The 230,686-nt window shown below is 39.7% G+C and carries 219 protein-coding genes, 5 tRNA genes and 2 pseudogenes (2 of these 226 cut by a window edge); 143 read left to right on the forward strand and 83 right to left on the reverse strand.

Features of this window, described 5'->3' with window-relative positions:
- The 8 genes from R3D71_02640 to R3D71_02675 all read right to left on the reverse strand — a co-directional run.
- A protein-coding gene (locus R3D71_02640) for a hypothetical protein (GenBank protein MEZ5690546.1) crosses the window boundary here: on the reverse strand, positions 1–630 show its 5' portion. The gene continues 261 nt to the left of window position 1, outside the view; the window shows 630 of its 891 coding nt (coding positions 1–630); the start codon lies at positions 628–630; the stop codon falls past the left edge of the window.
- 140 nt (positions 631–770) lie between these two features.
- On the reverse strand, positions 771–1,283 hold the full coding sequence (gene rimM / locus R3D71_02645; protein ID MEZ5690547.1) for a ribosome maturation factor RimM: 513 nt from the start codon (positions 1,281–1,283) through the stop codon (positions 771–773).
- Between the two features lie 11 nt (positions 1,284–1,294).
- Entirely contained in the window at positions 1,295–1,618 is a 324-nt protein-coding gene (gene rpsP / locus R3D71_02650; protein ID MEZ5690548.1) for a 30S ribosomal protein S16, read from the reverse strand.
- Between the two features lie 122 nt (positions 1,619–1,740).
- Positions 1,741–4,011: a phosphoenolpyruvate--protein phosphotransferase gene (gene ptsP / locus R3D71_02655; protein MEZ5690549.1), complete on the reverse strand. Its 2,271-nt coding sequence runs from the start codon at positions 4,009–4,011 to the stop codon at positions 1,741–1,743.
- A gap of 117 nt (positions 4,012–4,128) precedes the next feature.
- Positions 4,129–5,175, reverse strand: coding sequence for a nitronate monooxygenase (locus R3D71_02660; GenBank protein ID MEZ5690550.1), 1,047 nt, complete (start codon positions 5,173–5,175; stop codon positions 4,129–4,131).
- Between the two features lie 26 nt (positions 5,176–5,201).
- A complete protein-coding gene (locus R3D71_02665) occupies positions 5,202–6,431 on the reverse strand; it encodes an aspartate kinase (GenBank protein MEZ5690551.1) in 1,230 nt (409 codons plus the stop codon).
- 45 nt (positions 6,432–6,476) lie between these two features.
- Complete coding sequence (locus R3D71_02670; GenBank protein MEZ5690552.1) at positions 6,477–6,965, reverse strand: GNAT family N-acetyltransferase; 489 nt, start codon at positions 6,963–6,965, stop codon at positions 6,477–6,479.
- Complete coding sequence (locus R3D71_02675) at positions 6,966–7,406, reverse strand: hypothetical protein (protein ID MEZ5690553.1); 441 nt, start codon at positions 7,404–7,406, stop codon at positions 6,966–6,968.
- Positions 7,407–7,487: 81 nt separating this feature from the next.
- Between R3D71_02675 and ubiG the strand changes: the two genes are divergently transcribed.
- The 13 genes from ubiG (at position 7,488) to clpB (ending at position 20,868) form a co-directional block, all read left to right on the forward strand.
- Positions 7,488–8,276 carry a bifunctional 2-polyprenyl-6-hydroxyphenol methylase/3-demethylubiquinol 3-O-methyltransferase UbiG gene (gene ubiG / locus R3D71_02680; GenBank protein MEZ5690554.1) on the forward strand — a complete coding sequence of 263 codons (789 nt, stop codon included), beginning with the start codon at positions 7,488–7,490 and terminating at the stop codon, positions 8,274–8,276.
- A 177-nt stretch (positions 8,277–8,453) separates the two neighbouring features.
- The gene (locus R3D71_02685) at positions 8,454–9,050 is read left to right on the forward strand and encodes a helix-turn-helix domain-containing protein (GenBank protein ID MEZ5690555.1); all 597 of its coding nucleotides are present in this window, start codon (positions 8,454–8,456) and stop codon (positions 9,048–9,050) included.
- Positions 9,051–9,065: 15 nt separating this feature from the next.
- On the forward strand, positions 9,066–10,283 hold the full coding sequence (gene ispG, locus R3D71_02690) for a flavodoxin-dependent (E)-4-hydroxy-3-methylbut-2-enyl-diphosphate synthase (GenBank protein MEZ5690556.1): 1,218 nt from the start codon (positions 9,066–9,068) through the stop codon (positions 10,281–10,283).
- Between the two features lie 92 nt (positions 10,284–10,375).
- Positions 10,376–10,903, forward strand: coding sequence for a hypothetical protein (locus R3D71_02695; GenBank protein ID MEZ5690557.1), 528 nt, complete (start codon positions 10,376–10,378; stop codon positions 10,901–10,903).
- A 59-nt stretch (positions 10,904–10,962) separates the two neighbouring features.
- Positions 10,963–11,550, forward strand: a complete 588-nt coding sequence (locus R3D71_02700) for a hypothetical protein (protein MEZ5690558.1) — start codon at positions 10,963–10,965, stop codon at positions 11,548–11,550.
- 164 nt (positions 11,551–11,714) lie between these two features.
- The gene (locus R3D71_02705) at positions 11,715–11,987 is read left to right on the forward strand and encodes a type II toxin-antitoxin system prevent-host-death family antitoxin (protein ID MEZ5690559.1); all 273 of its coding nucleotides are present in this window, start codon (positions 11,715–11,717) and stop codon (positions 11,985–11,987) included.
- Positions 11,988–11,999: 12 nt separating this feature from the next.
- A complete protein-coding gene (locus tag R3D71_02710) occupies positions 12,000–12,386 on the forward strand; it encodes a type II toxin-antitoxin system VapC family toxin (GenBank protein MEZ5690560.1) in 387 nt (128 codons plus the stop codon).
- Positions 12,387–12,449: 63 nt separating this feature from the next.
- Positions 12,450–14,087, forward strand: coding sequence for a hypothetical protein (locus R3D71_02715; protein ID MEZ5690561.1), 1,638 nt, complete (start codon positions 12,450–12,452; stop codon positions 14,085–14,087).
- Positions 14,088–14,112: 25 nt separating this feature from the next.
- Positions 14,113–15,405 (forward strand): histidine--tRNA ligase, encoded by a 1,293-nt coding sequence (hisS, locus tag R3D71_02720; GenBank protein ID MEZ5690562.1) that lies wholly within the window; start codon positions 14,113–14,115, stop codon positions 15,403–15,405.
- Positions 15,402–16,472: a peptide chain release factor 1 gene (prfA, locus tag R3D71_02725; GenBank protein MEZ5690563.1), complete on the forward strand. Its 1,071-nt coding sequence runs from the start codon at positions 15,402–15,404 to the stop codon at positions 16,470–16,472. Before hisS ends, prfA begins: the two co-directional genes overlap by 4 nt.
- Positions 16,473–16,565: 93 nt before the next feature.
- Positions 16,566–17,444, forward strand: a complete 879-nt coding sequence (gene prmC, locus R3D71_02730) for a peptide chain release factor N(5)-glutamine methyltransferase (protein ID MEZ5690564.1) — start codon at positions 16,566–16,568, stop codon at positions 17,442–17,444.
- Between the two features lie 207 nt (positions 17,445–17,651).
- Complete coding sequence (locus R3D71_02735) at positions 17,652–18,116, forward strand: DUF4167 domain-containing protein (protein MEZ5690565.1); 465 nt, start codon at positions 17,652–17,654, stop codon at positions 18,114–18,116.
- Between the two features lie 184 nt (positions 18,117–18,300).
- Positions 18,301–20,868, forward strand: a complete 2,568-nt coding sequence (gene clpB, locus R3D71_02740) for an ATP-dependent chaperone ClpB (GenBank protein MEZ5690566.1) — start codon at positions 18,301–18,303, stop codon at positions 20,866–20,868.
- Positions 20,869–21,099: 231 nt separating this feature from the next.
- Here the strand turns inward: clpB and R3D71_02745 are convergent, their stop codons facing one another.
- On the reverse strand, positions 21,100–22,107 hold the full coding sequence (locus R3D71_02745; protein ID MEZ5690567.1) for a prepilin-type N-terminal cleavage/methylation domain-containing protein: 1,008 nt from the start codon (positions 22,105–22,107) through the stop codon (positions 21,100–21,102).
- Between the two features lie 112 nt (positions 22,108–22,219).
- Positions 22,220–23,866, reverse strand: a complete 1,647-nt coding sequence (locus R3D71_02750) for a peptidoglycan DD-metalloendopeptidase family protein (protein ID MEZ5690568.1) — start codon at positions 23,864–23,866, stop codon at positions 22,220–22,222.
- Between the two features lie 377 nt (positions 23,867–24,243).
- Between R3D71_02750 and rpsL the strand changes: the two genes are divergently transcribed.
- The 41 genes from rpsL (at position 24,244) to R3D71_02955 (ending at position 51,562) form a co-directional block, all read left to right on the forward strand.
- Complete coding sequence (gene rpsL / locus R3D71_02755; GenBank protein ID MEZ5690569.1) at positions 24,244–24,615, forward strand: 30S ribosomal protein S12; 372 nt, start codon at positions 24,244–24,246, stop codon at positions 24,613–24,615.
- Positions 24,616–24,649: 34 nt separating this feature from the next.
- Positions 24,650–25,120 carry a 30S ribosomal protein S7 gene (rpsG, locus tag R3D71_02760; GenBank protein ID MEZ5690570.1) on the forward strand — a complete coding sequence of 157 codons (471 nt, stop codon included), beginning with the start codon at positions 24,650–24,652 and terminating at the stop codon, positions 25,118–25,120.
- 15 nt (positions 25,121–25,135) lie between these two features.
- Positions 25,136–27,211, forward strand: a complete 2,076-nt coding sequence (gene fusA / locus R3D71_02765) for an elongation factor G (protein MEZ5690571.1) — start codon at positions 25,136–25,138, stop codon at positions 27,209–27,211.
- Between the two features lie 33 nt (positions 27,212–27,244).
- On the forward strand, positions 27,245–28,435 hold the full coding sequence (gene tuf / locus R3D71_02770) for an elongation factor Tu (GenBank protein MEZ5690572.1): 1,191 nt from the start codon (positions 27,245–27,247) through the stop codon (positions 28,433–28,435).
- Between the two features lie 5 nt (positions 28,436–28,440).
- Entirely contained in the window at positions 28,441–28,758 is a 318-nt protein-coding gene (gene rpsJ, locus R3D71_02775) for a 30S ribosomal protein S10 (protein MEZ5690573.1), read from the forward strand.
- 1 nt (position 28,759) lies between these two features.
- Positions 28,760–29,509 (forward strand): 50S ribosomal protein L3, encoded by a 750-nt coding sequence (gene rplC / locus R3D71_02780; protein MEZ5690574.1) that lies wholly within the window; start codon positions 28,760–28,762, stop codon positions 29,507–29,509.
- 24 nt (positions 29,510–29,533) lie between these two features.
- Positions 29,534–30,154, forward strand: coding sequence for a 50S ribosomal protein L4 (gene rplD / locus R3D71_02785; protein MEZ5690575.1), 621 nt, complete (start codon positions 29,534–29,536; stop codon positions 30,152–30,154).
- Positions 30,151–30,480, forward strand: a complete 330-nt coding sequence (locus R3D71_02790) for a 50S ribosomal protein L23 (GenBank protein MEZ5690576.1) — start codon at positions 30,151–30,153, stop codon at positions 30,478–30,480. The genes rplD and R3D71_02790 overlap by 4 nt, the downstream gene beginning before the upstream one ends.
- A 1-nt stretch (position 30,481) precedes the next feature.
- Positions 30,482–31,312 carry a 50S ribosomal protein L2 gene (gene rplB, locus R3D71_02795; protein MEZ5690577.1) on the forward strand — a complete coding sequence of 277 codons (831 nt, stop codon included), beginning with the start codon at positions 30,482–30,484 and terminating at the stop codon, positions 31,310–31,312.
- A gap of 29 nt (positions 31,313–31,341) precedes the next feature.
- Positions 31,342–31,617: a 30S ribosomal protein S19 gene (gene rpsS / locus R3D71_02800; GenBank protein ID MEZ5690578.1), complete on the forward strand. Its 276-nt coding sequence runs from the start codon at positions 31,342–31,344 to the stop codon at positions 31,615–31,617.
- Positions 31,618–31,636: 19 nt separating this feature from the next.
- Positions 31,637–32,017, forward strand: coding sequence for a 50S ribosomal protein L22 (gene rplV / locus R3D71_02805; protein MEZ5690579.1), 381 nt, complete (start codon positions 31,637–31,639; stop codon positions 32,015–32,017).
- 1 nt (position 32,018) lies between these two features.
- A complete protein-coding gene (rpsC, locus tag R3D71_02810) occupies positions 32,019–32,714 on the forward strand; it encodes a 30S ribosomal protein S3 (protein ID MEZ5690580.1) in 696 nt (231 codons plus the stop codon).
- A 17-nt stretch (positions 32,715–32,731) separates the two neighbouring features.
- Positions 32,732–33,151 carry a 50S ribosomal protein L16 gene (rplP, locus tag R3D71_02815; GenBank protein ID MEZ5690581.1) on the forward strand — a complete coding sequence of 140 codons (420 nt, stop codon included), beginning with the start codon at positions 32,732–32,734 and terminating at the stop codon, positions 33,149–33,151.
- A gap of 1 nt (position 33,152) precedes the next feature.
- Entirely contained in the window at positions 33,153–33,395 is a 243-nt protein-coding gene (rpmC, locus tag R3D71_02820) for a 50S ribosomal protein L29 (GenBank protein MEZ5690582.1), read from the forward strand.
- Between the two features lie 3 nt (positions 33,396–33,398).
- Positions 33,399–33,629, forward strand: a complete 231-nt coding sequence (gene rpsQ / locus R3D71_02825; protein MEZ5690583.1) for a 30S ribosomal protein S17 — start codon at positions 33,399–33,401, stop codon at positions 33,627–33,629.
- A gap of 45 nt (positions 33,630–33,674) precedes the next feature.
- A complete protein-coding gene (gene rplN / locus R3D71_02830) occupies positions 33,675–34,043 on the forward strand; it encodes a 50S ribosomal protein L14 (protein ID MEZ5690584.1) in 369 nt (122 codons plus the stop codon).
- Positions 34,044–34,061: 18 nt separating this feature from the next.
- Positions 34,062–34,376, forward strand: a complete 315-nt coding sequence (rplX, locus tag R3D71_02835) for a 50S ribosomal protein L24 (GenBank protein MEZ5690585.1) — start codon at positions 34,062–34,064, stop codon at positions 34,374–34,376.
- Positions 34,376–34,954: a 50S ribosomal protein L5 gene (gene rplE / locus R3D71_02840; GenBank protein ID MEZ5690586.1), complete on the forward strand. Its 579-nt coding sequence runs from the start codon at positions 34,376–34,378 to the stop codon at positions 34,952–34,954. Before rplX ends, rplE begins: the two co-directional genes overlap by 1 nt.
- Before the next feature lie 45 nt (positions 34,955–34,999).
- Positions 35,000–35,305: a 30S ribosomal protein S14 gene (rpsN, locus tag R3D71_02845; protein MEZ5690587.1), complete on the forward strand. Its 306-nt coding sequence runs from the start codon at positions 35,000–35,002 to the stop codon at positions 35,303–35,305.
- Between the two features lie 9 nt (positions 35,306–35,314).
- Positions 35,315–35,710, forward strand: coding sequence for a 30S ribosomal protein S8 (rpsH, locus tag R3D71_02850; GenBank protein MEZ5690588.1), 396 nt, complete (start codon positions 35,315–35,317; stop codon positions 35,708–35,710).
- Positions 35,711–35,761: 51 nt separating this feature from the next.
- The gene (gene rplF, locus R3D71_02855; GenBank protein ID MEZ5690589.1) at positions 35,762–36,298 is read left to right on the forward strand and encodes a 50S ribosomal protein L6; all 537 of its coding nucleotides are present in this window, start codon (positions 35,762–35,764) and stop codon (positions 36,296–36,298) included.
- Positions 36,298–36,669 (forward strand): 50S ribosomal protein L18, encoded by a 372-nt coding sequence (gene rplR, locus R3D71_02860; GenBank protein ID MEZ5690590.1) that lies wholly within the window; start codon positions 36,298–36,300, stop codon positions 36,667–36,669. Before rplF ends, rplR begins: the two co-directional genes overlap by 1 nt.
- 43 nt (positions 36,670–36,712) lie before the next feature.
- A complete protein-coding gene (gene rpsE / locus R3D71_02865; GenBank protein MEZ5690591.1) occupies positions 36,713–37,309 on the forward strand; it encodes a 30S ribosomal protein S5 in 597 nt (198 codons plus the stop codon).
- A 235-nt stretch (positions 37,310–37,544) separates the two neighbouring features.
- The gene (rpmD, locus tag R3D71_02870; protein MEZ5690592.1) at positions 37,545–37,718 is read left to right on the forward strand and encodes a 50S ribosomal protein L30; all 174 of its coding nucleotides are present in this window, start codon (positions 37,545–37,547) and stop codon (positions 37,716–37,718) included.
- Positions 37,719–37,758: 40 nt separating this feature from the next.
- Complete coding sequence (gene rplO, locus R3D71_02875; GenBank protein MEZ5690593.1) at positions 37,759–38,214, forward strand: 50S ribosomal protein L15; 456 nt, start codon at positions 37,759–37,761, stop codon at positions 38,212–38,214.
- Positions 38,215–38,382: 168 nt separating this feature from the next.
- Positions 38,383–39,678 carry a preprotein translocase subunit SecY gene (secY, locus tag R3D71_02880; protein MEZ5690594.1) on the forward strand — a complete coding sequence of 432 codons (1,296 nt, stop codon included), beginning with the start codon at positions 38,383–38,385 and terminating at the stop codon, positions 39,676–39,678.
- Positions 39,675–40,337: an adenylate kinase gene (locus R3D71_02885; protein ID MEZ5690595.1), complete on the forward strand. Its 663-nt coding sequence runs from the start codon at positions 39,675–39,677 to the stop codon at positions 40,335–40,337. The genes secY and R3D71_02885 overlap by 4 nt, the downstream gene beginning before the upstream one ends.
- A 101-nt stretch (positions 40,338–40,438) precedes the next feature.
- Complete coding sequence (gene rpsM, locus R3D71_02890; GenBank protein MEZ5690596.1) at positions 40,439–40,816, forward strand: 30S ribosomal protein S13; 378 nt, start codon at positions 40,439–40,441, stop codon at positions 40,814–40,816.
- A gap of 27 nt (positions 40,817–40,843) precedes the next feature.
- Positions 40,844–41,242: a 30S ribosomal protein S11 gene (gene rpsK, locus R3D71_02895; GenBank protein ID MEZ5690597.1), complete on the forward strand. Its 399-nt coding sequence runs from the start codon at positions 40,844–40,846 to the stop codon at positions 41,240–41,242.
- Positions 41,243–41,306: 64 nt separating this feature from the next.
- Positions 41,307–42,320 carry a DNA-directed RNA polymerase subunit alpha gene (locus R3D71_02900; GenBank protein MEZ5690598.1) on the forward strand — a complete coding sequence of 338 codons (1,014 nt, stop codon included), beginning with the start codon at positions 41,307–41,309 and terminating at the stop codon, positions 42,318–42,320.
- Positions 42,321–42,360: 40 nt separating this feature from the next.
- Positions 42,361–42,780 (forward strand): 50S ribosomal protein L17, encoded by a 420-nt coding sequence (gene rplQ, locus R3D71_02905; GenBank protein ID MEZ5690599.1) that lies wholly within the window; start codon positions 42,361–42,363, stop codon positions 42,778–42,780.
- A 171-nt stretch (positions 42,781–42,951) separates the two neighbouring features.
- Positions 42,952–43,329: a fluoride efflux transporter CrcB gene (crcB, locus tag R3D71_02910; protein MEZ5690600.1), complete on the forward strand. Its 378-nt coding sequence runs from the start codon at positions 42,952–42,954 to the stop codon at positions 43,327–43,329.
- Positions 43,329–44,273, forward strand: coding sequence for an RluA family pseudouridine synthase (locus R3D71_02915; GenBank protein ID MEZ5690601.1), 945 nt, complete (start codon positions 43,329–43,331; stop codon positions 44,271–44,273). Before crcB ends, R3D71_02915 begins: the two co-directional genes overlap by 1 nt.
- Positions 44,274–44,332: 59 nt before the next feature.
- Positions 44,333–45,436, forward strand: a complete 1,104-nt coding sequence (locus R3D71_02920) for a hypothetical protein (GenBank protein MEZ5690602.1) — start codon at positions 44,333–44,335, stop codon at positions 45,434–45,436.
- Positions 45,433–45,747, forward strand: coding sequence for a hypothetical protein (locus R3D71_02925; GenBank protein ID MEZ5690603.1), 315 nt, complete (start codon positions 45,433–45,435; stop codon positions 45,745–45,747). The genes R3D71_02920 and R3D71_02925 overlap by 4 nt, the downstream gene beginning before the upstream one ends.
- Positions 45,748–45,763: 16 nt before the next feature.
- Positions 45,764–46,132 carry a hypothetical protein gene (locus R3D71_02930; protein ID MEZ5690604.1) on the forward strand — a complete coding sequence of 123 codons (369 nt, stop codon included), beginning with the start codon at positions 45,764–45,766 and terminating at the stop codon, positions 46,130–46,132.
- Complete coding sequence (locus tag R3D71_02935; protein MEZ5690605.1) at positions 46,129–46,806, forward strand: ATP12 family protein; 678 nt, start codon at positions 46,129–46,131, stop codon at positions 46,804–46,806. The genes R3D71_02930 and R3D71_02935 overlap by 4 nt, the downstream gene beginning before the upstream one ends.
- 108 nt (positions 46,807–46,914) lie before the next feature.
- Positions 46,915–48,471 carry an acyl-CoA carboxylase subunit beta gene (locus R3D71_02940; protein MEZ5690606.1) on the forward strand — a complete coding sequence of 519 codons (1,557 nt, stop codon included), beginning with the start codon at positions 46,915–46,917 and terminating at the stop codon, positions 48,469–48,471.
- A gap of 16 nt (positions 48,472–48,487) precedes the next feature.
- Positions 48,488–48,844 carry a DUF3592 domain-containing protein gene (locus tag R3D71_02945; GenBank protein ID MEZ5690607.1) on the forward strand — a complete coding sequence of 119 codons (357 nt, stop codon included), beginning with the start codon at positions 48,488–48,490 and terminating at the stop codon, positions 48,842–48,844.
- Between the two features lie 133 nt (positions 48,845–48,977).
- The gene (locus R3D71_02950; GenBank protein MEZ5690608.1) at positions 48,978–49,373 is read left to right on the forward strand and encodes a flagellar basal body rod C-terminal domain-containing protein; all 396 of its coding nucleotides are present in this window, start codon (positions 48,978–48,980) and stop codon (positions 49,371–49,373) included.
- A gap of 197 nt (positions 49,374–49,570) precedes the next feature.
- A complete protein-coding gene (locus R3D71_02955) occupies positions 49,571–51,562 on the forward strand; it encodes an acetyl/propionyl/methylcrotonyl-CoA carboxylase subunit alpha (protein ID MEZ5690609.1) in 1,992 nt (663 codons plus the stop codon).
- Positions 51,563–51,659: 97 nt separating this feature from the next.
- Here R3D71_02955 and R3D71_02960 read toward each other — a convergent pair whose 3' ends face one another.
- The 7 genes from R3D71_02960 to R3D71_02990 all read right to left on the reverse strand — a co-directional run bounded on the left by R3D71_02960 (position 51,660) and on the right by R3D71_02990 (position 58,380).
- Entirely contained in the window at positions 51,660–52,550 is an 891-nt protein-coding gene (locus tag R3D71_02960; GenBank protein MEZ5690610.1) for a hypothetical protein, read from the reverse strand.
- A 227-nt stretch (positions 52,551–52,777) separates the two neighbouring features.
- Positions 52,778–53,983 carry a pyridoxal phosphate-dependent aminotransferase gene (locus tag R3D71_02965; protein ID MEZ5690611.1) on the reverse strand — a complete coding sequence of 402 codons (1,206 nt, stop codon included), beginning with the start codon at positions 53,981–53,983 and terminating at the stop codon, positions 52,778–52,780.
- A 48-nt stretch (positions 53,984–54,031) separates the two neighbouring features.
- Positions 54,032–54,991, reverse strand: a complete 960-nt coding sequence (locus tag R3D71_02970; GenBank protein ID MEZ5690612.1) for an FKBP-type peptidyl-prolyl cis-trans isomerase — start codon at positions 54,989–54,991, stop codon at positions 54,032–54,034.
- A 53-nt stretch (positions 54,992–55,044) separates the two neighbouring features.
- Complete coding sequence (ychF, locus tag R3D71_02975) at positions 55,045–56,145, reverse strand: redox-regulated ATPase YchF (GenBank protein ID MEZ5690613.1); 1,101 nt, start codon at positions 56,143–56,145, stop codon at positions 55,045–55,047.
- Between the two features lie 12 nt (positions 56,146–56,157).
- Positions 56,158–56,733: an aminoacyl-tRNA hydrolase gene (pth, locus tag R3D71_02980; GenBank protein MEZ5690614.1), complete on the reverse strand. Its 576-nt coding sequence runs from the start codon at positions 56,731–56,733 to the stop codon at positions 56,158–56,160.
- Between the two features lie 9 nt (positions 56,734–56,742).
- Entirely contained in the window at positions 56,743–57,405 is a 663-nt protein-coding gene (locus R3D71_02985) for a 50S ribosomal protein L25/general stress protein Ctc (GenBank protein MEZ5690615.1), read from the reverse strand.
- 39 nt (positions 57,406–57,444) lie between these two features.
- The gene (locus R3D71_02990) at positions 57,445–58,380 is read right to left on the reverse strand and encodes a ribose-phosphate pyrophosphokinase (protein ID MEZ5690616.1); all 936 of its coding nucleotides are present in this window, start codon (positions 58,378–58,380) and stop codon (positions 57,445–57,447) included.
- A gap of 358 nt (positions 58,381–58,738) precedes the next feature.
- Here R3D71_02990 and R3D71_02995 point away from each other — a divergent pair, with 358 nt between their 5' ends.
- Positions 58,739–59,689 (forward strand): hypothetical protein, encoded by a 951-nt coding sequence (locus tag R3D71_02995; protein ID MEZ5690617.1) that lies wholly within the window; start codon positions 58,739–58,741, stop codon positions 59,687–59,689.
- Here the strand turns inward: R3D71_02995 and R3D71_03000 are convergent.
- On the reverse strand, positions 59,686–61,383 hold the full coding sequence (locus R3D71_03000) for a monovalent cation:proton antiporter-2 (CPA2) family protein (protein MEZ5690618.1): 1,698 nt from the start codon (positions 61,381–61,383) through the stop codon (positions 59,686–59,688). The genes R3D71_02995 and R3D71_03000 overlap by 4 nt on opposite strands.
- 313 nt (positions 61,384–61,696) lie before the next feature.
- On the opposite strand from R3D71_03000, the gene R3D71_03005 reads away from it, so the two are divergent.
- Positions 61,697–63,277 (forward strand): lysine--tRNA ligase, encoded by a 1,581-nt coding sequence (locus R3D71_03005; protein ID MEZ5690619.1) that lies wholly within the window; start codon positions 61,697–61,699, stop codon positions 63,275–63,277.
- A gap of 284 nt (positions 63,278–63,561) precedes the next feature.
- Positions 63,562–64,641: a tRNA preQ1(34) S-adenosylmethionine ribosyltransferase-isomerase QueA gene (gene queA, locus R3D71_03010; GenBank protein ID MEZ5690620.1), complete on the forward strand. Its 1,080-nt coding sequence runs from the start codon at positions 63,562–63,564 to the stop codon at positions 64,639–64,641.
- 8 nt (positions 64,642–64,649) lie between these two features.
- Here the strand turns inward: queA and R3D71_03015 are convergent, their stop codons facing one another.
- On the reverse strand, positions 64,650–65,081 hold the full coding sequence (locus R3D71_03015; GenBank protein MEZ5690621.1) for a hypothetical protein: 432 nt from the start codon (positions 65,079–65,081) through the stop codon (positions 64,650–64,652).
- Between the two features lie 84 nt (positions 65,082–65,165).
- On the opposite strand from R3D71_03015, the gene tgt reads away from it, so the two are divergent.
- The 3 genes from tgt (at position 65,166) to R3D71_03030 (ending at position 67,309) form a co-directional block, all read left to right on the forward strand.
- Positions 65,166–66,275 (forward strand): tRNA guanosine(34) transglycosylase Tgt, encoded by a 1,110-nt coding sequence (tgt, locus tag R3D71_03020; protein MEZ5690622.1) that lies wholly within the window; start codon positions 65,166–65,168, stop codon positions 66,273–66,275.
- An 11-nt stretch (positions 66,276–66,286) separates the two neighbouring features.
- On the forward strand, positions 66,287–67,138 hold the full coding sequence (locus tag R3D71_03025) for a hypothetical protein (protein MEZ5690623.1): 852 nt from the start codon (positions 66,287–66,289) through the stop codon (positions 67,136–67,138).
- 95 nt (positions 67,139–67,233) lie between these two features.
- Positions 67,234–67,309, forward strand: a tRNA-Lys gene (locus tag R3D71_03030).
- Positions 67,310–67,314: 5 nt separating this feature from the next.
- Here R3D71_03030 and R3D71_03035 read toward each other — a convergent pair.
- Both R3D71_03035 and R3D71_03040 read right to left on the reverse strand, forming a co-directional pair.
- A complete protein-coding gene (locus R3D71_03035; protein ID MEZ5690624.1) occupies positions 67,315–67,605 on the reverse strand; it encodes a hypothetical protein in 291 nt (96 codons plus the stop codon).
- 8 nt (positions 67,606–67,613) lie between these two features.
- Entirely contained in the window at positions 67,614–67,877 is a 264-nt protein-coding gene (locus R3D71_03040; GenBank protein ID MEZ5690625.1) for a hypothetical protein, read from the reverse strand.
- A gap of 428 nt (positions 67,878–68,305) precedes the next feature.
- Here R3D71_03040 and R3D71_03045 point away from each other — a divergent pair, with 428 nt between their 5' ends.
- The 3 genes from R3D71_03045 to R3D71_03055 are packed head-to-tail and all read left to right on the forward strand — an operon-like array spanning position 68,306 to position 71,325.
- A complete protein-coding gene (locus R3D71_03045; protein MEZ5690626.1) occupies positions 68,306–69,706 on the forward strand; it encodes an FAD-binding oxidoreductase in 1,401 nt (466 codons plus the stop codon).
- Positions 69,699–70,418 carry an SDR family NAD(P)-dependent oxidoreductase gene (locus R3D71_03050; protein MEZ5690627.1) on the forward strand — a complete coding sequence of 240 codons (720 nt, stop codon included), beginning with the start codon at positions 69,699–69,701 and terminating at the stop codon, positions 70,416–70,418. Before R3D71_03045 ends, R3D71_03050 begins: the two co-directional genes overlap by 8 nt.
- Positions 70,419–70,449: 31 nt before the next feature.
- Entirely contained in the window at positions 70,450–71,325 is an 876-nt protein-coding gene (locus R3D71_03055; protein ID MEZ5690628.1) for a UbiA prenyltransferase family protein, read from the forward strand.
- 25 nt (positions 71,326–71,350) lie between these two features.
- Here the strand turns inward: R3D71_03055 and R3D71_03060 are convergent, their stop codons facing one another.
- The gene (locus R3D71_03060) at positions 71,351–73,027 is read right to left on the reverse strand and encodes a hypothetical protein (GenBank protein MEZ5690629.1); all 1,677 of its coding nucleotides are present in this window, start codon (positions 73,025–73,027) and stop codon (positions 71,351–71,353) included.
- A gap of 180 nt (positions 73,028–73,207) precedes the next feature.
- Between R3D71_03060 and R3D71_03065 the strand changes: the two genes are divergently transcribed.
- The 4 genes from R3D71_03065 (at position 73,208) to R3D71_03080 (ending at position 79,871) form a co-directional block, all read left to right on the forward strand.
- Positions 73,208–74,041, forward strand: a complete 834-nt coding sequence (locus tag R3D71_03065; protein MEZ5690630.1) for a class I SAM-dependent methyltransferase — start codon at positions 73,208–73,210, stop codon at positions 74,039–74,041.
- Between the two features lie 26 nt (positions 74,042–74,067).
- A complete protein-coding gene (locus tag R3D71_03070) occupies positions 74,068–76,548 on the forward strand; it encodes a glycosyltransferase family 39 protein (protein MEZ5690631.1) in 2,481 nt (826 codons plus the stop codon).
- A 198-nt stretch (positions 76,549–76,746) separates the two neighbouring features.
- Entirely contained in the window at positions 76,747–78,132 is a 1,386-nt protein-coding gene (locus R3D71_03075) for a hypothetical protein (GenBank protein MEZ5690632.1), read from the forward strand.
- Positions 78,133–78,152: 20 nt separating this feature from the next.
- Entirely contained in the window at positions 78,153–79,871 is a 1,719-nt protein-coding gene (locus R3D71_03080; GenBank protein MEZ5690633.1) for a hypothetical protein, read from the forward strand.
- A gap of 103 nt (positions 79,872–79,974) precedes the next feature.
- Here R3D71_03080 and R3D71_03085 read toward each other — a convergent pair whose 3' ends face one another.
- The 8 genes from R3D71_03085 to R3D71_03120 form a co-directional block, all read right to left on the reverse strand.
- Positions 79,975–82,425, reverse strand: a complete 2,451-nt coding sequence (locus R3D71_03085) for a hypothetical protein (protein MEZ5690634.1) — start codon at positions 82,423–82,425, stop codon at positions 79,975–79,977.
- A gap of 21 nt (positions 82,426–82,446) precedes the next feature.
- Complete coding sequence (locus R3D71_03090; protein ID MEZ5690635.1) at positions 82,447–84,474, reverse strand: hypothetical protein; 2,028 nt, start codon at positions 84,472–84,474, stop codon at positions 82,447–82,449.
- Positions 84,475–85,827, reverse strand: a complete 1,353-nt coding sequence (locus R3D71_03095; protein ID MEZ5690636.1) for an oligosaccharide flippase family protein — start codon at positions 85,825–85,827, stop codon at positions 84,475–84,477. It abuts the gene before it with no gap.
- Positions 85,828–86,835 (reverse strand): glycosyltransferase family 2 protein, encoded by a 1,008-nt coding sequence (locus R3D71_03100; protein ID MEZ5690637.1) that lies wholly within the window; start codon positions 86,833–86,835, stop codon positions 85,828–85,830. It lies immediately after the preceding gene.
- A 79-nt stretch (positions 86,836–86,914) separates the two neighbouring features.
- On the reverse strand, positions 86,915–87,664 hold the full coding sequence (locus tag R3D71_03105) for a sugar transferase (GenBank protein ID MEZ5690638.1): 750 nt from the start codon (positions 87,662–87,664) through the stop codon (positions 86,915–86,917).
- Positions 87,661–88,632, reverse strand: a complete 972-nt coding sequence (locus R3D71_03110) for an aldo/keto reductase (protein MEZ5690639.1) — start codon at positions 88,630–88,632, stop codon at positions 87,661–87,663. The genes R3D71_03105 and R3D71_03110 overlap by 4 nt, the downstream gene beginning before the upstream one ends.
- A gap of 5 nt (positions 88,633–88,637) precedes the next feature.
- Positions 88,638–89,657 (reverse strand): transketolase C-terminal domain-containing protein, encoded by a 1,020-nt coding sequence (locus R3D71_03115; protein MEZ5690640.1) that lies wholly within the window; start codon positions 89,655–89,657, stop codon positions 88,638–88,640.
- Positions 89,647–90,702, reverse strand: a complete 1,056-nt coding sequence (locus tag R3D71_03120; GenBank protein ID MEZ5690641.1) for a thiamine pyrophosphate-dependent dehydrogenase E1 component subunit alpha — start codon at positions 90,700–90,702, stop codon at positions 89,647–89,649. The genes R3D71_03115 and R3D71_03120 overlap by 11 nt, the downstream gene beginning before the upstream one ends.
- 242 nt (positions 90,703–90,944) lie before the next feature.
- Here R3D71_03120 and R3D71_03125 point away from each other — a divergent pair, with 242 nt between their 5' ends.
- From R3D71_03125 to R3D71_03140, 4 genes are all read left to right on the forward strand, one after another.
- A complete protein-coding gene (locus R3D71_03125) occupies positions 90,945–92,543 on the forward strand; it encodes a Gfo/Idh/MocA family oxidoreductase (GenBank protein MEZ5690642.1) in 1,599 nt (532 codons plus the stop codon).
- Positions 92,521–93,882: a nucleotide sugar dehydrogenase gene (locus R3D71_03130; protein ID MEZ5690643.1), complete on the forward strand. Its 1,362-nt coding sequence runs from the start codon at positions 92,521–92,523 to the stop codon at positions 93,880–93,882. The genes R3D71_03125 and R3D71_03130 overlap by 23 nt, the downstream gene beginning before the upstream one ends.
- 80 nt (positions 93,883–93,962) lie before the next feature.
- Positions 93,963–95,105, forward strand: a complete 1,143-nt coding sequence (locus R3D71_03135; protein MEZ5690644.1) for a DegT/DnrJ/EryC1/StrS family aminotransferase — start codon at positions 93,963–93,965, stop codon at positions 95,103–95,105.
- Positions 95,106–95,110: 5 nt separating this feature from the next.
- A complete protein-coding gene (locus R3D71_03140) occupies positions 95,111–95,833 on the forward strand; it encodes a sugar phosphate nucleotidyltransferase (protein ID MEZ5690645.1) in 723 nt (240 codons plus the stop codon).
- On the opposite strand, the gene R3D71_03145 is transcribed toward R3D71_03140, so the two are convergent.
- The 3 genes from R3D71_03145 to R3D71_03155 all read right to left on the reverse strand — a co-directional run bounded on the left by R3D71_03145 (position 95,825) and on the right by R3D71_03155 (position 97,744).
- Entirely contained in the window at positions 95,825–96,580 is a 756-nt protein-coding gene (locus R3D71_03145; GenBank protein MEZ5690646.1) for a DNA-binding domain-containing protein, read from the reverse strand. The genes R3D71_03140 and R3D71_03145 overlap by 9 nt on opposite strands.
- Complete coding sequence (locus tag R3D71_03150) at positions 96,577–97,398, reverse strand: DUF692 domain-containing protein (GenBank protein ID MEZ5690647.1); 822 nt, start codon at positions 97,396–97,398, stop codon at positions 96,577–96,579. Before R3D71_03150 ends, R3D71_03145 begins: the two co-directional genes overlap by 4 nt.
- 82 nt (positions 97,399–97,480) lie before the next feature.
- The gene (locus tag R3D71_03155; GenBank protein ID MEZ5690648.1) at positions 97,481–97,744 is read right to left on the reverse strand and encodes a DUF2282 domain-containing protein; all 264 of its coding nucleotides are present in this window, start codon (positions 97,742–97,744) and stop codon (positions 97,481–97,483) included.
- A gap of 456 nt (positions 97,745–98,200) precedes the next feature.
- Between R3D71_03155 and msrB the strand changes: the two genes are divergently transcribed.
- From msrB to R3D71_03180, 5 genes are all read left to right on the forward strand, one after another.
- The gene (msrB, locus tag R3D71_03160; GenBank protein ID MEZ5690649.1) at positions 98,201–98,578 is read left to right on the forward strand and encodes a peptide-methionine (R)-S-oxide reductase MsrB; all 378 of its coding nucleotides are present in this window, start codon (positions 98,201–98,203) and stop codon (positions 98,576–98,578) included.
- 84 nt (positions 98,579–98,662) lie between these two features.
- Positions 98,663–99,199, forward strand: coding sequence for a peptide-methionine (S)-S-oxide reductase MsrA (gene msrA, locus R3D71_03165; GenBank protein ID MEZ5690650.1), 537 nt, complete (start codon positions 98,663–98,665; stop codon positions 99,197–99,199).
- 107 nt (positions 99,200–99,306) lie between these two features.
- Positions 99,307–100,050 (forward strand): carbonic anhydrase family protein, encoded by a 744-nt coding sequence (locus R3D71_03170; protein MEZ5690651.1) that lies wholly within the window; start codon positions 99,307–99,309, stop codon positions 100,048–100,050.
- Between the two features lie 414 nt (positions 100,051–100,464).
- The gene (gene radC / locus R3D71_03175; GenBank protein ID MEZ5690652.1) at positions 100,465–101,193 is read left to right on the forward strand and encodes a DNA repair protein RadC; all 729 of its coding nucleotides are present in this window, start codon (positions 100,465–100,467) and stop codon (positions 101,191–101,193) included.
- Positions 101,190–102,125, forward strand: coding sequence for a mitochondrial fission ELM1 family protein (locus R3D71_03180; protein ID MEZ5690653.1), 936 nt, complete (start codon positions 101,190–101,192; stop codon positions 102,123–102,125). Before radC ends, R3D71_03180 begins: the two co-directional genes overlap by 4 nt.
- 76 nt (positions 102,126–102,201) lie before the next feature.
- Here R3D71_03180 and panC read toward each other — a convergent pair whose 3' ends face one another.
- A complete protein-coding gene (gene panC / locus R3D71_03185; GenBank protein ID MEZ5690654.1) occupies positions 102,202–103,038 on the reverse strand; it encodes a pantoate--beta-alanine ligase in 837 nt (278 codons plus the stop codon).
- A 225-nt stretch (positions 103,039–103,263) separates the two neighbouring features.
- On the opposite strand from panC, the gene R3D71_03190 reads away from it, so the two are divergent.
- Together R3D71_03190 and R3D71_03195 are read left to right on the forward strand one after the other, a co-directional pair.
- Positions 103,264–103,842, forward strand: a complete 579-nt coding sequence (locus R3D71_03190; protein MEZ5690655.1) for a YfiR family protein — start codon at positions 103,264–103,266, stop codon at positions 103,840–103,842.
- A 9-nt stretch (positions 103,843–103,851) separates the two neighbouring features.
- A complete protein-coding gene (locus tag R3D71_03195; protein ID MEZ5690656.1) occupies positions 103,852–105,390 on the forward strand; it encodes an ATP-binding protein in 1,539 nt (512 codons plus the stop codon).
- 2 nt (positions 105,391–105,392) lie between these two features.
- On the opposite strand, the gene R3D71_03200 is transcribed toward R3D71_03195, so the two are convergent.
- Entirely contained in the window at positions 105,393–106,634 is a 1,242-nt protein-coding gene (locus tag R3D71_03200) for an adenosylmethionine--8-amino-7-oxononanoate transaminase (protein ID MEZ5690657.1), read from the reverse strand.
- A gap of 125 nt (positions 106,635–106,759) precedes the next feature.
- Here R3D71_03200 and R3D71_03205 point away from each other — a divergent pair, with 125 nt between their 5' ends.
- The 4 genes from R3D71_03205 to R3D71_03220 all read left to right on the forward strand — a co-directional run bounded on the left by R3D71_03205 (position 106,760) and on the right by R3D71_03220 (position 109,149).
- Positions 106,760–107,596, forward strand: coding sequence for a hypothetical protein (locus tag R3D71_03205; protein MEZ5690658.1), 837 nt, complete (start codon positions 106,760–106,762; stop codon positions 107,594–107,596).
- A 5-nt stretch (positions 107,597–107,601) separates the two neighbouring features.
- A complete protein-coding gene (locus R3D71_03210; GenBank protein MEZ5690659.1) occupies positions 107,602–108,351 on the forward strand; it encodes a hypothetical protein in 750 nt (249 codons plus the stop codon).
- 181 nt (positions 108,352–108,532) lie between these two features.
- Positions 108,533–108,796 (forward strand): type II toxin-antitoxin system RelE/ParE family toxin, encoded by a 264-nt coding sequence (locus R3D71_03215; GenBank protein MEZ5690660.1) that lies wholly within the window; start codon positions 108,533–108,535, stop codon positions 108,794–108,796.
- 14 nt (positions 108,797–108,810) lie between these two features.
- Positions 108,811–109,149: a HigA family addiction module antitoxin gene (locus R3D71_03220; GenBank protein ID MEZ5690661.1), complete on the forward strand. Its 339-nt coding sequence runs from the start codon at positions 108,811–108,813 to the stop codon at positions 109,147–109,149.
- 154 nt (positions 109,150–109,303) lie between these two features.
- Here R3D71_03220 and R3D71_03225 read toward each other — a convergent pair whose 3' ends face one another.
- The 6 genes from R3D71_03225 to R3D71_03250 are packed head-to-tail and all read right to left on the reverse strand — an operon-like array spanning position 109,304 to position 115,861.
- Positions 109,304–109,879 (reverse strand): hypothetical protein, encoded by a 576-nt coding sequence (locus tag R3D71_03225; GenBank protein ID MEZ5690662.1) that lies wholly within the window; start codon positions 109,877–109,879, stop codon positions 109,304–109,306.
- 27 nt (positions 109,880–109,906) lie between these two features.
- On the reverse strand, positions 109,907–110,884 hold the full coding sequence (gene bioB, locus R3D71_03230; GenBank protein MEZ5690663.1) for a biotin synthase BioB: 978 nt from the start codon (positions 110,882–110,884) through the stop codon (positions 109,907–109,909).
- 39 nt (positions 110,885–110,923) lie between these two features.
- Entirely contained in the window at positions 110,924–113,056 is a 2,133-nt protein-coding gene (locus R3D71_03235) for an AMP-binding protein (GenBank protein ID MEZ5690664.1), read from the reverse strand.
- On the reverse strand, positions 113,034–114,326 hold the full coding sequence (locus R3D71_03240; GenBank protein MEZ5690665.1) for an MFS transporter: 1,293 nt from the start codon (positions 114,324–114,326) through the stop codon (positions 113,034–113,036). The genes R3D71_03235 and R3D71_03240 overlap by 23 nt, the downstream gene beginning before the upstream one ends.
- Positions 114,327–114,328: 2 nt before the next feature.
- The gene (locus R3D71_03245; protein MEZ5690666.1) at positions 114,329–114,706 is read right to left on the reverse strand and encodes a diacylglycerol kinase; all 378 of its coding nucleotides are present in this window, start codon (positions 114,704–114,706) and stop codon (positions 114,329–114,331) included.
- 12 nt (positions 114,707–114,718) lie between these two features.
- Positions 114,719–115,861 (reverse strand): hypothetical protein, encoded by a 1,143-nt coding sequence (locus R3D71_03250; protein ID MEZ5690667.1) that lies wholly within the window; start codon positions 115,859–115,861, stop codon positions 114,719–114,721.
- A 157-nt stretch (positions 115,862–116,018) separates the two neighbouring features.
- Between R3D71_03250 and folE the strand changes: the two genes are divergently transcribed.
- The 11 genes from folE (at position 116,019) to R3D71_03305 (ending at position 131,791) form a co-directional block, all read left to right on the forward strand.
- Positions 116,019–116,615, forward strand: coding sequence for a GTP cyclohydrolase I FolE (folE, locus tag R3D71_03255; protein MEZ5690668.1), 597 nt, complete (start codon positions 116,019–116,021; stop codon positions 116,613–116,615).
- Positions 116,616–116,644: 29 nt separating this feature from the next.
- Entirely contained in the window at positions 116,645–117,037 is a 393-nt protein-coding gene (apaG, locus tag R3D71_03260; GenBank protein ID MEZ5690669.1) for a Co2+/Mg2+ efflux protein ApaG, read from the forward strand.
- A 42-nt stretch (positions 117,038–117,079) separates the two neighbouring features.
- Positions 117,080–118,270, forward strand: coding sequence for a flagellin lysine-N-methylase (fliB, locus tag R3D71_03265; GenBank protein ID MEZ5690670.1), 1,191 nt, complete (start codon positions 117,080–117,082; stop codon positions 118,268–118,270).
- 221 nt (positions 118,271–118,491) lie between these two features.
- Complete coding sequence (locus R3D71_03270; protein MEZ5690671.1) at positions 118,492–122,013, forward strand: flagellin; 3,522 nt, start codon at positions 118,492–118,494, stop codon at positions 122,011–122,013.
- Positions 122,014–122,077: 64 nt separating this feature from the next.
- Positions 122,078–122,434 carry a hypothetical protein gene (locus R3D71_03275; protein ID MEZ5690672.1) on the forward strand — a complete coding sequence of 119 codons (357 nt, stop codon included), beginning with the start codon at positions 122,078–122,080 and terminating at the stop codon, positions 122,432–122,434.
- A 265-nt stretch (positions 122,435–122,699) separates the two neighbouring features.
- Complete coding sequence (fliD, locus tag R3D71_03280) at positions 122,700–124,508, forward strand: flagellar filament capping protein FliD (protein MEZ5690673.1); 1,809 nt, start codon at positions 122,700–122,702, stop codon at positions 124,506–124,508.
- 96 nt (positions 124,509–124,604) lie between these two features.
- On the forward strand, positions 124,605–125,096 hold the full coding sequence (locus R3D71_03285) for a flagellar protein FliS (GenBank protein MEZ5690674.1): 492 nt from the start codon (positions 124,605–124,607) through the stop codon (positions 125,094–125,096).
- Positions 125,097–125,274: 178 nt separating this feature from the next.
- Complete coding sequence (locus R3D71_03290) at positions 125,275–127,206, forward strand: flagellar hook-length control protein FliK (GenBank protein MEZ5690675.1); 1,932 nt, start codon at positions 125,275–125,277, stop codon at positions 127,204–127,206.
- A 9-nt stretch (positions 127,207–127,215) separates the two neighbouring features.
- Positions 127,216–127,902: a flagellar hook assembly protein FlgD gene (locus R3D71_03295; GenBank protein ID MEZ5690676.1), complete on the forward strand. Its 687-nt coding sequence runs from the start codon at positions 127,216–127,218 to the stop codon at positions 127,900–127,902.
- Between the two features lie 64 nt (positions 127,903–127,966).
- Positions 127,967–131,017 carry a flagellar hook-basal body complex protein gene (locus tag R3D71_03300; protein ID MEZ5690677.1) on the forward strand — a complete coding sequence of 1,017 codons (3,051 nt, stop codon included), beginning with the start codon at positions 127,967–127,969 and terminating at the stop codon, positions 131,015–131,017.
- A 375-nt stretch (positions 131,018–131,392) separates the two neighbouring features.
- Complete coding sequence (locus R3D71_03305) at positions 131,393–131,791, forward strand: DUF2671 domain-containing protein (protein ID MEZ5690678.1); 399 nt, start codon at positions 131,393–131,395, stop codon at positions 131,789–131,791.
- A 272-nt stretch (positions 131,792–132,063) separates the two neighbouring features.
- Here R3D71_03305 and pheT read toward each other — a convergent pair whose 3' ends face one another.
- The 4 genes from pheT to rpmI form a co-directional block, all read right to left on the reverse strand.
- On the reverse strand, positions 132,064–134,469 hold the full coding sequence (gene pheT, locus R3D71_03310) for a phenylalanine--tRNA ligase subunit beta (protein ID MEZ5690679.1): 2,406 nt from the start codon (positions 134,467–134,469) through the stop codon (positions 132,064–132,066).
- Between the two features lie 2 nt (positions 134,470–134,471).
- A complete protein-coding gene (gene pheS / locus R3D71_03315) occupies positions 134,472–135,533 on the reverse strand; it encodes a phenylalanine--tRNA ligase subunit alpha (GenBank protein ID MEZ5690680.1) in 1,062 nt (353 codons plus the stop codon).
- A gap of 99 nt (positions 135,534–135,632) precedes the next feature.
- Positions 135,633–135,995 carry a 50S ribosomal protein L20 gene (gene rplT, locus R3D71_03320; GenBank protein ID MEZ5690681.1) on the reverse strand — a complete coding sequence of 121 codons (363 nt, stop codon included), beginning with the start codon at positions 135,993–135,995 and terminating at the stop codon, positions 135,633–135,635.
- Between the two features lie 30 nt (positions 135,996–136,025).
- Entirely contained in the window at positions 136,026–136,229 is a 204-nt protein-coding gene (gene rpmI, locus R3D71_03325) for a 50S ribosomal protein L35 (GenBank protein ID MEZ5690682.1), read from the reverse strand.
- Between the two features lie 247 nt (positions 136,230–136,476).
- On the opposite strand from rpmI, the gene R3D71_03330 reads away from it, so the two are divergent.
- Both R3D71_03330 and R3D71_03335 read left to right on the forward strand, forming a co-directional pair.
- Positions 136,477–137,238 carry a Bax inhibitor-1/YccA family protein gene (locus R3D71_03330; protein MEZ5690683.1) on the forward strand — a complete coding sequence of 254 codons (762 nt, stop codon included), beginning with the start codon at positions 136,477–136,479 and terminating at the stop codon, positions 137,236–137,238.
- Between the two features lie 190 nt (positions 137,239–137,428).
- A complete protein-coding gene (locus tag R3D71_03335; GenBank protein MEZ5690684.1) occupies positions 137,429–138,199 on the forward strand; it encodes an ABC transporter permease in 771 nt (256 codons plus the stop codon).
- Here the strand turns inward: R3D71_03335 and R3D71_03340 are convergent.
- A complete protein-coding gene (locus R3D71_03340) occupies positions 138,196–139,248 on the reverse strand; it encodes a hypothetical protein (protein MEZ5690685.1) in 1,053 nt (350 codons plus the stop codon). The genes R3D71_03335 and R3D71_03340 overlap by 4 nt on opposite strands.
- Before the next feature lie 235 nt (positions 139,249–139,483).
- Here R3D71_03340 and R3D71_03345 point away from each other — a divergent pair, with 235 nt between their 5' ends.
- The 16 genes from R3D71_03345 (at position 139,484) to nagZ (ending at position 156,865) form a co-directional block, all read left to right on the forward strand.
- Positions 139,484–140,656: an aspartate aminotransferase family protein gene (locus R3D71_03345; GenBank protein MEZ5690686.1), complete on the forward strand. Its 1,173-nt coding sequence runs from the start codon at positions 139,484–139,486 to the stop codon at positions 140,654–140,656.
- Positions 140,649–141,560: an ornithine carbamoyltransferase gene (gene argF / locus R3D71_03350; protein MEZ5690687.1), complete on the forward strand. Its 912-nt coding sequence runs from the start codon at positions 140,649–140,651 to the stop codon at positions 141,558–141,560. The genes R3D71_03345 and argF overlap by 8 nt, the downstream gene beginning before the upstream one ends.
- Before the next feature lie 432 nt (positions 141,561–141,992).
- The gene (locus R3D71_03355; GenBank protein MEZ5690688.1) at positions 141,993–142,712 is read left to right on the forward strand and encodes a hypothetical protein; all 720 of its coding nucleotides are present in this window, start codon (positions 141,993–141,995) and stop codon (positions 142,710–142,712) included.
- A 143-nt stretch (positions 142,713–142,855) separates the two neighbouring features.
- Positions 142,856–144,775: a 1-deoxy-D-xylulose-5-phosphate synthase gene (dxs, locus tag R3D71_03360; protein MEZ5690689.1), complete on the forward strand. Its 1,920-nt coding sequence runs from the start codon at positions 142,856–142,858 to the stop codon at positions 144,773–144,775.
- Positions 144,776–145,059: 284 nt separating this feature from the next.
- Complete coding sequence (locus tag R3D71_03365) at positions 145,060–145,293, forward strand: helix-turn-helix transcriptional regulator (protein MEZ5690690.1); 234 nt, start codon at positions 145,060–145,062, stop codon at positions 145,291–145,293.
- A gap of 19 nt (positions 145,294–145,312) precedes the next feature.
- A complete protein-coding gene (locus R3D71_03370) occupies positions 145,313–145,816 on the forward strand; it encodes a L,D-transpeptidase family protein (GenBank protein MEZ5690691.1) in 504 nt (167 codons plus the stop codon).
- An 86-nt stretch (positions 145,817–145,902) separates the two neighbouring features.
- Complete coding sequence (gene ahcY, locus R3D71_03375) at positions 145,903–147,222, forward strand: adenosylhomocysteinase (GenBank protein ID MEZ5690692.1); 1,320 nt, start codon at positions 145,903–145,905, stop codon at positions 147,220–147,222.
- A gap of 325 nt (positions 147,223–147,547) precedes the next feature.
- The gene (locus R3D71_03380) at positions 147,548–149,575 is read left to right on the forward strand and encodes an ATP-binding protein (protein ID MEZ5690693.1); all 2,028 of its coding nucleotides are present in this window, start codon (positions 147,548–147,550) and stop codon (positions 149,573–149,575) included.
- Between the two features lie 69 nt (positions 149,576–149,644).
- Positions 149,645–150,253 (forward strand): hypothetical protein, encoded by a 609-nt coding sequence (locus R3D71_03385; protein ID MEZ5690694.1) that lies wholly within the window; start codon positions 149,645–149,647, stop codon positions 150,251–150,253.
- A 19-nt stretch (positions 150,254–150,272) separates the two neighbouring features.
- On the forward strand, positions 150,273–150,857 hold the full coding sequence (locus R3D71_03390; protein MEZ5690695.1) for a hypothetical protein: 585 nt from the start codon (positions 150,273–150,275) through the stop codon (positions 150,855–150,857).
- Positions 150,858–150,880: 23 nt separating this feature from the next.
- Entirely contained in the window at positions 150,881–151,741 is an 861-nt protein-coding gene (gene purU, locus R3D71_03395) for a formyltetrahydrofolate deformylase (GenBank protein MEZ5690696.1), read from the forward strand.
- A 6-nt stretch (positions 151,742–151,747) separates the two neighbouring features.
- Positions 151,748–152,647, forward strand: coding sequence for a carboxylating nicotinate-nucleotide diphosphorylase (gene nadC / locus R3D71_03400; GenBank protein MEZ5690697.1), 900 nt, complete (start codon positions 151,748–151,750; stop codon positions 152,645–152,647).
- Positions 152,648–152,790: 143 nt separating this feature from the next.
- Positions 152,791–153,291, forward strand: coding sequence for a hypothetical protein (locus tag R3D71_03405; GenBank protein MEZ5690698.1), 501 nt, complete (start codon positions 152,791–152,793; stop codon positions 153,289–153,291).
- Positions 153,292–153,382: 91 nt separating this feature from the next.
- Positions 153,383–155,137 carry an arginine--tRNA ligase gene (argS, locus tag R3D71_03410; GenBank protein MEZ5690699.1) on the forward strand — a complete coding sequence of 585 codons (1,755 nt, stop codon included), beginning with the start codon at positions 153,383–153,385 and terminating at the stop codon, positions 155,135–155,137.
- Positions 155,137–155,883, forward strand: coding sequence for an SPOR domain-containing protein (locus R3D71_03415; GenBank protein MEZ5690700.1), 747 nt, complete (start codon positions 155,137–155,139; stop codon positions 155,881–155,883). The genes argS and R3D71_03415 overlap by 1 nt, the downstream gene beginning before the upstream one ends.
- 19 nt (positions 155,884–155,902) lie before the next feature.
- Entirely contained in the window at positions 155,903–156,865 is a 963-nt protein-coding gene (gene nagZ / locus R3D71_03420; protein ID MEZ5690701.1) for a beta-N-acetylhexosaminidase, read from the forward strand.
- Between the two features lie 65 nt (positions 156,866–156,930).
- Here the strand turns inward: nagZ and R3D71_03425 are convergent, their stop codons facing one another.
- Together R3D71_03425 and R3D71_03430 are read right to left on the reverse strand one after the other, a co-directional pair.
- The gene (locus tag R3D71_03425) at positions 156,931–157,710 is read right to left on the reverse strand and encodes a hypothetical protein (protein ID MEZ5690702.1); all 780 of its coding nucleotides are present in this window, start codon (positions 157,708–157,710) and stop codon (positions 156,931–156,933) included.
- 81 nt (positions 157,711–157,791) lie between these two features.
- A complete protein-coding gene (locus R3D71_03430) occupies positions 157,792–158,982 on the reverse strand; it encodes an argininosuccinate synthase (GenBank protein ID MEZ5690703.1) in 1,191 nt (396 codons plus the stop codon).
- A gap of 154 nt (positions 158,983–159,136) precedes the next feature.
- Here R3D71_03430 and R3D71_03435 point away from each other — a divergent pair, with 154 nt between their 5' ends.
- The 6 genes from R3D71_03435 (at position 159,137) to modA (ending at position 163,965) form a co-directional block, all read left to right on the forward strand.
- Positions 159,137–159,415 carry a type II toxin-antitoxin system RelE/ParE family toxin gene (locus tag R3D71_03435; GenBank protein ID MEZ5690704.1) on the forward strand — a complete coding sequence of 93 codons (279 nt, stop codon included), beginning with the start codon at positions 159,137–159,139 and terminating at the stop codon, positions 159,413–159,415.
- Positions 159,416–159,432: 17 nt separating this feature from the next.
- Positions 159,433–159,750, forward strand: coding sequence for a HigA family addiction module antitoxin (locus tag R3D71_03440; protein MEZ5690705.1), 318 nt, complete (start codon positions 159,433–159,435; stop codon positions 159,748–159,750).
- 203 nt (positions 159,751–159,953) lie between these two features.
- Positions 159,954–161,372, forward strand: coding sequence for a malonyl-CoA decarboxylase family protein (locus tag R3D71_03445; protein MEZ5690706.1), 1,419 nt, complete (start codon positions 159,954–159,956; stop codon positions 161,370–161,372).
- Between the two features lie 129 nt (positions 161,373–161,501).
- A complete protein-coding gene (gene hfq / locus R3D71_03450) occupies positions 161,502–161,786 on the forward strand; it encodes an RNA chaperone Hfq (GenBank protein ID MEZ5690707.1) in 285 nt (94 codons plus the stop codon).
- Between the two features lie 24 nt (positions 161,787–161,810).
- Positions 161,811–163,151, forward strand: coding sequence for a GTPase HflX (gene hflX, locus R3D71_03455; protein ID MEZ5690708.1), 1,341 nt, complete (start codon positions 161,811–161,813; stop codon positions 163,149–163,151).
- Positions 163,152–163,212: 61 nt separating this feature from the next.
- The gene (gene modA / locus R3D71_03460; GenBank protein ID MEZ5690709.1) at positions 163,213–163,965 is read left to right on the forward strand and encodes a molybdate ABC transporter substrate-binding protein; all 753 of its coding nucleotides are present in this window, start codon (positions 163,213–163,215) and stop codon (positions 163,963–163,965) included.
- On the opposite strand, the gene hemC is transcribed toward modA, so the two are convergent.
- On the reverse strand, positions 163,962–164,873 hold the full coding sequence (gene hemC / locus R3D71_03465) for a hydroxymethylbilane synthase (GenBank protein ID MEZ5690710.1): 912 nt from the start codon (positions 164,871–164,873) through the stop codon (positions 163,962–163,964). The two genes, modA and hemC, sit on opposite strands and share 4 nt — an antisense overlap.
- A gap of 48 nt (positions 164,874–164,921) precedes the next feature.
- Between hemC and tsaD the strand changes: the two genes are divergently transcribed.
- On the forward strand, positions 164,922–165,944 hold the full coding sequence (gene tsaD, locus R3D71_03470) for a tRNA (adenosine(37)-N6)-threonylcarbamoyltransferase complex transferase subunit TsaD (GenBank protein MEZ5690711.1): 1,023 nt from the start codon (positions 164,922–164,924) through the stop codon (positions 165,942–165,944).
- A 142-nt stretch (positions 165,945–166,086) separates the two neighbouring features.
- Here tsaD and R3D71_03475 read toward each other — a convergent pair whose 3' ends face one another.
- The 9 genes from R3D71_03475 to R3D71_03515 form a co-directional block, all read right to left on the reverse strand.
- A complete protein-coding gene (locus tag R3D71_03475) occupies positions 166,087–167,379 on the reverse strand; it encodes an adenylosuccinate synthase (GenBank protein MEZ5690712.1) in 1,293 nt (430 codons plus the stop codon).
- A gap of 30 nt (positions 167,380–167,409) precedes the next feature.
- Positions 167,410–168,555, reverse strand: coding sequence for an ATP phosphoribosyltransferase regulatory subunit (locus R3D71_03480; GenBank protein MEZ5690713.1), 1,146 nt, complete (start codon positions 168,553–168,555; stop codon positions 167,410–167,412).
- A gap of 174 nt (positions 168,556–168,729) precedes the next feature.
- The gene (locus tag R3D71_03485) at positions 168,730–169,536 is read right to left on the reverse strand and encodes a phosphatidylcholine/phosphatidylserine synthase (GenBank protein ID MEZ5690714.1); all 807 of its coding nucleotides are present in this window, start codon (positions 169,534–169,536) and stop codon (positions 168,730–168,732) included.
- Positions 169,537–169,576: 40 nt separating this feature from the next.
- The gene (locus R3D71_03490) at positions 169,577–170,293 is read right to left on the reverse strand and encodes a phosphatidylserine decarboxylase (protein MEZ5690715.1); all 717 of its coding nucleotides are present in this window, start codon (positions 170,291–170,293) and stop codon (positions 169,577–169,579) included.
- A gap of 187 nt (positions 170,294–170,480) precedes the next feature.
- Entirely contained in the window at positions 170,481–170,621 is a 141-nt protein-coding gene (locus tag R3D71_03495; protein ID MEZ5690716.1) for a hypothetical protein, read from the reverse strand.
- Positions 170,622–170,626: 5 nt separating this feature from the next.
- Positions 170,627–171,403 (reverse strand): hypothetical protein, encoded by a 777-nt coding sequence (locus tag R3D71_03500; GenBank protein ID MEZ5690717.1) that lies wholly within the window; start codon positions 171,401–171,403, stop codon positions 170,627–170,629.
- A gap of 123 nt (positions 171,404–171,526) precedes the next feature.
- Positions 171,527–173,737 carry a phosphoribosylformylglycinamidine synthase subunit PurL gene (gene purL, locus R3D71_03505; protein ID MEZ5690718.1) on the reverse strand — a complete coding sequence of 737 codons (2,211 nt, stop codon included), beginning with the start codon at positions 173,735–173,737 and terminating at the stop codon, positions 171,527–171,529.
- A complete protein-coding gene (bcp, locus tag R3D71_03510; GenBank protein ID MEZ5690719.1) occupies positions 173,738–174,244 on the reverse strand; it encodes a thioredoxin-dependent thiol peroxidase in 507 nt (168 codons plus the stop codon). It abuts the gene before it with no gap.
- A gap of 29 nt (positions 174,245–174,273) precedes the next feature.
- Entirely contained in the window at positions 174,274–177,123 is a 2,850-nt protein-coding gene (locus R3D71_03515) for a bifunctional [glutamine synthetase] adenylyltransferase/[glutamine synthetase]-adenylyl-L-tyrosine phosphorylase (protein MEZ5690720.1), read from the reverse strand.
- 205 nt (positions 177,124–177,328) lie between these two features.
- Between R3D71_03515 and R3D71_03520 the strand changes: the two genes are divergently transcribed.
- From R3D71_03520 to lysA, 3 genes are all read left to right on the forward strand, one after another.
- A complete protein-coding gene (locus tag R3D71_03520) occupies positions 177,329–180,538 on the forward strand; it encodes an AsmA-like C-terminal domain-containing protein (GenBank protein ID MEZ5690721.1) in 3,210 nt (1,069 codons plus the stop codon).
- Positions 180,539–180,585: 47 nt separating this feature from the next.
- Positions 180,586–182,193, forward strand: coding sequence for a phosphoethanolamine--lipid A transferase (locus tag R3D71_03525; protein ID MEZ5690722.1), 1,608 nt, complete (start codon positions 180,586–180,588; stop codon positions 182,191–182,193).
- Between the two features lie 82 nt (positions 182,194–182,275).
- On the forward strand, positions 182,276–183,544 hold the full coding sequence (lysA, locus tag R3D71_03530; protein MEZ5690723.1) for a diaminopimelate decarboxylase: 1,269 nt from the start codon (positions 182,276–182,278) through the stop codon (positions 183,542–183,544).
- A gap of 46 nt (positions 183,545–183,590) precedes the next feature.
- On the opposite strand, the gene R3D71_03535 is transcribed toward lysA, so the two are convergent.
- The gene (locus R3D71_03535; protein MEZ5690724.1) at positions 183,591–184,247 is read right to left on the reverse strand and encodes an isocitrate/isopropylmalate family dehydrogenase; all 657 of its coding nucleotides are present in this window, start codon (positions 184,245–184,247) and stop codon (positions 183,591–183,593) included.
- Between the two features lie 210 nt (positions 184,248–184,457).
- On the opposite strand from R3D71_03535, the gene R3D71_03540 reads away from it, so the two are divergent.
- Both R3D71_03540 and R3D71_03545 read left to right on the forward strand, forming a co-directional pair.
- Complete coding sequence (locus R3D71_03540) at positions 184,458–184,736, forward strand: hypothetical protein (protein MEZ5690725.1); 279 nt, start codon at positions 184,458–184,460, stop codon at positions 184,734–184,736.
- Between the two features lie 23 nt (positions 184,737–184,759).
- Positions 184,760–185,086, forward strand: a complete 327-nt coding sequence (locus R3D71_03545) for a hypothetical protein (protein ID MEZ5690726.1) — start codon at positions 184,760–184,762, stop codon at positions 185,084–185,086.
- Between the two features lie 20 nt (positions 185,087–185,106).
- Here the strand turns inward: R3D71_03545 and rpmA are convergent, their stop codons facing one another.
- The 3 genes from rpmA to R3D71_03560 all read right to left on the reverse strand — a co-directional run bounded on the left by rpmA (position 185,107) and on the right by R3D71_03560 (position 186,196).
- Positions 185,107–185,361, reverse strand: a complete 255-nt coding sequence (gene rpmA / locus R3D71_03550; protein ID MEZ5690727.1) for a 50S ribosomal protein L27 — start codon at positions 185,359–185,361, stop codon at positions 185,107–185,109.
- A 29-nt stretch (positions 185,362–185,390) separates the two neighbouring features.
- The gene (gene rplU / locus R3D71_03555) at positions 185,391–185,690 is read right to left on the reverse strand and encodes a 50S ribosomal protein L21 (protein MEZ5690728.1); all 300 of its coding nucleotides are present in this window, start codon (positions 185,688–185,690) and stop codon (positions 185,391–185,393) included.
- 191 nt (positions 185,691–185,881) lie between these two features.
- The gene (locus R3D71_03560) at positions 185,882–186,196 is read right to left on the reverse strand and encodes a helix-turn-helix domain-containing protein (GenBank protein MEZ5690729.1); all 315 of its coding nucleotides are present in this window, start codon (positions 186,194–186,196) and stop codon (positions 185,882–185,884) included.
- Between the two features lie 135 nt (positions 186,197–186,331).
- Between R3D71_03560 and R3D71_03565 the strand changes: the two genes are divergently transcribed.
- Together R3D71_03565 and R3D71_03570 are read left to right on the forward strand one after the other, a co-directional pair.
- Positions 186,332–187,186 carry a pirin family protein gene (locus tag R3D71_03565; protein ID MEZ5690730.1) on the forward strand — a complete coding sequence of 285 codons (855 nt, stop codon included), beginning with the start codon at positions 186,332–186,334 and terminating at the stop codon, positions 187,184–187,186.
- Between the two features lie 128 nt (positions 187,187–187,314).
- Entirely contained in the window at positions 187,315–188,205 is an 891-nt protein-coding gene (locus R3D71_03570; protein ID MEZ5690731.1) for a hypothetical protein, read from the forward strand.
- Positions 188,206–188,401: 196 nt separating this feature from the next.
- Here R3D71_03570 and htpG read toward each other — a convergent pair whose 3' ends face one another.
- Positions 188,402–190,279 (reverse strand): molecular chaperone HtpG, encoded by a 1,878-nt coding sequence (htpG, locus tag R3D71_03575; GenBank protein ID MEZ5690732.1) that lies wholly within the window; start codon positions 190,277–190,279, stop codon positions 188,402–188,404.
- 210 nt (positions 190,280–190,489) lie between these two features.
- On the opposite strand from htpG, the gene R3D71_03580 reads away from it, so the two are divergent.
- Both R3D71_03580 and R3D71_03585 read left to right on the forward strand, forming a co-directional pair.
- A complete protein-coding gene (locus R3D71_03580; GenBank protein MEZ5690733.1) occupies positions 190,490–191,872 on the forward strand; it encodes an ankyrin repeat domain-containing protein in 1,383 nt (460 codons plus the stop codon).
- 228 nt (positions 191,873–192,100) lie between these two features.
- Positions 192,101–193,354 carry an ATP-binding protein gene (locus R3D71_03585; GenBank protein MEZ5690734.1) on the forward strand — a complete coding sequence of 418 codons (1,254 nt, stop codon included), beginning with the start codon at positions 192,101–192,103 and terminating at the stop codon, positions 193,352–193,354.
- Positions 193,355–193,515: 161 nt separating this feature from the next.
- Here the strand turns inward: R3D71_03585 and R3D71_03590 are convergent.
- A tRNA-Ala gene (locus R3D71_03590) sits at positions 193,516–193,591 on the reverse strand.
- 251 nt (positions 193,592–193,842) lie between these two features.
- On the opposite strand from R3D71_03590, the gene R3D71_03595 reads away from it, so the two are divergent.
- From R3D71_03595 to R3D71_03620, 6 genes are all read left to right on the forward strand, one after another.
- The gene (locus tag R3D71_03595) at positions 193,843–195,615 is read left to right on the forward strand and encodes an ATPase, T2SS/T4P/T4SS family (protein ID MEZ5690735.1); all 1,773 of its coding nucleotides are present in this window, start codon (positions 193,843–193,845) and stop codon (positions 195,613–195,615) included.
- A gap of 4 nt (positions 195,616–195,619) precedes the next feature.
- Positions 195,620–196,828, forward strand: coding sequence for a type II secretion system F family protein (locus R3D71_03600; protein MEZ5690736.1), 1,209 nt, complete (start codon positions 195,620–195,622; stop codon positions 196,826–196,828).
- Positions 196,829–196,923: 95 nt separating this feature from the next.
- Positions 196,924–198,705 carry a hypothetical protein gene (locus tag R3D71_03605; protein MEZ5690737.1) on the forward strand — a complete coding sequence of 594 codons (1,782 nt, stop codon included), beginning with the start codon at positions 196,924–196,926 and terminating at the stop codon, positions 198,703–198,705.
- The gene (locus R3D71_03610; protein MEZ5690738.1) at positions 198,705–199,406 is read left to right on the forward strand and encodes a hypothetical protein; all 702 of its coding nucleotides are present in this window, start codon (positions 198,705–198,707) and stop codon (positions 199,404–199,406) included. Before R3D71_03605 ends, R3D71_03610 begins: the two co-directional genes overlap by 1 nt.
- Before the next feature lie 6 nt (positions 199,407–199,412).
- On the forward strand, positions 199,413–200,081 hold the full coding sequence (locus R3D71_03615; GenBank protein MEZ5690739.1) for a hypothetical protein: 669 nt from the start codon (positions 199,413–199,415) through the stop codon (positions 200,079–200,081).
- A 64-nt stretch (positions 200,082–200,145) separates the two neighbouring features.
- Positions 200,146–200,862, forward strand: coding sequence for an ABC transporter ATP-binding protein (locus R3D71_03620; GenBank protein ID MEZ5690740.1), 717 nt, complete (start codon positions 200,146–200,148; stop codon positions 200,860–200,862).
- Positions 200,863–200,889: 27 nt separating this feature from the next.
- On the opposite strand, the gene R3D71_03625 is transcribed toward R3D71_03620, so the two are convergent.
- Entirely contained in the window at positions 200,890–201,414 is a 525-nt protein-coding gene (locus R3D71_03625; protein MEZ5690741.1) for an HD domain-containing protein, read from the reverse strand.
- A gap of 236 nt (positions 201,415–201,650) precedes the next feature.
- Between R3D71_03625 and R3D71_03630 the strand changes: the two genes are divergently transcribed.
- Positions 201,651–203,021, forward strand: a complete 1,371-nt coding sequence (locus R3D71_03630) for a hypothetical protein (GenBank protein MEZ5690742.1) — start codon at positions 201,651–201,653, stop codon at positions 203,019–203,021.
- A 377-nt stretch (positions 203,022–203,398) separates the two neighbouring features.
- Here R3D71_03630 and R3D71_03635 read toward each other — a convergent pair whose 3' ends face one another.
- From R3D71_03635 to R3D71_03690, 12 genes and pseudogenes are all read right to left on the reverse strand, one after another.
- Entirely contained in the window at positions 203,399–203,872 is a 474-nt protein-coding gene (locus R3D71_03635) for an alpha-ketoglutarate-dependent dioxygenase AlkB (protein ID MEZ5690743.1), read from the reverse strand.
- A 150-nt stretch (positions 203,873–204,022) separates the two neighbouring features.
- Entirely contained in the window at positions 204,023–204,760 is a 738-nt protein-coding gene (locus R3D71_03640; GenBank protein MEZ5690744.1) for a class I SAM-dependent methyltransferase, read from the reverse strand.
- A 424-nt stretch (positions 204,761–205,184) separates the two neighbouring features.
- Positions 205,185–205,430 (reverse strand): hypothetical protein, encoded by a 246-nt coding sequence (locus R3D71_03645; GenBank protein ID MEZ5690745.1) that lies wholly within the window; start codon positions 205,428–205,430, stop codon positions 205,185–205,187.
- 297 nt (positions 205,431–205,727) lie between these two features.
- Positions 205,728–206,180 carry a DUF5681 domain-containing protein gene (locus tag R3D71_03650; protein ID MEZ5690746.1) on the reverse strand — a complete coding sequence of 151 codons (453 nt, stop codon included), beginning with the start codon at positions 206,178–206,180 and terminating at the stop codon, positions 205,728–205,730.
- A 438-nt stretch (positions 206,181–206,618) separates the two neighbouring features.
- Entirely contained in the window at positions 206,619–206,786 is a 168-nt protein-coding gene (locus tag R3D71_03655; GenBank protein ID MEZ5690747.1) for a hypothetical protein, read from the reverse strand.
- A 90-nt stretch (positions 206,787–206,876) separates the two neighbouring features.
- Positions 206,877–207,116: a hypothetical protein gene (locus tag R3D71_03660; protein ID MEZ5690748.1), complete on the reverse strand. Its 240-nt coding sequence runs from the start codon at positions 207,114–207,116 to the stop codon at positions 206,877–206,879.
- A 7-nt stretch (positions 207,117–207,123) separates the two neighbouring features.
- Positions 207,124–207,456, reverse strand: a pseudogene (locus tag R3D71_03665) (Arm DNA-binding domain-containing protein).
- A gap of 1,042 nt (positions 207,457–208,498) precedes the next feature.
- The gene (locus tag R3D71_03670; GenBank protein MEZ5690749.1) at positions 208,499–208,816 is read right to left on the reverse strand and encodes a DUF488 domain-containing protein; all 318 of its coding nucleotides are present in this window, start codon (positions 208,814–208,816) and stop codon (positions 208,499–208,501) included.
- A 215-nt stretch (positions 208,817–209,031) separates the two neighbouring features.
- On the reverse strand, positions 209,032–209,259 hold the full coding sequence (locus R3D71_03675; protein ID MEZ5690750.1) for a hypothetical protein: 228 nt from the start codon (positions 209,257–209,259) through the stop codon (positions 209,032–209,034).
- Positions 209,260–209,578: 319 nt separating this feature from the next.
- Positions 209,579–209,654: transfer RNA gene (locus R3D71_03680), tRNA-Glu, on the reverse strand.
- A 158-nt stretch (positions 209,655–209,812) separates the two neighbouring features.
- Positions 209,813–210,160: pseudogene (locus R3D71_03685) on the reverse strand (demethoxyubiquinone hydroxylase family protein).
- A gap of 991 nt (positions 210,161–211,151) precedes the next feature.
- Positions 211,152–211,478 (reverse strand): OmpW family outer membrane protein, encoded by a 327-nt coding sequence (locus R3D71_03690; GenBank protein ID MEZ5690751.1) that lies wholly within the window; start codon positions 211,476–211,478, stop codon positions 211,152–211,154.
- Positions 211,479–211,828: 350 nt separating this feature from the next.
- Here R3D71_03690 and R3D71_03695 point away from each other — a divergent pair.
- Both R3D71_03695 and R3D71_03700 read left to right on the forward strand, forming a co-directional pair.
- A tRNA-Leu gene (locus R3D71_03695) sits at positions 211,829–211,915 on the forward strand.
- A 1,041-nt stretch (positions 211,916–212,956) separates the two neighbouring features.
- Positions 212,957–213,283, forward strand: a complete 327-nt coding sequence (locus R3D71_03700) for a hypothetical protein (protein MEZ5690752.1) — start codon at positions 212,957–212,959, stop codon at positions 213,281–213,283.
- 546 nt (positions 213,284–213,829) lie between these two features.
- On the opposite strand, the gene R3D71_03705 is transcribed toward R3D71_03700, so the two are convergent.
- Together R3D71_03705 and R3D71_03710 are read right to left on the reverse strand one after the other, a co-directional pair.
- Positions 213,830–214,003 carry a hypothetical protein gene (locus R3D71_03705; protein MEZ5690753.1) on the reverse strand — a complete coding sequence of 58 codons (174 nt, stop codon included), beginning with the start codon at positions 214,001–214,003 and terminating at the stop codon, positions 213,830–213,832.
- A gap of 47 nt (positions 214,004–214,050) precedes the next feature.
- Positions 214,051–214,125: transfer RNA gene (locus tag R3D71_03710), tRNA-Gly, on the reverse strand.
- Between the two features lie 147 nt (positions 214,126–214,272).
- Between R3D71_03710 and R3D71_03715 the strand changes: the two genes are divergently transcribed.
- Positions 214,273–214,452, forward strand: coding sequence for a Trm112 family protein (locus tag R3D71_03715; protein ID MEZ5690754.1), 180 nt, complete (start codon positions 214,273–214,275; stop codon positions 214,450–214,452).
- A gap of 50 nt (positions 214,453–214,502) precedes the next feature.
- A complete protein-coding gene (locus tag R3D71_03720; GenBank protein ID MEZ5690755.1) occupies positions 214,503–214,658 on the forward strand; it encodes a hypothetical protein in 156 nt (51 codons plus the stop codon).
- 6 nt (positions 214,659–214,664) lie between these two features.
- Here R3D71_03720 and R3D71_03725 read toward each other — a convergent pair whose 3' ends face one another.
- Entirely contained in the window at positions 214,665–216,305 is a 1,641-nt protein-coding gene (locus R3D71_03725) for an AAA family ATPase (protein MEZ5690756.1), read from the reverse strand.
- An 88-nt stretch (positions 216,306–216,393) separates the two neighbouring features.
- On the opposite strand from R3D71_03725, the gene addB reads away from it, so the two are divergent.
- A complete protein-coding gene (gene addB, locus R3D71_03730; GenBank protein ID MEZ5690757.1) occupies positions 216,394–219,333 on the forward strand; it encodes a double-strand break repair protein AddB in 2,940 nt (979 codons plus the stop codon).
- Between the two features lie 294 nt (positions 219,334–219,627).
- Here the strand turns inward: addB and R3D71_03735 are convergent, their stop codons facing one another.
- A complete protein-coding gene (locus R3D71_03735) occupies positions 219,628–220,074 on the reverse strand; it encodes a DUF1465 family protein (GenBank protein MEZ5690758.1) in 447 nt (148 codons plus the stop codon).
- 189 nt (positions 220,075–220,263) lie between these two features.
- Here R3D71_03735 and addA point away from each other — a divergent pair, with 189 nt between their 5' ends.
- The 4 genes from addA to R3D71_03755 all read left to right on the forward strand — a co-directional run bounded on the left by addA (position 220,264) and on the right by R3D71_03755 (position 226,769).
- Positions 220,264–223,581: a double-strand break repair helicase AddA gene (gene addA, locus R3D71_03740; protein ID MEZ5690759.1), complete on the forward strand. Its 3,318-nt coding sequence runs from the start codon at positions 220,264–220,266 to the stop codon at positions 223,579–223,581.
- A gap of 102 nt (positions 223,582–223,683) precedes the next feature.
- Positions 223,684–224,004, forward strand: a complete 321-nt coding sequence (gene trxA, locus R3D71_03745; GenBank protein ID MEZ5690760.1) for a thioredoxin TrxA — start codon at positions 223,684–223,686, stop codon at positions 224,002–224,004.
- On the forward strand, positions 223,997–224,815 hold the full coding sequence (locus R3D71_03750; protein MEZ5690761.1) for a hypothetical protein: 819 nt from the start codon (positions 223,997–223,999) through the stop codon (positions 224,813–224,815). Before trxA ends, R3D71_03750 begins: the two co-directional genes overlap by 8 nt.
- Before the next feature lie 31 nt (positions 224,816–224,846).
- Complete coding sequence (locus R3D71_03755; protein MEZ5690762.1) at positions 224,847–226,769, forward strand: prepilin-type N-terminal cleavage/methylation domain-containing protein; 1,923 nt, start codon at positions 224,847–224,849, stop codon at positions 226,767–226,769.
- A gap of 138 nt (positions 226,770–226,907) precedes the next feature.
- On the opposite strand, the gene R3D71_03760 is transcribed toward R3D71_03755, so the two are convergent.
- A complete protein-coding gene (locus tag R3D71_03760; protein MEZ5690763.1) occupies positions 226,908–230,102 on the reverse strand; it encodes an efflux RND transporter permease subunit in 3,195 nt (1,064 codons plus the stop codon).
- Between the two features lie 9 nt (positions 230,103–230,111).
- On the reverse strand, positions 230,112–230,686 hold the 3' end of the coding sequence (locus tag R3D71_03765; GenBank protein MEZ5690764.1) for an efflux RND transporter periplasmic adaptor subunit. 580 nt of this gene lie beyond the right edge of the window; only the last 575 of its 1,155 coding nucleotides appear in the window; its start codon lies beyond the right edge, outside the window — the gene reads right to left on this strand; it ends in the stop codon at positions 230,112–230,114.

The following is a 230,686-nucleotide window of genomic DNA, read 5'->3' on the forward strand; positions in this document are numbered from 1 at the left end:
CAGAGCGTAAAATTGAGCCACAAAATCTTCTGGTTCGGTATTGCATAATTTTTCCATCAACTCCTTCAAATCCTTTGCAGGACGGAGCTTTGGATTATTTCCAGTATATCGCCTTACAATCGCTTTTTGATGGAAAATACACATTTGAATTGGTACTCCACCAAGTGTTTTTCTGATGTTTTCATAAAACCCTTTGCGCCCATCAATGGTCACTGATTTGAAGCAATATCCTGCCTGCACAAGCTCATGCAAAGCTTCACGCAAATGCTTCACTGATTCGGTTTTGATCTCTTGGTAATAAATGATTCTGCTGCCATCATGCGCACAGAAATAGCCATATTCTCTGCCGAAGAAAGACGCATCCATGAGCAGGTTAATCGCTTCTTTTGAGGCAGGAAAAATTAATCCTTCTGCCCACTCAAGAGCATCAAATTCCTTGGTGAGCTTGGGGATGGAAATATCAAGAATGCTAGCAATTTCTGCTAGTGTTCGGCGTTTGTGCAGCCAGTCTAAATAGTAACGCTTATAGTCGGTTTTTTTGCCGCGCTTATCAACCCATTGATGTAAGCACAAGTTGCAACGATACCGTTTACGACCACGCAATTTGCCATTGCTTTTTATGCTGCTCAAACCGCATTTTACACAGCGTTTTTAGACACTTTTATAATCCTTTTTTAAAAATACAGTATATCGCATTGTTTTATAAAGCAATTATGCAGATTCTAGCATCACACTTTTTTAATTATGCCGAGTATTCCTTTGGCTGTGACCTATATATATTCTGGTTTTTCTATTATTATATAGCCTTTTTCGGCATTTATTTCTTTTACCCATTTTTTGTCAAACGGCATAACTTCAATCTCGCCAGAAGTTGTCTCTATCTCCGCTATATCGCCAGCTCCATAATCGCTCATATTTTTTATGATACCAAATTCTTGATTGTTGGTAAGAAGCACCTTAAGACCAATAAGATCCCGATAATAAAACTCTCCTTCTTCAGTATCAGGAAACTCATCAACAAGCGCAAATAGCTCAGTTCCCTTAAGTAATTCAGCTTGATTACGGTTATTTATACCATTTACGCTCACTATAAGGCTGTTTTTCACTTGTGATATGAATTCAATCTTGAATTCTTTATTGCCACTTGAATCTAGTAATGTTTTGCTAGTAAGAAAAAAACTGTGATTTTCTATAAAAGAGAAGATTTTAACATGTCCTCTAATACCATGTGCCGCAACTATAGCCGCTACTTTAATTAGGTTGTTCAGGTTGTTACCCCTCATCAAGGAAAAGACTAAGCCGCAGCCTCTTCTTCGCCACCTTTATCTTTCTTGGCTTTACGCAAAGGTTTGAAGGCTGGTTTAGTGTCTACAAGACCGGCTTTATTGAAGAATAGGTGCACACGGTCGGAAAGACCAGCGCCAACTGACAACCAATATTTCGCGCGCTCATCATTTATAACAATCCTCTTCGGATTGTCATTATCTAATAACGGATTGTAACTTCCTATTTTTTCTATAAAATTACTATCACGCGCACTCCGTGAATTAGTGACTATTATATGGTAGTAAGGACGTTTTTTGCTGCCGCCTCGTGACAATCTGATTTTTGTAGACATATCTTCCTTTTGATGATTTCAAGTTTTTTCTAAGGGACGCAATTTATAACAGTAATTAATTATTACGTAAAGTGAAAAAATACTGGGTGTTTTGCAAGTAATTTTTTATTTAATTGATTGTTTTACAAGACTATTTTCCTATCTTTCGTATAATTTGATAGATAGGAACGGATATTTTTTTTGTTACTTCTTTCGATATATGATACATAGTCAGACACTTCTTTTACCGACAGGCTGGTTATCATTGCCTTTAACATTCCTATATTTCTTTCAGGAGCTGATATGCTTCTTATTCCGCAGGCTATTAATACCAGCGCCTCTATAGGTTTTTGTGCCATCTCACCGCAAAATATCACCTCTTTTTTGTGCTCATCAGCCTTTTCTACTATCTGTTTTATAACCCGTAAATTGGTAGGTGAAAGATTGTCGTAATAATTTGTCATATGCGTAGAATTACGATCACAGGCAAACATAAACTGAAACAGATCGTTGCTGCCTATAGATATAAAATCAGCTTTTTCCATCAACTCATCAAGTTGCCATAGAAGAGAAGGTATCTCTATCATAACACCGGTTTTAATTGAGCGTGGAAGTTTTTTTCCAGTTATCTCAAAATTATTTATTTCATTTTTCAGTATATTTTTTATTTGTTCAAACTCACTTATTTGCGCGATAAACGGCAGCATTATGTGAAGATTTTTTTCAGAAGCGGCACTTAGCATCGCCCTAAATTGTGTTCTGAATATACCAGGTCTATCTAGACCTATTCTTGTCGCGCGCCACCCCATTGCGGGATTTTCCTCTTTTTCTGAGTGTAGATACGGTGTGCTCTTATCACCACCAATATCAAAGCTACGCAATATAACCCGTTTATCACCGACATTTTTATATATGCTTGAATAAATATTCACTTGTGTTTGCTCATCAGGAAAACTGCTTGATGTTATGTATGGTAGTTCAGTTCTGTATAATCCTATTCCATCAACTCCCTCATGATTTATTATTTCCTGATTTATCATTAGTCCACTGTTGATATTAAGGGATATCCTAACACCATCTTTACTTATCGCCTCAACATTTCGTAATGATTCATATTCTGATTCTTTTTTAGATAAGATAGCGATATTTTTATCCATTATCGCTTCTATATCCTCGCTCGGTCGTACGTATATATCAGCTCTGTCAGCATCTACTATTAGCATGTCGCCATTTCTAATAAGGGAAGTCGCTTTTTGCGCTTTTATTATAACCGGGATACTCATGAAGCGAGCTATAGTGGTAGCATGTGAGTTTGAGGCCTCTTTTTCTATTACAATACCTTTAAGTCTGGAGTGGTCATAGCTAAGTAGTTCCGCGGCGCTTATGTCTCTAGCTACCAAAATAAAGGACTCAGGGAGGTCTTTGTTAATAGGGCTGAATGATTTACATAGTAAATTTCGTAGAAGGTTATCCGATAACTCATCCAGAGCATAAATACGCTCGTTGATATGAGGGTCAAAGGATTTCTTGATAATTACCTGTAGCTCGTTCTGAGTTTTTCTAATAGCCGCTTCTGCGGTGAGTCCTGATTTTATAGCGTTATTTATTCTATCTAGCCAGTCATGGTTTCTAGTAAATAGCATATATGACTCTATAAGCTCATTATGTTTATTATTATTAACAACCAATTTTTTTAAGTAGTTCTTGAAAGAAGCTTTTAAGTCCTCCATCGCTTCATAAAAACGTTTCTTTTCAGATATTATGTCAGCGGCTATGTGCTGCTTTATATCTATTTGTGTTTGATGTAAAACAGCGCTTCCCTTTACAACTCCACCACATAATGATATGCCACTTATTTGTTGCGATGAAAGACCTCCAGTAGCGTTATTTATCTCATATATATTTATTAAATTGCCAGATATGGCTAGTTCGGAAAGAACCATAGAAACAGTTTGTAACAACTCTATCTGTTCATTGTTATACTCTTTTTTTTCTATACGTTGTAGGGTAACAACACCAATAACCTTGCTATCTCTAAATATAGGGACAGCCATAAAGGCGTTGTATATTTCCTCTCCTGTTTCTGGAAAATACTCATATTTCGGGTGAGAGGTTATATCCGAAATATTTACCGGTTCAGCGTTCGCTGCGACCATCCCGATTATACCTTGATCCATATTTAACTTTGTAGAATGTACGGACTTTTTATTAAGACCTTTACTGGCGAATAGCTCCATTATGTCACCAGCCCTAAGTAGGTAAACCGAGCATACTTGTGACGCGAAACCTTCAGCTATGATTTCAACTGTTCGGTCAAGACGCTTCTGTGCGCTATCATTAAGTGATATAACATCACGAATCTGACGTAATATTGATAGAGGTGCCAGTGGCAACTTGGCTATTTTACCACTCATAAAATCCTCCCGCCTTAGTGCAAAAAGACAGTCTAACTTAAAACACAATTCAATGAAAGATTATTTGTTGCTGCAATGCCGCAATTGCATATTGCAGCGCAATAAAAATATTGTTAATTACATAATATTATTTGTAGAAAGATGGCTCTCCGCCTGTGCTATCAGCTCGTCTATTACCTCTTGCATTGGCTGAATATTTTTTACCATGCCAACACTTTGCCCTGCCATTACTGAGCCATTTTCTATGTCACCATCAATAACAGCTTTTCTAAGCGCGCCAGCCCAGAAATGTTCAATTTTAAGCTGCGCTTCTTTTTTATCAAGCTCACCATCTCTGAACTGTTTTATTACCTCATGCTGGCAGCGGATAAAATCATCGGTTGCCTTGTTAGCTAGCGCACGCACTGGTATCACCGGAAAATCAGGATCTATCTGTACTGATGAGGTAGCGTCACGTGCCTGTGCCCTGATAAACATCTCCTTGAATTTAGTATGAGCGATGGATTCAGCGGCACAGACAAACCTAGTTCCAAGCTGGACACCGCTTGCTCCCATTTCCAGATAACCGGTTATCATCTCGCCACGTCCAATGCCACCGGCGACAAAAACCGGAACATCTGTAATCGCTGGAAGTATTTCTTGTGCGAGTACTGAGGTTGAGACAGGGCCAATATGTCCGCCAGCCTCTGAACCTTCAATCACCAAAGCGTCAACCCCGCTACGCATAAGTTTACGTCCGATAATAGCTGATGGCGCGAAGCCGATAACTTTGCCACCATATTCTTTTATTGTCTTGATTGTTTCCCCGCTTGGAATACCACCCGCTAGCACCACATGCGATACTTGTTGCCTTTTACAAACCTCTACTAATTGTGCCAACTGCGGATGCATTACTATAAGATTCACGCCAAATGGCTTGTTTGTAAGTTTTTTTGTCTCAATAATCTCTGTTTCCAGTAGCTCCGGTGGCATAGAGCCACAAGCGATAACCCCGAATGCGCCAGAGTTAGACAAAGCAGATACTAAGTTGCGTTCTGAAACCCAAGACATAGCCCCACCCATAATAGCGTAATGCGTGCCAAGAAACTCGGTGCCACGTTTCCATAGATTGTTGAGTTGTGAGTGTTGAGCGCTGAGTTGTGATTTAGGAGTAGACGAATTCATAAGTTTACCTTCTAGTTCTGCACTCATTATTCCTTCTCCAACTCAAAAGCGGAGTGGAGAGCGCGTACGGCAAGCTCGGTATACTCATCAGCTATCAACACACTGATTTTTATTTCCGATGTTGAGATGACCGAGATATTGATATTTTTCTCCGCTAAAGCCTCAAACATGGTGCGAGCGATACCAGTATGGCTACGCATACCAACACCCACCGCTGATACCTTTGCTACATTACTATCAGTATGTAGAGACTTAAATTTGAGCTTTTCATGCAGGTTTTTTACTACATTGGTCGCTTTCTCAAGATCAGCTTTGGGAACGGTAAAAGTTATATCAGTCGCTCTGCCACCTTCGGTTACGTTTTGTACGATCATGTCAACATTTATTTCCTCTTTCGCCAACGAGCCAAATAATGTCGCTGACATACCTGGTATGTTCGCTACATCGGTAAGGGAAATCCTCGCGTCATCACGTGAGTAAGCGATCCCTGTTATGCGTTTTTGTTCCAAAATATCCTCCTCTTTAACCAGTAATGTTCCTTCCTTATCGCTGAAGCTGCTAAGTACCTGTACGGTGACCTCATGATTCATCGCCATTTCAACCGAACGAGATTGTAAAACTTTCGCACCAAGTGAGGCTAGCTCCAGCATCTCCTCATAAGTGATTTTTTTAAGTTTGCGAGCGGAGGGTACTATTCTTGGATCGGTGGTATAAACACCTTCCACGTCAGTATATATATCACAACGATCAGCTTTAAGGGCGGCGGCAAGGGCTACTGCTGATGTATCAGAGCCGCCACGTCCGAGCGTTGAGATTCTCCCATGCTCATTTATTCCTTGAAAACCAGCGATAACGATTACTTTGCCTTCGGCTATTTTGTCCAGCATCACCTTAGCGTCAATATCTTTGATTCTGGCTTTACCATGAGTAGTGTCGGTTCTAAGAGGAATTTGCCAGCCAGTGTAAGAGCGGGCGGGAATTCCCATTTCATTTAGGCACAACGCCAGTAGACCACTTGTTACTTGCTCACCGGATGATACTATATGATCATGCTCCTCCCATGCCTGCGTCGTGTTAAGCTCAGAAATCTCTTTGACATATCCCACTAGTTGGTTGGTAACACCAGACATTGCGGACACCACAACTGCTACTTGATTGCCTAGATCCAGTTCTTTCTTTACTTTGGTTGCCGCATTACGGATGCGCTGTATATCACCAACTGAAGTTCCACCAAATTTTTGTACTATAAGTGCCATAACCGACTTTATAAACTCATTACGAAATCATGAAAGAGCTAACAGTTAATATAATTTTTTCAACATTACAAGAGCGTCGGTATAGGTGCCATCAATTTGTCGGTAATAAAGCTTACGGCGATCTATTTGTACGAATCCGTTATCTTTATATAATTTTATAGCGACCTCATTACCAACCTCAACTTCAAGTAATAACCTTTTGGCTCCTTCTTGCTTACAGTTATCAACGGCCTTTCGCAGCAAAATTTTTGCTATACCTTGTCCTTGATAATCAGGAATAGTACCGATAGTAAGTATTTCCGCCTGCTCAAACATTGTACGATAAACGATCATGGCTATTGCCGCGTCTGTCATATCTTTCTTTGTACTGTCGATGGCTATAAAAGCAAAAGTATTTTTTACCGAGAAAAAATCAGTAAAAGCCTCACGCTCCAAATATCTGGGGAAACATTTTTTATGAATGTTAGTAAGTATACTGGAATAGCTCTCGTCAATCTGACGTATAATACACTCTTCTTCCGGTATTTTTTTCATCTATTGATTTGCAGTTTGAGCTTGCTGTTGCTCGCTCCTTATTCTCGCCACCAGCTCTTTACCCTCTTTAAGGTCTGGTTTTATTGATAAGGTTTTTTTAATAGCGTCTATAGATTGTTTTTTCTTTCCAATCTTCAGGTAGCTTTCCGCCAGATAGTACCACGCCATATAGTGATTTTTATTAATCAATGTGACAATCCTGAACCTTAATATAGCGTCAGCAAAATTTTCTTGTGCGTAATATTTTCTGCCAAGTTCATAATTAGATTTTGTGATATTGCCAAGTTTAGAAAAATTAGAGAAAAATATCTTAAGGCGGTTTTTTATTTTTTTTAATCCATGAATAAAATTACTATCCGATAATTCTTTTTTCATTGAGGTCTGAATATTTTCCAGATATTTGTTACTACTGGATCTTACTTTTTGTTCTTGATCAGACATTATTTGCTCATCCTGAATTATACATTGTCGTAATCCACACACGCCATAATAATATATTTTAATTAATAAATCTATTCATATATGACAAAAGAAAAAAATATTAATAATATTGCCGGTAGTACAGTAGATACAGCGGAGGTTGATAACTTCTCTCGTATCGCCGATGAATGGTGGGATGTAAGCGGGAAATTCGCACCACTACATAAAATAAATCCGGTAAGGATAGAATATATTAGGGATATTATACTGAAATATCGTGATAAAAATAAATCAATCAATGATGATTCTTTTAAGCCATTATCCGAGATTAGTCTTCTAGATATTGGTTGTGGTGGTGGGCTTATAGCTGAGCCAATGACAAGGCTTGGCGCTGCCGTGACAGCTATTGACGCTTCAGCGAAAAACATATCGGTCGCTAGCGTGCATGCTCAAAAAATGGGTCTTGAGATAGATTACCGTAATCTCACGGCTGAGGAGCTGGTAGGCACAGATGAAAAATTTGATGTGATTCTAGCGCTGGAAATATTGGAGCATGTAGCGGATGTCCCGCTATTCATAAAATCATGTTCTGCTTTACTAAAAAAAGATGGTATTATCATCTGCTCAACTATTAATCGGACGGTAAAATCATACGCTTTGGCTATAGTCGCCGCTGAGTATATATTAAGGATGCTACCGGTTGGAACCCATACATGGTCTAAGTTTATTCGTCCTAGCGAACTTTATGCCGATTTGGAAAAAAATCAACTTGCGGTAAGAGATATGGCTGGTATGGTCTTTAATCCACTTAGCGGTAATTGGCGGATTGATAGTAAGGATCTATCCGTGAATTATCTGATTACAGCGGTAAAACAGTATAGCAGTTTATAATTTCTATAATTAGAAACTACTGTAGTAACCACTACCGAAAGTGATGGTTTCTCGCTGCGACTTGTCTCGTCATAGCCCTTTAGAGCGAAGACGGAAGTGAGTGTTAAAATTATTTTCAATGTATTATTGAAAATAAAAAATATTATAATTACAAACTTGGATTATTAAACAGTTTCTATGTCATCATCTTACCAAAGTGAAATTGGGCAGACATTGAAGAACGCTCGTGAGGATTTACGGGTTTCTCTGCGTGCGGCTTCAGAGGAGCTATATATACGCGCGCATTATCTTAAGGCTCTTGAGGAAGGCAATCTTGAGGAGTTACCGGGTGCCGCTTATGTTAAAGGTTATCTGCAAGCTTACGCGGTTTTTCTTCATCTTGATAAAGATGAGATATTAAGGCGCTTTGATTTGGTTGAGCGTAAAATGCCTAGTCGTAGCCTATTTTTTCCAAAAGTTTTCAGTGAGGAAAAAAGCCCATCTCTGCTTATCATTTGGGGAGGTTTTATATTGGTGGTGGTTTCATATATGACGTGGTATTTCATGTTTAGACCTAGTACGACAAATATATCAATTGTAGATACTCCACCCGCTATGGCTTATTACAGCGATGAGAGTAGGGCGGATTCGTTGCTTAATATGCCGTGCGCGCTTGAGCCGACTATATATCCACCTTGCTATTATAAAATTGAGGATGATTTGGTAAAATATTACCAATTTCTACCACAAAATAATATGAATGCTTCTGTCATGGAATTGTATGAACAAAATTAATTTCTGGAGTTTTGTGTGATAAGTAAGCGTAGATTCAGTAAGCAAGTTATGGTAGGTGGGGTCGCTGTTGGTGGTGACGCTCCAGTAGTGGTGCAATCCATGACCAATACCGATACAGCGGATATAGATAAGACAGTGACGCAGGTACGTGATTTAGCGATGGCGGGCTCTGAGATAGTACGTCTTACAGTAAATAATGAGGCAGCGGCGAAATCAATTCCAATAGTCAAAGAACAGCTAGATAAAGCAGGAATAAATGTACCGCTAGTTGGTGATTTTCACTATAACGGTCATACATTACTTAAAAATTTCCCCGATATGGCGAAATCTCTTGCTAAATACCGCATTAATCCGGGTAATGTTGGCTTTGCCGATAAACAGGACGCGCAATTCTCGCAGATGGTAGAGGCGGCGGCTACATATAAAAAACCAATCCGTATCGGAGTGAATTGGGGAAGTCTTGACCAGCAAATGTTAGCTTTTGTCATGGATGAGAACGCGAAGAGCGAAAATCCAAAAGAAGCCGATGAGGTAGCAAGAGAGGCTCTAATTCGTTCAGCCATCACTAGTGCCAAGAGAGCGGAGGAAATCGGGCTTAATTCGGAAAATATAATACTTTCATGCAAAGTTAGTAGGGTGCAGGATTTAATAGGATTATATAGAGATCTCGCCACTCGCTGTGATTATGCTCTGCATTTAGGGCTCACTGAGGCTGGTATGGGTAGTAAGGGAATAGTCGCCTCAACCGCCGCTCTTGCCGTTTTGCTTCAGGAAGGCATTGGTGATACTATACGTATTTCCCTAACACCAGAGCCAAATGGTGATAGAGCGCGGGAAGTCCGTGTCGCGCAGGAAATATTACAGACTATGGGACTGCGGGCATTTACCCCACAAGTTACCGCTTGTCCGGGTTGTGGGCGCACTACCAGCACGGTGTTTCAGGAATTAGCTGATAAGATACAAAATTATCTGCGCGCGCAAATGCCGCTATGGAAAGAAAAATATAAAGGCGTGGAAAATATGAATGTGGCGGTGATGGGCTGTATCGTAAATGGACCGGGTGAGAGCAAACACGCTAATATTGGTATTAGCCTGCCCGGAACCGGTGAACAACCAGCCGCTCCTGTATTTGTGGATGGCAAGAAGATAAAAACCCTGCGTGGTAACAAAATAGCTGAGGAATTTCAGGATATTGTAGAAGAGTATGTGATAGGAAATTATTCGGCGTATTAGTTGATTTTTATTAATTTATGTTTTATGGTTTTATATAACCGGTTATTCGTTGATTTTGTGATAACGCCTTGAATGAATATAAGGAGCGGTAGATGGAGCATCAAGATAGAATAAGGGAGGTAGAGAGGCTAATTACAGCAGTTTCTACGACTAACCCGTATGATGAAAAACCACCAAAAGTTACACACTCGTTAAAACGAATTGCAGGGATAGGTCATATAACAGGATCCTCTTCTGTGGGAAGTAATCATGTGGCTAGTATGCTAGTAGGTAGAATTAATCATGTTGCTAAAGATGGCATTGGTAATGGAGAGGTAGAAATAAGAGTCTCAGATAATGGTAGAGGTTCTACCGTGAGAGCCAGACTTCCTTTTAATGATAATGCCATACAGCAATTAAAGGGGCAAGTAACAGAAATGCTTGTGACAGAGACGGCGGCTATTGTTAAGCAACATTCTGCTGGACTTGGTTTAGAAGAGGGAGATTTTATTGCTAAGGTTGTAGAACAACTTGAAAAGAAAAAAGAATTAGAATCTGAAAAGCCAGCAAATAATGTAATTGATATTACAAGCGCAAAAGGCAAAAGGGAAAAGGAAAACAAATTAATTGATTTTTGTTAATTTATACTGTTAAATGCTGAGAATTACATATGACTAAATTCATTACAGGGAGGTAACTTATGGCAGAGCCATTATCACTAGAGGACAGGGCAAAGCGCGCGCTGCAAGCAATTACTGGGGTGGATAGTAGTTTTAAGGAAGAAAAGTACAATGGTACTATAATAGCAGAATTTTCTGCTGTCATTAGTAAGAGTTATAGAGTAAAAAATATCCATAGTTCAGATATGCGTGATAGGCTTGGACAGATAAAAACTGGAAGTAATACAAATTTGGTGATAGAAGTTAAAGATCACCCTTTAGCTGATGAATATCGTGTGGTTACGAGCTTTAAGTTAGATGAGCATAATGTGAGTCAGCTTGAAAAACAGGCTAAGGAGATGCATGTACAGGACATCATAAAAGACGTTAAAAATAGTTCGCTAAGGCTTGGTATGGACCGACAAGAATTACTTGATGAGGTTGTAGGACGTATTGCAGGGAATAAAGGGCAGGAGCAGTCTACTGGGACGGCAGTAGGTCAAGAAGGTAGCGGCTATAGTAACTCTCCTTATAAAATTACAGGAGATGTGCCAGGGGGAGTTCCGGCGGATAGGATAGATGGTATTCCTGCCGCGGCAATCTCAGGTGGTAATAAGCATCAGCTATAAGGCTTATTTCCTTAGTAAATTGCCTTTTATTGCTCTTAACCAATCTATCAACTTTGAGTTGTTAGTGGTTGAGTTTCTCCACAAAATAAAGGCAATTTACTATATTATAGCTGTAATATGGATATTCTTGACATGACTAACTAGTTGGTTTAGAATGGGTTATTATGACCATATCAGTTAATATACATGAAGCCAAAGCTCAGCTTTCTCATCTGATCAATCTTGTTGAGCAAGGGGAGAGTGTACAGATTTGCCGCCGCAATGTGCCGGTTGCCGAGTTCAAAAAAATTGAAAAAAAGAAAAAATCAAAAAGACAGTTTGGTTTATTAAAGGGCAAGGTTCATGTCCCGCCAGAGTTTTTTGAGCCGATGTCAGAGGAGGAGTTAGCTTTATGGTATGACGCTCCAATCAATAGCAACGATGCGGATAAACCTTGAAAGTATTTGTTAATGGATTTGTTGCTTGATACTCATTGTTTTATTTGGCTTAATTACGCTGAAAATAAAATTCCTGAATCAGTTATGGAAATGCTGGCTGATGAAGAGTATAGCTTGCTACTTAGTAGCATATCAATTTGGGAAATATGTCAGAAATATACTTCTGGTAAATTAGAATTGCATATTCCACCAGAGGATTTGATTGCTCACGCCAAGCATTCATTTGGTATTGAGATACTAGATTTTACAGAGGTGGATAATTATCGTTTGCAATCTCTACCCAAAATCCATAAAGACCCGTTTGATCGGATGCTTATCTGTCAAGCGATAGAAAACCAGCTTGCCATCGTGACCGATGATAAAATGATAAGTTCTTATCCAATAAAAATAATTTGGTAGTTTTTGTTATATATAATTGGTATAAAATCAGCAGATTATAAAAATTATTGTTTGAACTTATTCATGAATATTTCTTTATTCTTACGTAAAAATCCGCTGTTATTCGCGGTATTGGCAATGCTCGCCCTTACTTTTGTCCGTGAAGTTTTGTTTTTTCCAAAAATGGATCTTTTGCCGAACCCTGATAGTAGTTGGTTGTTATACGCCGCCGGTCGTCTGGCGGATGGTCAGAAATTATATGTGGATATTTTAGAGACTAACCCGCCATTTATTGTCTGGTTTAATCTGATACCAGCGTGGATAGGTAAATTTTTTGGCATAAGCTCATATACAATTTTCCCATATTTTATGACTTTTATAAATATTTTGAGTTTATGGCTTATAATCTCTCTGCTTAAAAAAAGAGAATTTTTTAGTAATTCATCACTATATTACACAATTTCGCTATACACTGCCTTTGGCTATTTTCTGCTTACTCCAGCGATTTATGGTCAGCGTGAGACTATATTTATCGCTCTCGTCCTGCCATATCTTATAAAATCTTTATCGCCTCCCGATAATGATAGTAAAAATCATCAATTTATAAATTTTTTAATTACATTAATGGCTGCCGCCGGTTTTGCTATTAAACCATTTTTTATGCTGTTATGGGGGGTTAATGAACTAACCCTAGCGATTAGAAGACGTAGTCTATTTTCTATTTTCTCACTATCAAATTGGTTTATCGGTCTGTTTCAGCTTATTTATTTTATATCTATCTATTACTTAACTCCAGAATATATAACTAATATAATGCCAGTGCTACTTGGTAGCTATTTTGCCTATTATTCGCTGTGGTCAACTATTCTTAAAGTGGTTATACCGGCTGTTTGTATAGTTATGATTATCTGGTTTTTAGCCTCTCCACATGGCGGATATAAAGCTATTATTCGGCATAGTTTTTTCTGGGTGCTAGCTTGCGCTGGTTTTATGTTATTACAACGTAAAGAATGGATAAATCATGCTTACCCGTTAGTGTTTATGGCTGGTTTTTCCATAATTCTTGTCCTTGCGTATTTAATTGAGGTGTTTAAGGAATTAGGGCTTGATATAGGCAGAGGAAAATTCACCGCCGTATGTCTTGCGGTATCTCTGCTGATTTCAGTTGTCTATATAGACGCTAGATTCTGGTATTTTATGTATACCAAACCATCGGTTGTAAGCACTAAATTACTTGATAAAATAAATGAATACGCTGATGGTAAGAGAGTATATCCTCTATCTACCAGCCTACAAGCGGGTTTTCCGGTTATAGCTTTGTCAAAAGGTGTTTTTGAGGGGAAATTTCACCATTTATGGCCGCTTGCCGGAATGATAATCCGTGAACAACAGGAAAAAGAAAACTCTGAGTTGATAAACATAAGAAATTTTCTGGTAGATAATATAGTGCGTGACTTTTCCGATAATCCGCCTTATTTGGTATGGGTTGATGAAAACGTTAATATGGAAAAAATCGCTGAATATGATATTAAACCCTATAATAGGAATATTATAGATTTACTCTCACGTGATTTGCGTTTCGCTATTTTATGGCGAGATTATAAGAAGATAGATGAGATAGAAGGTGAAGTATCAGAGGATGAGAAAAAGCAAGCCGAGAAAGAAGGTAAGCGGGTGAGGAGTCCGGAGCGTTTTTCGTTATATATAAGAGAAAATAAATAAAAGATATTGGAAGTAGAACTTGAAGATGGCAGCTAAGCTACAGCCGGTGCGTGGTACACATGATATATTGCCGGATGAGAATAAAAAATATCGCTCAATCATTCAGCTTATGGAAATGGTAGCCTATCGTTATGGCTATGGTCAGATTTCAACACCAATCTTTGAGTTTTCTGAGGTATTTCATCGCACACTCGGTGATAGCTCAGATGTGGTGGGAAAGGAAACTTATAATTTTACCGATCGCGGTGGTGAGGAGATTACGCTACGTCCTGAATTTACCGCTTCAGTGGTTAGATCCTTTATATCAAATGGTCTTCAGGATAAACTGCCATTCAAGGTTTTTTATCATGGTCCGGCTTTTCGTTATGAACGCCCGCAAAAAGGTCGTATGCGCCAGTTCCATCAGTTCGGAGCGGAGTTTTTAGGCTCTAATGAACCACTTACGGATGTTGAGATAATAGCGATGACTTGCCAGATGTTGCGCTACCTACAGCTAGATAAAAAAGTGAAGTTGGAGATTAACTCACTTGGTGATAGCATCAGCCGGAAATCTTACCGGAATGTACTGGTAGAATATTTTAATGATTATAAAAACTCTTTATCCGACGATAGTAAAATCCGCCTTGAGAAGAATCCGCTAAGAATATTAGATTCTAAGGATGAAGGGGATAAAAATATAATAAAAAAATCCCCAAAAGCTCACGATTATTTTAATGATGAATCTAAGGAGTTTTTCGCTTATATAACAGAATCACTACATACGCTATCTATAGATTATACGGTAAATAGCTCATTGGTACGTGGTTTGGATTATTATTCGCATACGGTTTTTGAATTTACAACTGATTTGCTTGGTGCGCAAGGTACGGTGCTCGCTGGTGGTCGTTATGATGGTTTGGTAAAGCAAATGGGTGGTAATGATGTAGCTGGCATTGGTTTTGCCGCTGGAATTGAGCGTTTGCTCGCTCTTCAGGAGGAAGTTGGCGTTTATGAGGAAATGAACGTACAAAGACCAATAGCGGTAATTCCAGTAGATAATGCTCAGGAAGTAACGGCGTTACGGCTTGCCTGTGATTTGCGGTTGCAAAATTATTATGTTGAGTTAATTACAGGCGGCAATATGGGTAAAAAAATGAAAAAGGCCGATAAGATAGATTCTTTTATGGCTTTGTTAATCGGAGAGGAAGAAGTGAGAGATAAAACAGTAACCATGAAAAATCTAGGAACAGGTAGTCAGGAAGTTATGACTATGGATAAGCTTGGTCGTTTCCTTCAGTCATATTATCATAAAATGTCATATCATCAGGTACGCTCATGAGCTTTAATGATAAGTTAGAAATGCTCACTCGCCGTCATGATGAGTTGGGTGATTTGCTCTCGCAAGGCAATTTGGCTGGAAACGAGTTTTCAAAAATATCAAAGGAATACGCTGAGTTAACTCCAATTGTTGAAGTAATAGTTGAATATAAGAAAGCGAAAAAATCGCTTAATGAGCTTGGACAGATAGCGGGAGATCCAGACTGCGATCCTGAAATGAGAAGAATGGTGGAGGACGAGATTTATGAAGTTAATCAGAATATGCCTGATTTGGTACATAGAGTTCAGATTTCACTGCTTCCTAAGGATGAGGCTGACGAGAAAAACGCCATTTTGGAGATAAGAGCCGGAACTGGTGGTGATGAGGCAGCTCTATTTGCCGCTGATTTATTTAATATGTATCAGCGTTACGCCCAGAAACAAGGGTGGAAATTTGAGGTTATATCATTATCAGAAAGTGGAATAGGCGGGTATAAGGAGGCAAGCGCGGAAATAAATGGTAAATCGGTATTCGCTAGACTCAAGTTTGAATCAGGTGTTCATCGTGTGCAAAGGGTTCCAGCTACCGAGACACAAGGTCGTGTCCATACGTCAGCGGCGACAGTGGCGGTTCTTCCTGAAGCTGAGGAGGTGGATATACAGATTGATGAGAAGGATTTACGCATAGATGTGTTCCGCTCTAGCGGTCCGGGCGGTCAGTCGGTAAATACTACTGATTCCGCCGTTCGCATTGTTCACTTGCCAACAGGTGTTACCGTACAGCAACAGGATGAAAAATCACAGCTGAAGAATAAAGCAAAAGCCTTGAAAGTTTTACGTTCTCGTTTATATGAGATGGAAAGAGAAAAGTTGGCGAGCGCTAGAGCCAGTTCAAGAAAAGAACAAGTGGGCTCTGGGGATAGAAGTGAACGGATCCGTACGTATAATTTCCCACAAGGTAGGGTTTCGGATCATAGAATTAATTTAACGACTTATAATATAGAGCAGGTTATGGGTGGAGAGCTTAATGAATTCATAGAGGCTTTGATAGCTGAGGATCAGGCTCGCAGGTTATCGGAGATTTCTTGATATATTTCTGATATATATAGTAATTTAAGGATAATTTTACCGAAATGACTATAAAAATAAAGTCAAAAGATTATAGGATTAGTTGAGGTTTTTATGGCGCTACCGGCTGATAGGTTTTTAGATATTAACATTAAAGAAATTTTACGGCAGGCTGTACTTAACCTGCAGGAAGAGCGTATTCAGACCGCTTCTATTGATGCTAGGGTTTTACTTGAGCATGTGCTTAGAGTTAGTAGAGAGGAGTTGCTTTTTTCCTTTGATTTGCTAATGGATGAAGAGCAATATTATTATTATCAGGAATTGCTTAAGAAACGCGTGAAAGGATTTCCAGTAGCTAAGCTAATAGGTAACCGCCAATTTTGGGGTATTGATTTTTCCGTAAATAACTATACACTAGATCCGCGTCCTGATAGTGAGACGGTTATAGAATCGGCATTAGCGTATATTGAGAATAGAGCTTCTGTTATTAGAGTTCTTGATTTGGGTACAGGTAGTGGCTGTCTGTTGATTTCTTTGTTGTCGGAGTTGCCATCAGCTTCTGGTGTTGGAGTTGATTGTTGTGATAACGCTTTGTCTGTTGCCAGAAAGAACGCGGTTTCTGCGGGAGTCGCTGATAGGGTTGAGTTTTTTAGGTCAAATTGGTGCGCTAACGTGAATGATAAGTTTGACGTGGTACTAGCGAATCCGCCATATATACCGTCAGCGGTAATTGAAAGGCTCGAGCCAGACGTAAAGGATTATGAGCCTATGCTCGCTCTTGATGGCGGTAGTGACGGTCTTTCTTGCTATCGTGATATATTAAAGGAATTGCCTGAATTTATGAATGATGGCGGTATAGCTGTATTTGAGATAGGGATAGGTCAGGAAGAAGATTTTGGGAAGATAGCAACTGGTCATGGTTTTGATATAGCTGGCTTTAGAAAGGATTTAAGCGGGATAACCCGTTGCGTTATTTTACGTCATAACAAATAGTTGGTTTAGGCTGGTTTATATCACGGATATTTTTTTGTTTTCAATATATTAGTTATTCCAATTAAAAATTACTTGGAATAACTATCATAACCGCTGCTGAAAGTGGTGGTTATGCGTCGCGTAGCGAGTGGATACTTAAATAAGAAATTTTAAATTTCTTATTTATAATTAATATATTAACTGTTAATTTTTAAGAGGTTAGATAAAGTGAGTTATAATAGAAAAAAATCGCAGTCACAGGGTAGTAGCAATTACGGTAGTAGCAACCAACAACGTGGCAAACGTTATTCTGGTGGTAGCCATCAGGGGAATTCTAACCGTGGTCGCAAGAATTATGGCGCGCTTAAAGACAAATATATGGCGCAAGCCCGTGAGGCGCTTTCCTCTGGCGATCGTGTTCTAGCTGAAAATTATTTTCAGCACGCTGACCATTATTTCCGTATGCAGTCTGAGGAAAACGCTTCCCGTCCACAACGCGGCAATAATAGACATAGCCGGTACGATAGAAATAATTCCAATTCTTCAGAAGTTACAGATAATGAAAATGATAGTGATGATGCCAATGACGATGATGAGCTGGAAAATGTAAGCGCTCTTCCAGCCTTTATTACGTCAACGACCGCACCTGTATCCGCCAATTCTGAAGATGATGATGATGGAAGAGAAGATTAGTTTTGGGTCAGACATAGATAAGGTTAATTGCACACCATTTTTTGAGTATGGTTATTAGCAAGTAATCATTATAATTATATCAATTAATATTTAACATTAAAAATATAACTTAATCCTATTGAAATATAGGAACATACCCCCACATATATGATTATGTAAGATAATTATATCTGGAGGGTAAATTATGGATTTTGAAAAATACACTGAAAAATCTCGTTCTATAATACAAGAGTCACAGGCTTTAGCGCTTAGGAATTCTCACCAGCATTTTACTAGTGAGCATATTCTCGCCGCTCTTATGGAAGACAAAGATAAAACCAGTGATAAGTTAATCTCTGTTTGTGGTGGTGATATATCGCTAATAAAACAACGAATAGAGGAAAAAATCAACTCTATACCAAAAGTTGAGGGTAGTGGCGCTGGCGGGCTTTACGCTACCTCTGACATAGCTAAGTTATTTGCCGCGGCTGAACAACTGGCGAAAAAATCTGGTGATGAGTATGTAACTGTAGAAAGACTACTTCAGGCAGTAGCGATGGCAAGTGGTACTGATAGCGCGAAGATACTTAAAGACGCTGGGATAACTCCGCAAAAATTAAACTCAGCCATTAACGATATGCGTAAGGGTAGGGTAGCAAGCTCCGCCAATGCTGAGGATAGTTTTGAGGCTCTTAAAAAATATACTAAAGACTTTACCTCTCTGGCAAGAGACGGCAAGCTGGATCCAGTAATCGGCAGAGATGAGGAAATCCGCCGTACTATGCAGGTTTTATCACGCCGTACCAAGAATAATCCTGTGCTTATTGGTGAACCAGGTGTCGGTAAGACCGCGATAATTGAAGGATTAGCGCAACGTATCGTTGCTGGCGACGTACCAGAAACTTTGCGTGGGAAAAGCTTGCTTGCTCTTGATCTTGGCGCTTTGGTCGCTGGTGCCAAATATCGTGGTGAGTTTGAGGAACGTCTAAAAGCGGTACTTAACGAGATAGCCTCTCATGAAGGCGACATAGTACTGTTTATTGATGAATTACATACATTAGTTGGTGCTGGTAAAACCGAGGGGGCGATGGATGCTTCTAACCTGTTAAAGCCCGCGCTTGCTAGAGGTGAGTTGCATTGTGTCGGGGCGACAACCTTAGATGAATACCGCAAATATGTAGAAAAGGACGCGGCGCTCGCTCGTCGTTTCCAATCAGTATTTATCGCCCAACCAACCGTTGAGGATACAATATCAATCCTACGTGGTCTTAAGGAAAAATATGAGTTACATCACGGCATTCGCATTAATGACTCAGCTATAGTCGCTGCCGCTACCTTGTCTGACCGTTATATAACCGATCGTTTTTTGCCAGATAAAGCGATAGATCTCATGGATGAGGCCGCCGCTCGCCTGCGTATGGAGGTTGATAGTAAACCAGAGGAGCTTGATGAGCTTGATAGAAAAATAATGCAGCTTAAGATTGAGCGTGAGGCACTTAAAAAAGAATCTGACTCCGCCTCAAAGGAACGTCTATCTAAACTTAATAGTGAGCTTACAATATTAGAAAAGCAAAGCGCTGACCTTACCTCACGCTGGGATGCGGAGAAATCACAGCGTGTAAATGTTCAAAAAATTAAGGAACAGTTAGAGCAAGCACAGCATGAACGTGAAATAGCTGAGCGTAATGGTGATTTGGCAAGGGTAGGGGAAATAGTCTATGGTATTATACCAGAACTTACTAAAAAATTAGAAAATGCCGAAAGTAACATGCAAGATGGTATGGTAAAAGAGGATGTTACAGAGGCAGATATAGCCGCCATTGTCTCCCGCTGGACTGGAGTTCCTGTTGAGAAAATGCTGGAAGGTGAACGAGAAAAACTCCTGAAAATGGAAGATAATCTCCGCAAGCGTGTAGTAGGGCAAGAAGAGGCTCTAGTCGCTGTCTCAAATGCTGTGCGCCGTGCCCGTTCTGGTCTTCAAGATCCCGCGCGTCCGCTTGGCTCATTCCTATTTTTAGGCCCTACCGGAGTTGGTAAGACCGAGCTTACTAAGGCGCTCGCTGAATTTATATTTGATGATGAGGCGGCACTGCTCAGGGTTGACATGTCAGAGTTTATGGAAAAACACGCGGTATCCCGTCTTATCGGCGCGCCTCCGGGTTATGTCGGCTACGAGGAGGGCGGGGTGATTACTGAAGCTGTCCGTCGTCGCCCATATCAAGTAATATTATTTGATGAGATAGAGAAAGCCCATCCCGATGTGTTTAACATCTTATTACAGGTGCTTGATGATGGCAGGTTAACTGATGGTCAGGGGAGAACGGTTGATTTCCGTAACACTATGATAATACTTACCTCTAATCTAGGCTCAGAGTTTCTCGCTAATTCTAAGGAAGCGGAAATTTCTAAGAAAACCAGAGATTTGGTAATTGAGGTGGTAAGGGAATCATTCCGTCCTGAATTCCTAAATCGTCTTGATGAGATTATTCTTTTCGGTAGGCTTAAAAAGGAGGATATGTCTGGTATTGTGGATATTCAGATGCGGAATCTTATAAAAAGACTGGAAGATAGAAAAATCACTCTTTCTCTTGATGATAAAGCGAAGGAGTGGCTTGCGGAAAACGGTTATGATCCAATGTATGGGGCAAGACCGCTAAAGAGAATTATTCAAAAAGAACTACAGGATAAATTGGCAAGCGCGATTCTCTCTGGGCGGATTTCTGACGGGCAGAAGGTGAAAGTAACCGCTTGGGAAGGTGGACTTAAGGTCTAGAGTTATAGGAATTGGGCTTTAGGCGACAGACATTAAGGATTAGGGCTGACTCGGTCTATTGGAAACTTAATTATTGCCTAATTATATCTCATCCTCGTGAAAGACTACTGTCTTTCACAGGGGATACCGCTTTGCGGGCTCATGGCTGACTCGGTCTGCTGACCGAGTTTCTTGTTCTCTATAACCAATTTCCTAGTGCCTATTCCCTAAAGCTTAATGCCCAAACCTATACTACCCGTCATGTCTGAATGAAATAGCGCAGGTCTCGTTGTTTCCACCATTTTGAGCCATAGAATATTTCTGTACCTCACCAGCGGTATTGTTGTTATCATAGCAAGTCGTGTCAGAAGCGGGAACAGCCTTGGTTGTCGCAACATTCCAGCCATTTGGAGACCATATAGTAGGTGTATGGCTTGCTCCTACCCATCTAGCTGAAATGCAACAACCCACCATAGCCCCCGGATAGGCCGCTATCACATCTCCTGACTGTGGCAATCCATCATCAATTTTTGAGTCTATGTTATAAGCGTCAACCGCTTTTATGGTAGGGAAAAACACGCTTTTATATCCATCAGGCGTTACTGCCAAGAATTGATTCCCACCTGCAACCGCGTTTACCTCAGAAAGTGCAAAATAAAGCTTACCATCTTGTATAGGAGTATATTGAGAGAGTCTTATACCATTTGACCATACATGTACGTATTTTTTATTCCCTATTTTAGCGGCTGGCAGATATTCCTTCACATTATAGGTTAAAGTGTTAGCATTTAGTGCTTCTGTTATTTTTTCTCCTATTAACTCAGCGTCAATCAAATCAAGCCAGAACAGATGAGTTTCTCCGGTAAAATCATAAGTTGATAATACTTTTGTTACTCCGATTTCCCCTCCTATTTCTGCTCCATCTACTGTTCCATTGCCATTGCCGCATCCCGACGAGAAATAATTATTACAACCAGTACTTCTATGAAACCCATAGCTTGATGCTTTCGGATCTGGCATATCTCCAGGCATATAGTTGTATTTTGTTTTAAACAGATTGACCGCTGATTTATATTTCTCAATCTGTGCTATTTGAGCATTAATCCTAGATGAGTCAATAAGCGTTTTTCCAACCAGAACACCACCGACGATAAGAGCTATCACCGCTAGAACTATGGACATCTCAATCAGAGAAAATCCATGTCTATCATGTTTGAAGAAAATCTTAGATTTTATAAAAAATATTCTAAATTGAGTCATAACTAAATTATGACATTATAGATATTAATCTTTAGTTAATATATAACCGAGTCATTTGGAATAAGAAGGTCTTACCGCAAGTGGAAAGCCAATATTTTTACTATCAAAATAGCTATTTACTTGCGTCAGCGAGTGTTACCGCCCCACCTATTTTGATTGAGGCAAGCTGCGCATCAATTTTGGCAACATTCCTGCGGAAAGCAGCTAATTCACGACCCCTCAATATCTCTCCACCCTTGAACTTGACTTTGGATGGGTTAACCTGTTTGCCGTTTACCAATATTTCATAATGCAGATGAGGACCTGTACTGCGACCGGTAGTTCCGACATAAGCTACTATCTGACCTTGTTTTACTCGCTTACCTGGAGCTATACCCTTAGCGTACCGGCTAAGATGTGCGTATGCCGACGCGTATTTGCTATTATGCTGTATTTTAAGATAATTACCGTATCCACCATTTCTGGAAGCTTGTTTTACCACCCCGTCACCTGACGCGTAGACGGGAGTTCCTTTTGGCGCTCCGAAATCTACTCCACGATGCATTTTGGTATAACCAGCTATCGGATGTCTACGCAGACCATACCTAGACGTTATTCTCGCGCCATTCACAGGTGTTTTAAGTAGTCCTTTACGCACACTCTCACCATTTTCATCATAAAAATTAGTGTTTCCATCTTTATCAGTGTAACGATATATCTTCAAAGAACGATTGCCTAGATTCAGTTCTGAGAATACAAATCCTTTATTTTCAATAACTTCGCCATCTTTATTCTCGGTAAGCTCAAACAGCACATCTATAGAGTCGCCCTTTTTAACGTCACGTTGAAAATCCACGTTATAGCTGTAAGCATTTACGACTTGACTCAGTGTAGACATCGGAATTCCAAACTCAGCCGCTGTTTGATATATACTGCTGTTTATCTCACCACCAGCTCTTGCCAGCTTTTTTGTAAGTTTAGCTTTTATTTTCTGCACTGAGAAAGAATCATCATTTTGCCTTTCCAATCTGACGGTAGAGACATTAGATACAGGCATTTCCAAGCTCTTTACTACAACTTCATTACTAGCGTCGCGGTCAATTTCCAATGTAAAGCTATCTCCCACATTTAGCTCTCTTGGATTGAACACTTTCTTTATTGAACCGAATATATTGTTAGTCTCATCAAACGGTACACCAGCCTCAGTCAGCAAATCAGTTAGTGTATCTCCTTTTTTTACATTTATTTCCAGAGATCTAGGGTACCGTGTATATGCGTTTTTTGTGACTATAGCGCCAGACGTTTTTTCATCATCATCCTTTATATTATCAGTTATAGCTATACTTTTTGTAACATCATTACCGATTTCTATATCATCTCTAGCACCAACATTCTCACCGACAATCCCCGATTTTAATACTTCATCACCTGTTTGCTCATCACTATAACCGCCATCACTAGCTTTTAATACTTCCAACTTCTCTTTTGCTATATCCAAAACTTCCGGTGAAACAACCTCAGAAGCTACACTCTTATAATACGAGGCGTTTACTATTTCCTCTAAAGATTGTGGTGATACGCCACCAGCCATATATTCAGTATTTTTATTCAGTAATATAGGGCTTATAAACGAACTATAAACTATAGCAAAGGCAGCCCCTGCCACAAACCATGAAAGGCGTATCTTACGCAGCCGGCGACTACTCGCCAGACGGCAGTTTATCTTAATAGGGTACGAGGAAAATGACTGATTATTATATGTGCTAAAATAACTATTCAATTTTACTACCTTTTTTTATTGCTCCTTCAAGGGATACACAAATTTATAAACACCTTGAGGCTCCTACTTAAGAGATTTTTCTCTTTATGCCAACAATAAAAATATCAATTATACATTTTTTTATCATTTCTTGTAAATTTAGCTTGACGACAGACAAATAGATAATTAGTTTGCGTGCCTCCGTTGGACAAGATTGGTTGTTTTTAAGTTCTTGATTAGACTACTTTATACATAATAATCAAAAATGTGTTAAAAATTACCTAAAATAGTCGTTCTATCCGGAGGTTTTTCATTCTAGCCCATTTTTTGGATGTCTTTCCATTTATTTGGCTGGTTTGATTTTATTTGTTAACAATTTGAAATATAAGGGTATTTTGATGCCGACAATTAATCAGTTGGTTCGTGGTCCTCGTCGCTCTGTAGCCAAGCGTAATAAGGTTCCAGCTTTGAAGGCTTGTCCTCAAAAGCGTGGTGTATGTACGCAGGTTAAGACGGTAACGCCAAAAAAGCCGAATTCAGCTTTGCGTAAAGTGGCTCGTATTCGTTTAACTAACGGTTTTGAGGTGTTCGGATATATACCGGGTGAAGGGCATAACCTGCAGGAGCATAGTGTTGTGTTGATACGTGGTGGTCGTGTTAAGGACTTACCGGGTGTTCGTTACCATATAGTTCGCGGTAGTCTTGATACCCAAGGCGTTAAAAATCGTAAACAATCTCGTTCTTCGTATGGTGCGAAGAGACCGAAATAATTTTAGGATAGGGTTAGTTAGATAGGTTAAATTTATGTCACGTCGTCACGCAGCTAAAAAAAGAGAGATTTTACCTGATGCTAAATTCGGGGATGTAGTTCTTACTAAGTTCATAAATACCATGATGTATGATGGTAAGAAATCGTCAGCTGAGTCAATAGCTTATGGTGCTTTGGATATTATAAATAAAAAAACTAGCGCGGATCCTATTAAATTTTTCCATGACGCGCTTAATAATATTAAGCCGACTGTAGAGGTTCGTTCGCGCAGGGTTGGTGGTGCTACTTATCAGGTGCCTACGGATATACGTGAGGAGCGTCGTCTGTCGCTAGCGCTTCGTTGGCTTATATCGGCCGCTCGTGCCCGTAAGGAAAAGACAATGCGTGACCGGATAGCCTCAGAGCTTATGGATGCGGTAAATAATCGTGGCGGCGCGGTTACTAAGCGTGAGAATACTCATAAAATGGCGGACGCTAACAAGGCGTTCTCGCATTATCGTTGGTAGTGGGAAATTAAGGTTATGGCACGTAAAACAGAATTATCAAAATATCGTAATATTGGCATTTGCGCTCATATTGACGCTGGTAAGACTACTACAACCGAGCGTATACTCTATTATACCGGAAGATCTCACAAGATTGGAGAGGTTCATGAAGGGTCTGCCACTATGGACTGGATGGAGCAGGAGCAAGAGCGTGGTATTACCATTACTTCCGCTGCCACCACTTGTTTCTGGAAAGATAAGCAGATTAATATTATTGACACACCGGGACACGTTGATTTTACTATTGAGGTAGAACGTTCGATGCGTGTTCTTGATGGTGCGGTTACTGTTTTTGACTCGGTTGCTGGTGTTGAGCCTCAATCAGAGACTGTGTGGCGGCAAGCTGATAAATATAAGGTTCCACGTATCTGTTTTGTTAATAAAATGGATCGTATTGGGGCTAATTTCCAGCGTTGTGTTGATATGATGATAGATCGTCTTGGTACGGTGCCTTTGGTTATTCAGCTTCCAATAGGTAGCGAGGATAAATATGAAGGTGTCGTTGACCTTATCAAGATGAAAGAAATTGTCTGGAGTGGTGATCAACTTGGTGCCGCTTTTGAGGAGCGTCCTATTCGTTCGGAGTTAGAGTCCGCGGCGAAAGATGCTCGTATCGATATGATAGAAACCGCTGTTGAGATGGATGATGCGGTTATGGAGAAATATCTTGGCGGTGAGGAGCCTTCTGAGGAAGAGCTTAAGAATTGTATCCGTAAGGGTACGGTTGCCTTCAAATTTGTTCCGGTATTAAACGGAGCTGCTTTCAAAAATAAAGGTGTTCAGCCGATGCTTGACGCTGTGGTGGATTTTCTGCCAAGTCCCGTTGATATTGGCTATGTGGAAGGCATAGACGTTAAAACTGAGGAAAAAGTGCGTCGTAACGCTGATGATGGTGAAAAGCTCGCTGCTCTTGCTTTTAAGATAATGACTGACCCTTTTGTTGGTTCTCTTACTTTCGTGCGCGTATATTCCGGTAAGTTAGAGGCTGGTAGCTACGTCCAAAACACCGTAAAGGGAAATCGTGAGCGTGTTGGTCGTATGTTGCTTATGCATGCTAATTCACGTGAGGATATAAAAGAGGCTTACGCTGGTGACATAGTGGCTATCGCTGGTCTTAAAAATACCACTACTGGTGATACTCTTTGTGATATGGACTCTCAAGTTATCCTTGAGCGTATGGAGTTTCCTGAGCCGGTTATTGAAGTTGCTGTTGAGCCTAAAACCAAAGCTGACCAAGAAAAAATGGGTATGGCTTTATCTCGTCTTGCTTCTGAGGATCCGTCGCTTCGTCTTTCTACTAACGAGGAGACTGGTCAAACTATATTAAAAGGAATGGGTGAGCTCCATCTTGATATTATAGTTGATAGAATGCGGCGTGAATTTAAGGTAGAGGCAAATGTTGGTGCTCCACAAGTCGCTTATCGTGAGACTATTACCAAGCCTTATCAGATTGATTGTACTCATAAGAAACAGACGGGTGGTTCTGGTCAATTCGCTAGGGTTATACTTAATTTTGAGCCTTTGGAGCCGGGTTCTGGATTTCAGTTTGAAAGTAAAATTGTTGGTGGGTCGGTTCCTAAGGAATACATACCGGGTGTACAAAAAGGGCTTGAAAGCTCACTTAGTACCGGTGTGGTGGCTGGATTTCCAACAATAGATTTCAAAGCGACTCTTATTGATGGCGCATTCCATGATGTTGACTCATCTGTGTTAGCATTCGAGATTGTATCACGCACCGCCTTCCGTGATGGTATGGCAAAAGCCTCTCCAGTTCTGCTTGAGCCGGTGATGAAGGTTGAGGTGGTAACACCGGAGGAATATATGGGTGATGTGATAGGGGATTTATCATCACGTCGTGGTCAGGTTTCAGGTATGGATTCGCGTGGTAACGCCCGTGTGGTGAACGCTATGGTGCCTCTTGCCTCAATGTTCGGGTATGTGAATACACTACGCTCAATGTCGCAGGGGCGTGCGCAATATACCATGTCTTTTGATCATTATGAGCAAGTGCCGTCAAACGTGGCTGATGAAATTAAAAAGAATGTAGCTTAGAAATATTAGAAATAATTGAGGAGAACATAAACAATGTCTAAAGAGAAATTTGATAGGAGCAAGCCTCACTGTAACATCGGGACTATAGGTCACGTAGATCATGGCAAGACGAGTTTGACTGCTGCGATTACGAAGGTATTGGCTGAGGCTGGTCGGGCTAAATATTCGGCATATGACAGCATTGACGCCGCTCCTGAGGAGAAGGCGCGTGGTATAACCATTAACACCGCTCACGTTGAGTATGAGACTGAGGGTCGTCACTATGCTCACGTTGATTGTCCTGGTCACGCTGACTATGTAAAGAACATGATTACTGGCGCGGCGCAGATGGATGGTGCGATACTTGTTGTATCCGCCGCTGATGGTCCGATGCCGCAAACTCGTGAGCATATACTTCTCGCTCGCCAAGTTGGTGTTCCAGCGCTTGTCGTGTTCCTTAACAAATGTGACATGGTTGACGATCCTGAGCTTTTAGAGTTAGTTGAGATGGAAGTTCGTGAATTGCTTAGCAAGTATAAATTTCCTGGTGATGATATACCAATCATTCGTGGTTCGGCTTTATGCGCTCTTGAGGATAAGAATCCTGAGCTTGGTCGTGAGGCTGTTTCTAAACTTATGGACGCTGTTGATAGCTATATACCGCAACCTGAGCGTCCGATTGACAAGCCTTTCATCATGCCGATTGAGGATGTGTTCTCTATATCTGGTCGTGGAACTGTGGTAACTGGTCGCGTTGAGCGTGGTATTGTTAAGGTTGGAGAGGAGATAGAGATAGTTGGTCTGCGTGATACTCAGAAAACCACCTGTACCGGCGTTGAGATGTTCCGTAAGCTTCTTGATGAGGGTCGCGCTGGTGATAATGTTGGTGTGTTGTTACGTGGTACCAAGCGTGATGAGGTTGAGCGTGGTCAGGTTCTAGCTAAGCCTGGTTCTATCACTCCGCATACTAAGTTTACCGCTGAGATATATGTTCTTACCAAAGAGGAAGGTGGTCGTCATACTCCGTTCTTTAGTAATTATCGTCCACAGTTTTACTTCCGTACTACTGATGTTACTGGTTCTATTAAGCTTCCAGATGGTGTTGAGATGATTATGCCGGGTGATAATGTGAGCATTGAGGCTTCGCTTATCTCACCAATCGCGATGGAGGAAGGCTTGCGCTTCGCTATCCGTGAGGGTGGAAGAACTATCGGCGCTGGTGTCGTAGCCAAAATTGTGGAGTAGTAAAAATGCAAAACCAGAAAATTCGTATTTGGCTTAAGGCTTTTGACCATCGGGTGCTTGATCAGTCAACCACTGAGATAGTGTCAACCGCTAAACGTACCGGAGCTCAGGTTCGTGGTCCTATACCGCTTCCTCTTCGTACCGCTCGTTTTACGGTTAACCGTTCTCCGCATGTTGATAAGAAATCTCGTGAGCAGTTTGAGATTCGTACTCATAAGCGTCTTATAGATATAGTAGATCCTACTCCTCAAACTGTTGACGCTCTTATGAAGTTAGATTTAGCCTCTGGTGTTGATATTAAAATTAAGGCGGAGGCAGCGTAATATGCGTACCGGATTGATAGCGAAAAAGGTCGGAATGACCAGTATTTATGCTGAAGGTGGTGTGGAAACGCCAGTTACAGTTCTGCAAATTGATAATTGTCAGGTTGTAGCGAGAAAGACCAAAGATAAGGATGGTTATAATGCGTTGCAGCTTGGTGTTGGTAGTGCTAAAGTCAAGAATGTTTCTAAGGCTTTGCGTGGACATTACGCTAAATCAAAAGTTGAGCCAAAGGCAAAGCTTGCTGAATTCAGGGTAGATGAAAAAGCTATGCTTGATGTTGGTTCTGAGATAGTCGCCAGTCATTTTGTTCCAGGTCAATTTGTTGATGTGGTGGGAAGAAGTATTGGTAAAGGTTTTGCTGGTGCTATGAAACGCCATAATTTCGGTGGTCTTGAGGCAACACATGGTGTATCAGTGTCTCACCGTTCTCACGGTTCAACCGGTCAACGTCAGGATCCAGGTAAAGTATTTAAGGGTAAGAAGATGGCTGGTCACATGGGTGATAGGCGAGTTACTACTCAAAACTTACAGGTAGTGTCTATTGATGATGAGCGTGGACTTATTATGTTAAGCGGAGCCGTTCCGGGAAGTGATGATGGTTTTGTGCTGGTTAAGGACGCTTGCAGAAAGGGAACTCATCCATCCGCTCCATTTCCAGCTGGTTTGCGTAAAGTTGAAGAAAATAAAACTGAGAATATAGTGGAAGAATCATCTAATGAGCCGGAAGCTGACAATAAGGAAGCTAAATAGTAGGACAGTTAAAGAGTATATATTATGAAAATAAAAGTAATTACATTGGAAAATAAGGCTGCTGGCGATATAGAGGTGGCTGATAGTATTTTTACCAGCGAGGTTCGTAAGGATATACTACACCGCGCTGTTACTTGGCAACGCGCGAAAGCTCAGGCTGGTACTCATAAAACCAAAACCGTAAGTGAGATTAGCGGTAGGCATAAAAAACCATTTAGACAAAAAGGTACTGGTAACGCTCGTCAAGGCTCAACCCGTTCAGCGCAAATGCGTGGAGGTTCTACTATATTTGGTCCGGTTGTTCGTAGTCATGCCTTTTCTCTTCCTAAGAAGGTTCGGAAAATGGCTCTTAGAGTTGCTCTTTCTGCTAAATATTCTGATGGTTCGCTTTTTGTTGTGGAGAATATTGACATAAAACAACCAAAAGCGAAATCGGTTGCGGATATAATCGCTAAAAACGGATGGGACGCTCCTTTGTTTATTGGCGGTGATAACTTAAATGAGAATTTTGTAAAAGCCGCCCGTAATATAAAACATGTTGATGTGTTACCCCAGCAAGGGGCTAATGTTTATGATATATTGCGCCATAGGCAGGTTATTTTGACTAAAGACGCTGTTAAGTGTCTTGAAGAGAGGCTAAAATGAGAAAAGCGAAAAAGAAAGTAGAAGCGAAGGAAGTACGTGCCTGTCATTATGATACGGTTTTGTCACCGGTAATTACCGAGAAATCAACACATGTTTCTGAGTATAACAAGGTGATGTTCAACGTGCGTCTTAATGCTAGTAAATCTGATATAAAAGAATCGGTTGAGGCTTTGTTCGGCGTGAAAGTAGTTAAGGTAAATACGCTGCGTCGTCTTGGTAAGACGAAGCTTTTCAGAGGTACCAAAGGTAAGCAGAGTGATAGTAAAAAAGCTGTTATTACCCTTGCAGAAGGCAGTTCAATTAATTTAGAGGGAGGAGTAAACTAAGATGGCTCTTAAAAGTTTCAAACCAACAACTCCCGCCCAACGTCAATTAGTTATCGTTGACCGTAGTGAGCTTTATAAAGGTAAGCCGGTTAAAAAACTTACTGTCGGTAAAAAGAAAAGTGGTGGTCGTAACCATTATGGTCGTCTGACCTCTTTTCGTGTTGGCGGTGGTCATAAACAATCTTACCGTATCATAGATTTCAAACGCAGTAAGAAAGATGTGTCGGCGGTTGTTGAGCGCATAGAATATGATCCTAATCGTACATCGTTTATCGCTCTTATTAAGTATGATGATGGCGAGCTAGCTTACATCATAGCGCCGCAACGTCTTGCTGTTGGTGATAATGTTGTATCATCTGACAAGGCAGATATTAAAGTTGGCAATAGTATGCAGCTTAAGAATATTCCAGTTGGAACTATAGTTCACAATGTTGAGATGAAGGTTGGTAAAGGTGGACAATTAGCCAGATCCGCCGGTACTTATGTTCAAATAGTCGGTCGTGATGGCGGATATGTTCAGATAAAACTTCGTTCTGGTGAGTTAAGAATGGTTCCTGCCGGTTGTATGGCGACAATTGGAGCGGTTTCTAATCCTGACAATCAGAATATAGTTGTCGGTAAAGCTGGTCGTAGCCGCTGGCTTGGTATTCGTCCATCTGTTCGTGGTGTCGCTATGAACCCTATAGACCATCCACATGGTGGTGGTGAGGGGCGTACTAGTGGTGGTCGTCACCCGGTTACTCCTTGGGGTAAAGGAACAAAAGGAACGAAGACCCGTTCACGTAAGAAAAAGAATAAGCTTATTATCCGTAATAGGCATCAGAGTAAGTAATTAGATAGTAATTAGAGGAATTAATAGTTATGGCACGCTCAGTTTGGAAAGGACCTTTCGTAGATGGTTATCTGCTTAAAAAAGCAGACGCGGCAAGGAATTCAGGACGCAATCAGATAATTAAGATATGGTCGCGCCGTTCTACCATTCTACCACAATTTGTGGGGCTTACCTTTGGTGTATATAATGGTAAAAAATTTATTCCCGTATCTGTAAATGAGGATATGGTTGGTCATAAATTCGGTGAATTTTCGCCAACACGTACCTATTATGGTCATGGCGCTGATAAGAAGACTAAGAAATAAGGATTGAAAAGAGGGTTTTATGTCTAAAAAAGCAACAGAGCGCGGTTTGGCTCCAAATGAGGCGAAGGCGGTTATAAACCGTATTCGTGTTAGCCCACAAAAGTTGAATCTGGTCGCGGGATTGATACGTGGTATGGATGTAAGCAGCGCGCTTACCCAGCTTTCATTCTCCAGCAAAAGAATAGCCGGTGATGTTAAGAAGGCTTTGCAGTCCGCTATCGCTAATGCTGAGAATAACCATAATCTAAATGTTGATTCTTTGTATGTAAAAGAGGCATATGTCGGAAAAAATTTGGTAATGAAACGCATGCATACACGTGGTCGTGGTAAGTCAGCTCGTGTGTTCAGACCATTTGCTAATTTAACGCTAATTGTGCGCGAAAAAGAGGAGAACGTTTAATATGGGGCAGAAGGTAAATGCGATAGGTCTTAGAGTAGGCATTAATAAGACTTGGGATTCACGCTGGTTTGCCGGTAAAGATTACGCCGATAAACTACATGAGGACTATAAGATTCAGGCTTACTTGAAGAAGGCTCTAGGCTCTGCTGGTATCAGCAAAGTGATGATTGAACGTCCTACTAAAAAGGCTAATATTAGTATCCATGCCGCTCGTCCAGGTGTGGTTATTGGTAAGAAAGGCGCTGATATTGATCGGATTAAGAAAGATCTAGCGAAGTTTACTAAAGATGAAGTTAATCTTAACATAGTTCCGGTTCCTAAGCCAGAGCTTGACGCTACTCTAATCGCTGAGTCAATCGCCCAGCAGCTAGAAAAGCGTGTGGCTTTCCGCCGTGCTATGAAACGCGCGGTGCAATCTTGCCTTCGTCTTGGCGCGCTTGGGATTCGTGTTAATGTTAGTGGTCGTCTTGGTGGAGCTGAGATAGCCCGCATGGAATGGTATCGTGAAGGACGTGTTCCTCTGCATACTCTACGTGCGGATGTTGATTATGGTGTAGCTCGCTCCGAGACCGCGTATGGTACTATCGGTGTTAAAGTATGGGTGTTCAAGGGAGAAATACTTGGTAAAGAGAAAAAATCTGAATCACAGAGTCCTGCTGATTCAGCTCCAGTTGAACTAATAGCAAGTAATAATTAAGAGTTGGTTTTTGTGTTATGATGAGTCCTAAGAAAACTAAATATCGTAAAGCCCACAAAGGGCGCATAAAAGGCGCTTCTAAAGGTGGTTTTACATTGAATTTTGGAGAATATGGTTTGAAAGCCATGCAACCTGAGCGTATTACCGCCCGTCAGATAGAAGCGGCTCGCCGTACTATATCAAGGCACGTAAAGCGTGTTGGTCGTATGTGGATAAGGATTTTTCCAGATGTGCCAGTTACCAGTAAGCCTGCTGAGGTTCGTATGGGTAAAGGTAAAGGGTCTGTTGAATATTGGGCTGCTCGTGTTGCGCCGGGACGCATTTTATTTGAGGTAGAAGGAGTTCCTGAGAATGTAGCGCGTGAGGCGTTCGAGCGCGCTTCTGCTAAGCTTCCAATAAAAACCAAATTTGTCGCCCGTGTGAAGGAGGAGAATTAATATGAAAATCGCCGAGCTTCGCGCAAAAAGTAGTGAGGAGTTAAAAGATATTATTTTAACTTCCAAAAAAGAACAGTTTAACCTGCGTATGCAGGCGGCTGCCGGTTCTCTTGAGAATAGGCAAGGTATAAAAAAAGCTCGCCGCACTATCGCTAGGGCAAAAACTTTGTTGAATGAAGAAAATAAAAATGCTAAAAGCGCTACCCCTAAAAAGGTTAGGGCAAAAAAAGAGAAGAAGGGATAGATCATGCCAAGGCGTGTATTACAAGGTGTAGTAGTTAGTGATAAAGCTGAGAAAACCGTAACTGTTCTGGTTGAGCGTAGGGTTTCTCATCCACTTTATAAAAAGACTATCCGTCGCTCCAAGAAATATGCGGCGCATGATGAGAAAAACCAGTTTAAGATTGGTGATAAAGTGCAGATTGAAGAGTCTGTACCAGTTTCCAAGACTAAAAGCTGGCGAGTTGTTTATTCGTAAGATTTTGATGGAAATATACAGTAAGTTTTGTAGGAAAGAAGTGATATGATACAACAGCAATCCAAACTTGAGGTGGCCGATAATTCAGGAGCTCGTCGGGTTATGTGTATAAAGGTTCTTGGTGGGGCTGGACGTAAGTTCGCTTCTGTTGGGGATGTTATAATGGTGTCGGTAAAGGACGCTATACCTCGTGGTAAGGTCAAAAAAGGAGAGGTTCATCGCGCTGTTATAGTCAGAACTAGTCGTGATATACATCGTCCTGACGGTAGTACCATCCGTTTTGATAAAAATGCCGCTGTGTTGCTTACCAAGCAGAACGAACCTATAGGGACTCGTATATTTGGTCCTGTTACTCGTGAATTGCGCGCTAAGCAGTTTATGAAAATTGTGTCACTAGCGCCGGAAGTATTATAAGTTAAGGAATCATTGAAAATGGCTGTTAAATTCAAAATAAAAAAAGGTGATGAGGTAGTTGTTATCGCCGGTAAGGAAAAAGGCAGGAAAGGTAAGATTACCAAAGTAATCACCGATGAAAGCAGGGTTATTGTAAGTGGGCTTAACATGGTTAAGCGTCATACCAAGCCGAGCAGGGAGTCTGCTGGTGGCATCATAGAGAAAGAAGCGCCTTTGCATATATCAAATGTCGCTCTTGTTGATGCTGGCTCTGGTAAGCCTACACGTATTGGTTATAAAATGGAAGGTGAGCGTAAGGTGCGTGTCGCTAAGCGTTCAGGAGAGGTAGTATAATGGCTGGTAAGGCAAAGAAAACCGCGTCAAGTGGCTATGTTCCACGTCTTAAATCTGTTTATGAGAAGGATATTCGTCCAGCTCTTCAGAAGCAGTTTAATTATGGGAATGTTATGCAGGTTCCTAAACTTGATAAGATTGTTATCAATATGGGGGTTGGTGAGACTGTAGCTGATAGTAAAGTTATTCAGAACGCGGTAGGAGAACTTACTCTTATTTCTGGTCAAAAAGCTGTTATAACCAGAGCGAAGAAAGCTATCGCTGGTTTTAAGCTACGTGAGAATATGCCAGTAGGCTGTAAGGTTACGCTTCGTGGTAATCGTATGTATGAGTTTCTTGATCGTTTGGTTAATGTTGCTATGCCGCGTGTTCGTGATTTTCGTGGTATTTCGCCGAAGAGTTTTGATGGTCGCGGGAATTACGCTTTTGGTCTTAAAGAGCAAATTGTATTTCCTGAGATCAATTATGATAAGATAGACCAGATTCGTGGTATGGATATTATAATATGTAGTACGGCAAATAATAATGAGGAAGCAAAGGCTCTGCTATCTTCGTTTAATATGCCTTTTATAAGGTAAATTCGTCAAATAAGTTGGTAAAGTAGATCGGAGAGATTAAAGATTATGGCTAAAGTGGGTTCTATAAATAAAAACAAAAACCGTATGGCGAAGATAGAAAAGTTCGCCGCTAAGCGTAAGGAACTAAAATCTATCGTTATGAATAGAGAGCTTCCTTTTGATGAGCGTCTTCAGGCGCAAATGAAGCTTTCGGCTTTGCCAAGAAACGGAGCGAAAACCCGTTATCGTAATCGTTGTGAGCTTACTGGTCGTGCTCGTGGAGTATACCGCAAGTTCAAATTATCTCGTATCAAATTACGTGAGCTAGGAGCGTTTGGACGTGTACCTGGTCTTACTAAGGCAAGTTGGTAGGAGGTAGTTATGTCAATGAATTATCGTCTCGCTGATATGCTTTCTCTGATTCGTAACGGACAGTCAGCCCGTCTTTCTACCGTTAGCTGTCAGGCTACCAAACTTCTTGGAGGAGTTTTGGAGGTTCTTAAAAAGGAAGGGTTTATAGAAGGGTTCAAGCGTGTTGAGGAAAGTGGTAAAGCTAAGTTTGATATTACTTTGAAATATGAGGGTGGTCAGCGTGTCATCAAGGAAATAAACTGTATATCCAAGCCGGGTCGTAGAGTTTACAGTGAGATTTCTAGCCTTCCTAAGTATTTTAATGGTCTTGGGATCGCTATACTTTCTACCTCAAAGGGCGTTATGTCGGATTTTGACGCTCGCAAGGCTAATGTTGGCGGCGAGGTTCTTTGTTCAGTATTTTAGAGTTTATTTTGGTAATTGTTTAGTTTTAGTTGTTAGGAAGTTGAGGATAAAATGTCTCGTGTAGGTAAGCATCCAGTTGTTATTCCATCCGGTGTTACGGTTACAGTTGACGCTGGTGAGATAGCGGTAAAAGGGGCGAAGGGAGAGCTAAAAGCTCCGGTTTCTTCCAGTGTTAATGTTACCGTTGATGACGGCAAGGTTATTGTCCTGCCAGTAAATAAGAGTGATAAACATTCCAGAGCTATGTGGGGAACAACCCGTAGTCAGCTAAATAACATGGTAGATGGAGTGTCTAAAGGCTTTACTGTTGAGCTTGAGATACAAGGTGTCGGGTTTCGTGCGGCGGCTGATAAAAATTATCTAACCTTATCACTCGGTTTTAGTCATGAGATAAAATACGCGATTCCAGAAGGTATATCTATAGTCTGTGAAAAACCAACGTCAGTTGCTATATCTGGTTTTGATAAAAGGCTTATAGGTCAGGTTGCCGCTGAGATTAGGGCGCTGCGTAAACCTGAGCCATATAAAGGTAAAGGTGTTCGTAAGAAGGGTGAATTTGTCCGTAAGTTAGAAGGGAAGAAAAAATAATGTCTCAGGTAAATAAATCTCAAATGTTATTTGAACGCCGTAGGAGGCGTGTTCGCTATAATCTTCGTAGGCAAATGAATAATCGCTTGCGTCTTAGCGTTTTTCGCTCTGGTAAACATATTTACGCCCAGTTAATAGATGATAGCAAAGGAGCTACCGTTGCTGCCGCTTCCTCTCTTGATTCAGAAGTAAAAACAAGTGTTAAGTCTACCAGCTCAATTGAGGCGGCTAAATTGACCGGTGCTTTAATCGCGAAAAGAGCGAAGAAAGCTGATGTAAAGGAAGTTGTATTTGATCGTGGTGGCTATTTGTTTCATGGTCGTGTTAAAGCTTTGGCGGATTCCGCGCGTGAGGCAGGTTTAGCGTTTTAACTGATATTTACGAATATTTTAATTAATAGTTAGGGAAATTAATATGGTACGTCCAGAACGTAATGATAAGAAAAATAACCGCGAAGAACAGTCTGATCTGGTTGACAGGTTGGTCTCTATAAACCGTGTCGCTAAGGTGGTTAAGGGTGGTCGCCGTTTTGGTTTCGCTGCGCTTGTCGTTGTTGGTGATGGCAAGGGTAGGGTAGGATATGGTTCTGGCAAAGCTAAGGAAGTTTCTGACGCTATGCGTAAGGCTACCGATAACGCGAAGAAGTCAATGGTCAGAATTCCACTACGTGAGGGTCGTACAGTGCATTATGATCTTTATGGTCGTTTTGGCGCTGGTAAGGTTATTATACGCACAGCTCCGGTCGGTACCGGTATCATTGCTGGTGGTCCTATGCGTGCTGTTTTTGAGGCGTTGGGCGTACAGGACGTAGTCGCTAAGTCAGTTGGTACTTCTAACCCGCATAATATGTTAAAAGCAACTTTTGATGCTCTTGAAGGTATGAAGTCGCCACGCGCGATCGCGGCTAAGCGTGGTAAAGCTATCGGTGAGATAGTAGAGCGTCGTGAAGGCAAAGCGATAGAGGCAGCCTCATCTAAGCCAGAAAAAATAGTTAAAGAGGCGAAGGAGTAGTAATATGGCGACTGAATCTACAAAGAAAGAGCAATCAGAAAAGGCTAAGGCAAAGAAATCTCCCGCTAAAGCGGAAAGCACCGCCAAAAAAACAGCTAAAAAGGTTGATAGTAAAAAAACTGAGCCTAAAAAAGTGGAATCTGTGCCTGCTGCGAAGCCTAAAACCTTCAGAGGGTTTTCTAATAGCAATAAAGCTGATGCGGAAAGGGAAAGTAAGAGGACAACTGCTGGTAAAATTAAGGTAACCCAGATGGTTGGTACTATCGGTCGTAAGGCTGATCAGCGGGCTACTCTTGTCGGTCTTGGTCTTAATAAGCGCCACAGAAGTCGTGTTCTTGAGGATACACCATCTATACGTGGTATGATCTACAAGGTTCGTCACTTGGTAAAAGTTGAGTCTGTTGGTTAACTATAGTTGATTGGTAATGTAAGTTTTTAGGAATAAGAAGATGCAGTTAAATGAGTTAAAAGATAATGATGGAGCTAGGCACCGTAAAATGCGTGTTGGACGTGGTATAGGCTCTGGTAAGGGTAAGACATGTGGTCGTGGTGGCAAAGGTCAAACCGCGCGTACTGGTGTTCGCATCAATGGTTTTGAAGGTGGTCAGACTCCTATACATCGTCGTCTTCCTAAGCGTGGATTTAATAACTACACACGTCATGAATATGAGGTGGTGAATCTTGGTTCTATCCAAAAAGCGATTGATAATGGCAAGCTTAAGGCAGGCGATATCGGTCTTAATGAGCTAAAAGAGTCAGGATTGGTTCGTAAAACCGCCACTGAGGTAAAACTTCTTGCCAAAGGTGAATTATCAGCAAAAGTAAATATTACTGTTAAGTTTGTCTCAGATAGTGCTAAGAATGCTATTGAAAAAAATGGTGGTAAAATTATATTATCAGCATAAGTTGTAAAACTTATTTATATACTAGTTTTGAGTAATTTTTATTCATAATGAGTATAGCTGTGTATTTTGTTAGAAATTTCAGTTACGATTTTTCTGGTCTGTATCTGGTCTGTAATTTAATAGAATGGTTTTAATATGACATCAGCCGCTGAGCGTTTTGCTAGTAATATGAATTTCAGCACCTTCTCAAAAGCGACTGAACTGAAAAAACGTTTATGGTTTGTGCTGGGTGCCTTAATCGTATATCGTATAGGAACTTACATACCAGTCCCAGGAATTGACCCTAATATACTAGCTGAGATTTTTGAAAGACACCAAGGTGGTGTTATCGGAGTATTCAATATGTTCTCTGGTGGCGGTTTATCTCGTATGTCTATTTTTGCCCTTGCTGTTATGCCTTATATATCTGCTTCAATTATAATGCAGATATTCTCCTATGCTATACCATCGCTTGCCGCTCTTAAAAAGGATGGTGAGGCTGGGCAAAGAAAGATAAACCAATATACTAGGTATGGAACAGTGTTTCTTGCCGCTTTGCAAGGATATGGTATTGCGGTGGGGCTTGAGGGAATGACCGGAAGCAGAGGTTCCGCGGTTATGGATCCGGGTGCTTTTTTTAGGTTTACCACGACTGTTACCTTAATTGGTGGTACCATGTTTCTGATGTGGCTTGGTGAGCAAGTGACCGCTCGCGGTATCGGGAATGGTATTTCTTTAATAATTTTCGCCGGTATTGTAGCAAACCTGCCAAGTGCTATCGGTCAGACTTTTGAACTAGGTCGTACTGGTGAGCTCTCCACACCTTTTGTGTTATTGATAATTCTTGTTGTGCTAGCTCTTATCGCCCTAATAGTTTTTATTGAAAGCGCGCAGAGAAGAGTGGTAATCCAATACCCAAGAAGACAAATGGGAGATCGGGAAGCTAACCATATGCCGCTTAAAATTAATACTGCCGGTGTTATTCCGCCAATATTCGCTAGCTCGCTACTCCTATTTCCGCTTACGATAGCTAGTTTTAACGCTGAAGGAGGCGGTGTTTTGCAAACTATAAGCGCTTACCTCGCTCATGGTGAGCCATTATACATAGTTTCGTATGTAGGGCTTATAGTGTTTTTTAGTTTTTTCTACACATCTGTTGTATTTAACGCGGAGGACACAGCGGATAATCTTAAGAAGAACGGAGGTTTCATCGCTGGTGTAAGACCAGGGAAGCAGACTGCTGATTATCTTAGTTTTATCCTTACTAGGCTTACTGCGGTTGGCGCTATATACATGTCTTTGGTTTGTGTTATGCCTGAGATATTTGTCGCTAAATATTCTGTTCCTTTCCAGCTTGGTGGGACTGGACTTCTAATTGTCGTAAATGTGGTTATTGATTTCGTGACTCAGGTACAGTCGCATCTATTTTCACACCAATATGAGGGGTTAATTAAAAAAGCTCGTTTGAAAGGCAGGATTAAATGAAAATAATTCTACTTGGTCCTCCTGGTGCCGGAAAAGGTACTCAGGCGCAATATCTTCAAAATAAATTATCAATAGCCAAGCTTTCAACTGGCGATATGTTGCGCGCTGCTGTTGCCTCTGGTAGCGATATCGGTACGAAAGCTAAGGATATTATGGATAACGGTGGACTTGTTCCAGATGAATTGGTGCTTGATTTGATTCGTGAGCGAATAAAACAGTCTGATTGTGTCAATGGTTTTATATTGGATGGTTTTCCACGCACATTAAAACAGGCGGAGTCTCTGGATGATATGCTTGAAGGTGAGGGGGCAGCCATAGATTGTGTTATAGAGATAAAGATTAATGATGAGGCTCTTGTAAAACGTATAGCTGGAAGATTTTCCTGTTCTGGCTGTGGCGCTGGCTATCACGATAGCTTCAAGAAACCTCAAAAAGACGGGGTTTGTGATGAATGTGGCGCTACTGATTTCACCCGCCGTGCTGACGATAATGCTGGTACGGTAGCAAAACGCTTAGAGGCTTATCACCAGCAAACAGCCCCATTATTGCCTTATTATCGGCAAAAAGGGATGCTAGAATCTGTCGATGGAATGGCTGAAATTGGTGACGTTACCAAAAGTATTGATGATATTTTGAAAATAGTGAAAAAAAATAGATAAAACATATTGACGGAAGCGATAATTTCCCTATTATCCTTCCTCTTCTTGACTATTTTTTGTGATTTATTAATTTGTAATTTGTTAATTTAAGAGGTTTTTTTGTGGCTCGTATTGCTGGTGTAAATATACCTTCTGGGAAGCGTATTGATGTGGCGCTTACCTACATTTATGGTATTGGAAGTGCTAAATCCGCACAAATATGTGAAAAGGCTGGATTGTCGCCTGAAAAGCGGGTGCATCAACTGTCTGAGTCTGAGGTAATACAGGTGCGTGAGATTATTGACCGTGATTATATGGTTGAAGGTGATCTTCGTCGTGAAATATCCATGAATATTAAAAGATTGGTTGATTTAGGGTGTTATCGTGGTTTGCGTCACAGGAAGAAGTTGCCGGTGAGAGGGCAGCGTACTCATACTAACGCCCGTACTCGTAAGGGTAAGGCGAAGCCGATAGCTGGTAAAAAAATAGCAAGTAAATAGTAAATAGTTAGTTGAAAAGGAATAAAAATGGCAGCTAAAGAAGCGGGTGCCGCGAGGCTTAAGAAACGTGAGCGTAAAAATATAACCACAGGTGTGGCTCATGTTAATGCATCTTTTAATAACACTATCATAACGATAACCGATATGCAGGGCAATACTGTGTCATGGTCGTCTGCTGGACACCACGGTTTTAAGGGATCTCGTAAGGCTACTCCGTACGCCGCGCAAGTAACCGCTGAGGATGCTGGTAGAAAAGCTCAGGAGCATGGTATGAAAACCATTTCTATCATAGTGAAAGGACCTGGTTCTGGTCGTGAGTCAGCTCTTCGCGCTTTTCAGGCAATTGATTTTACGGTGACCTCCATAAAGGATGTCACGCCCGTTCCTCATAATGGTTGCCGCCCACCAAAACGTCGTCGGGTGTGAGTGTTGGGGTTTTTTATTGGTTTTTGTTGTTTTGATTTATAGCTTGATACTTAGGAGAATGTAAATGTTGGCAAAAAATTGGCAGGATATGATTAAGCCGACCAAACTTGATGTGGTAGCTTCAAAAAGCAATTCATGTCAGGCTACTGTTATAGCCGAGCCTTTGGAAAGAGGTTTTGGACACACTCTTGGTGTGGCGTTACGTCGTGTTTTATTATCGTCATTGCGGGGAACTGCGGTAACTTCTATAAAGGTTGAAGGCGTTCTTCATGAATTCTCCTCAATACCAGGTGTACGTGAGGACGTAACAGATGTGATTCTTAATATCAAAGAGCTACGTTTTAAGACAGGGACCGCCGATAAAAAGAAGATAACCCTTAAGGCGAATGGTCTTGGAGAGGTTAGAGCTTCTGATATAGAAGTGTCAGGTGATTTAGAGGTGGTAAATAAAGACCATGTAATCTGTACTCTTGATAAGGACGCTAAGCTTGATATGGAGATGACAGTAGAAGCCGGTAAAGGCTATGTACGCGCTCAACGTGCTGAGGATGCTCCAATAGGTCTTATCCCTGTTGATGCTTTATTTAGCCCTGTTGTAAAAGTTTCCTATAAGGTTGATAATGCTCGTGTTGGTCAGATAACTGACTACGATAAATTATCTATGGACATTGAGACCGATGGTTCAATTACCGCTGAAGACGCTGTCGCTCTTGCCGCTCGTATTTTACAAGAGCAGCTGCAGCTATTCATCAATTTTGAGGAAGCTGGTATAGAGCAAAAAGAAGATGAAAAGCCAGAGTTGCCATTTAGCCACTATCTGCTCAAGAAGGTGTATGATCTTGATGAGCTTTCAGTAAGAGCTACTAACTGTCTTAAGAATGACAATATCATCTATGTTGGTGACTTAGTACAAAAAACTGAGGGTGAGATGCTTAAAACACCTAATTTTGGTCGTAAATCACTAAATGAGATTAAAGAAAAATTGGCCAAAATTGGGCTGCGTTTTGGTATGGAAGTACCAAGTTGGCCCCCAGAGAATATAGAAGAATTAGCTCGTAAATACGAGGATCCATATTAATCATAGACGTTAGTCTAAGAAACATTTGAGGAGTAGTAAAATGCGTCACGGTATGAAAGGTCGCAAATTGGGTCGTAAGTCAGCACATCGTAAGGCGATGTTTGCTAATCTTGCGAATGCGTTGATAAAACATGAGCAAATTTCTACGACTTTGCCTAAAGCGAAGGATTTGCGTCCTGTAGTTGAGAAACTAGTAACTCTTGGTAAGAGAGGTGATTTGCACGCTCGTCGTCAAGCAATAGCTTTCGTCAAGGATGCGGAGATAGTCGGAAAACTTTTCTCTACTATAGCTGAACGTTATAAGACTCGTAACGGTGGTTATTTGCGGGTGCTTAAAGCAGGCTTCCGTTATGGTGATAACGCTCCAATGGCGATTATAGAGTTTGTGGATCGTGATGAGTCAGCGAAAGGCAAAGATTCTGGCGCGCCAGTTGAAACTGAGGACGCTGTCGCTGCTTAGTTATAATAACTTGTCTCGTCTTAGCCCTTTAGAGAGAAGATGGAAGCGAATGGAATAACTTTATTTTTGCAGAGAAAATAAAGTAGGCTAGTTGTAGTTTAGTAAAATTCTAAATATAGGTTGTTCTGGTAAGTTTAATAGCTCTGGAGTCATAACGGAATGATAAATCTTATGTCATTGATATATGTTATGGTTGGTGGTGCTGTTGGTTCACTACTTCGTTATTTGCTTATGTCTTTTGTCGGACGTATTACCTTAAGTGAGTTTCCTTATTCTACTCTTGCTGTGAATATCGTAGGCTCGTTCCTGATGGGAGTGTGGATAGCAGCGGTAGCTTATTGGCTGCCATCTAAATCAAAAGATTTACATTTACTTTTCGCTGTTGGTCTTCTTGGCGGATTTACCACATTTTCTACATTTAGTCTTGATTTGTTTTACCTAATTGAAAAAGGTGCTTACAGCAGCGCTGTTTATTACATTTTATCATCCATAATAGCTTCTGTTATCGCTTTGGTTTGCGGCATGTTTGTTGTACGGATTATCGTATAATGATTGTAAATAAGCTTGTTGAAAACGATAGTGATAATATTAGGTTGGATAGATGGTTTAAGCGTAATTATCCCTCGTTAAATCACTCATCGTTAGAAAAAATGCTGCGCAAAGGGGAAATACGTCTTGATGGCAATAAGGTGAAATCGTCAACAAGAATAAGCGGTGGACAAAATATAAGCTATCCAGAATTTATTGACAAATTACCGCCTACAACAAGACAGTCCAGTATAAGTAAGGATGATATAAAATTTATAAATAGTCTCGTTCTGTATAAAGACAATAATTTAATTATAATAAATAAGCCGTCAGGTCTTGCCACACAAGGTGGTAGCAAAATAAGAAAAAACGTTGACGGATTGCTTGATGGACTTAAGTCTGGAAATGAGATTCGCCCTAAACTCGTCCATCGCTTAGATAAAGATACTAGTGGTATATTGGCGCTCGCTCTAAATAGTCAGTCAGCTAACTACTTAACCAAAATGTTCGCTGATAAGAAAATAGAGAAAACTTATGTTGCTCTTGTCAATAATCGCCCAAAACAAGCAAAGGGAACTATAGATTACAGCTTAATTAAAACCGGTAATTCCACCGGCTCATACGAAAAAATAGAGGTAGATGAGGAAGATGGAAAATACGCGATAACCGAGTATCTGGTTTTGGATTCTATTGGCAAAGAATACGCACTGGTGGAATTAAAGCCACTTACCGGACGCACCCACCAGCTGCGTGTGCATATGCAGGCGATTGGTTGCCCGATAGTGGGAGATGGTAAATATGGTGGAATTAATGGCAATGAGAATAACATAGGTATAGAAAACGGCTTGCACCTGCACGCAAGAAGGATAGTTATTCCGGCGTTTTTAGGTGGCAAAAAAATAGATATAACTGCCCCATTTCCTGAACATATGCAAAAAAGCTTTAAGAATCTGGGGATTAATTAAATTGCGTTTATCTTTTTATTCATTTAGAATATTTAAGAAAATTAATCTGGTTACATGAAATGCACCCTGAGCAAACTGAAATTATAACTCCAAAAACAGTTAATTTTCCTGAAACTGCTAAACAGGAATTTATTGCTTACATCAAAGAACATTGCAGTGATGATAATCCTTACGTGGATTTTGAAAGCAAAAGATATGCTCTGGCAGTAAAAATGCATGACGCGCTTAAGAAAGTAGCGCAAGAGCAAGGAAATGAAGCAAAAAACGCTAAGGAACTATTAGAGTTTACAGGGAATCTCCGTAAAGGAAGAAACAATCCACCATTACTTATCAAGAACTTTCCTGTAGACGCAAAAGAGGATTTGCTTTCCCCGCCGACAAACCCCAAAGATTTCTCTCACTCTCCACCGGAAAAAACTGGGAAAAAAGGATATATAACGGAATGGGCATTAGAGGCATTTAATACATTGAGTAGTATGTCTCCAATTCAGAAAAAATCTCTGCAAGATGGCAGGCGTTACCATTGGCTAATACCGCGGAAAGGAAAGGAGGATTCCAAAAGTAGTTATGGTTCTATGTTGTTTGAGCTACATACAGAGGATGCATCACATTTAGGTGATAATGATATGCAAATTATGTTGCTTGGGTTACGTAATAAAAAAACACCAACTATTTTGTTACCATTAGAAGACGCAAAACGTATTTTTATAAAAGAGTTTAGTAAAGAAGAATTGGATTTATTAAAACTTCCTGTGTTTAAATTTACCCCTGATACCAAAAGATTTCAAGATGCTTTGCCTTGTACCAGAGCTATGCTCAAATGTAATTTAGAAGGTGATTTTACAGAAATGCAAATGCATGGCAACTTGGATAGAATAAAAGTTGATCAAGAAGCTGTTAGGAATCACAATGTAGATACAGGCAGAGTACAAGCACTCATCAAAAAAGTCTCCAATGTTTTGGCCGAAATAAATCAAGGAGTGATTTTAGGGCATGGAGATTTGCTGGTTTTTGATAATTTACGGGCACTTCACTCCCGAACCTACTTACATGAGGATGATAGAAAAAAAGGTGAAGAGCGACATTTAATGCGTACCCAAAGTTACCGTGACGATGTGGTAAAGGGTAGAGTGGAAAATGAAATTGGGGCATCCAGATCATGAAATTATACGTGTATTATACTTCACCCGCCGATAACATGGCGTTTGACGCTATACGAGGAATGGCTTTAATCCATGATATTAATCATGTTGAATTTTGCTCTAATCCAGAAGAATGTGACAGATCATTATTTCTGATAAGCTCTGCCAGTGATATTAAAAAAATACGAGAAACACAGAATAAATTAAACTTGCTCAAGAAACCGTTTTTTACTTTCTGGATTCACGGTGATAGAGAAAAAATGCCTAACCTTCCGGAATTAAATATTGCCGTTTGGGATGAGGGGGCTATCTTAAATATTCTAAAAAATTAACAATAATGGAGGATATATGAAGAGATTTATTTTATTGCTGTTAGGCTTGGTAAGCATCGGCAATTTTATTTTTATGTATTGGCTGAATCCGTTAAACTTGATTTCAACATTATCTGTAGGGGCGTGGTTATCATTGCCCTATGCGACTCTAGCGCTATTGATACGCTATATAGTAAAAAATAAGACGGATATTATACCAATTTTGTTTGTTGTTGCCGCTATTACTATTTTTGCTATTAGAGAAATAATTAATAGTGTATTCATAAATCCAGACCCACAAGGCGCATTGGTGTTTTTGTTTGTTCCAATCTATCAATTTGCTATTATTGCTCTTGCCGTAGTCATATTGATGGTAATAAAATTGACACGGAAAAAAACAATATGACCATCCCGACACACACACCGGCGAAGAATGAATTCGTTTTGTCTTCTAATTCTCTTAAAGAAGCGATAGAGAAAGAATGGAATTGTCACCCCGCACTTGTTGCGGGGTCTGAAAATAAAAAAGACCGGATACCGCAACGAGTGCGGTATGACAGTAGTAAAATGCCGCTCACCGCGCTTGCCTATACCGCGATAGACAAAATATCCGCTAGAAAAAATGATGTCGTTGAGGCGCTGATGGTATATGTTGATAGTGACGCTCTTACTTATCGTGCTACCAGCTCCGACGAATTAGCTGAGTTGCAGAACCAGAAATGGGGAAATGTGCTGGATAATTTAGGCAGGAGGTTTGATGTATCTTGGCAAATCACCAGCGGAGTGATGCCGCTTGACCAGTCACCGCTTGTGCATAAAGCCATAAGACGTTACCTAGAATCACTTGATGAGTGGCATATAGCGGCATTTTGTGTAATCTCCTCGCTTTGCTCATCCATCGCTCTTGCCATAGCAGTCTGTGAGAAGCAGATAAGCGCGGCGGAGGCTTTTGACTTATCACGGTTGGAGGAGAATTTTCAGGCGGAAAAATGGGGGCGTGATGAAGAAGCGGAGCACAGAGCGGGAAAAATGGAAGATGAAATTATCGCCGCCGGACATTTTTTAAGCTTGCTTGGATAGTTATAAACAGGCTATTAAGGTGCTACTATATTTTTATTAACTTCATCGGAAAAAATAATGACAATAGCAAAAAGAAAAAATGTTATTAGTAAAGAAATTATAGCACAAATGACTGCGAAAGCCCCTTTGCAGTCAGACACGGTTATCGCTGAATTAGAGCATCGTAGGGAAGGCGCGCGTAGAGGAGGCGGTCAGAAAAGAACCGACGCGCAACACTCTAAAGGAAAACTTACCGCTCGTGAGCGTATAGATGTATTGCTTGATCCGGATTCCTTTGAAGAATTTGATATGTTCGTTGAGCATCGCTGTACTAATTTTGGCATGCAAGATAATGTGATACCTGGTGACGGCTGTGTTACCGGACACGGAACGATAAACGGCAGGTTAGTCTATATATATAGTCAGGATTTCACGGTTCTTGGTGGCTCTCTGTCTGAGACTAATGCTGAGAAAATATGCAAGATTTTAGACATGGCGATGAAAGTAGGAGCGCCGGTTATCGGTTTGCTTGACTCAGGAGGAGCGCGTATCCAAGAAGGTGTCGATTCGCTTGGTGGGTTCGCTGAGATTTTTCAGCGCAATGTACTCGCTTCTGGCGTTATTCCACAAATATCGGTGATAATGGGACCATGCGCTGGTGGCGCGGTATATTCTCCGGCACTTACCGATTTCATAATAATGGTACGTGGTTCTTCATACATGTTTGTAACTGGTCCTGACGTGGTTAAAACCGTAACTCATGAGATAGTAAGTCAAGAACAGTTAGGGGGTGCGGATACCCATACTCATAAAACCGGTGTCGCTGACCTTGCGTATGATAACGATATAGAGGCGTTGATTCAGGTGCGTCGGATGTTTAATTTCTTGCCGCTTTCTAATAAGACAGGTGTTCCAGTGCGCCCAACCTCTGATCCTGCGGATCGGGTGGAGATGTCACTAAATACCTTAGTACCGGAAAATCCAAATAAAGCCTACAACATGAAAGAGCTTTTGGAAAGAGTAGTTGATGAGGGTGATTTCTTTGAGGTGCAGCCGGATTACGCTAAAAATATAATTATCGGCTTTGGTAGAATGGAGGGACATACGGTTGGTTTTGTCGCTAACCAACCAACTCAACTCGCCGGTTGTCTTGATATTGACGCTTCTCGTAAAGCCGCTCGTTTTATCCGTTTCTGTGACGCTTTCTCAATACCGCTAGTTACATTTGTTGATGTTCCAGGATTTATGCCCGGAACTCATCAAGAACATAATGGGGTAATTAAGCATGGAGCTAAGTTGCTGTTCGCTTACGCGGAGGCTACCGTGCCGAAAATTACCGTGATAACCCGTAAAGCTTACGGTGGCGCTTATGACGTTATGAGTAGTAAACATCTGCGTGGCGATGTTAATTACGCTTGGCCATCAGCGGAAATCGCGGTTATGGGACCTAAGGGAGCTGTTGAGATAGTATTTCGTGGTAAATTCGCTAACGATGAGGAAGAGCAGAAATTGATTGACGATTACCGTGCTAAATTCGCTTCTCCATTTGTCGCCGCATCACGAGGTTTTATTGATGATATTATCAGACCGCAGAATACACGCTGGCGAATATGCCGCTCGCTTTCAACGCTACGTAGTAAGGATATTAAAAATCCTTGGAAGAAGCATGATAATCTACCATTATAACTCGTTATAACGTAAAATGATAAAGTTGCTTTTAGTTGTTATTTTTATCTTTCTAGTCTTCGTCGTGGCAGGTTGGCAGAAGAGAGGTATTAAAGATTTTGCTGACCGAGCGGAGGTAGTTACAGCCATAGTCATTGAAAAATATGAAAAGACGCGTAAGGCTGACCATCCTTCCCGAGTGGAGAGGATTATAAATTACAGCTACATGGTAGAGGGTAAGGAATATACTGGTGAGGATACGGTAGAGTTTTCTGATTTATGGCAGCAGGTAAAAAAAGGACAGGAAATAGAGGTGTATTTCCTTAGAGAAAATCCTGCGAAAAGCCATCCAGTTATCCTCGTGCGACGCAGAGCGGGAAAAGGAGATTATTGAGCTATATTCATGCGTTACCTCTAGTACCTAGCACCTAATATGTATTTATCTAAAATTTTAACATATATTAATAATTGATTAATTTATCTTATATATACTGTAATGGTGAACGAGTATATATAAGGATTTTCTCATGGTAGATGCCGTAGGTTCCGTCCTTTCCGGTCTTGCCGCCGCTAGCAGAAGGCTAGAGGTAAGCGCTAATAATGTGGCTAATCAACAAAGTACGGCGACACAGGTAAATGGTGTTACCACCAATAAGCCGTTTATTCCAAAAGATGTTGTGCAGATTTCTTTAGGCTCCGGTGGTGTTCGTACTGAGATAAGAGACATTGATAATGCGACTGTAAGAAGACAAGACCCTGATAGTCCACAAGCTGACACGGAAGGGTTTGTTGAGTTTCCTGATGTTGATATCGCTAAGGAATTAGTGGATCAGCAAATCGCCTCTTATGATTTTAAGGCTAACCTGAAGTCAATACAGGTAGCTGACCGCTTGCAACAGAATCTACTAGATATTTTAAGCTAGTAGCGATTATTTTTCTGAATACAGCTTTGCCTTGTTAGCTCTGATCCATTACGTATATGAAAATCAGTATATTTTCACGGGGCAAATATAAATACCTTATCTCCATTCAACTTTTACATTGAATTAGTTTTAGCCGCAGTTTACAAATATAATCCACTTAGGATTAACATTTTTTATATTCTGTAGGTCTTTAACATATGTTCAATAAAATTTTAATAGCAAATCGAGGCGAAATAGCTGTTCGTATTATTCAAACCTGTCGTAAGATGGGTATCAAAACAGTCGCTATATATTCAGAATCAGATACTAGCGCGTTACATGTTAAGGAAGCGGATGAGGCGGTTTATATCGGAGCGTCTCCATCAATTAAAAGCTATCTGAACATAGATAATATTATGAGTGCTATTGATTTTAGTGGCGCGCAAGCAGTTCATCCGGGTTATGGCTTCTTGTCTGAAAACGCTGAGTTTGCTGAAAGACTAAAGGAGGCAGGAGTAACTCTAATTGGACCGGGTGCTGACGCTATCAGGCGGATGGGAGATAAAATAGAATCAAAGAAAGTAGCGGTAAAAGCGGGGGTATCTACCGTGCCAGGTAATTTGGATGTTGTCTCCTCTAACGAGGAAGCAATTAAGATAGTCGCTGATATCGGTTATCCGGTTATGATAAAAGCCGCCGCCGGTGGTGGTGGTAAAGGTATGCGGGTAGCCCGTGATGAAAAAGAACTGATTGATGGCATTAAACACGCCGCTTCAGAAGCCGCTAGTAGCTTTAAGGATAGTCGGGTTTTTATAGAGAAGTTTTTTGAGAATCCCCGCCATATAGAAATTCAGATACTCGCTGATAGTTATGGTAATACGATATGGCTTGGTGAGCGTGAATGTTCAATTCAGCGCCGCCACCAAAAGGTTATAGAAGAAGCGCCGAGCTCTTTTATAAGTGATAAAGTACGCCGTAAAATGGGAGAACAAGCGGTGTCTCTTGCTAAGGAAGTTGGTTATGTATCTGCTGGAACTGTGGAGTTTATAGTTGATAATAACAGCCAGTTCTATTTTCTTGAGATGAACACCCGTCTGCAGGTTGAGCATCGTGTTACCGAGCTTATCACCGGCATAGATTTGGTTGAGCAGATGATTCGCATTGCTGCTGGTGAGAAATTAGAATTAAAGCAGAAAGATATAGAGTTTGAGGGATGGGCGTTTGAGGCTCGTCTCTACGCCGAAGATCCAAAGCGTGGATTCTTGCCTTCTACCGGTAGGGTAGGTCGTTATATTGAGCCAAAAAATATAGACAATATTTTGATTGATACCGGAATTTATGAAGGTGGTGAGGTAAGTATGTTCTACGACCCGATGATCGCTAAGGTATGCTCTTACGGCGATGATCGTAAGGAGGCGATTGATACTTTGAAAACTGCTCTTTCTTCTTTTGTTATAGAGGGAATTTCTCATAATGGCAGTTTTTTGGAAGCCATACTTGCTAATAAACGTTTTGAGGAAGGCGATATATCCACAAATTTTATTGAGGAAGAATATCCTGATGGTTTTATCGGCGCGGAACTTACTTCTGATATTACCAAAACTTTCTTAGGTACTGCGGTCACTGTATTCCTACGTGACGCCGAACGAGCTGCGAAAGTAAGTGGTCAGCTTTATGGTAGAGAGCGAGCTATTGGTTCGCACTGGGTGGTAAGTGTTGATAATGAAAATTATAATATTTATGTTCGTCCGGATCAAGATCAAGGCTATTTTATTACTCACAATCGTAAGCTTATATCAGTAAAAACTCAATGGAAAATCGGGCGTAGCTTATTTCAAGCAACTATAAATGGTAAGCCGGTCGCCGTTCATATAAAGAATCTTGAGGAAGGTTATATACTTACCTATGGTGGCGCGGACGCGGAGGTGAGGGTGCGCTCACCAAGAGTAGCTGAACTAGCGCAGTTCATGCCAGAGAAAAGAGATAGGAATCGTAAAGATCAATTGCTCGCGCCGATTGCCGGACTTATCGTTGAGCTTAAGGTTAAAGAAGGTGAGCAGGTAAACGCTGGTCAGGAGTTGCTAGTAATTGAGGCGATGAAAATGGAAAATGTCATTTACGCCGATCACGCTACGACTATAGAAAAAATAGAGATTGGCGCTAAGGATACAGTGGCGGTTGATCAACTACTTATAAAATTCGCCGCTTAGAGTTTTTCTGTAAGTCAAAAAAATGTATAATTCCAACCGAGCATTAGCGAGTTGAGAAATCTTAAAAATAGGCATAATTAAAAAAGTGTGATGCTTTTTAGAAAGAATTGAGGAAAGCTTTTATAGCTTTTTTCTTTCTATGGAGTTTCAACCCACGGTGGATATTTATTCTTTCCTTGAGGTGAGAGAAGAAGCCTTCTAGATGGTTGGTTGTTGGCGGAATATTCTGTTCTGGAAATTCCTTGTATGTAAATAGCCTGTGCAGATTTTCTTGCACGGAATTATATGCAGAACGCGTCCTTCCGTGCGTAAATCTTCCACCCTTTTTGGCATTCAGGAATCCTTTGTGCTGCTCTGCCAGAGCGTAAAATTGAGCCACAAAATCTTCTGGTTCGGTATTGCATAATTTTTCCATCAACTCCTTCAAATCCTTTGCAGGACGGAGCTTTGGATTATTTCCAGTATATCGCCTTACAATCGCTTTTTGATGGAAAATACACATTTGAATTGGTACTCCACCAAGTGTTTTTCTGATGTTTTCATAAAACCCTTTGCGCCCATCAATGGTCACTGATTTGAAGCAATATCCTGCCTGCACAAGCTCATGCAAAGCTTCACGCAAATGCTTCACTGATTCGGTTTTGATCTCTTGGTAATAAATGATTCTGCTGCCATCATGCGCACAGAAATAGCCATATTCTCTGCCGAAGAAAGACGCATCCATGAGCAGGTTAATCGCTTCTTTTGAGGCAGGAAAAATTAATCCTTCTGCCCACTCAAGAGCATCAAATTCCTTGGTGAGCTTGGGGATGGAAATATCAAGAATGCTAGCAATTTCTGCTAGTGTTCGGCGTTTGTGCAGCCAGTCTAAATAGTAACGCTTATAGTCGGTTTTTTTGCCGCGCTTATCAACCCATTGATGTAAGCACAAGTTGCAACGATACCGTTTACGACCACGCAATTTGCCATTGCTTTTTATGCTGCTCAAACCGCATTTTACACAGCGTTTTTAGACACTTTTATAATCCTTTTTTAAAAATACAGTATATCGCATTGTTTTATAAAGCAATTATGCAGATTCTAGCATCACACTTTTTTAATTATGCCTAAAAAGATCCTTCGTCGCTTCGCTACGTTGGGATTACATTTGAGAGTAGATAAAACCGGAAGCAAGTAACTTATCCTTCACTTCCGAATTTTCTATCCTTCTTTCTTCTAACCTTCCAGCCCCGCGCAGGCGGTTTTTATTCGCTCCATAGCTTTTTGTAGGGCTGATTCGCTGGTGGCATAGGATATTCTGAAATATCCTTCCATACCGAAAGCGCTTCCGGCGACCGCCGCCACTAGTGCTTCTTCCAATAGATACTCACAAAAATCATTACTGTCTTTTATAACTTTGCCTTGAGAAGTTTTTTTGCCAAGTAATTTTTTTATGTTTGGAAACACGTAAAAAGCGCCTTCTGGCTTTAGACAACTTATACCATCTATATTATTTAGAGCGTCTACCACCAAATCACGGCGACCAGCGAATGATTTATTCCACTCTTTCATAAAATCCTGCGACGAGTCAAGAGCGCACACAGATGCCGCTTGGCTTATAGAACAAGCACCAGACGTACTTTGTGACTGAATATCAGCTATTGCTTTTATAACTTCTTTATTCCCACCGGCGTAACCTATACGCCAACCAGTCATGGCGTAAGCTTTGGAAACACCATTTACGGTAAGTACACGGTCAAATAATTCCGGCGCAACTTCAGCTAGCGTATGGAATTTGAAACCGTCATAAACCAGATGCTCATAAATATCATCAGCAAGCACCATAACTTGCTTGTGCTTAAGCAGTATGTCAGCCAAAGCTTTAAGCTCAACTTCGCTATAAGCCGCTCCAGTTGGATTGGATGGCGAGTTAAGTATCAACCATTTGGTTTTTGGGGTTATCGCTTTTTCTAAGTCTTTCGCTGTTAGTTTGAAGCCATTTTCTTCTGGGCAATCTATTATAACTGGCTTTCCTTCAGCGATTAATACCATGTCAGGGTAAGATACCCAGTAAGGAGCTGGGATTAAAACCTCATCTCCAGCGTTTAATGTGGCAAGAAAAGCGTTAAATATTATCTGCTTCGCGCCAACTCCAGCGATAATTTGACTCACGGCATATTCTAAATTATTCTCTCTTTTGAATTTGCTGATAATGGCTTTTTTAAGAGCGGGAGTTCCAGCGACCGCCGTATATTTGGTGTCTCCTTTATTTATCGCCTCAATAGCGGCTTTTTTGATATGCTCCGGTGTATCAAAATCCGGCTCACCAGCGCCTAACCCTATTACGTCTTTTCCGGCTGCCTTAAGCTCAGCGGCTTTGGCGGTAACAGCAAGGGTAGGGGATGGTTTTACGACGCTTAATCGGTTTGCGATGTTTGACATGATATTTCCTGTAATTATGTGTGTTGTTGAATAATACGGTAGAATTATTTAAGGTATAGCCTCTATATATATAATCGCTGTTTGCTCTTTGGGAAGAGGTAACTTAATCTGATTAGAATTTTCTATTAGCGGTTTTTGGGTAGATGGCGGCGCTATTATAACTCTTTTCTTGCCTGGCTCTAAACCCAGAACTCCTTGCTCTAAGGCGAAGAAAGTATCTGAAGCGCCTATGGTAAAACTTATAGTCTCTTTTTTGTCGCTATCCATATTATCATATAATTTATTTCCAGCTATATCCCAGATGGAAATATTGAGTTTTACCTCATCCCCACAACTATAAAAAGCTCCTTTATCATACGGAGCGTCATTTAGCACCTTAAAGGCTGATATATCTGGAATCTTCGGCGATATATCAACCATTTCAACTTCAAAATTAGTGTCGGTATCATCCGTTATGCTATCTTTATTAAATCCATCAGCGCCATACGCCATATGGTGTGGCGATAATATGTTACGCTTACCACCTTTTTTCATGCCTATAACCGCCTTCTCAAGCGCGGGCATTGATTCTCCAGCGCCGATTATAAAGCTAATCGCTTTTTTATTCTCAATTTCTTTTTTGCTGATTATCTCTACTTGTTCTTTAGAGTCCTCATTTTTCTTTTCTTCCGCAAACGAGCGATAATTTATAGTAACTTTCTGACCACAAATAGCGCCGTCACCTTCGCCTACTTCCGCGTCAGTAGCGCTCAACCTTCTAGTTTTTACTGGGAAAAGTTTACCTTTTAACGGTTCAATATTTATTATTTTTTTGTCGTCAAATATTGAGCCAAGAGACAGAGCTTCTTCACTATTATGATTTTTGGTTAAAGACTCTACAGCATTTTGGTGGTTTTTTTTACCAATACCATTGGTAATAAACGCATAGATAAGAAAAGCGAAAAAAGCCCAAACCAGTACAGGTGAGACTGGCTTATGATCTGGCTTTTTCTTAAAAAAGTTAAACATGATATATTTCTATAATTTTCTACTTCCAACCTTTAGTTGCTAGTCCATAGCACCTAATTATTAAATCTAAAATGCAATACATCGCCATCTTTTACAATATATTCTTTTCCTTCCAAGCGAAATTTACCAGCGTCTTTAGCTCCACTTTCCCCATTACATTTTATGTAGTCGTCATATGAGATAGTCTCAGCCCTTATAAAACCTTTCTCAAAATCGCTATGGATTATTCCTGCCGCCGCCGGAGCCGTAGTCCCACTAGTTATTGTCCACGCTCTTGCCTCTTTAGGACCGATAGTAAAATAAGTAAGAAGATTTAGTAAGCTATATGACGCTTTTATTATTCGTGAAAGCCCTGTTTCCATAAGCCCTATAGTTTCTAAGAATTCCCGCTTTTCCTCATCACTGCCAAGAGTTGATATTTCCGCTTCTATTTTCGCTGAGATAATTACAGAAGCCGCGTTTTTGGCCTGAGCCATAGCTTGTACTTTTTGTGATAAACTATTACCACCTGCCGCGCTCTCCTCATCAACGTTACATATATACAATACAGGTTTAGAGGTAAGAAGCTGCAATAGCTTCATTTGCCGCCTTTCTTTCTCGTCATACAGTTCAGTATCCCTAGCTGGTTTTCCTTCAGCCACAACTTTGATAACCCGTTCAATAAGACTCACCTGTTCCGCAAGCTCTTTATCTGATTTAGCTTTTTTCTGTAAAGTGGGAAGCCGCTTTTCTAGGCTTTCAAGATCAGCGAGAATTAATTCGGTTTCCACAATCTCAGCGTCCCGCATCGGGTCAACACCGCCTTCAACATGGGTGATATTACCATCCTCAAAACAACGCAGCATATATATTATAGCGTCAACTTCCCTGATATGAGCGAGGAATTGATTGCCAAGCCCTTCACCTTTACTAGCGCCTCGTACTAGACCAGCTATATCAACAAATTCAATTTGAGTTGGTATGATCTGAGCTGATCCAGCTATTCTTGCTAGTTTTTCTATCCTATCATCAGGGACATTTACCTTGCCAATATTTGGTTCTATCGTACAGAATGGATAATTGGCGGCCTCCGCTTGCACAGTAGAGAGTAAGGCATTGAATAATGTCGATTTACCGACATTTGGTAGTCCGACTATACCACACTTAAACCCCATTTTTCCCTCTATCTATATCTTCTTAGTTTGTAATGAGGCTTTATTCATAAAGTCTGCCTGCTTGCCGTCAAGAATTAATTCAAGATTATCATTTATGGCTTCTACCGTGTTTTCCATAATTTCTCTCTCATCTTTACCAAAATCTGAAAGCACATAGTGTGACACCATATCCTTAATCTCAGGTCGCCCGATACCTATTCTTATCCTCGTGTAGTCAGCCCCCAAATGAGAGTCCAGACTTTTCAGCCCATTATGTCCGCCATTGCCACCGCCTATTTTTACTTTTATTTTACCAGTAAGCAAGTCAAGGTCATCATGGATAACAATTATTTTACCCAGATCTATCTTATAAAAATTAGTGGCTTTAACAGCGGGATTTCCAGAAAGATTCATATAGCTAAGAGGTTTTAATATGAAAACCTTATTCCCTCCTATAAAACCTTCTGATAACTCTCCTCCGAATTTTAACTGTGGCTTTGAGAAACTACGCTTATCTCTAATATAGTCAGACGCCATAAACCCAATATTATGACGATTACCCTGATGTTTTTTATCAGGATTGCCCAGACCAATTATCAGATAAGTCATAATAACTAATTATTTTTTAGCTTCCTCACCACCTTCTGCCGGTTTTGCTTCAGCGCTAGCTTCACTATCAGCGGCAGTTTCCGCGACATCATCAGCCTTACCACGACCAGATATAGTAATAATGGTGAAGTTACGCTTAATAGTTGGGATTGCGCCTTTAGGTAGCTCTATGTCATTGATATGTACGCTCTGACTTATGTCCAGAGATTTAATGTCTATTTCAATATAATCAGGTATTAGGTCAGGTTCACAGAAGAACTCTATCTCGTGACGTACTATATTTAATACACCACCACGTTTTAAGCCTACTGATTTATCTCTGCCAGATATTTTTACTGGAACCTCAACTCTGATCTGGCTATCAGCTTCTACTTTAATGAAGTCAGCGTGCTCTATAAAATCACTAACCGGATCAAATTGTAGATCCTTAGGTAGGGCACGTACGGTCTTATCAGTGAATTTAAGCTCAACCAGCCTGCTTTTGAAGCGACCTTTGGCATACTCCATTGATATGTTTTTAAGCGGAATAGAGATGCTTACAGCGTCCTGTCCCTTAGCGTATAAAACCGCTGGTATGCTACCGGCGCGACGTAGAGCACGGGCGGATCCTGTGCCACTTTCTTTGCGTATATCAGCGGGAATAACCGCAATTTTATTAGATGTTTTACTCATTTTTATCTCCTTGTTACATTAATATTCCATATTTATTCTTCAGTCAAAAAGGCTAGATATGCTAGTTTCCTCATTTATGTTCTTTATCGCTTTAGCAAGAAGCGGAGCGAGTGAGATTACTCTAATATTTTTGGCCGCTTTTACCGTATCAGTAGTCATTATGGTATCGCTTACTACCAGTGAAGTAAGAACAGAATTCTCAACCCTTTCTATCGCTTTTCCTGATAATACGCCATGTGTGACATAAGCAGCTACCGACGACGCACCAACATCTTTTAACGCCGCCGCCGCGTTACACAACGTTCCGGCGGAATCAACTATATCGTCAAACAATATGCAGTCACGCCCGTCAACATCCCCGATTATATTCATAACCTCCGATTGTCCGGCTTTCTCACGACGTTTATCCACAATCGCTAGATCCGCTCCTAGACGGTTGGCAAGAGCTCTCGCTCGCACCACACCACCAACATCAGGTGATACGATAACCAGATTTTTAGGGTCTTTATACTGTTCACTTATATCTTTTACTATAACTGGGGAAGCGTATAAATGATCTAGTGGAATATCAAAAAAACCTTGAATTTGCCCAGCGTGCAAGTCAACTGTAAGTACACGATTAGCACCAGACGCGGTAATGACATTTGCTATGAGTTTCGCGGTGATCGGGGTGCGTGAGCCAACCTTCCTATCCTGACGGGCATAGCCGAAATAAGGTATTACAGTGGTAACTCGGCGCGCAGACGCTCTTTTCAACGCGTCTAGGCATACCAGTAATTCCATGATATGGTCATTTGCTGGATAAGATGTTGATTGTATTACAAAAACATCCTCTCCACGTACATTCTCGTTTATCTCAACAAATACTTCCTGATCAGCAAAACGCTTAACTGTGGCATTAGTCAGTTCAATGCCCAAATTATCAGCTATTGATTTGGCAAGCGGTATATTACTGTTACAGGCGATCAGTTTCATTTTTTATATCCAAAATTCAATAGGTTAAATAATAAGATAAATTTTACTTATTAGCACGGCGCACCAAACCCTCCATCTGCCATGTGACAAACACACACCAAACGGATAAATATCAGGGCTCAAAAGCGCCAATGCTATAGATTATTCAGGCGAGCTACATAGCATTATAGTCAGGCAAAGTAAATGCTTAATTCTCATATAAGTGAAAAATAATAATATTTATTAATATAAGCTTGAATTGTTAAATTTTATAAAGTTAACTAGTCTTATGATTATACCTGCTTATGATAGTAAACATTCAAAATACCGCGGCGATATTATTATTGACGCTTGCTCATTGTTAGGGCTGAGGACTGATATGCCTAATTCAGATAGTGAAGCTGGTAACAGCAAAAAACTTCTAGATATTATACCATTTTTGGCAAAAAATGGCTATCGTGTGTTGATTCCTGAAATGATTTCGTATGAGGCGGATAAAATATTAGCTTCAGGAAAAGATTTAGGGGCATATTCACATACGGTTAATATAAAAAGAAGCGATAGCAGTAAGGTAGGAAACGGTAGAGAAAAACTAATAGAAATTCTAAAAGATGCTAGTCTTTCTAGTGATAACCCTTCCAAGAAAAATCCAAATATTCATACTATAACAGATACGGGACCTAAAAAAGTTGACGAATTTATAAGAGAACTTTACAAATTTGATGATTATGAACAAGAAATAAGGGCTAAAATAGCGAGAGCGAAGTCTAGTAACGGGATTGGCGTTGATTTGATAGATCCGTCAGATACTGTAGCGTATATACTTGGTAATAAACTTGCCGTTATGCATCGTAACGCGGTAAAAAATTTAGGTGATGACTCAATAGTCTCAATGTTGCGGAAGAATTATACAAGAAACAATGATAAGCCGGTATTTATCTTAACTGATGATAACGGGCTTGGTAAAAAAATAAATGGATTGGGTGTTTCTAATAAATATGTTATTGGTAATGGAGCTCTTGTCTATAGCATAGTTGATTCTGGTCTTGGTGAACACTTAGGATTTCCTGAAGATATGAGCGCGTTGGAGCTAGAAAGGAAGCGTAGAATTGACTCGGAAGCTTTTAGAGCACATAAAAGAAATATTCCAGAACAAATACATAGGAATGAACAAGCTTATTCCAACAGTATAAAAGAAAGCGCTTTTTTTGAATCTTTAACTAGATTAAAAAAAGATATTGAAAAGCCTAGTAAGATAGTAAAGGATACTAGATCCAGTATGCGAAATGGACAAAAAAGTATAGCGGCGGCGACATTAGGTGGTCGCTAGCTTTCCGCGCTTCGGGTGAGGGCGTAATCCTCAGCCCTAAACACATCAATTATCCGACTTATCTCATGCTCGGAAATACCTATTTCCCTAAGTAAAGAGCCTCCTAATTGTAGACTTACCTCAAACATCTCAGCAACCGCCAGATTGGCTCCGGCTTTTTCCAGCTTGATTACCTGTTCAATATTTACCGCGCGCGCCACTATCGGCAGGCTAAGGCTTATATCACGAATTGTTTGTATGGTCTGGATAGCCGCTCTAGTGTTGCTATGAGTTATTATGACCGCTTTCGCTCGCTCTATCGCCAGAGATTTAAGGACATGCGCTCTTGATGTGTCACCATAATATATCGGCGCGCCATTTTTGCGTTCTCTTGCCACCGTAAATGAGTCTATATCTATTATCACATAAGGTATATTCTCACTCTCAAGGAGTTTGGCTACAGTGTGCCCAACTCGCCCAAAGCCACTTATTATGACATGTTGCTGTAAATCTATGGTTTCCTCTATAATAAAATTAGTTTTCGCTAGTGATTTTTTATCTATCATATAGGCTATTTTCTTGCCCAACTCAGCAACCAGTGGAGTAAGAGCCATGCTCATGGTGACAACTACCAGCAATATCTGTGACGTACCAGCATCTATTACCCCGTTTTCACTGGCTATGGAAAATAATATGAAAGCGAACTCTCCGCCCTGTGATAGTAACATACCAATATGTATCGCGGTGCTAAAACCAAATTTGAACAATCGGCATAACAGGAATATCACTATTGTCTTAAATCCCATCAGGGCAAAGGTAAGAGCGATTATTAGTGGGAAGCTTTCTATGAGCATTTCAACATTTAGTGACATGCCAACCGTCATAAAAAACAGTCCCATTAAAATACCCTTAAACGGCATTATATCCGCCTCAACCTGATGTTTGAATTCAGTTTCGGCTATCAACAGACCAGCTAGAAACGCGCCAAGTGCCGGAGATAGTCCAGCAAGGGCTGAAAGTAGGGCGACTCCAAGCAATACCAGCAGGGTGGTCGCCGAGAACAGCTCGGTATTACCTAGTGAGGCAATAAACTTGAACAGTGGGCGCAATAGTAATTTACCAGCGGTAGAAATTACCACTAAACAGACTACGGCCTTAAAGGTAGCATCAATAAGTGACGCGGTAAGATCGCTGCTTTTATCGGCGAAAACTGTAGCGAGCACCAGTAAAGGAATTACCGCTAGATCTTGTAATATCAACACCGCAAGAGATAATCTTCCAACTTGTGATGACTTTTCCCCATGCTCAGAAATTACTTGCAGAACGATAGCGGTTGAGGAAAGAGCAAGCCCACCAGCTATGATTATTGCCGGCTGTGCTTTGCTACCCATGAACATGAATATCGCGACAAGGAGTGCGCCAGTTATCAGCACCTGCGCGCCACCAAGCCCGAATACGTGTTTTCGTATGCTTTTAAGCCGCTCAAAAGATAGTTCAAGACCGATCAAAAATAAAAGAAATATTATACCAAATTCAGCGATACCAGACGTGGTTTTTACGTCTTTTATCAAAGAAATGCCAAAAGGTCCTATAACTGTGCCAGATACTAAATAACCAAGAGCCGGACTCAGCCTTAATATACGAAAAGCTGACACCATCAGCACCGCGAATAGTAGCAAAACGACAATTTCAAATAATGGTATAGAATGATGCATATTCTCTATTTTACCTTAAACTTTATAAATACAGTTTTAATTCGCATTACTATAGTGAGTTTGAAACAATAAATTATTGTTCCAAATAACAAAGCTACGACCGTAGCCCGCCGCTCGTGCGGCGTAAGCCTTAGCGGCGTATGAGCGTCCACTCAAACTTTTTCAGGAAAAAATTAAGTGGAATTACTATAATATTTCACAAAAAACTATTGAAATGTAAGTCAAAAATATTAAATTTGGGTTGATTTGCTTATTGCGGCTGTTCCGGTAAGCCACTTTAGCAGAAATTTCACGCGGAAAGAATACATAATTTATGACTGATATAAAAATATTGGCTGAGAATGCCAAATCATGGCCGTTTCAGGAAGCCTTGAAGCTTGTGGAGCGTTACAAAGAATCTCCTCCAAGCAAAGGCTATGTGTTGTTTGAGACTGGTTATGGGCCATCAGGTCTTCCTCATATCGGAACGTTCGGTGAAGTCGCCCGTACTACTATGGTACGCAGGGCATTTGAGGAAATAAGCGATATTCCAACCAAGCTCATCTGTTTTTCCGATGATATGGATGGGCTGCGCAAAGTGCCGGATAATTTGCCGAATCCTGAGATGATTAGGGAGAGTCTTGGCAAGCCGCTTACCTCAGTTCCTGATCCGTTCGGCACCCATGAAAGTTTTGGTCATCACATGAATGTGCGCCTTAGAGCGTTTCTTGACCATTTTGGTTTTGATTATGAATTCAAAAGCTCTACCGATACCTACAAGTCTGGTGAGTTTGATGAGGCTTTGCTTACCCTACTTAAAAATTATCAGAAAGTTATGGATCTAATGTTGCCGACACTAGGCGAGGAAAGGCAGCAAACTTACAGCCCATTCTTGCCGGTATCTCCGCGCTCGGGAAAAGTTTTGCTGGCTAAAGTGGTAGAGACTAAGCCGGAAAAAGGTACGATTGTTTACGAGGAAGAGGATGGAACGCTGGAGGAAGTACCAGTAACCGGTGGGCATTGCAAGTTGCAGTGGAAACCTGATATGGGGATGCGTTGGGCGGCACTTGGCGTGGATTACGAGATGTATGGCAAAGATCACCTAGCGTCCGCCAAATTATACAGCTCTATCTGTCAGATAGCCGGTGGCAGACCACCGGAGCAATTTATGTTTGAGTTATTCCTTGATGATAAAGGGCAGAAAATATCCAAATCCAAAGGCAATGGGCTAACCATAGATGAATGGTTACGTTACGCACCCGCTGAATCGCTTAGTCTCTATATGTATCAGTCGCCACGTAAAGCGAAGCGCCTCTATTTTGATGTCATTCCTAAAGCGGTAGATGAATATCAGACTTACTTGAGTAAGTTCTCGGACGAGGAACTGGCGGCGCGGCTTGATAATCCAGTGTATCATATTCATGGTGGAAAACCACCGGTAGGTGAGGAGCTTCCAAGTTTTAACCTGTTGCTTAACCTTGCTAGTGTAACAGGGGCTGATGACGGTAAGGTGTTGTGGGGATTTATTAATCACACAATGCCTGAGCTATCACCAGATACTCACCCATTTTTGGATAAGCTAATTAATTGCGCGGTAAATTATTATCAGGATTTTGTAGGGCCAACCCGTAATTTCCGTAAGCCTAGTGATATAGAAGGAAAATCACTAAGTCAGTTGGCTGAATATTTGGGTAGTATGGATGAGAATGTGACCGCTTCAGACATTCAAAATAAAATATACGAGATAGGAAGAGATAATAATTTTACCAATATGAAAGATTGGTTTTCCGCTCTGTATGAAACGTTGCTTGGACAGAAACAGGGGCCTCGTATGGGATCTTTTATTAAGCTTTACGGTATTCATGAAAGCGTAAAACTTATCCACAAGGTACTTGCTGGGGAAGATTTGGCTTAATTTTTTTATTATTGTCCCCGTGAAAACCTCCTGATTTTCACATGGGACGTGCTCAGGGCTGGCAAAGCCTACTGGCTTTGCCTTTTGTTCCCTCTCCCTAGGGAGAGGGTTAGGGTGAGGGGGGAATCTTTGTTTTGTTCCCGTAAAAGTCCACTGACTTTTACATGGAACGTGCTGGCGGCATATAGGGTATACGGTTGGTTCAAGTCTGACTCGGTCTACTGACCATATTTTTTTGTCTCTTGCGCAGGACGTATCTTTGCGGGAATAACTGAAGGATAATCATGAAAACATCTGATTTTGACTTTACCTTACCACAGGAATTAATAGCCTCCGCTCCAGTGTGCCCGCGTGATGCCGCGCGTATGCTGGTTGTCGCGGAAAATACATACGACAAAAAAATAACCGATCTGACAAGCTATCTGAAAAAAGGCGATGTGTTGGTCTTTAATGATAGCAAGGTCATTCCCGCTCGTCTTATCGGCAAACGTGGTGATGCCAAAATTGAGGTGTTGTTGCATAAACGAATCTTTTACCCTATGAACCCTCACCCCATCCCTCTCCCAGAGGGAGAGGGGACTAATATGTGGAAATGTTTCGCAAAGCCCGCAAAAAAACTGCGTGTGGGCGATGTTGTAAATTTTGCCGATGATTTCAGCGCGAGCGTTATAGAAAAATATGATGACGGGCAGGTTTTACTGGGGTTTTCCTATTCGGGCGACATATTTGAACAAAAGCTGAACACTTACGGAGCAATGCCACTACCGCCTTATATTGAACGTGTACGCTGTGCTGATGATGCGGACAATAACAGTTATCAGACGATATACGCGAAAAATTCCGGTTCGGTGGCGGCTCCCACAGCTGGTCTGCATTTTACCGATCGCTTGCTTGATGCTATTGATAAGATGGGAGTAGAGAGATTACATGTCACCTTGCATGTAGGTGGTGGTACTTTCCTGCCGGTAAAAGCTGAGGATACGAACGACCATGTGATGCATAGCGAGTATGCGGTGGTAACTGGTGATGTGGCGGAAATTATAAACGTGGCTAAAAAAGCAGGAGGAAGGGTGATAGCGGTGGGTACGACCAGTGTTCGTACCTTAGAGTCCGCCACCAATAAACACGGTATTTTGCAAGAATTTGCGGGTGAAACCGATATTTTTATTACGCCTGGCTATGAATTTAAGCTGGTGGACGCCATGCTTACCAATTTTCACCTGCCAAAATCTACCTTATTTATGCTGGTATCGGCATTTAGCGGGCTGGACAGGATGAAAGCCGCCTACGCTCACGCCATAGAGCAGAAATACCGATTTTATTCGTATGGGGATGCGTGTTTGCTTTTCTCCGAAAACAAGTAATAGAGTTGTTATTTCTTAACTTTAGCGGCGGCACTAGCAGCGGCGGACGCTGTTGTCGGAACTTCAGGAGTATGAAGACTCCCCAATTCAGCGGCCTCTCCTGAATCCGCAGCTAAGGCACCGACTGCGCCACCACCATGTCTATTAAACAATACTATACCCGCAAAAGAAGGACCAAGACGTTCATCACAAAATCCCATTCCAGTTTCGCATGCTGCATCGTTAATGGTTCGTGCCATTTGGACACCACCCAAAGCCAGAGCAGAAGGAACTACAGCAGGCGTAAATAGACCAACAGAAGCAGCAGATTCAATGGATGAAGCGGTAAGTTCAACATTGTTTCCCGAATCATGGGCATCCCTAGCCGCTGCGGCACTGGATATAGCAGCACCGCCAGGGAGCAATTTTTTAGCAACGAAACCCCCTATTCTCCCTAACATCTCATATTCCTCTTTGACAGAAATTACTAAATTGTTAACCATTAAACCATAGTTTTTACTAAAAAACAAGTGTAATAAGCCGTTATGTCTATAAAATTTACTATAAATCATCAGGATGGCAGTGCCCGAAGTGGGATTGTTTCCACTGCTCATGGTGAGATTCGCACACCAGCGTTTATGCCAGTGGGGACAGCGGCGACCGTAAAAGGTATGACACCGGAGGCGGTGGCGGAGACTGGCGCGGATATATTACTATGCAACACCTATCATCTGATGCTGCGACCAACTGCTGAGCTTGTCGCTAAAATGGGTGGCTTGCACAAATTCATGAACTGGAATAAGCCTATACTCACTGATTCTGGTGGGTTTCAGGTAATGTCACTGTCTAAGTTACGGAAAATTGGCGAGCAAGGGGTGGTGTTTAAGTCGCATCTCGATGGCAGTGAGTATAATCTGACACCTGAACGCTCTATGGAAATTCAGCATTTGCTGGGCAGTGACATAACGATGGCGTTTGATGAATGCACGTCATTTCCGGTAAGTGAGGAGGAGGCCGAAAAATCCATGTGGCTTTCCATGCGCTGGGCACAGCGTTCTAAAGACGCGTTTATCAAACGGGATGGCTATGGTTTATTTGGTATCGTGCAGGGCAGTGTATTTCCGAAGCTTAGAGAGCAATCGGCAGGAGCGCTCAAGCAAATAGGTTTTGATGGCTACGCGATTGGTGGGCTTGCCGTAGGTGAGGGGCAGGAGTTGATGTTTGAGGTATTGGATTATACCACGCCATATTTGCCGGAGGACAGACCACGTTATTTGATGGGGGTAGGCAAGCCTGATGATATTATCGGGGCGGTGCTACGCGGGGTGGATATGTTTGATTGTGTGATACCCACACGGGCAGGGCGGTTCGCGAGAGCTTATACCGATGAGGGAGAGAAAAATATCCGTAACGCCAAATTCGCCGATGACCCAAAACCGTTACAGGAAAATTGTCCATGTCCGGCGTGCGCTTCCTACAGCAGGGCGTACCTCCATCATCTGTTCAAGGCGCAGGAGATGTTGGGAGCTACCCTACTTACTTGGCATAACCTGACCTTCTATCAGCAATTAATGCAGGGTTTGCGGGAGGCAATAGAGGAAAATAGGGTTAGTGAATTCGCGAGTATGTTTCTAGAAAAATATAATAAAAAATAGAAAAGCTATTTATGAGTATTCAAACTTTTAGCAAACTAAATCCTGCAATTGAAGAAGATGCTATTTATAGTAAGGCTTGGCGGTATTTACGAAAAACCGATAATGATGTAAATACTGAGCAGGAGATATTTGAATCTATTGATAAGTTAAGAGTTCCTTTGCTGATAGAGGAATATGTTGGAGGTTCAACATTATTCGCGCTTGCGGCTAGAAATGGCAGTGAGAAAATAGCCAAGAAAATGTTTGATAAGATAAAGGCAGCTATTGAGAACCAAGAAATTACAGTAGACCAACTATTCAAGAAGGAAGAAGATACTCAGACTATATTAGAATACGCGATTAACGCTGGTTTTAGTAAGCCATATTTTAGGAAAATGGCATCTGAATTAGTAGATATGGCAAAACCGGAGCATTTGGTTATGTCCAGTATAAATCCTGCTGGTGAATGGGGAGATGAGCGGAGATTCCCTATTGTAGAAAATGCTTTAGGGGCAGTTTTAGAGCAGGCATTTACAGCTTCTAGGTGGAAGGGTGAAGAACATGAAGTTAAAAGTGATAAAAAGAGAGCGGAATCTTATCTGGCGTTAGTCCAAAAAATCTCAAAAAAAGCCGAGCCGCTTATGGCAGGTAAGTTAAAGGAGATAAGTGAACAATATGGCCCGTCTCCCGTTAGTAGTTTTTTAAGTAGAATTTCAGAAATCAATTCTAACTCACAGCCCATAGCTATGGTCAATGAATTGAAAGTATCTATAAGTGGTAAAATCATAAAAAAACATATTACGGATGAAGATAGAATAACAGGCTCTTCTTCCACTCGACCTCCAACTTTGCTTAAAAACATGGTGAGTAAGGCAAAAAAATAAGTAAAAATTACTTTTTACGTTTTTTCTCTCCTAAACTATTGACAACGGCTTATAAAACCGTATTGTTCCCAATCCATTGCGATTTTTTGTGTTGTGATCCGGTAGCTCAGTCGGTAGAGCACCTGACTTTTAATCAGGTTGTCGCGGGTTCGATTCCCGCCCGGATCACCATCTCTTCAGCGTTCATTGCCTTTTTTGGCTTTTTCTTTCATCGCCGCTTTTAGTTTGTCCGCCAGTGATGTGTTAAGGTTTGTCTGTGGATTTCTGCCGCCATGTAGCTTCTTTTCACGTGCTTTTACCATTTCTTTCTCTAGCTTCCTCTTAAAGCTCTGATTACCTATAAATTCTGGTATGATGTGTTTAATCTCGACGTAACCGTCAGATATAGGGTCTCTAATCGTTATTATCTCCCTATCTTCCAGCTTAATCCAACTTAGTAGATTTTTTTTGAATTCTTTATTTTTCAAGAGAGAGTTTACCACGGTACAGCATCAAGCAAGTGTGTGTTGAGTTTATCGGGATTTACTATAAGCTTGCCGATAAATTCAGCCACAGGGGCGATATTGGAGTCATTGAGATTATTTAACTCTCTGGAGAGCTCTTGGTTTTCTAATATTTTGACAATTTGTGCTCTATTGCCATCTTGTAATAAAAATGATAAACCATTGACCAGAATTTCCCCAGCAATTTGAGGATTTCGTTCTTTCGCAAAGCCAAAGAGTTTACTGTTAAAAGCCAAATCTATCTCACCGGTGGCAATGGTTCTGTCCAAAGCTGTGAGTATATAGGCTTCGCATTCATATCTGTTATCCCTATCGGGTATTTTACTGACAGCATCAACATCGTGTTTTTCTAGAATCCCCTGAATGGAATCCTCAAGTATTTATGCGTATTTCCTTTAATAAAATCCGAATCGTAGTTTTTTATGTCGTTGGAGTCGGGAATGCTGACGCTAGCGACTCGTGCTTTCTCTAAAAATTCATTCTCAGATTGTGTTTTCATATTAATAGTCCATATTATATAAGTAAATTTATTTTAACAGATGTTGGATATTGTAGTACATTAAGATTTTTGTAAAGAGGTAATTACATTCATGTAGCCACGTTTTCTTAATTGTGCAGATAATATCCATTTGATTATTTAGGAATTTTTTCCTAAACTGGCTGTATGTATTCTCAGGAAAATAAACCCCTATCTGTCCCAACTCGTGCCAGCAATCTTGCCGGTTGGGGAAATTATCCAGTTTCTAGTTGCCGGACAGCGCGCCCTGAAAAACTTACGGATATAGACAATATTATTAGTTCTGTTGAAAATGCCGGTGGGGGGCTTATCGGGCGTGGTCTTGGTCGTTCTTATGGTGATGCCGCTCTAAATAGCAACCTCACTGTAGATAGCACTAGACTAGATCATTTCATCGCTTTTGATAAAGAACATGGCATAATAAGCGCGGAAGCTGGAGTAACACTTGCTGAAATATTAGAGATAGCAGTGCCTCACGGTTGGATACTACCGGTAATACCTGGTACCAGATATGTAACTCTGGGTGGCGCTTTTGCCTGTAACGTTCATGGGAAAAATTCTTATATATCAGGTGAGTTTGCTGATCATGTGTTATCAGTAAATATAATAAAGGCAGATGGTAGCCGTGTTACCTGCTCACCAGAAGAAAATAGCGAGATATTCCTCGCTCTTGCCGGAGGAATGGGGCAGGGAGCTTTTATTGAAAGCCTTACCATTCGCTTGAGGCAGGTAAAATCAGCGTCTCTTGCTACTCAAACGAAGGCAGTGGATGGTCTTGATGAGATGCTTAACTGTTTTGAAAGCACAAAAGATAGCTCTGATTATATGGTCGGCTGGATAGATCACACCAAAAAAGGTCATGATTTAGGCAGAGGGTTGTTTGAAGCCGCTGAACATATATCGGAAGGTGATGGCGGGGAAAGTATTTCCGATTTTTACTTTCCCAAACCGCGCCTTAACGTACCATTTTTTATGCCCTCATTCTTGCTTAATAAATATACGATGGCGATTTATAACAATCTGCGTTTTCGTAAATATGACAATAGATGGAAAGAGGAAATAAAGAGCTTTCGGGAATTTTTTCATCCTCTTGATGGTATTAAGAACTGGTATCGTCTTTATGGAAAAAAAGGTTTTTTTCAATATCAATGCCTAATTCCTGAAAGTAACGAAACTAAAAAACATATACGTCATATACTGGAGCTGATTCATAGCAGAAATAGTTTTTCAAGCCTTGCGGTTATAAAATACCATAGAGAAGGTAATAGTATGCTTTCTTTTAGCAAACGTGGTTATTCATTAGCTCTGGATTTTCATAATAACGCCAGAATTTGTATGTTGATTGGTGAGCTTAATGATTATGTGGCGGAAATTGGTGGTAGAGTTTATTTGGCAAAGGACGCTCTGCTTACACCGGAACATTTTGTTAGGATGTACGGAAGTAATCTCGGAAATTGGCGTGATGTTATAAAAAATATTGATCCGGAAGGTAAATTTTCTTCCCTAATGTCGGTACGTCTTAATATGCGTGGAGGTAATATTGGCTAGAGTCCTTATAATAGGAGCGACATCATCACTGGCAAAAGAGATTGGTCGTCTGCTCGCGAAAGATGGCGATAATCTGGTGCTTGCTGGTCGTAATGAGGAAGAACTTAAACGTATTTCATCTGATATAGCGGTTCGTTACGATATTGTGCCTGAGATTTTTATTCTTGATTTATCTGAGAGCGATTTTGATTATGTTGGCTGGTCGGAGTCTATTGGTGATGTAGATAGGGTAATATTTATGTCCGGTGATATGGGTAGTGGAGATAATAATAATCTTTCCAACATTGAAAATGTTATAAGAGTGAATTTTACAGAAGCTGCCAAACTACTTACAATTTTCGCTGAGAAAATGGAAAAACAGGAAAGTGGCAGCTTAGTTGTTATCTCATCGGTCGCCGCTGATAGAGGTAGGCAGAGTAATTATATTTACGGCAGCGCAAAGGCTGGACTTACCACGTTCGCTTCTGGTCTTCGTAACCGTCTAAGCAAAAAGAATGTACATGTACTTACGATAAAACCGGGATTCATTGACACACCGCTTACCTATGCAATTAACAGCCCGCTTACTTGTAATAGAACAAAAGCTGCCGAAATTATTGTAAAAGCTATAAAACAGAAAAAAGATGAGATATATGTCCCAGCAATATGGTTCTGGATAATGCTTATAATACGCAATATACCAGAAAAAATTTTCAAGCGTCTTAAATTATGACTCTGGAAGAATTATACGGAGAGATTTATAAATGTTATCAATATCATCAATATTAAACAGTCCATATATAAAAATTACTCGCCCAGCTGGTTGGGTTAAAAGTTTCTTCGTGGTTGCTCCGTTATTTTTCGCTATTAAATACGATTCACTAACTGATTGGATAAATATATTGGTCGCTGTGCTAGCGTTTCTCGCCGCCGCCTGTTCTGTGTATGTTTTTAACGATATAAAGGACGTTGAGGAAGATAAAAAACATCCGGTTAAATCAAAACGACCTATAGCTTCTGGTGAAATAACCGTAAGAAATGCCACTATGCTTGTTGTCGGTCTTATTTTTACCTCATTTACGCTATGTATGTTTTTGCCTATTGGCTGTTTGTTTATAGTTATATCATATCTTTTGCTTAACGCTTTTTATAGCTTATACATAAGAAATTACTCGGTAATTGATGTTGTGGTGCTTGCCTGTTTTTATTTACAGAGGGTGCTTATGGGCTGTCTTGCGATAGATGTTCCTGCCACTCAATGGATCATGCTAGCTACCTTCTTCCTTGCTCTTACTATCGGTTTTGCTAAAAGATATAGCGAGTTCAATATAACTGGTTACGCTTCTTCCAAAAAGAATCTACAGGGCTATAATAAGCTGCTAGTTACCTGCTTACTTGGTATATGCGTATCCGCCTCGCTTATGACGTATGCCATCTATATAGCTGAGAAACAGCATGATAATAGTCATAATTTTCTTACCTATAGCATAATTTTTGTCGCTGCCGGACTGTTTCGCTTCTTACAGCTCGTATTGCATGATGGAAAAGGCGGTGAACCGGAAAAAATATTCATACAAGATTCAGTATTGCGCCATATCGGTATTGCATGGTTTGTTTATACGATATGGGCTATTAGCTAGAAAGAATTCTTGTATTGTTAGTTAACTATTTGTTTTTTATACGTTCATAATAAGTGAAAAACACTTTCTTATCTTTTATAAGGCTTGGGTATCCTCTTTTCATAAAAACATTTTCTGCATGCCAATACAATTTATCACTTATGTCAATCCAGACATTTTTTTTTGTATATCCTTTGTAGCTATAATTATTACTATCTCTCTTTTCATCATCTACTTCATTTAATCTATATGACAGTATGTAGTCTGGCTCACGTGATAACACATAATCTATATCAGATTTTAGGTGACCAATCTTTGGATTTGCGGGGATCTTTGATATCTTTTTATGAGATATATGCTTATCAAGGAGACCTAGCATATCTATATAATAATTATCTGATACCTTGTATGGAAGAACACCTGCCGTACTGAGAGCTATAACTGAGCCCTTTGGAAAATTCTTTCCTACATAATCACTAACAATATTCCCGACCAAAGCTCCATACGAATATGTAGCTCTCCTTTTATCTATAATACTAAGCTGCATAAATATAAGAACTATAATAAAAATACTTATGCTTTTTATATATTTGGTGATATGTCTTGCCGCTAGATCATACATAACAAAAAATAATAACACTACTATTGATGGCAAGAGTGGTACTAAAAAGCGATGATACTCCATAAAATCACCACCGACTTTTATGGTATATAAACTAACCGTAGCTATTACGATAAATAGATAGAATATTACAGGTGACCATTTTTTGTTTTTGCTGAAATATATAACGCTACCTATGATTATTAAGAAATTAATTAAAGGTGGCTCTAACAGAAATCCAAAAAAATATTTGATTCCGCTATTTAATATAAATTCTTTTACCTCACCTTCAAAACCATATGCTTTAGTATAATATGTGTTGGGTAATATATCGCCGAAATACCAGTATTTCCACATTAGATATGGTGCTATTACTGTCAAAATAGTTAACCCAAAACCGCCCAAAATATAAAAACCATATCCCGGCTTAATCGTCTTAATTAACCCGTTTCTTTTAATCAGTACTACTAAAAGGAATAATCCACTTGCTCCAGCGAATAATAACCCTTCAGGTCTAGTAAGAGCCGCCATAGAAAACAGTAAACCGGCTGAAATAGCTCTGCGTACATTATGTCTTAAATCACCATCTACATTCTGGATAATATTTATAGTTGATATAATTCCACCGGATGCAAGCAACACAAAAAGATTAGTCTCCAATCCAAAAAGGCTACAGCCTATAAGATTTAAGGAGGTGGCGAGTACAGCAGTCGGCACTATAGTAACCAGTAATTTGTCTTTTGGATCAGATGTGTTTAAGCTTTCTGATTGCTTTCTAAAGAAGCTATAGCAAGCATATACAATACCAATATAACAGCTCACTCCTAATATCCTAGTGGAGGTTACCGGATCAATGCCAAAATACACAAGAAAAGCCGTCAGTATAATCCACAAAAAATTTGTGTATCCTTCTATACGCTCCCCCGCATTCCAAGTCATACCGTTGCCGTCTAGCAGGTTTTTAACATAACGCAGAGATATGTAAGAGTCATCCTTGTATATATTCCAATTGCTATAGAATATCGCTATGATTAGTAGCGTCGAAAGAAACACGGTAATCCAAACCAGTGTTGAAGACTCTATCTCCTTATTTGCTTTATTAGGTTTAGTATTTATAGCCATTTGTTTGCTAAATTTACGTTTTTACATTGTTTGTTATCATATTGTTATATAAAATATAGATGGTTAGATGTGTATAATCTATACATGATTAATCTGAATTTACTATAATTAGTTTGACAAAATACACAAATTCTGTTGTATGTTGCATCCCTTGTAACCAAGTTTAGAGTAGGAACATATATGGCAAACTCTCCAGCGCAAAACACTGTAGCAGAAGATACTGAAACTCTTGAGGAACGTAAGCGTAAAGAGATTGAGTGGTCTGATTTTCGCCGTACCCTTACTAAAGAGGAAGATGGAGATGATTTTGATAAATATACCGCTAATCTCAAATATTACTGTATAATTGATAAGCAGACTGAGGATATTAAAAAATGGCTGCTTGCTAACACACGCGATAAAGATGTGTTTGAGATGGCATGTGGTAACACTGCTATGCTTCCACTTGTGGCTAAATATGTTAAATCAGCGGTTGCCGCTGACATCGCTCCGGTTACAATTGAGCTTGCTAAGAATGCGGCGAAAGGTGACCCTGATTTAGAGAAGATAGATTATCGGGTGATGGATTGTGAGAAAACTGGTATGCCGGATAATTCTTTTGATGTTATTTTAGAACAGGGCGCTCTCCATCATATGGATCTTGACGCTGCTTATAGTGAGGCGGCTAGGCTTCTACGTCCGAATGGAAAATTTTTCTGCTTGGAGGCAATACGTCATAATCCGATAATTCACCTGTATCGTAAAATGACCCCGCATTTGCGTACTGAGTGGGAAGCTGAGCATATTCTTGGTCATTCTCAGGTTATGAAAGGTCTTGAGTATTTTAACAAGATAGATAAGAAGCATTATTTCCTATTCTCTATATTTGCCGTTCCGTTCCGTAACACCTTTATGTTTAAGCCATTGCTTGCGGTGCTCGGTGGTGTAGATGCTGTTATAAGCCGTATTCCAGGTGTAAGATGGCTTTGCTGGCAATGCTTGTTCGTTCTAAGCGAACCTAAAGATAAGAAATAATCATTCCCTTAAATTAAGGGTAAGAAATGATAGAATCTTCTGCTATATCTTGGGTGTTGTTGTTTTCCTGCGTTTTTTTATATAGTATCGCCGGACTTGGAGTTTCGCGTTTTATACCTTTTTCTGTTAAGGCAAGAGCTATTGGTCTTAATTTTTTTGTAGGTCTTTCCATAGCACCTTTTTTGATGGGCTTTACAACTATACTCTCGCTATGGTTGTTTTCTGGTTATGAGCTTGCTGTTCATCTCTCAATAATTTTTATTGCTGCGATATTTTTGTGTGTAGTTACTCTCATACCGTTTAGAGGAGAACTTACTAGCTATAACCTGCGTTGGAATAAGTCATTATCTTTTGATGAAACCTTTATTTTTATATTATTTTTAGCGTTTGTGAGTTTGTTACTTGTCAATAGCCTGTTTTTTCCTCTAACCCAGAATGATTCATTGGAGTACGCTTCTGTAGCCAGAATATTTTATGATAGCCGCGATTTGTCAGTATATCCGGTTTTGAATTCACAAGATAATAGATCAGGTTTTTACGCGCCATGGACGCATCCTCCGTTTTATCCAGCTATGATATACGCTTTTTATCTATTGCAGGGTAGCTCCGAGCATGTAGGATTCGCTAGACTAATTACTCCTTATTTTGCGATTCTTTGTGTTTTGCTTACCTATTCGCTTGGTTGTCTCATAAATAGAAGGGCAGGGTTATTCGCCGCGATTTTTCTTGTTTCTACTCCTCTCTTCTTTCTAGGAGCTGATTCTGGTCTGATTGATTCAATACCGATTTTAGCTCTGCTCTTAATTTTTACTATGACTATAGCGATTGAGTCCTCACCTATAAAAACCGGTATAATACAGGGCGTATTTTTAGGAGCGTCTCTATGGACGCATTCCCAAGCTATACTTTTTATCCCATTATCTGCTTTTATAATACTGGCTATCAACGGAGTGTTGGGCTGGAAGAGGTCTTTCATACAGATATTGTTTATGACATTTGTCGCCTGTCTGCTCGCTAGTTATCCTTATGTAAGAAACTTAGAGATATATGGAGCTTTGGTCAGTGATAATAATTTGGTTTACGCTCTACCTGAGCTTGGCTGGAAAGATTATTTTAATGAGGCAAGAGGACTTAATTCTCCAGTATCAGTGATGCAATATGGCATACTTAAAGGCTGGTTCATGATAGAGTATTACGGAATAATTTTCTGGCTAATGACTCTAGCGGCTATCGTGTTTTTATGTAGGAATTGTTCTTTTGCGAGCTGTGTTTTTGGTAAAACAGTAGTAGAGATAGAAAAAAATCAGTCATATTTACTATTTGGTAGCTTGCTGATAGTGCTCGCTTATCTTTCGGGAGTAGTTCTTTCAGTTTTTATAAAAACTGATGTTATGGTGCGTAACGAGCGCTACCTTCTAGTAATTTTTCCTTTTATCGCGATTTTATCAGGGTGGCTTATGGCGGTTTTTATATCCGGTAAAACCAATAGTAACCTAAAAGATAAAATAAAATATTTATTTGTTATATTGATATTGCTGGTTGTGACTTTACAACTAGTATTTTTCTCAAAATACCGTTTTGATAAAAATGCTATTTCAATAGCTTCTATTAATAAGCCACAAAAAGATAAATTGCTAAATTTTCCTGAAATGCGGGTAATGGATTTTATTAATAGAAAGCTCGCTAGTAATAGTCTTATATTATCATCACAACCGGCTAATATGTATTATTCAGGCCGCAAGATGGTCAGCTATCTTGATCCACGTCTACTTGATTTTTATAAAACTAAAGATCCTAAAATCGGGTTGGAAATACTGCGTGAAATAGGAGTAACTCATATACATATTACGGACTATTCTCTACCAATTTTTTATAATTCAGTGTTAAAAGACATAGTATCATCACCAGATATGTCTAGTTTAATTTATTCGTATGATGGAAGTCAGTTATATAACTTAAAAGACTCTGGATTGTCTTATTCAGCGAATGCAATTGATATTTCTCCAGAAAAAATTACGTGGGAAAAATTTAAGCAATATAGGTTTCTTGGTAAGAAGGGTGGTATGTCATCTGATGATACTTCTTCCATATGGTATGGTAATAGCTCGGTATCTACTTTTCCCTTCGGATTGTTTCAGCGTAATTTCTCAACCATTTTATCAACATCAAAAAATCCTGATTCTGCTATAAAAATATCATCCTCAAAAGAATATGTAGTTGAGTTTAATGTATCGGGAAAAGGTTTTACAAGCTTTTTCATGGAGCAGTATGACAAAAACGGTAGTTTGATTAAAAGTACTGAACACACTTCCTTGCCACGAATAATGCTTGGAGACATAATTATTGGTAACGAAATAACGGAAAATAAATTTATAAGAAGAATAAAATCTATGCCTAATGCTTCTTTTATAAGAATCATAATTGAGCAGCACGGTAACTCAATACTGAATGTAAATAGCGCGAAAATCATAGCCTTAAACAAACATATTAAAGGAAAGCATAGATAAATGAATAATCCTCTACTTGATAATTTGACATTATCGTTTCCAGGAACATGGTTTTCCTATTATACACTCGTAAATTCTGGACTTTTTTTATCCTGTTTGTTTTTTATTTCCTATGCGTTTTTTAGAAAACCAAATAATTTCAGACGACCGGCCTTTATAGTCGCGCTATTTGTTTTTATATTATACCAGCTACCACTAGTGGTCTTTTCGCAACTGTTTCGTGATAATCTTAGAGAAGCCGTATGGTTTGCGGTAGCGGTAAATTCCGCTGCGCTTGTTAATTTATTTTGGGTGTATATTACACCTGCTCTAAACAGAGCAGACAATAACATAGAAATGTCTAATTCTTATAACCGTAGTTATTTTACCGGCTTTCCGTTCTGGTTTCCTATCATATTGATGTTTTCGTTTTTAGGAATTTATTTTTATCGCATACCTTTTGATTGCACGGCTTTATACGCTCTTTTCGTAGATCAGGATTTAACTCTAGTAGTACGTGAGGTAATAGGTAAACTCATGGGCAGGACTTACGCTCCACACCTGCTTAATGTGCTAACCAGCGCTGTAGCGCCAATAGTAGCCTTTATGGTTATTGGTAGGATATGGTTTTCACTTTCTGACAAAAAATATCTTCAGGTAATTATATTATTATTATTATTGCTTTCCGCTGTTCTTATTATGCCACTTATAGGAGGTGCTAAAGGTTCACTAGTCCCGATGTTTGTTGCTTTATCCGTTATAGGATTTCTGGTTGTAAAAAAATGGCGATGGAAGATTGTTATAGTTCCATTAATAGCGGTTATTTTTGCCGGCATGATCCTTATAGTCAAGGTAATGCAGGAGAGTAATGTAGGGAAAGGTGGATATGAGTTTGGCAAATGTATGGCAAGACTAGATGTTTGCGATCGGGCGAAAAATCTTCTTGAGTCACTAAAACCACCAAAATCATATTATGGTATGAGCCGGCAACGTATAGATGAGCTTGGCTATGATATGGCTAATTTTTGTAAGGATGATAAAGTAGTCTATGAAGCATCTTCTCAGTCACTAAGTGATGATGGCAAAGAATCGGCAAACCCTTCTGAGGTATCGGTATCCGGTCATATTTGGGGGCTAGTATATAGAATTATAGCGACACCCCTACAAGTAGTATCATGGCATTACATATATGTTGAGGATTACGGAAGACCTGGATTACTCGGCATATCCATAGCTAAACTATTTTCTCCTAACTATATAAGCGTTCCAGCCAAAGTTTGCGAAATATATTATAAAGGAGATAAAACCTCTGCCTGTACCGCGCCTACTAGTTACCTATTTACTTATCCGGCGTATATGGGTTACTTAGGATTGTTGCTTGCGTGCGTGCTTACCATCATTTTTGATATATTTTTTTCTCTATTAATAAAATATACGAATAGACCATTTGCGGATCTGGCAACTGGAGTAGTAGTAATATCCATAGTAAACTTTATAGTGGCCGATTTCACGACTGTGATAATTTCTCATGGAACAGCTATCGCTTTTGTGATGATCTTAATTATGTATGGATATATGAAATTCTTTAGTAAAGCGGATAAATAACTATAATTATAAAGGTACTTATGTCTGGGGACATATTAATTAATCTTTTAGGAGCTAAAGATTTATCGCAAGCTCTTTATTGGCTAACAAACGTTGGTTTCGCTTGCTTCAGCCTGCTTATAGCGCTGATTCTTTTTTTTCGTTCTAAAGCCATAATTACCAGACCAGCCTTTATGGTCGCTATACTTATGATGGTGTTCTATCAATGGTCGCTAATTCCGTACTCATTTGTTTTTTACGAGAGAGGTTTTGATATATGGTGGTTCGCAATAACTATACATTCTATTGTTCTACTCAATTTTTTATGGGTGGCTTTTACTCCAAATCTTACAAGTTCTGACATATATAAAAAACCTTCAGAAACTAGCTCTCCTTCGGGATTCAAAGGTTTTGAAATTTGGTTCTCACTTGCGTTATTTTTTATTTTACTCGCCGTTTATTTATATAAAGTCCCACCAAGATGTACCGCCCTATACTCTATATTTTTTGACCCATCACTTGCATTGCTAATCCGTGAAATAACCGTAAAGCTGATTGGAACTACTTACTCCACCTACGCTCTTTCCATTTTATATACCACTATAAATCCAATAATGGCGTTTCTCGCTATATATATGATGTACAAAGCGTTAGCTGATTACCGTATTTTCCGCTTTGTTTTTTGGCTAGTAATTCTATCACTAGTTTTAATTTCTAACCTACTTAGTGGCGCTAAGGGTAATCTTATCCCGACATTTGTGGTAATAAGTGTTGCCGGATTTTTAAGTGTTCATAAATGGTATCTGCGTATTATTACCGTTGTTGGTCTTAATGCGGTACTTATTTTGATTTTATCTCTTTTTGGTATGGAAAGAGCGTCAATAAATTCTCTAGCGAGAAAAGATTATAATTTTGGCAAATGTGTAGTTGAAATGGGAGTTTGTAAGCCTACAGGAATATTATTAGAATCGCTTACGGCTCGTGATTTTTCTCTGGATTTACCGAAAAGCGTGATAGCCTCTCTTGAAGAGGAAAGGAAGAATTCGTGCATGGATAATATTCCCGCTAATATTGTTGAGCAAGAATTACCTAGAAAAACCAATATAGATATAGCTGGTAAAGAAATTATCAGCACATCATCTGAAAAGAGAAACAATAATAAAGATATTGTTATAACAAAAGAAAAACCATCTCATCATAAAACAAAAACCACTAAGGAAATGGAGCTTACTATTGGTGAGAAATATATAGTTAATGAACATTCTAAGATAACTGTGATGGATAGAATAAACGGTATTATAAACCGTGCTTTTGTCACTCCTTTAATAGTCGCTCACTGGCATTTCCTTTATGTATCAGAATATAGCGCGCCGGGTTTTAATGGTATATCAATAGCTCGCAGATTATCTGATAATTATATAGATATGCCGAAAAAAATATGTGAGAAATATGAGACTATACGCTCAGGCGGTGATAGGACATCAACTTGCACTGCTCCTACCAGCTATCTGTTTACCTATCCGGCATATATGGGAGTGATTGGTTTATTGCTAGCTATATTCCTTACCATATGTTTTGATCTTGTAGTATCTCTGATTATCAGATATTCGGCGATACCACTTAACTATTTGGCGGTTGGTCTTGCCTCAGTTTCTGTGGTAAATTTTATGGTAGCGGATTTTACAACAGTAATGCTTTCGCATGGAGCAGGGGCGGCCTTTGCTCTTTTAATGTTTTTTCGTATTTTTAGGTTATTATAGTTAATTAACTTTATTTTGCATGTAAAATAAAGTATTCTCGCTCGTTTCACGGCGGAAAACCTTATATCTCGGATAAGGTTTTCATAGTCAGCAAAGGTAATAATTACCTTTGCTGACTATGTTCGCTAAGTAACGCTTTGTTTATCTTTATACGTGAATTGCCATAATGCTCTATCGCTATTTTCAGATATTTACTAAACGTAGGAGTAATAAAACGATACACCACATTTCTTTCACTGTATTTCTTACTTAATATTGTTTCGGTTAACAGATATTTCTTGTTACAGCTGTCGTATATTTTCTTATTTACTTCTTCATCATTGTTACAATAAGTAAGCCAAATTCTTATCAAACCATATCCTTTTATACCTAGCTTTAATTGGTATTGTGTTTCTTGTTGGATTTGAACAGGATGTTTTATTTCTAGTGAAGTAGAGATGTCTCTCTGAAATAACCGTAAAGGAAAATGTAAATCTGAACGTAACTCACCCTCTATGTTATTGGTAGATAGGGGTATGCGTGCCAATGATTTTCTACCACCGATGAGAAGATTTGTCGTTCTGTTCCATTGTCTACTTGCCGGAGATAAATCAAGCTTACTTTCAAAGACAGGATTATAGTCCAACACTTCGTTGTTAAGCACGTAGAGCTGATTACCAGAAGCATCGTAAAGCAGTTTACTGAATTTTTTGTCTGAGGTTATTGATTGCATAACAGAATTATAAAAACTGGGAAGCGCGCTAGGGATGGCATAGATATGGGTAACCCCTAGTTTTTTGAGCATTCTCCAGCCTTGTTCGGTATCATTTGTTTTGTAAAAATTTAATAATCTTGGATCTAGATTGCCAATCATACGTTTGTTGGTGTAATACATATCGGCTGTTTGGGTGGCAAGAATCAAGGATTTTTCAGGTAAATTATTTATTGCGGATATAATACGTTGTTCCGGTAGAGACATTAAGGTTTGTGATTGGCTACGACCTATATTATTCAAACTTAGGTTATTTACTTTAAGAAGGTGACAGGAAAAGACAATAAGCTGGATTCCAACCACTGACAACACACCAAAAATGAGAGTTTTTTGTAATATAGTTTTAGAATGTGATGTAAAGCATTTATTTAAGGCTAATCCGGCGATTACAGCAACGCATGGTACTATGATTAACATATAACGTTCTATGCGAAATAGCTGGTTTATGCCAAGAGCGATAGCTATTACTTGACCGGCGTGATAAGCGGCGACGATAACAAAAGCCGAAAAGACTATTTTACTTCTAACATTGTCATCGTTATCATTTCCTAAACCGATTATAAGAGAGTATATTTTTTTGTAATTTACTTTTCTAATACAAAAAACTAATAAGGAAGCTATCCAGAAAATTATTCCATAAGCCTCAATTGCGGTCCAACCTTTGAAAAAACCGTATTGAATTTGCGCGCTTAGGCTATCAACACCTCGTCCGATTAAAAAATAATCGTCCCACGCCAGATTCTTTAGGCGAAATACCAGAGGGCTATCGCTAATGAATGAGCCAAATTTTATATAGTTATTAATATATGGCCATATACCAATAAGGGCAGCGGATAAAGACATAGTAATAATTTGCGTTACTGTTGTCTTTGAGCCTCTAAGCCCGTTATAAGCCGCTACTCCGGCGATAAACAATAATGGAAATAGTATCGCCTGTGAATGTGTCCATAGCGCCAACCCAATAACAGCTCCTTGCAATAAGCCAAGTTTGATGGGCGGTAAGCGAAAACAGAAAATACTAGCGAACACCATCGTAAAACCCAGTGTGGAAAGAGGGTCTATCAGAGAGGTAACCGCACTCATAAAAAGTAGTGGAGTTGAGATAAATAAAAGAGCTGCTAACAAGCCAACTCGCCTATTTATCATAACGCATAAAGAATAAATAAGACCGGTAGAAAGAATCACTAACCATGGACTTATTAGCCGCATTATAATTGGCATATCAGCATTTCCCTGCACGAGGTAGGAAAAATAAATCATCACGGCGTAAAGTGGTGGATGGGTTATTGGCAGATACATGCCGGATGAATTGGTATTGGAGTGAATAGGAGGGTAGTCGGCAAGCGTATTGCTGTTGAACAATATCCTCCCAACTTCGGCATATTCCAAAGCGTCAGTTTGAGTAAGTGGGAAGATAAAAGAGCTGATAATAAGCAATAGAGAAAAACCCAAAATCAGGAAAGCCGTCATCAATTCAGTAAAGGAAAATTTTTCCTTCTGGTACGCATGATTTTTTTTTGCTTTTGGTAGAAAAAAGAAAGAGCATACGCTCAAGGTGAAAAGGCTAGAAATTATAGTAATAAGATGTGTTTCGCCATCACTATCCGGTAATAATGACATGGTTGTGATTATTGTAAATCCAAGCAGGAAAGGGGCAAGACAAGCGCCAAAAAATAAAGGAAATCTAGTATTTAGGGCTGGCTTGGAGTATGGAAATAAGCTAGAGATACGATAAGTTATAAAATGGCACAGCGACAAAGCTAGCAACCAAACCGATAAAGAATAAAAAGAAATATCCGCCATAGAGTAATCCTACGACATTATCTAACTGTGCAACCCGATATTATCAAGCTTATTTATTGCTTTTATAGTGGAGTCAAAATCAAGCCCTATCGTATCCAAATACCAGCGCAGTGATTCTGTACGTGGTTTGTTTTCGTCAAGTATCCTCTCCATAGCGTAGTCACGGCTTATTACTCCTTCACGAATTTGGTTGCTGCGGAAAGTATCAAACTCACTGAAGCCACGTGTGGTTACATAGATGTAGTTATAAAAAGGAGCGGTGCCATCACCAATCCGCCATGTGCTGGAGCTATCAGGCGATAACTCAAAATTATATTCATCTATTATGGTTTTGTTGACCTCATCCTCATTCCAGACCATATGGTTGAAGATGAAATAGAAATCACGTCTAGGCTCTATATAATAGGCGAAGAATGAGCTTAGAGAGTCAAGCAGTGAGCTATTGATATAAGCCGGATTGGTAATAAACTGTCCAGCAAAGTGACTTATCATTTTAAGTTTTCTACCAGCGGATAAATAATCCAATCTTTTTTTATCAAAGTCCGGTTTAATTCCACAAAATCCAGATTTGAAGTCGGTATTTTCCAGCGGGTTGGCACACCATAGATCAAGTTTTACACCAGTTTGTTTTTTAAGCTGATTTACCACCGAGAAGAAATGTTTATCGCCAGCCATAAATAGCGGTACCATTCCCAGATCTGGCTTTTTAAGCCACGCCGCGACATTTTTTCTGATATTTTCCCGCTTGGTTTTAATATCGGCTGATACTAGTATATTCTGCACTCCAAGCTTACCGCATATTCTCGCGATATTACGACGAGCGAGATCAGTCACCATTCCCCAATCATAAGTAAAGCTTATCGGGGTAAGCCCAAATTCTTTTTTAATAAGATGCAGACCATAACAGCTATCCCGTCCACCACTAAATGGCACAATTACATCAATATCTGTCCCGTTACCCTTATACTTTTGTAGCGAGGCGATAAAATCACGCTTTGCCTCATCAGGATTTAGATGCTTATATTTAGGTTGATACCCATGACAGTAATTACACACACCATCATCGTCAAAATGGATAAAAGGAAAAGTCTCAGGCAGCACGCAACGTGAGCAACGTTTTAGTTGTTTAAGGCTATCAGGACTATAGCGCGGCAAACTCTCATCAGCGTCTTTATTTGTGATAAGGATATTCTTATTACTCTTTTGCTCAGCGGATGATATGGCTTGATGCGTTGCTGAAGCGGAGTAAACGGGTAGGGAGGGTGTGTTGGTATTATTATTGCTGAATTCAGAGATTTTCAAGTCAGCTAACTGAATATAGAGCTTGGTATTTGGTTTAACCCAAGTAATATCAATATATTCTTTTTCTTTCCCTATGGATGATTTAATAGCTTCTTTAAGTATATAACGCTCAGAGGCAAAGCTTATAACTTTTTTGTCCCCGTCTATATTATAAAATAAATCACCAGTATTGGTAGCAAGCACCATAAAGTTAGATTTATCATTTACCCATGCGATACTTGCCGCTCCCTCTATTTCAGAAAATAGCTTTTCGGTTGACGTTATGGGATGGGTTTTATGTTGTTCAGTCTGTGAGAGAATAGCGGCGATCGCTTCAGTGTCTACCACCGCGTGTCTTTTTAAGTGGGGATGTTTCTGCCAAAGCTCATCTATGTTCGCAATGATGCCGTTATGCACCACACACACATCACCATAATAAACTGGCTGGTTATTTTTATCATCTTCAGCAAGCCCGTTAGTGACCAGACGTGAATGCGCGATAACTGAAATATCTCCCCGATTCTTTGATTGTTCGGATAACATCTCACTAACAATATTTTTATATTCCGCTAATTTTATAAATTCTGAAGCAGGACGCGCGCTCTTAAGCGTCCATGATTTTTGTGACTTTGGCAGCAAAACATGGATACCAGCAGATTCTTTCCCTCTGCTTTCGGAAAATTTATAGAGTTGTTCTAGTAATTCTATTATCTCATCACCTGATATATTCGCGTTTTCCGCTATGGAAATCCCAAAAATTCCACACATTTATTTTGACTCCAAATTTTTATTTATATTGCCATTGCCAGCATTATCCGGTGTTGTGTTACTTATCATATTCCAGCCCAAAAGTTTATAACTGAAAAATATCATAATGGAAGTACCAACTAGATAGCTGATCGCAGTTGATGCGGCAGCTCCGGTAATCCCCAAAGCTGGTATAAGGATAAGTCCTAAGATGATATTTACGATAGCGATGCTCATATTCTGAATTGTCTGATGTATCGGAAAACCGCTGGCAAGCAGCAGGTTATCAAACGGTGTAAATCCTGAGATAATGATATAGGTAAAGAACAATATCGCCAGTATCTTCCAGCCTTCAAGCAAGCTCTTATCGGCGACAAAATAGCTGATAAATACATAAAATGCTGGAATCACCATAAAGCTAAGCAAAATTACCCCGAAGAATACATATATTTTGGAATAATACAGAAGTTTTTTTGCTTCTCGCCAGTTTTTATCACGGATGGTCGCGACCAGCACTGGATTGAAATTTACCCTAAGCATGGAAAGTATATGTTGTAAACCATCAACCAGCATGGCGGCGAAACTGTAAATACCAACCGCACTGTCACTTAGGAACATACCAATAAGCAATACATCAATACGGGTGTTCATATCAAGGAATATGCTGCCAAGCGCACCCTTGCCACCAAATACCATATGTTCTTTTATCCATTTCCGGCTAAGACGCATATTTTGTAGCAAGCCGGATTTAGCCATATATACAAGGCTCAATATGGTGGTCAAAATCTCAGCGGCGAAGAATGAGAAAGTGGCGTAAGTAAAATCAATATCCGATACGCTGATAATCGCGACACCAAGAAGTACGGTGATGTAGCGGATAGTTTGCAGTATCGCCAGCGCGCGCATATGGCGAAGACCATTTATATAGCTGATAAGAACCTTGTTAAGCGGAAAAAGCATCAACCCAAAACCGCTATAACCAATAGCACGAGCGGATTCTGCGCTGCCAAATATATTCTCAAACAATGGAGTCGCCAGATACACACCAAGCCCAAAAGCAAAACCAAATATAAGAGTAAGAATCGCCGCTGATGAAAGCATATTCCCACGTTCTAAAGCATCTTCTTTGTGATAGGCAGAGTAGCGCATTACCGAATTATGAATGCCAATAACCGCGAGTTGTGAGCCGATAAGATAGATAGAGTAGGAGAGGTTAAAAATACCAAGTGCTGCCGAGTCACGAAACAGAACGATCATCACGTTCATTAATATACCGCTTGCCGCCAGTATAAAGAAGCTTACGAATGTCCAAGCTATATCCTGATTAAGCTTGTGACTTAGAGAGTTTTTTATGAAATCTATTATGGATTTCATCTAGTTTTCTTGCTTGTTATCTATAGTTTTTCTTACTATATCACGGCTTTTCATTGGCGGATTCAGATGTTTGTTCTCATCATAATCAAACCACATTGCAAACCCAAAAGAGTTAAAGCTGAGGGAAAAACAAAACAACCAAGTAAGGAAAGTGATTTCTGGCACGTGACCAATCCCTATCCATAGCCAGACAAGCCGTATAAACATAAGCACGCTTAAAGCAAGTGCGAAAAAACCAAACGAGTAAAAGAACACTAGCGGATGGAAATTACGGATAATGTATTTTTCTTTAAGCCTCCAAAAAAACAGACGTAGCAGCAAGTAATTGATGGTAAACATTACTACCCTGATTTTTATTCCTGATACTTCGCCGACATTATATACCGGCTCTACCGGAACGTCTATTACTCGCATATTCTCTACATTAAGTTTTACTAGCAAATCGTTGGGTTGCCCGTAACGCTTATACATCTTATCCCAATCAATAGCCCTAAGTGCCTTAGCGTTAATCGCGGTATATCCAGTTTGAGAGTCCGCCACATGCCAGTATCCAGAAGCGATTTTGGTCAGAAGTGATAAAATGGAATTACCAAAAAAGCGGATTTTAGGGATTTTGCGAAACGCGTCTCCGGTAACAAGGCGGTTGCCTTTTGTATAGTCCGCCACATCATCCGCGACCGGATCAAGTATCGCTGGCAAATCATCAGGATTCATCTGTCCATCACCAGCCATGACCACAGCGATGTCGACCCCGTTATCACGACTCCACTTATAGCCGCTGGCGATCGCTCCGCCAACACCCTGATTTATCTTATGCTCAATAAGCTCGATTTTTGACGTACCAAACGCCGGATGTTTTCTTATAACTTCAGAGGTTTTGTCTTTACTAAGATCATTTACGATAACGATAACGTCCACAATGTCGGGCATTGTGTCAATTACTTTGGTAATCTGAGTTTCCTCATTATACGCCGGAACAACAACGCTTATTTTATGATTTTTATACATTAAATTTGATACTAGTAAGTTGGTTGATTAGCAAAAAGATAGCTTACGGTATAAAGACAACAGTTACTGATTACAATATTTAATTACGTGATATTACTATCTCATCACTGCCGACCGGCGGAGTAGGAATGAGTGGTTTATCTCTGCGGCAAACATTGATTAATTCTTGTGGCGCGTCGAGTCTTTTGAGAATTTTTTCTATATGGCGCAGGGCGGTCTGTTTGGAAAATACGGCAACGCCGGTGAGGATGATAAGTTGTATGTCAAGCAACAGTGAGGATTTTTCTATATAAAATAATCCCAGTCTGCTTTTCCATGGGCGGACAAGCTGGTTATAGGCGATATTGGCATCAGGTTCGTTCGCGACGATCTCTGCCAGATCCGAAAACACGATAGAGGAAAAATCGGTAATGCCAGGAGGCGCGGCAAGTAATCCTTTTTCTGCTTCAGTATATAGAGCGACCTCACGGTCAATCTGCGGACGAGGACCAACAAAGCTCATTTGTCCGATAATAACATTCCATAGTTGAGGTAACTCATCAAGTTTATAGCGACGGAAAAAATGCCCAAGTCCCGTGATACGAGAATCGTTAAGACCAGTCGTATCTACTTTGTTTTTATCAGCCCCGATGACCATCGTACGCATCTTGTGCATATGAAACTGAATATTGTTCATTCCGGCGCGTGATGGGCTGTAAAGCGGCCAAGCTTTGTCCTGTAAGTAAATAGCGATAAGAGCGATGATAATGATTGGGAATGTGACGGATAAAATAGTCAGAGCTAATACAACATCTAAGATTCGTTTTTTGAGTAAGGTTTCGCTGTTCATCTGTCTGTATTTTCCATAGCTGAAATATCTTTTAACTCTCTGAGTGATTCATTGCCTAACTTCCAATTCAGGCATCCGGCATTATCCGTTAGCTGTCGGTTATTTTTGATTCCGGTAAGGACAATGCTTTTCGGTATATTATCAAGGACAAAACGCAGAGCGGTTTGTGCCATATTTTTATTATTATCTGTGGCTATTTTCTGAAGTTTATCAAGTAGTTTTTCAAAATAATCCCAGTTATCTTGGCTAAATAGGGAGCTTTCCCTGCTGCGCACGTCACTTTCTGAAAATACGCTATTACGGTTATATTTGCCAGATAAAAGCCCCTGCGCGAGCGACCCCCACGAAATAAAGCCAAGGTTTTTTTCTTCTGTCGCTTTTTTTATTTCTTGCTCATTTTCTCTTCCCGCTAGGCTGTATTTCATCGTAAAACTTACGAGCCCTTCCGGTGTGTTATCGCTATCAATATCTACACTATCAATATCTAACGGTGAGATATTAGAAATTCCATACCAACGTATTTTTCCTTGTTCTCGTAATATTTCTAAATCAGTAAAAATATCATCAAGTGGTCTTTTGCCATCATGCCAGTGTAGTTGGTATAAGTCTATTGTCTCACGCTCAAGCCTCTTCAGGCTGCCTTCTACAGCTTCAAACATCCACTCCTTAGAATTATCATAATAGGTGCTGCCATCATTTTTTTGTCTTACCGCGAATTTACTGGCAACTATAGCGTTCTTACCGAGAGGATGCTTAGCTAATGTTCGCGCTAGATTTTTTTCCGACTCACCGAGACCATAAATATCCGCCGTATCAAAAAAATTAATTCCCATATCAAGCGCACTGTGGATCGCTTTTTCTATTTCTTTCTGGTCAATATCCTGCCAGCCATGCCCACCAAGCTGCCAACAGCCAAAACCCAAACGTGATACTTTTAAGTCGCTTTTTCCTATTAATGTGTATTCCATAATGGTTAACAGTTCGCAGCTTCAAACTGAGATTCCGACACGCAAGCTTTAAGAATTTTATCCGCTATTTTCCGTGCGTCAGTATAATAAATTTTCTCGAGCGTACCACTGGTCGGGGCAGGGCAGTCGGGCAAGGTAATACGAAGCGGTGGCATCCTAAAGCATGATGGCGGAATATTCTCGCACACGCCAGTAATCATCTCGGCTGCCAACCCGCAATTACTCCAGCCGCCATCAATGGCAACGAGTCTTCCGGTGTTTGTTACTGAATTTATAGTAACGCTATGATCTATCGGGTTGATAACCCGCATATCTATAATTTCCGCTGATATGCCGTTTTGCTGTAATATATCTGCCGCCTCAACAGCCAGTTTCGTTGAGTAACTGCTTGCCACTATGGTGACATCACTACCACTACGCATTATTTTTGGTTTGATACTAAGCAGATCAATATCACCTGCTGGAGGCAACTCATCTTCCATTTCATACAGCCAGCGATCATCAATATACATTACTGGATCATCGGATAATGTTGCCGCTATTAATAGATCCCTAGCGTCAGCAACGGTCGCTGGCATAACCACCCTAAGACCAGGTATATGGGCAAGCCACGAATGTAGAGCTTGTGAATGTTGCGCTCCTTGCTCACCACCACGATTGACCACCGCCCGAAACGTAACCGCCGGATGCGCTTGCCCACCAAGCATATGTGACCATTTCGCCGCCTGATTTACGATAGAATCCATCGCCAGTATCATAAAGTCAATTCTTGGATGCAATACTATCGGGCGATAACCACATAGCGACGCGCCAACCGCCGCTCCAGTCGTCGCCGCTTCTGATACGGGAGTATCTATCACTCTTTCCTTGCCGAATTCTTTTTCCAGCTCCAGCATGGAGTTTCCAGCGTACCAAGGACTCCATACACCTTGTCCCATGACAAATACGTTTTTATGGTTTTTAAGCAGGTACGCGTGACCTTCCCTGATTGCCTGCCCGTAATTCATTTTTTTGTTAGCTGGCATAAACATATTCCATAAGTGTTTTTTCCTCAGGAGCGGGGTCTTTTAATACCTCGCTACGCATAGCGGCGAATTCTTCTTTTATCTCGGTGACCAGAGAGTTAAGTTTCTCTCTATCGTAATAACCATTTTCTATCAGGCTGATAAGTAATCTTTCTATTGGGTCACGTTTTTTCCAAGCGTTTATCTCTTCTTGTGAGCGTCTTATGCCGACATCAATGTCCTCTCTGGGGCCAACATGACCACGCCAACGGTAAGTCACCGCCTCAATCAGTGCGGGCTCATTGTTGGCGCGTGCTTTATCCACTAACTTCTTGGTTTTATCCATAACCTCACAAACATTGTTGCCATCAATAGTATAATGGTTCATTCTAGCGGCTTCAGCGAAACGGGATATTTTATCGGATGGTTGCCGTAGATTTATATCAAGATGGCTGGAAAATAGATTATTTTCTACCACAAAGATAACTGGCAGTTTCATTATCGCCGCCATGTTCAAACTCTCATGGAAGACACCTTCCTCACACGCGCCATCACCAAAGAAAGCAAGGGCGACATCACCATTGCCATCAAACTTAGCGGCGATACCCGCGCCAACCGCAAGTGGTATCGTGCCTGCCACAATTGGAACCGAGCCATAAAATCCTACGTCTTTTCCATAAAGATGCATAGAGCCACCAAAACCATGCGAGCAGCCGGTCGCTTTGCCCAAAACCTCAGCGAATAATTTGCGTGCTTCCCCACCCATCGCCAGATAATGTCCGTGCGAGCGATGATTGCCGAATCCTCTGTCCGTTTTTCGTAAGTTAGTCGCAAGCCCTACTGATATAGCTTCTTGACCTATCGCTAGATGTACTGGACATTTGGCTTCCCCGCTTTCAGCCATATCCGCGATTGTCTCTTCAGCGAGGCGAACTCGCAGCATGGCACACAGGCAATCTATAAGTGTGGATTTATCATAACCATCTATATTAACGGGGTTATTAAACTCTAAAGGATTAGACAACCCACCTAAATCAGACTTTATTGAAATCGTATTATGCTTCATTCTCTTTACGTGTAATTTACTTGCTTTTAATGAATTATTACTTAGACTGCGACGTGAGTACAAGGATTTATTTTATATATTATATCGCCTCCGTGAAAGATTACTATTTTTCGCGTGAGGCGTGCTTCCTTCTACGTATAAAGCTCAGAGGACAGGCAGGGTTGGCGCGGTTTATGACTGTGCTTCTTATTCCCTCTCCCTCTGGGAGAGGTTTAGGGTGAGGGGGCACAAAAGGGAGAAATATGGCGAATACTAAAATAGCGGTTATTGGTTGTGGCTATTGGGGGAAGAATCTTGTTCGTAATATGGCAGAACTCGGTGTCCTTCATTGCGTGGCGGATAGTAACGCGCAAACAGCAAAAGATATGGCAGCCAAACACAGTGTTAGAGTAAATACGGTCGCTGAAATAATGGCTGATAAAGACATAGCGGCGGTGGTAATCGCCTCATCGGCGGCGACGCATTTTGCGCTTGCCAAGCAGGCGATGGAAAGCGGCAAGCATGTGTTCGTGGAAAAGCCTCTTGCTCTTGACGTTAAGGAAGCTGCGGCTTTGTCAGAAATTGCCGCCGAGAAGAAATTAGTTTTAATGGTCGGTCATTTGCTGCAATATCATCCGGCGTTTGTCAAACTGCTTGCTGAGGTAAAAGATGGGCGTATCGGTAAATTGCGCTATATCCAATCGCACCGTCTTAGTTTCGGTAAAGTCCGTACTGAGGAAAATGTGGTATGGAGCTTCGCGCCGCACGATATATCCATGATTCTGGCGATTGCTGGACAAGCTCCTGATAAGGTTCTGACTCGTGCCAACACACAGATAAGTGATGGGATATGTGATATAGCAACCCTGCATCTTAATTTTCCCGGCAAACTCACGGCGCATGTAATGGTGTCATGGTTGCATCCGGTAAAAGAACACCGCCTCACTGTGATTGGTGAAAAAGGAGCGCTTGTTTTTGATGACGCTAAGGGCTGGGATGAAAAACTGGTTTTCTACGAAAATAAAGTATCCTTTGAGTCCGGTGCCCCGTTTGCGCAAAAAGGTGAGGCAACAGCTATAAAACTTTCTGAAGGAGAACCGCTTAAGCTTGAATGCCAGCATTTCATTGATGCGGTGAGCAGAAAAACGGAAGTAAGGACAGACTCTAAAGAAGCGATAAGAGTATTGGAAGTATTATCAGCGTCGGAAAAATCATTGAAAACTGAAGGTGAAGTGTCATTGGAAAATAATAAGAATAAAGACTATTTCGCTCATGATACCGCTGTTATTGATGATGGTTGCGTAATTGGTCATGGCAGTAAGATATGGCATTTCAGTCATGTCCTAAAAGGGACAAAGATTGGCAAAAATGTTGTAGTTGGACAGAATGTAATGGTCGGACCTGACGTTACTGTTGGTGATAACTGCAAGATACAAAATAACGTAAGCTTATATAAAGGAGTGAGTCTTGCTGATGGGGTGTTTTGTGGTCCGTCATGTGTATTTACCAATGTGAATACTCCACGTTCGGAAGTTGAGCGTAAGGATGAATTTCTTGCAACACCGGTTGGCAGAGGGGCGACTATTGGCGCGAACGCGACCATAATATGCGGCAATAAAATAGGCGAGTACAGCCTGATCGGGGCAGGTGCGGTTATCACTAAAGAGGTAAAACCGCACGCGCTTATGGTTGGCAATCCGGCAAAGAGAATAGGCTGGGTAAGCCACAGCGGTGAAAAGCTCGGAGAAGATTTGGTGTGCTCACGTGAAGGTCGTCGCTATCGTGAGAATGGTGATGGTTATTTAGAGGAAATCGTTTCTGATAAAGGAAAAAAGAAAGATGAGAAAATCCGTGCAGCCTAGACTGATAGAAGAACAGCTAGATTTTTCTGAGATACTGGAAAAGTTTGAGAATTGTCAGGCGACAATCGCCATTATGGGAATGGGTTATGTCGGTTTCCCGCTGGCGATAGCCACTCATGCTAAAGGTTTTTCGGTTATCGCTTTTGATATTGATGAAAGCAAGGTGGAAAGCCTTAATAAAGGCAAATCCTATCTTAAAGGTATAGATGACTCTGAAATATCGTTAATGAAAGAGGAAGGGCGTTTTTTCGCGACCAGTGACGCACAGAAATTAAAAGAAGCGGACGCGCTTATCATGTGTGTGCCAACTCCACTTACTAAGAACCGTGAGCCAGATTTAAGTTACGTTGAAAGCACCGCCGAGATGATAAAATCACAACTTAGGGTTGGGCAGTTGGTAGTGCTTGAGTCAACCACCTATCCGGGGACAACCAGTGATGTTATTAAACCGATATTGGAAAAAAGTGGGCTTAAATGTGGTCAGGAGTTTTTCCTAGCTTACTCTCCAGAGCGGGAAGATCCTGGTAATGGTTATTATTCCACCAGCTCAATTCCAAAAGTGGTTGGAGCGGATGATGAGCAATCGCAAAAGTTAGCCGCCGCTTTTTATAGTGGCATAATCTCAAAAGCGGTTCCAGTTTCCTCAGCGGCGACCGCGGAGGCGGTAAAACTTACGGAAAATATCTTTCGTTCAGTAAATATAGCTCTGGTAAATGAACTTAAAATGGTTTTCGCCAAAATGGGAGTTGATGTTTGGGAAGTAATTGAGGCAGCGAAGACTAAGCCTTTTGGGTTTATGCCGTTTTACCCAGGACCGGGGGTTGGTGGGCATTGTATACCGATAGACCCGTTCTATTTGACTTGGAAGTCACGAGAGTTTGACATGCCAACCCGTTTTATAGAGCTCGCCGGACAAATTAACGCCCGTATGCCGGGTTATGTAATTAACCGTCTACGTGAAGGATTGGATAGGAAATTTCAAAAAGGACTTAACGGCTCAAAAATACTGATGCTGGGTATCGCCTATAAAAAAGATGTTGATGATATGCGTGAAAGTCCGGCGATGATTATATTTGAACGGTTACTGGAATGTGGCGCGCTTGTTGATTATCATGATAACTATATTCCGGTAATCCCACATACTAGAGAGCATGACAGCCTTTCTGGGATAAAATCCATAAGCCTTGATAAAAATATACTCAAAAATTATGACGCTGTGGTTATCGCCACTGGTCATAGCGATGTTGACTATAAAATGGTTGTCTCAGAGGCAAATCTTATAGTTGATACCAGAAATGTGACGAGTGGCATGAGCGGTGATAATATCATAAGAGCGTAGCTTTATGCTCGTGCGCTCTGCTGATCGCGCATAGGTGATAAGGTAATGTCGTAGTGTGACTTAGAATAAAGGAAATATAAATGAGCAAAAAAATAGATTTTATAGACTTGAGGGCGCAGCAGGAAAGAATCCGTGATAAGATTGATGTTGCCATAAAACGGGTGCTGGATGGTGGCGCGTATATAATGGGCAGTGAAGTAGCCGAACTGGAAAAGCGGTTAGCGGATTTTTGTAATGCGAAATACTGTTTAACCTGTTCCAGTGGTACGGATGCTTTGGTATTGGTATTAATGGCGAAAGGAATAAAAGCGGGTGACGCTGTGTTCGTGCCGAGTTTTACTTTTGCCGCCAGCGCGGAGGCGGTAGCATTTTTAGGTGCTACTCCATTTTTTGTGGATGTGCTTCCTGACACGTTCAATATGTGCCCTGAAAGCCTCAAAAAAGCGATTGTGTCGGCGAAAGAGCAAGGGCTTAATGCAGTGGGCGTGATGCCGGTTGATTTGTTCGGGCAAGCGGCGGATTATGATAAAATATTGCCGATAGCAGAAGAAAATGATCTGTGGGTGCTATGTGACGCGGCGCAGGCTTTTGGTGGCATTTATAAGGGCAAGAAGATTGGCAGCATCGGGCTCGCCACCGCCACTAGCTTTTTTCCGGCTAAACCACTCGGTTGTTATGGTGATGGTGGCGCAGTGTTTACCGATAATGAGGAATTGTACAAAATTCTTACCAGCTTGCGGGTGCATGGCAAAGGTGATGATAAGTATGATAATGTACGAGTTGGCATGAACGCTAGACTTGATACTATACAAGCGGCTATATTACTTGAGAAGCTAGCTATTTTTACTGATGAGCTTAAAGCCCGCCAGAAAGTGGCGGACAGATATAACGCGAATCTATCAGGTTTATTCGCAACACCATTCGTCGCTGAGAATATCAACTCTGCTTGGGCGCAATATACGATTATCGCCGACTCAACAACACAGAGAGGTAACCTCCAGAATTTGTTGAAGCAAGCGGGTGTACCAACGATGGTCTATTATCCGAAACCACTTCATCAGCAAACGGCTTACAAAGAATTCCCAGTGGCGGGTGATATGCTTCCGGTATGTGATAACCTCGCCAGTCGGGTGTTCAGTCTGCCGATGCACCCTTATCTTGATGATGATACGATTGACCATATAACGGATTCGCTGCTAGGCGCGCTCAGGCAGGCGGCATAACGAACATGGTTTGCGCGGTTATTTTAGCGGGTGGATTTGGTATAAGGCTTCGTGAGGTAGTGGCAAGCACGCCCAAGCCGATGGCACTTATCGCAGACCGCCCATTCCTTGAACTTCAGATGGATTATCTTATAGAACAGGGTGTAGATGAGTTTATACTCGCTCTTGGCTATAAAAGTGAAGTAATAAAAAATCATTTTGGCAACAGCTATAGGAATATTCCGATTACTTATAGCACTGAGAAAGAACCGTTGGGAACTGGAGGAGCGTTATTGTTCGCCACGCAGAATATAGTTGGTGAGCAACCTTTCCTCGCTCTTAACGGCGATAGTTTTTTTGATGTTGATTTGTCGGAGCTTTATAAGAAGCATAACGATAATAATTCTGACTTTACTTTCGCTCTGATGCGCTCAAATGAGAATGGACGTTATATGGGAGTGGAAACTGATAGTAGCGATAGAGTAAAATCACTTAATCATCCGGCGCGAAATATTGGTGACACTGCTAACGCTGGTATCTACCTGATTAATCCCCAAACGCTTATTCATTTTGAAAATAGAATACACACTAAAATCTCTTTGGAAGAGGAAATAGTACCATACCTGCTCGCTAATGAATATAATGTGTTCGGAGTAAGTTTTGATAATGAGTTTATAGATATAGGAACTCCAAAAGATTATTATAGAGCGCAGTCTATTATCCCTGTTCCTATGAGTGTATCAGTCTAAAAACACACCGCTAGCGACCCAATCAGTAAACCAGTTTTGGAGGTTTGTCGTTATATACTCTATTTCAGCTTGGTGTGAGGAAACCGTCATATCAAGACTATCAGAAATATTTTTGCCATCTTTTATATTTTTAAGCAGAGTAAACTGCGGATGGGTAAGTTCGTGACGCTTAACTTCATTATTGTTGCGAACAAGCAGTAGCCAACTATTTTTCTTCTTCGGTAACTCTGGAAGCGTATTTTCCGCTCTAGCCTTAGTAAACCAGTCATTTGCCGGATAACTAAATTCAAGCAAGCTACTTGCCGTTCTTAACTTAAGAATGGTCGCGGCAAAATCTTCCGCTGATATATTCTGTAATTTTTTTTGCTCAAGTGGCTGACTATCTTCAAGCATAAAAACTTTTGCTATCTCACTTTCCAACATCGCTATTTCTTTAGCAAAATTATCTATGTCACTATTTACTATAAATTCAGCGAAACCAAGCGGGTAATAATCAAGATTATAATTTAGCGATGGTGTATTTTTTGCGTAATCAGCGGCAAGCCTGTAAAATTCTTCATTTCCTAACAATTTAAGTGTAATAGGATAATCAGCGGTAATCGCTTTGATAAGCCGTATCCTATAGCCTTCTGAATAAATAGCGAATTGCTGTTTCGCGCTTAGCTTGTTATGATGCTTGAATGAATACTCAATATTTTTATAGTTATCATCTAAAATAGCTTGGTAGAAATCAGCAAGTAGCTTCATGACAGATTCCTCGCTTTATCAAGCTCTGATATAAGCACTGACAGCTCTGGTATATTATCGTCCCACTCTATCATCGTACTTATCTTGCCTTTGCTTTTAATAGTATATTTGTATAATTCCCACACTTCATTTGTTACGTTATTATCATGTGTATCTATTATATGAGTGCCTAGATTACTATGCCCAGCTAGGTGGATTTGCGCTATTTTTTCTGTCGGAATTATATCAATATATTTCTTAGCGTCATAGCCATGATTAAATGAGTTCACGTATACATTATTTACGTCAAGTAACAAGCCACAACCAGTCATTTCCACTAGCTTTACGAGGAATTCCCATTCCGGTATATCAGACTCATCAAATTCTAAGTAAGTGGAGGGATTCTCTAAAATAAAATCTATCCCTACTATATCCTGAACTTGTTTTATACGATCGGCTACGTGATTAAGGATGCTTTCAGTATAAGGCAGTGGCAGCAAATCATGAGTATTTCCATTATTTATCCCCGTCCAGCATAAATGGTCAGAAAACCAAGGGGTTTTAAGATAAGTAACCAGTTTTTTTATTTTATTTAGATATTCTTTGTTTATTGGATCCGAAGCGCCTATGTTAAGCGATACGCCATGTGTTATTATTTTATAATCAGAGCTTAAGTCGGATAAAAATTCCCAATATCCCTCATGAGCATCTATAAAATTCTCGGAAATTATCTCAAACCAGTCAATCTCCTTAGGACGTTTTTCAAGTATCTCATCATAGTGAGGAGTACGTAAACCAAGACCAAAGCCAATAAATGGGTATTTTCTATTTTCTACCATTATAGAACCAGATATAGAACCAGAAATTTATACCCTCCATGAATTTTTTCAGGGAGGGTATATAAGCAACAGGGAGTTTTAATTAAGATTTAGGAGCTGTTACACTGCCACCTTCTTTTTCACAGCTTCCCGCTTCAACATATTTCCATTCATTTTTATCATTATCAGCTTTTGCTTGACCAGCGCAGGAGTGTGAGCCATTTGCTGAAGCACAGTCATTTTTACCGGCTTTTGCGATACCATAGCATTTTTCCTTTTTAGGCTTAGCGTTCTCAGCGTTTGCTTGAGCCATAAAACCGGTAGCGATAACTCCTGCCATAGCGGCGGTAAGTAAAGTCTTGTTCATAATGTATCCCTTAAAAATTTGTAACAATTTAACAATTATAGTTAGCCGTAAAAACAACCAGCTAACAGAAAGTTCGTATAGCACATAAAAAAAGTTACGTCAGCCATAACATATCACTCTAAAAAAATTGTAACTATTGAATGTGAGTAAGCGAATTATCGTTATGAAATATAGTAATTTATACATTAAATATAAGTAATGGAAGTATTTATGAACATACATGGCTAATATGGAGAGAATATGAACAATAGCGAATCAGAACCTAATGATAATACAAACGATAGTAAAAAACATAATGCGAATTCATGTAGAAAGGAAAACTGTGGAATCTCATCCTGTTCCCCGTGCATAGTAACGAAAATAATTGTTTTGGGAATGTTGATTTTTTATGCAATATCCTATTTCATTAGATAACTAGTAATACTAGGCATCTATAAAGGTATAAGGAAGATAGTTATGAGTGACAATGAACGGAAAGAAGAGCTTTCACCAGAAGCATATAGTGTGTTGCGTAAAGAAGGCACCGAACGCCCATTTACCAGCCCACTCAATGATGAGAAGCGTGAAGGTGTCTATGCTTGCGCTGGTTGTGGTCTTGAGCTTTTTAATTCCGATAAAAAATATAATAGTGGAACTGGCTGGCCTAGTTTTTTTGACTCTATCTCTGGTAATATAGAAACTAAGTTAGATAAGAAATTATCAGCGACCAGAACAGAATATCATTGTATTCGCTGTGGTGGTCATCAGGGACACGTTTTTGAAGATGGTCCCGAGCCAACAAGACTTCGCTATTGTAACAATGGTGTCGCCCTAAAATTTATTCCTAAAGCGTAATTTATTGAGAGTTGTGGCATTATGAAAAATACTGTTTACATATTTCTATCTTTGTTTTTTATATTATTTAATATGGGGAGTGTAATGGCTGAGTCAGGCAATAAAAAGGCGGTATTCGCTGGTGGATGTTTCTGGTGTATGGAACCACAATTCGCTGATATAAAGGGTATAAGTAAGGTCGTTTCCGGCTATACCGGAGGCAATACTAAAAACCCCACATATGAGCAAGTATCTACGGGTAACACGGGTCATGTTGAGGCTATTGAGGTAACTTATGATCCTGATCAAATAGGGTATGAGAAGTTGCTGGAGATTTTTTGGGATAATATAGACCCATTTGACGCTAATGGTCAGTTTTGTGATAAAGGATCACAATATCTAGCTGGTATATTTTTTCATGATAAAGAGCAGGAAAAGTTGGCGAATTTATCAAAAGAAAAAATAGAAAAGAAATTTGCCAGCAAAGTAGCGACTATTATAAAACCTGCTACGGAATTTTATCCGGCGGAGGATTACCACCAAGAATTTTATATAAAAAGCCGTGCGAGGTATAAGAGTTATCGTAGCGGCTGTGGTCGTGACGCAAGGCTGGAAAAATTACGAGAAGTAAAAAATAAGTAACAAAAAAATAGTGGTATAGCATTGTAGTTTAATTTACACCTCACTTCTAGTCGTAAAAGAGATATATTCTTTTTCATTATCAATTTTAACTAGAGGTAGAGGTTCTAATGAATAAATTTGTTACTATAGCTATTGGAACGATTTTGTGTTCCGCGCCTGTATTGGCTGGTGAAGGTGCGGATTGGGGTTACAGCGGTGATAAATCACCGGAAAAATGGGGCAGTATAAAACAAGACTATTCTGTGTGTGATACTGGAAAACTACAATCACCTTTTGACGTTAAAGCTACTTTCAAAGCAGCGGATCTGCCTGATATAAAAGTTAGCTATAAATCTATGCCGCTTTCTTTAAGCTCTGGTGAGAACGGTCTTACTATTCAGGCGGCGGCTGGGAACAAGATAACGGTAGGTGATGATGTGTACGAATTACTGCAATTTCACTTCCATACACCAAGTGAGTATAAAGTAAATGGTAAATCATATCCGATGGAAATGCATTTAGTTCATAAGAGGGTATCAGATGGTGCTCTTGGCGTATTCGCCGTAATGGTAGCTAAAGGAGCGGAGAATAGCCATATAAAAACTATCTGGGACAATATCCCAGAAAAAGGTAGTAAGGCAGAGCCAAAAGATGTGAGTATTAACCTAGCTGATTTGCTGCCAAAATCAATGAAATACACTAGATTTATGGGGTCACTTACAACTCCTCCATGCTCAGAAGGGGTGAACTGGCATATGCTCTCCGCGCCAATTACCGTTTCTGATTCTCAGATAGCTAAATTTACCAGCATTTATGGTAATAACGCTCGTCCAATACAGCCTGCCAACGATCGTTTGGTGGTATCTGAGTAATTCTAAGCGTATGATTTATTATGTAGCGGCTACGGATTATTATCTGTAGCCGTTATTGTTTCAGTATAAAGTAGATACTAGGTTCTAGGCTATAGGGGCTAGGTCTCAAAAACATGGAACAAGAAACACGACCAGCAGGTCGTGTGAGCCTTCAGCCAGCGAAGCTGTATCCCATGTGAAAATCAGTAGATTTTCACGGAGATGAAATAAAGCAATTTCCAGCAGGTCGTGTGAGCCTTCAGCCAGCGAAGCTGTATCCCATGTGAAAATCAGTAGATTTTTACGGGGATAAAATAAAGCAATTTCCAGCGGGTCGTATGAGCTTTCAGTTACTCTTCATAAGATTTTTAGTAAAAAATCCCGTAGACGATAAAAATATGTAATATTTTTATTCAGATTGAGTATAATCTATTTATGAAGTTCGATGACACAGAAGATATTATAGAAAAAACAGCGAAAACCGCTGGCGTGAAGCCGCATTATACCGGACACAGGAAACGGCTGCGTGAGCGTTTTTTAGCTAGTGACCCAACAAGCTTCGCTGATTATGAGCTGCTCGAGTTGATACTTTTTCCAGCTAAACCTATGGGGGATGTAAAGCCAATCGCCAAATCTCTTATCTCATTTTTTGGTAGTTTTGGCAAAGTTCTACATGCTAGTCCTGAGGAATTGCGTAAAGTGGATGGTGTGAACGAGGCGGCAATAGTCGCTATAAAAGTAACAAGGCACGCAGCGGAGCGTTTGCTTAGGGAAGAGATAAAGAAAAAAGAGGTTATCAAAAGCTGGACACAATTGCTTGATTATTTGAAACTTAACATTGGGCATAATAAGAATGAGGTTTTTCATATATTATTCCTTAATCATAAGTTAGAGCTAATCGCTGATGAAAAACAACAAGAAGGTACTATAGACCATACTTCCATATATACTCGTGAAGTAGTAAAGCGCGCGCTTGAGCTGGGAGCTTCTAGTATTATTCTTGCTCATAACCACCCAAGTGGAGATGTTAATCCAAGTAAAAATGATGTTGAGGTGACTAAACTTATAATTAACGCGGCAAAACCACTTGGTATAGCGATACATGACCACGTAATAATTGGTGGTAATAAATATTTTTCTTTCAAATCTAAAGGAATAATATGAAAAGCTGTTGGGGTATAACCGATGGCAGCGCGGGAATGGTAGCGCAGGTAAAGGCTCTTGCCCTTGCTACGGATTTACCAGCCGATATGAAAGTAGTAAAATTAAAAAAAATCTTCGGATTTTTACCTAATATTATTTATAGTGGTAGATATAACCCGCTTCGTAGGCTCTTTTTACCGTATATTCTGGAGAGTAGCCAAATATTAAAAGAGGAGCGTCCTGATATTATAATAAGCTGTGGTCGCAGGGCGGCTCTAGTTGCTATCCTTATAAAAAATATCTCACCTAAAACCAAGACTATATGTATTCAAGACCCACAAATATCCGCGAAAAATTTTGATGTGGTTCTGGCTATGCGGCATGATAAAATCAAAGGAGCTAATGTGGTTAAAACTCTTTTCGCTCTTCACAGTATAACACCAGAACTATTAAAAGACGCGGCGTTAAAATTCACTCCGCGTTTTTCTTCTTACAGGCGACCATATTTAGCGGTGCTTATCGGAGGTAGTACCAATAAATACAAGCTTAATATGGAGACTATGAGAAAGTTTATAGAGGATTTGAAGTTGCTTCATGCAAAAAAATCGGGGTCAATGCTAATTACTCCATCTCGTCGCACCGGCAAGGAAAATGTAGATATGCTTAAAGCGGAGTTTTCTGGTAATAATAATGTTTATATTTATGATGGAATTGAAGAAAATCCGTATATGGGAATGCTTGCGCTTGCTGATGAGATTGCGGTGAGTAACGATTCGGTAAATATGATGACAGAAGCATTCGCAACCAGCAAGCCAGTAAATATAGTGGAGTTTGCTGGACATAAAAACACTAAGCCAGCACGTTTCGCCGAGATGATAAAAGATCATCCGCCACTGATGGGTGATGAGATGAGAAATATAGCTGATGAGGTTATTAAAAAACTGGAGAACTGAGGTAAGTAAACCAAGCGAGTACTCAGGATGGCGCTTAACGCTTTAATTCCCCATTTCCTCAATTCGTCTTTATAAACTAGACTTCTATATTATCAATTAGCCTAGTAGAGCCAAGTCTAGCCGCGACAAACAGACGGCAGTTCTCTTCCCAGTTTTCTATTTCTTCTAACGAGTAAGCGTCACATAATTTCAGATACTCAACGTCAAATCCACTATCTGATAGTTCTTTTATGGCATCAGACAAAATATCCTCAGTTTTTTCACTGTCATCTTTTACAAGCTTAGCCACCTCGCAAAGTTTTTTATAGAGTAGGGGAGCTATTTTCCTTTCATCATCTGAAAGATAGGAATTGCGTGAGGAAAGAGCAAGGCCGTCATCATCACGAATAGTTGGAGCGGATATTATCTCAGTAGGTATATCAAGATCGTAAACCATACGTTCAATAATGCGTAGCTGCTGGTAATCTTTCATGCCGAATACCGCGTAATGCGGCATTATTCTAAGTAGCAATTTAATTACGACCGTCGCCACCCCATCAAAATGACCATCACGGAATTGCCCACATAGAGATTTTCCCATTTCTCCAGTATTAATGCTGGTAGCGAAATTTTCAGAATACATATCCTCTACATCAGGAGCGTAAATAAGATCACACCCTGTTGATTTTGCTGTTTCTATATCACTATCAATATTTTTTGGGTATTTATTAAAATCCTCATTAGCGGAGAATTGGCGTGGGTTTATAAAAATACTTACCACAACGGCATCCGCTATTTCTTTCGCCTTATTGATAAGAGAAGAGTGTCCTAAATGTAAGGCTCCCATAGTTGGTACTAAAGCGACCGTTTTCCCAGCTTGTGATAGTTTTAGCAATTCTTGTTGCAGACTATCAATATTTTTGGTTACTATCATGATTATTATTGCATTTTTTATAGTTTTAGTTGTATAGCTGTCTAAATATTATAACAATCGGTAAAATAATAATAAAATAGTTTTATAGCAAGATTATTTATTATTAATATAATTTAACCAAATGTAAACTATATTAAATTAAAAAAAATTTTTGTTTGTTCATAATAATGGCTTAATTATTAAGCGTTAAAATGATTTTTTGGCTTTTTATTTTAGAAATACCATATGCTGCGTAACTTTTTATTATACATAATTTTTCTAACTTGTTTTTGTATATCAAGTCTTACCGCTTCGTATTCTCAAGCCGCCGTGAATAATGAGTACGCTATTAAGGCTGCCATGATTACTAATATGGTGCGTTTTGTGAGTTGGTCTGATGCTTATGATAAAGAGGGAAATAATACCATAGATGTATGTGTTTTTGGAGACAATAAGTTGAACGACTACGGTTCGGTGTTTGAGAAATCATCATTTGTCAGAAAACAAAGTGCTGGTGGTGATAAGAATTTTTTACTTAATCTTGTAGAAGAAAATAATATTTTTAATATCGCGTCTCACTGTCGCATATTGTTCATAAGTAAAACAGAGCATAAAAGAACATCTGATATAATCTCATTACTTAAAGATAAACCTATTCTAACCATAGGTGAGTCATCTCGTTTTACCGATATTGGTGGAATGATAGAATTTACTCTCAATAAAGATGGGAATATAAAATTTGTCATTAATAAAAAGGCATCTGACAAAGTAGGTCTTTATATAGATTCTTTATTATTAGAACTCGCCGCTAAGGTTATAAGATAGGTAGAATACATGCGTATCTTGAAAAATATATCTATCAAGCGACGCCTTAACTTAATAATAATGGCGGTAAGCAGCATATCTATTGTGCTTACTACTCTTTCTATATCAATAGTCGGTGTATATAATTTACGCTCTGACCTTATCAAAGAACTTGATGTTTCCGCTTCTATAGTTGGTGAACGCAACTATGCGGCTTTGGTATTTGGTGATGCTATAGCGGCAAGGGAGAACCTGACTATATTCAGTGTTAATAAGGAAGTATTAAAAGCCTGTTTGTATAAAAATACTAAAGATGTATTAGCCGGTTATGAGAAAGAAAGTTCTAATAAATCTGAGGATGTAGGCGATAGCTTAAAAATAGAGTGTCCTTCTAATATACAGAGTAATATTATTCTACGCGATGGTATGATTGAACTGACTAAACCGGTTATAAAGAATGAGGAGATAGTTGGTTATATTTACATAAAATCAACACAAGAAAAAATTAATCGTTATATAGAAAAACAGACAGGAATTACTCTTATCGTTATTATAGCTAGCCTTATACTCTCATATTTGCTTGCCGTGAGATTACAGAAAAATATTTCTGAGCCGATTCTAAATCTTTCTGATACCGCTCTTCAGGTCTCAACTGAGAATAGTTACTCAGTAAGGGCGAAACCACTTGGTGATATAGATAAGGAATATAACAACGAGCTAGTAATTCTTACAAATTCCTTTAATAATATGTTATCAGAAATTGAGGCAAGGGATATACAGCTAAAACAGCAATATTCTGAGCTTGAGAAAGCTAAAGATGTCGCTGAGGGCGCAAATAGAGCTAAGTCACAATTCCTAGCCAATATTAGCCATGAATTAAGAACACCGCTTAACGCCGTGATCGGCTTCTCATCAATCCTTATGAATCAGCTTTTTGGACCTCTTGGTGATCAGAAATATATGGAATATGCTAAAGATATTAATAATTCAGGAGCACATCTACTTGATATTATTAATGATATTCTAGATCTATCAAAAGCAGAAGCCGGTAAGCTTGATATTAATTATGAGGAAATACATGTAGGTAAGGCCATTAATAAATGTATTACCATAATGAGTGATAGGGCGAAGAAAGGTAAAGTTACTATTGATGTTAATATTCCAAAAATGCTGCCACCACTCGTTGTTGATAGAATGAGATTTATACAGATTCTGCTCAATGTATTATCAAACGCTGTAAAGTTCACTCCTGAAAATGGTAAAGTTACAGTAAATGTCAGCAATGAGATTACGGATGATGAGGTAACAAAATTTATCATTCAAATTATAGATACCGGCATTGGAATGTCTAAGGAAGAGGTAACACACGCTTTTGAAAGATTTGGACAAGTTGATAGCGGTCTTAACCGAAAATATGAAGGCACTGGTCTTGGATTGCCTCTTACCAAAAAATTAATTGAGGTACATAACGGCTCAATATCATTTGATAGTGAGCCGAACAAGGGGACTACGGTTACTCTTATTTTCCCAGCTTTGCCACCGTCTGATGTGGATTATGATGGGAAATGATATTATCCTATAAGTTCCCTTATAGAGTTTGTTAATAGCGATAACTCTTCGCTGCTGACAGTAAATGGTGGCATCAGGTAAATCACATCCCTAAACGGGCGCAGCCACACACCATTTTCCACAAATTTTTGTCTTAGAGCGTAAACATCAATTTGCTGAGTATCAATCTGTACAACCCCAATCGCTCCCTTAATTCTTACATCAACTACCGTAGGCAAATTCTTAAGCGGTAATAATTCTTCTATAAGCTGTTTTTCTATAGCGTCTATTTGGTGTAATCTTGGCTCACTCTCAAATAAATCCAGTGAGGCATTCGCAGCGGAGCAGGCGAGGGGATTTGCCATAAAAGTAGGACCATGCATAAAAGCGTCTTCCGGTCGGTCGCTTAGGAATGCCGAAAATATCTCATCGCTTGCCAAAGTAGCGCCAAGAGTTATCATCCCGCCAGTAAGAGATTTTCCTAAACACATTATGTCGGGTGAGATTCCCGCCTCATCGCAGGCGAACATATTTCCGGTGCGCCCAAAGCCGGTAGCTATTTCATCAGCGATAAATAATATGTCATGCTTTTTCGCCATGCGGTATATTTCAGCGAGCGTATCAGCACTATGGAATTTCATCCCACCAGCGCCTTGCACTAAAGGTTCTATGATAAGACCGGCGATATTGCCTTTCATATCAGAGAGTAAGGAGTCAAACTCGGCGAAACTATATTCATCTGAGGGAATAGCAACCACATATTGTTTTATCACCGAATCCCTGAAGGCTTTATGCATGGATTTTTCTGGATCTGATACCGACATAGCGCCTAGAGTGTCACCGTGATAGCCATCTCTGAAGCAGACAAAACGGTCTTTATGCGGTTTCCCTTTATTGCGCCAATATTGCAGGCATATTTTAAGCGCGACCTCAACCGCGACCGAGCCAGAGTCGGCGAAGAACACACGGTTTAAGCCTTCAGGGGTGATAGCGCGAAGCCTGCTTGCTAAATTAAGAGCTTGCTCATGGACAATGCCGGCAAACATCACATGTGGCATAATCTCAAGCTGTTTTCGCATAGCGTTAATGATATAAGGGTGATTATAGCCATGACAAGCGCTCCACCACGAGGAAATACCATCAATTAACTCACGCCCATCTTCCAGCACTAGCTTGCAGCCATGCGTAGACGCTACCCGCAAAGGCTCGGGCGCGATCCGCATCTGCGTGTAAGGCATCCAGATATGATTATCATCCAGTTTCATAAGCTTAATGATATAGCAGAATTGTTAATAATATGCTCTTACTAAAAATATGTTTTTTAGTTGTGTTAAAGGCTTAAATTTATTATATTTTGTTAATATTTTTTTGGATGGTTACAGGAATAGTTATGAGTGAAGAAAAATATAAGAGTATATTTGAAAAGCTGTCAGATAAGCTGTTTGCTAGCAGTATTTTGCCGCCATGGGTAATTGTTATTATGCGGTATCTTTTATTATTTAGTTTTGGTTTATTAGCGGTATCCTTAATATTGTATATGGTAAGAATCCCAGAACGGACTATAGTTCTATTCGGATTAACTATTATTAATTTGTTTGTCTATATGTTTGTATTTGCGATGCTGTTTTTATCCACTGTAATCTGGTATGCCCTGAGCTTTTTCGGCGTGACCAGTGCCATGCGGAGTTTTGAGGAAAAGCAAGTAGCAGATAGCATAGCGCAAGGCAAATGCGTTTTGCCTTCTACATGGATTGCTTTTATAATGTTCACCATTTTTTGCGCTTTAATGTTATTACTGGCTATTGTTGATTTTTTTGAACACCCAACAATAAGTCTGAGCGGCATATGGACATTTATATTTTACGCTATTGGTGCGGTTTATTTGGTTTCGCTATCCCCACCCGTAAAGAAATTTGATAAGTACATGGACGGCATAACCGAAGATGGTGGCGAGGTTTGTTATCAGGGAAACCCAATGTCAAAATGGGAAAAAAAATTCTTTAGATTAGCCCGTACATTATTCATATACATATATTTGTTCACTAAAGGTTTCAAAGAAGGAACGCCAAGCGATGGTCAGTTGTCCTACAAAGGTAGGGCAATATCAGATTTCGAGGTAAAAGTTTTTAGAATAATTGGTAGTTCATTGGGTTATTTGCTATTGCTTATGTTGCTATTTATAGTTGTATGGATAGTTGTCACGATATTTAGGGCGGTTATTGGGTAAGTTTTATGTCAGAACAAATGGAAGATAAGGCGATAGATATAGACAGAGAACGGAAATGGTTCTCTTCTACCATCTGGTATGTTGTTGCTTTTGATATAATTATGTTGTTGGTATCTCTCTGGCTTTTTTTGTCGGATATTTCCGCTTGGTACTTTGTTTTTGTGGCATCATTGCTTATTCCTGTGTTTTTTGCTATTTCTTATATTCCACTAGGTACGATTATTATAGCTGATTATTCCGATAATAAATTCGTAGGAAAATGGCAGTGTATGCTGCCTTCAACGATACTTAAATGCTGTGCGATCATAGTGGTAATATTAATGATTTGTGAAAACAGCATTCCTAATAGTCTGTATCTAAAAAGTCTTAGTGGTTCTCTTTCTTTTTATGATGTTTTTAGAATCATTTCAGGAAAAATAATGCTTTTCGTTGCATTAGTTTGGTTAGCAAAAATTTATTTCGCTGGGAAAATGAATAAATATATAGATGATGTCACCGAAAAAGACGGAGAGATATATTATCAGGATAAGCCAATGTCAGAATGGGAAAGAAAGTTTTTTAAGCTAGGTCGTACCTTGTTTGTATATACGCATCTTCCATCCACTAAAGATGTTACCACGATTGATGGAGTTATGCTCTATAAGGGCAGGGTGATGTCTGAGTGGGAGATGGAATTATTTAAGTTTGTAATATCAATATTGTGGCTAATTATATATTATACTGTCTTTTTAGGCATAATTGAAAAAGTAACGTAAAATTACGATATTTTCTTCTCATAGTCAGAGAAGTAAATTAACTCTTCTTCCTAAGCAGCTACTTCTTGTCCATTTTCTATTTGCAACAGTTCCAACTCTAAAAGTTTATTTTTATATAATCTAAAAAATACTTGTTTATATGTAGCGCATTGTGCTACACTTAAGCATGCTTAAAAGCTGGATGCATAAAGGTTTGATGGTCTTTTTTGAAACAGGATCCACTGCTGGAATACAGGTGAAGCACGCAAAAAGAATTACAAATATATTGGCACTGTTAAATGAAGCTAAGGCAGTACAAGATATGAATATTCTAGGCTATAACCTGCATCAGCTAAAAGGTAATACGAAGGGGTTATACTCTGTTAAAGTAAGTGGAAACTGGAGGATTACTTTTCGCTTTGAAAATGGGAATGCTTATATCGTTAACTATTTGGACTATCATTAAGGAAGTAAAATAACATGAGAAAAAAAGAATATAAATCAGCCGCCTCGATGCATAATCCACCACATCCTGGTGTTATACTCAAAGATTCAATCATAGATTCGTTAGGGCTTACGGTAAAAGAGGCGGCAACATATCTGGATGTTGACCGTACCACTCTGTCAAGGCTGCTAAACGGTCATACGGCAGTTTCTGTAGATATGGCACTGCGCTTGGCGAAAGCGTTAAATACTAGTCCTGATGTATGGTTGGGTTTGCAAAGGGCGCATGATATATGGCATGCACAGAATAACATTGAGATGGATTTATCAAACGTTAAGCCTTTTGCGTCGGTTGACACGCACGTCCATTCGTAGGTGCTGCATCTATTATGCCTGAAATCATCTATATTCTTACCATTCGGTTTTATTAAATATTCCATGAAGTTTTGCCCTTCATAGGGAGGGTTATTATCTTCCCTTACCGAAGAAAAAATCTCTAGCATTTTTGCTTTTGTGTCCGTCAATTTAGTTATCTACCTGCGGTTTTAGGCTTATCACCAATACCGAATATTTGTAAATATCTATCCTGATTTTGTTCTATATCATCAGCTAGTTTGCTAAAGGCGGCTAGGGTTTCTTTTTTCTTGTTGAAGGCATCCAACATGCCTTCTTTCACCGAACTGCCACTTACTCCTAAAAACATTTCTGGGTTGTTATTTATATGTGTATTTATTGATTCTTTTAATATTTTCCAATGTTTGTCAACTTCACTTGCTGCTTCTCTTAAATCGTTAGGAAGTCCTTTTATCTGTTTTTTAATAACATCCTTTTCTGTTGACCATAATAGTTTTGTACTTTCTTTATCTGTCCAAATTATATTAGCAGTAATCTCACTAATCTTTTCCATTTTTTGCTTTAAGGCTAATAACTCTGAGTCATTAGTTCTTAGGTGAAAAGTAGATTGCCTCACGAAGTCAATCGGATAAGATATTCCCTGTTTATTGTTAATTAAAAGTCCCTCTTTAGGATCTACATCCTTTTCTTTGTTTATAAATCCTTTGATTTTCTTTATAAAATCACTGGGTTTTTTGTTGCCTTCACTCATGATTTATATCCTATATTTTTTTATTATTTAAGCAGCGTAATTTTGCTGTTTACATTCTATCTGTAATGGTTCTAGCCCCAGTTTTTTGAATAACTCTTTATCCTTATCCGCCGCGGGGTTGGCGGTGGTAAGTAGTTTTTCACCGTAGAATATGGAGTTCGCGCCAGCAAAGAAGCATAGGGCTTGTGTCTGCTCATTCATTTCCTCACGCCCCGCTGATAGGCGAACAAAGGATTTTGGCATCAGGATGCGGGCGACCGCGACAGTACGCACAAAGTCAAATACGTCCAATTCTTTTACGTTGTCAAGCTTTGTTCCCTTTACCTGCACCAACAAATTAATCGGCACGCTTTCAGGATGCTTGGGAAGATTAGCAAGAGTTTGCAGTAGTCCGGCACGGTCACTCAAATCCTCACCCATACCGACTATCCCGCCGCAACAGACATTCATGCCCGCGTCACGCACGTTAGCGAGCGTGTCCAAACGGTCTTGATAGGTACGAGTGGTTATAATTTCGCCGTAAAACTCTTCGGAGGTGTCCAAATTATGATTATAATAATCAAGCCCAGCGTCTTTTAGAGCGTGCGCTTGCCCAGCATCCAGCATTCCAAGAGTAGCGCAGGTTTCCATTCCGAGAGATTTCACACCTTTGATAATCTCAACCATATTATCCATATCACGCTCTTTCGGTGAACGCCACGCCGCACCCATACAGAAACGTGATGCGCCAGCGTCTTTCGCTCTCTTTGCCTCACCAAGTATTTTTTCCTTTTCCATCAGCTTCTCCGCCTTAACACCCGAATCAGCACTAGCGCTTTGTGGGCAATAAGCGCAGTCCTCAGGGCAGCCACCGGTTTTAATGGAAAGCAACGTGCTTATCTGTACTTCATTCGGGTTGAAGTTCTCGCGGTGAATGGTTTGCGCGCGAAACAGCAAGTCGTTAAAGGGCATATTAAGAAGTGATATTATCTCATCTTTTTGCCAGTCATGTCTAAGTGTGGTCATGTTGTCTTCTTTGTAAACGTTAATATGTATAATTGCCTACTATATTAATTTTTCTTTATGTTGTCTAGTAAGCTCTGGATAATCTATTTTGCCGGTGCCAAGACGTGGCATTTCAGCTATATGGAGTATTTTTTTAGGTAGGGCGATTTCTGGTATACCTTTTTCCTTAGCGGCGGCTATTAATGATTCTTTCGTTATATCTGTATGCTCACTATACAATATTATATGCTCACCTTTACGCTCGTCAGGAGCGCTGATGGCGGCGTGCGCTTGCTCTGGATGTAAATGAACCGCTAGATCCTCAGCTAAAGCTAGAGACACCATCTCACCGGCTATTTTAGCGAAACGTTTTGCCCGTCCAACGATGGTAATAAACCCGCTATCATCGATTTCTACTATGTCACCAGTATCATACCAGCCTTCATGTTTTTGTATCTCACCGGGAGCGTCAGCTTTCATATAGCCAAGCATTACATTCGGTGCTTTTATTAATAATTTTCCACCATATTCAAGCCCTGACACCGGCTCTAATTTGCACTCTATTTGCGGAAACGCTCGCCCGACACTGCCAATTTTACTGTTCATCAAGGTGTTAAATGAAATAACCGGACTAGCTTCAGTCACACCATAACCTTGCATTATATTCACATTAAACTTATCAGCGTATAATCTTCTTGTGCTTTCATTAAGTTTTTCCGCGCCAGCTACCGCCATTCTCACGCTATAGAAATCATACGGATGCGCGTAGCGAGCGTAACCGTTAAAGAAAGTGTCAGTACCAAGCATTATGGTAGCGTCGCAATCATATATTATTTCCGGCACGATTCGGTAATGAACCGGACTAGGATATAAGAACAGTTTAACTCCACGAACTAGTGGCAATAACATACCGATAGTAAGCCCAAAACAGTGGAATACCGGCATGGCGTTAAACAGTATGTCAGATGAGGTAAGGTCTAAAACCGCGTTTGCTTGATATATGTTAGAAAGTATATTCTCATGCGAAAGAGCGACTCCTTTTGGAGCGCCCTCAGAGCCGGAGGTAAATAATATCACTGCTGGAGAGTTAGAATCAGTTTCGGAAATTATTTGCTGGAGACTGCTTTTTACGGTAAAGCCTTTCGCTGCGGCTTTTAGTTTGTCACCTATGGTTATGGTATGGCGAATATCCTCAAGATAGATTACGGTATATTTCTGTCCTAATGTTTCTATAAGTTTTTCTAGCTTACCTTTCTCAATAAATTCCCGTGAGGTGATGATAGTGTTTATTTGCGCTATGTTACAGGCATGGGATATACTTTTCTCACCGGCAGAAAAATTAAGCATAGCGATAGTTTTACCCAAAATTTGTAAAGCAGTAAAACTTACTAAAGCGCCAAGCATATTAGGAAGCATGAGTGCTACATTTTTCTGTCCATCAAGTCTTGGCGCTAGCTTGTCGGCGAGAATAAAAGATCTAGTAAAAATTTGGCGATAGCTAAGCATATTACGATTTATATCTGTAGCGACTTTACTACCCATACCATTAAGTCCCGCTGATTTAAGCATAGCGGAAATTATAGATGTTTTATATTGTGAGGTAAGGAATCTAGCGTTGGCTAGAATATCATATATAGCAAGTGATGATCTTTTCCCACCTTCTGCGAATCTTTGCGGAGGTAATATATTTATAGTTACTTGCGGAAAAAAATGAGTACGTAATTTTTTACTCATTCTGCTTACTTTTGAATACTCAGTCCCATCTATATATATGGGAAGCAGAGTAGCTCCGGTTTTCTCTATTATTTTACCAGTCCCATCATATATTTTCATGATGCCACCAGTGGTGGTTATCCTACCTTCTGGGAATATAACAATCTTGCCACCATTTTTTACGTCGTTAATCAATGTTTTAAGTGACATTGGCGCGAGCGGGTCTATTTTATAAGTGCTGATAATTAGGTCTATCCAGCGGAAATACCATTTTCTAGCCTGATGTACATTCATCGCGAATGATACTTTATCAGGCAGGAAAACCGATAGAAAAAGCGGATCAACAAAAGATTGATGGTTAGCTATTATAACCGTACTACCTTCAGTTTTCTCAAAATTTTCAAGCCCTATTATTTTTATCCGATATAGTTTTTTAAGCAGAAAAGTAAGAGCTGGTCTAATCACTGATTCTTTTAGCATATACGGCCACCATTAAAGTTATTATCGCCACAATAATAAACAGATTAGGGATTGTTAGTCCATATGATAATAATATAGCTGATACAATAGCGGCTATTGTCATGGAGATGGAGTCGCTTAGGTTGCTCACGGCTATCACTTGTGAACGGTGAGAGGATTTTGCGCGTGATTGCAATATGGCATATAAGGGAACCATGTAAATACCACCGCAAAACGCTACCATAAACATACATAGCACCACATTTAGGCTGTTTTTTAATTCAAAGAACTCACTTATATCCATTAAGTTTTGCCCTATTGGAACTGGAGTAAAAAATATCATCAGCATGGTAAATATGGATATACCAGACGCCGCTATCGGGGTAAAACGCGCTGATATTTGTCCTTTAAGTAAGGTATCACATAATATAGAGCCGACCGCGACACCTACTGAAAATACAGTAAGGAATAATATATATACCTCGTTATCAGCTTGTATCACTCCTTTGGCGTAATTGGCGAATTGAGCTATATATATTGAGCCAACCGTTATGAACCATGACAAAGCAAGAATTGTTCGTATAAGTGTACTATCATCACAAGCATGTTTTATAATGCCAATACTACCACGTAATAGATTGAAGCTTATTATAGTATCAGTATGCAGAGAAGGGGCTTTTGGTATGAACAGGCTGGCGATAAATCCAGCTATAGCGACGATTACTATAGTTATTCCTATCATATTATTAGGAAGTTCCACAATCAATCCACCAGCCACCATTCCAGCGAGAATAGCCAAATAACTGCCGCTAGCGATAAATCCGTTACCTGCCAGAAGCTCCTTTTCCTTCAAATGCTGTGGTAATATACTAAATTTTATTGGTACGTAAAAAGCTGAGTGAGTACCGCTTAGAAATAATAACGCCATAAGCAGAGATATGTTATGATAATAAAAACCGTAACACGCCACTGACATTATGAATAATTCAGCTACTTTAGTAAATATAACAAGTTTTGATTTATCATATTTATCGGCAAGTTGTCCGGCTACCGATGAAAACAGAACCATAGGAAGAACCAGCAATCCAGAGCATATAGTAACTAGAATTTCTGGATCAGTTGATAGTGATATATTATGCTTCGCGGCGTAGGCTATCATTACAATAAGTCCGGCACGAATCAGATTATCATTAAAAGTGCCGAGAAAAGTAGCGAGGAACATAGGAAGAAACCGCCTGCTTACAAATAGTCGGTATTTAAGGTCATAGTCCATTTTTGGCGATGTATCCATTTCTATCCTAATAATATAACTAGCCAGACAAAAGTAGCGTTTATCAGGCTGAGTAAAACGGCGGCACTTGCTATATCCTTTGCTTTTTTGGAAAGAGGATGAATCTCATCTGATATTCTGTCTATCGCGCTTTCAATTCCGGTATTTAGTAATTCCACAATCATCACTAAAAACAAGCTGCCAACCAAAAGTATTAGTTCTATTTTATTTTCGCTTATGAAAAAGGCGGTAGGTATCGCCATGATTGATATTATAACCTCAAGAATAAACGCTCGTTCATTAAGCGCCGTTTTTATTCCAGACATTGAATAGCCAAAGGCTTTACATAGTCTTTTTATCTCATTTCCGTTATTATTCTTGTTATGTTTTTTATCTGTCATTAATTTATCAATCTAATATGAACTATTCTCTTCCTCATCTTCATCATAACTACTTTCCAGATCAATTCCTATTTTCATATATTCCTCGTCAACATAATCATCCACATCATTCTCATTAACAATATCTTCTTTATTATTATTCGGTAGCTCAAATATTTCAGTTATAGGTGTAATACCCTCAAATCCCTGTACGTAAAGTTGTTTGCTAACTGAATCAGCTATTACACATAATCTGGTAAGCGGATTTAGTATTGGCGGGGTAAGCCATGAGAAGTCGGGTTTTATTATTTCATACCCTTGTAGTGAACAGCCATGTTGCCAGCGACCATTACTGTCAAAGAATGGACGAGCTTTAGTGCCAGTGGCTAGGTCAGTCTGAAATTGATTGCTAGCGACCACCTGTTGATCCGCGCCAATCTCTCTTATACGGTAATCATTTTCAAGGCGTTCAATAATACAACCATCAGAAAATTCAGTTCCGGTCAAGATGAATATGGCAGGAACAGCAACTGGAGTTTCGGCGAGAATTTTTTTCGCTTCCTCGTAATTTTCCGCGTTCTCAAAGACCTGTCTTAATAAATGCGCTGGCGGCAAGCCACTATTACCATAAGCGATACGTCTGTTTTTAATCCAATCGGCGACTATATTTATCCCGTAACGACGCATCGGCGCTAGATTAAGAGCGGCACTAAAGCGATTATGCGCGGTCGCGTTAAATACGCCAGATATTCCGGGCCAAGTTATATTATAGAACTCTCCAGCCTTGCCATCTTGAAGGGTTATTACCACATATTTTCCAAGATCCGGAAATGGCCAGTCAAGAATTCTTACCATAGCGACACTTTCGCCATTACGATAAGCACCGCTAGTACATCCCCATTCATAGGCAAGGTTGAGTGAGAAAACACCACGCTTACCTATAATGCTATCAAATGTTTCTATTTCATGTAGAAATGGATTATTAGACTTCACAAGCCAATTATGAGATCTTTTATCTACAAATGGCAGAACTATACTACTTGCCATGTTAGATAGAACACCGTAACTTTTTCTTGCCGACTCCACTAAGGTTTTCGCGCTGTCAGGGTAGGCTCGCAACAAATCAATCGGTGTTTTTCCACGTAGGTCAATAAGTGGTATAGAATTTTTTATCATGACAACTATCCGGAAAGTAGATTATTTAATCAATATTTTAATTCAATATTTTAATATAGATAAAGTTATACATTACATGCTAGGTTTATTACAAATCTAGTTTCTAATTTTACATCACAGGTTAAAGTATAAGTTTGATTTTTCAAAGGATATTTATATGCGGGATGACAAAAAAGTAAAACCATCAAGGCAGGAAGCGGAAGAGGCGGTTAAACTGCTGATTCGTTGGGCTGGGGATGATCCTGAAAGAGAGGGGCTTCTAGACACTCCGTCAAGAGTGGTAAGGTCGTATGAGGAATTTTTTAATGGTTATGATATAAATCCAAATGATATATTAAGTCGTACCTTTGAGGATGTTGAGGGCTATGACGAAATGGTAGTGCTTCGTGATATAAATTTTGACTCGTATTGTGAGCATCACATGGTCCCATTCACCGGTAGGGCGCATGTGGCATATATACCAAAGGAAAAGGTGGTTGGTATAAGTAAACTAGCTCGTCTTGTTGATGTTTACGCGAAACGTCTTCAGATTCAGGAAAAACTTACAGCGCAGATAGCGGCGAGCATAGATGATATTCTTAAGCCTAAAGGTGTCGCGGTAGTAGTTGAGGCGACTCATATGTGTATGACCACAAGAGGGGCTCGTAAACATGGAACAGTTATGCAAACCAGTAAATTACTTGGTTTATTCCGCAGTGATCACAGAACACGTCAGGAATTTTTTAGTCTTCTTAAATTTCCAGATTTGAAATAAAATTTGAGGTAAAAGGGGAGTAAAGTTCTATGTATAGCAAAATCACTAATGATATTAAAGTTACAGTTGAGCCTTTTTATCTTGAGGAACAATCATCCCCAACAGATCAGCGTTATGTCTGGGCGTATACCATAGCTATAGAAAATACTGGAAATGAAAAAGTTCGTTTGCTTAATCGTTATTGGCACATAACTGACGCTATAGGTATGACACAAGAAGTAAGAGGGGCAGGTGTGGTAGGAGAAAAGCCCTTACTTAGTCCATATGATGTTTTTCAGTATACTAGTGGGGCTTCACTACGCACACCATCTGGTATCATGAAAGGTGAATATGAGTTTGAAAATGAAAGAAAAGAACGTTTTAATGTTGTTATTCCAGTTTTTTCGTTAGATAGTCCAGATCAAATGAGAAGACCAAATTAATCTCCAAAAATGTTTTTCAAGAAAATATTGTAGTGTTTATTTATGGTATCTGTAATTAGCGATAACTTAGTTGGTAACTTTATCTGTACTACTGATAAGTGTGAGGATACTTGCTGTAAGCACTGGTCTATGCAGATGAACACACAAATGTTCGCTAAGTATAAAGAGGAAGCTCCAGAATTGGTGGATTGTGTTGAAAGTGATAATGATAACTCATTTATTATGCGTAAAGATAAAGCTACCAGCTATTGTGTAAAATTTGATAATGGTAAGTGTTCCATACACTCAGAATATGGTGAGAAATTTCTTGGTGATGCTTGTTATTTTTATCCGCGTATCACTAGAAAAGCCGGTGACAATGTTATTATGACCGCAACTATGTCTTGTCCGGAGATCGCTAGGATAGCGTTGTTTTCTGATAAGCCATTTTCTAAAAATGAAAGTAGCGCTTCAAGGTTGCCGCAAGAAATTAGGAATATATTGCCAGACGAAACATCATTTTCTGACTTTATATCGGTTCATAATATATTTTTAGAGGTGATGGAGGAAGCTGCATCAAAAAGCGACAAGATATTCGCTCGTATTAATAGTGTTTGCAGGTCACTTGAAAAGATTGATCGTAAAGATTGGGCAGGAGCGGCTTCTTTATATTTTCGCCTCGCTGATTCTTCTATTCCCAAGTCAGAAGAAAATATAAATGATCCTTTTAATTTGCTGCACGCTTTGTGTGGATTAGTGGTCGCTTCTAAAAAATCGCTGCCTCCACGTCTTAAACAAACCATATATGAAATGGAAAAGGCGCTTTCAGTTAAGCTTGATTGGGAAAATATTTTAATAAACGCTGATGAATCTAGTCTTGCGGCTTATAATAAGCTTAGAGATTTATGGAACTCAGGTGTAGGTGATTTTTATGAGCCTATACTTAAGAGATGGCTTGCCGCTCAAATTTCAGCGGCTTCTTTTCCATTTGCTGGGCTTGGTGATAAACTTTCTGATAAAGTTACTATAATAGGTTTCCGTTTGGCTATGTTAAAGTTGGCACTTATTTCTGCTCATCACATCAATATTGGTGATAAAAATAACAAATTGTCAGAAGGTGATATTATCAGGATAGTACAAAGCCTGTCACGTTTTCTTGATCATCTGGCAGGTCCGGAATTCTTACTAAAAATATGTTCTGAGACAGGATGGGGCAGGGAAAGTAGAATGCTTGGTCTGTTAAGTTGGCAGTAGAAAGCCTTGTCGGGTAATATATAGTAATTTCAATAAATTACCTCATGTAAATAACTATAATCCATTTGCTCTATAAAAAATATTAGCGATTTTTTGTAAAATTAATTTGTTGTTAACTATTTTTGGCTAATAATTACATTATGTGTGGCAAAGTTTTGGCTGCATAATTTTAGTGAGCATTTAGCTCTTTATAATTTTAACGTCCATGTAGGAGAATTGTTATGGCTAATTCAATTAATACTAATATAGCTGCGTTTTTCGCTCAAGCGAATATATCGACAGCAGCCAACGCTTCCTCATCTTCTGTAGCACGTCTTTCAAGCGGTAATCGTATCGTGAAAGCGTCTGATGATGTGGCAGCTCTATCAACAGGTACTTCGCTTAGAACGCAGGTTCTTGCTCTTAAAACCGCGCTTACCAACGCCTCTCAGGGTACGTCCTTGCTTCAGGTGGCTGACGGTGCGCTTTCTCAGGTTACTGAAATTTTACAACGTCAGAAAGCTATTTCTCTACAAGCTGGTTCAGGTTCTCTTACCGACGCTGATAGAGGCTTCCTAGACCAAGAATTCCAAGCTCTTACAAAAGAGATTGATCGTCTTACCGGCTCTACTAACTTTAACGGTGTGCAACTTCTAAACGGTTCTCTTTCTACTTCCGCCGCTCTAGCTAATACTTCAACGGGTGCTACCGCTGGTACTGCTAATATATCTTTTAGTGATAACATCACTATCGGTGAGAGTATCATAGTAAACGGTGTTGAGCTTACCGCTGCTGCTACCTCTACCGGTACCGCTACTCCAGCTTCTACAGCCCCAATTACTTTTGCTGTCGGTAATACTCTTGCTGAAACACTTGATAATTTAGCTACTCAGCTTAATGATTCGGCTACCAATGCTAGCTATAGCGCTGCTCTTGGAGAAGCTGTTTATTCAGCTAACTCTACAACTCTTACCGCTACAGCTCGCGCTGGTGGTTCTTTAAGTAACGCGTTTTCATTTGGTAACGCCGCTCCTGCCGTAACTGTTGGTGCTAATACTGTTTCAACAACAAACGGTAGTGCTTCTGTTACTGTAGCGATAACTAACACTTATAAAGTTGGTCAAAGTGTTATACTTAACTTGCCTACAAGTGCCGGTATCGGTGGTATTGAAGGAAAAGAACTTCGTGGGGTTATTACCTCAGCTTCAGGTTCTACCTTTACCTTTACCGCACAGACTGCCGCTACCTCTACCGTTGCTACAACCAACGGTGCTGGTACAGTGACTCTTGATACTGTAAACGGTGTTGGCGAAGCTGCTATCGATGGTGGTTCTGTCGGTAGTTCGTTTAATCTGTTCACTGGTGCTACTACCTTTACATCAGCTACCCAGATCATATCTGCCGCTACTTCTACTGCCGCTATACCTTTCCAAGATGGTAATAGTATCACAGCTACAGTAAATGGTACTGCGAAAACGCTTTATACTCTTGCAGCTTCAGCTACTATTACTGACTTGGTGAATGGTATAAACGCTAATACTGGATCTACTGGATTTAGTGCTACACTGACTTATGATCAAACAAATAATTATAACGTTCGTATTGATTATGCTGGTGCCGCTGGTAACATATTGCTTAATGTTGGAGCTAACTTCCATACCGCGCCAACCGCTGTTACTCTAACCGGTGACAGATTTGGTACTACAGCTAATAACATTACCGAGGCTGCAGGTGGTACGAGCACCATCATATCTTCTGGTTATATTGATCTTACTGGTGCTGCTGGTAGTACTGGTATTACTGTAGCTGATCAAACAACAGACGTTACCGCTGCTGCCCCAGCGAGTGCTGCCGCTCCTTTTAGAAGGGGTGATCAGATTACGGCTACAGTCAATGGTCAGACAATAGTTCTTCATACTTTTGTTGCTGGTGATAGCCTGAATGCTATAGTAAATGATATTAATGCCCATAGCTCTAGCACCGGATTTTATGCTGGTATAACTGGAACTGGTGGTGGTTATAACATTCGCTTGTTTACTACTACTCCAACCCCAGCTAGTGATCAGGTATATGTGAGTGCGGGTGCTGGTATTAGTACTATCGCAAGCAGTACTCTTACAACTCTTACTACTACCAATGGTGGTCTTACTCAAGTTAGTACCGGTTCTCTTGCTGGTGGTCTTGATGATGGTCTATCTCAAGGTAGCGTATCTGTAAGTGGTACGGTTGGTGATTCCATCATAACTGATTTGTCGCAAACCAAAGCTAACGTTCAACTGATTCTTACAGCTAACGCGGTAGCTGGAACAAGCACTCTTACAGTTGGTGGGCATACTTTCGCTTTCACAAGCAATACCACAAATGCTTCTCCTGATGAGATACTAGTTGGTGCTACTATTGAGGATACTCTTAACAACGCTATTACAACCATAACCAACTATCTTAAAAATGGTTATGCTCTTGGTACCACAGCTTATGAGTTGAATCAGATTGATATAAGCGTCACTAACGGTAATACGCTGAACTTTACCGGTAAAGGTCTTAGCAATGTTGAGACTCTTGCCAGCACTTCGGCTGTTCCTGCTTACTCTACCATTTCTCAGAGTATAACAGGTTCATCAATTACTAACTCTGGTGCGCTTAACAATGCTGCTAGTACTTATGGTGTTGATACAACAGGTATTACCAATCCTGATTTCAATGGTACCTTACAAGGATTTACCGCTAATTATAAAAATACTGCCAGCACAGTTGATTTATCAATCAAAGTTGGTGATTTTACTTATACAGCGGTGGATGCTAATGTAAGTGTTTCTTCCAATACACGTATCCGTCTATATTCTGATACAGTTGGTGGAGAAAATGGGGGCTACATTGACATTCAGCTTAAAGCTGGTCAGGTAAATGCCTTCAGTGATCAAGCTGGTGCTGACGCTGTCGCTCAACGTCTTAACTCTGCTTTCAGTAGTTTAAGCTTTGCGCAAAGCCGTAACTTATCAAGCTATACTGGTTCTGCCAGCATAACCTCTAACAACGTTGTTATTGGTTCATTGTTTGGTAGTAAAGTTACTGCTCAGCTAGCTAATTTTGATGGTGCTAAACTATCAGATATTAGTGTTGACGCTCCTTCAGGAAGTAATACTGATACTAAAATCAGTCTTACCATTGATGGTGTTGTGTTCTCAACAGAAGCTGGTATAGGAAGTACTCTTGCCGCTAATCAGACCTACAGGCTGACCAGCGCGGAGGATCCTAAACAGTTTGTTGAATTCACCACCGGTAACTCAACAATAGTGATTGATAGTAACGATAAGGCTATAGCTGTAGAAAACGCTCTTAAAAACGCGTTTGGTGCTACAGAAGGCTCTGCTGCTCTTTCTTTCCAAGTTGGTTCTTCTTCAACTGACACTTTGGAAGTAAGTATCGGTAGTGCGCAAACCTCAACATTATTTGGTGGTTTGACCCTGAACGTTCTATCTCAAGCTAATGCCGTGATAGCTGGTGATCAGCTTGATAAAGCTCTAGCGACCGTTACATCGCTTCGTGCAGCGGTTGGTGCGCTTCAGTCACGGTTTAACTTCGCTTCGGCTAACATCCAGATCGCTGTACAGAATCAGGATGCCGCTCGTGGTGAGTTACTTGATACTGATGTGGCTACTGAGTCAACAGCGTTCGCTACTTCGCAGGTTAAACTGCAAGCTGGTATTTCGGTACTAGCTCAGGCTAACCAGCAGTTGCAGAACTTACTGAAATTGATTCAGTAATAAGGTAAATAAAGAAAAGTCTGGGGCGGCAGCCCCGCCCCAGATGATTCTTTAGGAGGTTAAAATGGATAGTTTAGGAAATATACCACCAGTTGTTATAAAGCCTGCTGTTCCCGCATCAGTACCGTCTCCTGTGCCACAAAAAAAGCCAGTACCAACAGTACCAGTGGGTGGAGGTAGTGGCTTTGACCCGATAGCCGCTGAACAAGAACGCTTTCAAGCGGTAAGAAGGGTAGCGCAAAAACTTGCGGATAACTTCGTTGTAAGTGACAGAACATTCACTATCTTCAAGGATATATCTGGACAATATATAACTAGGTTTACCAGCTTACGTGATGGTAAGGTTACTTATATACCAGAGCCTAACTTGTTTAGGTTAGGTGGAGAGAGTGACAGAGTATCCGTTAAGGTAGAGGCTTAACAGATTGGTTTGAAGTTAAATTGATTATTGGATAATTTTTTGTCTGCTGTTTTAGCGGGCAGGGCATGGTTTTTGCTAATATTCTTGCTAAAAGTTTTTATAGTTTATAACGCCTGTTTAAGTCATTGTTAATAAGAGTTTTAAGTATAATTTTGTATTTTATTTTTAGTATTTGACGGGTTTTATTTTAATTTTTTTGGTTATTCTGTTATTATATATTAATATTTTTATTAGCAATTAACAGGCATAACCTAGTGAGGGAATGATGGTTAGTCAGGTGCAATTAGGAAGTTTCTTCAGTTTCGGCGGTAAAACCGTTTCTGGTAGTTCCGGTGGCTCTGGTATTGATACAGAATCTCTGGTTACTGCCTTAGTTGACGCAAAACTTATTCCCGTTACTAGGTTAGAAGATCAAATAGAAATAAATAATAATAAAGTATCGGCTCTTGGAGAGTTTGATACATTACTTAGCGCCTTTAAGGAGGCCGCTTCAATTTTGCGTAATCCACCGGGGGTAGCCAACGATGCGGATAACGGGTTTAGATACAGAACAACAAATGTTATCAGTAATACAGCGGTTGATGGAACGGATTATGTTTCTGTTACCGCGTCGCCAGGGGCTGTTTTACAGTCATATACTATAACAGAAATTACAAGTATAGCGGCCGCTAAAAGACAATCTACCGGTGATATTAATATAGCGGATGCGGATACCGCCGCTGTATCCGCTACCCCTGCCGTTGGTGAGTTTGGAGCGGGGACTTTTACGCTCAATGGACAGGACATTACCTTAGTGGATGGTGAAAGTCTTAACTCGGTAGCTGCTAAGTTTAACGCGGTGTCAGGAACTACCGGTGTTTCAGCTTCCATCATAAAAATAGAAGATGGTAAATTCCAACTGTCTTTTTCCGCTACAAATACAGGTCTTAACGCGGATTTTGATTTTAATAATATCAGCGTACCGGGAACATTGGTTGATGGAAGTGGGGTGTTTGCCAATGTTACTGTATCAACAACCCAAAATGCCGCTAATGCCGTATTCAAATTTAACGGAGCCTCGATTACTCGTCAAAGCAATACTATCGGTGACATCGTAGACAAGGTGACATTTAATATTAAGCAAGATATGACAGCGGCTCCTACCACTCAACTTACAGTATCTGTAGATGCTGATGAGTCAATAATAAAAAGTGGTATTATAAATTTCCTTAATACTTATAATGATCTTAAGATATTTGCCGCTAAACAAGCTGAAGTTGGTGATGATGGATTCTTTACTGAAGACGCTGTATTAAGTGATAGCGGTTTATTGCGCAATACCATGAGCTCAATAAGCGCGCAGTTAGCTTCGGTGGTTGACGGAATTACCGGTGGTGATCCAAGTAGGCTTGCCGATATTGGAATCACTTTTATAGATCAGGAGGCGACAGAGGATACACCTGAGGTCAGAAACCTTCTTACCATAGATGATGGCAAGCTTACCTCCGCTATTGCTTCTAATTCGGATCAGGTGCGCCGGATCTTTGAGTTTGATTTTGTTAGTGACAATATAAACGTTAGAGTATTTTCACGTACGAACGCTCTTGATGTTTCAAGCTTCTCGCTTGATGTTGACCCAAACACTTCTAAGTTTCAAGCGACTTATAATGATGGAACCGGTCCAGTTACTATAGACCTTGACGCGGAGCCTATAGTAAGTTCTGGTGTTACAACAGGTTACTCTCTAAAAGGGCAGGCTGGCACTGTCCTTGAGGGATTAGGGCTTATATATGCCAGTACCAGCGCTAGTGTTTCCAATATAACGGTAACACAGGGTATCGCTGATAGAATATTTAATGTTGTTGATCCGGTTCTTACCAACAACACCGGAGCGCTTGATATTGAACTTGACGCGTTAAAAGATACTGAAACTAGATTTCAAGCGGATATAGACAGAATAAACGAACAGGTTGACGCTTTCAGGCAGCAACTTCTTGATAGATTCGCTAGGCTTGAACAAGCAATTGCCAATGTAAACACATTATTAGCCAGTATTGAGGCTAATGATAACGCGCGTAATACTTTCAACAGTTAGTCGTTCTCCTGTACTAAGTAGGGATAATAAACGATATGTTAATTAATTTCGTATTAAATTGACCTAATAGCATTATGATAAAAGGTAGTATTATTAATGGTTGAACAGCAAAAATATAAAGCATACGCTGCCGCGACACAGACTATAGCTCCAGTACGGCAAATTATTCTGCTATACGAGGCTATAATCCGCTGTGTCCAACAATCAAAAGAAGCTATTAATGAAAATCGTATAGAAGATAGGTATAATCTATTAATTAAGGCATCAAATCTAATCGGCGGGTTACAGGGTTGCCTTGATTTTGATAATGGAGGTGATATAGCGCGCATTCTCTATAGCTACTATGCCTCTATGGATGCTCGTATTTTTTCTATTCACAGAACTAACAGTATTGAAGACTGTGAGGCAATTGTTGAAGATTTGAAACAAATGCGTGACGCTTGGGAAGATGTATCTAAGAATGTAAACGATTCCGCTGAGAATAATGCTTCTGCTCATGAAGATACGAATGTTGATAAATCTTCAGTAAGTTCTGATGGTGGAAATACACCGCCACCATCTACGGATGGTCTTACTCTATCCGCTTAGGATAATCTCTCTCCTTAGATAAGTTTTCATAATTTGGCACGTTAATTGCTTATTGTTAACGTGGTGGTTTTGACATTTTGTCTTAACCTTCAACAAAGTCCAAATAAATAGCCAAATATACTCGTTTTGGATAATTTTTATTCATAATGAGTATGATTAGTTAAATGGGAGAGGATTCATGTCGGCTTCACAATTTTCAATAGCCAATGTAATATCAGCGCTAGCTGGTAAAGATAATGGTCAATCAAGTGGAAACGCTAATATTGGTTTATTAGGAAGAACAGAATCTGGTGCTAGTTCCTCACCACTTGGGCAGTTTTCATCATTACTTGATGTTGTCGCTAACATAAATAATGAGTCATCCAAAGATTATGGAACAAAAGAACCAAAACCGGTAATCGTAAAAAATAATGTAAATTATGATGATAAAAACGCCGATAATCGTCAGCAAGATATTAGGAATTCTCGTTTGGAAACAAGAAACACGAAAAACACCAACAATGATAATGCGAAACCGAATTCTTTATCGTCTGAGAAAAGACAAACTAATGACTCCGTAAAAAATAATTACTATAATAAAGAGCAAGATAGTAGGTATTCTGAGATAAAATCCGAAGCTGCAACGGGAGATAAAAATACTGTAAGCTCTAAACAGGATAGTGGTAACGGAGAGGAAGTTGTCGCGGCGGTTAAGCAATCATTATTGAGTGAAGATTATGATAATGATGGGCAGTTAATAAAGTTTGGTGATAATTTGGTAAGTGTGAAAGAATTTATCGCTGCTATTAAACAGCTATTTGCGGATAACGATGACTCTGATATTGATCTAAACGCTGTTTTTGCTGAGCTTGCCGCTAATAAAATTATTGATATACCAAACGCTAATTTTATTCCCACGCAGGATGAGCAGCCTACTAAGGTAAATATTTCTGATCTGTTGTCTGGATTGCAAGATAGCTTAAAACAATTACGTGATCTTCTTGCTACCGCCGCCGGACAGAATACACCATTTACCGATGAGCAGAATAATTTGCTAGCTGGTATAAATAGTAAACTTAAAGAAGATATATCATTAATTCGTGGTTTGCTTACAGAAGCGAAGCAAGCCGGTAAAGGTGATGATTTTCTTTCCTATATAAAGAGTATTCTTGCTTTGCCATCTTCTGATAACAATCAAAATAAAACGGTTGATCAGATAGACAATATAAAGAACTTACTTACTGATGACATTCATTTGATAAATGATAAGATTCAGGAGCTAGTAAAAAAAGACAAAGTTATTAATCGGGAAATTAATCTATTTTCTGTTGAAAGCATTTCTGGTGATAAATATTCTGATTTAATAAAACCAGATGAATCAAGATTTGCCTCACGTAGTAATTCGCCAAAAGTTGAATCGGCGATATTTACTAACGCATCAGCAATTCTTTCTGCTGAGTATAATACTAACCAGAATCAGCAAATTAATAATATATCTAACATTGTTAATTCCGTAAATACAGCGGCGGACACGTCATCAGGTGGTAATAGTGGAAATAATTCTGGTCAGTCAGGTAGTTCGTTTGGCTCACCTCAAGGTTTTGGAAGTTCTAATATATCCTCAGCAAAGTCGGCTCAAGCTAGTGGAAATACACAGTTTAGCAATATTTTAAGTAAAGCTGATAGTTCGCCGATTAGTGAGCAGGTCGTTTTCCATGTAAAGAAAATAATAGCGACTGGAAATAGTAAAATAACCATACAGCTTTCTCCGGAAGATCTTGGAAAACTTGATATAAAGCTTGATATTGATGCTAAGGGAAAAACCGGAGTTACTATAACCGCTGATAATAAAAATACGCTAGATATGTTGCAGCGTGATTCGCAAGGATTACAAAAAGCGCTTACTGATGCTGGACTTAAAGCTGATTCTGGCAGTCTTAACTTTAATCTAAAGGGTGGTGGTCAGAACGGGGGAGGTTCTGGTTATAATCAAGCGCATGCGGCGGGTAATTATCAAAAAACCCATCGGGATGAGCAGTTGACTGAAGATGAGTTAAATGTGATAGCGGCTTCCGCGCTATCACGACGTTACTCGGTAGATATTCCAGATGGTCTTGATATAAAAATATAGGAGGTAATTATGGTTTCCAGTACAGTAACAACAGATGTTGATAATATAAACAACATACTGAATAAGAATTTAAGCTCTAATGATAAGGCACGGGCTAAAGCGCAAGCCAATCAGGAGGACTTCTTGAAACTACTTACCACACAATTGCAAAATCAAGATCCAACTGAGCCAACCGATACAAATCAGCTAACTGAGCAAATAGCTACCCTAAGTCAAGTAGAGCAACAGATAAATACCAATAATAATTTGGAGAAACTTATCAATCTATTCAACTCAACCTTACTTAATAGCGTGGTGGGATATATAGGAAAGCAGATTGAGACAGAGGGAGATAAGGGCGTTTTGCAAAATGGTAAGGCAAGTTTTGTCTATAACCTTGAACAGGCGGCGGATAATGTGACTGTTCAGATTTTAGACCCAGCTAGAAATATAGTGTTTGATGGAAATGGCACAAATTTTGCAGGACGTAATGAAGTGATATGGGACGGAAAGGATAAAGACGGTAATCAACTCGCGGATGGTGTTTATACGCTGAAGGTAGTTGCTAAGGATTCTTCAGGTGATGACATAAAATCTACTACATCTACCGCAGGGGTGGTTACGTCGGTTGACTCAAAAGATGGTCATACAAGATTAATGTTGGGAGATATAGAAGTGGAACTAAGTGAGGTTAATTCGGTGAGGCAGTCAATCTAAGATGTTTTAGTTATTAGTATAATAAGAATAACAAATTATATAGGTAAAGTTAAAGAGAGGTTTTATGAGTTTATATGGTGCTTTATACGCTGGTGTAGCTGGTCTTAGCGCGCAAAGTAATAGGATCGGTATCATTTCTGATAATATCGCTAACGTAAATACCGTAGGTTATAAAGGTAACAGAGGAGGGTTTGAAAGCCTTGTTACCAGTTCCTCCTCTCAGTCTGAATTCTCTCCGGGTGGTGTTGTCGGACTCAATCAACAGCTTGTTGACAAGCAAGGTCTGTTGCAGTCAACAGATTCCACTACTGACATCGCTATATCAGGTGATGGGTTCTTTGTGGTCAACCAACAAGCGGATGGTAACGGACAAGTTTTATATACTCGTGCCGGTTCTTTTACTCCTGACTCTACCGGAAATTTCCGTAACGCCGCTGGGTTTTTCTTGCAGGCATGGCCGCTTGATCGTGAAGGTAGACTTCCAGGTGAGAGTGGTAACTTAAACACTAATTCCAGCGCTAACTTGAGTAGTTTGCAGACGGTTAACGTAAACAACCTAACCGGTGTCGCCGCTTCTACTTCAACTGTCTCAGTGGGCGCTAATCTTGACGCTTCGCAAGCGACGTATCCCGGTGCTTTTGGTACTGTCGCACCGGATCCTTTTCACATACAGAACGGAAGTCTTGCCGCAAAGGATATTTTGGTGCCAGGTGGTCCAAATAGTCTTACCAGAGGTGATAGGATAACTATCTCAACAGGGCAGGGGATAAGTAATACCTACCGTTATAGTGGTTTTACCTTTGGTCGTGATGTAACGAATGCTTCTTCTGTTGGTGATAACGGACAGGCTGTTATCTCATCACCGGATACTCTGACTATTGCTCCAGCGGCTCTTGCTAACAATCCTGTTACTACCGGAGCCGCCGCTAGTACCACTGTTACTATAACTGATACAGCTCATGGTCTTACAACAGGTGACGCGGTAACTCTTGCTGGTCTTGCTGGGGTTGATGGTATTCCAGCCGGTGAGCTTAACACAACTCATATAGTGACCGTAGTTGACGCTAATACTTATACTATAACAACAACTACCGGAGCCGCTGTTGGTGGCGTAAATGGTGGCGGTGCTTCTGGTACGCAAGAACCATTACCGTTTACCTCTACTTCTGGTAGTAACGTTATAAAAGTAAGGCATGTAGGACATGGTCTGGTTACTGGTGAAGTGTCATCATTAAGTGGAAATACAGGGGCTTTCGGTGGTATACCGGCTGGTGACCTAAATAGCCAATTTGTGGTAACCGTAATTGATGCTGACCATTATAATGTAACGGTGGCGTCCACCGCTACCTCTACCGCTGGTGGTGGGGCTGGTACTGTGGTGTCAACAACCAGATTATTTAGTGGTGCTATTCTAGACGCTTCCAACGCTACAACCAGATTCTTGGCTAATGCTGGGACGAGTTCATTTAGTTCGTCAGCGCTAAGTTTTACTTTAACCACAGCGGCAACCGGTACTGTTACTTTTACCTATACTTCCGCTTCGCCGAACGCACAGCTTGGGCAGTTTAATACAATGAGTAATCTAGCGGACGCTATCAATTCGGTAGTTGGTCTTTCCGCTCGTGTATCTGATAATAGATTATATATAGCGCCAACAGACGCGAATTCCGCTCTGACATTCGCTAATGGCGCGAGTGTGGGAACAGCTGGTCCTCCTGTGCAATGGGGTATTGATTGGATTCGTGAGCTTGGACTTGCTGACCTGTCCACAGGATCTGATAGATTTTCTTCTCTGGAAGGTCTTTCAAATCTAGTGAATAATTCATCTGGTCTTAGTGCTTCAGTACAAAACGCGCTGTCTACTGCTAGTGTTACCATTAATGTTGATGATCCGCTAGATACTATTACTTTCTCGGATCTTCCAGCTATAGCAAACGTTACTTTAGGTACGACACCATTTAGCACAACGGTAGGAAGCGGAGTGGTAACTGTTACGTTGCCTTCGGCTCCGACACCAGCTTATGCGACTGGTGATATTATAGATATGGGAACGCTTGCGGGTGGTCCTTATAATGGTATATCAGCCGCTAACTTATCAGGTCAATTCTCAATAACCGTCGTAAACAGTACGACTTTTACTATTGTCGCGAAAAACGGAGCTTTAGCAACTGGTGGAGGTCTTACCGGACCAACTGGTATTTCAATGGTACAACCACAAAACTCAGGAAGTCTGGTAGCGGAACTCGGGTTGGTAGCATCTCTAAATAATGCTACATACACAGCTCAGACAACCGGTGCTATAGGTCCGGCTTATGATCCGACTGACGCTAATAAAAATATGGCAGGTGGCGCAATTACCTCCCAGTTCAGTCGTCCTATAAGGGTTTTTGACTCTCTTGGTACCGGACATGACCTTAATATGTCTTTCATTAAAACAGCGGTGAACACTTGGGCGGTTGAGATATTCGCCGCTGACGCGACGGAAGTCACCAGTCCTTTCCCGAACGGTCAACTCGGAACTGGAACTCTGACGTTTAATGGAGATGGTAGCTTACAAAGCGTAAGCAGTGGACTAGCTAATCCGGTAAGTGTTACTTGGAATAATGGCGCTGTATCAAGTAGTATAAATTTTAATTGGGGAACCGCCGGTTCACCATTTGGTACGCCAAACGCGGTGACAATTGGTAAGACAGATGGATTCAGTCAATTTGATAATGCTTATCGGGTTAACTTTGTAAATCAAAATGGCGCGGCGGTGGGTGACCTCACCGGCGTGTCAATTACTGATGAAGGCTTAGTTGTTGTAAGCTTTAGTAATGGTGAGACCCAAAATCTATTTAGAATACCGCTTGCTGATTTCGCGAATCCTAACCAATTACTAACATCCTCTGGTAACGTGTTCCTGCAATCAGCGGAGTCAGGTGAGGTCAATCTGCGTCAATCAGGAAGTAGTGGAGTTGGAGAAATATCAGCGTCCTCACTTGAACAGTCAAATGTAGAGCTCGCCGACCAGCTTACGGATATGATCGTAGCCCAACGGGCCTATCAGGCAAATACCAAAGTTATATCAACTACTGACCAGTTATTAAGTCAGTTGAACGATATATTAAGGTAGTTATTTAGCGTAAAAAAATATATTTTTACTAGAATATTTTTTATTTTGTCTCTACATAATCAATACGCTACCAAAATGTAGAGTGTTAATAGGATAATATTCCATCTGTTCTATATTTTTTAGCATTTGTTATATTTAATAGCAGTATTGCTGATTAAATGGTTAATAGTGTTGGTTTAATTGTAAATAATTTGTTTATTTTATCTTGACATAAGGAATGGTATTATCTATGTAAAACATGTTGTTTTGTTGTGGTTTATGTTATAGACAACATACCTCTTTGGTTGGTTGCGATTTACAGTAATTTGCAATCTATTGCTTTGTTCCTTTACATGGTTTTTATAAATAAAAAAATATTTTTAGCGAGTTTTTATAATGAGAAAATTAAATTTGACGGCGAAAAGATTAACAGCGGTAAGTGCTCCTAGAAGAAATCTAGATTCTGATATTATGGAACCTAACATGATGCTTGACCCTCGTTATTTGCGCCAGTCTTCCTCTCTTATTCAGGACGCTCTGCAGAAGGGGTTTGATGTTCTGCAGCTTGCCAATGGCGATATAGTTACTACCGGTACCAAAATAGTAGTTCATCAATATACATGGGATGATGCTAAAGGAAAATTGGTAAAGGCTAAAACTGACTCTCGTAAGTTAAGGAAAGCGGAAGGCGAAAATGAAGAGAGCGATTTTGATAGTGACTCCGAGAGATCTGGTGATAGTGAATTAAGAGCTGAGACTCTGGCTGAGCGTATATTGGAAAGTGAAGAATATTAGTTACAATCATATTCTCTATTAAGAAAAACTCCCTGAGGGAATTTGGGGAGTTTTTTTATGCCTATAGTAATTTGGTTTTGTGCCGCTGAGCTAAGCGAAAAGTACGACCAGTAGGTCGTGTCAGTCCTGAGCTATGCTCCATGCGAGGGACAGTAGTCCTGTAGCGGGAGCGAAATAAATTTATTTTTGTGAGAAAAAATAAAGGCAATTTACTATAGTTTGCCCCATTGGTTTACTTTGCATAAAAATAAACTAAAAATACTATATAAATACTAATTCCTTAGAACTCCACCAAAGCCTTTTTCCGCTGCTTTTATAATATCATCGCTTACTTTAGCGATTTCTTGTTCGGACAAAGTTTTATCGGTAGGTTGTAAGCTGACCTTTACCGCCACTGATTTTTTATTTTCCGCTATTCCTTTACCGCTATAAATATCAAAAATCTCAACATTATTTATGAGATTTTTATCAGCTTTCCCAATCTCTTTTATTACGACATCAGAGGACACACTATCATCTATTGTAAAGGCAAAATCACGCTCTACCGTCTGGTAATCCGATAGTTTTAACACAGGCTTTGTTGTAGTATTGTTACGAGCTTGCGGTATATTTTCTAGAAATACCTCAAAAGCAGCTATACGTTCTTTGCTGTCAAAATCAAAGTCTCTATTGATAATTGGGTTAATCTCACCGAAATACGCCAATATATTTTTCCCAAGAACAAAAGCACCACTACGATTTGGATGATAATATTTAGGCAGATTATCAGTTCTTACCTCAAACTTATTTACACCAAGCGTAGCGAGCAACCGTGCCACTATTTTTTTACTATCCATAGTTTGCGTGTCACGAAATTGTTTCGTAAACAAACCATTCGCGTAATTATAATCTTCTATTTTACCAGCATATATACCGCTTGCCACTGTTTGTTGTTCCTCCGGTTTTATGCCATGAAATTGTAGACCAATCTCAAATAATGATAAATTATTAAAGCCTCGCGCTCTATTACGTTTTGCCGCTTCTAGCATATTAGGTAATATTGACGGACGCATAGTATCAAGTTCGGCGTTAATCGGATTTATGATGGTTAGTTCATCATTATTTCCACCAAATATTTTTGCTTGCGCGCTAGGTAGAAATGACCAGCTCTTTACTTCCAGCATCCCACTCTCAGCAAGTAACCTTTTGCTCGTTTTTATTCTTTTTTGTAATGCCGTTAGTATTGATTTAGTTATTTCAGGATTTTTGGGAAGAGGGGTGGTTGGTATATTCTCATAACCATAAATCCTAACTATTTCCTCTATCAGATCAGCGTCATTTTCAATATCTGCCCGCCATGATGGAGGCGTACAAACCGCAAATGAATCATTGTTTTCTACGCTAAAACCAAGATTTTTTAATATTAATATGGAATCCTCAGCGCTAATATCAATACCACTTATTTTTTTAACCTTACCCAGATCAAGCTTTACTTCCTTTTTCCAGTCAGGTGTCTTTCCAGCATATACTAATTTACTTGCCACACCACCGCAGATTTCCGTTATCATTGATGCGGCTCTTTTCGCCGCTTCTTCCACGAAAGCTACATCAACGCCACGCTCAAAACGATAGCGCGCGTCGGAGTCTATTTGTAAAATACGTCCTGAGTTAGCTATCTGACTTGCCTCAAATAAAGCCACCTCAAGAAATATATTTTTAGTATCATTACTACATCCAGAAAGGCTGCCACCAATAATCCCACCAATAGCGACCGGATTTTTCTCATCAGCTATTACAGTTATATCATTTGATAATCCATACTCCTTATCGTCAAGAGCCAGTATTTTTTCACCATCTTTTGCTAGCCGAACATTTATGTTCCCATTTAGCTTGTCAGCATCGTAAACATGCAGCGGTCTACCTAAATCAAAAGTGAAATAATTAGTTATATCCACCAAAGCGGAAATAGATTTTTGTCCGATAGATTCCAAACGTTTTTTTAGCCAATCGGGACTTACGATATTATTTACATTTTTGATATGGCAACCGATAAATTGCTTGCAAGCGTTACCTTCTTCTATGGTCACAGATATTGGAGAATTATGATTTCCATCACCAAAATTTATTTCAGTAAGAGGTTTTAATCTGCCAATACCGCTTGCCGCGAGGTCTCTTGCTATACCATGAACACCTAGACAATCAGCCCTATTTGGGGTTATCGCTATTTCTATTACTGGATCATTAAGCCCTAAAACTTCCGCTACTTTTGTCCCAACACCCGCTTCGGGAAGCTCTATGATACCTTCGCTGCTTTCAGCAATACCTAATTCTTCTTCCGAGCATAACATGCCGCGGCTCTCAACATCACGTATCTTGCTTTTTTTGATAATCATACCGTTTGTAGGAATTACGCTTCCTTCTTTAGCAAGCGCCACATAAATACCAGCGCGAGCGTTTGCCGCGCCACAAACTATTTGTAAAATTCCTTCATCACTTTCAACCTTACAAACTTTTAGCTTATCCGCCTTCGGGTGTTTTTCCGCTTCAATTATTTTAGCGACGGTAAAATCAGCTAGTTGTTTTCCTTTATCCTCAACATTTTCTACCTCCAACCCGATAGCCGTGAGCTTATCGGTTATATCCTGAAGAGAAGCCTCAGTTTCCAGATGTGATTTGAGCCATGATAATGTGAATTTCATAATTATAGTCCGCTCACTAAATCGGGAATATGCATAGGGTTAAACCCATAATGAGAAAGCCAGCGTATATCTGAGCCAAAAAAATCACGAAGATCCGGCATCCCGTATTTAAGCATGGCAAGTCTCTCAATCCCCATACCAAAAGCGAAACCTTGCCATTCGTTAGAGTCTATTCCACAATTCTCTAGCACTTTCGGATGTACCATACCGCAACCACCAATCTCTAGCCAATCGCTGCCTACGCCAATTTTAAGGCTATCACGACTACGCTCGCATCCTATATCAATTTCCGCTGACGGCTCAGTAAACGGAAAAAAGCTAGGTCTAAAACGTATCGGAACTTCATCAAGATTAAAAAACACTTTCAGAAACTCACTTACACAGCCCTTTAAGTGTCCCATATTTATATTTTTATCTATCGCCACCCCTTCAATTTGATGAAACATCGGAGTATGGGTCAGATCCGAGTCACAGCGATAAGTGCTACCGGCGGCGATAAAGCGAAATGGCGGTTTGCCGGAACGCATGGTACGAATCTGTACTGGTGAGGTATGCGTTCTAAGCACAGTTTTATTATCACCATTGCCACGCAGATAAAAAGTATCATGCATTTGCCGCGCCGGATGCGACTCCGATATATTAAGCGCGGTAAAATTATGCTCATCATCCTCAATATCAGGACCAGTCTTAGAAACAAATCCAAGATCAGCGAATATAGCGGTTATCTCATCACTAACCTGAGTTATCGGATGAATTTTCCCCACGCTATACGGGTATGGAGGTAAGGTTACGTCAAGCCTATCTGAATCTATGTAAGACTGTATCTCGCTGTCAGCGAGTAATCGCTTTTTTTCTTCTATGGCTTCTGTTATTTTTTGCTTTACTATGTTGAGTTTCGCTCCAAATTCTTTGCGTTCCTCAGGGGGAAGTGATCCTAGCTTTTTAAGTTCCTCAGTAAGTCTACCTTTTTTGCCGAGTATAGAAACACGCTGTCGCTCAAGAGTTTCCGACGACGTACAAGCAGCTATAGAATCAAGGGACTGTAAGAGAAGAGAGTCAGGCATAACTAAAAAATACTTCCTAAAAGAACAGGTAAGGGCTAAATCAATATGGGTTTTTTATCAAAACCGCAACCCTTACCTATCTTGAATCGCAAAAATTTATTAGGACGCTTTAGCCAGAGCCGCTTTAGACTGCTCAACTATCACCTTAAAAGCTTCCGGCTCACGAGTAGCGAGATCAGATAGAACTTTACGATCTATTTCTATGCCAGCTTTTATAAGCCCACCAATAAATTGAGAGTAAACCATTCCGTGTTCACGCACCCCAGCGTTTATACGCTGTATCCACAGGCTACGGAAATTACGTTTTTTAACGCGACGATCACGGTATGCGTATTGCAAACCTTTTTCTACTTTCTGACGAGCGACGGTGATACAACTCTTAGAGCGACCACGATAGCCTTTTGCCATTTTTAGAATTTTTTTACGACGGGCGCGATTCGCGCCACTTTTTGCGTGTGCCATATGTTATTTTCCTTTTAAGCTTAACAAGACCTAATATGAACCGTTAGGCATATATTGAACGATGCGGTGAGTATCAGATTCATCAAGAATAGTAGTCCCGCGCGCATTACGGATAAAGCGATTGGTACGTTTGCTCATACCATGACGCTTTCCAGCTTGAGAGGCAACAACCTTGCCGGTAGCTGTGAAACGAAAACGCTTCTTACAGCTGCTTTTAGTTTTTAATTTTGGCATTTTACTCTTCCTTATTTGTTTTTATTTATTAGTTATCAAATCCATTAAAAAGCCATCAAAAAAGCTTTTATACTAGGCGTTCAAGGCAATGCCCGCCCGAACACCCGTACGGTAAAGGTATGTGCTTGTTACAGTAAAAAAACAGCTAAATCAAGTAATATATTTTTTGCTTAATTTTCCGGTTTCTCTTGAAATACGACTTTATGCAGCCTATAATACATATACAACTGTAATTTAGGAGGAAATCATGAACTATAATAATCCGTTTGACACAACACAATATGGGCAGCAGAGCACAGCCGCCACTTATGATGCTGGTCTGCGGGCTTATATGCTCAAAATCTATAACTATATGGCAAGCGCTTTGGTGCTTACTGGTCTTGTCGCTATGTTTATCGCGAAAATCTCGGTGGTGACTAACGATGCTGGACAAATTATGGGGCTTTCAGAGTTTGGCGCTACTATGTTTGGCGGTCCACTTAAATGGGTGGTTATGCTTCTGCCTCTTGCCTTCGTACTGGTTCTGAGCTTTGGGATTAACCGTCTCAGTGTATTCGCCACTCAATCTATATTCTGGGCGTATTCAGCGGCTATGGGGGTTTCTCTTAGTACGATATTCTTGGCCTATACTGGGGAGAGTATTGCCCGTGTATTCTTTATTACCGCTGGCACTTTCGGGGCGATGAGTATTTATGGCTATACCACTAAGCGTGACCTTACTGGAATGGGTTCATTTCTTATAATGGGTCTTATCGGTGTAATAATCGCTTCTGTGGTTAATATATTTTTAGAAAGTAGAGCGTTACATTTCGCGGTGTCGGTTATTGGTCTGTTCATCTTTATCGGACTTACCGCTTATGATACTCAGAGGCTCAAAAATATGTATTATCAGCTTGCTGGTAACGCTTCTATGATGGCAAAAGCCTCAGTTATGGGCGCTCTTAGCCTGTATCTTGATTTTATCAACATATTTATGTATCTAATACAGTTTATGGGTGATAGAAGGTAGTAAAGTTTCAATTTTATTATTGAGCGAGGGGGGTGAATTGTTTTACGGTTTGCCCCCTAATTTTTTGTTTTTATCTTTCTGTAATTATTTTTATTCAATTTTACGCTTGTTACACGGCGAAAAAAACTTATCTTTCGGATAAGGTTTTCATAGTTATTTTGGATAAAAATTATTCAAAATGAGTATATATATGAAATATCTAAATACTATCGGCATAGCCACACTTTGCAAGCGGGAGATTTGGCGGTTTTCTAAGGTATGGAATCAGACTGTACTTGCGCCAATCGTAACCACTTTGTTATTCCTCGCGGTTTTAATGTTGGCGATGGGTGGCAACGAACGGCTCATTGACGGGATAGCTTATGGGCAGTTTATCTCTCCAGGCCTTATCATGATGGCGATTATGCAGAACTCCTTCGCTAATACCTCATCGTCACTGATGCTCGCGAAAATCCAAGGAGTTGTAATTGACATATTAATGCCGCCACTTACCGGTGCGGAAGTTACTTTTTCTCTGGTATTTGGTGGAGTAGTGCGTGGAATTCTGGTTGGTATCGTGGTAAGCGCCGCTGTTTATATATTCGTACCATTTCCTATGTTACACCCTTTCGTAGGTATGTTTTACGTGGTATCCGCCTGTATAATGCTCGCGCTTCTTGGTATGATAACTGGTATCTGGGCGCAGTCATTTGATCAGCTTTCAACAGTGACCAATTACGTCATAACCCCGCTTTCATTTTTATCAGGCACTTTTTACTCAATAAAACAACTACCAGATTTCTGGTATAATATTTGCCATTTTAACCCATTTTTTTATATGATTGACGGATTTCGCTACGCTACAGTCGGCTACACTGACGGAACTATCATAACTGGAATGACAGTAATAACTCTGGTAAATGTCGCTTTGTGGTTTGTGGCGGTAACCTTGTTTAAGAAGGGATACCGCCTTAAAACTTAACCAATTTGCCTTGAATTCTCTGGTAACTCTATTTTCTTGAGTTTAGCGAAAGTTTTAACAATCTCAGTCCGAGCTTTATCAAGTTCAACCTCTACAGAATTACTAGAAATCCTTACAAGCGATTGACCCTTTTCATTTTTTACTTCGTCATAATTGTTGCCAATTAATAGCTTGCCTAAATCATCAGCAAGTGCCTTTCTATCTTTTTGGTTGGTTTTTGTTCTGTCAACATTAACGGTCAGAGTGCTTGAACCATCTTTATCGGTAGAAATTGTTGTCTTGTGGGTCTTTAGTATATCCTCAAAGCTTCTTTCATTGCTTTCTGTACGTTCTTTCAGATCAGTCTCTTGAATTTTCCCGCTTTTATCAAGATCAACTCGTTTTACCGTCCACGTTTTCCCACCATCGTTGGAATGGGCGTGATGTACCACCGCATCCTCTATAAGTTTATTGTTTTTTCCTTCCTCACCAATTCCATCAAAATGCTCCATTAGGCGATTTATAGTGCTAGTGTGAGCTACTACTATCTGGGATTTTGGTGGGTTGTCATTTATGGAGTGTTCTGGCGGTGTCATACTTGGGCTTTCACCAGTTGTTTTGGTAAGGCCTAGAGTATTTGTTACTATATGTCTGTGAGCCTCCCTGCTTTGTCTAGCTTCTATTAAATCGCCAATTTCATTATCCAGTTTTTTGGTGATTATACCCTCCCAAGTTCTTCCATGCTCATCACTTCTCTTATACTTATATCTTTTATTCAAGCTACTATTTCTTTGCAATTTTGGATCAATTTCCTCTCTATCTATTCCTACAAGATTAGCGGCGGTCGCTATAAGGCTTTGTGGGTTTCCAGTGTGTATAGGAGTGTCTTTTGGCATTCTACCCTCTTTAACTAGGGCTTTATACACATTACTTAGTTCTTGAGTTTTCTCCGTTGCTTCTTTCGTTAGAGGTTGATTGGATTCAACTGCGGAAGTAAGACCATTCTTGTCACTTATTGTATCGCCACGCCTTACGAAATATACATCAACTTGTTTGTTATTATCGCTCATATTTTAGTCCTTTATCTTTGAGTTTGATTTGATACCGAATATATGACTTCCCATGCTATTGAATGTTTTAATTGTCATAAACTGTTTTTATGTTAATAATTTATGACAGGTAGTTATAGTTATTTTTAGCTTAATCAGATAATTGTCTTCAAGTTGTAATATTAATTTGCTTGCTTGACAATTTCCTTTAATAGGCGATAATCATCGCTTTTCCTAATCTTGTCAGGGGGCGTTGATGTCCGCTATTCTGCCGGTTTACCGCCGTTGTGATATAAATATTGAGCGGGGTGAGGGAGTATATTTATTCTCTACCGATGGTAAGCGTTACTTGGATTTTGCCTCTGGTATAGCGGTTAATTCACTTGGACATTGTCATCCACACATAGTTAAGGCTCTTAAAAACCAAGCTGATATTTTATGGCACTGTTCAAATATGTATAAAAATGAACAGCTTGAGAAGTTTGCTAGAAGAATTACGGAAGTTTGTTTCGCAGACAAGGTATTTTTCACTAATTCCGGTGGGGAAGCGGTTGAATGTGGCTTGAAGATGCTGCGTAAATATCATGATTGTAATGGAAATCCAGAGCGTTTTCGAGTTATAACCATGGAAGGGGGGTTTCATGGTCGTAGCTTCGCTTGTATTTCCGCTGGTGGCAACAGGATAGCCCGTGATGGTTATGCACCTTTGCTTGATGGTTTTGATCGGGTTGAGTTTAATAATTTGGAAGCGGTAGAAACCGCCATTACCTCTGAGACCGCCGCTGTACTGGTTGAGCCTATTCAAGGCGAGGGTGGTGTACGTGAGGCTAATTATGAATTCTTACGTGGACTGCGTGCCATCGCCGATAAATATGGGATTTTATTGTTCTTAGATGAAGTGCAGTGCGGTATGGGGCGCACTGGAAGCTTGTTCGCTTACTCACAAGCGGGAATTATCCCCGATATTGTGACAGTAGCTAAAGGCATTGGCGGTGGTTTCCCACTAGGTGCCTGTCTTACCACTGATAAAGTGGCGAGTTGTATGAATACCGGCTCTCATGGCTCAACTTATGGCTCTAACCCTCTAGCGATGGCGGTTGGGAACGCGGTTTTGGATATTATGTTGGAAGGTAGTTTCTTAAAAAACGTTGAAAACATAGGAAATTATCTGCGTAATGAGCTTTTGAATCTGTCTGAAGAATATACAGCTATAGAAGAAGTGCGAGGCAGAGGGTTGATGCTGGGGATTCGCCTGCGTCGGGACGTTCCGCATCTGGAGCTGGTCGAGAAATTGCGTGAAAATGGGCTTTTTACCTCTCCAGCGGAAGGAGGGATGATCCGTGTCATTCCACCACTTATAATTGAGGCTAGTCATGTTGATGAGGCTATTACAATTTTAGGTAAAACATTGGGAGAGAGTTATGGTTAGGCATTTTTTAGATTTTTCGTCAATTAGTGCGGATGACCTACGTCATATTGTGGATAAGGCGGTCATGCTGAAGGCAGAACGGAAAAATGGGAAGTTTTCCGCGCAGCTCGCTAATAAAAAATTGGCGATGATTTTTGAGAAAAATTCGACTAGAACACGAATTTCCTTTGAGGTTGCCATGCTGGAGCTTGGAGGTAATGCTATATATCTAAGTGGCAGTGAGTTGCAGTTAGGTCGTGGTGAGACAGTATCAGATACCGCGAAGGTAATATCACGTTATGTAGATGCTATAATGCTGCGTTGTCATAGCCACGATAAGCTGCTTGAACTCGCGGAAAACTCAACGATTCCAGTAATTAATGGTCTTACGGAGTTTAGTCACCCTTGTCAAATCATCGCTGATATTATTACTTTTGAGGAAAATTTAGGTAATATAAACAGTAAGAAGATAGCATGGGTTGGTGATGGTAACAATGTAGCGCAAAGTTGGATTCAGGCAGCAGTTTCATTTGGCTATAGTCTTACACTTGCCTGCCCTGAAGAATTTGCTCCGATTCCTGAAGTCGTAAATTTAGCTAAGAAACAAGGCGCTGATATTAAAGTTGTCACCTCACCAGAAGAAGCGGTAGCGGGAGCGGACGCGGTAATTACGGATACATGGGTGTCTATGGGAGACGAAGATAGTGAACGAAGAGTAAATATTCTTTCTTCTTATCAAGTCAATACTGAACTTATGAAACAAGCAAAAAATGAAGCTATTTTTTTACATTGCTTGCCAGCTCATAGAGGCGAGGAAGTGACAGACGAGGTGATTGATTCTTTAGAATCAAAAGTTTTTGACGAGGCAGAAAATCGCCTTCATGCACAAAAATCCATTATATTATGGTGTTTTGGGTTAATTTGATTAATTATGGTAATAATTGGCATAAATTATAGTAGCTTGTGGTAAGAATTACTCAAATTGCTATCAAAATTAACTCGTAAGAGAGTTGGTTTTGCGCCACTAAGCTAAGCAAGAAACAAGGCCAGCAGGTCGTGCCAGCCCTACCTGTCCGCCGAAGCTCAAAGAGCGTAGGAGGAATCTATGTCCCATGTGAAAAGCAGAGCTTTTCACTGGATTGCTCTGCAACCCACCAGACCCCGCTAACCACGTGCAGGGTGACATTGTATCCAAATGCGATTGCCATGAGTAGTCCCGTAGCGGGAGCGAAATAACTTTATTTTTTTAAGCAAAAATTAAGTGGAAATGTTATAATTAATGAAAATATTCAATTTTTGTGTTATAATGCCTACCATACTAATAGAAAATGACATTTTGTAATTATTAGAGGTTGTTATGAATTTATGGATAGTTGTCGCTATAGCGATTCCAGTTTGTTTGCTTTTATTTTTTGGTTCTAATCCTTTTCGGGATTATCAGGATAGAAGTAAAGAGATTGTTGAGAAATATGGTAGTGATCCACTAGCTATACAAACCAACATGTATATTGAGCAAAATCAGCAATCAGGCGGATATATGATGGGGTTTGGCGAAGAACCTCAGACTCATTTGAACGCTCCTAGTACGGGGGATATGTTATCATCAATAAAGGATGCTGCTAAGGATAATAACGTTAACGAACAGCAGGGCAGAGGTGGTTTCGGCTTTAATCGTAACGGTTACGGTAATAATATTAGCAATAATAAGAATGCGATAAATAACGCTGAAACTTATGAAATATATAATGAGGAATTGAAAAAGTCTGAAATAAGACAAAAGCAGAAAGATAGAGGAATTTTTGAGAGAAGCTCAGAAATTAAAAATAGAAACTTGCAAAACTATTACCCCCCAGTAGTTAAGAATGTCGCGATGATAGATCATGACCAGCAACCGAAGGCTGATATTACTGGAAAAGAGCTAAGGTTGCGCAGTGGTCAACCAATTATTTTTGATGGAATAAAGGTTTACACAACTGATAGCTCTGGAACGCGTAGAACAATGCCTGATGGTAGTTATATATTACAGGATGGTAGTTCTATAACAATTACCGATGGTGTAAGATCGCTAACAGAATAATAGTACAAGATTGGTATAGAGCTAATTTCCTTATATTTTTCCTAATAATTCTCTTAATTATGTTGAATTTTTATAATATGCGGAGCATACTCGCCATCATGTTGATTAGTTAAAAAATTATTACTATTGTTACGGTGGTTTTTGTGAGCGATACTCCTTTATTAGATAATATTTCATCTCCGGCGGATATTCGTGGCTTTAGTGATGAGCAGTTAGTTTCTCTGGCTGACGAGCTAAGAAGAGAGACGATTAACATAGTCTCCAAAACCGGTGGACATCTTGGTGCTGGTCTTGGAGTGGTTGAGCTAACAGTAGCGCTTCATCATGTATTTAATACCCCTGAGGATTTGCTTATTTGGGACGTTGGGCATCAATCTTACCCTCATAAGATACTCACTGGCAGAAGAGAGAGGATGCACACTTTACGTCAAGAAGGTGGTGTTTCCGGTTTTTGTAAACGCAGTGAGAGTGAATATGATTCTTTTGGTGCCGGTCACAGCTCAACTTCCATCTCCGCCGGTCTTGGCATGGCGGTTGCCCGTGACTTAAAGGGTGATGATAATGAGGTGATAGCGGTTATCGGCGATGGGGCGATGAGCGCGGGAATGGCTTTTGAGGCGATGAATAACGCCGGAAGTCTGGGGTCACGATTAATAGTAATTCTCAATGATAATGATATGTCAATCGCGCCTCCGGTGGGAGCGATGAGTGCTTACCTGGCAAAGCTGATTTCCTCGCACCCGTACCATACTCTGAGGCATATCGGCAAGTCGGTCGCCAGTAAATTCCCTGAACCGCTGTTGCGGATGGCACGAAGAGCCGAGCATTTGGCGCGGGACATTGCGGTTGGTGGGACTCTTTTTGAACAGCTTGGTTTTTATTATGTGGGACCTGTGGATGGTCATAATATGGCACATTTGCTGCCGGTTCTTCGTAACATTAAAAAAGAAAAAGATAGCAGCCCTATATTACTGCATGTCGTAACCCGCAAAGGGCACGGATATAATCCGGCGGAAAAGTCCGATGATAAATATCATGGTGTGTCAAGCTTTGATGTGCGGACCGGCGCGCAGAAAAAGGCGCTAGCGAATGCTCCGTCTTATACGAAAATTTTCGCGGGAAGTCTTATAGCGGAGGCGAAGAAGGATGACAAAATAGTTGGAATTACCGCCGCTATGCCGGATGGAACGGGTCTGGATTTGTTCGCGAAAGAATTTCCTGAGCGGATGTTTGATGTAGGAATCGCCGAGCAGCACGCTGTTACTTTCGCCGCTGGTCTTGCCACACAGGGTTATAAGCCATTTTGTGCTATTTACTCAACATTCCTCCAGCGTGCTTACGATCAGGTGGTGCATGATGTGGCTATTCAAAAACTCCCAGTTCGTTTTGCCATAGATAGAGCGGGTTTAGTTGGAGCGGATGGCGCGACCCACGCCGGAACATTTGATATAACGTATCTTGCTAGCCTTCCGAATTTTATAGTAATGGCACCAAGTGATGAGGCTGAGCTTAAAAATATGGTAACCACAATGACAACGATTGACTACGCTCCAAGCGCGGTTCGCTATCCACGTGGTGAGGGAGTTGGTGTTAATTTGCCAGAAGAAGGTACTGTTCTTGAGATAGGTAAAGGGCGTGTGGTACGAAAAAGTGAAGTGCCAAGAGTAGCGATACTTTCGCTTGGTACAAGACTTCAGGAATCATTGAAAGCCGCCACCATTATTGAGGATAATGGTATAGGGGTAACAGTCGCTGACGCTCGTTTCGTAAAGCCGTTGGATAAAGAGCTTGTGCGTGATTTAATAGCGGATCATGAGTTGCTGATAACGGTAGAGGAGGGAGCGATTGGTGGGTTTGCCTCTCATGTCCTTGATTTTGCCGCCCGTAGCGACCTGCTTGATAAGGGCTGTAAGATTATACCGTTATATCTGCCGGATATATTTATAGATCATGGGAAACCAAATGATATGTATGATAAAGCTGGTCTTAACGCCAAACAGATAGTGAGCCAAGTTCTGGAGGTGATAGTTCCTTTTAAGGAGCGTAAAGTTGTTCCAGTTTAGGTTTATACCGTATAGCGAACAAGACAATTTTATTTCGTAGGAAAAACAAAGTTAAGTTGCTAATTTAATCTTGCGAATGCAGTTAAATTCCTTATACTAGCCACACAGCGATTAGAAACCGCTATAACCGGTATCACTCCCGACAGAGTGATTTTTTGTGCCCATAATTTATGGCAATTTTCTTTACGTCGGGAGTGCGGGAAATATAATACCCGAAAGGGAAATACTCGCATCACGAGTTATACGTGGTTTCTAACTCCTGACACTTGGAAAGGGAAAGAACCATGCATTATAGTGCTAATTTACTTCGCCAATTGCGTTTAAGAATTGGTAATAATATCCACCATTATCGTATTAGGCAAAAAATGCCGCTACGCAAACTGTCTTGTCTGTCTGGTGTGTCAGAAAATTTATTAGATTGCTATGAACTCGGTAAATATGAAATAAGCTTAGCCGACTTGCTGAAAATATCTTGCGCTCTTAAGGTGGATTTTAATGACTTAATGCTATGTAAGTAAAACTAAATGGTATTGTTAGATGATTAATAAGATTATGAAAGTTAAAGATAGAAGTATGTTTTTTAATGGAAAAACCTATCGTTGTGCCATCGGTAAAAACGGTTTTTCTAAAAATAAACAAGAAGGTGACAATCGTACTCCGCTTGGCGTTTTCCCGCTGTGTGAGTTATGGTATCGGGCGGATAAAATAAGCGCGCCAACAACCCATCTGCCACTAAAAATTATTACACAAAATGACGGTTGGTGCGATGATGTAAACTCGCCGGATTATAATAATCACGTAAAATTGCCGTTTGAATTTTCTCATGAAAAACTCTGGCGTGAGGATGATGTATATGATCTTATAATTCCACTTGGCTATAATGATTCACCAATAGTTAGGGGCAAGGGCAGCGCGATATTTGTGCATATCGCGAAACCAGATTATTCGGGAACAGAAGGTTGCGTCGCGCTTGCTAAAGAGGATTTGCTAGAGATATTGCCTTATTTGTCTACAAAAACCTGTATTGAAATAAGAGAATGATAGGTTTTAGCTTGCAGTTTTCTAATATGATAGGTAGTTTCCGAACATATTTCATTTTTAGTTTTTAATATAATAAAGGAAAAAATATGAGCAACAACGCTACAGCCGCTAAAGAAAATTTCACCGATTATAAAGTAAAAGATATATCTCTTGCTAAGTGGGGACGTAGCGAGATTTCACTAGCTGAGACTGAGATGCCGGGTCTTATGGCGATTCGTGGTGAGTACGCCGCTTCCCAGCCACTTAAGGGTGCGCGCGTTGCTGGCTGTTTGCATATGACTATCCAAACCGCTGTTCTTATTGAGACTCTTACCGCTCTTGGCGCGACCGTGCGTTGGAGTAGTTGCAATATTTTCTCAACTCAGGATCAAGCGGCGGCGGCGATTGCCGCAAGTGGCGTTCCCGTATTCGCTTGGAAAGGTGAGACTGACGAGGAATATGAGTGGTGTATTGAGCAAACTATTAAAAGTGCTGATGGCTGGGTTCCTAATATGATCCTTGATGATGGAGGGGACCTTACCAAGATCATGCATGATAAATATCCTGAGATACTAGCGGAAGTAAAAGGTATATCGGAGGAAACAACTACCGGTGTTCATCGTTTGTACGAAATGATGAAGACTAGAGAACTAAAAGTTCCGGCCATTGACGTAAATAATTCCGTTACCAAATCAAAATTTGATAATCTTTACGGTTGCCGTGAGTCGCTTCCTGATGGGCTTAAACGTGCGACCGATATTATGCTTGCTGGTAAAATAGCGGTAGTAGCTGGCTATGGTGATGTTGGTAAAGGTTGCGCTCATTCGCTAAGAGGGCAAGGAGCAAGGGTTATCGTAACTGAGATTGATCCGATATGCGCCCTTCAGGCCTCCATGGAGGGATACGAGGTGACAACTATGGAGGATGCCGCCGCGCGTGGCGATATTTTCGTAACCGCTACCGGAAATGTGGATATAGTTACTATTGAGCACATGCGGGCGATGAAAGATCGGGCGATAGTGTGCAATATCGGACATTTTGATAATGAGATACAAATAGAAGCTCTAAGCAATATGAAATGGGAAGAGATAAAGCCACAAGTTGATGAGGTAACTTTTCCCGACGGTAAGCGTATTATCGTACTTGCTAAAGGTCGTTTGGTAAATCTTGGCTGCGCTACTGGGCATCCAAGTTTTGTAATGAGTACTTCTTTTTCTAATCAGGTTCTGGCGCAAATTGAATTGTGGAAAAATCATTCTAAATACGAAAATAAAGTATATGTGCTGCCAAAACATTTGGATGAGAAAGTAGCCGCTCTCCATCTTGAAAAGCTTGGTGTAAAACTTTCTAAGCTTAGCGAGAAGCAGGCTAAATACCTAAATGTCCCACAAGCCGGACCATTTAAGCCAGATGGTTATCGTTATTAGATAGTATAAAATCCTCACATATTTATGTGGGGATTTTTTTTAGAATGTTTTATGTGCTCACCGCTCTGGTGGTTTGTTTTTGCTGTTCTGCTTTTTGCGTGCTTCATTATCGGTATGGTTTTCGCTTGGTTGATTTATATTATAACCTTTATTAGTAAACCTCTCAGGGTGTAGCAATTTGTCGGTTTCAGTTTTTTTAGTTTATAAAAATATATTTTTGTAATTTACGACTTAGATGCTAGCATAGTTTTGTTTGATTTAATGTGAAGTTTTCTTTACAGTATATCTTAATGTATAGCGTATTATTTTATAAGAGAAATTATTAGTGCGTAGATTTAGTTCAGCGATAAAATCAGCTTTATTTGGTGGCAGTGATGATAAACGTGAAGATTCTTTGGGAGATGTTCACGATGACAATCCGGCTGAAAATACGAACAGACTAAAGCTGGAGAATGAACGGCTCAAAATGGAGCTTAAAAAAATCTCCACTCTGCTTAACATGTCGCCATACCCAATCTGGCAACGTAATTCTGATCTTGATATAGAATTTTATAATCTGGCTTATGGCGAGGCGGTTGAGGATCTACTTGATGATGAAAGTATTGATACCGTACCCGAACTTGACCGTCATTCCAAAAATCTAGCACAGCAGGCGAATAAGCAAGCTTCTGAGGCTACAGAAAGAAGGCATATAATAGTTGGTGGTGAAAGAAAACTTTACGGTATTACCGAGTTTCCCATACCGGAAGAGGGTATTACCGCTGGTTTTGCGATTGATTATAGCGAGCTTGATACGCTTAAGGAGGATGTATCACGTCATATATTAGCGCAGAAGAATCTTATGGAGATTTCCGCGAATGCTATGGCGGTTTATGGAGCGGACAGGCGCATTAAAAGTTTTAACAACGCCTTTGTGGCGTTATGGAAATTGGATGAAATGTGGCTTGATTCCGAGCCAACCTATAGTGAGATTTTAGAAACTCTCTACGAAAAGCGCCGTTTGCCCGAACAGGCTAATTTCAAGATGTTCAAAGATCAGCAAATAAAATTATTTACTGAACTGTTAGAACCAAAGGAAGAATTTTTCTATTTGCCGGACGGCAAAGCGCTTAGGGTAATCGCGATACCACACGCTCTTGGTGGTATATTATTCGCCTATGAGGACGTTACAGACCGACTTGCCCTTGAGCGCTCCTACAATACTCTTATCGCTGTTCAGAGAGAAACCCTTGATAATCTGCATGAGGGACTTGCCGTGTTCGGAGAGGATGGTAGGCTTAAGCTGAGTAACCCTAATTATTTGGCTATTTGGAATCTGGAGCAAGAGTTTGTAGACTCCGAGCCACACGTAAGTGAGTTGCTGGAGAAATATCGGGTATTTATAGATGATGAGGATATAGATAATTTTAGAAAACAGAATATTGATGAATTACAAATACGGGAATTTATCACCAGCCGTATAGAACGCAGTGATGGTAAGGTTATTGATTGGCGCAAAGTCCCGCTTCCTGATGGCGCGACGCTGATAACTTATTTGGACGCGACTGATTCTACATTAGTGGAAAGATCGCTGCGTGAGCGAAATGAGGCGTTGCAAGAAGCCGATAAATTAAAGACAGAGTTCTTAGCTAATGTTTCTTATGAGCTGCGTTCACCGCTTACTTCTATCAGTGGCTTTTCTGAAATGCTGAAGCAAGAGTATTTTGGGACGCTCTCCAAGAAACAGAGAGAATATGTGGAGAATATCCATAATTCATCAAAACATCTTATGGGGCTAATTAATGATATTTTAGACCTAGCGGGAATTGAAGCGGGGTATATGCGTCTTGATGTTTCCGACTTTGATATTTCTATTATGATGAAGTCGGTTCTTACTCTTATAACTGAACGTAGCAAAGAATTTTCTATCAATATAGATTTTGACTGTCCAGCCGATATAGGTGCGATGAATGGTGATGAGACTCGTATTAAACAGATATTGTTTAATTTGCTTTCAAACGCTTTAAGATACTCTAAAGAGGGAGGTTCTGTTGGCTTTGGAGCGCGGGAGATGGGTAGTGGCGAAATAATGCTATGGGTTGAGGATGATGGGCAAGGTATTCCAGAATCCGAGCAGGAAGTGGTATTTAGTAAATTCTATAAAGGTAGAAAAAAAGATGCGGATAAGAAAAAATCCGCCAGATCACGTGATGGATCCGGCACTGGGCTGGGGCTGCCAATAGTTAAAAGCTTTGTTGAATTACATGGAGGAAGAGTGATTCTCGCCTCTGAGGTAGGAAAAGGCGCGCGTTTTGAGTGTTATTTGCCTCGTAATAACCCAGAATTAAAAAATGTAGCGAAATTAAAAAAATAGTAGTAAAAGCTGTTAAATATTAATATAAATACACTTATTTCTTTAATTTTTGTAAGATATGGTTTTTATATGACGGATAATAAAAAGCCCTTGATATTGGTTATTGATGATTGGGCGGATGCTAAGAAAGTGACTGCCAATATAGCAGGACTTGCGGATAAACTTGGTTTTAACGCTAGTGAAATAGCATCTCAGATAAAAGTAATAACCAACGCTGATGAGGCGCTTGCTTTTATAAAACAAGCAAAACAGGATAATCAGCCAATAGCCGCCGCTTTTACCGATAATAAAATGCAAGGTGTGGATCGTGGTGTGGAAATAGCAAAATCTCTAAAAACAAATAACCCTGATACTCAGGTAGTTTGGATTAGTAGCAATAGACCAAATATTCCTGAAGCAATAAAATTAGTATCTGAAGGAAAATTTAGCGCTAATGATGATCTAATGTTCTCAAAGTCTGACTCTAGCGGAGTGTTCAAAAGCGCTATATTGGTTAAGAATGAACATGATGATCCGTTAGTTGAGGTTATGGAGTATAATAAGCAAATAAGAGAGATATTAGTGCCAGTCTTCAGACAGGCGTTTGAACAGATAACACGGCGGAGCCCATCAGTAAATACTGGCACTATTACGAATAGCGGGCAGGCAGAAATAAAATATAGTGCGGTACACAAATGATATATGGATAATATCTATTATGAGTGAAACTAAAAAACCGATAATATTAGTGGTAGATGATGTTGCTAAAGAAGATCACGTTGTCAATAATATCAGCTGTCTAGCTGGTAGTATGGGATATGACGCTGAGCGAATTAAATCACAAGTAAAAGTAATAACAGATGGTAAGGAAGCACTTAATTTTATAGGGCAGGCGAAGAGTGATAATCAGCCGATAGCAGCCGCTTTTGTGGATGACCAAATGCAAGCAGGAAATTACGGTTTTAAGCTTGCTAAAGCAGTAAAAGAAAGCAACCCTGACTCTTCTGTGGTGTGGATTAGCACACTTTCTCTTCATGAAGCCGTAGCTAGCGCGTTAAAAGAAAATGAATTATTCAAAGCTGATGATAAATTGATGTTTAATGATAATATAATGTTTGGCGGTATGGTAAAACATTATTTATTGAAAAAGGATTTGTCACCTGTGATAAATAATAAAGATAACGATATAGGGCAAGCTCTAAAACCAGTTTTTGAGCAGGCTTTTAGTAGGATAACAAATAAAACACCATCTGGGAATGTGGATGGTGTTAATTCCTCAAAAGGTAAGGGTAGGAGTAAATAATATGTTACGTTCCGTATTTTAATATGAACAAAAACCGATATATACTTACCCTTTCTTGCCCTGATGTGCGTGGAATTGTCGCTAGCGTTAGTGGGTTTCTCGCTGAAAATGGCGGGTTTATTATAGAGTCAGCGCAGTTTGGTGATGCCTCAACAGGTCAGTTTTTCCTCAGGATAGAGTTCTTACTTGAAAAAGATAGTCAGAGTTTTGACGAACTAAAAAACTTGTTCGCGGCTAAGGTGGCGGATAGTTTTTCTATGGATTGGGAAATAGTTCCTAAAGATAGGAAAAGTCGTGTACTTATCATGGTATCAAAATTTGGTCATTGTTTGAATGATTTGTTGTATAGGCATAAAACCGGACAGCTAGCGATTGATATACCAGCCATAGTTTCTAATCACACAGACTTACAGCATGTAGCGAGGTGGCATGATATAGCTTTCTACCATCTACCGATCGGCGCTGATAATAAAGAACAACAGGAAGCAGACATATTGAATCTGGTGGATAAACATAATATTGATGTGGTGGTGCTCGCTCGCTATATGCAGATTTTATCCGCTGACTTTTGCGCTAAGATGAAAGGCAGGGTCATAAATATCCATCATTCATTCCTGCCGAGCTTTAAGGGAGCGAAGCCTTACCAACAAGCTTTTGATCGTGGTGTAAAGCTTATTGGAGCGACCGCTCATTATGTAACGGAGGATCTTGATGAGGGACCAATCATTGAGCAAGAGGTAGCGCGAGTTGACCATACTAGTAATCCAGAGGATTTGGCAGCCATCGGGCATGACACTGAGTCAATTACTCTAGCGCGCGCCCTGCGTTATCACACTGAGCACAGAGTATTATTAAACGGCAAAAAAACAGTGATATTTAGGTAGGAACAAATGACAGGAAATATAAAAGATTTGCGTGGCGATTCAGAGATTACTGATATTATAAAACGCGCGCTTGCTGAGGATATTGGCACAGGTGACATAACTTCTAGTTTGCTTATTCCTGAGGATAAAAAAGCGAAAATGAAATTTGTGGCAAGACAGGATATGGTGACCTGCGGATTACCACTTATTGGTGAGGTCTATTCACAGATAGACAAGGATATTTCGGTAGCGGTAAAGGTGATGGAAGGTAAAAAAGTACAAGCTGGTACTGTGCTTGCTATAATTAAAGGCAGTGCTAGGTCTTTACTTGCTGGTGAGCGGGTAGCGCTTAATATTATTCAGCGTATGTGCGGAGTGGCTACTCTTACTGACAAATACGTGGAAGCTGTCATGGGCACTAAGGCTATAATCCTTGATACCAGAAAAACTATGGTAAATTTGCGGGTTTTAGATAAATACGCAACCAGTGTTGGTGGTGCGCGAAATCATCGTGTGCGACTTGATGATATGATTCTAATAAAAGACAATCACATAGCTCTTAGCGGTGGTGTAAAGCAGGCGGTTAAGACAGCAAAGTCTGGAGCTGGGGATCTAAAGATAATTGTTGAATGTGATACCATAGAACAAGTAAAAGATGCCGCTGAGACAGAAGCTAACCGTATAATGTTGGATAATATGGATGTTGACACGCTGCGTAAAGCGGTGGAGATAGTCGCCGGTAAAATTCCGCTAGAAGCTTCCGGTGGAGTAGATCTTAATAACATAGCCGAGATAGCGAAAACTGGAGTTGATTATATATCGGTCGGGGCGATTACCCATTCGGCACCAGCTGTTGATATAGGCGCGGACATAGATCTGACATCAGGTGGTGGTCTGCTTTCCTCACTAGCTTTCTGGAGAAAATAATTATATACTAGCTTTGGGTAAGAATTATCCAAAACTAGTATGAAAACCTTATCCGAAAGATAAGGTTTCCCACTATGAAGTAAGCGTAAAATTAAATAAAAATATGTAATATTTTTATTTGTGATGACTATAGTTTTATCCAGATGACTAGAAAAAAAAAGAAAAAATATAATACTATCTATTGTAAAGAGCCGATATTAAGCCTCAGGCAGTATTATCATCTCGCTATATGGTTGCCTATTGTTGTTCCTCTGTTGTTATGGGCTATTGGTATGCGTCCGGTAAATCAAGAGTTATTTCAGACTGGAAATTCCTCAACGTTTTTTTATCTGGTAGTGTTTGGAGTTATTCAATATTTCATATTCGCCTGCTGGAGTATCTTCAAATATCGTGGGGCAAGCGCCCTTGAGCTCAAAAAAGTGGCTTTTGCCGCTCCAATAGCCTTTGTTCCTTATTACGCTTTTGGTTTTTTGATAATTTATACTATAGCTAATTTTGATCTGCCAGGATTTCCGGTTTTTCTGGTGGTTATACTGCTTTCTGTGGTTTGTTTGCCGGTTGGTTATTTATATGTTGGGCTTTCCAAAATAATCCAGATGATTTTAGAAAGAACTGGTGTTATTAATCAGGAAAGCTTTTATTAAAATCAAATGACTACAAAAACTCCCATCAAAATTGTTATGACGATCTATTTTGGGCAGATGGTTATTTACCATAAACGGAATATACTTAAAAATGAACATATATAAAAAAATTAATGATGATGTAAAAAACGCTATCGTTAAACTGCAAAAGGAAAAAACCATTCCTGAGGATTTGGTAACTGATAAGGTTGACGTTGTTCCCAGCAAAGACATAGCGCATGGTGAGTTAGCTACCAACGTAGCTATGGTGCTTGCCGCTCAGGTAGGTAAAAAACCACGTGAGCTTGCGGAATTATTTGTGTCTGAATTAAAAAATATTCCAGAAATAGAGAAGTTAGATATAGCCGGAGCTGGTTTTATCAACATGACTTTGCGTATGGATGTATGGCAAAAACAGCTTACCTATATCATAGAAAGTGCCGCTACATATGGTAGTTCTGATATTGGGAATGGACGAAAGGTAAATGTGGAATATGTATCCGCCAATCCAACAGGACCAATGCATGTAGGGCACGGTAGAGGGGCAGTTTTTGGTGACGCTTTAAGCTCTCTTCTGCAAAAAGCTGGTTATGATATTACCAGAGAATATTATATAAATGACGCTGGCGCGCAGATAGATAAATTAGCTGATTCGGTTTTCCTGCGTTATCGTGAGGTATGCGGGGAAGATATAGGAGAAATTCCCGAAGGTATGTATCCGGGTGAATATTTGATTGGAATTGCCGAAGGCGTAAAAAATAAGTATGGTAGTGAGTTGCTTAATAAAAGCCGTGATGAGTGGCTGGATCCGGTAAAAGAATATACCATAGGCGCGATAATGGAAATAATCAAAGATGATTTAGCGGCTCTCGGTATAAAGCATGATGTTTTTTCCTCAGAGAAAGCACTTACCAAAGCCGGAAAAGTAGAAGAGGCACTATCACTTCTTACGGAAAAAGGTCTCATATATGAAGGTGTGCTAGAGCCACCAAAAGGAAAAACACCAGATGATTGGGAGGAGCGTCCACAAACTTTATTTAAGGCTACTCAGTTTGGTGATGATTGCGACCGCGCGCTTAAAAAATCAGATGGTAACTGGACTTATCTTGCTCCTGATATAGCTTATCATTTTGATAAATGTCGGCGTGGTTTTGATTGGCTTATAAATATTTTTGGCGCGGATCATGGTGGATATATTAAAAGACTTAAGGCGGCGGTAAGCGCTTTTTCTGACAATAAGGTAACGATAGATATAAAGCTTTGCCAACTTGTAAAGTTTTTAAGAGATGGCAATCCAATGAAAATGTCAAAGCGCGCTGGAACTTTTGTCACAGTGCGTGAGGTAGTGGACGAGGTTGGTAAAGATGTTTTTCGTTTTATAATGCTTACCCGCAAGAATGACGCGCATCTTGATTTTGACCTTGCTAAGGTTATGGAGCAGTCAAAAGATAATCCGGTATTTTATGTTCAGTACGCTCACGCTCGTACCCGCTCTATATACCGCAATAGTCTTGCTGAACTTCCTGAGGCGGTGGAGCTTGCCGGAAATCCAAATGATAAAATTTTAAGTAGGTTGTCACATCCAAAGGAAATAGAGATAATTCGTATGATGAGTAATTGGCCAAGAATAATTGAGTCATCAGCTCATGCTTTAGAGCCACATCGCATAGCATTTTACTTACAAGATTTGGCAGCGAGTTTTCATTCTTTATGGAATCTTGGAAATAGTGATAATGATTTACGTTTTATTATTAAAGATGATATAGAACTTACAGCAGCGAGAATCGTTCTTGCCCGTAGCCTATCAATTGTGATAGCTTCCGGTCTTATAGTACTGGGTGTAGAACCAGCAGAGGAGATGCGGTGATGAGTGAAAATGATGACTATCTGGAACATGAAAGTAAAATATCAAAATGGATTCCGCCACTTGTTTTAATAAGTGCCATAGTGGGCTTTGTTTGCCTTGCTTGGTATGCCTATGATATAGGAAAACAATCCGCCACTGAGGAGGATTTGTTGGTTATAGAAGCATCAGACGAGCCAATAAAGGAAGTGCCGTTAGACCCAGGTGGCATGAAATTCCCTAATCAGGATAAAACAGTGTTTGATACTTTCTCTAAAGATAATACGACAGCGAAAGTAGAGCGTATTATGCCACCTCCAGAGGAGCCGGTAAGCAAAAAGGAAATATTAGATACCATATCTTCTAAGCCTGTTGATGATTCCTCTAAAGACAAAGTTATTGATGAGGTTAGCGATAAAATAGAGTTCGTGGATAAAAAATCTGACGATATAGCTGATAAGGTAAAAATTGATAAGGAAGAGCCAGCGAAGCAAGTCGTAGAAAAGAAGGTAGAGAAATTACTTAACACTGGAAAAGAACAGATTCAGCTAGGAGCTTATACCAGCAAAGCCGAAGCGGTTAGTGCTTGGAAAAAAATTAGCGGTAAATTCTCATCACTAAAAAAATACTCACCTGTTTATATGGCGGTGAATGTGAAGGGTAAAACCTTGTATCGTTTGCGAGTTAAAGGATTTCCTAACAAGAATGAGGCTTCTTATTTTTGTAGGACATTATCCAAAAAAGGACAGCCTTGTTTTTACGTGAAATAATACAGTAAACCAACTATATATGAGCCTTTCTTCAGTAATTTTTGGTCTGTCCGGTACTTCTCTAACGCCGGATGAGATAAGTTTTTTTTCAGAAATAAAACCGTTTGGTTATATTCTGTTCACAAGAAATTGTGATGACGAACGGCAGATAAGAGAGCTAACTGACCAGTTGCGAGAGCTATCAGGACGTGATGATCTGCCGATACTAATAGATCAGGAAGGCGGCAGGGTAGCACGTCTTAAACCACCGTGTTTCCCAGAATTTCCACCAGCCAGCAAATTCGCTCTTATGGCAGAAAAAAATATTGGGGAAGCAGAGAAAGCGACTTACGAAAACGCTAAAAAAATAGCGGAACTCCTATTATCTCTAGGTATAACCGTAAATTGCGCTCCAGTCGCTGATATTCCGGCGGAAGGCGCTCACGATATTATCGGTGATAGAGCCTTTGGGAAAAATCATGAGCAGGTGATAAAACTAGCGAAAGCTCAGGCGCACGGACTGATGGATGGTGGAGTGGTGCCTATAATAAAACACATACCAGGTCATGGACGAGCGTTTTCTGACAGTCACCATGAATTGCCAGTAGTTGATACTAATATAGATATACTTCGTCAGTCAGATTTTATGCCGTTTAAGGCTTTGTCCTATCTTCCAGCGGCAATGACCGCTCATATTTTATATAGTGATATTGATAGCGAGAATATCGCCACTACCTCAGAAAAAATAATAAGTATGATCCGTAGTGAAATAGGGTTTGATGGGTTGCTGATGTCTGATGATCTATCTATGAAAGCTATGCGTGGCGATTTTTCTGAGCGGACAAGAAACGCGCTTGCTGCTGGATGCGACGTTGTCCTGCATTGTAACGGCGATATGGAAGAAATGAAAATGGTAGCGAAAGAACTACGACCACTTTCCGGTAAATCGCTAGAAAGAGCGGAAAATATGGTTGATGTCGCTAATAAAAAAACTAAGGCATGAGCATAACGCCAACAATCCCCTCTCCCTTTGGGAGAGGGCTAGGGTGAGGGGGTTTTTATGTTATCTCATTTGACTATAAAAGTCTTTATCAGTTTAATAATTTTTTCTTTTATATCTTCCTTATTCTTATTAGATGGCAATCTATAACGTACGTAAATATTATCATTCACCTTTACGGTTTGTTGCAAGTATCCATTGTTTAGAACATTCTTATTATTTGAGTTAACACTCTTAAAAGTTGGTATTTCTATAGGTGTACCATCAGCATATTCTAGCTTTGGTTTTATATATTTCTCGTCTGTAATATATTCATATTTCTTACACGTTTTGTATTTTTCGCTTATATATGTATCTTGTGTTTCTTTTAAGAATATACTGCAATAATTCTCTAATGCTTTTTTGTTTATAATCTCTATACTTATTATTTTGTCTTTTAACTCTTTAATAAGTTCACCTGCGGGAGGAGGTGTAGGTAAAGGAGGAGGACACACTTCATTTTTTTTGAGTAATTCCTCACATTTTTTTGAGTCATCTTTTAAGATAGCCTCATATTCATCAGTCAATTTTTTCTTTTTTTCCTTTGAGTATGGCTTGAATATTTTTATATTCTCTACATCCATATAATCTATAAAAAATCCTTTATAATCCTGTTCTATTTTTTCTTTGTATTTTATTGCTGGCTCAATATTAGGATATGTCACATACACCGAACTATTAAAAATGGTTCTATAGTAATTATCATATGGCGAATATACTAAGTATTTTTCTGGTATGCGAAGAAATATTTCGCTGCTACTTACCTCCACGAGTTTATCGCTGTCATTTATCCTTGTAATTTGCATCATAGGAACGTATCCAAACGCAATCTCTGGGAATATGAGCATAAATATAAAAAAACATTTTTTCAGCATACTATAATTACCCATCTATCTTTTCAATAACCGTAATCTCAAAGCGTTTAGTTTGATAAATCCGGCGGCATCTTTCTGATCATAAGCTCCGGCGTCATCCTCAAAAGTCACGTGTTTTTCACTATATAGTGATTTTTCTGACTTACGACCATCAACAGACACGCTACCTTTATAAAGTTTCAGGCGGACAGTGCCGCTTACATTATCCTGTGACTTATCAATCAAAGCTTGCAGCATTTCTCGCTCAGGACTCCACCAGTAACCATTATAAATAAGCTCGGCGTAACGTGGCATTATCTCATCTTTAAGATGAGCGGCTCCTCTGTCCAGTGTCAGACTTTCAATAGCCCGATGAGCGGCAAGCAGGATAGTGCCACCCGGTGTCTCATAGATCCCTCGTGATTTCATCCCGACATAACGGTTTTCAACCAGGTCAAGCCTACCTATACCGTTTTCACCACCTAGCCTGTTTAGTTCTGTAAGCAAAGTTGCCGGTGACATTTTTTTACCATTAACAGCGACAGCATCGCCACGCGCGAATTCTACCTCAATAAATGTTGGGTTATCAGGAGCGTTTTCCGGTGATACGGAACGCAGGAACATATCCTCATGCGGTGCCTGCCATGGATCTTCCAGTATTTTTCCCTCATAAGAAATATGCAACAAATTCGCATCAGTTGAATAGGGGGCTTCACCTCGCTTATCCTTAGTGATAGGTATCTGGTGTTTTTCCGCGTATTCAATCAGTTTAGTGCGGCTGGTTAAATCCCACTGCCGCCATGGGGCGATAACTTTAATGTCAGGTTTTAGGGCATAATAGCCAAGCTCAAAACGTACCTGATCATTACCCTTACCAGTCGCACCATGCGCTACCGCGTCAGCTCCGGTTTTTATGGCTATATCAATTTGTTTTTTAGAGATAAGCGGACGAGCGATGGACGTTCCCAGCAGATACACACCCTCATAAACCGTATTAGCGCGGAACATAGGAAATACATAGTCACGGACAAATTCCTCACGCAGATCCTCAATGAATATTTCTTTAGCGCCCATCATCTCAGCTTTTTTACGGGCAGGCTCAACCTCCTCGCCCTGACCAAGATCGGCAGTGAATGTTACAACCTCACAGCCATATTCTTCTTGCAGCCATTTAAGGATAATTGAGGTGTCCAGCCCGCCGGAATAGGCAAGCACCACTTTTTTTATTTTTTGTGTCATGGAATGTCCTGAATTAACAATTATTGCCAATATTTAATGTCAGGAAACTATATCAACACTTGAAAAAGCGCAAGAGATACTGTTTGTTATTGAAAGCTGGGGCATTATATGGTACATTAGGGTGATTAATATGATATAATAAATGATAAAATCTTTTGAACATAAAGGGTTACGAAAATTCTGGGAGACAGGTTCTACCGCTGGTATTCAGAATTCTCACTCCGGGAAGTTACGTCTTATTTTACAAAGGATTGATGCTGCTTATAAAGTGCAGGATGTTAATTTTCATGGAGCTAGGCTTCACCAATTAAAAGGTAATATGAAGTCTTTATGGTCAGTTACCGTAAATGGTAATTGGCGTATTACTTTTAGGTTTGAGGATGGGAACGCTTACATAGTAAATTATGTTGATTATCATTAAATATTAAAGGATTAAAAATGGTCACAAGACAATATAACCCGCCACACCCCGGAGAAATCCTATGGGAGCTTGATATGCGACCTTCTGGTCTTACCATAAAAGAAGTAGCTGATAGATTAGGAGTTGACCGTAAAACTGTATCACGTATCGTAAATGGTCATACTGGAATATCACCGGAAATGGCTATATTACTTGGTAGAGCTTTTAATACTAGTCCTGAGTTGTGGATTAATATGCAGCGTAATTATGATCTATGGCATGCTGGTAGGAGAATAAAGAAAAAAATTAGTAATATAAAACCATTTTTTATAGAAAATACTGTTCATTCAATCTGACAAGTTGTAGCTATATAGTTAGTTGTAAATAATTGTTCATATATTTTTATCATTCTACTGGTTGCTTACTGGTCGTGTCGAAGCTCAAAGGTCATAGGATGAGGAGCGACAGAGGTGATAAAAACGTATAAATGTCGTTTGTAATTATTCTTAGTTTTGATAACGCTTGAAAAAGCGCAAGGAATATAGCTATATATGTCGCTATGAAAGAAGCCGCTAAAGAAATACCTAAAGAAAAGGAAAATACAGATTTTCTGCCTTCCGCTAGCCTGTCTTCTTTGCGTAGGCGCACAGTGGTAAGTGTTCTGCGCGCGTGGAGGGAGATAGAAGGGCTAGCACGCCACGTGGTTTCTCACGATATACGTCCATCCGTGCCGAAAGAAGATGGTGATCTGCTTCTTGAGCAGATGCGCCAATGTCTAAATAGCAAAGGAGGGGAGGTTACGGCAAGAGCGCATACTGCCGATCTGGGTCGGATATATCTAAAACTTAATGAAACCGGACGGGTAAAATTCCTTAAAATGCTCGCTGAGGAGTTCGCGCCTGACACCAGCAAAATAGAAGAGCTTTGCGCTAGCTATAAATCTGGCTCTAGCGACAGTGAGAAACTATCTGTAGAGATCGCCATGCGTAAGGCTCTAATCACGCCAAGAAGCATAATATTACGCCAATTTACTGACTTGCCTGATGGTTTTCAATTTTTGATTAATATGAGATCTGACCTGCTGCCGATAATAGGTGATGATGTCGCCCTTAAAGGCTTAGAGTATGATTTGAAATCCATATTATTCTCATGGTTTGATATTGGTTTGCTTGATATGCGGGAGATTACTTGGCAATCACCGGCGGCTCTTCTTGAGAAGTTGATTGAGTACGAGGCAGTACATAGGGTTTCCTCATGGGATGATCTTAAAAATCGTCTTGATTCTGATCGGCGAGTTTTCGCGTTTTTCCATAATAAAATGCCACTTGAGCCACTAATCTTTGTCCATGTGGCTTTGGTTAAAGGTATGAGTAATAATATTCAGAAATTATTGGATCAAACAGATCCCGTAACCGATAATAAAGAAGCTGACACCGCGATTTTCTATTCAATATCAAACGCTCAAAAAGGGCTTGTTGGGATTAGCTTTGGCAATTTTTTGATTAAACGAGTAGTTGGTAAACTATCATTAGAGCTTAAAAATATCAAGACGTTCGCTACGTTGTCACCTATTCCAAATTTTCGTAATTGGTTAAGTAAAGAACTTGAGAAAACTGATAGTAAATTGTTGGGTAAAGAGGAGAGAGATACTCTGCAATCTCTTGGTAAGGAATGGTATAAAGACAAGAAACTCCCAGAGGAATTAAAGCCGTTATTACTTCGCCTATGCGCTCATTATCTAATGAATGAAAAGAGAAAAGACAGACCTCTTGATCCGGTATGTAACTTTCATCTTTCTAATGGCGCTAGGCTTGAGCGGATAAATTGGCTTGCTGATATATCTGAAAAAGGTCTCAGGCAGTCAGCCGGAATGATGGTTAATTACTATTACAAATTATCTGATATAGACGATAATCATGAGGCATTTATGAGCAAGGGTAAGGTAGTCGCGTCAAAAAGTGTGAAGGGTTTGCTCTAGTTTTTTGTTCCTAGTTAATCAAAAATTAGTTGCGATATTGCTGTTGAATAGATAGACAATTACCTATATGTTATCTCCTCATATCATGCTAATACCGTCTAAAAATAAATTATAAAAAAGGTAAAATAAATGGCTTCAGAAAAATCACAAAATATTCAGGACGTATTTCTTAACACATTGCGTAAGAAACGCGTTCCTGTTACGGTTTTTCTGTCTAACGGTGTAAAATTACAAGGAAATATTACAGCGTTTGATAATTTTTCAGTGCTACTTCGTAGAGGCGCTCAGGTACAACTTGTCTACAAACATACGATAGCGACTATAGTTCCCGCTGGTGCTGTGGTTCTTCATGAGGAAGAAGTTAAGGAATCAGTCTCTGTGCCTATGAGTGCGCAAGAATTTGAAATGGCATAGATTTGTTGAGGGGATTTTAATATAGTGTACCTTGATGATTCTTATAATGATTCACGAGGAAATGGGATAAGTACTGACGCTCCAGCCAGTGGAGTATTTATCATACATCCCGTATTCAAACAAAAATCCTCAGCGCAAAACAGAACTATATCATCATGTCTTGAAGAGGCTCTCGGTCTTGCCAACGCTATAGATTTAGAGGTAGTGGAAAATATTCCGGTAAATATTCCTGAAATTAAACCAGCGACATTGTTCGGTAGCGGTAAGGTTAATGAGTTAAGAGGATATATCAAAAACAGTGATGTATCGCTGGTTATAGTAAATAGCAAACTCACCCCGATACAGCAGAGAAATCTGGAAAAGCAGTGGGATTGCAAAGTAATTGACCGAACTGCTCTTATTCTTGAGATATTCGGCGCGCGTGCCAGAACTCATGAGGGAAAATTACAGGTAGAGCTTGCCGCTCTTAATTATCAGAAGAGTAGATTAGTACGCTCATGGACTCACTTGGAAAGGCAGCGCGGCGGTTTTGGATTTATGGGAGGTCCCGGTGAATCACAGATTGAGATTGATCGTAGGCTTATCAGCGATGAAATCGCTAAACTTAAAAAACAACTTGAACAAGTAAAACGTACTAGAAACTTACACCGGAAAAACCGTAGGTCAGTTCCTTTTCCGATAGTCGCTCTTCTTGGCTATACCAACGCTGGAAAATCAACATTATTTAATTATCTAACCGGCGCGAAAGTTATGGCTCAGGACAAGCTGTTCGCCACACTTGACCCAACTATGCGCGCTCTTGAGCTTCCTTCAGGTGGTAAGATAATTATATCGGATACTGTTGGTTTTGTATCAGACTTACCAACTGAATTGGTAGCGGCTTTTAGCGCCACTTTGGAGGATGTTTTAGAAGCTGATATATTGCTACATGTTCGTGATATTTCACATACGGATACCGTTGCCCAAAAAGAAGATGTGGAGCAAGTAATAAGAAAATTATTTAATAGCGATAGCCTGCCGGATAATTTAATTGAGGTATGTAATAAAATTGATAATATCAATTTTGAAGGCAGTGATTACGGTGATATAAAAAACGAAGGTGGTAGAGTTTATATATCAGCCAAAACCGGTGAGGGGGTTAGTAATCTAGTAGAAACCATTGACAAAATGGTAAGTAGATTGTTTTTTCAGGAGGTAATCTACCATCTTAAAATGGATTACGGTAAAGTCTTATCGTGGCTTTACTCTAACGGTAAGGTTATTAAAAAAGATATTGTTGATGATGAGGAAATATTGGTAAAGGTGCAGCTATCCAAAGATAATATTAAGCGTTTTGAGTATAGATATGGTCAGATACCGGTTTGATTCGCGCATATCCTTCTGTCACGCTATTTTTTCGGTACGTGCGTTGTCTATAATATTTTTTATGGCGATAACTATCTTTTCTTTTTCAGCGTCCGCACAGCTTATGACCTTGCCGACGGTTACAGTAATGGCGGATAGCAATCTTGGTGTAGTCGTAGCAGAGATAGCTCGTGATTATTCAAAAGAAAATAATATTTCCGTAAATAATTCTTTTTTATCCCAAAACGCGCAACAAGAGCAGATAAATGAGGGGTCGGCCGCTGATATACTCATTACCGCTAAACAAGACTGGATTGAGGAATTGAAATCTCGTGGACTCATAGATATTTATTCACCAACAAACATAGCAAGTGATAAGCTGGTTCTCATTGGTCCTTCTAGCTCAAAAGTAGTATCAATGGGAGCTGGTAGGTTGCCGACTAACGCTATGATTGAGGAAAGTAGTGGTAATCCAATGTTCTTGCTAGGAAATCCTGAAAATTTGTTAGAGGGGGTTTATGGTAAGGAGTCAATGCGTAGTCTTGGCATCGCTTCTGATTTTGAACGCTACACTTTGTATATAAAAGATTTAGAGCAAATATTTGACATGGTAGCCAATCAGAATGCTTTCGCTATATGTTTTCACAGCTCCACCATCGGTAGAAAAGGTATAAGGATAATAGATTATATACCGGAGGTCGCTCATAAATCCATAGATTATTACGCGGTGGTGATAGCTGGCGATAATATGGATCAGGCAAGAAATTTTCTTAACTATCTTAAAAGTGATAAGGTAAAAAAGATATTCCGTAAATATGGATTTTTCACTAATTAAGAATCACGTTTCCTTTTTATTTCCTCGCCTACTGCTATACCTATATTTTCATAATCGCTGATATTTCCTTTCAGCTCAGCGGTATAATATTGGCTACCGTCAGGCTTTGCGAGCAAACCACGCATAAAAATATTATCTCCTTCAATAACAGCGTGTCCCGATATAGGAGTACGGCAGGAACCATCAAGAGTGGCAAGAAACGACCGCTCGCAGTTGGCCGCTATGGCACTGTTTGTATGATTAAGTGGGGCGAGCAAATCCAGAATTTTTGTATCATCACCGCGACATTCAACACCTACCACGCCCTGCGCTACCGCCGGAAGAAATTCATCTATATCAAGCGCACTTCCTACATCGCTTAGTTTTAGGCGGTTAAGTCCTGCTTGCGCTAACATAGTAGCGTCAGCCACTCCTTGTTTTAGTTTCTTTAATCTAGTCTCAACATTGCCACGAAACGACACTATATTTATATCAGGTCTTTTAATTTTGACCAAAGACGCGCGACGTAGGGATGACGTACCAAATACTGCGCCTTCCTTAAGGTCATTAAGGCTTTTTATATTCTCTGCGATTAGTACGTCACGTGGATCTTCCCGCTCAGTCATCGCGCCAATTATAAGCCCGTCTGGTAGTTTTGTTGGCATATCCTTCATTGAGTGAACTGCGATGTCCAAACTACCATCAAGTAAACCCTCCTCAATCTCTTTAGTAAATAATCCCTTGCCACCAATATCAGCGAGCGGTTTTTCAGTGAATTTATCGCCGCTGGTTGTGATAGGAACTATCTCCACTTGAATATTCGGATGGTACGACAACAGCATATCCCGTATCTGCGTTGCTTGTGCTATAGCAAGCGGGCTTTTTCTGGTGCCAAGCCTTATAATATTTGATTTTAAGCGTATGTTCATATAGCAACTCTATATAATAGATATGAATAATAATAAACGAATAAATATATGAAAATACTGGGAATTGAAACAAGCTGTGATGAGACTTCAGCGGCAGTGGTGACTGATGACAGAAATATATTGTCTAATATTGTATTATCGCAAAGAGAACATGAGGTTTACGGTGGCGTAGTACCAGAGATCGCCTCACGTGCACATATGGAGCATATTGAGGCGGTTATTAAAAAAGCTCTTGAGGAAGCCACCTGTGATTTATCCGAGTTAGACGCTATAGCGGTAACAGCGGGGCCGGGTCTTATCGGTGGAGTAATAGTCGGGGTGATGACCGCTAAGGCGATAGCGAGTGTTATAAAAAAACCGTTTGTGGCGGTAAATCATTTGGAAGGACACGCTCTTACAGTCCGTCTTAGTGATAATATAGATTTTCCATACCTTACATTGTTGGTATCTGGTGGGCATTGTCAGTTTTTAATAGTGGAGGGTGTTGGTGGGTATCAGATGCTTGGAAGCACACTTGATGACTCACTGGGTGAGGCTTATGATAAAACCGCTAAAATGCTCGGTCTTGGCTATCCGGGGGGAGCGGTGGTTGAAAGATACGCGAAAAATGGTGATGAGCTTGCTTATAAATTTCCGATTCCTTTGCAGGGTAGGGAAGGTTGTGATCTGTCATTTTCAGGACTTAAAACCGCTGTACGCCTTAAAATTGAGGAAATTAAAAAGAGTAGAGGAGAATTAAACGCTATTGATATAGCTGATATATGCGCTTCTTTTCAATATAGCGCTACTAAATCGCTGCTTGAGAAATCACAGTTCGCTGTTAACGAGTTTAAGAAAAAACATAAAAATGGAAAATATTTCGCTCTTACCGGAGGAGTCGCCGCTAATCAATATATCAGGGAAAAACTATCAGTTATACTTGAAGAAAATGGTCTCGTGCTTGTCGCTCCACCGGTAAAATTATGTAGTGATAACGCCGCTATGATCGCTTGGGCTGGTATTGAGAGGTTTAGGCTTGGCTTTAGCGATAATTTAGATTTTGAACCAAAAGCCAGATGGGCATTGTATTAGGAATTAAGAATGGAGAACACAAGAAGCACGACCAGCAGGTCGTGCCAGCCCTGCCTGTCCGCCGAAGCTCAAAGAACGTAGGAGGAAGCTGTATCCCATGCGAAAGACAGTAGTCTTTCACGGGGATTAAACAAAAAGATCCCTAATCCACAAACGGATCTCTTACCAGTATTGTATCCTCCCGCTTAGGGCTGGTAGAAAGTAGCGCTACCGGACATTCTATTAGCTCTTCAATCCGGCGTATATATTTTATCGCCTGCGCTGGAAGCTCCGCCCAGCTTTGCTTGCCACCTGTCGTTTCGCTCCAACCTTCCATTTCTTCATATACCGGTTCTATTTCCGCCTGTATCTTGCTGGATGCGGGCAGATAGTCATATATTTTTCCGTTATGTTTGTAGCCTACGCATATTTTTATCTTCTCAAAACCATCAAGAACGTCAAGTTTAGTAAGAGCGATACCAGTTATTCCGGCGATTCTTACAGTCTGGCGCACTAGGGTCGCGTCAAACCAGCCGCAACGCCTGCTCCTGCCAGTAACCGTTCCAAACTCATGACCAACTCTGCCTAAAGTTTGACCTATTTCATCATTAAGCTCCGTTGGAAAAGGACCACTACCAACACGGGTAGTATAGGCTTTGGTAATGCCAAGCACATAACCAATAGCGTTCATTCCAATTCCAGCGCCAGTAGTCGCCGCTCCCGCTAGAGTGTTTGATGAGGTGACATAAGGGTAAGTACCATAATCAACGTCAAGCAACGCTCCTTGCGCCCCTTCAAATAATATACGTTTGCCATCACGGCGCAACTGATGCAGCAATAACCAGACTGGTGTTGAGAATTCCAGTATTTTCGGCGCTATATCAAGCAGAGGTTTTAGTATCTCATCTATTGTTACGGGCTCTTTACCAGCGTTATTTAAGAATATATTATGGTAGTTAAGTAGGTTTTCTATTTTTTCTTTAAGGCTTTCTGTATCCGATAGGTCACAGACACGTATCGCTCGTCTTCCTACCTTATCCTCATAGGCTGGTCCTATGCCACGTCCGGTAGTTCCTATTTTACTCTTACCACGACCAATTTCCGCCGCCTGATCAGCTATTTGATGAATAGGTAGAATTAATGGCGCGTTTTCCGCTATACGTAAATTATCAGCGTTTATCTCTACACCAAGATTTCCAATCGTCTCAATCTCTTTAAGCAATGCGAAAGGATCTATTACCACGCCATTGCCGATGATTGATAATTTGCCAGAACGCACTATCCCTGAGGGAAGTAGTGACAATTTATAGGTGACACCATCCACTACTAGCGTATGACCAGCATTGTGACCACCTTGAAAACGCACCACCACATCAGCGCGCTCAGACAGCCAGTCAACCACCTTGCCTTTGCCTTCATCGCCCCATTGCGAACCCATTACCACTACATTTGCCATTTACTATCTTTCTCTTTTATTGGTATTATTCTAAGATAACTCAACTATCTCGCCACTGGTGTAAATATAACCGCAACCAAGACGTTTCGCTTCATTTTTACAATTTCCATAGCCCTCAACAGCATGTATTAGCACAAACCCATCATTACGCAGTTTTTCAGTGCCTTCAGTGTCAATCCCCTCACTTATCAATATGCGCTTTTTCGCTGGGGGCTTTGGTAATATGTCAAGTAAGGTTTCCATATACAAGGTAAATCCGGTAGCCTCAATGTCAGACTCGGCGGTTGCCCCTTGTATCCTATATCTGCCACCACGCCCTACCTCATAAGTAACCCCGTCAACAAATATAGAAAATCCTATTCCCAAATGGTAATCCTCACTATAGCTTTCGGTAGCGTCTATAGTTATTTTTAGGTCATCTCCACCATGTTTTTTCAGTATATCAATTACCTGACGCAGATCAGCGCATTCACGGCGCGCGCTATCCGGTAGGTCAAGGCGTTCTATATTGGGTAGCATAGTTTCCGCCGCTCCAATATTGCGCAATAGACCGATAAGAGTTTCCTGATAAGTAAACTGGATGTTACTTACAGAAGATATATCTTTACGCGCGACCGCCGCTAGCAACTCTTGCAGTTTTTCCTCATCAAATTTCTCGGTTCTAAGCAGTGAGCTTACGATTCCCGGAAGGTTCAAATCAAGGGAAATGTTGCTTATACCAACCGCTTGTAACGCTTTTACCATTATCAGTATAACCTCAGCGTCGGCTCCCGCTTTTGCCGCTCCGATAAGCTCTATACCCACCTGATGTAGCTGCCTATTATTCTTTGTTCTTTCACCACGCATTTTTAGTATGGAATCGCTATAACAAAGCCTAAGCGGACGTGGAAGCTGTTTAAGTCGGGTCATCGCTATGCGTGCGACTTGTGGAGTTATGTCTGACCTTATTCCCATGAACTTATGAGAAATCGGATCCATCACTCGAAAGATTTGTTGGCTTAACATTCTTCCTCTGCCTTCAAGCAGGCTCTCACTATATTCCATCAAAGATGGAGCTATTTGCTCATAACCAAAACTCTCAAATAAAGATAACATCTTATAAGCAAGCTCGGTTTTCTGTCCTGCCTGTGGTGGCAACAAGTCATAACAACCGGGAGGTAATAGGGATTTAGTCATTTGCGTTTATTTATCAATATAGTTACTAAAAACCGGAATTATAGTTATTTGAACGATTTTTACAATATACAAGTCTCCGCGAAATGTTAATTTTATGGAGACCTCTATAAAAATCTTGTCCAAAATATAGAGTTTTGCACCACGAAGCAGACGTACCAATTACCTTAAACAAAATTACTTCTCATTTGCTGGTATCTGTTGGGTAGCATGTTGTTTTTCCAGATTTTTATACTGTTTTACGCTAAAAAATATGGAGCATAGATAAACAATGCCAAGAGTTGAGATGAATATCCAAGGCTCTATTATAAAGAAAACCAACATGAAGCTGAAAAATATCATGAATTTAGGAATCCACTCATGACTTATTTTTATGTTTTTACCAGAAAAAGTCGGTATCCGGCTTGCCATTAGGGTAGCTATAATGACCATGTAGCCGATAGTCACAAAATGTGGCATTATAAAATAGCGGTCTGTTTGAATATGTAATATTACTGGGATTAAGCATAATATCCCACCAGCGGGTGAGGGCATACCGACGAAAAACTCTTTTTCCCATTTTTGCTTATCATAATTGAACAGATCAGTGTTAAATCTAGCCAATCTTAAAGCGACGCACACCGAGAAGAATAGAACAACCGCCCATCCGATTCCTTTTACCTCATTTAATTGCCACATATAGACGACTAGAGCGGGCGCGACCCCAAAGCATAAAAAATCAGATAGTGAATCAAGCTGCGCGCCAAAATCACTGGTAGCTCCCAGCATACGGGCGATTCTGCCATCCATTCCGTCAATAATAGCAGCGGCTATTATAAACATTACCGATATTTCAAAACGTCCAAGCATGGCAAAACGTATAGCGGAAAGACCACAGCACATACCGCCTATAGTTATCATATTAGGAAACAGGCGGGAAATTGGCTGTTTCCCGTTTAGTAATCTTCTCCTTAAGCGTTCCTCACGCCTTCTGCTATATTTCATCTATATATAAACACTATATTATTTATGAATTATTTATGAACTAATGTTTTGTGCCGATACGGTTGGACTCATTGCTTTTTATATCAGCGATTATAGTTTCACCACCAACCATACGCTGTCCAATCATAACCATCGGCATAACGTCAGGCGGCAGATAAACATCAACACGGCTGCCAAAACGGATTATTCCGAACTGCTCACCAGTTTTGACCGGCTGGTTCTCAATTAAGTCACAAACTATTCTTCTCGCGACTAACCCAGCTATCTGCACAACACCGATACTCGCGTCATCAGGAGTAGTTATCTTTATAATCTGACGTTCATTTTCCTCGCTGGCTTTATCTAAAGAGGCGTTTAAGAATTTACCGGGTTCATAATGTAATTTGCTGATGCTACCAGCGATCGGGATACGGTTTACGTGAACATCAAACACATTTAGAAATATGCTTACTCTGGTATGTTCATCCTCTCCTAACTCTAGCTCGGCAGGAGGAATCACCTTACTTATGGTTTGGACTATGCCATCAGCCGGACTAATAATAAGTCCTTCACGTATCGGAGAGATTCTGTTTGGATTACGGAAAAAATACACACACCAGAAAAGTAGTATAAAACCTATCCAGCCAAGAAAAGAAGAAATCAGAGCTAGTACCACGAATACAGCAAAAAATATCGCGATAAACGGCCATCCGGTCGGATGGATAGGAACAAATACGCTCTTTATTGTCTCCAGCAAGTGGTTATCCTGTGACTGCATCTTAATCTCCAATTTGTATTAAATCTATCTGGTAGGAACTATATATTATCTGTGATTCTTTGTCTAGGAAGTTAGGCATGGTTGTTATTGATAATTTTTGTAAAAAATATCAAGCAGACAGCTTTAGAAAGAGCGGTCATTATCACAGTAAACCTGTTCCAAAACTACAGATTAACTCATAAGGTTACTATTTTGCAGTAGACTTTGCTTTCGCCGGATCTTTTGGAACAATAGGAACAGCTATACTATTTTGATCAATATATGAGTCCATAGGTGTCACTACATTATTCGCGGCATTGCTCACAGGTTCATGTATACTATCCACCACACCGCCTACACCACTAGATGCTTATTACTCTTATTTGCCACTACTTGTGCGCTTTGTGGCAGCGCAGGAGCTTGTATTTGTTTTTCTGGATCCACGTCGTGATCGCTAGTTTCCGATCTTTTGGCTTTTTTTTCATTTATCTGGTTCTGTAAATCCAAACCGGCTTTAATTACCTCATCAGTAACGTTCAGTCCTTTGGTTAGCTGCTTGAGGTCATCTTTAGAACGGATTTTATGCCCATTTTTATTTAACTCAGAGATAGTTGTTGTCATCTCTTTTTTAGTTAGTGTTCCATCACCATCTATATCAAAGATAGCTCTGTTTGCAGCTTGCATGCTGGCAGAAATTAGCGGTTCGGCATTTTCAGCGATAATGTCCATAGATTCCTTAGGAACAGTTATGTTTAATTTGCCTTCGATTAGTTCACCCATCATTGCAGTACCCTTATCTATCATATCAGGCCTTATAACCCCTGCTTTAACAAGATTTTCCCGATTAACTTTTCCCTTTATGTGGGCTGACATTTGATCCACTAGCTCTTCATCAATGTTACTAGGAAGTTCTCTTGATATACTGCTCGCATGATGTGGATCAAGAACACCATTTCCGTCCGGATCTATAGCAGCTTTAATAAATGCTGTGATTTTTGAGGTAGTGGACCCTAAATGGGCTTCTAAATCACCCATCGCGGATTGAATTTTTTCTCTTTCTGGATCTGTTAGAGAATTAAGATATCCTTTTACCCCATTAGTGTTAGCCGATTGTTGAGTTTTGTCATTCATGTCGGGCTCCTGACTGTGTATTGATATAAATTAACTAATATAATCCTAGCAGTTGATCAAGAAAGTCTCAATTATAGTTTTATGAAGTTTTTATTACGGCAATGTTACGAGGTTGTAATCTGCTTACCCCATATATTCAGGCAACCAACCTTCATTTACTTTTTTTAATTCACTGATTTTTATAGAGTCTTTATCAATAGTCAGTTCACTAACTTGTGTTTTTCCAATAATTGAGATTTCTACGCCATTATCTTTCGCTAGTTTTACTATAGCGTCAGTTTGCTTAGTTGTCGCGGTTACAACATAACGTGCTTGATCCTCACCAAACCAGAACGCCGCGTCACCGCTTATTGTTATATCAGCGCCAATATCTTTTCTAAAACTCATCTCAGCTATAGCGACTAACAGACCACCATCAGACACATCATGGCAAGAAGTCACTTTGCCGGAGCTAATTAGCGAGCGGACGAAATCCCCATTTTTCTTTTCAATCTCAAGATTTACAGCCGGAGGCAAACCTTCTTCCTTACCTATTATCTCACGCAGATATAAGGAAGCTCCGAGATGACCCTTAGTATTTCCTATAACAAGAATATCCTCACCCTCTGATATAAAGCTATTACTTACTCGTTTGCTCATATCTTCCAAAATACCAACCCCACCAATCGCCGGAGTAGGAAGTATCCCAACGCCACTAGTCTCATTATATAGCGAGACATTGCCGGAAACAATCGGGTAATCAAGCTTAAGACAAGCCTCCTTCATCCCTTGCAGGCAGCCAACTATCTGTCCCATGATTTCTGGTTTCTCAGGATTGCCGAAATTAAGACAGTTGGTAATAGCTAGTGGTCTTGCGCCAACAGATGTTAAATTGCGCCAGCTTTCAGCGACCGCTTGCTTGCCACCTTCTACCGGATCAGCGTAACAATAACGAGGTGTGCAGTCAGTGGTTATCGCAAGAGCTTTGCCCGTGCCATGTACCCGAACTACCGCCGCGTCACCACCGGAAGAGGCGACAGTGTCATTACGCACTTGTGAGTCATATTGCTCGTAAATCCAGCGTTTGCTGGCAAGGTCAGGTTCGCTTATCAAAGTAAGCAAATTAGGCATTAGGCTGGAGGCATCAGGCATTAAGGACTTCCACTCCTGCCTATTGCCTTCTGCCTGTTGCCTTATCTCATACGGTCGGTCATAAATCGGAGCGTCAGTAGAAACCGGCGCTATAGGCATATCAGCGACGGTTTCGCCGTGCATTTTAAGTATCAGATTTCCAGTATCAGTAATTTTACCGATGGTGGCAAAAGACAGCTCCCATTTCTCAAATACTGCCCTTGCTATATGCTCTTTCTCTGGTTTTATAACCATAAGCATTCTTTCTTGTGATTCAGAGAGCATAATCTCATATGGAGTCATTCCAGCCTCACGCATTGGAACTTTATCTAGCTCCAGCTCAATGCCAGTTCCACCTTTTCCCGCCATCTCAAGTGAGGAGGAGGTAAGACCAGCCGCCCCCATATCCTGAATAGCGAGGATAGTGTCAGTTTTCATTAGCTCAAGGCAGGCTTCTATCAGCAGTTTTTCAGTGAATGGGTCACCAACTTGAACGGTCGGGCGTTTTTCCTCTGATTTGTCGTCAAACTCAGCCGATGCCATAGTCGCGCCGTGAATGCCATCACGTCCGGTTTTGCTGCCGACATATACTACTGAATTACCAACCCCAGCGGCGGCGGAATAAAATATCTTGTCTTTATCGGCGATTCCAACTGTCATCGCGTTTACCAGTATATTACCATTATACGATGAGTGGAAATTACATTCACCGCCAACAGTTGGCACACCTACACAATTACCATAGCTGCCAATACCATCCACCACTCCAGAAAGTAGATGTTTGGTCTTGGGGTGGGAAGGGTCGCCAAAGCGTAGGGCGTTCATATTGGCTATCGGACGCGCGCCCATAGTAAATACGTCGCGCAATATACCACCAACACCAGTTGCCGCACCCTGAAAAGGCTCAATATATGATGGGTGGTTATGCGATTCCATTTTGAAAATCGCCGCTTGAGAGTCGCCTATGTCAACAACCCCAGCATTCTCACCAGGACCACATATCACCCATGAGGCTTCAGTTGGCATCTCCTTTAGCCATTTACGAGTAGTTTTATATGAGCAATGCTCGCTCCACATAACCGAGAAAATACCAAGCTCTACCATGTTTGGCTCTCGGTTCATTATCCGTAGGATATTTTTATATTCACCCTCACTAAGACCATGTTGTTTTACTATCTCCGGTGTGATTTCACCGGTATCATTTTTAACTGCTGATTCTCGCATTTATAATCCTTTTACTGCCTCCAGCACTTTTTCAGCGTGTCCAGCTACTTTTACTTTACGCCATATCTGGCGGATAATTCCTTTTTTATCAATAAGAAAAGTGGAGCGTTCTATCCCCATATAGGTTTTTCCATAATTTTTTTTCTCTTTCCACACGCCATAATCCTGTATTGTCTTGATTCCCTCATCGGAAGCAAGCGGGAAAGCTATATCATATTTTTCCTGAAATTTATCGTGTTTTTCCACGCTATCTTTGGATACGCCAATTATTATAGTATCCAGTTTCTCAAATTCCTTAATCAAACTCGTAAAATCTTTAGCCTCAGTGGTGCATCCCGGTGTGTCATCTTTCGGGTAAAAATATAACACTATGTTTTTACCAGATAATTCATTAAGTTTTATATCACTGCCACCATTTATAGGCATATCAAAGGCAGGAGCTTTATTGCCTTCTGTAAGTTCTGTCATACTACTATTTTTTATGTTTTCTGCTGTATTTGTCGCCATTATTATCTCCTTTTTGCTAAATTACCTTATTACTCAAAGATAGTCTTGTAATAGCTATAAATGTTTTTTTCAACTTCTTGTAGCTTTTTACTCAGTTTTTCAAAATTATCGGAGTTTGTAGTATCCACTAATATCTTTTTAAGCCCTTCTGGAGCGTCATTAGAAACAAAATTATTTCCACAGCAAAGCCTTATCATATTAAGAAGTTGCTTGAGAAAATAATATGAATCTATTAGAGTGTCAGACTCCTTACCAATAAAACCTTCCTGTTTTAGAATAGTGAAAAATTCAATAGAGTTTCCTGACTTAACGGTAAGGAGGTCGCTAGCGTATTTAAGCATTAAATATTGAGCGATAAAATCAACATCAATAAGCCCGCCTCTCGCGTATTTTATATCCCATACGCTGGTAGCGCTATGCTCTTTTTCTATCTTTTCACGCATATCAGCGACATCATATTTAAGACGTTCTATATCACGTTTCTTTTTGATTTGACTGTCAATAAAGCCATTAAGCTCAGTAAGTAACGATTCATCACCAGCGATAGCTCTGGCTTTAGTAAACGCCATATACTCAAAAGTCCACGCTGATTGGTCAAAATACTGCTCAAGCGCTGCTTTGCTTACCGCAAGAGGCCCTTGATTTCCTGATGGTCTAAGCCTTGTATCTACCTCATAAAGCCTACCATCTCTACTTTGGCTTGTAAGGGAGCTGATAATTCTTTGTGAAAGCCTGTTATAATATACACTGGCGGTAAATCCTTTTTGTCCGTTTGATAGCTCTTCTGTATCATCAACATCATAGATAAAAATAAGATCAACATCAGATAAAAAAGTCATCTCACGACTTCCTAGTTTACCGAGAGCTATTATAGCGAAACGGTTGCCACTTATAGTACCATAAGTTTTTTTGAACTCGCTTGTCACCTCCACAACTATACGGTTAATTATTATTTCAGCGAGATATGTAAGAAACTCTCCACTATGTTTCGCGTTTATCATACCTTTAAGCAGTTGTACTCCAGCCTGAAATTGCTTTTCATGGTAAAATTTACGCAAACGCCCCATTATCTGTTCAAAATCATAGGAAGGTAGATTCTTAGGAGGGAGTAAAACTTTGTCTAGCTGTTTTTCAAGTATATCCACATTTGGAAGACCATCGTAAAAATCCTCATAAATTACCGCTTCCAACAGATCAGGATTCTTGCTTAGACTTTCGGCGAGAGTTGGTGCGCTTCCCATAATATCCGCTATTAATCCCAGCAGGTGTGGATTGAGTTTGAATAACGAGAAAAGTTGTATGGTCGCTGGAAGTTTTTGGAGAAAATAATTAAAATTCATAAAGGCGGTGTCCGGACTTATAGTCTTCGCCAAACATTCAAGCAGTTCTGGAATAATCTCGGTAAGTAACTCTCTTGCTCGTTTAGTACGAGTAGCCCTGCTTGAACCATGATGCCATTTCATTATGGTCTCAGATACCAGTTCAGGATTGCTGTATCCCATTCTAGTTAGTGTTCGCAGTGTATCAGGGTTGTGTTCTTCGCCAGTAAATATTAGGTTGCCATTACTGCTTAACTCTTTTTCGCTGTTAAACGATGACAGGTAAATTTCATGAACGTTACTTAGTTGAGTAACTAATTGTCGCTCAAAATCACCTATATTATCATAGCCATTAAAAGTAGCTATATTAAGTAGCTCGTTATCGTTTTCTGGCACGCTATGGGTTTGTTCGTCATTCACCATTTGCAAGCGATGTTCAACCATGCGTAAGAATTGATAAGCTTTATTCAAAATTTTTTCCTGCTCTGTGCTGATAAGTCCCATTTCCGTAAGACACCTTAGTGTATCACAGGTTTTTCTTATCCTAAGTTCTGGTTCTCTTCCTCCCCAAATAAGTTGGTATATTTGCGCTAGGAACTCTATCTCTCTTATACCGCCAGTACCAAGTTTTACATTGTGACCTCTTATATCAAGGCTTTTTATTTGTTGCTTATCTATTTGTCGTTTTATGGAATGTATATCATTTATCGCCGCGAAATCGAGATTCCGTCGCCACATAAATGGGGTAAGACTCTTAAGAAAATCCTCACCAGCTTTTATATCACCAGCAATCGCGCGCGCCTTTATCATCGCCGCTCTTTCCCAATTCTGACCAACACTCTCGTAATAATGGTAAGCAGCGTCTATTGTTATTACCGGCGGGGTTGAGTAGGGGTCAGGTCGTAGTCTTAAATCTGTTCTGAAAACATAACCAAGTTCAGTCCTATCTTGCATTACAGAAACCAGATCATGAGCCAAGCGATTCATAAAATGCTGTTCAGTATTACGACCTTTATAACCAATTTTTTCGGGAGTAAAAAATAGTATTAAATCTATGTCGCTGGAGTAGTTAAGCTCGTATGCTCCAAGTTTTCCCATAGCGAGAACTATGACGCCGCTATCTCGCGCTATATCTCTAAGCCTGTTCTTTCCATTCTTAAATAATTCATAAAAATTATTATTATATATTTTCTCCTGTTTGCATCCTTCAAAAAGAAGGTGATTAATGGTAATATTAAGGCATTTTTCAGCGAATATTGATAATGACTCGGTTATTTTCTCCAGACTCCATATACCGGATATATCAGCAAGGGCGACCGTAAGAGCGATTTTTCTTTTAGCTACGCGTAATTCTTTTTTTAGAGTAACTATGTCAATTGGCGCGACCATCAACTCACTAATACTCTCTATTATAGATTCGTATAAGTAATCTACTCCTCTATGTCTTATATCTTCAAGGATTTCAGGATATGCCATAATTAAACGCGCCAAAAACGGAGAGTGAGCGTTCGCTACTGACTCAGCGTTTTTAATTTTATCCTGATTATTATTGATTTCCATTTGCTTATTTTACATTTAATATGGCATTTATTATAGCGGTCTCTAAAAAATGTCAATTTTGCAGATACCGCTATCAAAAACTTATCCGAAAGATAAGGTTTTGCGCTGCAAAGTAGGCGTGCTAATTAATAAAGATATAGGAAGATCCAGTTTCATAGAGCTTCCTATGACATAATGGTAAACTATAACAATAGGCGTAATAATATTGCAAAACAAAATATTAAGATTTTTACTTGGAGCCTTACTTGGTCTTACGGTTTGGCTGCTTATAGTTTTTAATTTTTTGCTTATATGGGTGGCAACCGGTCCTCGTTCTTTTGACATGCTTACACCTTATATAGAAGACGCGCTTTCCGCTACCGATGGCAGCTACAAGGTAAAAATTGGCAAAACTCACCTCATATGGGACGGTTGGCGACATCCGGTGGATATACGCCTTAGCAGTGTAGCTCTTCTCACCGAAAATGATCAGTTATTTACCACACTGCCTGAAGTATCTGTTGATTTAAGTGTTCCTTATTTGGCTATTGGTAGAGTTATTCCAAAATCTCTTACGATTTCCGCTCCTTTTATGAATCTTATAAGAAATGATAAGAGAAATTTTGATTTTAGTTTTAGTGATAATAAATCAATACAAAGCACTGATTCTAACAACCAACAAAATTCTGAGTCTATGTCTTTCTCTAAGATTTTTAAGTCATTTTTTTCGGGGGATAGTGCGGACCAGTTTCATATGCTGCGCAAAGTAATTATTTACGACGCTGGACTTAGGATTGGAAACAGCAGAACCCAGTCTTTTTTTGACGCTAGAAACTGTAATATGATATTGATACGCGATAAAGACGGTAAGGTAAGGATAAATGGCAACGCTAATATTCGTTATGGCGATTATGATTCCAATATTTACGCTGAACTGGATATAGCTAATAGTAGCTCTCAAATAAAAGGAAAATTTTCTTTTTCTAAGCTGATGCCAAATATACTTGGGGAAATGTTTTTTGATAGTTTGGACGTGCGGGCTTTTGCCGTTCCGGTAAGTGGTAACGCCAATATCTCACTTGATATGGATGGTAATATAAAATCAGCTAAATTGTCTCTTGATGGCGGAAAGGGAAGTATAAAATCGGAGAATTTTATATCTGAGATACCGGTCAATTCTATAAAGTTAGACGCTGATTTTACCGAGAATCTAAGCAGAATGAACGTAAATGAACTAAAGACGGATATATCAGGAGCTAATTTTTCTGCTGATGGCTTTATAATTCTTGATCACGATAAAAACGAAAATAATGACAAGGAGGCTGATTCTATAGCGATAAAGCTTGATATTGAGGCGAAAGACATTCCCGCAAAGAATGTTAAGTTGTTATGGCCACCATCACTATCTCCAATGTCAAGAGAATGGATAACCGAGAATATGACTGGTGGTAAAATAACCAGCGCGAAAGTTTCTCTCAATATAAAAAAGGGGGAAATGGAAGAGCAAGAGCTAGCGAAGGATTCCATAGACGCTAATATTAGCATAAAGGATTTTAATGTACGTTACCTGCCGGAACATCCGAAATTAAGAAAGGTAAGAGGTGATGTCCATGTGGATGGTAAAACTCTTACCGCTGATATAAAATCCGCCAATTTTCTTGATAAAACTATATTAAGTGACGGTAAAGTTACGATAGATGACCTGAATGCTGATAATCCATATATAAAAGTAAGTCTTAACGCTCAGTCACCATCTGATGATATGGTTTATTTTTTATCGCTCCCACGCCTTAAACACTCAAAACGACTCGGTCTTGATAAAAGGTCACAAGGTAGCGTTAAAGGTTACGCTGAAATAGGATTTAATTTTTTCTCTCCCAAAGGTGTAAAAGCTGAAGACGCGATTTCTTACGACATAACAGCTGATTTATTTGATATTTCACAGCCAGAATTTCTGCGTAAATTTGATATAGAAAATGCCAATGGGAAAATGGCGGTTAATAATGATGGGGTTGAATTCTCAGGTGCCGCCAGCGTAAATGGAGCCAAGGTAAAAAAAGGTAAGGTCAAATATCTTTTCGCGACTGACAAAAGTGGAGTTGATACTTTTTTGGATTTTACCGGTGGTATAGAAAAGAAATACCTAACTCGTTTTGGTTATCCCGACTTTCCTTTCATTAGCGGTTATATAGGGATAGACGCGAAAATGCGTCTTGGTAAAGATATTGAGAATACAGAAGCATCGCTTGATCTTAAAAGAGCGAATCTTGATCTAAAAGATATTGGTCTTAAAAAGCCCTTATCAATTCCTGCCACTCTTAAGCTTAAAGCGAAAAAACAGAAAAATGATCTAAATGTTGAGTATTTTAATCTTAAAAGCCGAGATATAGATGCTAAAGGAACAGCGATTCTTGCCGGAAAATCAAAATTACTAGCGGAAGTAAAAACTAGTAAGCTTGTTTATGGGAAAAATATAATCTCAAAGCTTGATTATAAAAATCGTAATGGAATGATGTATATAGATGTGACCGCTGATAGTGTGGATTTTATACCTTTTTTAGGTGGTGATGAGGTATCTGAGAAAAAATCCATCAATAAATTAAATAAACCAAATAGCGCTAAAAAATATATCGTTGAGGATAGTGGCGGGTTTTCATTTATGAATTTTCCGGCGATGCGGGTTAGAGCTAATATTAAGAAATTTATTTTATGGGATGGTCGCTTCCTAGAGAATCTTAAAGGCTATCTAAACTGCGATAAAACAATATGCACTGAGGCAAACTTTAAGGGAATGAGTGGTGAAAGTAAACCATTTACTTTTAACATATTCAAGGACAGTAAAGGTAAAAGAAGTCTCGCTATACGCTCTGAAGACGCTGGTTCGTTACTATATGTCTTAAATATCATTGATAGCATGAAAGGAGGGAAGCTCTTTGTAGACGCTAAATATCAGGAAAATGGTAAGAATAGCATATTGGATGGTAGGTTGTATATTAGTGATTATGTGGTAAAAGACGCGCCGATACTTGGTAAGGTTTTATCACTGGCATCTCTTAGTGGACTCATTGATACATTGAGTGGTAAAGGTATTATTTTTAAGAAGGTCAATATGCCGTTTATATTGCATAATGACATTATTTCCATTAAGGACGCAAAAACTTATGGTTCGTCACTTGGTATAACCATAAATGGTACGATAACATTTCCCGCTAAAGAGCTAGATATAAAAGGAGTTATAGTGCCATCATACTCTACTAATAACTTGATTGGAAAAATCCCTCTTCTTGGTAGTCTTTTGGTTGGTAAAGAAGGAGAGGGGGTATTTGCCGCTCGCTATAATATTAAAGGCAAGGAAAAAGACGCGAATATTAGCGTTAATCCACTGTCAATTCTAGCACCCGGATTCTTACGCAGATTATTTGATATTTTTGATTGATGAAGAGTGTTTAGTGACCAATTATTATGATTTAGGAACATGGCATGATGATATTATCAAGAGTTACAAAAAAAAGTGTGGGAAGTATACAATTTATGCTTCTACTTATCGTTTTTTGGATGGTATTCGCTAACTATACATTTTTTAAGCATCTGATCAATGATTACCCGATAAGTGATGTTCATAACGCTTTTTTTGTTATATCGCTACTTGTTGGTTTTGGCGGAACGGCCATGATTGTTCTGTCTCTTGTATGTTATCGCTATACTACGAAGCCAATAATTACATTGCTGCTTTTTTCTACCGCTTTTGCCGCTTATTTCATGGATAGCTATAATGTATTTATAGATCATGATATGATCGGTAATGTGATAAATTCCGATACTAGAGAAATGAATGATTTGCTTAGTGTTCGGTTATTTATGTACATCTTTTTTCTTGGAATACTACCATCGCTATTAGTCTATAAATTAAGTATAAAATTTGATAACTTGAAAAAAGAGTTGCTTAAGCGTGCTAAGCTTGTTTCAGGAATAATAGTTACTCTTGGAGTTATGTTTTTCTTTACCAGTGCTTCTGTAACATCATTCTTTAGGGAGTATACAGTAAGATTCTATTTTAATCCTAGCGGGTATGTTTTTGCTGTTGCGGATTATGGCTATCGCTATCTTCGTGGAGGAAAAAAGAAATTAGTAATGATAGCGAAAGATGCTGCTATACCGAAAGATGATGAGGATAGAGAACTCATCATAATGGTGGTTGGGGAAACGGCACGTGCTGATCATTTTTCTCTAAATGGTTATAGTAGAGATACCAATCCATTACTTGAGAAAGAAAAATTAGTAAGTTTTTCCAATTTCACTAGCTGTGGTACTTCTACATTGGTTTCAGTTCCTTGTATGTTCTCGGTATATGAGGATAGTAACTATGATGGTAGAACAATAAAATATACAGAAAACGCTCTTGATATATTAAAAAACGCTGGAGTTAACGTTTTGTGGCTTGATAATAACTCTAGCTCTAAAGGAGTAGCTAACCGGATTGCCTATAAAGACTTACGAGACCCATCAGTAAATCCAGTGTGTGATGTTGAGTGTCGTGATGTCGGAATGCTCGCCGGTCTTCAGGAATATATAGATTCTCATCCAAAAGGGGATATTATGATAGTTCTTCATCAGATGGGCAATCATGGTCCTGCCTATTACCGGCGTTACCCTAAGGAATTCGCCAAATTTAAGCCGGAATGTAAAACTAACGAATTGTCAGATTGTACTAAGGATGAGATAATAAACGCTTATGATAACGCTGTTTTATATACAGATTATTTTCTTGCTAAAACCATAGAGCTTCTAAAAAATAATGATAATAAATTTGAGACTATGATGTTTTACGTAAGCGATCATGGAGAATCGTTAGGTGATAATGGGATTTACCTTCATGGGATGCCTAATATTATAGCTCCTAAGGAACAGCGGCATGTTCCGGCTATAATTTGGATCGGCAAGAATTTTGATGAGATAAATTATGATTCTCTTAGAAAAATGCAGGACTATCCTTTATCACATAATAATATTTTTCACACATTGCTTGGTTTGATGGAAATAGATAGCAAAATATATGATCCTAGTAAGGATATTTTTCATAATAAATCATAATAATTATACTGTTTTAGTGATATAATATGCGTTATATGGTTAACTGTAATATTTATCAATATAGTTATAATCAGGATAATTAATGGATTATTTTTCATATAAAGATACAGTATATCATGCTGAGGATGTAGCGATACCAAAAATAGCGGATGCTGTGGACACCCCTTTTTATTGTTACTCATCAGCGACCATAGAGCGCCATTACAAGGTGTTTTCATCAGCGTTTGGCGATATGGACGCTAAAATATGTTTTGCGGTCAAAGCCAATGATAATCTAGCGGTACTAGCTACTATGGCAAAAATGGGAGCGTGGGCGGATGTCGTATCGGCTGGTGAGATAAGACGAGCTATGAAAGCGGGTATCAAAGCGGATAACATAGTTTTTTCCGGCGTTGGTAAAACTCGGGAGGAAATGTTTTACGCTCTTGAGCAGGGCATATATCAGTTCAACGTTGAATCAGAGCCAGAACTCAGATTACTTAATGAGGTGGCGCTTGAAATAGGTAAAAAAGCCCCAGTTGCCATGCGGATAAATCCCGATGTTGACCCAAAAACCCATGCCAAAATCTCAACAGGTCAAAAAGAGAGCAAGTTTGGTGTGGCGATGTCGCATGCGCATGACATTTATCGTCTCGCTGATTCCCTAGCGGGTATAGTTATTCAGGGAGTATCCATACATATTGGCTCGCAACTTACCACTCTTGAACCATTCGCTCAGGCCTTTTCTAAGGTACGTGAGTTCATAACAGAACTTAAAGAGGATGGAATAGCCCTAAAAACTTTGGATCTTGGAGGTGGTCTTGGCATACCTTATGGAAAGGAACAACCGCCACTTCCCGAGTTTTACGCTGATATAGTAAAAGAAAATACTAAAGGACTTAATCTTAGATTATTGTTTGAACCAGGCAGAATTATGGTTGGTAATGCCGGTATTTTGGTCACTAAAGTCCTGTATGTGAAACGTGGCGAAAATCGTATATATGTGATAGTTGACGCGGCGATGAATGATCTTATGCGTCCAGCTCTTTATGACGCTTATCACGAGATTGTGCCGATTGTTCCATCAACCGGAGAAACTCGTACTGAGATGGTGGATGTAGTAGGACCAGTTTGCGAAACCAGCGATATATTCGCTGAGCAAAGACTTATGAAAATTCCCAAAGTTGGTGACTTATTGGCGTTTCGCTCGGCTGGAGCTTATGGAGCGTCAATGGCTGGAACCTATAACTCCCGACCGCTTGTTGCTGAAATTATGGTGAAGGGAGAAAATTTTTCCGTTATACGTCCACGTCAGACCTATGATGAGCTTATAGGTCGGGATATGTTACCAGAATGGTTGGAGAGGAAATAAGGAATTTGAAAATTATCTGTTTCTCTAATTCCTAAGTTTCTCGTTTCTACAGCCTGTCCACTACCGCCTCAATAAAATCTTTCGTACCAACTTTTTTCTTGCTTTTCTTTTTTCGGTAAATATCAACGGTATGGATTCCATCATCAAGTGTTTTAAGCATGGCGTTTTTTATTTTATCTGCTGTTTCAGTATGGCTTATATATTCAAGCATCATTATAGTTGCTTGAATTATTCCACAAGGATTAGCTACATCTTTACCAGCTAGTTCAGGAGCCGCGTCATGCATAGTCTCAAAAATAGCGAAATTCTCATTACTAATAGAAATACCGGAAAGCCAATCTGTATCCTCTAAATTCTTAATTATATTGGAAATTCTCATAGAGCTATTTTCTAGCCCAAACTGCTCAAACAACTTATCGTTTATGGTACGCAGCGTATAGTCAGGAAAATCTGGTATTATTGTTGGTGATTTCAGTAAAATACGGTTTTCTCGTAACCTGTCTAAAGAAGAGGGTAGGATACCATAAGTAGCACCCATATTATATATACGTTTGCCTATCTCAATAGATTCTATGGTAAGCTTGGCATTACTTTCTCTTAGTAATATCAACGCTCCTTCCATTATTTCAGGACCAATTCCATCACCATAAGCCACAGTTATGGTTATATTGTGGATTTCGGTGAATTCTTCTATATTATCCATAAAAACAATATGTTATGCTATTAATATGCTGATGTCGTGTGTTGTAATAAGGCAGAATTAGGCTTTACTGTCAAATAACTTTAACAAATATATTAATGAAAAATTAGGTGAATTATAGTATTTTGATTAAGGATTTATATAAAATATGATAATATAGACAAGTATATTTTGTTACTTGTATTTAGTAAAATGTGCTTTTGAAGGGTGTTTATGACTGTTCCATCTAATATAGTTTATACAAGTTCTGTCGGAGTTTCTGGATTCGATGGTGGTGGGGCAAATATTTCCGGAGCTATAGTATCAGCGCTTCGTGATACGTCTACAGATTTAGGAAATAATAATAAACCTAATTTTTCTGAACAGCTGGAGTTAGTTGTTCGTGAAAATAACAGAGGTTCAGCTTTAATAGTATCAGATGTTGATGGCGATATATCTGTACCAGCGGTGGCGGGTGCTAATGAAATTAATAAGAATGGGCGTGAGGTTTAGTAAGCTATATGTCAAGAGTTCAGATGACCCCTCCTCCAATATCACAAAACGCGATGGCTGATCTTTTATGTACTATAATGATATTATGTCGTGGTAATAGTTCAGATGGAAAACCGTGCTGGGCTTATATGTGCATAAAGCCAAGTATGGCAAAATCATTTAAGGAAGCACGTGATAAAGGTAATCTCAATCTCGAAGAATTTGGTACCATTATAGAGCATGGCGATGGTCAAGAGCCATCAGAAGAAGTAAAACACCGTATGGAAACAGAATACGGTATGAACCATAATTACGAAAACGACCTGCTGCGCGCTATAGAGAATATAGAACAAAAAAACGCTATAGCTTAGTAAAAGCCTATAGAGTCAACCTAAGCTGCTTCCACAGAAACGAATGTTCTATCCTTGTGTTTCTTGCTAAACACTACACGACCTTCTTGAGTAGCGAATATAGTATGGTCAACACCCATACCCACACCAGAGCCGGGATATACCTTAGTGCCACGTTGACGGATTATTATATTACCAGGTATTACCAATTCTCCGCCAAATTTTTTTACACCGAGCCTACGACCCGCCGAGTCGCGACCGTTACGTGAACTACCACCAGCTTTTTTATGTGCCATAACTAACCCTTTGAATATCTATAATACAATTATGCTTTAATATCAGTTATCTTGATTTGTGTTAAATATTGGCGATGACCTTTTTTACGACGATAATTATGGCGACGTTTTTTCTTAAAAACTATGACCTTATCATCACGAAACTGCTTCACAATCTCACCAAGAACCTTAGCTCCATTAAGAATAGGAGAGCCAATCTTATCGCCAGCCATTAGTACGTCATTAATTTCTATCTTGTCACCAGCTTCACCAGAAAGTTTTTCTACAGAAATAACGTCACCATTTGCGACTTTATATTGCTTTCCACCAGTACGAATCACCGCGAACATATATTATTCCTAACTGAACTGAACATAACCCACCTCTGTTAATTACGATAACAGCCTGAATTATATCCAAAAATTATCCTTTATTAAAAAATGAGGACAAAATCTAATAGATAAGACACAAACTGTCAACAAGGATATTGATGAATATGGTGTTTTTCAGATTAATTCTATAAACTATTGGTATAGCAATGCTAGCTGCTATCTTGTTTTGCCCATTTTTCCATAGCGATTAGGACTGGTTTAAGGCTAACTCCAAGTTCTGATAGCGAATATTCTACACGCGGTGGTATTTCACCATAATCATTGCGTATTATCAATCCGTCTTTTTCCATTTCTTTAAGCTGCTTACTCAGGCTGCGATGAGTGATGCCATTCATGCTACGCTGAAGCTGATTAAACCGCATATTTTCTCTTAGTAAATAATATATTATGATTAATTTCCATTTGCCAGCTATTAAAGATAATGTAATTTCAACTGGACAAAAAATATCTTTTTGATTTTCCATATAAAGACCTTATTAAATATTTAATATTATGAAATATATATATTTTACAGTATAATTTTTGTGTGTACTTGTTAAGTGTATCATATATGCTATATTGTAAGCAATATGGTAATTTATAAATTAAGGAGAGTTGCTATGAAAAACAAAGAAATAGTAAGAATAAACCACAATACAGCTAAGCATTGGGTAGGTGATGGTTTTCCAGTAAGCACTATGTTTTCATATCACACGCAAGGTAATGATATAAGCCCATTTTTGCTTCTGGATTATGCGGGACCAGCTGAATTTTTGCCTTCTGATAAGCCACGTGGGGTTGGAATACACCCACATCGTGGTTTTGAGACGGTAACTATTGTTTATCAAGGAGAAGTTGAGCATAAGGATAGTGCTGGTAACTCTGGAAAGATAGCGGTAGGTGACGTGCAATGGATGACAGCGGCAAGTGGTGTTCTCCATGAGGAAATGCATAGTCGTGAATTTACTAAAAAGGGCGGAACTTTAGAGATGGTACAGCTTTGGGTTAATTTACCAGCAAAGCATAAAATGAGCAGCCCGCGTTATCAGGAGATTTTATCAGCTAATATACCAGTCGTGGATTTACCGGACAATGCTGGTTATGTTCGTTTAATAGCTGGAGAATATAACGATACTAAAGGAGCTGCGAAAACGTTTACCCCAATGGAACTATGGGACATACGGTTGAGAGCTGGAAGCAAGGTTAGCCTTAAACTTACAGATGGTTATACCAGCTCACTGCTAGTGCTTTCAGGAGAATTGTCTATAGGCTCTGATAGTTTGACCGCGCGGGAATTGGCGCAGTTCTCAAGAGATGGTGACATTATAGAGCTATCAGCCTCTCAAGATAGTAGTTTGCTGTTAATGGCTGGTGAACCTATAGATGAGCCGATAGCTGGCTATGGACCTTTTGTCATGAATAGTACTGAGGAAATTCAACAGGCAATGGTTGATTATAGCACTGGAAAATTTTAGAAGATTTTAGGCATAATTAAAAAAGTGTGATGCTAGAATCTGCATAATTGCTTTATAAAACAATGCGATATACTGTATTTTTAAAAAAGGATTATAAAAGTGTCTAAAAACGCTGTGTAAAATGCGGTTTGAGCAGCATAAAAAGCAATGGCAAATTGCGTGGTCGTAAACGGTATCGTTGCAACTTGTGCTTACATCAATGGGTTGATAAGCGCGGCAAAAAAACCGACTATAAGCGTTACTATTTAGACTGGCTGCACAAACGCCGAACACTAGCAGAAATTGCTAGCATTCTTGATATTTCCATCCCCAAGCTCACCAAGGAATTTGATGCTCTTGAGTGGGCAGAAGGATTAATTTTTCCTGCCTCAAAAGAAGCGATTAACCTGCTCATGGATGCGTCTTTCTTCGGCAGAGAATATGGCTATTTCTGTGCGCATGATGGCAGCAGAATCATTTATTACCAAGAGATCAAAACCGAATCAGTGAAGCATTTGCGTGAAGCTTTGCATGAGCTTGTGCAGGCAGGATATTGCTTCAAATCAGTGACCATTGATGGGCGCAAAGGGTTTTATGAAAACATCAGAAAAACACTTGGTGGAGTACCAATTCAAATGTGTATTTTCCATCAAAAAGCGATTGTAAGGCGATATACTGGAAATAATCCAAAGCTCCGTCCTGCAAAGGATTTGAAGGAGTTGATGGAAAAATTATGCAATACCGAACCAGAAGATTTTGTGGCTCAATTTTACGCTCTGGCAGAGCAGCACAAAGGATTCCTGAATGCCAAAAAGGGTGGAAGATTTACGCACGGAAGGACGCGTTCTGCATATAATTCCGTGCAAGAAAATCTGCACAGGCTATTTACATACAAGGAATTTCCAGAACAGAATATTCCGCCAACAACCAACCATCTAGAAGGCTTCTTCTCTCACCTCAAGGAAAGAATAAATATCCACCGTGGGTTGAAACTCCATAGAAAGAAAAAAGCTATAAAAGCTTTCCTCAATTCTTTCTAAAAAGCATCACACTTTTTTAATTATGCCAGATTTTAACAGTAAAAACCATATATACATTATAGCCGATTAGCTTTGTTACAAGTTGACCGGCTATATTCGTATGTGGCTAGTGGTTATTAAGTTGATACTAGACTGTCAAAACAGATAAAGGATTCATCAAGGAATAAATAGATGGTTTCTATTAAGTCCTTACGTCTTAAGCAACTAAACTTTTTTCCACGAAGTTTTGCAAGCGGCGAGTAAATGAGGCCGGATCGGTTATTTCCTCGCCCTCTAATATCTTCGCCTGATCCAGCAACAGCCATACTGTATCGTCAATATCCAGTCCGTCTTTTTCCGCCAATCGCTTAATAATTGGATGTTTCGGGTTTATTTCCAGAATTTTGGTAGAGGCGGCGGTAAGTTGTTTCTGTTCCAGCAAGAAACGTTCAAGCCGGAAATCCATGCCACCTTCTTTAGTAGCGAGGCAAACAGCGCTTTGCCCCAGCTTTTTGGTAGTCCTTACCTCACTTACAGCGTCTTTAAGTATATCTTTTATCCGCTCACATAGCTTATCCATAAGCTCTTTTGGCGCTTCTTCCTCTTTGCTGTCATCATCTTTATTGTCTTTTTCGCTTTTGATATTATCAAGATCAATATCAGAACGGGTTATTGATTTGAATTGCTTGCCTTTATAATCCTGTATCACGTTTACCCAGAAATCATCCACATGATCGCTAAGCAACAATACCTCTATCCCGCGTGAGGTAAATCCCTCAAGTTGTGGGCTTTGGCGCATGGAGGCAAGATTCTCACCAGTGAGATAAAAAATATTTTCTTGACCTTCTTTCATTCGTGCCATGTAATCATCCAGCTTTACTAAATCACCATCCTGATTGTCGCTGGAATTAAAACGACATATCTCAAGTATCTGTTCACGTGGACTGTAAGCCTCGCATAGCCCTTCTTTTAACACCGCGCCAAAATTTTTCCAGAATTCCCTATATGATTCTTCATCATTTTCAGACTTTTTCTTCATCTCGGAGAGGAATTTTTTAACTATGGAATCCTTTATTTTGCTAATCAGAGGATTTTGTTGAAGAGTTTGACGGCTAATATTAAGCGGTAAATCCTCAGAATCCACCACCCCACGTAGGAATCTTAGATAAGCCGGTACTAACTCAGCGTTCTCCTCAGTTATAAACACACGTTTAACATATAGCTTTATTCGTGATTTACGGTCGGGATGGAACAGGTCTATCGGTTTAGAGGAGGGGACAAATAGCAGGTTAGTATACTCCAACTTGCCTTCCGCTTTATTATGCAGAACCAGCCAAGGAGAGTCCGGTGAATGTGCCACATGGTGGTAAAACTCATTATATTGTTCTTCGCTTATCTCACTTTTGGAACGAGTCCATAGAGCAGAAGCGGTGTTTATCTGCTCGCGTTCTGCATCTTCGCCAACTATAAAAATCGGAAATGATATATGGTCGGAGTAAGTTTGTACAATATGACGCAGGCGGAAATTATCCAGATAATCATCAGCGCCGTCTTTTATGTGCAGGGTTATACTGGTTCCACGAGGCGCTGTTTCCACCTCACTTATGGTAAATTCCCCACTTCCTTCCGATTGCCAAATATAGCTTTCCTTACTGCCAGCTTTGGTTGAAAGTACACTAACCTTGTCAGCGACCATAAAAGCTGAATAAAAACCAACACCAAACTGTCCGATAAGCGGCATATCTTTCTGTGCGTCACCGGTTAATTTTTCAGCGAATTCCTGAGTGCCGGACTTGGCTATTGTCCCTAGATTATTTATCAGTTCATCTTTGCTCATACCGATTCCATTATCGGTAATTTTTACGGTTTTTTCGTCTTTGTTAAGCTCTATAGTTATTGAAAGCTCTGAACTATCCTCATTAAGTGATGGTTCGGCAACAGCTTGATAGCGTAATTTATCGCAGGCATCAGAGGCGTTTGAGATTAGTTCGCGTAGAAATATGTCTTTATTGGTATAAAGCGAATGAATCATCAGATTCAATACTTTGCTTATTTCAGCATTAAACTTCAGTTTTTCTTCAATTTTTTCAGTCATGACTCTCTCAATTAATTAATTTTGCTAATAGATACCATATATTAATCAAATTATGGAAATATTTGTTATATAATCATAAATATGGTATATATAAATGTAATGTCAAGGTCGGAGCATCCTTCATCTAATCACATATTATATTATTCGCATATTATATATGTTTTATAAAAGAATGAGCTTTATTGGGTAATAAGTAACTAATGGATGGATATGAGTAAGAGTAAGATTATAATAGCGATATTAGTAATTGTGGTCATATCAGGGGCGTATTTCTTGCCGTCAATCTCGGTTGAGATAGTACCAGATCAATTGTTGCTTAAAGTAAAGACTAAACAGGAAGTAGAGGTTACTGTTCCTAAGGAGAAGAAAGACGTTAAAGAGGATAAAGTATCTATTAATGAGGGTACGCAGGGTGATGACAAGGTGAAAGATTCAAAACAAGCTTCTGAAAAAGAGGAATCAGTTGATACAGATAACTCGGAAAACAACGAACAAAATATAGTTGATAATGAAGTTGAGGAAAAAAAGCCATCACTTGATGAGGTGATTTATCGTATCAATCTAGGTAGAACTGCTGATATCTCAATTCTTATAGATAAAGGAATTTCGGTTGATGAGGTAAATGCGTCAGGTGTTCCAATAATAGCGCTTGCTGCTGGTAGGTCTGACAGTGAAAGTCTTGGAATAGTGAAGCTACTGGTAGAAAATGGCGCGGATATAAATAAAGCCGACATACGTGGTCAAAACGCCTTATTTTACGCCGCTAAAGTCGGTAATACAGAAGTTGTAAAATATCTGCTTTCTAAAAAGATAAATTACAACGCTACTGACGCTTCCGGCAATAACGCGCGAACAATTGCCTTTCAAACCGGAAATAATAAGGTAATAGAAGTGCTTGATAATTTTATACAGCAGCAAAATATATTGGCTAAGCAGCAATACGAAAAAATTAATAAGGAAATAAATGAAAAATACAAATCATACAATGAAACCATGACAAAAATCAACGCTAAGAATAAAGCCCTCACTGAAGCTGACCGTCTTAAGCAGATGGTAAAGGATTTTTCTTTCGCTAGTTGTTCAGCGGCTTATTGGCAATTTTGCCGTATATCACGACAAACAACTGAATTTGGAGGGCAGGAACTGATAAACGTTATCAATTCGCAATTCAATAAATCACGTGAACTAGCTGGGGAACTTGAAAGTGAGCATAAGATTGAGTTTCAAGTTATTCAGAATATATCGTCCGCGTCCGAACGTAACATAAGAAACGAACTTTCAAAATATCCTTCCAGTGAAGCCCGTACGGCGGCGGGTGTTGGTAGCAGTGATGACATGAAAATGCGCTGCGCTAAAATGGCCGATGCATGGAACATTAGAAAGCAAGATGATAACCGAGCGAATTCATATATGAATAATATATATAATAGGAATCGTGGATACATGTCGCCTAATAGTGGGTATGGTAGTCAGCAACCATCTCCTTACCAAAATAATAATTATGGTGGTGGAGGTGGTCAGCTATACCAGCAGCAACCAGCACAGCCAATCCAGCCATACGGTATACCCAATCCACAACAGCAATATAGGTAGTTTGCTAATTATGGTGGACATCCCCCGAAAAGATTTGAACCAACTTATCGATTTGTTCAAAGATTGGTCATTGATTTTGAATGCTGGGAAAGATCGTATGGCGGCATAACACTGAAAGAATGCGGCATTATTAAGAGCCGAAGATGGATAGATGTCTCCTCTCAAATATAAAGTTGCTTTTCGATTTTAGAAAAGCTATAATGATTCCAGTGAAACAAAAGGAGTGTCATGAAAGCTATAAAACGTCACTTACAACCTTTAATATTAGAGGCTTTGGAGGCTTTGCCAGTGGTGTATATTAACGGTCCACGGCAAGCTGGCAAAACAACCCTAGTTAAGGAACTGTTGGCACAGGAGTTTAAGGCAAAATTTATCACATTTGATGACACGCTGGAACGCGCTGCCGCTACGCGCAATCCTTTTGGTTATATTCAGGAATCAGGCACACCGTTGATTATTGATGAAGTACAAATGGTGCCAGAATTGTTTCGCCCTTTGAAAAAGTTGGTGGATGAGCAGCGTCAGGACGCATTGCGCGGTGATAGCTCGGCCAATGGTCACTATCTGCTGACCGGCTCGGCGAATCTGATGGCAATTCCCGAACTTGCCGATGCGATGGTTGGGCGCATGGCAACCTTGACTTTATTGCCGCTGAGTGTTGCGGAAGTTATCGGCAAACCATCACATTTTCTGGAGCGGTGCTTTGCAAAAGATTTTAGCGGAATTAAAGCTGAAACCACATCTCTGACCTCAATGATGCGTCAGGCCACTTTTCCTGAACTCACGCAAATGTCTGATAAAATGGCCGGTAGCTGGTTCAAAAACTATATCCAGAAAATCACGCTGGAAGACCCACGCCATATTTATAATCTTGAAAAGGCTGAATATATGCCAGTGTTGTTGCAATCATTGGCAGCGCGTGCAGGAAATCTGATTAATGATGCAAGTATTGGACGTGAAATTGGCATTAATGCTGTGACCACACGCAATTACCGTGGCTTGCTGAACAACACATTTGTCACCAACAGCTTAAGGCCGTGGTATCGCAATATTACAAAGCGCTTGGTTAAATCAGAGAAAATCTATTTCTACGACACCATGTTGCTGTGCCATTTGCTGCAATCAACTCCAGAAAATTTGGCAAGAAGTCAACCACAGCGGTTTGGGCATGTGCTGGAAAACTTTGTTCTGTCGGAATTAACTAAGAGCAACCATGCTGGTGGCGACACTGCCAAAATCAGCTTTTACCGCACTAACGATGGTCGCGAGATTGATTTCGTGCTGGAGCATCAGCACAAGCTGGTGGCTATTGAAGTTAAAAATGCTGAAAACATTACGGATAAGGATTTGGCTGGCATTAAAGAATTGCAGCAAGCAACAAGCAATGACTTCATATGCGGCATAGTGCTTTGCAATACCCCAAGGGTAATTGCGTATGACAAAGATATTTATCTATTGCCATTTAATAGCCTATGGCAATAGCCCGACCGAGTCGAACCACTTAAATACAGGCAATAGAATGAAAAAACTGTTCGCACACTCCCAATCATTTTCTTGTTGTAACTCAATAAGAAAATGGCGAACCAGCCAGAAACAAGAGCCTGCAACGGTTCGAAGGGTGTGATGCAGGGTATCGGGTTAGATGGTGGAGCATAGCGGAGTTGAACCGCTGACCTCTTGCATGCCATGCAAGCGCTCTACCAGCTGAGCTAATGCCCCATTAATAAGTTATAGGCTTGTTTGTCCTTACCAATAAAATAAATGGAATCAGATGTAGGGATAACTTAAAAAATAAAATTGTCAATATGTCATGATATATACACGATAATTATAAGGAATGTGTTTTTAGTTAATTAATTGTCAATCTTTTAAGGATAGTTATTAAGCTCTAAGATTATGTTTCGGTAGTCGTTATTGTACGATTTCTGAACATTGTTTCCTGTTCAAGTTTTAGTTTAGAATAATGTTTTATGGTTGATAAGGAAAACTCTGAAGGGCTAGACGAGGGTAGATCCCAAATAGATTATATGGTAGGCGCTGATTCCAAGCCAGCTTCGGCTAAGCCTTTGCGTCTTGGGGAAAGGCTTATCAAGCTTGGTCTTCTTTCTGAGGATCAGTTACAGATAGTACTTACCGAGCAGAAGAATAGCAAAAAGTTGATAGGCGCTATTTTAGTTGATATGGGATTTCTTACCGAAAGCGCTCTTGGTGAGGTTCTCGCTGAGTCTTCTGGTACCCAGAAATTTGATCCAAAATCGGCGATGTTGGATTCACAAGTTGTCCATTTAATATCAAAGGATATAGCGTCACGCTACAAAGTGATGGCGGTTGGTTTTGAAAATGGCACCTTACAGCTTGCTATGAGTGATGTTTATAATGTTCTTGCCATAGATCAGGTAAGAAGATTTGTCCCCAAAAGTACTAAAATATCTCCTATTTATTGCACTGACTCTGAAATTTTGGAGCTTATAGACCAGTATTATGATTATGAAATATCAGTTGATGGGATTCTAAAGGAAATAGAAACTGGCATCAGAGACAATAGTAGTAAGCTAGACGGTAGGCAAGAGGGATATGTAAATCCTACGGTTCGTTTAGTAAATGCTCTTTTGGTTGACGCTATAAAAGTTGGCGCTTCTGATATACATTTTGAGCCTGAAGGCTCATTCTTGCGTTTACGTTATCGTATTGACGGTTCGATGGTTCAGGTACGCTCTTTCCACAGAGATTACTGGAGCGCTATGGTGGTTCGTATTAAAATAATGTCCGGTATGAACATAGCGGAATCACGTAACCCACAAGATGGTCGTATTTCGTATAACGTACTTGGTAGAGAAGTAGATTTTCGTGTCGCTACTCAGCCAACTGTTCATGGTGAAAATATCGTGATGCGCTTATTGGATAAGGCGAAATCACTTGTTCCCCTTGAGAATTTAGGGTTTTCTGAGCATAACATAGAGGTTCTTAAAAAACTTATAAAACGACCTGAGGGAATAATAATAGTCACAGGTCCAACCGGCAGTGGTAAGACTACTACTCTTTACTCTATACTTAGCTATATAAATAACATTGAGACCAATATAATGACATTAGAGGATCCAGTGGAGTATCAACTTCCGCTGATTCGTCAGAGTAGCGTTCGTGAGGGAGCGGGGCTTGATTGGCTTACTGGAATGAAGTCATTGATGCGTCAGGATCCGGATATTATATTTGTTGGTGAGGTACGTGACGCTGATACCGCTCTTATGGCTGTACGTGCTGCTCTTACTGGTCACCAAGTATATACCACCCTTCACACTAATGACGCTATAGGAAGTATAGCTCGTCTTGGTGATATAGGAGTACCAAGCCACCTTCTAGCTGGCTCTCTTATAGGTGCTTTGGCGCAAAGACTAGCGCGTAAACTATGTGTGCATTGCCGAGTTCCAAGAGAGGCAACGGCTGATGAATGTCGTATATTAGGTTCCGATCCTAAAGAACCACCACAGATTTATAATGCTACCGGATGTGAGAAATGTAATAAGAAGGGCTATAAAGGACGTACCGCGATTGTAGAGATATTGCGTGTAGACCGTCATATGGATGAGCTTATAGCTACCCACGCGACTAGACGTACTATCTTAGAGCATGCTTTGAAGGAGGGTTTTATCAGTATGCAGCAAGATGGTATAGCTAAGGTTCTAGCTGGAGAAATAACAATTGATGAACTTGTAAATACGATTGATTTTACTGAAAGGCTGTAAAATAATGCCTTCATATAAATATAGTTCAATAAATGATCGTGGACGTACCATACGTGGTGTTGTCGTTGCCGATAATGAAATTGACCTTGAAAATCGTCTTAAGGATATAGGTCTTGATCTAATAAGCGCTCGTGAGGTTAAAACTCGTGATAAAAGCGCTGGAAGGGGAACAAAGGTCAAGAATAAAGATCTTATAGTGATGTGCCTGCATTTGGAGCAATTAGACAGGGCAGGGGTTCCGCTGCATGACGCTATCGCTGATGTTCGCGATAGCACTGAATCAGCTAAGTTAAAAGATGTTCTCACTGGTGTTTATGAATCGGTAAAGACCGGAACGGTTTTTTCTAAGGCTTTGGAGGCGTATCCCAGAGTTTTTAATAACGTATTTGTCGGATTAATAGCCGCTGGTGAGAAAACAGGAGACCTCGCTATGTCTTTCCAAAATCTTGGAGAGCATCTTAAATGGGTAGCTGATCTACGACGTAAAGTAAAAAAAGCCATTCGCTATCCTATAGTTTTACTTGTTGTTTTGTCTTTGGTTATTACTGCTCTTATGATACTTACGGTTCCTAAAATGGTTGAGTTCATAGTGTCACAGGGGTTTGAACTGCCGATCCATACTAGAGCTTTAATAGCTGTGTCAGAAGCTTTTCAGAGTTATTGGTATGCGATACTTGGGATTCCTGTTGTTATATTTTTTATATTTATGCTTTTATATAACATAAGTGAACGTTTCGCTTATCGGGTTGATTATATAACGCTTAAAATTCCACTTATAGGATCGGTATCTCGTAAGATTGATATGGCGCGTTTCGCCAATTTTTTCGCTATTATGTTTAATAGTGGAATAGATGTTATAGATTCTTTAGAGGCGGCAAAAGGGGTTATCTCTAACCGTGTGCTTAAAGAGTCTATAGATTTGGTAAAAGTAAATGTTACTGATGGTAATTCTATAACTTCCAGTCTTCTTCTATCTCATCAATTCCCAAATTTGGTTATTAGGATGTTTAAGGTTGGTGAGGATAGTGGTAATCTTAAGGACGCTTTGGAGAATATAAAATTTTTCTATAACCGTGAGGTAAGTGACGCTGTTGATAATTTAGTCGGCTCAATACAACCAATACTTACCACCATTATGGGATTAATAATAGCATGGATTATAGCGGCGGTGTTTGGTCCTCTTTATGAATCATTTAGCAAATTGAATATTTAATAATTTTTTATTTATTATAAATAGTAATGTATAAGATAGTTATATTCGTTAGAATGTTTTTATAGCTAGAGCTATTTTGAGGAAGAGTTTTACTTATGGGTTTTTCATTAAAAGGTAAGTTTAGAGGCACTAATAGTAGGCCTAGTAGCTCAGTATCCCATACTTATTCTAAAGTAAAATCTGACGCTGATAATAAAGTAGGTGTCATTAGCCCGTTTAAGTCCACAACTGGTAATAAGTATGGTATTATTATTGGTGATGAAGGCGCGGTGTTAATTTATGTAGTTGGTAAGGACGTAAAAAGTCGCAATTTTATCGCGCAGGCAAGTCATGATAACCTAAAAGAATTCCATAATATTCTAGCCAAGGATAAAGAAGCTCCTATTTATCTGATCATTGACAGTATGGATCAGAATTTTTCACAGCAATCACTACCACCTATCAGTGCTCTTGGTGTACGAAAATTAATAAAACGGCGCATGGAAAGAGAGTTAGCGGCGGATGTTGTCAAGGGTTATATATTACTGGATAGAGATAAGGCAGGGCGGCGTGACTGGAATTTTTTAATGGTATCCCTAGAAAATAGTCCGCAGCTTAATGTATGGTTCGAGTTTACTGAGAGTTTGGATAATCGTGTTAATGGGGTTTACCTTCTTTCTATTGAGTCAGAGAATATAATTACGACTATTGATAAAGCACTTGGCATTAATCAAAAGAAGAAAAACAGCGTTAAGAATAGTGCCTCACGATGGAAGTTTTTTGTAACTCATAATAAGGTTGGTGGTGTTCGCCAAGTTATTATTAAAGATGGAAATGTGGTGTTCACTCGTCTTACTCAACCAGTTGGTGAGGAAACAGCGGAGGTTGTTGTTGGTAACATAGAGCAAGAAATGCTAAGTACGATTGAGTACATAAGACGCTTATCTTTTGACTATAAGCAAGGTATTGATATTTATTTATTGGCATCTGATGAGATCGGAGAGCTGATTGATACCTCAAATATGCAGCCGAACAATGTACATAAATTTACCCCATATGAACTTTCTCAGCTATTTTCAATAGGTGGCGCGGCGCAACAGATGGATCGTTTTGGTGACGTAATATTGACTGCCTTTATTACTTCCAGTTCTTCCCATAGATTAACGTTATTCTTACCTAAGATGGAAAAGGTAAACAAGATCTATAATATAATAAGATATCAGTGGGTAGCTTCTATTATACTGGCTATCTCCATGATTTCGTACGTAGGTTTTATATGTTTTAGTATATACTCCAAAATTGTTGATATAGATGATCTTGATAAGCAGAAAACACTCAGAAAATCTGAATTTGATAATGTAAACAAAAAAATTAAGGAAAGTGGCATAGAGGTTAAAAGAATCAGTGATACTGTATTTTTGTATGATAAGATAGTAGAGGAGAATACTTCACCTATCGCTCTTTTATCAAAAGCCCGTTCCGCGATTATAAAGGCTGTTTCAATAAGGGAAGTATATTGGGGAGAAGAGCAGACTGGTAAATCTCTAGGAAATCCATCCGCAGATAATAGTAATGCTAAACTAAGTATTGTTCTTCGTTTTCCAGAAATCTCTAATACTGAGGAGGCGTTTAGAGCGGTGGCTAGGAAAGTGTTACTGGATCTGCGTAAGGAATTACCAGAATATGATATTTATTATACAAAATTACCTGATGCTATATCCAAAAAAACTGAGTCTGAGGAGATAGTGTTTAATGATAATAAAGATGTCATGATAATTGACAAATCATCTTTGGAAGCGACTTTATCATTTGTTAAGAAAGGTAGTGGCACCGTAAGCGATATCTCTACAGGGCAGGATGGTTCCTCAACTGATAAATTAATTGGGCTAGGACGATAATGAAAATATCAGATATTAGAAATAAGCTCATAAAGCAGACAGTGATAATTACTCTTATCCTGATCTTTATATCCTGTATAATATGGTATCTTCTTATGGTTGATAGTGACTATGAAAGTGAAATAAATGGTCTAAAGACAGAGGTAAATAATTTTACCAGAAATGCCAACAGTCTGGCGGCGGAATATAAAGAAGTTGTAGGTCTTGCCAATAAATACGAGGATATACAAGATAAGCAAAGAAAAAATATGCTTATAGTTAGTAAAACGGTATTGCGTGACAAGGTTGGTTCTATTCGTTCTAAATATAATTTGGATATAACAGAAGTAAGAATGAGTGGGATAGTTCCTTCCAATAAACCAGAATATAATAGGCAAACAAGCTTTATTGAATCCAGTGTTGTAGATCTTAAGATGAACACGCTATCTGACTTAGATGTTTTACAGTTCATAGGTAATTTGAGTAAATTATTCTCTGGAGTAAGAATCAACAGCCTTAAAATGTCTGTAAATAGTGATATAGATAACAAGGTTTTACTGGAAGTTAAAAGTGGTGGTTTCTTTCCTGTAGTAAAAACAGAGCTATCTTTTACATTATTTGGTATCAGAGGCCTAAACAATATGGATGATGGGCTAACAGAAGAAAATACTAACTCATCATTTCAGCCTACTAAGAATAATAGTAGGATTAGGTTAAGGTAGCGATTTATGATAAGAAAAATATATTATATAATAACGTTATTTTTCATGTTTTTAATTTGTCAACCATCATATTCACAAGTCAAAATTAATGTTGATAATGACAAGAATGATGAGCAAGAGAGCGTAAGAATAGAAAGTTTATTTTTTACAGCGGATGAAATCAAGGCTATAAAAAATGCAAGAAAGTTTTATGAAAAAAATCGTGAGACTGGTGGTGGAAAGGAATTAAGTGAAGATGATTTTTTAGAAAGTTTAGAAAAAATATCATCGTTAAAAGGTGATAGTGGTTCTGCTGTTTTTACCTATCCACAATTTTATCTTTCTTCTATTGCCTATTACACTCCCAACAAATGGGTTTTATGGCTAAATGGTAGAAAATTTACTAAAGGAGTAAAAAGTGAGATAGCTGATATTGAGATAGTCTCAATTAATAAGGACGCGGTTACGATTGACTGGTACCCTAAAAGAATGGATAAAGTCGTTGATGTACAGGATTTCACGAAAGATAATCCTGTAAGGGTAGATATGTTGAATAATGTAGTAACTTTTACCCTAAGACCAAATCAGACTTTTTCCTCTTACTCAATGCAAGTTATAGAAGGTCGTGTGCAACCAATTACTATAGATTTGCGTGAGGATTTATCGCCAGAGATAGTTGGCAATACCACTCCGTGAATTTGTGAATTAATTGGAAAATTAAAATTTTAATATGTAATGTTTTCAATCTAAAAGGAAGACAATGAATAATTCACCTTTGTTACTAGATAGCGTCAGTAAAAATTATTCGGGAATTAACGTACTGGATAATGCAAGTCTCTCTTTAAGTGCTGGAGAGATTTTTGGTCTTATCGGGCTAAATGGCGCCGGCAAAACAACCATGATAAAAATTATACTAGATCTTATCAATAAGCAGGATGGTAGCATTCAGATATTCGGCAATGTGAAAAACAATATAGAGTCACGTTCTAATATCTCGTATCTTCCCGAAAAATTTCAACCATCCCGTTATCTTAAAGGAACTGAGTATTTAGAACTGTCACTTGCGTATTATGGAAAAAAATTGGATAAAGACAAGGCTAGAAAAAAAGCTATAACTCTTGACCTTAATCCTGATGTGCTTGACTCAAAAGTTGGTTCTTACTCAAAAGGCATGGGACAAAAATTAGGACTTGTCGGAGCTTTTCTTACTGATGCTTCTTTTCTTATATTAGATGAGCCAATGAGTGGGCTAGATCCACGAGCTAGGATTAGATTAAAGAATGAACTAATTAGTAATAAAAAACTTGGGAAAACCATCTTTTTTAGCTCACATATACTTTCTGATATTGATGAGATATGCGATAGAATAGCCATTCTCCATGAGGGCAGCCTGCATTTTATCGGAACACCAGCGGAATTTAAGCAAAAAACCGCCTGCGATTCCCTAGAACAAGCGTTTCTTAAAACGATAGAGTGATCCCAAAGTGGTTTAGAATCGTATTTATCAATTTTCTGATAAGCCTACCGTCTTTTTCGCTTCTGTTAGGGTTTGGTAAGCCTCATCCCACAAATTACTATTCCCATGCTTTAGAATATTTAGGCATTTCTCCTTCTCCACCAAATATATTTTGGCGAATCCTTTATCATATTTTACTATACTTTCTGTATTATGGATTAAATCAGCGAGCTTTATGGTAGCGCCTTGTGGACTACTCTTCGCCAGATGTTGCCGGTCAATTTCTTTGCGCTTCGCTCTGTTCCCATCTTCCGGTTTGGAAATATCACTTACCTCAAGAACAAGATCAGCGACCTTTTTTCCAAAATTATCCTTTATTTCCTCGTAACCTATCTCAGTATCCTCAATAACATCATGCAGAAGAGCCGCGATTATTACATCATTGTCGTCATTATATATGGATACTTTTTTAGCGACAGCCAGCGGATGAGTCCAATATGGCTCACCAGTATATTTGCGCTTCTGCTCGCCATGCGCTTTTTTACAAAATTCTAATGCCTCTTTATCTATCATAACAGCAGGATTATATTAGCGTGAATGGTAATAATACAAGGATTTTGTGAAAAATAGCAAAGACCAGAGAAGAAAAATCTGATGACCCTTACGGATTAAAAACCGATTAATTATAACTTTGAACTAACAATATAATTCTGTCATAAAATAATAAGGGGCTTAAGTAGACCGAATTGATATATGCTAATTTCGTGCCAGTTCCTTGTTTTTATTCAGTATTATTGTTTAGTTGCATTATGAAGCATAAGAAAAAAAACGCAGAATCTACAAAACTGATAGGCATTATCGGTGTTATTGCATTTTTTTATTTGGCGTATCGTACTTTTCCAAAAGTTTTGACTATTCTTTGGTTGATTGGTGCGGCATATTTTTTAATACAGATTTTTATCAAAGATAAAAATAAGCGTGGCTTGCTACGAGTTCCTTTTTTTATGTTGTTTGGCGCATACCTTATTAACAGGGGATATATCGTCTATTCTGATTATTCAGAACATATAGCCAAATATTCTTTAGATTTTATTATTGGTGGTTTGTTATGGCTTTGGTCAGTAACTTACATTGTTGTGTATTGGTTATCTAAAGGTACTACTAAGGAAAGGTGGCGATCATATAAAAAACGTGAGCAATCAATAAAAGATTTTCGCGTTCGCGTTTCTAACTCACTTATTGGAAAAAAGTATTTAGAAGCAGAAATTTCAGATAACACTAAGTTGAAGATGATTGGCTATGTTAACGGATGCGAATCCCCACCTTTTGATTTTATAGGGTGCATAATCAAGAATGGGCAACCTATACCGTTTCGCTTGCAATTGCCGTTAATAATTATCGAAATTGATTCAGTGCCGATTGTAAGTCTTTGTCTCACGCACATTGGCTTTGATTTAAAAATGTTATCACGGCATAGAGATTGGTCGCCTAGTTATGATAAAACCATTTTCCCTAATAATGAATTTCATGGTTATGAATTTAAGTCAAAGGATGAGTATGAAGAAATAAAACAAGAAATTTCTGATGGGACAAAGAAACTATTTATTCAGTCTGTTATAGATGGCAAGCCACTGGCATATTGTGTAGAAGTTTGTTTTTGGGGAAAAGAATGGCCTTATGAGTATCACTCTAAAGACACACCAAGTTACAAACTGGAAACAGGAACTATATACTCAACTGCTTCCAACTACCTATATGAAGATAGTGACTATAGAAGTCTTTTCTCATTATGTGATTATTTAGATGATGCCGTAGGCAGTACAAAACTCAATGCCAGAGTATATGACTATGTCTCAAATCGTAGAATAAATAAATCAATTAAGAATAGAGATTTTTCTGAAACCCTTGCTAAGGGTTTATCTAATTTGAGAGAAGCAGAAGAAAAAGTTAATAATGATATTAACGAGTGGATTAAGAAACACAATATAAAGGCATTATCTGGTATCACCTTTTTAGAAGAATATAAAAAATGGGAAACAGAAAAGAAGAATCCTAGCTTTAAACGTGAGATCTTGAAAAGGATACTATTAAAAAATAGAAAATTTGGCGAAGAGGTATTTGCGATAAGAAATAAAGTCATAGAAACCGCCAAAGCAGAGGCCAGATTATTGGATACTTAGCCGTTGACATGGTTGAACAATCCGCTCAAGCGGTAGCATCACAATGTTTCATGAGAAGAGTAAAAAGGTAGCATTTTGCGCTCAAGCACAAGCTATGCTATCAAAAATGCTGCCAAAAGTCGTGGTTGCAGGCGAATGGTGGTGAAAACCAGCGAACCGTGGATTGTTATAAGCTGCTCAAGATAAACCGTAAAACGAACAAAAGCGAACGAATACAAGCTGTTAAATGGGGACTCCTACGGATTAAAAACCGACTAAATATAGCTTTGAAATAGAACTATATTTCCGTTGTAAAATAATAAAATGCTACCGATTGTGCGACCGAAAAGCGTGGCTGTAGGCGGTCGTTGGCGGTTTTCGGCGAATATATTTGATTGTTACTGCACTATTACAGTTCGAAAGGTCAGCGATATGCGCCTGCCACGAGTGATTTTTTGACCATTTACAATATCGGCTTCGCGCTGGGGTATTGCGTGTTGCCATTTATAACGCGCCTCACCAGAAAATGTAAGCAAACTTCTTGGTTCAAGAAGCTGAGAAAATTTTTTGCCAGTTTCAATATGCATAAATTCCATAACGCAGGGGGTACATACGCTTATACTAGCAATTGTTTCACCAAAACATGGAACACAGTCAATATGTGACGTTATACCTTGCCCTGCCTGATATTCATTAATAATTACTTGGTCAGGAATTTTGGCAAAAATCTTATTGGCGCAAAGCTCACCACATAAACCAGCGAGCCAATCAGGAATCGCGCCTATTTTCAAATCTGGCGTTATTCTCCGTGCTTTATAATCATATTTATAACCATAATGCTGCACACGCCGTTTGAGGTCAGAAAAGCCCAAGGCTCACCATCAATTTTCTGAAGCAAAAACTCTTCTATTTTGCATCAATATAATCAGGAAAATAATTCAGCCCAGAAATAACTGGTTTCTTATCATCGTCAAACAAAGACATCTGCGATAAAATAGCCGACATATTTTTTCTGCTTCCAATTATTCCAAATGAAAAACCCATGTGCTGAATTTATCATGGTTTTCTAGCGCACTTCCACTTTGATGCGTCATGGTATGTTCATAGCCGATAAAATCACTTGGTTCAAATGGATATATTGTTGGCTTAGCAAAACCAGCCTCTTTTGCAGCATCTTCAAATTGAAACGCACCGTGATAGTGCGGACTATCCACCGCTGATATTAACACAGCACCGTCATTTACCAACAATCGCGCAGCATTATTTAGAAAATTACTCACTAAAATAAAGTTGGGATTATGATCATCTATCGGTTCTCTACTGCCAGCATGAGGAAATTGAAAAATTATAGTTTCAAACCTTTTGTCAGAAAAAATATCTGCTATTTTGCTTGCGTTTATACCGTGTAGAACTTCAGCACCCAGTATCCGTAATTTTTTAGCATTGTCTTTTGCATCTTGCGAAAGTTCGTTCACCTTTTCAAAGGTGGTTGCTGTTATAAACGCTGGATTAATTGATTGCTTGCGAGCAAGGCTTAGTGCAAAACTAAGATTCCCTTCGCCGACCAATAGAGTTTTTCCTTTTGCGACTTGAGCAACAAAATCAAACTTTACATTCTTGCGTAATAAATATCGCAAATAACCATCAATACACTTTATTTCTCTTGCTTGACCTATCAGTCCAAAATCTAGACTAATGGAAATAAGCTCTTGGCTTTTTAAGCCAAGCTCGCAGATGGTTTTGTATATACTGTGGTTCATAGCATTGGTGTAAATTTGTCATTTCCCAATTTTATGACTTCGCAAATGTTCTGGAAAGAGGGAAAAACTGGATATTTATAATGCAGTATCAATGGAATTTGAATTGGTCAGATAAGACATTGGTATTTAAGAGTAAATAATTTAACGATGCATCAATGTGCTGCTATTTTAGCTATAAAATCTCTGGTTGTCGGCGGTCAGTCACGGACATCTACGGACAAGAAATTTCAAACCAACCGCCCTTTTAGCATTTTTGTGTGATTTTTTACAATTCCGCATGTTCATAGATGTTCACCATTGTTCGTAATTGTTCACGGTTGGATAGAATTTATACCAACTATCCAGCGCATTGAACAGAAACAACAATGTTGTTTTTGCAATTTATGTGTACTGCTTTATGTGCTGCGATTTCTTGGAAAATTCTCTATTTTGGTTCATCACCACCTCTATAATATTTATCTCTCCACTCTTTCTTTTCTTCTTTTTGCTCGGTCTGATTAGGCAGTGTATTTTTATAAAGTGGTTTCATTATTGCGGTTATTGATTCTTTGAAAAAATAGGCAATGCCTAGAATCATGCCCGCAAAGGCAAGTCCTATCACGGCTTGCACCCATGGGGTGAGTTGCGAAAATTTATTTAGTAGGTCGGCTGAGAAGATATACTCGTTCATGTTTTTAGCTCCACATTTATGTTAATCAAACATAAGCCACCACCAGAGCATCAAAAGATGAGCCAGTGGTGACTGGGAGCTAGTTACACGAGAAAAGACCGTGCCTACCTAATTTACGGCAAGCCGCTATTGTATTCGGCAGACTCCCAGCCATAAGGCATGGGAGCCGAATTTTCGTATCGGACAAATAACGCTTTTCTGAGGGGTAACTAGCCCCAGAACGGCAACACACCATTCCACCACCAACCATATATAGAGGCTTAGTGAATGTAAAATACTTAATGAAGGCTGATTTTATTAAAAATCATCCATTGGCGTAAGTGGAATGGTGGATACGATTGTTTTTCGTTGTTGCTCTATAAGCTCGGAAACAACCTTCGCGTCCTGAGGCGATATTTCTCCTGCGCTTATGGCTTGAAGCAGCTTATCTATGGCAGGAATTAGGTCAAAAATAGTCTTAACGCTGCCGATTTCAAAATATACTGGTAAATCTTTACGCGGTGGGCAGATGCGCTCCATAACCAGTTTAATCGCCATCATATCGCCTGCTTTTGCTCGCTCTATAACCGTGCGCGTTATTTCTTCGGCTTCATCTTCCAGTAGCTCCAGCATCGCCATAGTTGTTTTGTTGCGACTGCCTTTCGGTCTGCCACTTGGATTTCCAGACTTACCTTTTTCAAACTGCTTGCCTCGCTGTTTTTTGGTTGTTTTTACAGCGAAAAGCTCATCATCTTCCTCATCATCAAACATAAAAATATCCTTTGTTAATCATAAGTATATTATACTTTGAAGAGTAGATTTTTTACATAAAAAGTGGCGACTTATCGCAAAACTATATATCAAAATTTTGGTAACGGTAACGGATAAAAATATACCTAATTATCATTATTGGTAATAACTATAAATTTTGTTTTTTACTTCTATCTTACCCAACTAATGGTTATAAACTGCACGAACCTGATTGCGTTCGCAGTGAGCAAGTTGTCGCTCAATGACATCAGCACGATAGCCGTTTTCATTTAATATGGTACTGGCAGTGGCACGGAAGCCGTGACCTGTTGCTTGTTCCTTGAATCCCATTAAGCTAATTGTTTTAAGGAATGTATTTTCGCTGATTGTCTTGCGTGGATTGGCAAAGCTAGGGAAGATATAGCCACTATAGCTATTGCCTGTTATCTCACGAAGTTTTTAAGTAATATAAGGCTTTGTTTTGAGAGGGGAATAATATGCGGTGATTTCATTTTCATGCGCTGTGCAGAGATGCGCCACAAAATTCTCCCAATCAATTTCTTCCCACTTCGCGCCACGCAGCTTGGCTGTACGCACAAGGTAAGAATAAGAAGTTGAAATCCCCATTTAACAACTGGATTTCCATTGCAACCACCATAATGTTTATTGAGGTCATAATTATTCAGAGTTTTAGGAAGTCAGGAAGTTGGCTTTCGCTCAAATGGTTTTACTTTGGACTGGTGTTAATGCTCCTCTTAAATCCTGTGTAATATCGCGCTGCACTTTACCACAGGCTACGGCATAGCGGAATCTTTGGTGGTTTGCAACATGCGCTGGGCAATATGGGGTTTGCCTGCTGCTTCGATCGGGCGGATCACATGCAGCAATTCTTGCGGTGATTTCAGTAATCGGCTTTTTGCCGAGTTTGGAAAGAATGTTAGCAGAAAGACGCTTCATGATGTTTTCAGCGTGTTTCGGCTGCCATGTATATTAACGCTGTCCGTGCCATTCTCGCTATGGCTTCAAAATTATTTTCGTGTTTTAATTCGTTATCCAATCGCTGTTGACGACGATCTTCGACTGGGTCAATTCCTTTAAGCAAAAGTCGTTGTTTTTCCAGTTTTATTTCTCGTGCTTCCTGCAATGAAAGAACCGGATACTTACCAAGAGCAATTTGCTTGCGTCTATTGTTATGGCGATAAGCTAGCCGCCATGTTTTTGTGCCGTTAGGAGTGATGAGCAGGCTTAAATTATCACCATCCATGAGATGGTAAGGTTTATCCTGTGGTTTTGCGTTTTTGCATTGCGATGTTGGTTAGCTTCATATCAACCTCTTTAGTAACATTGTTATTTTGGTGAATGATGGCGAATGGCTACGACCATCCACGAACAAAATAATAAGAAATCAGATAGTTACATAGAGAATTTCTACATTTTTAAAGGTCGTTTAATAAAGCGGTTTTCACACCCATGCCGTTGAACGGATTGAATAAGCTGCCAAACTATTTAGGCGGATAAAATATGCCTACAATCATAAATGGATTGTTGCTGCGCCTGATATGCCAATATTTACTTGTGCCAAAATAGATAAATATCACGAGTTCTTGTAATTGGTTCAGATATTTTTCTCTTAAAATATTTGCAATTTTGCTCTGCGCGTGCCATGTATGCGTATAAACTACGGCATAGTTGGTAAATTTCCCAATCCAGTATTTGTAGTTTGCTCCGCTTTCCTAGCTGATCAACAAATGTATAAAATTTGAATGGCACAGCCTTAACTAACCGTTCGGCTTGCTCCTTAGATATTTGTTGTTTTAGGGTACAAGTTTTTTGGCTGCGTACTTTTAGCGAAGTATCGCGCTCAACGAAAAACCGATCAATCGTTTTGGCTTGAATGTGGCAAGAGATGTTGAATGTTTGGTATCGCGTGCCTCATGTATGAGCGTATCAAGATTATAATATACCTTGCTTAGTACGAGTTTTTTTGCGCTCTTCCCAAGATTTTTGTGTATCCAGACAATTAAGAGGCTTAATATCATAGCTAATTTATAGCTTTCGAATCTTGGGTCTTTCGCATCCTTGATTATATCTGCTTCAATCCATTGGTATTTCTTGAATTGTTGATTTTTATCTAAATTGCGAAATGGAACAAGGGAGGTAAATACGAATCCATTTTCCTTCCTCACGAAAATAACTGGTCAAACTGTTTCTGTGTATTTTGAAGAAAGAAGAGGATAGGTTTTGACTGTTACGAAGATGCTAAATTGCGCTCTGTTTGAGGTTCTGATGTTTGCATGACTCAATATGTTCTATTTTATAAGTGAATTGTTCCCTAGCCTTTAATGCCAACGCTTACGGCTGCGGTGGCAATGATATGGATCAGCTTCAAAGCAGGTTATTGCCACGCGATGTTTATCTTCAATAATTTTTGCAATTCTTCTAGTTTTGCCTGTCCTTTTAATATTGTGGTTTTGGTCATATTCTTTGAATAGTTGCTCGTAATCTTTATATGTGGTCAAATTTTGGCCTTTTTCGGACTCAATGCCTAACTCTGGCATGTGCAGATATTCTATATGACACGCGGTAAAATATTCGCCAGCTCTGCTTTTGAAAACCCATATTTCTGGCTGAAGGCATTTTGCGAGCCCATCAATAATTTACACTGGCTATGCCGTAGCAAATTTATATATGCTTCTGGGCTGATACCTTCATAACCAATCGTATAAATATGATTTCGTCAGAAATTTGAGGTGTAGACTTAGGGTAATGCTCGGCTATATAAAGATTCAGTTCTTCATCACTTTGCGTCAGGCATTTATTTTAAATCTGGTGCAATCTTTTCAAAAAATCCAGTTCAGTTGCAAAACGCTTATTAGTTGGCTTCAACAACTTCATCGGCTTTTTCAAGCAGCTTTTTATGTGTTAGAATTCCTTTGTCTTCTTTAACTTGTAGCGAGTATGGTGCACCTCCTAGAGGGATAAATTCATAATATTCATCACGCTTAATAAACTCCTTGCAGTATAAAAACAGTAATCGTTGAAGCCGTGCATCACTCGCTGTGCCGCCGATCTCTTGCAACACCGCCAGTAATATTTTCATTCTATGGACGCGTCATAATCCTACCTCTATCCTTGGCAGGTTATCATCGTGTGTAGAGGTTATGGAAGAGTAAAAATCTAATAAATTACCCATGCCGTTGATATGGTTGAACAAGCTACCAAAGCGGTAGCATCACGCTGTTTTAATAACACGGTAAAAGGTAGCATCTTTGTGCTGATTTCTGCACGATGCTGTCAAAAATGCTGAAAGTTGCGGCTGTAGGCCGGATGATGGTGAAAACCAGCGAACTGTGGATTGTTACAAGCTATTGGAGAGTAACCGTAAAACGAACAAAAGCGAACACTTACAAACAGGGTGGTGGTGACTCCTACGGGAATCGAACCCGATGTTCCCACCGTGAAAGGGTGGTGTCCTAACCGCTAGACGAAGGAGTCATTCTACATATTGCTGCAGGGAGTGGTAATATCTTCATATTTACCCATTTAGTCAATAGAAAATTACAGATTTTTATAGTCTTTTGAGATAGTCATATCCTTATCACAAACGACAAGGTTACCACCGCCATCCATTATCTAAGCGGTGTAGACTTTATTTAGGACTCAGTATTTCGGTTATATTTGCTAAACCTAGTGGATAGCCATATAGTAAGCTTGGTATTAAGAAAACTCGCCCCCGTAAGCAAAATTATAAGGTGACTGCTCAGCTCCATTTTCAATGGCTGTATCGTGGTGCTCACGCTCATCTTCCTGAATTTGCTAATATTTTCCTTTAACTCTGCTTCACCATTAATCACGGATAATTCTTGCTCTTGACCGGCGTAATGATCATCTATTACTTTTTCCACCGCTACAGTACAGGCCATAGCCGCTTTTCTCCCATAATGGCGGTAATACTCCAGAGCAAAGCCACCAATATGCCACAAAGGCATCAGAGCGGTAGGGCGAACCTGCCTTTACCATAATATCAGAAAAATAATCCAAATGTTCTTGTTCCTGCTCTTCCATATGACGGAGAGTATCACCACAGGACAGTCCGCCAAGTATAGCGATTTGCCCAGCGTAAATACGTTTCGCGCCATACTCCCCAGCGTGATTAGCGAATCATTCTTTTTATTTTATCCTTAGTGGGTAATTCTCCAGGAAGAGGGGTGTTGTACGCTATTTTCCATTATAATATTTCTTTCTATTTTTATTAGGATTATGGACATACAGATAAACACCAAACTCGCAGCTATCATATTCCACATTGCCATTGAAAGACCAAATATATAGGCCATTGCTTGCTTACAGCTAACCAGAGGAGCGTTCATTATCGCCGCTCTTATCTCCTCAAGAGTTTGACCAGAGCCGCCACCGCTTGAGCAGGCGGATGGACCTTGAAAATATCATACTCAACACCTTTCACTATGGTAGGCGGCGATTCCGGCGTCAACAAGTAGCAAAACGGTCAGAAATACGGTAATTATATATAGTTTCTTAGCCGATTTTATCAACAAACCGCCCTATTATTCCCACTACAATGATAATAGCGTAAGGTATTCGCTGATAAATACATAAATCACAAGGGTATAGCTCAAATCCATACTGACCGATAAGAGCTGAGCCCAGCATGAAACTGCTAAATAGTACATAGCCAGAGCAGCAGCCTCACAGATACTTTGTTGATTGCAGAGAATATCGTCATACCTATGATAATATTCCCTATATCACAAAATGCAATAAACTATATTAATTAACTTGTATAAGGGTGAGCTAGAAGCGATAGCTGATACCAGCACCGAAAATCCATGGATCAGGATTTTGCTTTGGCGGTTACGGCCATGTGTATGTATGTTGGCTGTGGGGATCAAGCTTTTTTTTTTTAATCGCAGGTTAAATGGATCTATCGTCGCATATAAGTTGAAGAAGCATCGTCTGAAAAAATGTGTATAGTTAATGCCAGCACCTACATACGGACGGATAGCCCCATGTGGGTTTATGTGATATTGCGCGGTAAGGGTAGGGGAGAAGCCATACACTGCCGAGATCCAGATTGCCCAAACCGGTATTTACCGCTCCCATATCATGAGGGCTTACCGCAGCTATAAGTTCCGCGGCGAAATGATCGGTGAAGAAATAAGTAAAGTCAACCTCAGGTACAAAGCTGTTATCTGCTGTAACTTTGCCACCAATAGATGTATAGGTTCTCTCATCAGGCATAACGTTAAGTATGCGACCACGAATCATGAAGCGCTCTTTAGCGTCCCAGCTTTTTTCCATTTACGGTCTTATCTTCAACGAAGACATAGCGCTGGTTGATAATAAAAGAGACGTAACAGCAAAAATGTTTAATGCAACCTTTTGATTGATTCCATAATAACACTCCAAGATAATTAGTTGATCTATTAGTATGTCAAATGTATTTGATTTATTAAATTATGTTAGTGTCTTGTTAACATCGCAATGGAGAGTTTTTCTGGATTAGTGTTGTAATAATTACACATTTTATTAATGTGTTATAATATTTTTGGTTATTGTTATTTTTTTATGTATAACTTTTCTTGACCATATTTAAGCTATGTTATAGCACTCTAGTGAAGTATATTTGATATTTGATGACTCTATATTATGCCCCTGTGGTGGAATTGGTAGACGCGGTAGACTCAAAATCTACTGTCCGCAAGGACGTGCTGGTTCAAGTCCGGCCAGGGGCACCATTGTTTCGTTTTGATACAATCAGTTGATTAGTATATTTAGACTCTCTAAGACATAGTATTAAATAAATTCTTCTTGCGCATATTTAGCTAATATGCTAAATATAAATATGACTGTAGATTCCACTATTTTTCATGCTCTATCGAGCCACATACGGCGAAGAATTTTGGCGTACTTATCACAAGTTGGAATCGATATGATGACATAGCTGAGCGTTTGGCGTATCTAAGCCAACTATTTCGAGACACCTGAGTATTCTTGAGAACGCCAAGTTAATTAAGTCGCGACGAAAAAGGAGCAGTATATTTATTACAACCTCAATCGTGAGCACCTAGTGAGCGAGATGTGCATTTCTGGCCGATTTTTGTCCTAAAAAGCAGAGAGTTCAAAAAAGAGAGTAAATCGATTGCCAAATCAAAAAAAGTAAGGGTGAAAATGGTAGTGACGCCTATAAAGTAAACTCCCTTATTATTGGTCCTGATGTGGACCCGGTATCGGAAGCGTTTACTGGGATCCGTTTCGTTCCATGTGGGGTAGCGGAATGCTTGTAGGAGCAATGATTTTAGGCCCACTATTTTTTACATGGGGTGCTTTTCTTTTATTTGTGATTTTCTTGAGTTGACTATGTGCGTCGGTCACTCGGTTTGGTTTTCATCGCCGCCTTATTCATCACACTTTTGAATGTCCGAAATGCATAAGACTGCGCATACTTGTTACTTTGGTGTACTTGTTGGCATGCATGGCCCATTTTGGGTAATTCATTGCACATGACATACGTGACTGGGCGTCAGCCTGTTTGTCATGATTATCTTCGTCACGTTGGGGGTATTGTTAGAGATGGTTGGTGGAACCTTCATTGTAGGTTGAAACTGGACAATCTACCTGGATTTGATCCTGAAGCTGCTGACGATAAATTCTATCAATTTCTACAACGCACGTGGGCTTGGCACCAACTTCCCTTTGCTGTTCTTTTCTACGCTATAGGTGGGTGAGCCACATGGGTGGTATGGGGCGTCATTGTTCGCGTTGCTGTGGGTGTTCATATGCATTGGTTTGTTGGTTATTTATGCCATACACATGGTACGCAGGACTGGTTAGTAAATGATGGTGCGGTGCAAGCACGCAATGTGGTGTGGGCAGCTATTCCCTCGATGGGTGAATGCTGGCATAATAATCACCATGCATTTCCAGCATCAGCAAAACACGGAGTATACCCTGGACAGCTAGATATAGGTTACCATTATGTGCGTTTGCTTGAGCGTATAGGTTTAGCTTCAATATCAAAACACCTGAAATCTTGCCTCCACGGTCTGGAATTACCCCTATTACACAAAGCAAGCCGAAGAGACGTTAAAACAGCAACAGATTAACCAACAAAAAAAATAAATGCCACAGCTTAGAGGTAGCCGAACATTACATATACTGTTGAACGTGTGTTCAACCTCATAAATAAATCTTGAACAATATCCAGACATTTTGCCCTATGTAAAAGGTGTATCTATTATAGAAGGCAAAAAGGATTCAATTGCTGCGGATTTAAACTTAGGTCTGAGTATGATTTCCTTCACATATCGATGTCATATTACTTTCCTCAAAAATGAGAAAATTATCGTTACATCTGAATCGAGGTTATTCAAAAAACTTCCAATCAGAATGCAAATTTACAGATGTAGATGACCAATCAACAAAAATATTTTATACGCTAGATGCTACATTTAAGAACCCTATTTTAGAGCTTGCAGCAAAAGTAGCCTTACCAATACCGACACAATTTACGATAGACGCATTTGAAAACCATTTGGATGCGTCATGTTAATTATCAACGACTTAAACTCAAGTGAGGTTCTAATAACGTCCACCAAGGTGCACCATCCTTCACAATTGGCTTTGGAGAAATTTGTCGCAATTACGTTTGCTTATTTCGCATGCTCCACGCAACGACCACAGTTCTTAGAGCAATAATCATTAGAAAAATACGCTAATTGGAAATCTTTATGAACGGCTTGGTAATAGCCCACCGTTATATAACCCAAAAATAGACCAGAAGTAAATGCCAGTAAAACAAGTAAAGCTATATATCTTTTTCTCATTCAAGCTATATTCTTAAAAGACAAACCAGTATAACTTCTAAGTTAAATGGAGCGGGTGAAGAGATTCGAACTCTCGACATCGACCTTGGCAAGGTCGCGCTCTACCCCTGAGCTACACCCGCTTGGCATATATTTTGAAAACTTGTATTTCCGTTACATGCGTCAAGGGAGTGCATAATATGCGTTCTTTTTCATTTTGCAAGTATTTACTTTATAAAAAATAATCTGTAGAATTATCCTTCGCGATAACTAACGTTTACGGCTATTTTATGGTTAAATTTGACGAAACTATGCTTGAGATAATAGTTTGCCCTCTATCTAAGGGTAGATTACGCTATGATATTGAAAAGCAAGAGCTAATTAGTGAAGAATCTTCTCTTGCCTATCCCGTACGTGATGGGATACCAGTTATGTTGGTTGAGGAAGCGAGAAAGCTTGATAATAAATAATAAACTGGTATTATTAATACGAACTATATGATTTTTAACGTGAGGTATCTATGTTTAATTTAATTCCACGCAAGCTTATTTTTACCGCTTTTATACTTAGCGTGATTACTGGTTGTTCCAATGCTCCGCCTGATCTTAAGAGTCCGTGTGTTGGCGCTGAGGGCAGCCCGTGCGAGCGCCGCCCAGTAAATAACAATCAGGTGTAGATTCGGCTATTTGTTTTGCGATAGCTCTTTTATTGCTTCCTCACTTAGGGGAGCGTTGCGTATTCCTTCTTCTCCGGGTAGCCAGATTAAGCTAAGATTTTTCGGGTTTCTAGCGAATACACGTTCTTCTGTTACCATACCAAGATTGGGTGGAATGTTATTTTTGGAAAGACCGGCAACCACATATGGTCCGTCATTATACATACCGATAACCACACGTGGTCGGTCAACAAATACTGGAGAACCGCTAAGACAATCCAGTACATCCTTTGCTGATTGTGGAGATGATCCTTTACTCAAATGATGTACAACTAAGATCGCGGAATTTTTTTCTATGGCGAAATCTTCTATAGCATCAAAAAAATCACTTACCGCTTGTGCATTATCTTCATCACCGGATAAATATTTACGTGCTGGATCTATTACTATAAGCGGGACATCGGGAATTTTTCGTAAGTTTTTCATATGTTGTGAAAAGCTAACATGTTCTCCAAAATCAGTACGCTGAAAGACTAGCCGGTTTGCTTTATTTTCTGGATCAAGCATTTTTGCTCTCGCTCTAAATATCTGATGACCATCCTCACCAGAAAAGAATATGGTAACTCCGCCACATTCACTTATGTCTACCGGTTGTCCAAGCCATGTGGGATTTGCGTTCCCATTGCTATGGTCGGTCGCGGTTATTACACATAACTCATGTGATATAGTGCTTTTACCGGCTCCATTAGCTGCGGCGAGAAGACTTACTGAGCCACGTGGTAATAAACCGGGTATAAGAAAATGAAATTCATCATCACCTTCCTCAGAGGTAGCGCTACCAGCCGCGTCAAACAGATTAATATCTTTTGCCACCATGTTGAATAGTCTTAAATTATTATCAATATTCTCAATATTTATACCAAATTTTTTATATAAAGAATGATGACGTTCATAAGCATTCCAGCATTTGTCAGCATCTAAAAGACGTTGTGATGAGATAGATATTTCTTTTATAAAATCGCCGTCAATGCTCAAATATTCTTCTTCAGCAAAAATTGACATTATATTATCATGCTGAAATAGACCGTTATTGGTCAAATAGGAAATTCCAGAAAGAAAATAGGAGCTGGCGTATAAGTCGCTTTGTATATCTGTTATCTCGTACAACTCCCTGCATCCCTCCACGGTTCTACCATCCTCAAGAGGTGGTTGTGGTGTGTTGCAAAATCCTATTACTTTAAGGCCACTATTCTCACTACCACCACGATTAAAATTGCCAACGAATACTCCCAACTCGTCAAGTCTCTCCGTTGGTAAATTATTTAGTTTATTTACGCCAAGACTAAGCGCGCTACACCAAACTATACCTGAGCCAATTGGCTTGTAGTTATCATTTTTATCTTTGTGGTGAATAATCGGGTTAAGCAGCAAAGTGCTGTTTGGAAGTCTACCATCTTGATAATATTCTATTATTTTTTCTATAGCGTGTTCTGTCTGTTCTTCATTGAACCAAAAACTTAATCCTTCTTCCTTAGACCTGAAGGGAATTTGCTGTTCATTGGTATATAGATTCATATATCCGTCAAGACCGACATTTTTATGAGCTAGCCATAATATTCTAAACTCATTAGCTAATAATTTTTTTATGTCTTCTTTATGGTCATTCATAATTTTTTATTTCTTTTTACGATGTTAATTATATGTTGGATATGAATAAATATTAGGCTAATTATAGTTTTTTAGGGGTTAAAATACTATGAAGTCAGTTAGTAATTGTTTCACTTTACCACCAAATATAAACTTTCTATATGAGTTAGTTAAGTATATTTTAACTAATTATAAAGGTACAGATTTAATAAATCTATTGGTTTTATTGCCAAATAGACGCTCCTGTCGTGTTATGCGTGATATTTTTCTGGATTGCGCGGATGGTAAACCTCTATTATTACCACGAATATTAGGCATTGGTGATATTGAGGAGGAAATATTTTTCCCCGATATATTAGACATTAGCTTAGATGCGTGCCGCCCTATTGACAAAACACGCAGGCATTTTTTACTTACAAAACTGGTCGCTGATTTTCATGATAAGGGTGAAAAAGGACATAATATCTCTCAATCAGTGGAATTAGCTAGGGAATTAGCCGGTTTAATTGATGAGGTGCATAGAAACAGGATTGATCTAACTAAATTATCCACTCTGGTTCCAGATAATCTCGCCTCACACTGGCAAATGACATTAGATTTCCTTTCCATTATATCGGATAGTTGGCAAAAAATACTGGAAAATGACAATGTGGTAGATCCTGCCCATTATCACGTAACGCTTTTATCATCAGTATGTAAGTTATGGGAGAATAATCCGCCTACCTATCCGGTAATCGCCGCCGGTTCTACTGGTAGTCAACCAGCGGTTGCGGATTTACTTAAGGTTATCGCTAGCCTTCCAAATGGTAAAGTGATACTACCACACCTTGATAAAAACATGGGGGATACTGATTGGGAGATTATTGGGAAAACCCATCCTCAATATACTCTTAAGGATCTTCTTGGGAGAATGAAAATATCTCGAGTGGATGTTGGGTATTTATGTGAGCCATCCACTGACTCGTCACATATGGAGGATTATATAAGAGCAATTTTTTTGCCAGCGGAATCTACAGCCTTTTGGAAAAATATAGAACTTCCTCCGCCTGAGGCATTAAGTGGAATAGGCTTTTTAGAGACTGAAAGTGAGTTTGATGAAGCGTTATCAATAGCCATATCAATGCGTGAAGTTCTTGAGACACCTAGTAAAACAGGAGTCCTTATAACCAATGACAGAAAATTGGCGCGTATGGTGTCAAATCAGTTATGGAGATTTGGCATAGCGATTGATGATTCCGCCGGAAGTAAACTCGCTGACTGTCCACAAGGATGTTTTTTACGCTTATGCGCTGATATGATAGCGTGCAGAGCGTCACCGGTTAAACTTCTCGCATTACTGCGTCATCCTTTGGCGGCAGGCGGAATGAGTCCAGCGAAATGCCGCAAGCTCTCAAGAGAATTGGAGTTGTTGTTATTGCGTGGAGTTCGTGTTGAAAAATCTATATCCGGTTTATTGGAAGCCGCTGTCAGTAATGAGAGGATAAGCGACGATCTTATCAACTTCCTTACCATTTTTGAGGAAAAATCACGAAAGTTTTTTGAGTTTTTTATCACGGAAAGCAAAGGAAAAATACAGAAAGCGAAGTTTGAGGAATTGCTCGCTGAGCATATAAGATTTGCCACTTGGCTTGCTTCTACCGATGAAAAAAATGGAGATGATATATTGTGGGAGAATGAAGCCGGCAAAGCTATGTCAGATGTAATTACGGGATGGTTAGCGCAGTCAGACATTTTTCCAATGACCGATCCAATGATATATCCATTTTTGTTTGATTCTTTACTCGCTGACGAAACTTACAGACCATTTCTTAATATTCATCCACGTTTACATATATTAAGTCCGGTTGAAGCTCGTTTGCAAAATTATGATTATGTTATTTTAGGAGGGCTGAATGAGGGTGTATGGCCGCAAAACCAGAAAACCGATTCATGGATGAGTAGGGCGCAAAGAGACGAGCTAGGTTTGCCACCTCATGAAAAGATAATTGGGCAGGGCGCGCACGATTTTTCGGGATGGTTGTTCGCTAAAGAGGTTTTACTTACTAGAGCGAAAAAAGATTCCGGTGTGCCGACCATGCCGTCACGTTGGTGGGTACGTATGACAACTTTATTATCATCTCGCCATCCAGAAAAATTTCGCGGTATGAGCAAATATAGTTATTTTGCCAAAGCAAAAGAATATATAGAAAAACCAGCGAATATAGATCTCATATCAGCTCCATCGCCACGTCCTCCTATTTCTTCTCGTCCTAATAAACTGCCAGTAACAGCGGTGGATAAATGGATAAAAGAACCATATTATATTTACGCTCGTTATATACTTAACCTTAAAAAACTTGATGATTTGGATCGCCAGCCCAATTCCGCTGATTTTGGTATTATGGTACACAAAGTAATGGAAAAATTTAATAAGGATTATCAAGGTAAGATAAATAAAAATGATATAAGAGGCTATATTCTAGGTCTTTTTGAGGCGGAATTAAAAGAGTTCGCTAACAAGCCTTCTGTTGTTTGTTTATGGAGACCACGTTTTATAGCGGTTATTGATTGGTTGGCTAGCCAAGAGGAAAGCAGGCGTAAAAATGTTAATTCAGTGATTTATAGTGAGGTAAATAGTAGTTATTCCTGTGATATTGATGATAAAAAATTTACTCTAACCGCAAGGATAGATAGGCTAGAGTTACTGGAAGATGGTAGCTATATTTTAGTTGATTATAAAACAGGAAATATTCCTAAACAGTCAGATATTAAAAAAGGGGAAGCTAATCAGTTGCCTCTATCATCATTCATCGTAAAGAATGGCGATTGCTACGCTAATTCAATAAAGCTAAAAAATTCTGATGTATCACGAATGGAGTATTGGAGAATTGTTCCAGATAAAACTGAGATAAATGTAGCAAACACTGATGCTGACAAAGCTATGTGTGAATTTGTTAATCTCACGCGAGAATTTAATAACGAGGACATGCCATATAAGGTACGGGAATTTAGTGATGACGCTTATAATGACTATGAACATTTAATCCGTAGGAGCGAATGGGAAGGATGAGAGGAATAGGCATTAGGCATTAAGGAACAAGAGTCACAGTCAGCGAAGCTGTATCCCATGTGAAAGACAGTAGATTTTCACGGGGATGAATAAAAATGGTTTTTAGCAGAAAATATCTAAGGAGCAATATAAAAGATCCCTCGGCTGTACTCGGGATGACATTTCCAGTCGTCACTGTCATTCCGACTGAGCGTAAGCGGATGGAGGAATCTTTTCTTCAACTCCTCATTTCTCCAACTCCCCGATTCCCCTGTTCCCTACTAAAAATCTCGGAGACGAAGTAAAATAATCATCCTAATGTATATTTACAACTACTTTCTTTTGTTGTTGTCCTTGTTCAGCGAGACGTAGAACTCTTTCATAAAGCTCTAACGAGCTATCAAGAAGATGGCATACATAAGGTGGTAATACTCCATGCACAGCTCTGTTATCAATAAGGCAGCTCTCGTTAAAGTCTAAGCCGTACATACTATCATAATCGGCTCCTTCTTCTCCGGCAGCGATCGCTCTTTGCATCAGCAACCATGACATAACGCTTGATAATCTAAGAGTTATCCGTGACATTTCACAGGAGTATAATAATAACACGTTGGCAGGCAGTTTCGCTCTATCTCTTGGACCATATTCGGTGAAATATTTTTGTGACTCTTGTAACAACTCCATAGCGTCATTATAAAGACCAGGCATAAATAAAATATTTTCTGGTATGCTTTTTTGATTTATATATATATCTGTTCTCATTTTGTCCTTTGTTATTTTAATTATTAATATTTAACTGTCTGGCTATGTTTTAACCTAATATTAAACATTATACCATGATTTTTCTAGGGTATTTATTAATCTTTTATTACAAAGTCCATGATTGGATATAAAAATTTTAACTAAGTTACAGGAGTTGTAACAATTTCTATTTCTACGGGAAAAAAGCCTATTTATCTTTTTAATCCAGAGACTTGTTCTTTTGTATCCGCTAATGCTGGTTCTGGAAAAACCAGTCTTTTGACCAATAGAGTGCTTGGTTTGCTGATTTCTGGGATAGAGGCTGACAAAATATTGTGTATCACTTTTACTAAGGCCGCCGCCGCTGAAATGTCAAAACGTATTCTTGACTCTCTTGCCTCTTGGGTAATGGCGGATGAGAAGGAATTGAAGGAAAAAGTTAGTTATCTGACTGATAAAGAATGTTCTGCGGAAATACTGCTTAGAGCGAGAAGTTTATTCGCCCAGCTTATAGAAAGTCCAAACTCAATCAATATCCAGACAATACATAGCTTTAGCCAGTCATTACTTAGAAGATTCCCGCTAGAGGCAAATATAAATCCTTATTTTTCAGTAATGGACGAACACGATGTAGGTGAGTCAATGGCAGAAGCTCGCTTGCGTCTATTTAGTAATGCTCTATCTCACGATGTTACGTTAAAACAATCAATTGATTTTATTGGCGGTAATACCAGTGAATTCAGATTTAACAAGCTGATGAATGAAATTATCAAGAATAAATCAAAATTTTCACTATTTTTACAATACAGCACTGACATTAGTGAAATCAGGAAAAAATTATACGATTTTTTCTCACTGCCAAATAAAACTGATTATCACAGCTTGTTCATGGAAAGTTTTAATTATGATGAAAATACTATCTCTATTCTTAGGCAAGCCGCGGATATTTTAATTACTTCTGATAGTAAAAACGATCAAAAAATCGGAGATAATATAGCGTATTGGTTAAACTCCCCTGATAAAAGGCAAGAAATTATTGAAGATTACATAAAAATTTTCTTAACTGATAAGTCAGAACCAAGAAAACGTCTTTTTACCAAAAACACCGCCATTAGTGAACTAATGAAAGAATATATAGTTGGTGAGCAAAGGCGGGTCGCTAAGTTTCATGACGATCGTAATTCCTTACGAATAATTGAGTATAGTTTTAACTTACTGGTTATAACCGCTTCTTTGCTTGCTGATTATGAGGCAATAAAAAAGTCACATGGATGGATGGATTATGATGACCTCATAATAGAGGCGAATAGACTTCTCTCAATATCTGGAATGTCAGAGTGGGTGTTATTCAAACTTGATGGCGGGGTTGACCATGTTCTAGTAGATGAGGCGCAGGATACCAGCCCTTTACAATGGCAAATTATAAATTGTCTGGTGAAAGAGTTTTTCGCGGGAGAGGGCGCGCGCGACAAAGATAGGTCTTTATTTATCGTCGGAGATGAAAAGCAGTCAATATTCAGCTTTCAGGGTGCTGATGTCAAAGAGTTTGAAAGAAGGAAAAAATATTTCACCGATTTGATAGAGTCATCGGGAAAAGAATTTCACTCTCTGGATCTGATAAAATCATACCGCTCCACAAAATCCGTATTAAAATTGGTAGATAGTGTCTTTGTTAGCGACAAAGCGAGAAAAGGCGTGACCTTCTCAGATAAGAAAATGTCACATGAGGTTATCCGTAAAAATCATACTGGCTTGGTGGAACTATGGCCATTATTTATAAAGGAAGAAGATGAATCTAAAGCTAGCGGTTTTAACTCTCCTAAAGCAAAGCTGGTAAAACATATCGCCGAGACTATTAAAGGATGGATTGACAAAAAAGAGGCAAAAGCCGGTGATATAATGATTTTGCTTAGAAAACGCACTTGGTTCGCTGATAGTTTGGTTAGGGCATTAAAGAGAAGAGGGGTGGCGGTCGCTGGTAGTGACCGTATGGTATTATCAGAGAATCTGGCAGTACGTGATTTAATCGCTCTTGGTGAGGTTTTACTATTGCCGGATGATGATCTAACTTTGGCATCATGTCTTAAAAGCCCAATATTTAATTTAAGCGATGATGATTTATTCGAATTGGCTTATGGGCGTGGTGATACAACTTTGTGGAAAAAACTCTCAGAAAGTAAAAAATTTTCGGCTAGTTATGAGATTTTGTGTGACCTAAGAGCGAAAACAGATTTCATATCACCATTTGAATTATACTCATACTTACTAAATAATCTTGGAGCTTACTCTAGTTTTATCGGGCGCATGGGAGAAGAGATAGCCGATCCAATAGACGAGTTTATGCGTCAGATTATAATTTATGAAAAATCATACCCTAAGTCTTTGCAAGGTTTTATTAGTTGGTTTACTTCAGGTAGTGGTGATGTAAAACGCGACATGGAACAAGGCAGAGATTTTGTGCGTATTATGACAGTCCATAGTTCTAAGGGCTTACAGTCAAAAATAGTAATCCTACCTGACACTCTATCAGTGCCATCTCATAATGAGCAAGATGATATATTATGGTTTGACGATATACCCATATGTTGTCCAACCGATATTCATAAACCTGACAAATACACAAAATGTTATGAGGAATTAAAGGGTAGATTTTTGGATGAATATCGCCGTTTACTATATGTGGCGCTGACCCGTGCGGAGGATAGGCTCTACATATATGGCGCTAGCGTTAAAAAAGAACCTAGCGAGGATAGTTGGTATCAGCTTGTAAAAAACGGTATGCGGGATATAGCGACTCCATTTGATACAATTTTTGGACAAGGGCTGAGAATTGGTGAATTAGAAAAAGAAAATTTTTATGAGCAAGTGGAAAATAATAATCTGAAGACAGTCTCAGAAGAATCGGAAAATGATTTTTCATTCTTAGGCAGGGCTATACCAGCCGAACAGGCTCCAGTTAAGCCAATTACTCCATCAAAGCTTGCCGAACAGATGCCAGCTGCTATCTCTCCTCTTGCTGGAAAAAATAACTTTGTATCAGGCAAATTGGTACATTTGCTGCTACAATATTTACCAGCGCAGCAAGCTAGCAAAAGAAGGGAAACGGCAGCTATAATAGCTGATAAGTTTTCTTCACTTATTGACAGGCAAGTGATAGATAAATCTATAAGTGACGTGATGAATATCGTTAATAATCCAGAATTCTCCTTTTTATTCGCGGAAGGTTCGCTTGCTGAAGTACCAATAGTTGGTAATGTTGAGCTAAAAGGTAAGATAGTTTCCGTATCAGGTCAGATAGATAGATTATATATTGGTAAAACAGATGTTTGGATAATAGACTTCAAAAGCAATAATTACCCGCCATCCTCACCTGAGCATATACCAGCAGCTTATATAAAACAGCTTAATCTATACCGCCTGTTACTTAAAAAAATCTATCCAGATAAGGAAATACATTGTGCTTTGCTGTGGACGGTACGAGCGAGGCTTGATATTGTTAACGATGATTTATTGAAGGAATTGGGGTAACCTTAATTATAAATAACTTACGAGCTTGACGTATTATGAACCAATCCCTAAATATATATAACAAGTAATATTATAATGATATTATAACAAAAAGAGGATTTTATGACATTACATATTGATGATGGTGATTTTGAGGAAAAGGTGTTAAATGCTACGGGTGCTTTTTTAGTGGATTTTTGGGCTGAATGGTGTGGTCCCTGCCGTCAAATAGCTCCTGTTTTGGATGAAATAGCCAGTGAACGTGAAGGAAAAATCACCGTAGTTAAGGTAAATATTGATAAGAATCCAGCGACACCACAAAAGTTTGGTGTACGTGGTATCCCAACTCTGATTATTTTTAAGGACGGAAAAGCGGTATCCACAAAAGTTGGCTCACTACCTAAAAGTAAACTTCTTGAATGGGTAGATTCATCTATTGCCTGATATTTATTCAGACTTCGGCTTACGTCCGGTTATAGCTTGCGAGATAGAATTTTATATTTTCGCAAATGACGGTCAGCTTATCCCTGATAGTTTTCTGTTGGAGCTTTCCAGTGTTTTGTCGGGTAATTCTATTGATGTCTTCAGCATAGAACAAGAAAAAGGCAAGGGGCAATATGAAGTAGCCGTAAAGCCAAATAGCGACATTACAAAAATAATATCTGATATAAACAAGACAAAATCGCTTATAGCGGAACTTGTGGATAAGCATTCATTAAGAGCTGATTTTTCAGCGAAGCCACTTCCTGATGATTATGGTAGTGGTTTGCATATACATATACATCTTGAGGATGACGCTGGAGTAAACCAGTTCCATAAAAAAGACGAATATATAAGCAATATACTTAAATATAGCATCGCCGGACTTTTACTCTGGCTTCCTGATACGATGTGGATATTCGCGCCATATGAACAGTCATATAACCGCTTTGTCGCTGGTAGGAACGCGCCAGTAAACATAAGCTGGGCAGCTAATAACCGCACTACTGCCTTACGACTTCCTGATTCATCTCCTGATAATAAACGGATTGAGCATAGGGTGGCGGGCACAGATGCTGATATTGCCAAAGTAATAGAGGTAATTTTAGCCTCTATTCATTATGGTTTAGAAAATAAACCAGAAATTACAGAGCAAATATATGGTGACGCTTCACTACCAATGTATAATTTACCTCTATTTCCCAAATCTTTAGAGGAGGCACGACAAAGATTTTCTAACTCTTCTCTGCCATTTACCAAATATGGAATTAAGTGATTATTAATTGTTTTTTAAGACAATTAATAGCATGAAATCTTTACATAAAAACTTTAATCACAAAGCTTTTACTTTAATTGAGCTGGCTGTGGTGTTGGTCATTATTGGTCTAATAAGTGGTAGCGCATTTTATTTATCACGAGATATTATAGAATCATCCAAAAGAGTGGCGACTGAAAACCGTCTTGATACAATAGAAAAGGCGTTATTTACCTTCTGGCAGAAAAATGGAAGACTGCCTTGTCCTGCGGACGCGACACTTGCCAAGACTGATTCTAATTATGGGGTAGAGGCTGTAAATACTAATGATACTTGCGAAGGGTTCACGCCAGCAGCTAATTTCAGTACAAACTCGGTTTATAAGTATAAAGCAGCAGAAGGTGCTGTGCCGATTACTACACTTGGTTTGCCAAAAGATTTTATATATGACGGCTGGAATAGAAAGGTAGCTTATGCGGTTAATCCTGAGTTTGTTATAACAAACGCTAAAGGTCGTATCTTATTGAAAAGTAGTGAGTGTGTGGCTAATACTTCAATACGAATAAAAGATGCTAGCGGGGCTTACCGTTCTAATAGCGCTGTTTACGCGCTCATAAGTTATGGTAAGAACGGACACGGCGCGTATCCTAAAACTGGTAGTACCCGATATAATTCTGGCAGTACAAACACTGATGAGCTTGCTAACTGCCACTGCGACTCTTCGGCTGCGGATACGACTTATTATGGTGATTACATACAAAGAAGCAATAATCTCAACGAGGTAACAGCGGCTAATTACTTTGATGATATAGTGCGCTACAAAGAACGCTGGCAACTAACAACCGATGAGGATATGGCTGGTGACGATGGTTACAGGGGGCCTGATCTTGCGGTTGCCTATGTAAAAACTACGACCGGTACGGTATATACATATAAAAATCAGTGTGGTGCGTTTATAAAACAAGCGGATCTTGAACCGCTGCCAACTAATGAGGTGATGGGAATAGCGTTTACCGCTGGTAATAAACATCTACTTACTTACTCTGCCGCCGGATGTAACCTCTATAAAATAGATAATGACGGAACATTAACAGACTTGCCTAACGCTTTTGATACCGCCTGTACCTATAACTCAACAGCGGTTATGGAGCTTTCCAATAATGGCTATCTTGCTATAAGCAGTGGAACTAGCAGTCCGACAATTCATTTATGGAAGCAATCAGGCGATAAATTCATCGCTCTTGCTGATCTTACACACACCAACAACATATTAGAGCTTTCATTCTCCCATAATGCTAATTTACTCGCTATACGCAGTGCCACGAATACCTCTAAGATATATAAACGTAAAGGAGATAGTTTTAGCTCTGCCGCCGCTGATATAACCCAACCCACTGGATTTACCAGCATCAATCCACCAGCTTCTTTAACATTTTCTCCTGATGGTAATTATTTAAGTATTGCCGGTTGCATTATGTCGGGGGGGTTCTGTGATAATTATTTGAAAAGTTGGCGGATTCGTGGTGATAGTACATATGCGTTTATTCCTCTCGCCGATATTTTTTTAGATAAGAGCTCTGGTAGTTTTTTTACGATTTATAAGCTAAAATTTTCTCCTAACAGTAACTATTTAATATATGATTCATGGAGTTCTAGAACGTATATACGCAAAATTGAGCATGATGATGTGATTACAACAAATTTAGTTGGATTCTTAGTTTTTGATTCAGGAGGATCGGATATGAGTTTTTCTTTTTCCAGAAATTCAAACTATATGATTAGTTCAAGGGGTAGAAATACAGATCTTGTTGGATTAATACCTGCGACACCAGTCATATTTGTAAGAAAAGTTGGCTATGTTAGTCAAATGAATGGATATTTCCAAGCGGATGGAACAGCTGGCACTATACCTATTAGAATGTTGGATCAGGTATTAGCTGATGCAACTGGTGGACCGGCGGCATTTGCTCATTAATAGAGTTTCTAATTCTCCTTTGTAAAATCTTTTGATCTGCACGCTTATCTTGTCGTAGTGCGCGAGCGAATGAGGCATATCTCATCTATTTATACAATTATCCAGCTTTCCAATTCCTCAAAAAAGGCAATTCGTTGCCTAATTGCTCCCGTCAGGATGTTCATGAGAGTGAATTGGACAATCACTAGCTGACTCTAACTTTTTGCCGCTTAGGTGGCGTAAACCAACATAAAATACTGGTGTTAGGAATAGACCGAAAAATGTAACTCCGAGCATACCGGAAAATACGGCGATGCCCATAGCGTTACGCATTTCCGCGCCCGCACCACTGGCAAGAACCAGAGGAACCACACCCATGATAAAAGCGAATGAGGTCATAAGAATAGGGCGCAACCTGAGCCTTGCCGCTTCCACAGCCGCCTCAAATGGTGTGCTTCCATTAAGTTCAAGCTCCCTTGCGAATTCCACTATCAAAATAGCGTTTTTACAGGCTAGTCCCACCAGTACTATAAGCCCAATTTGAGTGAATATATTATTGTCGCTATTAGCCATCCATACACCAAAAATAGCGCATAATAATGACATCGGAACTATTAATATTACCGCCAGTGGTAACACCAAGCTTTCATATTGAGCGGCCAACACCAAAAACACTAATAATACACAAAGAGGAAAGACAAATATTGCCGTATTACCAGCCAGAATCTGTTGATAGCTTAACTCAGTCCATTCATAACTCATGCCTTTTGGCAGAGTGTTTTTTACAATTCGCTCCATAACTTCTTGCGCTTGTCCGCTAGAAAATCCTAGAGCAGGGCTACTGCTTATATCTGCAGAGCGGTATGAGTTATAGCGAGTACTTCTTTCTGGTCCGTAACCATGAGTTACTGATATTATGCTACCAAGTGGTACCATTTTTCCTTCAATATTACGTACTTTTATCTTGGTAATATCTTCTGCACGCGCTCTAAATTTTGCGTCAGCTTGCACAATAACCCGATAAGTGCGCCCAAATTTGTTGAAATCATTTACATATAACGAGCCAAGATATATTTGCATCGCACTAAATATATCAGTTATCGCCACGCCAAGCTGTTTTGCCTTTGTCCTATCTATATCAACATAAAGCTGGGGAACATTTATCTGATAGCTACTATAGGTTTGCATCGGGTTAAGCTGAGGAGATTGATAAGCTTGTCCAAGAATAGCGTTTTTAACGGAATCAATAGTCTCTATCCCAAGATCAATCCGGTCTTGTATCTGTAGCTTAAAGCCTCCAGACGTGCCAAGTCCACGAACAGGAGGAGGTTGTAGAACCATGATAAATGCGTCTTTAATCGCACCAAACTGCATACTTAGATTATTCTTTATCGCTTCGGCGGAAAGTTCCGGCGTGCTTCTTTCCTCAAAAGATTTGAGCGGTAGGAATACTATACCAGCGCTTGAACTGGCGGTAAAACCATAAAATGAAAGACCTGGAAAAGCCACAGCGTTTGCCACACCTTCATTTTTTATAGCTATTTCCGACATCTGACTAATAACTTCTTTAGTACGACTAAGTGATGCTCCTTCAGGAAGTATAACTGCTCCGATCAGATATTGTTTATCTTGCATCGGAATATAGCCGGTTGGAACTTTATAAAAACCAAAAGCGGTAAGTATCAATAAAAGTATATAGAAAGAAAAAGCCTTTTTCTTGTGCCCAAGAATTCCGCTGATGCTGTTTGAGTATTTATCAGAGCCAGACTTAAATATTTTATTAAATCCATTAAAAAACCAGCCAAAGTATTTGTCCATGAATCTGGTAAGAGCATCTTTAGGAGCATCATGACCTTTAAGGAGAATCGCTGCTATAGCTGGTGAGAGAGTAAGAGAATTTATTGCCGATATAACAGTTGATATAGCTATGGTGATCGCGAATTGCTGGTAGAATTTACCAGTCAGACCACTGATAAAAGCTATTGGCACGAATACCGCGACTAAGGTAAGGGCGATGGCGACAATAGGACCACTTACCTCACGCATTGCCTGATAAGTAGCTTCTTTTGGTGACAATCCCTCACTTATATTTCGTTCAACATTTTCCACCACGACTATAGCGTCATCAACCACGATACCTATGGCAAGTACCAATCCGAATAGAGATAACGCGTTTATGGAAAAACCAATAAGCAATAGGAATCCAAAAGTACCAATAATAGAAACCGGAACCGCAAGAAGTGGTATTATAGACGCACGCCAAGTTTGTAGGAACACAATAACGACAAGTACAACGAGCGCTATAGCTTCCAGTAATGTATGTATTACCGCTTTAATAGAACCGCGCACGAATATTGTTGGATCGTAAACAATAGTATAATCAACACCTTCAGGAAAAGTTTCTTTTAGCTCTTCCATCGTTTTTCTTACATTATCGGAAATCTCTAAAGCGTTTGAGTCAGGGGCTTGAAATATACCAAGAGCGACTGCCGGTTTTTTATCAAGATAAGATTCTATATTGTATTGTGAAGCACCAAGCTCGGTTTGCGCTACGTCTTTAAGTCTGGTTATTCTACCTTCCGTATCAGTTTTGATAATTATATTATCAAACTCTTCTTTAGTTTTAAGTCTGCCTTGCGCGTTTATACTAAGCTGCAAGTCAACATTATCCTCTATAGGGGAAGCTCCCACGATACCAGCGGCAACCTGTACATTTTGCTCTCTTATAGCGTTCACTACATCTTGCGCGTTCATGTTAAGCGCTGCTATTTTGTCAGGATCTAACCAAATACGCATGGCATAGTCGCTACCACCAAAAATTCTTACCTGACCAACACCATTAATTCTTTGTATGTTATCTTTTATGTTAAGAGTAGCGTAGTTACTCAAATACAGAGTGTCGTATCTGTTATCAGGTGATAATATATGTACCACCATAGTAAGGTCCGACGAGCTTTTTACAGTATTCACCCCGAACTGGCGGACAATATCAGGGAGTCTGGGAAGAGCCTGATTTACTCTATTTTGAACAAGTTGTTGCGCTTTATCTGGATCAGTCCCAATCTTGAAAGTAATGGTGATTGACATCTGTCCGTCAGAAGTCGCTTGCGAGGACATATACAGCATGTCTTCAACCCCGTTTATTTGTTCTTCAAGAGGGGCGGCGACTGTATCGGCTATCACCTTTGGATTCGCTCCTGGATACTGGGCGCTTACTACGATAGACGGTGGAGTAACATCTGGATATTCTGAGATAGGTAACTTCCACAATGATAAGAATCCAGCGATAAATATCAATATGGAAAGTACAGACGCGAATATAGGACGATCAATAAAAAATTTTGAGATATTCATAAATAGAGCCTAGTCTTTCGAAGCCGTCTTATCTTTGGTATCTCCTTTGCTGTCCGGTTTACCACCACCCATATTAACCACTGTTGGTTGTACCGGCTGCTCTGGCATTCTGATGCGCTGTATACCACTTACGACTATTTTCTCACCTTGCTTTAGTCCTTTTGAAATTATTCTTAAGTCATCAACCATACTACCCAAAGTAACATAGCGTTTGTGAGCCTTATTATCATCAGATATTACATAAACAAATTTTTTGTCCTGATCGGTACCTATCGCTCTATCGCTTATCAGCAGTAAATCACGTTTCTTGGCTTCACCAACTTTTACTCTCGCAAACATTCCCGGCACTAGCTTGCCGTCACTATTATCAAAAATAGCCCGTACCCTGACCGTTCCTGATACTACGTCTATCTTATTATCAAAAGAAGCTATACGCCCTTTTATTTTTATATTACCAATCTCTAGCAATACTGGTATTTGCGCCGCTGCTTCGTTAGCTGTAGCTCCCAACTCCACATAATCAATGAAGTTTTTTTCGTCCATATCAAATTCAGCGTAAATAGGAGAATATGAGGCGATGGTAG

The sequence above is a fragment of the Rickettsiales bacterium genome (genome assembly GCA_041396965.1).
Lineage (GTDB): Bacteria > Pseudomonadota > Alphaproteobacteria > Rickettsiales > SXRF01 > SXRF01.

Coding starts and splice junctions, on each gene's coding strand:
- rimM (MEZ5690547.1), bottom strand. CDS start 1,283: ATGAGGGGTAACAACCTGAACAACCTAATTAAAGTAGCGGCTATAGTT.
- rpsP (MEZ5690548.1), bottom strand. CDS start 1,618: ATGTCTACAAAAATCAGATTGTCACGAGGCGGCAGCAAAAAACGTCCT.
- ptsP (MEZ5690549.1), bottom strand. CDS start 4,011: ATGAGTGGTAAAATAGCCAAGTTGCCACTGGCACCTCTATCAATATTA.
- R3D71_02660 (MEZ5690550.1), bottom strand. CDS start 5,175: ATGAATTCGTCTACTCCTAAATCACAACTCAGCGCTCAACACTCACAA.
- R3D71_02665 (MEZ5690551.1), bottom strand. CDS start 6,431: ATGGCACTTATAGTACAAAAATTTGGTGGAACTTCAGTTGGTGATATA.
- R3D71_02670 (MEZ5690552.1), bottom strand. CDS start 6,965: ATGAAAAAAATACCGGAAGAAGAGTGTATTATACGTCAGATTGACGAG.
- R3D71_02675 (MEZ5690553.1), bottom strand. CDS start 7,406: ATGTCTGATCAAGAACAAAAAGTAAGATCCAGTAGTAACAAATATCTG.
- ubiG (MEZ5690554.1), top strand. CDS start 7,488: ATGACAAAAGAAAAAAATATTAATAATATTGCCGGTAGTACAGTAGAT.
- R3D71_02685 (MEZ5690555.1), top strand. CDS start 8,454: ATGTCATCATCTTACCAAAGTGAAATTGGGCAGACATTGAAGAACGCT.
- R3D71_02695 (MEZ5690557.1), top strand. CDS start 10,376: ATGGAGCATCAAGATAGAATAAGGGAGGTAGAGAGGCTAATTACAGCA.
- R3D71_02700 (MEZ5690558.1), top strand. CDS start 10,963: ATGGCAGAGCCATTATCACTAGAGGACAGGGCAAAGCGCGCGCTGCAA.
- R3D71_02705 (MEZ5690559.1), top strand. CDS start 11,715: ATGACCATATCAGTTAATATACATGAAGCCAAAGCTCAGCTTTCTCAT.
- R3D71_02710 (MEZ5690560.1), top strand. CDS start 12,000: ATGGATTTGTTGCTTGATACTCATTGTTTTATTTGGCTTAATTACGCT.
- R3D71_02715 (MEZ5690561.1), top strand. CDS start 12,450: ATGAATATTTCTTTATTCTTACGTAAAAATCCGCTGTTATTCGCGGTA.
- hisS (MEZ5690562.1), top strand. CDS start 14,113: ATGGCAGCTAAGCTACAGCCGGTGCGTGGTACACATGATATATTGCCG.
- prfA (MEZ5690563.1), top strand. CDS start 15,402: ATGAGCTTTAATGATAAGTTAGAAATGCTCACTCGCCGTCATGATGAG.
- prmC (MEZ5690564.1), top strand. CDS start 16,566: ATGGCGCTACCGGCTGATAGGTTTTTAGATATTAACATTAAAGAAATT.
- clpB (MEZ5690566.1), top strand. CDS start 18,301: ATGGATTTTGAAAAATACACTGAAAAATCTCGTTCTATAATACAAGAG.
- R3D71_02745 (MEZ5690567.1), bottom strand. CDS start 22,107: ATGACTCAATTTAGAATATTTTTTATAAAATCTAAGATTTTCTTCAAA.
- rpsL (MEZ5690569.1), top strand. CDS start 24,244: ATGCCGACAATTAATCAGTTGGTTCGTGGTCCTCGTCGCTCTGTAGCC.
- rpsG (MEZ5690570.1), top strand. CDS start 24,650: ATGTCACGTCGTCACGCAGCTAAAAAAAGAGAGATTTTACCTGATGCT.
- fusA (MEZ5690571.1), top strand. CDS start 25,136: ATGGCACGTAAAACAGAATTATCAAAATATCGTAATATTGGCATTTGC.
- tuf (MEZ5690572.1), top strand. CDS start 27,245: ATGTCTAAAGAGAAATTTGATAGGAGCAAGCCTCACTGTAACATCGGG.
- rpsJ (MEZ5690573.1), top strand. CDS start 28,441: ATGCAAAACCAGAAAATTCGTATTTGGCTTAAGGCTTTTGACCATCGG.
- rplC (MEZ5690574.1), top strand. CDS start 28,760: ATGCGTACCGGATTGATAGCGAAAAAGGTCGGAATGACCAGTATTTAT.
- rplD (MEZ5690575.1), top strand. CDS start 29,534: ATGAAAATAAAAGTAATTACATTGGAAAATAAGGCTGCTGGCGATATA.
- R3D71_02790 (MEZ5690576.1), top strand. CDS start 30,151: ATGAGAAAAGCGAAAAAGAAAGTAGAAGCGAAGGAAGTACGTGCCTGT.
- rplB (MEZ5690577.1), top strand. CDS start 30,482: ATGGCTCTTAAAAGTTTCAAACCAACAACTCCCGCCCAACGTCAATTA.
- rpsS (MEZ5690578.1), top strand. CDS start 31,342: ATGGCACGCTCAGTTTGGAAAGGACCTTTCGTAGATGGTTATCTGCTT.
- rplV (MEZ5690579.1), top strand. CDS start 31,637: ATGTCTAAAAAAGCAACAGAGCGCGGTTTGGCTCCAAATGAGGCGAAG.
- rpsC (MEZ5690580.1), top strand. CDS start 32,019: ATGGGGCAGAAGGTAAATGCGATAGGTCTTAGAGTAGGCATTAATAAG.
- rplP (MEZ5690581.1), top strand. CDS start 32,732: ATGATGAGTCCTAAGAAAACTAAATATCGTAAAGCCCACAAAGGGCGC.
- rpmC (MEZ5690582.1), top strand. CDS start 33,153: ATGAAAATCGCCGAGCTTCGCGCAAAAAGTAGTGAGGAGTTAAAAGAT.
- rpsQ (MEZ5690583.1), top strand. CDS start 33,399: ATGCCAAGGCGTGTATTACAAGGTGTAGTAGTTAGTGATAAAGCTGAG.
- rplN (MEZ5690584.1), top strand. CDS start 33,675: ATGATACAACAGCAATCCAAACTTGAGGTGGCCGATAATTCAGGAGCT.
- rplX (MEZ5690585.1), top strand. CDS start 34,062: ATGGCTGTTAAATTCAAAATAAAAAAAGGTGATGAGGTAGTTGTTATC.
- rplE (MEZ5690586.1), top strand. CDS start 34,376: ATGGCTGGTAAGGCAAAGAAAACCGCGTCAAGTGGCTATGTTCCACGT.
- rpsN (MEZ5690587.1), top strand. CDS start 35,000: ATGGCTAAAGTGGGTTCTATAAATAAAAACAAAAACCGTATGGCGAAG.
- rpsH (MEZ5690588.1), top strand. CDS start 35,315: ATGTCAATGAATTATCGTCTCGCTGATATGCTTTCTCTGATTCGTAAC.
- rplF (MEZ5690589.1), top strand. CDS start 35,762: ATGTCTCGTGTAGGTAAGCATCCAGTTGTTATTCCATCCGGTGTTACG.
- rplR (MEZ5690590.1), top strand. CDS start 36,298: ATGTCTCAGGTAAATAAATCTCAAATGTTATTTGAACGCCGTAGGAGG.
- rpsE (MEZ5690591.1), top strand. CDS start 36,713: ATGGTACGTCCAGAACGTAATGATAAGAAAAATAACCGCGAAGAACAG.
- rplO (MEZ5690593.1), top strand. CDS start 37,759: ATGCAGTTAAATGAGTTAAAAGATAATGATGGAGCTAGGCACCGTAAA.
- secY (MEZ5690594.1), top strand. CDS start 38,383: ATGAATTTCAGCACCTTCTCAAAAGCGACTGAACTGAAAAAACGTTTA.
- R3D71_02885 (MEZ5690595.1), top strand. CDS start 39,675: ATGAAAATAATTCTACTTGGTCCTCCTGGTGCCGGAAAAGGTACTCAG.
- rpsK (MEZ5690597.1), top strand. CDS start 40,844: ATGGCAGCTAAAGAAGCGGGTGCCGCGAGGCTTAAGAAACGTGAGCGT.
- R3D71_02900 (MEZ5690598.1), top strand. CDS start 41,307: ATGTTGGCAAAAAATTGGCAGGATATGATTAAGCCGACCAAACTTGAT.
- rplQ (MEZ5690599.1), top strand. CDS start 42,361: ATGCGTCACGGTATGAAAGGTCGCAAATTGGGTCGTAAGTCAGCACAT.
- crcB (MEZ5690600.1), top strand. CDS start 42,952: ATGTCATTGATATATGTTATGGTTGGTGGTGCTGTTGGTTCACTACTT.
- R3D71_02915 (MEZ5690601.1), top strand. CDS start 43,329: ATGATTGTAAATAAGCTTGTTGAAAACGATAGTGATAATATTAGGTTG.
- R3D71_02920 (MEZ5690602.1), top strand. CDS start 44,333: ATGCACCCTGAGCAAACTGAAATTATAACTCCAAAAACAGTTAATTTT.
- R3D71_02925 (MEZ5690603.1), top strand. CDS start 45,433: ATGAAATTATACGTGTATTATACTTCACCCGCCGATAACATGGCGTTT.
- R3D71_02930 (MEZ5690604.1), top strand. CDS start 45,764: ATGAAGAGATTTATTTTATTGCTGTTAGGCTTGGTAAGCATCGGCAAT.
- R3D71_02935 (MEZ5690605.1), top strand. CDS start 46,129: ATGACCATCCCGACACACACACCGGCGAAGAATGAATTCGTTTTGTCT.
- R3D71_02940 (MEZ5690606.1), top strand. CDS start 46,915: ATGACTGCGAAAGCCCCTTTGCAGTCAGACACGGTTATCGCTGAATTA.
- R3D71_02945 (MEZ5690607.1), top strand. CDS start 48,488: ATGATAAAGTTGCTTTTAGTTGTTATTTTTATCTTTCTAGTCTTCGTC.
- R3D71_02950 (MEZ5690608.1), top strand. CDS start 48,978: ATGGTAGATGCCGTAGGTTCCGTCCTTTCCGGTCTTGCCGCCGCTAGC.
- R3D71_02955 (MEZ5690609.1), top strand. CDS start 49,571: ATGTTCAATAAAATTTTAATAGCAAATCGAGGCGAAATAGCTGTTCGT.
- R3D71_02965 (MEZ5690611.1), bottom strand. CDS start 53,983: ATGTCAAACATCGCAAACCGATTAAGCGTCGTAAAACCATCCCCTACC.
- R3D71_02970 (MEZ5690612.1), bottom strand. CDS start 54,991: ATGTTTAACTTTTTTAAGAAAAAGCCAGATCATAAGCCAGTCTCACCT.
- ychF (MEZ5690613.1), bottom strand. CDS start 56,145: ATGGGGTTTAAGTGTGGTATAGTCGGACTACCAAATGTCGGTAAATCG.
- pth (MEZ5690614.1), bottom strand. CDS start 56,733: ATGACTTATCTGATAATTGGTCTGGGCAATCCTGATAAAAAACATCAG.
- R3D71_02985 (MEZ5690615.1), bottom strand. CDS start 57,405: ATGAGTAAAACATCTAATAAAATTGCGGTTATTCCCGCTGATATACGC.
- R3D71_02990 (MEZ5690616.1), bottom strand. CDS start 58,380: ATGAAACTGATCGCCTGTAACAGTAATATACCGCTTGCCAAATCAATA.
- R3D71_02995 (MEZ5690617.1), top strand. CDS start 58,739: ATGCCTAATTCAGATAGTGAAGCTGGTAACAGCAAAAAACTTCTAGAT.
- R3D71_03000 (MEZ5690618.1), bottom strand. CDS start 61,383: ATGCATCATTCTATACCATTATTTGAAATTGTCGTTTTGCTACTATTC.
- R3D71_03005 (MEZ5690619.1), top strand. CDS start 61,697: ATGACTGATATAAAAATATTGGCTGAGAATGCCAAATCATGGCCGTTT.
- queA (MEZ5690620.1), top strand. CDS start 63,562: ATGAAAACATCTGATTTTGACTTTACCTTACCACAGGAATTAATAGCC.
- R3D71_03015 (MEZ5690621.1), bottom strand. CDS start 65,081: ATGTTAGGGAGAATAGGGGGTTTCGTTGCTAAAAAATTGCTCCCTGGC.
- tgt (MEZ5690622.1), top strand. CDS start 65,166: ATGTCTATAAAATTTACTATAAATCATCAGGATGGCAGTGCCCGAAGT.
- R3D71_03025 (MEZ5690623.1), top strand. CDS start 66,287: ATGAGTATTCAAACTTTTAGCAAACTAAATCCTGCAATTGAAGAAGAT.
- R3D71_03045 (MEZ5690626.1), top strand. CDS start 68,306: ATGTATTCTCAGGAAAATAAACCCCTATCTGTCCCAACTCGTGCCAGC.
- R3D71_03055 (MEZ5690628.1), top strand. CDS start 70,450: ATGTTATCAATATCATCAATATTAAACAGTCCATATATAAAAATTACT.
- R3D71_03060 (MEZ5690629.1), bottom strand. CDS start 73,027: ATGGCTATAAATACTAAACCTAATAAAGCAAATAAGGAGATAGAGTCT.
- R3D71_03065 (MEZ5690630.1), top strand. CDS start 73,208: ATGGCAAACTCTCCAGCGCAAAACACTGTAGCAGAAGATACTGAAACT.
- R3D71_03070 (MEZ5690631.1), top strand. CDS start 74,068: ATGATAGAATCTTCTGCTATATCTTGGGTGTTGTTGTTTTCCTGCGTT.
- R3D71_03080 (MEZ5690633.1), top strand. CDS start 78,153: ATGTCTGGGGACATATTAATTAATCTTTTAGGAGCTAAAGATTTATCG.
- R3D71_03085 (MEZ5690634.1), bottom strand. CDS start 82,425: ATGGCGGATATTTCTTTTTATTCTTTATCGGTTTGGTTGCTAGCTTTG.
- R3D71_03090 (MEZ5690635.1), bottom strand. CDS start 84,474: ATGTGTGGAATTTTTGGGATTTCCATAGCGGAAAACGCGAATATATCA.
- R3D71_03095 (MEZ5690636.1), bottom strand. CDS start 85,827: ATGAAATCCATAATAGATTTCATAAAAAACTCTCTAAGTCACAAGCTT.
- R3D71_03100 (MEZ5690637.1), bottom strand. CDS start 86,835: ATGTATAAAAATCATAAAATAAGCGTTGTTGTTCCGGCGTATAATGAG.
- R3D71_03105 (MEZ5690638.1), bottom strand. CDS start 87,664: ATGAACAGCGAAACCTTACTCAAAAAACGAATCTTAGATGTTGTATTA.
- R3D71_03110 (MEZ5690639.1), bottom strand. CDS start 88,632: ATGGAATACACATTAATAGGAAAAAGCGACTTAAAAGTATCACGTTTG.
- R3D71_03115 (MEZ5690640.1), bottom strand. CDS start 89,657: ATGCCAGCTAACAAAAAAATGAATTACGGGCAGGCAATCAGGGAAGGT.
- R3D71_03120 (MEZ5690641.1), bottom strand. CDS start 90,702: ATGAAGCATAATACGATTTCAATAAAGTCTGATTTAGGTGGGTTGTCT.
- R3D71_03125 (MEZ5690642.1), top strand. CDS start 90,945: ATGGCGAATACTAAAATAGCGGTTATTGGTTGTGGCTATTGGGGGAAG.
- R3D71_03130 (MEZ5690643.1), top strand. CDS start 92,521: ATGAGAAAATCCGTGCAGCCTAGACTGATAGAAGAACAGCTAGATTTT.
- R3D71_03135 (MEZ5690644.1), top strand. CDS start 93,963: ATGAGCAAAAAAATAGATTTTATAGACTTGAGGGCGCAGCAGGAAAGA.
- R3D71_03140 (MEZ5690645.1), top strand. CDS start 95,111: ATGGTTTGCGCGGTTATTTTAGCGGGTGGATTTGGTATAAGGCTTCGT.
- R3D71_03145 (MEZ5690646.1), bottom strand. CDS start 96,580: ATGAAGCTACTTGCTGATTTCTACCAAGCTATTTTAGATGATAACTAT.
- R3D71_03150 (MEZ5690647.1), bottom strand. CDS start 97,398: ATGGTAGAAAATAGAAAATACCCATTTATTGGCTTTGGTCTTGGTTTA.
- R3D71_03155 (MEZ5690648.1), bottom strand. CDS start 97,744: ATGAACAAGACTTTACTTACCGCCGCTATGGCAGGAGTTATCGCTACC.
- msrB (MEZ5690649.1), top strand. CDS start 98,201: ATGAGTGACAATGAACGGAAAGAAGAGCTTTCACCAGAAGCATATAGT.
- msrA (MEZ5690650.1), top strand. CDS start 98,663: ATGGCTGAGTCAGGCAATAAAAAGGCGGTATTCGCTGGTGGATGTTTC.
- R3D71_03170 (MEZ5690651.1), top strand. CDS start 99,307: ATGAATAAATTTGTTACTATAGCTATTGGAACGATTTTGTGTTCCGCG.
- radC (MEZ5690652.1), top strand. CDS start 100,465: ATGAAGTTCGATGACACAGAAGATATTATAGAAAAAACAGCGAAAACC.
- R3D71_03180 (MEZ5690653.1), top strand. CDS start 101,190: ATGAAAAGCTGTTGGGGTATAACCGATGGCAGCGCGGGAATGGTAGCG.
- panC (MEZ5690654.1), bottom strand. CDS start 103,038: ATGATAGTAACCAAAAATATTGATAGTCTGCAACAAGAATTGCTAAAA.
- R3D71_03190 (MEZ5690655.1), top strand. CDS start 103,264: ATGCTGCGTAACTTTTTATTATACATAATTTTTCTAACTTGTTTTTGT.
- R3D71_03195 (MEZ5690656.1), top strand. CDS start 103,852: ATGCGTATCTTGAAAAATATATCTATCAAGCGACGCCTTAACTTAATA.
- R3D71_03200 (MEZ5690657.1), bottom strand. CDS start 106,634: ATGAAACTGGATGATAATCATATCTGGATGCCTTACACGCAGATGCGG.
- R3D71_03205 (MEZ5690658.1), top strand. CDS start 106,760: ATGAGTGAAGAAAAATATAAGAGTATATTTGAAAAGCTGTCAGATAAG.
- R3D71_03210 (MEZ5690659.1), top strand. CDS start 107,602: ATGTCAGAACAAATGGAAGATAAGGCGATAGATATAGACAGAGAACGG.
- R3D71_03215 (MEZ5690660.1), top strand. CDS start 108,533: ATGCATAAAGGTTTGATGGTCTTTTTTGAAACAGGATCCACTGCTGGA.
- R3D71_03220 (MEZ5690661.1), top strand. CDS start 108,811: ATGAGAAAAAAAGAATATAAATCAGCCGCCTCGATGCATAATCCACCA.
- R3D71_03225 (MEZ5690662.1), bottom strand. CDS start 109,879: ATGAGTGAAGGCAACAAAAAACCCAGTGATTTTATAAAGAAAATCAAA.
- bioB (MEZ5690663.1), bottom strand. CDS start 110,884: ATGACCACACTTAGACATGACTGGCAAAAAGATGAGATAATATCACTT.
- R3D71_03235 (MEZ5690664.1), bottom strand. CDS start 113,056: ATGCTAAAAGAATCAGTGATTAGACCAGCTCTTACTTTTCTGCTTAAA.
- R3D71_03240 (MEZ5690665.1), bottom strand. CDS start 114,326: ATGGATACATCGCCAAAAATGGACTATGACCTTAAATACCGACTATTT.
- R3D71_03245 (MEZ5690666.1), bottom strand. CDS start 114,706: ATGACAGATAAAAAACATAACAAGAATAATAACGGAAATGAGATAAAA.
- R3D71_03250 (MEZ5690667.1), bottom strand. CDS start 115,861: ATGATAAAAAATTCTATACCACTTATTGACCTACGTGGAAAAACACCG.
- folE (MEZ5690668.1), top strand. CDS start 116,019: ATGCGGGATGACAAAAAAGTAAAACCATCAAGGCAGGAAGCGGAAGAG.
- apaG (MEZ5690669.1), top strand. CDS start 116,645: ATGTATAGCAAAATCACTAATGATATTAAAGTTACAGTTGAGCCTTTT.
- fliB (MEZ5690670.1), top strand. CDS start 117,080: ATGGTATCTGTAATTAGCGATAACTTAGTTGGTAACTTTATCTGTACT.
- R3D71_03270 (MEZ5690671.1), top strand. CDS start 118,492: ATGGCTAATTCAATTAATACTAATATAGCTGCGTTTTTCGCTCAAGCG.
- R3D71_03275 (MEZ5690672.1), top strand. CDS start 122,078: ATGGATAGTTTAGGAAATATACCACCAGTTGTTATAAAGCCTGCTGTT.
- fliD (MEZ5690673.1), top strand. CDS start 122,700: ATGGTTAGTCAGGTGCAATTAGGAAGTTTCTTCAGTTTCGGCGGTAAA.
- R3D71_03285 (MEZ5690674.1), top strand. CDS start 124,605: ATGGTTGAACAGCAAAAATATAAAGCATACGCTGCCGCGACACAGACT.
- R3D71_03290 (MEZ5690675.1), top strand. CDS start 125,275: ATGTCGGCTTCACAATTTTCAATAGCCAATGTAATATCAGCGCTAGCT.
- R3D71_03295 (MEZ5690676.1), top strand. CDS start 127,216: ATGGTTTCCAGTACAGTAACAACAGATGTTGATAATATAAACAACATA.
- R3D71_03300 (MEZ5690677.1), top strand. CDS start 127,967: ATGAGTTTATATGGTGCTTTATACGCTGGTGTAGCTGGTCTTAGCGCG.
- R3D71_03305 (MEZ5690678.1), top strand. CDS start 131,393: ATGAGAAAATTAAATTTGACGGCGAAAAGATTAACAGCGGTAAGTGCT.
- pheT (MEZ5690679.1), bottom strand. CDS start 134,469: ATGAAATTCACATTATCATGGCTCAAATCACATCTGGAAACTGAGGCT.
- pheS (MEZ5690680.1), bottom strand. CDS start 135,533: ATGCCTGACTCTCTTCTCTTACAGTCCCTTGATTCTATAGCTGCTTGT.
- rplT (MEZ5690681.1), bottom strand. CDS start 135,995: ATGGCACACGCAAAAAGTGGCGCGAATCGCGCCCGTCGTAAAAAAATT.
- rpmI (MEZ5690682.1), bottom strand. CDS start 136,229: ATGCCAAAATTAAAAACTAAAAGCAGCTGTAAGAAGCGTTTTCGTTTC.
- R3D71_03330 (MEZ5690683.1), top strand. CDS start 136,477: ATGAACTATAATAATCCGTTTGACACAACACAATATGGGCAGCAGAGC.
- R3D71_03335 (MEZ5690684.1), top strand. CDS start 137,429: ATGAAATATCTAAATACTATCGGCATAGCCACACTTTGCAAGCGGGAG.
- R3D71_03340 (MEZ5690685.1), bottom strand. CDS start 139,248: ATGAGCGATAATAACAAACAAGTTGATGTATATTTCGTAAGGCGTGGC.
- R3D71_03345 (MEZ5690686.1), top strand. CDS start 139,484: ATGTCCGCTATTCTGCCGGTTTACCGCCGTTGTGATATAAATATTGAG.
- argF (MEZ5690687.1), top strand. CDS start 140,649: ATGGTTAGGCATTTTTTAGATTTTTCGTCAATTAGTGCGGATGACCTA.
- R3D71_03355 (MEZ5690688.1), top strand. CDS start 141,993: ATGAATTTATGGATAGTTGTCGCTATAGCGATTCCAGTTTGTTTGCTT.
- R3D71_03365 (MEZ5690690.1), top strand. CDS start 145,060: ATGCATTATAGTGCTAATTTACTTCGCCAATTGCGTTTAAGAATTGGT.
- R3D71_03370 (MEZ5690691.1), top strand. CDS start 145,313: ATGATTAATAAGATTATGAAAGTTAAAGATAGAAGTATGTTTTTTAAT.
- ahcY (MEZ5690692.1), top strand. CDS start 145,903: ATGAGCAACAACGCTACAGCCGCTAAAGAAAATTTCACCGATTATAAA.
- R3D71_03385 (MEZ5690694.1), top strand. CDS start 149,645: ATGACGGATAATAAAAAGCCCTTGATATTGGTTATTGATGATTGGGCG.
- R3D71_03390 (MEZ5690695.1), top strand. CDS start 150,273: ATGAGTGAAACTAAAAAACCGATAATATTAGTGGTAGATGATGTTGCT.
- purU (MEZ5690696.1), top strand. CDS start 150,881: ATGAACAAAAACCGATATATACTTACCCTTTCTTGCCCTGATGTGCGT.
- nadC (MEZ5690697.1), top strand. CDS start 151,748: ATGACAGGAAATATAAAAGATTTGCGTGGCGATTCAGAGATTACTGAT.
- R3D71_03405 (MEZ5690698.1), top strand. CDS start 152,791: ATGACTAGAAAAAAAAAGAAAAAATATAATACTATCTATTGTAAAGAG.
- argS (MEZ5690699.1), top strand. CDS start 153,383: ATGAACATATATAAAAAAATTAATGATGATGTAAAAAACGCTATCGTT.
- R3D71_03415 (MEZ5690700.1), top strand. CDS start 155,137: ATGAGTGAAAATGATGACTATCTGGAACATGAAAGTAAAATATCAAAA.
- nagZ (MEZ5690701.1), top strand. CDS start 155,903: ATGAGCCTTTCTTCAGTAATTTTTGGTCTGTCCGGTACTTCTCTAACG.
- R3D71_03425 (MEZ5690702.1), bottom strand. CDS start 157,710: ATGATGCAAATTACAAGGATAAATGACAGCGATAAACTCGTGGAGGTA.
- R3D71_03435 (MEZ5690704.1), top strand. CDS start 159,137: ATGATAAAATCTTTTGAACATAAAGGGTTACGAAAATTCTGGGAGACA.
- R3D71_03440 (MEZ5690705.1), top strand. CDS start 159,433: ATGGTCACAAGACAATATAACCCGCCACACCCCGGAGAAATCCTATGG.
- R3D71_03445 (MEZ5690706.1), top strand. CDS start 159,954: ATGAAAGAAGCCGCTAAAGAAATACCTAAAGAAAAGGAAAATACAGAT.
- hfq (MEZ5690707.1), top strand. CDS start 161,502: ATGGCTTCAGAAAAATCACAAAATATTCAGGACGTATTTCTTAACACA.
- modA (MEZ5690709.1), top strand. CDS start 163,213: ATGGCGATAACTATCTTTTCTTTTTCAGCGTCCGCACAGCTTATGACC.
- hemC (MEZ5690710.1), bottom strand. CDS start 164,873: ATGAACATACGCTTAAAATCAAATATTATAAGGCTTGGCACCAGAAAA.
- tsaD (MEZ5690711.1), top strand. CDS start 164,922: ATGAAAATACTGGGAATTGAAACAAGCTGTGATGAGACTTCAGCGGCA.
- R3D71_03475 (MEZ5690712.1), bottom strand. CDS start 167,379: ATGGCAAATGTAGTGGTAATGGGTTCGCAATGGGGCGATGAAGGCAAA.
- R3D71_03480 (MEZ5690713.1), bottom strand. CDS start 168,555: ATGACTAAATCCCTATTACCTCCCGGTTGTTATGACTTGTTGCCACCA.
- R3D71_03485 (MEZ5690714.1), bottom strand. CDS start 169,536: ATGAAATATAGCAGAAGGCGTGAGGAACGCTTAAGGAGAAGATTACTA.
- R3D71_03490 (MEZ5690715.1), bottom strand. CDS start 170,293: ATGCAGTCACAGGATAACCACTTGCTGGAGACAATAAAGAGCGTATTT.
- R3D71_03500 (MEZ5690717.1), bottom strand. CDS start 171,403: ATGAATGACAAAACTCAACAATCGGCTAACACTAATGGGGTAAAAGGA.
- purL (MEZ5690718.1), bottom strand. CDS start 173,737: ATGCGAGAATCAGCAGTTAAAAATGATACCGGTGAAATCACACCGGAG.
- bcp (MEZ5690719.1), bottom strand. CDS start 174,244: ATGGCGACAAATACAGCAGAAAACATAAAAAATAGTAGTATGACAGAA.
- R3D71_03515 (MEZ5690720.1), bottom strand. CDS start 177,123: ATGGAAATCAATAATAATCAGGATAAAATTAAAAACGCTGAGTCAGTA.
- R3D71_03525 (MEZ5690722.1), top strand. CDS start 180,586: ATGATATTATCAAGAGTTACAAAAAAAAGTGTGGGAAGTATACAATTT.
- lysA (MEZ5690723.1), top strand. CDS start 182,276: ATGGATTATTTTTCATATAAAGATACAGTATATCATGCTGAGGATGTA.
- R3D71_03535 (MEZ5690724.1), bottom strand. CDS start 184,247: ATGGATAATATAGAAGAATTCACCGAAATCCACAATATAACCATAACT.
- R3D71_03540 (MEZ5690725.1), top strand. CDS start 184,458: ATGACTGTTCCATCTAATATAGTTTATACAAGTTCTGTCGGAGTTTCT.
- R3D71_03545 (MEZ5690726.1), top strand. CDS start 184,760: ATGACCCCTCCTCCAATATCACAAAACGCGATGGCTGATCTTTTATGT.
- rpmA (MEZ5690727.1), bottom strand. CDS start 185,361: ATGGCACATAAAAAAGCTGGTGGTAGTTCACGTAACGGTCGCGACTCG.
- rplU (MEZ5690728.1), bottom strand. CDS start 185,690: ATGTTCGCGGTGATTCGTACTGGTGGAAAGCAATATAAAGTCGCAAAT.
- R3D71_03560 (MEZ5690729.1), bottom strand. CDS start 186,196: ATGGAAAATCAAAAAGATATTTTTTGTCCAGTTGAAATTACATTATCT.
- R3D71_03565 (MEZ5690730.1), top strand. CDS start 186,332: ATGAAAAACAAAGAAATAGTAAGAATAAACCACAATACAGCTAAGCAT.
- htpG (MEZ5690732.1), bottom strand. CDS start 190,279: ATGACTGAAAAAATTGAAGAAAAACTGAAGTTTAATGCTGAAATAAGC.
- R3D71_03580 (MEZ5690733.1), top strand. CDS start 190,490: ATGAGTAAGAGTAAGATTATAATAGCGATATTAGTAATTGTGGTCATA.
- R3D71_03585 (MEZ5690734.1), top strand. CDS start 192,101: ATGAAAGCTATAAAACGTCACTTACAACCTTTAATATTAGAGGCTTTG.
- R3D71_03595 (MEZ5690735.1), top strand. CDS start 193,843: ATGGTTGATAAGGAAAACTCTGAAGGGCTAGACGAGGGTAGATCCCAA.
- R3D71_03600 (MEZ5690736.1), top strand. CDS start 195,620: ATGCCTTCATATAAATATAGTTCAATAAATGATCGTGGACGTACCATA.
- R3D71_03605 (MEZ5690737.1), top strand. CDS start 196,924: ATGGGTTTTTCATTAAAAGGTAAGTTTAGAGGCACTAATAGTAGGCCT.
- R3D71_03610 (MEZ5690738.1), top strand. CDS start 198,705: ATGAAAATATCAGATATTAGAAATAAGCTCATAAAGCAGACAGTGATA.
- R3D71_03615 (MEZ5690739.1), top strand. CDS start 199,413: ATGATAAGAAAAATATATTATATAATAACGTTATTTTTCATGTTTTTA.
- R3D71_03620 (MEZ5690740.1), top strand. CDS start 200,146: ATGAATAATTCACCTTTGTTACTAGATAGCGTCAGTAAAAATTATTCG.
- R3D71_03625 (MEZ5690741.1), bottom strand. CDS start 201,414: ATGATAGATAAAGAGGCATTAGAATTTTGTAAAAAAGCGCATGGCGAG.
- R3D71_03630 (MEZ5690742.1), top strand. CDS start 201,651: ATGAAGCATAAGAAAAAAAACGCAGAATCTACAAAACTGATAGGCATT.
- R3D71_03640 (MEZ5690744.1), bottom strand. CDS start 204,760: ATGAACCACAGTATATACAAAACCATCTGCGAGCTTGGCTTAAAAAGC.
- R3D71_03645 (MEZ5690745.1), bottom strand. CDS start 205,430: ATGAACGAGTATATCTTCTCAGCCGACCTACTAAATAAATTTTCGCAA.
- R3D71_03650 (MEZ5690746.1), bottom strand. CDS start 206,180: ATGTTTGATGATGAGGAAGATGATGAGCTTTTCGCTGTAAAAACAACC.
- R3D71_03655 (MEZ5690747.1), bottom strand. CDS start 206,786: ATGGGGATTTCAACTTCTTATTCTTACCTTGTGCGTACAGCCAAGCTG.
- R3D71_03660 (MEZ5690748.1), bottom strand. CDS start 207,116: ATGAAGCGTCTTTCTGCTAACATTCTTTCCAAACTCGGCAAAAAGCCG.
- R3D71_03675 (MEZ5690750.1), bottom strand. CDS start 209,259: ATGAAAATATTACTGGCGGTGTTGCAAGAGATCGGCGGCACAGCGAGT.
- R3D71_03690 (MEZ5690751.1), bottom strand. CDS start 211,478: ATGGAAAAAAGCTGGGACGCTAAAGAGCGCTTCATGATTCGTGGTCGC.
- R3D71_03700 (MEZ5690752.1), top strand. CDS start 212,957: ATGCATTGGTTTGTTGGTTATTTATGCCATACACATGGTACGCAGGAC.
- R3D71_03705 (MEZ5690753.1), bottom strand. CDS start 214,003: ATGAGAAAAAGATATATAGCTTTACTTGTTTTACTGGCATTTACTTCT.
- R3D71_03715 (MEZ5690754.1), top strand. CDS start 214,273: ATGGTTAAATTTGACGAAACTATGCTTGAGATAATAGTTTGCCCTCTA.
- R3D71_03720 (MEZ5690755.1), top strand. CDS start 214,503: ATGTTTAATTTAATTCCACGCAAGCTTATTTTTACCGCTTTTATACTT.
- R3D71_03725 (MEZ5690756.1), bottom strand. CDS start 216,305: ATGAATGACCATAAAGAAGACATAAAAAAATTATTAGCTAATGAGTTT.
- addB (MEZ5690757.1), top strand. CDS start 216,394: ATGAAGTCAGTTAGTAATTGTTTCACTTTACCACCAAATATAAACTTT.
- R3D71_03735 (MEZ5690758.1), bottom strand. CDS start 220,074: ATGAGAACAGATATATATATAAATCAAAAAAGCATACCAGAAAATATT.
- trxA (MEZ5690760.1), top strand. CDS start 223,684: ATGACATTACATATTGATGATGGTGATTTTGAGGAAAAGGTGTTAAAT.
- R3D71_03755 (MEZ5690762.1), top strand. CDS start 224,847: ATGAAATCTTTACATAAAAACTTTAATCACAAAGCTTTTACTTTAATT.
- R3D71_03760 (MEZ5690763.1), bottom strand. CDS start 230,102: ATGAATATCTCAAAATTTTTTATTGATCGTCCTATATTCGCGTCTGTA.